Annotated in this window: 207 protein-coding genes, 3 tRNA genes, 1 pseudogene and 2 riboswitches (2 of these 213 cut by a window edge); of the genes and pseudogenes, 111 read left to right on the top strand and 100 right to left on the bottom strand. The window is 71.5% G+C overall.

What is annotated here, in order from left to right:
- Positions 1-930, bottom strand: the 5' portion of a protein-coding gene (locus M4486_RS14305; RefSeq protein WP_249477903.1) for an ABC transporter substrate-binding protein. It extends 417 nt beyond the left edge of the window; 930 of the gene's 1,347 nt are visible here — the first part of the coding sequence; the start codon lies at positions 928-930; its stop codon lies off the left edge, out of view.
- A 225-nt stretch (positions 931-1,155) separates the two neighbouring features.
- Here M4486_RS14305 and arfA point away from each other — a divergent pair, with 225 nt between their 5' ends.
- Together arfA and M4486_RS14295 are read left to right on the top strand one after the other, a co-directional pair.
- Positions 1,156-2,739 carry an arabinosylfuranosidase ArfA gene (gene arfA, locus M4486_RS14300; RefSeq protein ID WP_249477902.1) on the top strand — a complete coding sequence of 528 codons (1,584 nt, stop codon included), beginning with the start codon at positions 1,156-1,158 and terminating at the stop codon, positions 2,737-2,739.
- Positions 2,740-2,771: 32 nt separating this feature from the next.
- Complete coding sequence (locus M4486_RS14295) at positions 2,772-4,010, top strand: sialidase family protein (protein ID WP_249477901.1); 1,239 nt, start codon at positions 2,772-2,774, stop codon at positions 4,008-4,010.
- A gap of 33 nt (positions 4,011-4,043) precedes the next feature.
- Here the strand turns inward: M4486_RS14295 and M4486_RS14290 are convergent, their stop codons facing one another.
- The 4 genes from M4486_RS14290 to M4486_RS14275 form a co-directional block, all read right to left on the bottom strand.
- Positions 4,044-5,201, bottom strand: a complete 1,158-nt coding sequence (locus M4486_RS14290) for a Gfo/Idh/MocA family protein (protein ID WP_249477900.1) — start codon at positions 5,199-5,201, stop codon at positions 4,044-4,046.
- Complete coding sequence (locus M4486_RS14285) at positions 5,198-5,563, bottom strand: tautomerase family protein (protein WP_249477899.1); 366 nt, start codon at positions 5,561-5,563, stop codon at positions 5,198-5,200. The genes M4486_RS14290 and M4486_RS14285 overlap by 4 nt, the downstream gene beginning before the upstream one ends.
- Before the next feature lie 111 nt (positions 5,564-5,674).
- Positions 5,675-6,661: an aldo/keto reductase gene (locus M4486_RS14280; RefSeq protein WP_346731752.1), complete on the bottom strand. Its 987-nt coding sequence runs from the start codon at positions 6,659-6,661 to the stop codon at positions 5,675-5,677.
- Entirely contained in the window at positions 6,658-7,932 is a 1,275-nt protein-coding gene (locus M4486_RS14275; RefSeq protein WP_283257931.1) for an ROK family transcriptional regulator, read from the bottom strand. The genes M4486_RS14280 and M4486_RS14275 overlap by 4 nt, the downstream gene beginning before the upstream one ends.
- 110 nt (positions 7,933-8,042) lie before the next feature.
- On the opposite strand from M4486_RS14275, the gene M4486_RS14270 reads away from it, so the two are divergent.
- From M4486_RS14270 to M4486_RS14240, 7 genes are all read left to right on the top strand, one after another.
- Complete coding sequence (locus M4486_RS14270) at positions 8,043-9,437, top strand: ABC transporter substrate-binding protein (RefSeq protein WP_249477896.1); 1,395 nt, start codon at positions 8,043-8,045, stop codon at positions 9,435-9,437.
- A gap of 44 nt (positions 9,438-9,481) precedes the next feature.
- Positions 9,482-10,402, top strand: a complete 921-nt coding sequence (locus M4486_RS14265) for a carbohydrate ABC transporter permease (protein WP_249477895.1) — start codon at positions 9,482-9,484, stop codon at positions 10,400-10,402.
- Positions 10,402-11,190: a carbohydrate ABC transporter permease gene (locus M4486_RS14260; protein ID WP_249477894.1), complete on the top strand. Its 789-nt coding sequence runs from the start codon at positions 10,402-10,404 to the stop codon at positions 11,188-11,190. The genes M4486_RS14265 and M4486_RS14260 overlap by 1 nt, the downstream gene beginning before the upstream one ends.
- 135 nt (positions 11,191-11,325) lie before the next feature.
- Positions 11,326-12,222, top strand: a complete 897-nt coding sequence (locus tag M4486_RS14255; RefSeq protein ID WP_346731751.1) for a TolB family protein — start codon at positions 11,326-11,328, stop codon at positions 12,220-12,222.
- Entirely contained in the window at positions 12,219-13,292 is a 1,074-nt protein-coding gene (locus tag M4486_RS14250) for a Gfo/Idh/MocA family protein (protein ID WP_249477892.1), read from the top strand. Before M4486_RS14255 ends, M4486_RS14250 begins: the two co-directional genes overlap by 4 nt.
- A complete protein-coding gene (locus M4486_RS14245) occupies positions 13,289-14,128 on the top strand; it encodes a 3-keto-disaccharide hydrolase (protein WP_249477891.1) in 840 nt (279 codons plus the stop codon). The genes M4486_RS14250 and M4486_RS14245 overlap by 4 nt, the downstream gene beginning before the upstream one ends.
- A 145-nt stretch (positions 14,129-14,273) precedes the next feature.
- Positions 14,274-15,302: a LacI family DNA-binding transcriptional regulator gene (locus M4486_RS14240; protein ID WP_249477890.1), complete on the top strand. Its 1,029-nt coding sequence runs from the start codon at positions 14,274-14,276 to the stop codon at positions 15,300-15,302.
- Positions 15,303-15,380: 78 nt separating this feature from the next.
- On the opposite strand, the gene M4486_RS14235 is transcribed toward M4486_RS14240, so the two are convergent.
- Positions 15,381-16,667, bottom strand: coding sequence for an MFS transporter (locus tag M4486_RS14235; RefSeq protein WP_249477889.1), 1,287 nt, complete (start codon positions 16,665-16,667; stop codon positions 15,381-15,383).
- 154 nt (positions 16,668-16,821) lie between these two features.
- Between M4486_RS14235 and M4486_RS14230 the strand changes: the two genes are divergently transcribed.
- Entirely contained in the window at positions 16,822-17,934 is a 1,113-nt protein-coding gene (locus tag M4486_RS14230) for a Gfo/Idh/MocA family protein (protein WP_249477888.1), read from the top strand.
- Positions 17,934-18,431 carry a heme-degrading domain-containing protein gene (locus M4486_RS14225; protein WP_249477887.1) on the top strand — a complete coding sequence of 166 codons (498 nt, stop codon included), beginning with the start codon at positions 17,934-17,936 and terminating at the stop codon, positions 18,429-18,431. Before M4486_RS14230 ends, M4486_RS14225 begins: the two co-directional genes overlap by 1 nt.
- Positions 18,432-18,446: 15 nt before the next feature.
- On the opposite strand, the gene M4486_RS14220 is transcribed toward M4486_RS14225, so the two are convergent.
- Positions 18,447-19,403: a sugar-binding transcriptional regulator gene (locus M4486_RS14220; protein WP_200502030.1), complete on the bottom strand. Its 957-nt coding sequence runs from the start codon at positions 19,401-19,403 to the stop codon at positions 18,447-18,449.
- A gap of 177 nt (positions 19,404-19,580) precedes the next feature.
- On the opposite strand from M4486_RS14220, the gene M4486_RS14215 reads away from it, so the two are divergent.
- From M4486_RS14215 to M4486_RS14195, 5 genes are all read left to right on the top strand, one after another.
- On the top strand, positions 19,581-20,972 hold the full coding sequence (locus tag M4486_RS14215; RefSeq protein WP_249477886.1) for an MFS transporter: 1,392 nt from the start codon (positions 19,581-19,583) through the stop codon (positions 20,970-20,972).
- The gene (locus M4486_RS14210; protein WP_249477885.1) at positions 20,969-22,345 is read left to right on the top strand and encodes a four-carbon acid sugar kinase family protein; all 1,377 of its coding nucleotides are present in this window, start codon (positions 20,969-20,971) and stop codon (positions 22,343-22,345) included. Before M4486_RS14215 ends, M4486_RS14210 begins: the two co-directional genes overlap by 4 nt.
- Positions 22,342-23,391 (top strand): 4-hydroxythreonine-4-phosphate dehydrogenase PdxA, encoded by a 1,050-nt coding sequence (gene pdxA, locus M4486_RS14205; RefSeq protein ID WP_249477884.1) that lies wholly within the window; start codon positions 22,342-22,344, stop codon positions 23,389-23,391. Before M4486_RS14210 ends, pdxA begins: the two co-directional genes overlap by 4 nt.
- A gap of 134 nt (positions 23,392-23,525) precedes the next feature.
- A complete protein-coding gene (locus tag M4486_RS14200; RefSeq protein ID WP_249477883.1) occupies positions 23,526-23,996 on the top strand; it encodes a ribose-5-phosphate isomerase in 471 nt (156 codons plus the stop codon).
- 608 nt (positions 23,997-24,604) lie between these two features.
- On the top strand, positions 24,605-25,609 hold the full coding sequence (locus M4486_RS14195) for a C-terminal binding protein (protein WP_249477882.1): 1,005 nt from the start codon (positions 24,605-24,607) through the stop codon (positions 25,607-25,609).
- A gap of 20 nt (positions 25,610-25,629) precedes the next feature.
- Here the strand turns inward: M4486_RS14195 and M4486_RS14190 are convergent, their stop codons facing one another.
- The 3 genes from M4486_RS14190 to M4486_RS14180 all read right to left on the bottom strand — a co-directional run bounded on the left by M4486_RS14190 (position 25,630) and on the right by M4486_RS14180 (position 28,596).
- Complete coding sequence (locus tag M4486_RS14190) at positions 25,630-26,418, bottom strand: SDR family NAD(P)-dependent oxidoreductase (RefSeq protein ID WP_249477881.1); 789 nt, start codon at positions 26,416-26,418, stop codon at positions 25,630-25,632.
- Between the two features lie 52 nt (positions 26,419-26,470).
- Complete coding sequence (locus M4486_RS14185) at positions 26,471-27,907, bottom strand: MFS transporter (RefSeq protein ID WP_249477880.1); 1,437 nt, start codon at positions 27,905-27,907, stop codon at positions 26,471-26,473.
- Between the two features lie 125 nt (positions 27,908-28,032).
- A complete protein-coding gene (locus M4486_RS14180) occupies positions 28,033-28,596 on the bottom strand; it encodes a TetR/AcrR family transcriptional regulator (RefSeq protein ID WP_249477879.1) in 564 nt (187 codons plus the stop codon).
- A gap of 126 nt (positions 28,597-28,722) precedes the next feature.
- On the opposite strand from M4486_RS14180, the gene M4486_RS14175 reads away from it, so the two are divergent.
- The 7 genes from M4486_RS14175 to M4486_RS14145 all read left to right on the top strand — a co-directional run bounded on the left by M4486_RS14175 (position 28,723) and on the right by M4486_RS14145 (position 34,891).
- Positions 28,723-29,232 (top strand): DoxX family protein, encoded by a 510-nt coding sequence (locus M4486_RS14175; RefSeq protein WP_249477878.1) that lies wholly within the window; start codon positions 28,723-28,725, stop codon positions 29,230-29,232.
- A 96-nt stretch (positions 29,233-29,328) separates the two neighbouring features.
- Positions 29,329-30,588: an MFS transporter gene (locus M4486_RS14170; protein ID WP_249477877.1), complete on the top strand. Its 1,260-nt coding sequence runs from the start codon at positions 29,329-29,331 to the stop codon at positions 30,586-30,588.
- 32 nt (positions 30,589-30,620) lie between these two features.
- Complete coding sequence (locus tag M4486_RS14165; protein WP_249477876.1) at positions 30,621-31,340, top strand: Pr6Pr family membrane protein; 720 nt, start codon at positions 30,621-30,623, stop codon at positions 31,338-31,340.
- Positions 31,341-31,472: 132 nt separating this feature from the next.
- The gene (locus M4486_RS14160) at positions 31,473-32,633 is read left to right on the top strand and encodes a glycerol dehydrogenase (RefSeq protein WP_249477875.1); all 1,161 of its coding nucleotides are present in this window, start codon (positions 31,473-31,475) and stop codon (positions 32,631-32,633) included.
- Between the two features lie 254 nt (positions 32,634-32,887).
- Complete coding sequence (locus M4486_RS14155; RefSeq protein WP_200502019.1) at positions 32,888-33,175, top strand: DUF1540 domain-containing protein; 288 nt, start codon at positions 32,888-32,890, stop codon at positions 33,173-33,175.
- A gap of 166 nt (positions 33,176-33,341) precedes the next feature.
- Positions 33,342-33,971 carry a plasmid pRiA4b ORF-3 family protein gene (locus tag M4486_RS14150; protein ID WP_249477874.1) on the top strand — a complete coding sequence of 210 codons (630 nt, stop codon included), beginning with the start codon at positions 33,342-33,344 and terminating at the stop codon, positions 33,969-33,971.
- Positions 33,972-34,099: 128 nt separating this feature from the next.
- The gene (locus tag M4486_RS14145; RefSeq protein WP_249477873.1) at positions 34,100-34,891 is read left to right on the top strand and encodes an SDR family oxidoreductase; all 792 of its coding nucleotides are present in this window, start codon (positions 34,100-34,102) and stop codon (positions 34,889-34,891) included.
- Between the two features lie 129 nt (positions 34,892-35,020).
- Here the strand turns inward: M4486_RS14145 and M4486_RS14140 are convergent, their stop codons facing one another.
- Positions 35,021-35,944: a VOC family protein gene (locus M4486_RS14140; RefSeq protein ID WP_249477872.1), complete on the bottom strand. Its 924-nt coding sequence runs from the start codon at positions 35,942-35,944 to the stop codon at positions 35,021-35,023.
- A gap of 218 nt (positions 35,945-36,162) precedes the next feature.
- Positions 36,163-36,233, top strand: a riboswitch (Fluoride riboswitch).
- 11 nt (positions 36,234-36,244) lie between these two features.
- Here M4486_RS14140 and M4486_RS14135 point away from each other — a divergent pair.
- The 4 genes from M4486_RS14135 to eno all read left to right on the top strand — a co-directional run bounded on the left by M4486_RS14135 (position 36,245) and on the right by eno (position 41,507).
- Entirely contained in the window at positions 36,245-37,975 is a 1,731-nt protein-coding gene (locus M4486_RS14135; protein ID WP_249477871.1) for a MutS-related protein, read from the top strand.
- Positions 37,972-39,549 carry a MutS-related protein gene (locus M4486_RS14130; RefSeq protein WP_249477870.1) on the top strand — a complete coding sequence of 526 codons (1,578 nt, stop codon included), beginning with the start codon at positions 37,972-37,974 and terminating at the stop codon, positions 39,547-39,549. The genes M4486_RS14135 and M4486_RS14130 overlap by 4 nt, the downstream gene beginning before the upstream one ends.
- On the top strand, positions 39,546-40,109 hold the full coding sequence (locus M4486_RS14125) for a universal stress protein (protein ID WP_249477869.1): 564 nt from the start codon (positions 39,546-39,548) through the stop codon (positions 40,107-40,109). Before M4486_RS14130 ends, M4486_RS14125 begins: the two co-directional genes overlap by 4 nt.
- A 126-nt stretch (positions 40,110-40,235) precedes the next feature.
- Complete coding sequence (gene eno, locus M4486_RS14120; protein ID WP_249477868.1) at positions 40,236-41,507, top strand: phosphopyruvate hydratase; 1,272 nt, start codon at positions 40,236-40,238, stop codon at positions 41,505-41,507.
- A 15-nt stretch (positions 41,508-41,522) separates the two neighbouring features.
- Here the strand turns inward: eno and M4486_RS14115 are convergent, their stop codons facing one another.
- Positions 41,523-42,104: a nucleoside deaminase gene (locus M4486_RS14115; protein ID WP_249477867.1), complete on the bottom strand. Its 582-nt coding sequence runs from the start codon at positions 42,102-42,104 to the stop codon at positions 41,523-41,525.
- Between the two features lie 318 nt (positions 42,105-42,422).
- On the opposite strand from M4486_RS14115, the gene M4486_RS14110 reads away from it, so the two are divergent.
- Positions 42,423-43,103: a GntR family transcriptional regulator gene (locus M4486_RS14110; RefSeq protein WP_249477866.1), complete on the top strand. Its 681-nt coding sequence runs from the start codon at positions 42,423-42,425 to the stop codon at positions 43,101-43,103.
- A 23-nt stretch (positions 43,104-43,126) separates the two neighbouring features.
- On the opposite strand, the gene M4486_RS14105 is transcribed toward M4486_RS14110, so the two are convergent.
- On the bottom strand, positions 43,127-44,521 hold the full coding sequence (locus M4486_RS14105) for an aminotransferase class I/II-fold pyridoxal phosphate-dependent enzyme (RefSeq protein WP_249481152.1): 1,395 nt from the start codon (positions 44,519-44,521) through the stop codon (positions 43,127-43,129).
- A gap of 208 nt (positions 44,522-44,729) precedes the next feature.
- Here M4486_RS14105 and pdxS point away from each other — a divergent pair, with 208 nt between their 5' ends.
- The 4 genes from pdxS to M4486_RS14085 all read left to right on the top strand — a co-directional run bounded on the left by pdxS (position 44,730) and on the right by M4486_RS14085 (position 48,010).
- Positions 44,730-45,665 carry a pyridoxal 5'-phosphate synthase lyase subunit PdxS gene (pdxS, locus tag M4486_RS14100; protein WP_283257930.1) on the top strand — a complete coding sequence of 312 codons (936 nt, stop codon included), beginning with the start codon at positions 44,730-44,732 and terminating at the stop codon, positions 45,663-45,665.
- Positions 45,659-46,369: a pyridoxal 5'-phosphate synthase glutaminase subunit PdxT gene (pdxT, locus tag M4486_RS14095; RefSeq protein WP_249477865.1), complete on the top strand. Its 711-nt coding sequence runs from the start codon at positions 45,659-45,661 to the stop codon at positions 46,367-46,369. Before pdxS ends, pdxT begins: the two co-directional genes overlap by 7 nt.
- A 547-nt stretch (positions 46,370-46,916) precedes the next feature.
- On the top strand, positions 46,917-47,429 hold the full coding sequence (locus M4486_RS14090; RefSeq protein ID WP_249477864.1) for a TolB family protein: 513 nt from the start codon (positions 46,917-46,919) through the stop codon (positions 47,427-47,429).
- Positions 47,426-48,010, top strand: coding sequence for a DUF1990 domain-containing protein (locus M4486_RS14085; RefSeq protein ID WP_249477863.1), 585 nt, complete (start codon positions 47,426-47,428; stop codon positions 48,008-48,010). The genes M4486_RS14090 and M4486_RS14085 overlap by 4 nt, the downstream gene beginning before the upstream one ends.
- Positions 48,011-48,080: 70 nt before the next feature.
- Here M4486_RS14085 and M4486_RS14080 read toward each other — a convergent pair whose 3' ends face one another.
- The 3 genes from M4486_RS14080 to M4486_RS14070 form a co-directional block, all read right to left on the bottom strand.
- Positions 48,081-48,965, bottom strand: coding sequence for an SRPBCC family protein (locus M4486_RS14080; protein WP_249477862.1), 885 nt, complete (start codon positions 48,963-48,965; stop codon positions 48,081-48,083).
- Entirely contained in the window at positions 48,962-49,321 is a 360-nt protein-coding gene (locus M4486_RS14075; protein WP_249477861.1) for an ArsR/SmtB family transcription factor, read from the bottom strand. The genes M4486_RS14080 and M4486_RS14075 overlap by 4 nt, the downstream gene beginning before the upstream one ends.
- Positions 49,322-49,557: 236 nt before the next feature.
- Positions 49,558-50,184: a superoxide dismutase gene (locus M4486_RS14070; RefSeq protein ID WP_228359569.1), complete on the bottom strand. Its 627-nt coding sequence runs from the start codon at positions 50,182-50,184 to the stop codon at positions 49,558-49,560.
- Positions 50,185-50,391: 207 nt separating this feature from the next.
- On the opposite strand from M4486_RS14070, the gene fdxA reads away from it, so the two are divergent.
- A complete protein-coding gene (fdxA, locus tag M4486_RS14065; protein WP_200502004.1) occupies positions 50,392-50,721 on the top strand; it encodes a ferredoxin in 330 nt (109 codons plus the stop codon).
- A 48-nt stretch (positions 50,722-50,769) separates the two neighbouring features.
- On the opposite strand, the gene M4486_RS14060 is transcribed toward fdxA, so the two are convergent.
- The 6 genes from M4486_RS14060 to M4486_RS14035 form a co-directional block, all read right to left on the bottom strand.
- Positions 50,770-51,147 carry a PH domain-containing protein gene (locus tag M4486_RS14060; RefSeq protein WP_249477860.1) on the bottom strand — a complete coding sequence of 126 codons (378 nt, stop codon included), beginning with the start codon at positions 51,145-51,147 and terminating at the stop codon, positions 50,770-50,772.
- 54 nt (positions 51,148-51,201) lie between these two features.
- Positions 51,202-52,164: a DUF817 domain-containing protein gene (locus M4486_RS14055; protein WP_249477859.1), complete on the bottom strand. Its 963-nt coding sequence runs from the start codon at positions 52,162-52,164 to the stop codon at positions 51,202-51,204.
- Positions 52,165-52,318: 154 nt separating this feature from the next.
- The gene (locus M4486_RS14050; RefSeq protein ID WP_249477858.1) at positions 52,319-53,590 is read right to left on the bottom strand and encodes a sulfatase family protein; all 1,272 of its coding nucleotides are present in this window, start codon (positions 53,588-53,590) and stop codon (positions 52,319-52,321) included.
- A 4-nt stretch (positions 53,591-53,594) separates the two neighbouring features.
- Complete coding sequence (locus M4486_RS14045) at positions 53,595-55,247, bottom strand: extracellular solute-binding protein (RefSeq protein ID WP_249477857.1); 1,653 nt, start codon at positions 55,245-55,247, stop codon at positions 53,595-53,597.
- Between the two features lie 93 nt (positions 55,248-55,340).
- Positions 55,341-56,294, bottom strand: coding sequence for a carbohydrate ABC transporter permease (locus M4486_RS14040; RefSeq protein WP_249477856.1), 954 nt, complete (start codon positions 56,292-56,294; stop codon positions 55,341-55,343).
- Positions 56,291-57,331, bottom strand: a complete 1,041-nt coding sequence (locus M4486_RS14035; protein ID WP_249477855.1) for an ABC transporter permease — start codon at positions 57,329-57,331, stop codon at positions 56,291-56,293. The genes M4486_RS14040 and M4486_RS14035 overlap by 4 nt, the downstream gene beginning before the upstream one ends.
- A gap of 438 nt (positions 57,332-57,769) precedes the next feature.
- On the opposite strand from M4486_RS14035, the gene M4486_RS14030 reads away from it, so the two are divergent.
- Entirely contained in the window at positions 57,770-58,774 is a 1,005-nt protein-coding gene (locus tag M4486_RS14030) for a LacI family DNA-binding transcriptional regulator (RefSeq protein WP_249477854.1), read from the top strand.
- A gap of 25 nt (positions 58,775-58,799) precedes the next feature.
- Here M4486_RS14030 and M4486_RS14025 read toward each other — a convergent pair whose 3' ends face one another.
- The gene (locus tag M4486_RS14025) at positions 58,800-59,435 is read right to left on the bottom strand and encodes a TetR/AcrR family transcriptional regulator C-terminal domain-containing protein (protein WP_249477853.1); all 636 of its coding nucleotides are present in this window, start codon (positions 59,433-59,435) and stop codon (positions 58,800-58,802) included.
- A 71-nt stretch (positions 59,436-59,506) separates the two neighbouring features.
- Between M4486_RS14025 and M4486_RS14020 the strand changes: the two genes are divergently transcribed.
- A complete protein-coding gene (locus M4486_RS14020; RefSeq protein WP_249477852.1) occupies positions 59,507-60,451 on the top strand; it encodes a quinone oxidoreductase family protein in 945 nt (314 codons plus the stop codon).
- Positions 60,452-60,545: 94 nt separating this feature from the next.
- Here M4486_RS14020 and M4486_RS14015 read toward each other — a convergent pair whose 3' ends face one another.
- Positions 60,546-61,400, bottom strand: a complete 855-nt coding sequence (locus M4486_RS14015; RefSeq protein WP_249477851.1) for an alpha/beta fold hydrolase — start codon at positions 61,398-61,400, stop codon at positions 60,546-60,548.
- A gap of 57 nt (positions 61,401-61,457) precedes the next feature.
- Here M4486_RS14015 and M4486_RS14010 point away from each other — a divergent pair, with 57 nt between their 5' ends.
- Positions 61,458-61,937, top strand: coding sequence for a MarR family winged helix-turn-helix transcriptional regulator (locus tag M4486_RS14010; protein ID WP_249477850.1), 480 nt, complete (start codon positions 61,458-61,460; stop codon positions 61,935-61,937).
- A gap of 32 nt (positions 61,938-61,969) precedes the next feature.
- On the opposite strand, the gene M4486_RS14005 is transcribed toward M4486_RS14010, so the two are convergent.
- The 3 genes and pseudogenes from M4486_RS14005 to M4486_RS13995 all read right to left on the bottom strand — a co-directional run.
- A complete protein-coding gene (locus M4486_RS14005) occupies positions 61,970-62,371 on the bottom strand; it encodes a VOC family protein (RefSeq protein WP_249477849.1) in 402 nt (133 codons plus the stop codon).
- Positions 62,372-62,381: 10 nt separating this feature from the next.
- Positions 62,382-64,409 (bottom strand): hypothetical protein, encoded by a 2,028-nt coding sequence (locus tag M4486_RS14000; protein WP_249477848.1) that lies wholly within the window; start codon positions 64,407-64,409, stop codon positions 62,382-62,384.
- 223 nt (positions 64,410-64,632) lie between these two features.
- A pseudogene (locus M4486_RS13995) lies at positions 64,633-65,229 on the bottom strand (ABC transporter ATP-binding protein); the annotation flags it as partial.
- Positions 65,230-65,328: 99 nt separating this feature from the next.
- On the opposite strand from M4486_RS13995, the gene M4486_RS13990 reads away from it, so the two are divergent.
- Entirely contained in the window at positions 65,329-65,946 is a 618-nt protein-coding gene (locus M4486_RS13990) for a TetR/AcrR family transcriptional regulator (protein ID WP_249477847.1), read from the top strand.
- 186 nt (positions 65,947-66,132) lie between these two features.
- Here M4486_RS13990 and M4486_RS13985 read toward each other — a convergent pair.
- From M4486_RS13985 to M4486_RS13975, 3 genes are all read right to left on the bottom strand, one after another.
- A tRNA-Ala gene (locus tag M4486_RS13985) sits at positions 66,133-66,208 on the bottom strand.
- A 22-nt stretch (positions 66,209-66,230) separates the two neighbouring features.
- The gene (locus M4486_RS13980; RefSeq protein ID WP_249477846.1) at positions 66,231-66,377 is read right to left on the bottom strand and encodes a DLW-39 family protein; all 147 of its coding nucleotides are present in this window, start codon (positions 66,375-66,377) and stop codon (positions 66,231-66,233) included.
- Between the two features lie 23 nt (positions 66,378-66,400).
- Positions 66,401-66,474, bottom strand: a tRNA-Ile gene (locus tag M4486_RS13975).
- A gap of 313 nt (positions 66,475-66,787) precedes the next feature.
- Between M4486_RS13975 and M4486_RS13970 the strand changes: the two genes are divergently transcribed.
- The gene (locus tag M4486_RS13970) at positions 66,788-68,458 is read left to right on the top strand and encodes a molybdopterin-dependent oxidoreductase (protein ID WP_249477845.1); all 1,671 of its coding nucleotides are present in this window, start codon (positions 66,788-66,790) and stop codon (positions 68,456-68,458) included.
- 401 nt (positions 68,459-68,859) lie between these two features.
- On the opposite strand, the gene M4486_RS13965 is transcribed toward M4486_RS13970, so the two are convergent.
- From M4486_RS13965 to dnaA, 8 genes are all read right to left on the bottom strand, one after another.
- Positions 68,860-69,636: a DUF3566 domain-containing protein gene (locus tag M4486_RS13965; protein ID WP_249477844.1), complete on the bottom strand. Its 777-nt coding sequence runs from the start codon at positions 69,634-69,636 to the stop codon at positions 68,860-68,862.
- Positions 69,637-69,639: 3 nt separating this feature from the next.
- Entirely contained in the window at positions 69,640-72,564 is a 2,925-nt protein-coding gene (gyrA, locus tag M4486_RS13960) for a DNA gyrase subunit A (protein ID WP_283257929.1), read from the bottom strand.
- A gap of 71 nt (positions 72,565-72,635) precedes the next feature.
- Complete coding sequence (gyrB, locus tag M4486_RS13955) at positions 72,636-74,714, bottom strand: DNA topoisomerase (ATP-hydrolyzing) subunit B (protein WP_249481149.1); 2,079 nt, start codon at positions 74,712-74,714, stop codon at positions 72,636-72,638.
- A 474-nt stretch (positions 74,715-75,188) separates the two neighbouring features.
- On the bottom strand, positions 75,189-76,142 hold the full coding sequence (locus M4486_RS13950; RefSeq protein ID WP_249477843.1) for a phosphotransferase: 954 nt from the start codon (positions 76,140-76,142) through the stop codon (positions 75,189-75,191).
- 113 nt (positions 76,143-76,255) lie between these two features.
- Positions 76,256-77,032, bottom strand: a complete 777-nt coding sequence (locus M4486_RS13945) for a DciA family protein (protein WP_249477842.1) — start codon at positions 77,030-77,032, stop codon at positions 76,256-76,258.
- Positions 77,029-78,306 carry a DNA replication/repair protein RecF gene (gene recF / locus M4486_RS13940; protein ID WP_249477841.1) on the bottom strand — a complete coding sequence of 426 codons (1,278 nt, stop codon included), beginning with the start codon at positions 78,304-78,306 and terminating at the stop codon, positions 77,029-77,031. Before recF ends, M4486_RS13945 begins: the two co-directional genes overlap by 4 nt.
- 20 nt (positions 78,307-78,326) lie before the next feature.
- Entirely contained in the window at positions 78,327-79,451 is a 1,125-nt protein-coding gene (gene dnaN / locus M4486_RS13935; RefSeq protein WP_249477840.1) for a DNA polymerase III subunit beta, read from the bottom strand.
- 596 nt (positions 79,452-80,047) lie between these two features.
- Positions 80,048-81,811 (bottom strand): chromosomal replication initiator protein DnaA, encoded by a 1,764-nt coding sequence (gene dnaA / locus M4486_RS13930; RefSeq protein WP_249477839.1) that lies wholly within the window; start codon positions 81,809-81,811, stop codon positions 80,048-80,050.
- Between the two features lie 399 nt (positions 81,812-82,210).
- Here dnaA and rpmH point away from each other — a divergent pair, with 399 nt between their 5' ends.
- From rpmH to M4486_RS13890, 8 genes are all read left to right on the top strand, one after another.
- Positions 82,211-82,348 carry a 50S ribosomal protein L34 gene (gene rpmH, locus M4486_RS13925; protein WP_152353963.1) on the top strand — a complete coding sequence of 46 codons (138 nt, stop codon included), beginning with the start codon at positions 82,211-82,213 and terminating at the stop codon, positions 82,346-82,348.
- 34 nt (positions 82,349-82,382) lie between these two features.
- A complete protein-coding gene (gene rnpA / locus M4486_RS13920; protein ID WP_249477838.1) occupies positions 82,383-82,796 on the top strand; it encodes a ribonuclease P protein component in 414 nt (137 codons plus the stop codon).
- Positions 82,796-83,086 carry a membrane protein insertion efficiency factor YidD gene (yidD, locus tag M4486_RS13915; protein WP_249481148.1) on the top strand — a complete coding sequence of 97 codons (291 nt, stop codon included), beginning with the start codon at positions 82,796-82,798 and terminating at the stop codon, positions 83,084-83,086. Before rnpA ends, yidD begins: the two co-directional genes overlap by 1 nt.
- Before the next feature lie 85 nt (positions 83,087-83,171).
- A complete protein-coding gene (gene yidC, locus M4486_RS13910; RefSeq protein ID WP_249477837.1) occupies positions 83,172-84,272 on the top strand; it encodes a membrane protein insertase YidC in 1,101 nt (366 codons plus the stop codon).
- Between the two features lie 95 nt (positions 84,273-84,367).
- Entirely contained in the window at positions 84,368-85,093 is a 726-nt protein-coding gene (locus tag M4486_RS13905) for a Jag family protein (protein ID WP_249477836.1), read from the top strand.
- Positions 85,093-85,830, top strand: coding sequence for a 16S rRNA (guanine(527)-N(7))-methyltransferase RsmG (gene rsmG, locus M4486_RS13900; protein ID WP_249477835.1), 738 nt, complete (start codon positions 85,093-85,095; stop codon positions 85,828-85,830). The genes M4486_RS13905 and rsmG overlap by 1 nt, the downstream gene beginning before the upstream one ends.
- Before the next feature lie 34 nt (positions 85,831-85,864).
- Positions 85,865-86,746: a ParA family protein gene (locus M4486_RS13895; RefSeq protein ID WP_249477834.1), complete on the top strand. Its 882-nt coding sequence runs from the start codon at positions 85,865-85,867 to the stop codon at positions 86,744-86,746.
- A gap of 99 nt (positions 86,747-86,845) precedes the next feature.
- Entirely contained in the window at positions 86,846-88,801 is a 1,956-nt protein-coding gene (locus tag M4486_RS13890) for a ParB/RepB/Spo0J family partition protein (RefSeq protein WP_249477833.1), read from the top strand.
- 2,573 nt (positions 88,802-91,374) lie between these two features.
- Here M4486_RS13890 and M4486_RS13885 read toward each other — a convergent pair.
- From M4486_RS13885 to M4486_RS13860, 6 genes are all read right to left on the bottom strand, one after another.
- Positions 91,375-92,019: a TlpA family protein disulfide reductase gene (locus tag M4486_RS13885; protein ID WP_249477832.1), complete on the bottom strand. Its 645-nt coding sequence runs from the start codon at positions 92,017-92,019 to the stop codon at positions 91,375-91,377.
- A complete protein-coding gene (gene trxB, locus M4486_RS13880) occupies positions 92,003-93,085 on the bottom strand; it encodes a thioredoxin-disulfide reductase (RefSeq protein ID WP_249477831.1) in 1,083 nt (360 codons plus the stop codon). Before trxB ends, M4486_RS13885 begins: the two co-directional genes overlap by 17 nt.
- Positions 93,086-93,182: 97 nt before the next feature.
- Positions 93,183-93,737, bottom strand: coding sequence for a hypothetical protein (locus tag M4486_RS13875; RefSeq protein ID WP_249477830.1), 555 nt, complete (start codon positions 93,735-93,737; stop codon positions 93,183-93,185).
- Entirely contained in the window at positions 93,734-96,250 is a 2,517-nt protein-coding gene (locus M4486_RS13870; protein WP_249477829.1) for a protein kinase family protein, read from the bottom strand. The genes M4486_RS13875 and M4486_RS13870 overlap by 4 nt, the downstream gene beginning before the upstream one ends.
- Positions 96,251-96,292: 42 nt before the next feature.
- Entirely contained in the window at positions 96,293-98,467 is a 2,175-nt protein-coding gene (gene murJ / locus M4486_RS13865) for a murein biosynthesis integral membrane protein MurJ (protein ID WP_249477828.1), read from the bottom strand.
- Entirely contained in the window at positions 98,464-100,920 is a 2,457-nt protein-coding gene (locus tag M4486_RS13860; RefSeq protein WP_249477827.1) for a DUF6049 family protein, read from the bottom strand. The genes murJ and M4486_RS13860 overlap by 4 nt, the downstream gene beginning before the upstream one ends.
- A 220-nt stretch (positions 100,921-101,140) precedes the next feature.
- On the opposite strand from M4486_RS13860, the gene M4486_RS13855 reads away from it, so the two are divergent.
- The 8 genes from M4486_RS13855 to M4486_RS13820 all read left to right on the top strand — a co-directional run bounded on the left by M4486_RS13855 (position 101,141) and on the right by M4486_RS13820 (position 109,766).
- A complete protein-coding gene (locus M4486_RS13855) occupies positions 101,141-102,550 on the top strand; it encodes a CCA tRNA nucleotidyltransferase (protein WP_249481147.1) in 1,410 nt (469 codons plus the stop codon).
- Positions 102,551-102,825: 275 nt separating this feature from the next.
- Positions 102,826-105,627, top strand: a complete 2,802-nt coding sequence (locus M4486_RS13850) for a transglycosylase domain-containing protein (RefSeq protein WP_249477826.1) — start codon at positions 102,826-102,828, stop codon at positions 105,625-105,627.
- 228 nt (positions 105,628-105,855) lie between these two features.
- The gene (gene rpsF / locus M4486_RS13845) at positions 105,856-106,146 is read left to right on the top strand and encodes a 30S ribosomal protein S6 (RefSeq protein WP_228359647.1); all 291 of its coding nucleotides are present in this window, start codon (positions 105,856-105,858) and stop codon (positions 106,144-106,146) included.
- Between the two features lie 146 nt (positions 106,147-106,292).
- Positions 106,293-106,871, top strand: a complete 579-nt coding sequence (locus tag M4486_RS13840) for a single-stranded DNA-binding protein (protein WP_152353951.1) — start codon at positions 106,293-106,295, stop codon at positions 106,869-106,871.
- Positions 106,872-107,035: 164 nt separating this feature from the next.
- A complete protein-coding gene (gene rpsR / locus M4486_RS13835) occupies positions 107,036-107,272 on the top strand; it encodes a 30S ribosomal protein S18 (RefSeq protein WP_152353950.1) in 237 nt (78 codons plus the stop codon).
- Between the two features lie 17 nt (positions 107,273-107,289).
- Entirely contained in the window at positions 107,290-107,757 is a 468-nt protein-coding gene (gene rplI, locus M4486_RS13830) for a 50S ribosomal protein L9 (protein ID WP_152353949.1), read from the top strand.
- Positions 107,758-108,050: 293 nt separating this feature from the next.
- Positions 108,051-109,547, top strand: coding sequence for an amino acid permease (locus tag M4486_RS13825; RefSeq protein ID WP_249477825.1), 1,497 nt, complete (start codon positions 108,051-108,053; stop codon positions 109,545-109,547).
- A 135-nt stretch (positions 109,548-109,682) separates the two neighbouring features.
- A tRNA-Leu gene (locus tag M4486_RS13820) sits at positions 109,683-109,766 on the top strand.
- Between the two features lie 96 nt (positions 109,767-109,862).
- Here the strand turns inward: M4486_RS13820 and M4486_RS13815 are convergent.
- Positions 109,863-111,620, bottom strand: a complete 1,758-nt coding sequence (locus M4486_RS13815; protein WP_249477824.1) for a TIGR03767 family metallophosphoesterase — start codon at positions 111,618-111,620, stop codon at positions 109,863-109,865.
- 233 nt (positions 111,621-111,853) lie between these two features.
- Here M4486_RS13815 and M4486_RS13810 point away from each other — a divergent pair, with 233 nt between their 5' ends.
- Together M4486_RS13810 and M4486_RS13805 are read left to right on the top strand one after the other, a co-directional pair.
- Positions 111,854-113,320, top strand: a complete 1,467-nt coding sequence (locus M4486_RS13810) for a mechanosensitive ion channel (protein ID WP_249477823.1) — start codon at positions 111,854-111,856, stop codon at positions 113,318-113,320.
- A 98-nt stretch (positions 113,321-113,418) separates the two neighbouring features.
- Positions 113,419-114,156 carry a class I SAM-dependent methyltransferase gene (locus tag M4486_RS13805; RefSeq protein ID WP_249477822.1) on the top strand — a complete coding sequence of 246 codons (738 nt, stop codon included), beginning with the start codon at positions 113,419-113,421 and terminating at the stop codon, positions 114,154-114,156.
- Between the two features lie 133 nt (positions 114,157-114,289).
- On the opposite strand, the gene M4486_RS13800 is transcribed toward M4486_RS13805, so the two are convergent.
- Entirely contained in the window at positions 114,290-114,928 is a 639-nt protein-coding gene (locus M4486_RS13800) for a DUF1345 domain-containing protein (RefSeq protein WP_249477821.1), read from the bottom strand.
- Complete coding sequence (locus M4486_RS13795; protein ID WP_249477820.1) at positions 114,928-115,257, bottom strand: YrhK family protein; 330 nt, start codon at positions 115,255-115,257, stop codon at positions 114,928-114,930. The genes M4486_RS13800 and M4486_RS13795 overlap by 1 nt, the downstream gene beginning before the upstream one ends.
- 205 nt (positions 115,258-115,462) lie before the next feature.
- Here M4486_RS13795 and M4486_RS13790 point away from each other — a divergent pair, with 205 nt between their 5' ends.
- Positions 115,463-118,240, top strand: a complete 2,778-nt coding sequence (locus tag M4486_RS13790; protein WP_249477819.1) for a PEP/pyruvate-binding domain-containing protein — start codon at positions 115,463-115,465, stop codon at positions 118,238-118,240.
- 206 nt (positions 118,241-118,446) lie between these two features.
- Here M4486_RS13790 and M4486_RS13785 read toward each other — a convergent pair whose 3' ends face one another.
- The 5 genes from M4486_RS13785 to M4486_RS13765 all read right to left on the bottom strand — a co-directional run bounded on the left by M4486_RS13785 (position 118,447) and on the right by M4486_RS13765 (position 123,691).
- A complete protein-coding gene (locus tag M4486_RS13785) occupies positions 118,447-118,875 on the bottom strand; it encodes a hypothetical protein (RefSeq protein ID WP_249477818.1) in 429 nt (142 codons plus the stop codon).
- 79 nt (positions 118,876-118,954) lie between these two features.
- Positions 118,955-119,515, bottom strand: a complete 561-nt coding sequence (locus M4486_RS13780) for a hypothetical protein (protein ID WP_249477817.1) — start codon at positions 119,513-119,515, stop codon at positions 118,955-118,957.
- A 58-nt stretch (positions 119,516-119,573) separates the two neighbouring features.
- Complete coding sequence (locus M4486_RS13775; RefSeq protein WP_249477816.1) at positions 119,574-121,637, bottom strand: MDR family MFS transporter; 2,064 nt, start codon at positions 121,635-121,637, stop codon at positions 119,574-119,576.
- Positions 121,634-122,401: a TetR/AcrR family transcriptional regulator gene (locus M4486_RS13770; protein ID WP_249477815.1), complete on the bottom strand. Its 768-nt coding sequence runs from the start codon at positions 122,399-122,401 to the stop codon at positions 121,634-121,636. The genes M4486_RS13775 and M4486_RS13770 overlap by 4 nt, the downstream gene beginning before the upstream one ends.
- Before the next feature lie 378 nt (positions 122,402-122,779).
- Complete coding sequence (locus tag M4486_RS13765; RefSeq protein WP_249477814.1) at positions 122,780-123,691, bottom strand: SDR family oxidoreductase; 912 nt, start codon at positions 123,689-123,691, stop codon at positions 122,780-122,782.
- A gap of 210 nt (positions 123,692-123,901) precedes the next feature.
- Here M4486_RS13765 and M4486_RS13760 point away from each other — a divergent pair, with 210 nt between their 5' ends.
- Both M4486_RS13760 and M4486_RS13755 read left to right on the top strand, forming a co-directional pair.
- Complete coding sequence (locus M4486_RS13760; protein ID WP_200501963.1) at positions 123,902-124,474, top strand: TetR/AcrR family transcriptional regulator; 573 nt, start codon at positions 123,902-123,904, stop codon at positions 124,472-124,474.
- Positions 124,475-124,516: 42 nt separating this feature from the next.
- On the top strand, positions 124,517-125,209 hold the full coding sequence (locus M4486_RS13755; protein ID WP_249477813.1) for an alpha/beta hydrolase: 693 nt from the start codon (positions 124,517-124,519) through the stop codon (positions 125,207-125,209).
- 21 nt (positions 125,210-125,230) lie between these two features.
- Here the strand turns inward: M4486_RS13755 and M4486_RS13750 are convergent, their stop codons facing one another.
- Positions 125,231-125,545 carry a DMT family transporter gene (locus tag M4486_RS13750; protein ID WP_200501961.1) on the bottom strand — a complete coding sequence of 105 codons (315 nt, stop codon included), beginning with the start codon at positions 125,543-125,545 and terminating at the stop codon, positions 125,231-125,233.
- 8 nt (positions 125,546-125,553) lie between these two features.
- Positions 125,554-125,620, bottom strand: a riboswitch (guanidine-III (ykkC-III) riboswitch).
- Positions 125,621-125,679: 59 nt separating this feature from the next.
- A complete protein-coding gene (locus M4486_RS13745; protein ID WP_249477812.1) occupies positions 125,680-126,315 on the bottom strand; it encodes a P-loop NTPase family protein in 636 nt (211 codons plus the stop codon).
- Positions 126,316-126,408: 93 nt separating this feature from the next.
- On the opposite strand from M4486_RS13745, the gene M4486_RS13740 reads away from it, so the two are divergent.
- The 3 genes from M4486_RS13740 (at position 126,409) to M4486_RS13730 (ending at position 128,397) form a co-directional block, all read left to right on the top strand.
- The gene (locus M4486_RS13740) at positions 126,409-127,161 is read left to right on the top strand and encodes an HAD family hydrolase (RefSeq protein WP_249477811.1); all 753 of its coding nucleotides are present in this window, start codon (positions 126,409-126,411) and stop codon (positions 127,159-127,161) included.
- Positions 127,162-127,285: 124 nt separating this feature from the next.
- On the top strand, positions 127,286-127,513 hold the full coding sequence (locus M4486_RS13735; RefSeq protein WP_200501958.1) for a hypothetical protein: 228 nt from the start codon (positions 127,286-127,288) through the stop codon (positions 127,511-127,513).
- Positions 127,514-127,605: 92 nt separating this feature from the next.
- The gene (locus M4486_RS13730; protein WP_249477810.1) at positions 127,606-128,397 is read left to right on the top strand and encodes a hypothetical protein; all 792 of its coding nucleotides are present in this window, start codon (positions 127,606-127,608) and stop codon (positions 128,395-128,397) included.
- Positions 128,398-128,513: 116 nt separating this feature from the next.
- Here M4486_RS13730 and M4486_RS13725 read toward each other — a convergent pair whose 3' ends face one another.
- Both M4486_RS13725 and M4486_RS13720 read right to left on the bottom strand, forming a co-directional pair.
- Complete coding sequence (locus tag M4486_RS13725) at positions 128,514-129,995, bottom strand: MFS transporter (RefSeq protein WP_249477809.1); 1,482 nt, start codon at positions 129,993-129,995, stop codon at positions 128,514-128,516.
- A gap of 64 nt (positions 129,996-130,059) precedes the next feature.
- Positions 130,060-130,494: a VOC family protein gene (locus M4486_RS13720; protein WP_249477808.1), complete on the bottom strand. Its 435-nt coding sequence runs from the start codon at positions 130,492-130,494 to the stop codon at positions 130,060-130,062.
- A 134-nt stretch (positions 130,495-130,628) separates the two neighbouring features.
- Between M4486_RS13720 and M4486_RS13715 the strand changes: the two genes are divergently transcribed.
- Together M4486_RS13715 and M4486_RS13710 are read left to right on the top strand one after the other, a co-directional pair.
- Positions 130,629-131,120, top strand: coding sequence for an SRPBCC domain-containing protein (locus M4486_RS13715; protein WP_249477807.1), 492 nt, complete (start codon positions 130,629-130,631; stop codon positions 131,118-131,120).
- On the top strand, positions 131,113-131,532 hold the full coding sequence (locus M4486_RS13710; protein ID WP_249477806.1) for an ArsR/SmtB family transcription factor: 420 nt from the start codon (positions 131,113-131,115) through the stop codon (positions 131,530-131,532). Before M4486_RS13715 ends, M4486_RS13710 begins: the two co-directional genes overlap by 8 nt.
- A gap of 4 nt (positions 131,533-131,536) precedes the next feature.
- On the opposite strand, the gene larC is transcribed toward M4486_RS13710, so the two are convergent.
- On the bottom strand, positions 131,537-133,318 hold the full coding sequence (gene larC, locus M4486_RS13705; RefSeq protein WP_249477805.1) for a nickel pincer cofactor biosynthesis protein LarC: 1,782 nt from the start codon (positions 133,316-133,318) through the stop codon (positions 131,537-131,539).
- A 96-nt stretch (positions 133,319-133,414) separates the two neighbouring features.
- On the opposite strand from larC, the gene M4486_RS13700 reads away from it, so the two are divergent.
- Positions 133,415-133,828 (top strand): VOC family protein, encoded by a 414-nt coding sequence (locus M4486_RS13700; RefSeq protein ID WP_249477804.1) that lies wholly within the window; start codon positions 133,415-133,417, stop codon positions 133,826-133,828.
- A 61-nt stretch (positions 133,829-133,889) separates the two neighbouring features.
- Positions 133,890-134,717 carry a MerR family transcriptional regulator gene (locus M4486_RS13695; protein WP_249477803.1) on the top strand — a complete coding sequence of 276 codons (828 nt, stop codon included), beginning with the start codon at positions 133,890-133,892 and terminating at the stop codon, positions 134,715-134,717.
- A gap of 2 nt (positions 134,718-134,719) precedes the next feature.
- Here the strand turns inward: M4486_RS13695 and M4486_RS13690 are convergent, their stop codons facing one another.
- Together M4486_RS13690 and M4486_RS13685 are read right to left on the bottom strand one after the other, a co-directional pair.
- Positions 134,720-135,544: a sugar phosphate isomerase/epimerase family protein gene (locus M4486_RS13690; RefSeq protein ID WP_249477802.1), complete on the bottom strand. Its 825-nt coding sequence runs from the start codon at positions 135,542-135,544 to the stop codon at positions 134,720-134,722.
- Positions 135,545-135,614: 70 nt separating this feature from the next.
- A complete protein-coding gene (locus M4486_RS13685; protein ID WP_249477801.1) occupies positions 135,615-136,196 on the bottom strand; it encodes a helix-turn-helix domain-containing protein in 582 nt (193 codons plus the stop codon).
- Positions 136,197-136,242: 46 nt separating this feature from the next.
- Between M4486_RS13685 and M4486_RS13680 the strand changes: the two genes are divergently transcribed.
- The 5 genes from M4486_RS13680 (at position 136,243) to M4486_RS13660 (ending at position 142,185) form a co-directional block, all read left to right on the top strand.
- Entirely contained in the window at positions 136,243-136,836 is a 594-nt protein-coding gene (locus tag M4486_RS13680; protein ID WP_249477800.1) for a GNAT family N-acetyltransferase, read from the top strand.
- Between the two features lie 129 nt (positions 136,837-136,965).
- Positions 136,966-138,354 (top strand): lactate racemase domain-containing protein, encoded by a 1,389-nt coding sequence (locus M4486_RS13675; RefSeq protein WP_249477799.1) that lies wholly within the window; start codon positions 136,966-136,968, stop codon positions 138,352-138,354.
- Entirely contained in the window at positions 138,351-139,328 is a 978-nt protein-coding gene (gene larE, locus M4486_RS13670) for an ATP-dependent sacrificial sulfur transferase LarE (protein ID WP_429798302.1), read from the top strand. Before M4486_RS13675 ends, larE begins: the two co-directional genes overlap by 4 nt.
- Positions 139,325-140,158 carry a nickel pincer cofactor biosynthesis protein LarB gene (gene larB / locus M4486_RS13665; RefSeq protein ID WP_249477798.1) on the top strand — a complete coding sequence of 278 codons (834 nt, stop codon included), beginning with the start codon at positions 139,325-139,327 and terminating at the stop codon, positions 140,156-140,158. Before larE ends, larB begins: the two co-directional genes overlap by 4 nt.
- A 563-nt stretch (positions 140,159-140,721) precedes the next feature.
- Positions 140,722-142,185, top strand: a complete 1,464-nt coding sequence (locus tag M4486_RS13660; protein WP_249477797.1) for a glycoside-pentoside-hexuronide (GPH):cation symporter — start codon at positions 140,722-140,724, stop codon at positions 142,183-142,185.
- Positions 142,186-142,217: 32 nt separating this feature from the next.
- Here M4486_RS13660 and M4486_RS13655 read toward each other — a convergent pair whose 3' ends face one another.
- Positions 142,218-142,919, bottom strand: coding sequence for a helix-turn-helix transcriptional regulator (locus M4486_RS13655; protein WP_249477796.1), 702 nt, complete (start codon positions 142,917-142,919; stop codon positions 142,218-142,220).
- A gap of 118 nt (positions 142,920-143,037) precedes the next feature.
- Here M4486_RS13655 and M4486_RS13650 point away from each other — a divergent pair, with 118 nt between their 5' ends.
- Together M4486_RS13650 and M4486_RS13645 are read left to right on the top strand one after the other, a co-directional pair.
- The gene (locus M4486_RS13650) at positions 143,038-143,394 is read left to right on the top strand and encodes a nuclear transport factor 2 family protein (protein ID WP_249477795.1); all 357 of its coding nucleotides are present in this window, start codon (positions 143,038-143,040) and stop codon (positions 143,392-143,394) included.
- A 139-nt stretch (positions 143,395-143,533) separates the two neighbouring features.
- Positions 143,534-144,577 (top strand): LacI family DNA-binding transcriptional regulator, encoded by a 1,044-nt coding sequence (locus tag M4486_RS13645; RefSeq protein WP_249477794.1) that lies wholly within the window; start codon positions 143,534-143,536, stop codon positions 144,575-144,577.
- 39 nt (positions 144,578-144,616) lie between these two features.
- Here the strand turns inward: M4486_RS13645 and M4486_RS13640 are convergent, their stop codons facing one another.
- The 7 genes from M4486_RS13640 to M4486_RS13610 form a co-directional block, all read right to left on the bottom strand.
- The gene (locus M4486_RS13640; protein ID WP_249477793.1) at positions 144,617-145,618 is read right to left on the bottom strand and encodes a GNAT family N-acetyltransferase; all 1,002 of its coding nucleotides are present in this window, start codon (positions 145,616-145,618) and stop codon (positions 144,617-144,619) included.
- The gene (locus M4486_RS13635) at positions 145,615-146,793 is read right to left on the bottom strand and encodes a GDSL-type esterase/lipase family protein (protein WP_249477792.1); all 1,179 of its coding nucleotides are present in this window, start codon (positions 146,791-146,793) and stop codon (positions 145,615-145,617) included. The genes M4486_RS13640 and M4486_RS13635 overlap by 4 nt, the downstream gene beginning before the upstream one ends.
- 101 nt (positions 146,794-146,894) lie before the next feature.
- Complete coding sequence (locus M4486_RS13630) at positions 146,895-147,884, bottom strand: GNAT family N-acetyltransferase (protein ID WP_249477791.1); 990 nt, start codon at positions 147,882-147,884, stop codon at positions 146,895-146,897.
- A gap of 59 nt (positions 147,885-147,943) precedes the next feature.
- Entirely contained in the window at positions 147,944-149,434 is a 1,491-nt protein-coding gene (locus tag M4486_RS13625; RefSeq protein ID WP_249477790.1) for a gluconokinase, read from the bottom strand.
- A gap of 209 nt (positions 149,435-149,643) precedes the next feature.
- Entirely contained in the window at positions 149,644-150,015 is a 372-nt protein-coding gene (locus M4486_RS13620) for a hypothetical protein (protein WP_249477789.1), read from the bottom strand.
- A 33-nt stretch (positions 150,016-150,048) separates the two neighbouring features.
- On the bottom strand, positions 150,049-150,609 hold the full coding sequence (locus tag M4486_RS13615; RefSeq protein WP_249477788.1) for an SRPBCC family protein: 561 nt from the start codon (positions 150,607-150,609) through the stop codon (positions 150,049-150,051).
- Positions 150,610-150,664: 55 nt separating this feature from the next.
- Positions 150,665-151,642 carry a LysR family transcriptional regulator gene (locus M4486_RS13610; RefSeq protein WP_249477787.1) on the bottom strand — a complete coding sequence of 326 codons (978 nt, stop codon included), beginning with the start codon at positions 151,640-151,642 and terminating at the stop codon, positions 150,665-150,667.
- 89 nt (positions 151,643-151,731) lie between these two features.
- Here M4486_RS13610 and M4486_RS13605 point away from each other — a divergent pair, with 89 nt between their 5' ends.
- A complete protein-coding gene (locus M4486_RS13605; RefSeq protein WP_249477786.1) occupies positions 151,732-152,073 on the top strand; it encodes a hypothetical protein in 342 nt (113 codons plus the stop codon).
- 18 nt (positions 152,074-152,091) lie between these two features.
- Here the strand turns inward: M4486_RS13605 and M4486_RS13600 are convergent, their stop codons facing one another.
- Together M4486_RS13600 and M4486_RS13595 are read right to left on the bottom strand one after the other, a co-directional pair.
- A complete protein-coding gene (locus M4486_RS13600; protein WP_249477785.1) occupies positions 152,092-152,982 on the bottom strand; it encodes a DNA-3-methyladenine glycosylase family protein in 891 nt (296 codons plus the stop codon).
- Positions 152,982-153,362, bottom strand: coding sequence for a VOC family protein (locus tag M4486_RS13595; RefSeq protein WP_249477784.1), 381 nt, complete (start codon positions 153,360-153,362; stop codon positions 152,982-152,984). Before M4486_RS13595 ends, M4486_RS13600 begins: the two co-directional genes overlap by 1 nt.
- Before the next feature lie 72 nt (positions 153,363-153,434).
- Here M4486_RS13595 and M4486_RS13590 point away from each other — a divergent pair, with 72 nt between their 5' ends.
- Positions 153,435-153,974, top strand: coding sequence for a MarR family winged helix-turn-helix transcriptional regulator (locus tag M4486_RS13590; protein ID WP_249477783.1), 540 nt, complete (start codon positions 153,435-153,437; stop codon positions 153,972-153,974).
- A gap of 20 nt (positions 153,975-153,994) precedes the next feature.
- On the opposite strand, the gene M4486_RS13585 is transcribed toward M4486_RS13590, so the two are convergent.
- Positions 153,995-157,624, bottom strand: coding sequence for a S41 family peptidase (locus M4486_RS13585; protein WP_249477782.1), 3,630 nt, complete (start codon positions 157,622-157,624; stop codon positions 153,995-153,997).
- 376 nt (positions 157,625-158,000) lie between these two features.
- Here M4486_RS13585 and M4486_RS13580 point away from each other — a divergent pair, with 376 nt between their 5' ends.
- A complete protein-coding gene (locus tag M4486_RS13580) occupies positions 158,001-158,267 on the top strand; it encodes a hypothetical protein (RefSeq protein ID WP_249477781.1) in 267 nt (88 codons plus the stop codon).
- Between the two features lie 45 nt (positions 158,268-158,312).
- Here the strand turns inward: M4486_RS13580 and M4486_RS13575 are convergent, their stop codons facing one another.
- From M4486_RS13575 to M4486_RS13550, 6 genes are all read right to left on the bottom strand, one after another.
- Positions 158,313-158,954, bottom strand: a complete 642-nt coding sequence (locus M4486_RS13575) for an NADPH-dependent F420 reductase (RefSeq protein WP_249477780.1) — start codon at positions 158,952-158,954, stop codon at positions 158,313-158,315.
- 128 nt (positions 158,955-159,082) lie between these two features.
- Complete coding sequence (locus M4486_RS13570) at positions 159,083-159,430, bottom strand: HIT family protein (RefSeq protein ID WP_249477779.1); 348 nt, start codon at positions 159,428-159,430, stop codon at positions 159,083-159,085.
- A gap of 82 nt (positions 159,431-159,512) precedes the next feature.
- Complete coding sequence (locus M4486_RS13565) at positions 159,513-160,733, bottom strand: MFS transporter (protein ID WP_249477778.1); 1,221 nt, start codon at positions 160,731-160,733, stop codon at positions 159,513-159,515.
- Positions 160,734-160,872: 139 nt separating this feature from the next.
- A complete protein-coding gene (locus M4486_RS13560; RefSeq protein ID WP_249477777.1) occupies positions 160,873-161,901 on the bottom strand; it encodes an exodeoxyribonuclease III in 1,029 nt (342 codons plus the stop codon).
- Positions 161,898-162,446 carry an NUDIX hydrolase gene (locus M4486_RS13555; RefSeq protein ID WP_249477776.1) on the bottom strand — a complete coding sequence of 183 codons (549 nt, stop codon included), beginning with the start codon at positions 162,444-162,446 and terminating at the stop codon, positions 161,898-161,900. The genes M4486_RS13560 and M4486_RS13555 overlap by 4 nt, the downstream gene beginning before the upstream one ends.
- Before the next feature lie 59 nt (positions 162,447-162,505).
- Positions 162,506-162,988: a pyridoxamine 5'-phosphate oxidase family protein gene (locus M4486_RS13550; protein WP_249477775.1), complete on the bottom strand. Its 483-nt coding sequence runs from the start codon at positions 162,986-162,988 to the stop codon at positions 162,506-162,508.
- Between the two features lie 131 nt (positions 162,989-163,119).
- Between M4486_RS13550 and M4486_RS13545 the strand changes: the two genes are divergently transcribed.
- The 6 genes from M4486_RS13545 to M4486_RS13520 all read left to right on the top strand — a co-directional run bounded on the left by M4486_RS13545 (position 163,120) and on the right by M4486_RS13520 (position 169,651).
- Positions 163,120-163,413, top strand: coding sequence for a DUF1905 domain-containing protein (locus M4486_RS13545; RefSeq protein ID WP_249477774.1), 294 nt, complete (start codon positions 163,120-163,122; stop codon positions 163,411-163,413).
- Between the two features lie 98 nt (positions 163,414-163,511).
- A complete protein-coding gene (locus M4486_RS13540) occupies positions 163,512-164,681 on the top strand; it encodes an ROK family transcriptional regulator (RefSeq protein WP_249477773.1) in 1,170 nt (389 codons plus the stop codon).
- Between the two features lie 111 nt (positions 164,682-164,792).
- Positions 164,793-166,097: an extracellular solute-binding protein gene (locus M4486_RS13535; protein ID WP_249477772.1), complete on the top strand. Its 1,305-nt coding sequence runs from the start codon at positions 164,793-164,795 to the stop codon at positions 166,095-166,097.
- 43 nt (positions 166,098-166,140) lie between these two features.
- Positions 166,141-167,073 (top strand): carbohydrate ABC transporter permease, encoded by a 933-nt coding sequence (locus M4486_RS13530; protein WP_249477771.1) that lies wholly within the window; start codon positions 166,141-166,143, stop codon positions 167,071-167,073.
- The gene (locus M4486_RS13525; RefSeq protein ID WP_249477770.1) at positions 167,070-167,993 is read left to right on the top strand and encodes a carbohydrate ABC transporter permease; all 924 of its coding nucleotides are present in this window, start codon (positions 167,070-167,072) and stop codon (positions 167,991-167,993) included. Before M4486_RS13530 ends, M4486_RS13525 begins: the two co-directional genes overlap by 4 nt.
- A gap of 158 nt (positions 167,994-168,151) precedes the next feature.
- Positions 168,152-169,651 carry a sulfatase family protein gene (locus M4486_RS13520; protein ID WP_249477769.1) on the top strand — a complete coding sequence of 500 codons (1,500 nt, stop codon included), beginning with the start codon at positions 168,152-168,154 and terminating at the stop codon, positions 169,649-169,651.
- Positions 169,652-169,746: 95 nt separating this feature from the next.
- Here the strand turns inward: M4486_RS13520 and M4486_RS13515 are convergent, their stop codons facing one another.
- From M4486_RS13515 to M4486_RS13500, 4 genes are all read right to left on the bottom strand, one after another.
- Positions 169,747-171,465 carry a right-handed parallel beta-helix repeat-containing protein gene (locus M4486_RS13515; protein ID WP_249477768.1) on the bottom strand — a complete coding sequence of 573 codons (1,719 nt, stop codon included), beginning with the start codon at positions 171,463-171,465 and terminating at the stop codon, positions 169,747-169,749.
- Between the two features lie 110 nt (positions 171,466-171,575).
- Complete coding sequence (locus tag M4486_RS13510; RefSeq protein WP_249477767.1) at positions 171,576-172,640, bottom strand: LLM class flavin-dependent oxidoreductase; 1,065 nt, start codon at positions 172,638-172,640, stop codon at positions 171,576-171,578.
- 123 nt (positions 172,641-172,763) lie between these two features.
- Positions 172,764-172,985: a hypothetical protein gene (locus M4486_RS13505; protein ID WP_249477766.1), complete on the bottom strand. Its 222-nt coding sequence runs from the start codon at positions 172,983-172,985 to the stop codon at positions 172,764-172,766.
- 31 nt (positions 172,986-173,016) lie between these two features.
- The gene (locus M4486_RS13500) at positions 173,017-173,499 is read right to left on the bottom strand and encodes a VOC family protein (protein WP_249477765.1); all 483 of its coding nucleotides are present in this window, start codon (positions 173,497-173,499) and stop codon (positions 173,017-173,019) included.
- 137 nt (positions 173,500-173,636) lie between these two features.
- On the opposite strand from M4486_RS13500, the gene M4486_RS13495 reads away from it, so the two are divergent.
- Positions 173,637-175,328 carry a hypothetical protein gene (locus tag M4486_RS13495; RefSeq protein ID WP_249477764.1) on the top strand — a complete coding sequence of 564 codons (1,692 nt, stop codon included), beginning with the start codon at positions 173,637-173,639 and terminating at the stop codon, positions 175,326-175,328.
- 145 nt (positions 175,329-175,473) lie between these two features.
- Positions 175,474-176,331 (top strand): glycerophosphodiester phosphodiesterase, encoded by an 858-nt coding sequence (locus M4486_RS13490; protein ID WP_249477763.1) that lies wholly within the window; start codon positions 175,474-175,476, stop codon positions 176,329-176,331.
- 39 nt (positions 176,332-176,370) lie between these two features.
- On the opposite strand, the gene M4486_RS13485 is transcribed toward M4486_RS13490, so the two are convergent.
- Complete coding sequence (locus M4486_RS13485) at positions 176,371-178,872, bottom strand: glycoside hydrolase family 84 protein (RefSeq protein ID WP_249477762.1); 2,502 nt, start codon at positions 178,870-178,872, stop codon at positions 176,371-176,373.
- 367 nt (positions 178,873-179,239) lie between these two features.
- Here M4486_RS13485 and M4486_RS13480 point away from each other — a divergent pair, with 367 nt between their 5' ends.
- Entirely contained in the window at positions 179,240-180,163 is a 924-nt protein-coding gene (locus tag M4486_RS13480; RefSeq protein WP_249477761.1) for an NADP-dependent oxidoreductase, read from the top strand.
- Positions 180,164-180,204: 41 nt separating this feature from the next.
- Entirely contained in the window at positions 180,205-180,744 is a 540-nt protein-coding gene (locus M4486_RS13475) for an O-acetyl-ADP-ribose deacetylase (protein ID WP_249477760.1), read from the top strand.
- A 59-nt stretch (positions 180,745-180,803) separates the two neighbouring features.
- On the opposite strand, the gene M4486_RS13470 is transcribed toward M4486_RS13475, so the two are convergent.
- From M4486_RS13470 to M4486_RS13450, 5 genes are read right to left on the bottom strand one after another with little or no spacing between them, the layout of a single operon-like run.
- The gene (locus M4486_RS13470; RefSeq protein WP_249477759.1) at positions 180,804-182,105 is read right to left on the bottom strand and encodes an acyl-CoA dehydrogenase family protein; all 1,302 of its coding nucleotides are present in this window, start codon (positions 182,103-182,105) and stop codon (positions 180,804-180,806) included.
- The gene (locus tag M4486_RS13465; protein ID WP_249477758.1) at positions 182,102-183,778 is read right to left on the bottom strand and encodes a dipeptide ABC transporter ATP-binding protein; all 1,677 of its coding nucleotides are present in this window, start codon (positions 183,776-183,778) and stop codon (positions 182,102-182,104) included. The genes M4486_RS13470 and M4486_RS13465 overlap by 4 nt, the downstream gene beginning before the upstream one ends.
- Positions 183,775-184,668, bottom strand: a complete 894-nt coding sequence (locus M4486_RS13460; RefSeq protein ID WP_249477757.1) for an ABC transporter permease — start codon at positions 184,666-184,668, stop codon at positions 183,775-183,777. Before M4486_RS13460 ends, M4486_RS13465 begins: the two co-directional genes overlap by 4 nt.
- Positions 184,665-185,672, bottom strand: coding sequence for an ABC transporter permease (locus M4486_RS13455; RefSeq protein ID WP_249477756.1), 1,008 nt, complete (start codon positions 185,670-185,672; stop codon positions 184,665-184,667). The genes M4486_RS13460 and M4486_RS13455 overlap by 4 nt, the downstream gene beginning before the upstream one ends.
- Position 185,673: 1 nt before the next feature.
- On the bottom strand, positions 185,674-187,329 hold the full coding sequence (locus M4486_RS13450; protein WP_249477755.1) for an ABC transporter substrate-binding protein: 1,656 nt from the start codon (positions 187,327-187,329) through the stop codon (positions 185,674-185,676).
- A 284-nt stretch (positions 187,330-187,613) separates the two neighbouring features.
- On the opposite strand from M4486_RS13450, the gene M4486_RS13445 reads away from it, so the two are divergent.
- From M4486_RS13445 to M4486_RS13435, 3 genes are all read left to right on the top strand, one after another.
- On the top strand, positions 187,614-188,972 hold the full coding sequence (locus tag M4486_RS13445; RefSeq protein WP_249477754.1) for an NtaA/DmoA family FMN-dependent monooxygenase: 1,359 nt from the start codon (positions 187,614-187,616) through the stop codon (positions 188,970-188,972).
- A gap of 83 nt (positions 188,973-189,055) precedes the next feature.
- The gene (locus M4486_RS13440) at positions 189,056-189,475 is read left to right on the top strand and encodes a hypothetical protein (RefSeq protein WP_249477753.1); all 420 of its coding nucleotides are present in this window, start codon (positions 189,056-189,058) and stop codon (positions 189,473-189,475) included.
- Positions 189,476-189,482: 7 nt separating this feature from the next.
- Positions 189,483-190,100, top strand: a complete 618-nt coding sequence (locus M4486_RS13435) for a TetR/AcrR family transcriptional regulator (protein ID WP_249477752.1) — start codon at positions 189,483-189,485, stop codon at positions 190,098-190,100.
- A 15-nt stretch (positions 190,101-190,115) separates the two neighbouring features.
- On the opposite strand, the gene M4486_RS13430 is transcribed toward M4486_RS13435, so the two are convergent.
- The gene (locus tag M4486_RS13430) at positions 190,116-191,327 is read right to left on the bottom strand and encodes an MFS transporter (protein WP_249477751.1); all 1,212 of its coding nucleotides are present in this window, start codon (positions 191,325-191,327) and stop codon (positions 190,116-190,118) included.
- A 328-nt stretch (positions 191,328-191,655) separates the two neighbouring features.
- Here M4486_RS13430 and gdhA point away from each other — a divergent pair, with 328 nt between their 5' ends.
- On the top strand, positions 191,656-192,999 hold the full coding sequence (gene gdhA, locus M4486_RS13425; RefSeq protein ID WP_152353880.1) for an NADP-specific glutamate dehydrogenase: 1,344 nt from the start codon (positions 191,656-191,658) through the stop codon (positions 192,997-192,999).
- Positions 193,000-193,142: 143 nt separating this feature from the next.
- Here gdhA and M4486_RS13420 read toward each other — a convergent pair whose 3' ends face one another.
- Both M4486_RS13420 and M4486_RS13415 read right to left on the bottom strand, forming a co-directional pair.
- Positions 193,143-194,393: a phosphotransferase family protein gene (locus tag M4486_RS13420; protein ID WP_249477750.1), complete on the bottom strand. Its 1,251-nt coding sequence runs from the start codon at positions 194,391-194,393 to the stop codon at positions 193,143-193,145.
- Positions 194,394-194,405: 12 nt separating this feature from the next.
- Complete coding sequence (locus tag M4486_RS13415) at positions 194,406-195,113, bottom strand: NADPH-dependent F420 reductase (protein ID WP_249477749.1); 708 nt, start codon at positions 195,111-195,113, stop codon at positions 194,406-194,408.
- A gap of 118 nt (positions 195,114-195,231) precedes the next feature.
- On the opposite strand from M4486_RS13415, the gene M4486_RS13410 reads away from it, so the two are divergent.
- From M4486_RS13410 to hutH, 10 genes are all read left to right on the top strand, one after another.
- Entirely contained in the window at positions 195,232-196,635 is a 1,404-nt protein-coding gene (locus M4486_RS13410; RefSeq protein ID WP_249477748.1) for a hypothetical protein, read from the top strand.
- A 197-nt stretch (positions 196,636-196,832) separates the two neighbouring features.
- Positions 196,833-197,435, top strand: coding sequence for a pyridoxine/pyridoxamine 5'-phosphate oxidase (locus tag M4486_RS13405; protein ID WP_249477747.1), 603 nt, complete (start codon positions 196,833-196,835; stop codon positions 197,433-197,435).
- A 132-nt stretch (positions 197,436-197,567) separates the two neighbouring features.
- On the top strand, positions 197,568-198,395 hold the full coding sequence (locus tag M4486_RS13400; RefSeq protein ID WP_249477746.1) for an SDR family oxidoreductase: 828 nt from the start codon (positions 197,568-197,570) through the stop codon (positions 198,393-198,395).
- Positions 198,396-198,473: 78 nt separating this feature from the next.
- Entirely contained in the window at positions 198,474-199,343 is an 870-nt protein-coding gene (locus M4486_RS13395) for a formate/nitrite transporter family protein (protein ID WP_346731750.1), read from the top strand.
- A 121-nt stretch (positions 199,344-199,464) separates the two neighbouring features.
- Complete coding sequence (gene hutU / locus M4486_RS13390; protein WP_249481144.1) at positions 199,465-201,219, top strand: urocanate hydratase; 1,755 nt, start codon at positions 199,465-199,467, stop codon at positions 201,217-201,219.
- Positions 201,220-201,229: 10 nt separating this feature from the next.
- On the top strand, positions 201,230-202,714 hold the full coding sequence (locus M4486_RS13385) for a purine-cytosine permease family protein (protein WP_249477745.1): 1,485 nt from the start codon (positions 201,230-201,232) through the stop codon (positions 202,712-202,714).
- Entirely contained in the window at positions 202,711-203,919 is a 1,209-nt protein-coding gene (locus tag M4486_RS13380; RefSeq protein ID WP_249477744.1) for an allantoate amidohydrolase, read from the top strand. The genes M4486_RS13385 and M4486_RS13380 overlap by 4 nt, the downstream gene beginning before the upstream one ends.
- Positions 203,916-205,331: a formimidoylglutamate deiminase gene (locus M4486_RS13375; RefSeq protein ID WP_249477743.1), complete on the top strand. Its 1,416-nt coding sequence runs from the start codon at positions 203,916-203,918 to the stop codon at positions 205,329-205,331. The genes M4486_RS13380 and M4486_RS13375 overlap by 4 nt, the downstream gene beginning before the upstream one ends.
- The gene (locus M4486_RS13370) at positions 205,328-206,641 is read left to right on the top strand and encodes an amidohydrolase family protein (protein ID WP_249477742.1); all 1,314 of its coding nucleotides are present in this window, start codon (positions 205,328-205,330) and stop codon (positions 206,639-206,641) included. Before M4486_RS13375 ends, M4486_RS13370 begins: the two co-directional genes overlap by 4 nt.
- A gap of 25 nt (positions 206,642-206,666) precedes the next feature.
- Positions 206,667-208,244 (top strand): histidine ammonia-lyase, encoded by a 1,578-nt coding sequence (gene hutH / locus M4486_RS13365; RefSeq protein ID WP_249477741.1) that lies wholly within the window; start codon positions 206,667-206,669, stop codon positions 208,242-208,244.
- 39 nt (positions 208,245-208,283) lie between these two features.
- Here hutH and M4486_RS13360 read toward each other — a convergent pair whose 3' ends face one another.
- Positions 208,284-208,610, bottom strand: a complete 327-nt coding sequence (locus M4486_RS13360) for a nuclear transport factor 2 family protein (protein WP_249477740.1) — start codon at positions 208,608-208,610, stop codon at positions 208,284-208,286.
- Between the two features lie 27 nt (positions 208,611-208,637).
- Positions 208,638-209,393 (bottom strand): SDR family oxidoreductase, encoded by a 756-nt coding sequence (locus tag M4486_RS13355; RefSeq protein ID WP_249477739.1) that lies wholly within the window; start codon positions 209,391-209,393, stop codon positions 208,638-208,640.
- Positions 209,394-209,457: 64 nt separating this feature from the next.
- On the opposite strand from M4486_RS13355, the gene M4486_RS13350 reads away from it, so the two are divergent.
- Positions 209,458-210,159: a TetR/AcrR family transcriptional regulator gene (locus M4486_RS13350; protein ID WP_249477738.1), complete on the top strand. Its 702-nt coding sequence runs from the start codon at positions 209,458-209,460 to the stop codon at positions 210,157-210,159.
- Positions 210,160-210,279: 120 nt separating this feature from the next.
- Here M4486_RS13350 and M4486_RS13345 read toward each other — a convergent pair whose 3' ends face one another.
- Both M4486_RS13345 and M4486_RS13340 read right to left on the bottom strand, forming a co-directional pair.
- Positions 210,280-210,660, bottom strand: coding sequence for a hypothetical protein (locus M4486_RS13345; RefSeq protein WP_249477737.1), 381 nt, complete (start codon positions 210,658-210,660; stop codon positions 210,280-210,282).
- Between the two features lie 10 nt (positions 210,661-210,670).
- A complete protein-coding gene (locus M4486_RS13340; protein ID WP_249477736.1) occupies positions 210,671-211,213 on the bottom strand; it encodes a hypothetical protein in 543 nt (180 codons plus the stop codon).
- Between the two features lie 150 nt (positions 211,214-211,363).
- Between M4486_RS13340 and M4486_RS13335 the strand changes: the two genes are divergently transcribed.
- The 4 genes from M4486_RS13335 to M4486_RS13320 all read left to right on the top strand — a co-directional run bounded on the left by M4486_RS13335 (position 211,364) and on the right by M4486_RS13320 (position 214,593).
- Positions 211,364-211,960, top strand: coding sequence for a hypothetical protein (locus M4486_RS13335; protein WP_249477735.1), 597 nt, complete (start codon positions 211,364-211,366; stop codon positions 211,958-211,960).
- Positions 211,961-212,043: 83 nt separating this feature from the next.
- Positions 212,044-212,526 carry a CHAP domain-containing protein gene (locus M4486_RS13330; RefSeq protein WP_249477734.1) on the top strand — a complete coding sequence of 161 codons (483 nt, stop codon included), beginning with the start codon at positions 212,044-212,046 and terminating at the stop codon, positions 212,524-212,526.
- 138 nt (positions 212,527-212,664) lie between these two features.
- Positions 212,665-213,711: a helix-turn-helix transcriptional regulator gene (locus M4486_RS13325; RefSeq protein ID WP_249477733.1), complete on the top strand. Its 1,047-nt coding sequence runs from the start codon at positions 212,665-212,667 to the stop codon at positions 213,709-213,711.
- Positions 213,712-213,873: 162 nt separating this feature from the next.
- The gene (locus M4486_RS13320) at positions 213,874-214,593 is read left to right on the top strand and encodes a C39 family peptidase (RefSeq protein ID WP_249477732.1); all 720 of its coding nucleotides are present in this window, start codon (positions 213,874-213,876) and stop codon (positions 214,591-214,593) included.
- Between the two features lie 128 nt (positions 214,594-214,721).
- Here M4486_RS13320 and M4486_RS13315 read toward each other — a convergent pair whose 3' ends face one another.
- Together M4486_RS13315 and M4486_RS13310 are read right to left on the bottom strand one after the other, a co-directional pair.
- Positions 214,722-215,267, bottom strand: coding sequence for a DUF488 domain-containing protein (locus M4486_RS13315; RefSeq protein WP_249477731.1), 546 nt, complete (start codon positions 215,265-215,267; stop codon positions 214,722-214,724).
- 46 nt (positions 215,268-215,313) lie between these two features.
- The gene (locus M4486_RS13310; protein ID WP_249477730.1) at positions 215,314-216,246 is read right to left on the bottom strand and encodes a CPBP family intramembrane glutamic endopeptidase; all 933 of its coding nucleotides are present in this window, start codon (positions 216,244-216,246) and stop codon (positions 215,314-215,316) included.
- A 108-nt stretch (positions 216,247-216,354) separates the two neighbouring features.
- On the opposite strand from M4486_RS13310, the gene M4486_RS13305 reads away from it, so the two are divergent.
- On the top strand, positions 216,355-217,644 hold the full coding sequence (locus M4486_RS13305; protein WP_249477729.1) for a sensor histidine kinase: 1,290 nt from the start codon (positions 216,355-216,357) through the stop codon (positions 217,642-217,644).
- The gene (locus tag M4486_RS13300; protein ID WP_249477728.1) at positions 217,641-218,282 is read left to right on the top strand and encodes a response regulator transcription factor; all 642 of its coding nucleotides are present in this window, start codon (positions 217,641-217,643) and stop codon (positions 218,280-218,282) included. The genes M4486_RS13305 and M4486_RS13300 overlap by 4 nt, the downstream gene beginning before the upstream one ends.
- 8 nt (positions 218,283-218,290) lie before the next feature.
- Here M4486_RS13300 and M4486_RS13295 read toward each other — a convergent pair whose 3' ends face one another.
- Positions 218,291-218,881, bottom strand: a complete 591-nt coding sequence (locus tag M4486_RS13295; RefSeq protein WP_249477727.1) for a flavin reductase family protein — start codon at positions 218,879-218,881, stop codon at positions 218,291-218,293.
- 65 nt (positions 218,882-218,946) lie between these two features.
- Here M4486_RS13295 and M4486_RS13290 point away from each other — a divergent pair, with 65 nt between their 5' ends.
- Entirely contained in the window at positions 218,947-219,636 is a 690-nt protein-coding gene (locus M4486_RS13290; RefSeq protein WP_249477726.1) for an ArsR/SmtB family transcription factor, read from the top strand.
- Between the two features lie 2 nt (positions 219,637-219,638).
- Here the strand turns inward: M4486_RS13290 and M4486_RS13285 are convergent, their stop codons facing one another.
- Both M4486_RS13285 and M4486_RS13280 read right to left on the bottom strand, forming a co-directional pair.
- Entirely contained in the window at positions 219,639-220,088 is a 450-nt protein-coding gene (locus M4486_RS13285) for a pyrimidine dimer DNA glycosylase/endonuclease V (RefSeq protein WP_249477725.1), read from the bottom strand.
- Positions 220,089-220,205: 117 nt separating this feature from the next.
- Positions 220,206-220,817: a hypothetical protein gene (locus M4486_RS13280; RefSeq protein ID WP_249477724.1), complete on the bottom strand. Its 612-nt coding sequence runs from the start codon at positions 220,815-220,817 to the stop codon at positions 220,206-220,208.
- 179 nt (positions 220,818-220,996) lie between these two features.
- On the opposite strand from M4486_RS13280, the gene M4486_RS13275 reads away from it, so the two are divergent.
- Together M4486_RS13275 and M4486_RS13270 are read left to right on the top strand one after the other, a co-directional pair.
- Complete coding sequence (locus tag M4486_RS13275; protein ID WP_249477723.1) at positions 220,997-222,397, top strand: CoA transferase; 1,401 nt, start codon at positions 220,997-220,999, stop codon at positions 222,395-222,397.
- A gap of 47 nt (positions 222,398-222,444) precedes the next feature.
- Positions 222,445-222,915, top strand: coding sequence for an HIT family protein (locus M4486_RS13270; RefSeq protein ID WP_249477722.1), 471 nt, complete (start codon positions 222,445-222,447; stop codon positions 222,913-222,915).
- Here M4486_RS13270 and M4486_RS13265 read toward each other — a convergent pair whose 3' ends face one another.
- Positions 222,916-223,164, bottom strand: a complete 249-nt coding sequence (locus M4486_RS13265; protein ID WP_249477721.1) for a VOC family protein — start codon at positions 223,162-223,164, stop codon at positions 222,916-222,918.
- A gap of 264 nt (positions 223,165-223,428) precedes the next feature.
- Between M4486_RS13265 and M4486_RS19830 the strand changes: the two genes are divergently transcribed.
- The gene (locus M4486_RS19830) at positions 223,429-226,557 is read left to right on the top strand and encodes a laminin G domain-containing metallophosphoesterase family protein (RefSeq protein ID WP_283257928.1); all 3,129 of its coding nucleotides are present in this window, start codon (positions 223,429-223,431) and stop codon (positions 226,555-226,557) included.
- 104 nt (positions 226,558-226,661) lie between these two features.
- On the opposite strand, the gene M4486_RS13250 is transcribed toward M4486_RS19830, so the two are convergent.
- Positions 226,662-226,804: the 3' portion of a hypothetical protein gene (locus tag M4486_RS13250; RefSeq protein ID WP_249477720.1), read on the bottom strand. The gene runs 127 nt beyond the window's last position; 143 of the gene's 270 nt are visible here — the last part of the coding sequence; its start codon lies beyond the right edge, outside the window; it ends in the stop codon at positions 226,662-226,664.

Here is a 226,804-nt window from a genome sequence, read left to right as displayed (position 1 = left end):
CGAGACGCCCGAGCGACCCGTCGGGTAGGGGCACAGGTCGAAGTCGAAGTCGAGGGTGCGGTAGAGCGTGAGGTCCCAGGGGGCCACGGGGAAGAACCCGATCTGGCCGCGCAGCCAGCGCTGGTAGCCGTCGAGCCCCTCGGACTCGTTGATCGAGGGCGTGACCTTGTGCTTCTCGCGCAGGTCGACGACGTACTGGAGGGCCTCGGCGAACTCGGGGGTGTCGACGGTGACGGTGCGGGCGTCCTCGTCGACCCAGTCGGCGCCGTTGGACCACACGTAGGAGTGCAGCTCGGCGGTGATGTTCACCGAGTTGCCCCAGCTGTCGGTCTTCCCGTCGCCGTCGCGGTCGCCGGTCAGGGCCTTGCAGCGGTCCAGGAACTCGTCCCAGCTCAGCGGCTCGTCGGGGTCGGGCGGTTCGACGCCCATCTCCTCGAAGAGGGTCTTGTTGTACCCGAAGGAGAAGGGGCCGACGTCCTTGGGCATCGCGTACAGCGGGCCCTTGCCGATGCTCTCCCCGTCGAAGCGGTAGAGGTCCAGGCCCGCCTGCCAGATGTCGTCGACGGGCAGGTCGGTGGCGTCGACGTACTGCGACAGGTCCGCGAGGACCCCGTTGGTCACGTACGCCATGGTGCGCGTGGGCTCGAGGTAGAAGAGGTCGGGCGTGGAGTTGCCCAGGATCGCGGTCTGCAGCTTCGTCGCGTACTGGTCGACGCTCGTGGAGATGAGGTTGACCTGGATGCCGGTGCGGCGGATGAACACGTCCACGGCGCGGGCGAAGACGTCGCGCTCCTCCGTGGAGCCGCGGAACATGAAGGTCAGGACGTCGGGGTCGGAGGAGTGGAGGTTCCCGCAGCCGCTCGCCGCGCTCGCCGTGGTCGCAGCGGCGGCGGCCCCGAGGGCTCCGGTGAGGAATCGTCGTCGTCTCATGGGATCCGTTCTGCCTCGTCCCGTCCGTGTCGCGTCTGCGTCGTCGCAGCCCGGTCTCCCCGTCGAGACCCCGCGGATTCGTTGTGAGGTGTGGCACAAGGTACATCGTTGAACTAGAGTCGGCAAGCATCGGCCCGCGGACACGTCCGAACGCCCCGGGGAACGGTCCCCGGCGGCCCGCTGTGCATCTGCTGCCCTCGATCCCGTGGGCCGGAGGAGTCGGTCATGACCCTGCACGCCGCCGTCCACCTGCACCCCCGTCTCGCCGTCGGCCCCGTGCGCCGCCGCACCTTCGGCAGCTTCGTCGAGCACATGGCGCGCTGCGTCTACACGGGGATCTTCGAGCCCGATCACCCCAGCGCCGACGCCGACGGCCTGCGCACCGACGTCCTCGAGCTCGTGCGCGAGCTCGGCGTCTCGAGCGTGCGCTACCCGGGCGGGAACTTCGTCTCCGGCTACCGCTGGGAGGACGGGGTGGGTCCGCGCGAGCACCGCCCGGTGCGCCGCGATCTCGCCTGGCACTCCACCGAGACCAACGCCTTCGGCCTCGACGAGTTCATGACCTGGGCGGACGCTGCGGACGTCGAGCCGATGTACGCGGTGAACCTCGGCACCCGCGGGACCCAGGAGGCGCTGGACGTCCTCGAGTACGCGAACGGATCCGTCGGCACCGACCTCGCCGACCATCGCGCGCTGAACGGCCACGCGGAACCCTACGGCATCCGCATGTGGTGCCTGGGCAACGAGATGGACGGGCCCTGGCAGCTCGGCCACGTGCCCGCCCGCGACTACGCGGTGCTCGCGGCCGAGACGGCCCGCGCCATGCGCCGCGCGGATCCCGACCTGGAGCTCGTGGCCTGCGGATCCTCCCATGCGGGGATGCCGACGTTCGGGGCCTGGGAGCAGGCAGTGCTCGAGGCCGGCTACGACGCGATCGACATGCTCTCCGCCCACGTCTACTACCGCGAGGAGGACGGCGACCAGGCCTCCTACCTCGCCTCGGCCGACGACATGGACGCCTACATCGACGCCGTCGTCGCGACCAGCGACCACGTGCGGGCGCTCCGTGGCGCGGACAGGCGCATCATGATCAGCTTCGACGAGTGGAACGTCGCGGCCTCGCGCGGGGACGCGGGCAAGGAGCCGAGCGGCTCGGACTGGCCCGTCGCGCCCCGGTTCGCCGAGTCGACGTACAGCGCACAGGACGCCGTGGTGGTCGGATCGCTGCTGATCAGCCTGCTGCGGCACACCGACCGCGTGGCCTCCGCCTCGCAGGCGCAGCTGGTCAACGTGCTCGCGCCGATCCGCACCGAGGTCGGCGGAGCGGCCTGGCGCCAGAGCATCTTCCACCCCTTCGCGCTGACCTCCCGGCACGCGCGCGGCCAGGTGCTCGTGACCGGCGTCGACTCCCCCGCCGTCGAGAACAGCCGCTTCGGCGAGAGCGCGGCGCTCTACTCGGTCGCCACGTGGGACGAGGAGACCGGGCAGCTCGCCGTCTTCGCGGTGAACCGCTCGGGGGCCGACGCGCTCGAGCTGGACATGGACCTCGCGGCGTTCGGGGACGCAGACGTCGGCGAGCGAGCAGGGGGCGGCGGGCACGCAGGGTTCGAGCTCGCCGACGCCGTGCTGCTGCACGAGGACGACCCGCACCGCACGAACTCGGCCCGTCGCCCCGACCGGGTCGTCCCCCACCCCCTGCAGGACGTGACCCTCGAGAACACGGGCGGCGACGCCCCCGCGAGCTCCCGCCTCACCGCGACCCTGCCCCCGATCAGCTGGACCATGATCCGGCTCCAGAGAACCCGGTAGTCCCGGAAACCCCAGAAGAGGACGTGACGCAGATGCAACGTCGCACCCTGACCACCGCACTCACCGCCGCCCTGACCGGCACCGCTGTCGCCGGTATCACCGGCCCCGCATCGGCCGACGGGACGGGACGAGGACCCGACGGAACGGGAGGACGGTCCGACGGAGCCGGCACAGGCGTCGGCGCCGGCCCGGCCGACCGGTCGCCCCGCCTCCTGCAGGACGGCATCGGCCTGTACCCGCGCGCGATCCGCCTCGCGCACCAGGGCGCGGCGGACGACCGCCTGCTCGCCTCCGTCGTCACCTTCGAAGGGGCCGACGGCGCGGAGGGCTCCGGCGCGATCTTCGAGTCGACCGACGGCGGCGCCACGTTCGCCCAGGTCGGAAAGGTCTTCGACGAGGCGACGCAGGGCGGGGAGGGCATCTGCTGCGCCACGCTCTACGAGCTGCCGCGCGCGATCGGCGACCTGCCCGAGGGCGCGCTGCTGTGGAGCGCCTCGGTGGGCGCCGACCGTGCGGAGCGTCGGATGACGATCCGCGTCTGGGCGAGCACGGACCTCGGACGCAGCTGGGAGCGCGTGGCCATCACCCATGCCGCCGCCAACGAGGGCGGGCTGTGGGAGCCGGAGTTCGCGACCACGGACGACGGCACGCTGGTGCTGCTGTACTGCGATGAGACCGACGGCGAGCACCACTCCCAGAAGATCGTCCTGCAGACCTCCACGGACGGCCTGACCTGGACCGATCCGGTGCCCGTGATCGAGCTCGAGGACCCGACGTCCCGGCCGGGCATGCCCAACGTGCGCCGCCTGCCCGACGGCCGCTGGGCCATGACCTACGAGGTGTGCGGGGAGAGCCCGACGGACGCCTGCCGCCTCTTCGTGCGCACGGCCGACGACCCCCGTGACTGGGGTCCGGTCACCGCGAGGGACGCCGCCATCGTCGCCGATGACGGCACCGAGCCCCGCCACACGCCGACCCTCACCCTGGATGCGGACGGCTCGGTGATCCTGGGCTCCCAGATGCACTACACCGTGGACGGTGCGATCTCCCCGATCAACGGACAGGTGCTGCTGCGCACCCGCAACAGCTCGCTGACCGGGGACATCTCCTGGGCGACCGAGCCCGCGCCCGTGCCCGTGGAGGACCCCGACGACTCGCCGTGCCCGAACTACTCCCCCACGTTCGTGCGCACCTCCACCGGGCAGCTCCTCGAGATCACCACCGCCCCCGGCGCCGACGGATGCCAGGCCTGGTACGGCTCGCGGGTCTGAAGTCGTGCGGTGGCCGGACGTCGGCACCGGCACTCAGTGGCGGCCCGACATCCAGGGTTCGCCGGCCACCCTCGTGGGCTCGTCGGTCGCGTCCGCGAACGCACATGCGATCGCGTGATCGTGGCAGGCATCGGCGAGGGGATAGGGCCCCTCGGCAGCGGCATCGCGCGCAGGCCGATCACGTGCCCACTCCCCGGTCTCCGCCATGATCGTCGCGACAGCGATCTCGTCGTCGTTGAAGCGTCCGCCCTCGAACGGATTGCGATAGAGCACACGGTCGCCGAGGCTGATGGTCGCCGTGTCGGACCCTTCCAGATTCATACCCTCACCGGTGCGACGTCGGCGCAGTTCCGCAGTCACAGGGGTCGTCGCATCGAGCATCCTCACCACGCTGCCGTCGCGGATCTCGCCGCGAGTGCCTCGGACCGTCAGATGGTCCTGTCGGAGAGGGTTCCACCACTGGTTCTCGGTGAAGTCGTAGAGCCCGACTCCGGCGTCGTCGAAGTCGATCGTCGCCAAGGTCGTCGTGCGGGGCCTCGGCTCGATGTCACCGGTCCACCCGTCCGGGTCCAGAGGGTCGGCGAGGGGTGATGTGCGGCGATGGGAGCGCACCGTGGCGGGACCCCGGCCGGCTCCGAGGAGCCCGCGGATCATCGAGACCGCGTGGTAGTCGTGCGTCGAGGACACATGTACCGAGGTGGGGGCGCCGATCAGGCCGGAGTGGGAGACCGTGAGCGCCGCGGCGTTCTCAGGCATCCGCAGATACTGCTCCGCCACCTGCACCGCGTTCGCGTCGCCGACCCTGCTCCAGAGCGCCCGCAGCTCGGAGAGGTCTCCCGCGGGCGGCGTCTCGCACAGAACCACCAGACCACGGTCCACGAGCGCTTCGATCCAGCGGGGCATCACCTCGCGCGGAAGGCAGACCACCACCATGTCGGGCCGGGAGCGACCGAGAGAATCGAGATCCTCGACCATCGGGACGTCGGCTCCCAGGCGTTCGCGCGCCGCCGCGGGCCTACGGGCGAGGACAGCGGTGAGGGTGAAGAGATCCGGACGCGCTCGTGCGATATCGACGAAGATCCGGGACCTCCAGCCCGCACCGATCAGAGCGAAACGCGTGGGTTCGGGGAGAGGGGCGCTGTTCGTCGTCGTCGAGGTATTGACCCATGGTGCACGCGCGTGCTCGATCATGAAGCCAGCGTTCCGGGCGAGTACCAGTCCGTGCGCTCGACCTCCACGACATGCATCAAGAGGTTGTCGCGCTTGATCCCGAGCTTCTCGAGCTCGTCCGCGACGGCGACCATCCCCGCATGCTTCGTCTCCGCGTCGTAGACACGACCGGCCAGGATCTCGATGAAGATGATGTCGTCGCGATCCGCTTCGGGGAACGTCCTGCTGAAGACGAGTTCGCCGGGCTCGTGCAGCCGGAAGATCTGGAAGAGATCGTCCTCCGGCATGTCGAGGCCGCGCACCATGCCGGCGAGGATCGCTGAGCTGATCTCCTCGAGACGGTCGGCGTGGGTGCGATGAAGATCGACGCGTGCGTGGGGCATTGCTTCTCCTGGTGTTCGGTGACTCGGCTGTTCGGGTTGTCGGGCAGTTCGGACGGATCGGCGGGCGACCGGGGCGGCGCGGGTGCTCAGGCAGAGAACAGCGGGGCGGGCTCAGCCCTGCGCGTCGATCCACAGCTCAGGCGATGGACGCAGTTCGTCGAGTTCGTGCCAGAGAGATTCCGGGATCGGCTCGGAGGCCGCGCGCAGGGTCGCCTCCAGCCGTTCCGGTCGGCTCATCCCGACGAGAGTGCAGTCGACGGTCGGTTCTCGGAGAGACGCCTGCAGCGCAGCCGTGGCGAGTGGGATGCCATGACGGATGCACGCTGCGTGCATGGAGGCGATGGCCTCCAGGACCGCGGGCGATGCGGGCCGATATGCGTAGGTCGACCGTCCGGCCTCGGGCGACGCAAGGATGCCGCCGCCGTAGATCCCCGCATTGAAGACGGCCATCCCTCGCGATGCCGCCCGTTCGAAGAGCCTTTCGGCACTCCTGTCCACAAGGGTCAGGCGGTTATGGACGAGCAGTGCATCGAAGACGCCGAGCTCCACGTACCGAGAGATCGTCGGCGCGTGACCGCCCGCGACCCCGATCGCGCCGATGACGCCCTCCTCCTTGAGCTGGAGAAGCGTCCGCACGGCACCACCCGGCCCCGAGAGATCGTCGAAATCGTGGAATTCCGGGTCATGCAGGTGCACGAGCGGAAGGTGGTCCATGCCCAACCGCTCCTGGCTCTCGCGCACGGATGCACGCACGCGGTCACCCGAGTAGTCGCGCCTCTCCGCGTCGACCTTGGTGACGACGAGGGTTCCGGAGGCCGGACCGATATTCGCCAGAGCCCTCCCGATGCGGCGCTCGCTCTCGCCGTCGTTGTACCCGTTCGACGTGTCGATGACTCCGACGGGGCTCGTCAGGACGCGTTCGACAAGATCCACGGCGCGATCCGAGGGCACCTCGTAACCCAGCACGGCGGGCATGCTCGCGAGCGGTGCTCCGCCGAGGCCGACGGCCGTGAGGGGCAGCTCGCTGCTCCCCGCCGATCGCTTCCACGGTCGGTTGTCCTTGAGAGCCGGGACATGGATGTCATCTGTCGTGCTCATTCCTTGGTGCTCCTCTGACGTATCGACTGTTCGTGGTCCGCGGACTCCTGAGGCGCCGCTGTCCGGTGGAAACCGCCGAGCTGCTCATGGATGGCGAGAGAGGCAGCGCCTATGGATGAGGCGAGGCGGCCGTTGCGGGAAAGCTGCACGTGGGTCGGATGGATGCGCCGAACGTAGGCGTGGTCCGACAGCTCCTCGCCCACCACACGCGCAACTTCAGAGCCCACGTGGTCGAGTGCAGGGCCGGTGAGGACGATGCGCTCCAGATCCAGCACGTTGGTGACGGAGACGAGCGCCTTCCCCAAGAGGCGAGCCGCGTCGACGATGAGCGCGGTGGCCCTCCCATCGCCGTCTGCACTCGCACGGGCGATGCGGTCGTAGTCGTCCGGGGCGTCTTCCGGTGCTCCGCTCAGCGCGAGGTCGTGCGCGAATGCCCTGTCGCCCAGCGCACTTCGGACGATCGCCTTCGACGCAGCGAGCATCTCGAGACAGCCTCGGCTGCCACAGGTGCACTCCGGGCCGTTCACGTCGAGTATCACGTGACCGAGCTCCCCCACGTTCGAGGTCGCCCCGCGGTAGACGTCCCCAGCCGTGACCAGGCCGAAGCCGATGCCCGAGGCGAGGTTGACCACCGCGAAATCTGCGGCGGCGGACCCCTGGGTCGTCCAGAACTCCCCGATGGCGGCGCAGGTCGAGTCGTTCTCGACCGAGATCGGTCGGCCTGTGGCCTTCGCGAGATCCTGCTCGACCGCCGCCCAGTCCCATTCCGGGCGCCACTCGGGATCGGGACGCGGACCGGATTCGCCGTACTCCTCGCGGCCGGGGATCGCGACGCCGATGCCGAGCAGTGCTTCGCGTGGCGCCTTGGCCTGTTCCAGCAGGGAATCGATCACGCCGGGAGCGGTCGCCGCGACGTCGCCGCGACGAATGTGCGCGGTGCCGGCGGCCTCGTCGGACGCGACCACGGCCCCCGAGAGGTCGGTGAGTACGTACGTCGTCCGCCGGTCGCTGAGAAGTATCCCCACCGCAAAGCGCGCCGTGCGGTTGAGCTCGAGGAGGGTCGGCCGTTTGCCTCCCGTCGAGCTGCCGCGCCCGGTCTCGATCACTATCCCCGACTGCACGAGCTGCTTGACGATGCGCGAGACCGTCGCCTCCGTCAAGCCGGAGCGCGCGGCGATCTCCACCCTGCTGATGCTCCCCGCCGACCGGATCAGGTCCAGCAGGGCCCCTCGGTTGTCCCGCGCCGAGGTCTGTCCACGTCGTCGTGTCACGAGCTCTCCTCACTTCCTTACTCACTGTATCTAAGTTGGCGATTTCGTGCTAGCTTTCCAGCCACCCGCTCCGCGCGGGCACTCCACTCGATGATGAGGAGGACTCCAGAATGGCTGACGAACTGTGGCCGACCAGCGTCTTCTCGAGGAGACGCGCCGTCGGGCTCGCAGGCATAGGACTGGCGACAGCCGCAGGCCCCGCACTGCTGGCGGGATGCGGCGGCACCGATGTGCGCAGCGGTGGAGCAGCCGGTTCCGCCACCTCGGGCTCGATCAACTGGTGGAGCTGGACACCCGACACCGGCGTCGCGGAGAAGTACATCGCGACGTTCAACAAGACCTACCCGGACATCGAGGTCACCTACAAGAACTTCGAGAACTCGGACTACAAGGCCGCGCTGCGTGCCGGGCTCACGTCCAATTCGGGTCCGGACATCTTCAGCGTCGCCCTCGGCGGCCTCAATTCCGACTTCGGCACCTTCGGGGAGTTCGGCCTGGACCTGCGGCCCGCTCTCGAGGAGGAGCTCGGCACCAACTGGCGCAAAAGCTTCACCTTCTCTCACGATGGCCTGACCCGGGAGGACGGCTCCGTCGCTGCCGTGGGCATGGGCGGCGTCGCAGCGGGCTGCATCTGGGTCAACCAGTCCATGTTCGACGACTACGGCGTCGAGGTCCCCACCACGTACGACGAATGGGTGGACGTCGCCGCCATCTTCCGCGCCCATGGCAAGGACTGCATGGCCATGGGCGCCGTGTCCGACGGCTTCGTCGTCGAGACGTGGCGGACCATCGTCGGGAGTATCGAGCCTGGCGCCTGGATCAGTGCGCTGAAAGGCGAGCGTCCATGGAGCGATCCGGTGTTCGCGGAGGGCCTCGAGATCTTCTCGAGGATGAAGGATGACGGCATCATCCGTGACGACGTCGTCGGACTCACCCAGTATCCGGACGCGAACAACGCCTTCATGTCGCAGAAGGCGGCCATGGTGCAGATGGGCACCTGGTACGCCCAGTACTCGGGTCGGGAGAGCGCGGTCTCCTCGATGCAGGCAGCAGGAGTCCGCGACCCTGAGCCCTTCCTCCAGATGCCGACTCGCTTCCCGATCATGGTCGACGGCGGCTCCGTCTCCCCGATCTTCGGCGAACTCGACTACGGGCTCTCGATCAATGCGCGCTCGCAGTCGACCGCCGCGGCGACCACCTTCGCTCTCTGGCTCACCACCTCGACCACCGGGGCGCAGACGATCGCGAACGCCATCGACCTCATCCCAGCCCGCGTCGGCACCGAACCGGCGTGGAACGACATCGGCCTGGTGGATGCCGATCAGCAGGTCCCCGCTATCCAGGAGCTCTACGAAGTGGCCACCGAGAGCTCCGAGTCACGCGATCAGTACGCGAAGCCCGCAGTCTCGGAGGCGCTCCGATCGGCAGTCATCTCGGTGCTCGAGGGCGGCACGTCCCCCACCGAAGCCATCACCCAACTCGTGAAGACGGTGGAACTCGTATGACCAGCGCACTCGCCCCCGACGCAGTCGCTTCGACCCACTCTTCCATGCCATCGGAACCCGAGGGCCGGAGGGAAGGCGGTGCCCGCCGCCGATCCCATCCGTTCCGGCCGAACGGCTTCCTCTGGATCCTCCCCGCCCTCGTGGTATCGGGCGGAATCGTGTACTTCTGCATCGGCTACAACGCCTGGGCATCGACGCTCGACTGGAACGGCATCAGCCCGCATCCGGAAGGTGTGGGCACGGAGAACTTCCGCCGCGCGCTGCAGGACCCCATCTTCTGGGGGTCGATCCGGCACACCATCGTCTACTTCGTCGTCACCTTCCTGGGTCAGACGATCCTCGGGGTTCTTCTTGCGGCACTCCTGCACTCGCGTGTCCGCTTCGCGGCCCTCTACAAGGTGATCGTGTTCGTTCCCGTGGTCCTCGCCCCGGCGATCATGGCGCCCGTGTTCCGGATCCTGTTCGCCGGGGACGGGCCGGTGAACACGGTCCTCGAGTCCGTGGGCCTGGGGTTCATCTCCCAACCCTGGCTCGCCCAGTCCGGGACGGCGCTGCTGGTCCTGATGATCATGCAGATCTGGCAGACGACCGGGATCTCCTTCATCCTCTACTACTCCGCGATGGGGCAGATCGAGTCCGAGACGCTCGAGGCGGCTCGCATCGACGGCGCCGGAAATCTCCGGATGCTGTGGAACATCATCCTTCCCGGCATGCGGGGGACCGTGGTCGCTCTCGCGATGCTCACCGCGATCGCCTCCCTCAAGCTGTTCGACATCCCCTTCCTGGTCACGCAGGGAGGACCGAACTATGCGACGGAGTTCCTGGGCACGTACATCTACCGGCAGGCCGTGCCGTTCGGCGACGTGGGGTACGCCTCTGCGCTCTCGATCCTCCTGCTGGTGCTGGCCATCGCCATGGCGGCGCTGCTGAACTCCGGCAACCGCGAGAAGAAGAGGACCCGCTGATGCTCGAAGCACGCACGCGCCTCGGCAGGCTCGGCCTGCAGGCTCTGGTCACGGTCCTCGTCATCCCGTTCCTCATCCCGCTGATCGCGATGATCCAGGGATCGCTGCAGGGCATCGGATGGCGCAACTACCTCGTCGTGCTCTCCCTCCCGCAGCTGCCGCTGTTCTTCCGCAACAGCCTGATCATCGCGGGGCTCACGATCCTCCTCGTCTACCTCTGCACGATGCTCGCCTCCTTCGGCTTCGCCAAGCTGCACATCCACGGCAAGGAGTTCTTCTTCTGGCTGCTGCTCGCGGCCCTCACCCTCCCCGAGATCGTGCTGGTGACGCCTCTGTTCGTCACCGCGTCGGTCACGAACATCTACAACACCTACTGGGCCGTCGTGCTGCCGCTCGCGGCACTGCAGATCCCGTTCGCGGTGCTCCTCACCCGCACGTTCATCGCGGGCATCCCGGACGCCCTCGTGGAGGCCGCGCGGATCGACGGCGCCTCGACGTTCCAGGCGTTCAAGCACGTGGTTCTGCCGCTGACCCGTCCCATCGCCGCCGCGATCATCGTGCTCACGCTGGTGGGCACCTGGAACTCCTACCTGCTTCCCCTGCTGTTCCTGCAGGATGCGAGCTCACAGGTCGTCACGCAGGTTCCGAGTTTCTACCAGGGCCAGTACAACGACGACCAGACCAAGATCCTCGCCTCCGCCGTGATCACAGGCATCCCAGGGATCGTCGCCTATCTCTGCCTGCAACGGCAGTTCGAGAGAGGCCTGTCGGCCGGTGCCGTGAAGTGAGAGCCACCTGGAGCGAGCCGCCAGTTCGTCCGCCCTGTCGCGCTGGCCGACCGCCTCATCAAGTCCCCGCTCCGCACCGGGAACGCGCCGTCCTTGTCCTGTACCCCCACAACTCACTCTGAAGGAAAGATGACCATGACCCCTCGCACCCTCGCCGACGGGCAGCATTCACGTATCCACATCGTCGACGTCGACTCGGGCGAGACCACACTCGTCCTCGAGTCGTCCGAGATCTTGTTCGAGGCGCCGAACTGGTCGCTCGACGGAGAGTCGCTCTACGTGAACGGTGACGGCTCCCTGTTCAAGATCCTGCTCGCCGGTTCCTCGGAACCCGAGCGGATAGACCACGGTGAGCTGCCCGCCCTGAACAACGACCACGTCCTCGACCCTGACGGCGAGCATGTCTTCGTGTCCTGCGAGGACGGGCACATCCATCGGGCGCCTCTTGCAGGCGGGTCGGCAGTCCGCATCACGAATGAGGACGGCCGCCTCCACTTCCTGCACGGGGTGAGCCCCGACGGCGCAGAGCTCGCGTACATCGGCCTCACGGCCGACGAGGACGGCACCTGGTCCCCGCCCAATGTGTTCACGATCCCCACCACCGGAGGCGAGGACACCCAGCTCACCGATGACCGCTTCCCCGACGACGGCTCCGAGTACTCCCCCGACGGCACCTGGATCTACTTCAACTCCGAGCGGGCGAGCACAGTCCCCGGTCACGCGCAGATCTTCCGCATGCGCCGGGACGGGTCGGGGATCGAGCAACTGACCTTCGACGAGCGCGTCAACTGGTTCCCCCACGTCTCCCCCGACGGCGCACGTCTCGCCTACGTCAGCTTCCCTCCCGGCACGGAGGGGCATCCGCCGGACCTCGACGTCTTCGTGAGGACCTGCGCCGCCGACGGCTCGGGGGTGCGGGACGTCGCGCACGTGCTGGGCGGACAGGGCACGATGAACGTGCACAGCTGGGCGCCCGACGGCTCTCGGCTCGCCTACGTCGACTACCCGGTGGAGACGGAGGACCGGCCGTGATCCGCATCGGAATCCTCGGCGCGGCTGGCATCGCTCCGCAGGCGCTCGTCCGTCCCGCCCGGCGCCGTTCGGACCTCCAGGTCCTCGCGGTCGCCGCGCGGTCTCTCTCCTCTGCCCGGTCCTTCGCGTCGGAGCACGACATCCCGCGGGCGTACGAGGGGTATCCGGCTCTCCTCGCAGACCCCGACATCGACCTGGTCTACGTGGCACTTCCGCCGGCGCTGCACGCGGGATGGTCGATCGAGGCTCTCCGCGCAGGCAAGCACGTGCTGTGCGAGAAGCCGTTCGCCATGGACGCGGAGCAGGCGCGCGGAGCCGTGGCCATCGCACGCGAGCGCGGGCTCCATCTGATCGAGGCGTTCCACGATCACTACCATCCGGTGATCGCCGAGCTCCTTTCGATCATCGGCTCCGGCGCACTGGGCCGCATCACCCGCCTCGATGCCTCCTTCACCGCCGACAACCCCTACTCCCCCACATCGATCCGACATGTCCCCGAGCTGGGCGGCGGCGCCCTGATGGACCTGGGCTGCTATCCCGCGCACTGGATACGTACGCTCGCGGCGACGGAACCCATCGTCGAGCGCGCGACCCATGAGGCCAATCCGCTCGGCGCGGACCTCACGATCGATGCGGATCTGCGCATCCCCGACGGGCCGATGGCCGGCTCCGCCGCGCATCTCCACGCAAGCATGGCGCCCGGAGTCGCTTTCGCAGCACCCGTAGAGATCACGGGTGAACGCGGCATGCTGCGCATCGACAATCTCGTGCTCCCCCATCGCGGGCACAGCATCACCTCGATGATCGGCGGCGTCAGCCGGACATGGACCGTCGCCGGGCGGGAGACGTACGACCACGAGCTGGACGCCGTGGTCACCGCCCTCTCCACGGGGCGCCCCGCCGATACCGAGCAGGGCGACATCGTCGCGACGATGGAGCTCCTGGATGCGATCTACGCGAAGGCTCGCGTGGCGCGGCCGCCGTCGTCGGAGAAGACCCCGTCGTACGCCGTGACGGGCACGTGCACGAGGAGCGGAGCCTCCGCGGCAGTCGAAGGAGATCGACGGTGACCGCACCTTGGCGCTCGCTCTTCGATGGGGCCTCACTGGATGGATGGTTCCCCGCACCACGCAGTTATGGATCCGTGTACCCCGGAGGTCCGTCCGTCCTCGGCTCAGGACTCGGGTTCCCGGCGGACTACAACGAGAGAGCCGAGGAGCACCCGGCCGTGTGGTCGGTGGAGGACGGTGCGATCGTCGGGCGACAGGACCCGGAAGCCCCGGGATGGGGCGGCTACCTGGTCAGCGAGGAGTCATTCGGGGACTTCGAGCTGGAGCTCGAGATGCGTCCGGACTGGCCCGCCGACACGGGCGTGATGATCCGTCGGGCACGAGACACCTGGGAGGGCCTCCAGATCCTCGTGGACCATCGTCGGTCCGGCTCGATCGGGGGCGTGTACGGCAACGGAATAGGTGGTTTCCACGGCGTCCCCTTCGCCGTCGACGCCCTTCTCGACGACGCGGGGCGACCTGTCGGGCTCCAGGAGCAGGACCCGGCCGAATCGGTCGAGCCCATCACCGAGGCGAAGCGCGCCATGCTGACCCGGGCCGGCGATGCGGGTGAATTCCTCGCCGCCTGGCGATGGCGGGGGTGGAACAGTCTGCGCATCGTGTGCGAGGGGACTCCCCCGCACGTCACCACGTGGGTGAACGGCGTGATGGTCGCGGAGATCGACTGCGCATCGTTCGCCTATCCCGGCTACGACGCGGAGAAGGTCTGGTCGACGCTCGGTCCTCGCGGGCACATCGCCTTCGAGGTGCACGACAACGATCCCGGGATGGGCGAGGAGAGATGGGGGCGGGGTGCGGTCTGTCGCTGGCGCGACATCCGTATCCGCGAACGCTGAGGCGAGGGATCTCCTGATCTCCGTGATCCGGCCGGCCCGTGACCTGCTCCGTCTCAGAGGCGTACCAGCCGAACGGCCTGGCAGAATCACGTGTATGCCCGAACGCCCCTCCCTCCCCGACCGTCGAGCGCGGAGGCTGCCCACGATGAAGGACATCGCCGATCATCTCGGTGTGTCCCGTCAACTGGTGTCGCTCGTGCTGCGCGGCGCCGAAGGGCCGAGCGCGGAGTCCCGGGAACGGATCCTGACGGCCGCCAGGGATCTCGGGTACCGCCCGAACGCCTCGGCCCGGCTGCTCCGGCAGGGCGCTACCCGCACGATCGGAGTGGCCTTCTCCCTGCACAATTCGTTCCAGGCCGACGTGGTGGAGCGGATGTTCGCCCGAGCAGCTGAACACGGGTACACGGTGGTCACCGAACCTCGCGGACCAGGACGGGACACCGAGACGGTGACCCGGGAGCTCATCGAGCAGCGGGTCGAAGCTCTGGCCGTGTTCAATCCCGAGCCCGGAACGGAAGTGCTCGACTCCGCGCGGAGCGCAGTTCCCGTCGTCCTCCTCGGGCAGTGGTCCGAGGACACCACCCTGGACACGGTGCACGTCGACGAGCGGGCCGGCCTGCGTCGGGTCGTCGACCACCTGCTTGCGCTCGGCCATCGGCAGATCACGTATCTGGGAGGCGCAGCCGGAGGCACCGTGGGAGCCGATCGCGCCGAGGCATACGGAGAGGCCATGGCTGCCGTCGGCCTGGAAGCTCGAGCAGATGTCGTCGATGCAGGATTCGACGAGGAAGCGGGAGCTTCGGCGGCGCGCAGTGTGCTGGGCCGAGACGAATGGCCGACCGCGATCGTGTGCGGCAGCGACCATGCCGCCGCAGGCGCTCTCGCTGTACTGGCACGGGCCGGGGTGAGGGTTCCTGAGGAGATGTCGGTCGTCGGTTTCGACGACAACCGCTTGGCCGAGCTGTCCTATCACCAACTCACCACGGTCCACCAGGATGTCGAGGAGACAGTGGACGCGACACTCTCGATCATGCTCGATCGGCTCCACGGCGGGCACCCACCGGAAGAGGCCACTCCCGGTCGTGCCGCTCGAGAGGGGAGGCGCCAGGTGACGTCGGCGAGACTGGTGGTGCGTCAGAGCACAGCTTCACCTCGCCCCCGCCCCACAGCCTGACCGAGGACGCATGGGCTCCTGAATCGCCGCCCACCACCGCAGCGCCGAGTGGCCACACTCGTATCCTGCCGGGGGTGCTCAGCGCACGGTGCGGATCGGCAGCACGACGACAACGCCGATCAACGCGACGGCACCCGCACCCCAGAGCAGAACCGGATAGTTCCCGCCACCGCCCACGCTCAGCAACAGCGCACCGAGCGCGGGCGCGAAGGACTGCGGAAGCGCACTGGCGATGTTGAAGACCCCCAGGTCCTTTCCGGGATGCTCCGGGTCCGGCAGGACGTCCACCACGAGTGCGTAGTCGATCGCCACATAGACTCCGTAGGCGATGCCCATGACGAGCTCGGCGAGGTAGAACGTCGTCACCGTCTGCGCAAAAGCGAGCAGCACGAGGCCCGCACCGAAGACGAGGGTCGACCCCGCGACGAAGACCTTTCGCCGCCGAAGCCGATCGGACGCCCAGCCGGAGACTGCCGTGGCCGCCATCAGCCCGATCGTGTAGATCAGCACTCCGTTGGCTACTGCGCCCACGGCGGCCGCGGGTTCCATACCGAGGTGGTCCTGCATGTACAGGAGGCGGTACGTGGTGAACAGGAAGGTCGCCAGGGTGATCAGGAAGCGCGACCACCACGCGAGGCCGAAGTCGCGGTGGACCAGGGGGTTCGTCCAGAACGTGCCGAGCAGTACCCGCAGGGAGAGCGGCTCGGGTCGCTGCACCGGCAAACGATCGGGGGCGATGATGACGAAGACGATGACGCAGATGAGTCCAACGAGGCCCGGAAGCACGAACAGCAGAGGCAGGTTGGCCACCAGCAGCACGGCGGCGTAGGTGCCGGCGAGGATCGAGACGTTCTGTGCAAGGCCGAGGATGCTCGCGGCCCGACCCCGGCGCACCGCGGGAACATTGTCGGCGAAGCTGGCCATCAGTGAGGAGTAGGCGGCGTTCGAGCCCAGCTGGCACAGAAGCCACGCCAGAGTGAGCACGAGGATCGTCGGTGCCGCGGCGACGGCGACGAGGCCGATGATCAAGGTGAGGATGCCGCCGATCAGCCAGGGGCGACGACGCCCGAACCGTGTGCGCGTGCGATCGCTGAGCATCCCGAAGAGCGGATTGCCGATGATCGCACCGAGCGAACCGAGAGGCAGGGCGATGCCGAGCACCACCGCAGGATTCTCAGGGTTCATCTCCTGGGCCTTCAGCTGCAGGCTCACGTACACGGGAGACAGGATCGCCACGTAGATCCCGAACTGGGCGATGCCGAGCGCGGCGAGGAAGCCCCACCCCACCTCTTTCTCCGAGCCACCTCCTGCGGGCGGTGCTGCGGTGGCAGGCGGGGTGATCTGGGTGCTGGGCCAGGTGGCCATCGACTCCTCCTCGAGTCTCGCGGTGCGTGGTGACGGATCGCCGTCGGCCGATCAGGCACATTTAGCACGTGATAAGCTCTGCGTCGTCACATGTTAGCTCGTGCTAAGCGGCTTCGCCAGGCCCTTCACACGACGACCGACCTCGGAGGCACTGATGCTCACCGCCCTTCCCGATCCCACGATCTATCTGCCCGGCACAGGAGAGCCCTCCTTGCGCTGGGGCATCGTCGGTCCCGGATGGATCGCCGGAGAATTCGCGACGTCCCTGAGCGCTCACAGCGCGCAGCGTCTCGTCGCCGTCGGCTCCCGCTCGCGCGACAACGCACAGGCCTTCGCGGCCCGTTACGGGATCGAGCACGCCGTGGGCTCCGTCGAAGCTCTCGTCACGCATCCCGAGGTCGACGTGGTCTACGTGGCCACGCCCCACAGCGAGCACGCGTCGATCGCACTGGCTGCGATCGCAGCCGGCAAGCACGTGCTCATCGAGAAGCCGATCACCGTCACCGCTCGCGAGGCCCGAGAGATCTTCACGGCCGCGGAGACAGCAGGCGTGCTGGCCATGGAGGCCATGTGGTCCCGCTATCTCCCGCAGACCTCCGTACTGAAAGCCCTCGTCGAGGGCGGCGATCTCGGGGACGTGCGCCACGTCGTCGCAGACCACGGCCAGCAGATCATCCGGCCCGCCAGCCATAGGATGAACGACCCCGAACAGGGCGGGGGCGCTCTCCTCGACCTCGGCGTCTACCCGGCCCAGTTCATCACGATGGTCCTCGGCGCGCCCACATCGATCGAGGTGCGAGGCTCAGTCACGGCCACGGGGGTGGATGCGTCCGCTGCCGTGGTGTCGACGCATGCCGACGGCGCCGTCTCACAGCTCTACACCTCGATGCTCGAGCGCACCCCCACCACCGCGACCATCAGCGGAACCCGTGCGTTCGTAGAGGTCGATGGCCCCTTCTACAACCCCTCGACCTTCACCATCACCGCTGCAGCCCATGGCTCACCGTCCGTGCGCTGGGTGGATCCCACGATGCTGCGCGGGTTCGCCGCGCTCTCCTACGAGGCCACCGCACTCGCCCGCTTCGCGGGCCAAGGCCGGAACGAGTCCCCAGTGCACACGCACGCGGAGACGATCTCGATCATGGAGCTTCTCGAGACTGCACGGGAGCAGGTCCTCACCGCCGCCGTTCCTGCGCCTCCACAGGATCTCAGCGCCGCCACTCCCGCGCTCGGCGAAGCACCCGCACAGGAACAGGGTGCCAACTGATGGCCCCCGGATCCGCTTCTCTCGACATCCAGGCCTTGGAGACCGAGGAGCGGGAGCTCGTGCTGCCCCGCTTCAGCCCGGAGGACGCGTGGGCGCTCGGCGTGCTCACCCAGAGCATCGCAGCGGAAGCCGGCCACGGCGTGGTGCTCGACATCCGGCGGCCCAACCTCCTCCTGTTCCGCGCGGTGCTGCCCGGTGCAACCCCGGACCAGCAGGCGTGGGCCGACCGCAAGGCCGCGGTCACGTTACGTCTGGAATCCTCGAGCGCGCTGGTCGATGCACGGTTGAGTGCTGCCGGCGTAGACCCCGCATCGATCGGCTGGCTGGATGAGCACTACGCAGTCACCGGGGGGTCCTTTCCGATCCGAGTGCGAGACGTCGGCGTGGTGGCTGCGATCACCGCCTCCGGGCTTAGTTCGCAAGAGGATCATGACCTCGTCGTCTCGGGCCTGCGGGCGCATCTCAACACCAATGTGGAGACCCATCCGGGACAGTAGGCGCCGGCCCGCGCCCTACTCCCCCGCCACCAGCTCCCGCGCGGTCGTCGAGTCCACGACCAGGTGCGTGACGAGCCCGGCCGTCAGGGCAGCGCGCAGGGCCTCGGTCTTGCCGGCTTCGGCGGCGACGAAGAGGCGCACGGGGATGCGGCGCACCTCGTCGAAGGGCATGCCTGTGGAGCGGTCGTTGACGGCGATGCCGTCGGTCGAGCCGTCGGCCCGGAAGAAGATCGAGGCGAGGTTCCCGACGGTCCTCTCGCGCGCGAGCTCCTCGACGTCCCCCGCGGTGAGGAAGCCTGATTCGTAGAGGCGGCTGGGGTGGTCGGTGTCGGGGACGCCCACGGAGGTCAGCAGGATCTGGGCGCCCGCGCGCATGGCGAGCGTGCGTCGGATGCTGCCCTCCTGCCACATCAGGCGGCGGGTCTGGGCGGAGTCGAAGATCGCGGGCACGGGGAACAGGTGGACGTCGGCCCCGAAGGCGCCGCCGAAGCGGTCCAGGATCACCGTGCCGTAGTTCTTGCCGAGGCTCGCGACGTTGCCCGAGCCGTGCATCTGGACCACGTGCAGCCCGCGCACGCGGCGGTGGGTGAGCTGCGAGGAGACGGCCTCGATGGTGGAGCCCCAGGTGACGGCCAGGGTGGAGTCGGGCTGGACGAGGCCCAGCAGCAGTCCGGCGGCCTCGCGCCCCACGGCGAGGCGGCGGGCGGCGTCGCTCGCGTCGGCGGGGACGTCGGCGATGACGGCCTGGATGCCGAAGCGGTCCTCGAGCTCCTGGCGGCGGATCGCGGGAGAATCGGGGTCGCGGTGGATGAGGAACTCGACGACGCCCTCGGCGCGGGCCTGCGCGAGCATCCTCGAGACGGTCGACCGCGAGACGCCGAGCTCCCGGCCCACGGCCTCGACCTTCAGATCGCGGCCCCAGTAGAGCTCGGCGGCGTCTGCCAGACGATCGCGCTGGGACGGACTGAGCATGGCTGGCTCCTCGGGACGGCACCGATGACGTGGGCGCTGGGAAAAGTCCCGCGGGTCGCGCCTCTGACCCCAGAGTGACACATTTTCCCGATTCTGTCCCTCTCACTGCTCAGATCCACCCTCTCGATGCGACGATTGCTCACGCTTCACCCGCCCGGACCCACGAAGGAGTGAGCGATGTCCGCACCGCGCAGCCGCCTCGGCAAACCCACCCAGTACCGCTGGCTCGTCCTCGGCGCGATCTTCCTGACGTACGTGGTCGCGATGGCGGACCGCTCGAACGTCGGCACCGTGCTGCCGTACATGCAGCAGGAGTTCCACGTCTCGAACACCGCGCTGGGCGCGATCTCGAGCTTCTTCTTCCTGGGCTACGCGATCTCCCAGATCCCCGCCGGCATCCTCATCGGCCGCATGGGCACCCGCACGATCGTCTCGATCGCGGTGCTGCTGTTCTCGGTGATCACCTTCCTCATGGGCTTCACGACCACCGCGGTCATGCTCATCGTGCTGCGCCTGCTGCTGGGCGTGCTCGAGGGGCCCACGCCGGTGGGCATGACCTCCACGATCAACCGCTGGTTCCCGACCAAGGAGAAGGGCCTGGCGACCGGCGTCTACATCGCCTCCACGCAGGTCGCGCCGCTGGTCGTCCCCGTGATCGCAGTGTTCATCGCGGAGGCCGCCGGCTGGCGTGCCGTCTTCCACTGGTTCGCGATCCCCGGCGCGATCATGGCGATCGTCTTCTTCCTCGTAGTCCGCTCCCGGCCGAGCGACGCGAAGTTCGTGAACCAGGCCGAGGCCGACTACATCAGCGACGTCGCCGGCGCCGTCCCGGTCGTCGCCCGCGAGTTCGGCGACATGGGGATCATCGACCGCATCATCCGCCTCAAGGACTCCGCTCCCCTGGGCGACGCCCGCTCCGTGCTGAAGTCCTGGAACGTCTGGGGCATCACGCTCGCCTACTTCTTCATGAACAACGTCCTCTACGGCATGATCACGTGGGTGCCCACCTACCTGCGCGATGCGCGCGGCTTCGACGCCGTGGGCATGGGCTTCGTCGCCTCGACCCCGTTCATCGGCGGCATCATCGGTGCGGTCGCGGGCGGCGCCGTCTCCGACCGCCTGTTCCGCGGCCGCCGCAAGCCCACCGCCCTCATCACGGCGCTCATGACCGCGATCATGATGGCGCTCGTCATCGTCATCCCGCAGAACACGCCGCTGCTGGTCACGGCCCTGATCCTCACCGGGTTCTTCCTCAACATCGGCTGGTCCTCGTTCACCTCGTACGCGATGAACCTGACCACCGGGCGCACCTACCCGTTCACGATCGCCGTCATCAACTCGGGAGGCAACCTGGGAGGCTTCTTCGCCCCGATCATCGTGGGCGCCCTCCTCGACGCGACCGGCAGCTACTCGATCGCCTTCAGCTACTTCGTGGGCGTGCTCGTGGTCGGCTTCGTGCTGCTGCTGAGCATCACCGAGATCCGCCCCCGCAAGGAGCAGGGCGCGATCACCGCGACCGACGGACCCTCGTCCTTCGCCTCCGACGACCCCCACGAGGTGATCGCGTGAGCCGTCTCGGGATCGTCGCAGACGACCTCACGGGCGGGACCACCGTGGGCGCGCTGATCGCCCGCGAGGGGTCCCGCCCCACGGTGCTGTTCCGCCACCACGGGATCGCCGAGGCCGTGACCGGCGACGAGGACACGATCATCGTCTCCACGGACTCCCGCGCGATGGAGCCCGAGGTCGCCTTCGGCCGGGTCCGGCATGCGGCCGAGCAGCTCCTCGCCCTCGGCGCCGAGCAGCTGTCCAAGCGCATCGACACGACCCTGCGCGGCGGCGTCGGACCCGAGGTCGAGGGCATGATGTCGGCCCTCGAGGACGCGGGCGAGGACCCGACCGCGATCATCGTCCCGGCGATGCCGCAGTCCCGCCGGATCGTCGTCGGCGGCTACTCGCTCATCGATTCCGTGCCGCTGGCCGAGACCGACGTCGCGCGCGACGTCCGCACCCCGGTCACCGAGTCCCATCTGCCCACGCTGCTGTCCCGCCAGTTCTCCCGCGAGGTCGCGCACGTGGGCCTCGCCGACGTCCTCGCCGGGCAGGCCGCCCTGCGCGCCCGGTTCGCGCGCCTGCACGAGAGCGGCGTGCGCGCGATCGTGCTGGATGCGGCCACGATCGAGCACGTCGACGAGATCGCCCGCGCGGTCGTCGCCGTCGGCGGCTGCGTGGTGGCCGTCGACCCCGGGCCCTTCAGCGTGCGCCTGGCCGCCCACCGCGGCCTGCTCGCCGGCGCCGAGAGCGTCGAGCGTCCGCTGCGCACCGCACCGTCGGCCGAGGCGGAGCACGGCACCATCGCGGTGGTCGCCGGCAGCGCATCGGCCCGCACGCACGAGCAGATGACCAGGCTCGCGGCCGAGCCCGGCACGCAGGTGCTCACGGCCGACGTGCTGCGCCTGATCGGCGACGAGGCCTCCTTCGAGGTCGAGGCGGCGCGCGTGCGCGGGAAGCTGCGAGGCCTGCTGGACGGGCCCGAAACCGTGCGCGTCGCCCTGCTCGCCCTGGACACCGTGATCAGCGGCGGCCGCACCGCGAAGGCCGACCTCGAGGCCGCCAGCGGACTCACCGGGCATCGCATCTCCACCCTGCTCACGCACCGCTTCGGGCGGCTGGCCCGCCTGGTGCTCGACGAGATCGGGCGCGAGCACCTCGCCGGCGCCTATCTCACGGGCGGCGACGTCATGGTCGCCACCTGCCAGGCCCTCGAGGCCGACGGCCTCGCCATGGTCGACTACGTGATCCCCCAGGTCGATCAGGCCGGGATCGTGGGCGGCCCGTACGCACATCTTCCGGTGGTCTGCAAGGGCGGACTCACCGGCACCGAGGTCACCGCCCTCCAGTCGGTGAACCGCCTGTTCGACGAAAGGACCCTCTCCTCATGACTGCCCCCGACACCACTGCGCCCCGCAAGCCCACGATGGCGATCACGCTCGGCGACCCCGCCGGCATCGGCCCCGAGATCGTCCTGAAGACCATGCAGTCCCCCGAGATCTACGAGATCTGCGACCCGTTCGTCATCGGCCACCGCGACAGCCTCGAGCTGGCCGCGAAGATCCAGGGCGTCGACGCGCAGTTCCACATGATCTCCGACCCCTCGGAGGCCCGCTTCGAGCTGGGCACGATCGACCTGCTGCAGACCGACGTCGAGAACGACGCCGAGATCGAGTTCGGGAAGGTCCAGAAGACCGCCGCCCTGCGCGCCTACTCCTACCTCGAGAAGTCCATCGAGCTGGGCCTGGCCGGAAGGATCGACGCGGTCTCCACCGCGCCGATCAACAAGGCCGCCCTGCAGGAGGCCGAGGTCCCGCACATCGGCCACACCGAGATCTACCAGGCGCTCACGGACTCGAAGTACGCGCTGACCATGTTCAACTGCCATAAGCTTCGCGTGTTCTTCCTGACCCGCCACGTCTCCCTGCGCCAGGCCTGCGACCAGATCACGCGCGAGCGCGTGCTGCAGTACCTCCAGGACATCGACGGCGAGCTGCGCGCCCTGGGCATGGAGAACCCCTCGATCGGCGTCGCCGCGCTGAACCCCCACGTGGGCGAGGGCGGCATGTTCGGCACCGAGGAGATCGAGCACATCGGCCCCGGCGTCGAGGACGCGAAGGCCCGGGGCATCAACGCCGTGGGCCCGCAGTCCGCCGATGCGATCTTCGCCTTCAACCTCGACGGCCACCACGACGCGATCCTGTCGATGTACCACGACCAGGGCCACATCGCCTGCAAGACCTACGACTTCCAGAACGCCGTGACCATCACCCTGGGCCTGCCGTTCATGCGCAGCTCCGTGGACCACGGCACCGCCTTCGACATCGCCGGCAAGGGCATCGCCCAGGGCGAGTCGATGATCGAGGCGACCCGCGTCGCCGCCGTCTACGCCCAGATGCAGCTCGACCACCGCCAGAAGCAGGGCGCCGCGGCCTGAGCGGGCCGGGGCGGGGCCAGGGTCCAGGGCTCAGCCATCCGCGCCACCAGCAGGCACCACCTGCGCACATCGCGCACCGCGCATCACGCACCAGCACGAGCACCAGCACCAGCACCAGCACGAGGAGCAGCACCATGGCACTGAGGATCGTCGTCGGCGGAGACAACGCCGGATACGGGTACAAGGAGGAGCTCAAGGCTCTTCTCGAGGCCGACGAGCGGGTCGCGTCCGTGACCGACGTCGGCGTCACTGGCCGTGAGGACAGCACCTACTACCCCAACGTCGCGGTCGACGCGGCGGAGAAGGTCGCGGCCGGCGAGGCCGACCGCGCGCTGCTGATCTGCGGGACCGGCCTGGGCGTCGCGATCGCGGCGAACAAGGTCAAGGGCATCCGCGCGGTGACAGCGCACGACCTCTACTCGGTGCAGCGCTCGATCCTGTCGAACAACGCGCAGGTGCTGTGCATGGGCGAGCGCGTGATCGGCCTCGAGTCCGCCAAGGCTCTGGTCGACGTGTGGCTGGACCTCGAGTTCGACCCGAACTCGTCGTCCGCCGCGAAGGTCGACGCGATCTGCGCCTACGACGGGTCCCTCGAGGAGAACTGATCTCGAGGCGCGGCCCACGGTTCCACGCGACGACCCACGGTCCGACGGCCCCTCCGATCCAGCGATCGGAGGGGCCGTCGTCGTCCGTGTCCGTCTCCTCCCGGGAGCCCGGGCCGAGAAGGACCTGGAGCCCGGCTCGGCGTCGAGAGGGATCGGGGTGGCAGGAGGCTACGAGTTGCGGTGGAAAATCGACGCTTCCTACGCCGGCTCCTTACCGACCATTTCCCACCGCAACTCGTAACGCTCCCGCATCTTCCCCTGTGCGCATGCCGCACGCCGCACCCCGCACCCCGCATGCCGCATGCCGCATGCCGCTCGCCACCTGCCCCTCCCCGTGCCACTGCCAGGTCCGCTGCGGCTACGGCTGCGGCTGGAGTTGCCACTGCGACCGCGGTTGCGACTGCGGCTACGGCTGCAGCTGCGGCTGCGGCTGCGGCTGCGGAATCGCTCTGCTGCGGGCCGGCCGCTGCCCGAGACATCCCCTGCCGGGGCGTCCCCCTGCCGGGCCATGCCAGTGCGCGAACGTGCGATGCGCGCGGATCGCGCCCGCCCATAGTCTCGGAGCAGCCCGCCGCGCACCCATGAACGCCCGCTCGAGGAGGAGCATCGTGCCCGCATCCGCATCTTCGACCGCTGCCGCATCCGCACCCCGCATCGCCATCGTCGACTGCGACCACGAGGCCTTCGCCGAGGAGCAGCGGGCGGCCGACGCCGCCGGCATCGAACTCGTGAAGGCGCAGGCCACCACCGAGGACGAGGTCATCGCCGCCGCTCAGGGTGCCGGCGCGATCATCGTGCAGTACGCCCCCATCACCGCTCGGGTGCTCGACGCGCTGCCCGGCCTGAAGGCCGTCGGACGCTACGGCGTGGGTGTGGACACCGTGGACCTCGAGGCGGCGACCGCCCGCGGCGTGCCCGTGTGCAACGTCCCCGACTACTCAATCGAGGACGTCTCCGACCACGCGATCGCGCTGGCCATGACCCTGGTGCGCGGCACCGCGCAGCTCGACCGGCAGGTGCGCACGGGCCGCTACGGGCTCGAGGCGATCAAGCCCCTGCACCGCGTGTGCGAGCAGACCTTCGGCGTCGTGGGCCTGGGCCGCATCGGCCGGGCGACCGCGACCAAGGCGCGGGCCCTCGGCTTCACCGTCGTCGGCTCGGATCCGATGCTCGAGGTCGGAAGCACCTCGGACGACGGCACGCCCGTTCTCGCCTTCGAGGATCTCCTCGGTCGCAGCGACGTCCTCTCCCTCCACGTCCCGCTGACCGACGCGACCCACCACCTGATCGGTGCCGACGCCCTCGCGCGCATGAAGAACGGCGCGATGCTCGTCAACACCTGCCGCGGCGGCGTCGTGGACACCGAGGCGCTGCTCGCGGCGCTGCCCACGGGCCGGCCGCGCTCCGCGGCGCTCGACGTGTTCGAGACCGAGCCGATCCCCGCAGGGTCACCGCTGCTGGAGGAGGAGAACCTGGTGCTCACGCCGCACGCCTCCTGGTACAGCGAGGAGTCGGAGGCGGAGCTCAAGTCCCGCATCGCCGCGGCCATGGTCGCGGCCCTCCGCGGCGAGCGCCCGCCCCACGTGGTGAACCCGGACGCCCTCGCGGGCTGACGACGCGCCTCACGCGCCGCTCACGCGATGTGGGAGCCCCCGTTGATGTCGAGGGTGACGCCGGTGAGGTAGCCGCCGTCGCGTCCCAGCAGGTAGGCGATGCCCCCGGCCACGTCCTCGACGGTGCCCACGCGCCCCACGGGCAGCTCCTGGAGCAGGAAGGTCTTGCGCTCGTCGCTCAGGCGGCCGCCCATGATGTCGGTGTCGATCGAGCCGGGGGCCACGCAGTTCGCGGTGATCCCGTACTCGCCGAGCTCGCGCGCCCAGGTGCGGGCCATGCCCAGCAGCGCCGCCTTCGACCCGGAGTAGGCGGCGCGTCCGTAGACGCCTCCGCCGCGCTCGGCCGAGGCGCTCGAGACGTTCACGATCCGCCCCAGGCTGTGGCGGCGGAACACCTTCACCGCCTCGCGGGTCACGAAGTAGGTGCCGTGCACATTGACGTCGAACACCCGCTTCCACTCCTCGGTGCCGACCTCCGTGAACGGGGTCGGCGAGGAGATGCCGGCGTTGTTGACCACCCCGACGAGCTGCGGGAGCTCCGCGTCGATGCGGGCCACGGCGTCGACCACGGCCTGCTCGTCGGAGATGTCGACCCCGAGACCGAGCGCGGGCATGCCGGTCTCCTCGGAGATCCGGGCGGCGACGGCCTCGCTCGCGGCAGCGTCGAGGTCGAGCACGGCGACGGCCCAGCCGTCGCGCGCGAGCCGGTGCGCCGTCGCACGGCCGATGCCGCGCTCGGAGGCGGCGCCGGTGACGATCGCCGTCGGACGATCGGGGAAATCGGAGGCCGGGTAGGCGGGAACGGGCATGATGTCCTCTCGTCGTGAGCGTGAGCGGCGTGGTGGTCGTGGTCGTCTGCGTCTATGCCTCGGGCTCGCCCTTCAGTGCCGCCTCCTGCAGGTGCGCCGTCTCGGACTCCACGTAGCCGTAGACCTCCGGCAGGATGAACTTGGCGGAGAGGAAGCCGATCAGCGAGAGCACGGAGACGGCGAGGGTCGCGCCGACGGGTCCCCAGGCGGCCGTCATGACCGGGAAGACGAACGCTCCGAAGAACGACGCCGCCTTCACGAACACGTAGCCGAAGCCCGATGCCGTGCCCTTGAAGCGCGGCGGGGCGACCATCGACACGATCGTCATGCCGTTCGAGGCGTCCCAGTAGTGGCCCCACATGAGCACGAGCGCGGCGATCACGATCAGCGGCTTGATGTCGGCCCCGAGCGCGAAGGCGCCCGCGACCAGGCCGATGAACGCCATCCCGTAGCCGGCCATGGCGAGCCCGCGGTGGCCGAGCTTCGGCAGCACGATCGGGGCGGTGAAGCCGGAGACCGTCGCCACGCAGTAGATGAGCGCGGTGATGAGGTTGGTGCCGATGTAGCTCTCGGTGCCGTCGCCGCTCGTGCTCACGCCCACGCCGGCGACCACGAGGATCACCGGCAGGTAGAAGCCGAAGGCGGTGAACTCGGCGCCCTGCATGGCGTTGGAGATCCAGCCGAAGATCGTGCTGCGCTTCTTGATCGGGTCGGCCCACATGACCTTGAGGAAGTCGCTGACCTTCACGCGGGGCAGCTCGACGTCCTCGTCGGGCAGCATCTCCAGGGGGTCACCGAACAGCTTCTCGGAGGACTGCTTGGCCTGCCGGAAGCGCCCGCGCTGCACGAGCGAGAGCGGGGTCTCCGGGAGGTTCACGCGGGAGATGAGCAGGATGATCGCGGGGATCGCCCCGAGGGCGAGGCCCACGCGCCAGAGGATCTCGTGGGGCATGCCGGTCGCGTACATGATCGTGACGATGACGATCGCGGCGACCTCGCCCAGGCCGAACATGAACTGCCAGCGGCTGCCCATCTGCTCGCGCTTGCCCTTGGGCATGGACTCCATGATGTAGGCGTAGCCGTTGGAGATGTCGCTGCCCAGAGGGATGCCGATGAGGAAGCGGATGATGATGAGGTCCCAGATGTTCTGGGAGAAGCCCTGGACGATCGCCAGCACGATGAACAGCGCCATCGTCAGCAGGAAGACCTTCTTGCGGCCCAGGCGGTCCGCCACGTAGCCGCCGATCAGCGCGCCCACCAGGGCGCCGCCCTGGACGGCCGCGGTGGCCAGGCCCAGCTGGATCGCCGTCGGCTCGTACTCGTTCTTGATGAAGATCAGCAGGAACGAGATCGCGTACAGGTCCCACGCCTCGATGAGGATCGTCGAGATCATCATCCAGCCGCCGCGGGTCGAGGACCCCGTGCCCGGCTTGTTCTGCAGCCTGATGGTGGCCATGTCGGAGAGCTCTCGCACGCGCGATGCGTCCATCTCTGCCCCTCTTCCACGTCGTCGTGCCGGGGCGGGTCGTCCCGGAATCCAGGGGCCAACTGAAGCCCCGCGGGGGCGCGCGCGTCAAGCCCGGGCGCGGGATCTGGACGCGGACCGCGGTGCGTTCACTCCCGCAGGGTCTGCGCGAAGAGTCGCACGATCTCCTCGGCCGGGTCATCGTCGCCCTCGCCCGGGACAGCGCGGGTCAACTGCCCCTCGCGCTCGAGGATCGCGGCGCCGTGGGCGAGGGCCCAGAACATGACGGCGTGCTCGCGGGTCTCGCCGTGGGCGGCGATCGGCGCGAAGGCCCTCCGCTGTGCGGCGATGAGGTCGGGATCGCGCGTCTCGAGCAGGGAAATGCGGAACATGAGCGAGAACAGGGTGGGCTCCTGCGCGGCGAAGCGCACGTACGCCTCGCCCAGGGCGGTGAGCGATGCGGGATCCCCCGCCTCCGCGAGCCGCTCGGCGAGCGCACCGAACCCCTTCGTCGCGAGAGCGGTGAGCATGCCGCGCATCCCCCCGAACACGTAGCCGGGGGCGGCGTGGGAGACGCCCGCCCGGCGGGCGACGGCGCGCAGCCGGAGACCTTCGGGGCCGTGCTCGGCGAGCTCGACCTCGGCCGCGGAGAGCAGGCTCGCGCGCAGGTCGGTGTCCCGTGCGGCGCTCGGGCTCTCGTCGGATCGTGGCATGCCCCCACTGTCGCGCCGACGCTTGACACTGTCAAGCCGGCGTTCTAGCCTCGACGCAGGGCTTGACACTGTCAAGCGGGGTCGTCGGCAGATGTCCACCGACATCATCGCGAGGAAGGAACAGCCATGGAGCCATTGATCGTCCTGGTCACGGTCACGGGCGTCGCGGAGGTCATCGCGCGCCGGCGCGGACACCCGGATCCCGAGGGCGTCGCCCTGCGCGCCGGGGTCTGCGCGATGTTCCTGCTCACCGGCACCGTCCATTTCATCGGGAAGCGCGAGGAGCTGATCGCGATGGTCCCGGGGCAGCTCCCGTGGCCGGGGGCCGTCGTTACCGTGACCGGCGTGCTCGAGCTGCTCGGCGCGCTGGGGCTCCTGGACCGCCGGCTGGCGCCCTGGGCCGCGCGCGGGCTGGGCATCCTCCTCGTCGCCATGTTCCCGGCGAACGTGCATCTCGCCCTGACCGGCGACGACCTGCCGTGGTGGGACCACCTGGTGCCGCGCACCCTCATGCAGGGCGCCTTCCTCGCCGCGGTCGCGGGGATCGCCCTGCCCGCCCTGCGTGGTCGTCCGCGTCGTCCGCGTCGTCGCGTCGCGGATCCGGACCCTGGACCCCTCGGCCCGACCATCCAGTGACCCCCTCATGACCTGGGCGTGCGGAGCGGTCTAGGGTGATCTGCGGTCGGTGCTCGCCCCCGTCGGCCCTCCTCGCACCGGCCCCCACCCCAGGAGATGATCCGCACGACCGCCACCGCACCCCGGCGCTTCGCGGCCCTGCGCGACGGGCACTCGCGCCCCTACCTGTTCACCGCCGGGCTCTCGATGATGGGCGACAACATCGAGCACGTCATCACCTACTGGGTGCTGTGGAACCGGTTCCACTCCCCCGGCCTGGTGGGCTTCGAGGTGATCAGCCACTGGCTGCCGTTCCTGCTGCTGTCGGTGTGGTTCGGCGGGCTCGCCGAGCGCTTCGACTGCCGGCGCATCATCCAGATCGCCCAGGGACTGTTCGCCTTCGTGTCCCTGGCCTGGGGCGTCCTCTTCCTCACGGGCACGCTGGAGATGTGGCACGCGTGCGTGCTGCTGGTCCTGCACGGCTGCGCGGGCGCGCTGTGGGCCCCCGCCGAGCAGCTCCTGCTCCACGACTTCGCCGAGCCCGAGGACCTCCCCGGCGCCGTGCGCCTGAACGCGACCTTCCGCAGCCTCGGCGTGCTCGCCGGGCCCGTGGTCGGCTCGGTGCTGATGCTGGTGCTCGGGCCGACATGGGGCATCTTCGCGAACGTCCTGTTCTACCTGCCGATGACACTGCTCATGCTGCGCACCCCCTTCACCGGCCACACGCGCAGCGGCTTCGTGCGCCGCGAGCGCCTGAGCATCCTGGACTCCTTCTCGGTGCTGCGCACGGTGCGCTCCGACACGGTGCTGATCGCGATGATCGTGCTCGCGGGCCTGGTCGCGGTGTGCGTCGGCTCCTCCCTGCAGGTCTCGATGCCCTCCTTCGCCGACGCGCTCGGCGCGGGCTCCGCGGGGCTCGGCTACGGGGTGCTGCTGTTCGCCAACGGCGCCGGCGGGGTGCTCGGGGGCTTCCTGCTCGAGGCCACGGGGATCGTGCGGCCCGACACCCGCGCGGCCGTCGTCGCGACCTTCCTCTTCGGGCTGACGACGGTGGTGGTCGCGACCACCTCGCACTACGCGATCGCGGTGATCGCCCTGGTGTTCGGGGGCGTCGCGAACATGGCGGCGATGTCGATCGGCCAGGCCGTCGTGCAGCTGCGCGCCCCGATCGAGCAGCGCGGACGCGTGGTCGGTGTGTACAACATGATCGGCAGCGGCCTGCGCACCGGCAACGGGCTCACCCTCGCCCTGCTCGGCGCCGCGGTGGGTGTGACCGGCGCGGTGCTGGTGGGAGGGGCCGTGCTCGCGATCGGCTCGGTGCTGATCGCGGTGCTCGTGTGGGTCGGCTTCTCGCGAGCCCGGCGCGTCCGGGGCTGAGGGACGGCCGCGCTCCGGTGGACAATGCGTGCATGCCCAGCGCCGCGTCCGCTCCCCCGCCCACCTCGCTCGACGCCGGAGGTGCGGCCGTCCCTCTCGGCGCGGCCCCGCGGATCCTCTGGGGGATCGTCGCGGTGTGCGCCGTGTTCGGGATGTGCGGCTCGTTCGCGCAGACCGTGGGCACCGCGCTCTCCCCGGCCGACGGGCCCGGCCTGATCGCGGGCATCGTCCGCTACTTCTCCTACTTCACGATTCTCACGAACCTGTTCGTCGCCCTCGTCGCGGTCTCCCTCACGGTCGGCAGACGCCCGGGGCCGTTGCTGCGCGTGCTCACCCTCAACGCGGTCACGGGCATCGTGATCACCGGCGTCGTGAACTGGTTCCTGCTGCGGCCGGGCGCGGTGATCGCTCCCGGCATGCCGACGATCCTGGACACCGTCCAGCACATGGCGGTCCCCGTGCTCGCGCCGGTGGCGTGGCTGGTGATCGGTCCGCGAGGCCACGTGCACGCGCGCACCTTCGCCGCGAGCCTGGTCTTCCCGCTCGCCTACCTGGTCTGGACCCTCGTCCACGGGGCCGTGACCAGCTGGTACCCGTACCCGTTCATCGACATCCCGCGCGTGGGCTACGCCAGCGCGCTCACCGTGGGCGGGCTGATCCTGGTGATCATGTGCCTCCTCGCGGCCCTCTGCTGGGCGTGGGACAGGTGGCGGGGGCGGCGCAGGTGGCGGGCGCGGCGCGCAGCCGCCTGAGCGGCCTCTCCCGGGCGCCTTCTCGGCCGACGAGAACCCCCGTTGCCCGCCCCCTCGGCCCCGGCGAAGACTCGGTGGCATCAGGGGCCCGCAGCGCCGGGCCTGACCGTCGGCCCGAAGGAGCGCCGTGCCATGCCCTCCACCACCTCTCCCTCACTCACCGTCCTCGCCAGCCCCAGCCGCTACGTCCAGGGAAAGGGGGCGCTCGACGAGCTCGGCGCCCACCTCGCCGCCCTCGGCCGCAACCCGCTGATCGTCGCCGACGACACCGTGTGGGGCCTGTTCTCCCAGCAGGTCACCGATGCCCTGGCCGCGACGGATCTTCCCACCACGCGCGTGGGCTTCGAGCGGTTCGCGACGCCGGAGGCCGTGGACTCGCTGGTCGACGTGATCGCCGCGGGCGGGCACGACGTGATCGTGGGGCTCGGCGGCGGGTCGACGATCGACGCCGCGAAGGCCTCGGGCCACCTCGCGCGGATCCGCTGGGCGAGCGTGCCCACGGCGGCCTCCTCCGATGCGCCGACGTCCTCGCTCGCCGTCATCTACACGGCCGACGGCGAGTTCGTCGAGTACCGCTTCTTCCCCCGCAACCCCGACCTGGCGCTCATCGACACCCGGGTCGTCGCGAACGCCCCCGTGCGCTTCCTCGCGGCCGGGATCGGGGATGCCCTGGCCACGTGGCTCGAGGCCCGCGCGACCCGCCGCGGCACGGCCGACGCGATGGCCGGCGGACGCCCCACCCGCGCCGGGACCGCGCTCGCGGAGCTCAGCTGGGACATCCTGTGGGAGAACGCGCTGCCGGCGCTCGACGCGGTCGCCGCGCACGTCGTCACGCCCGCCCTGGAGGCGGTGGTCGAGGCGAACACGCTGCTCTCGGGCCTGGGCTTCGAGTCCGGCGGCCTGGCCGCGGCGCACGCGATCCACAACGGGCTCACGGCCGCCCCGCAGACCCACGGACTCACCCACGGCCAGAAGGTGAACATCGGCTCCCTCGCCCAGCTGATCCTCGAGGGCGCACCCACGGCGGAGATCGAGGACTTCATCGCCTTCACCACGCAGGTCGGACTGCCCAACACGCTCACCGAGATCGGGCTGAGCCCCGAGGACCGCGACGAGATCGAGGCCGTCGCCGAGGCCGCGACCGTCGAGGGCGAGACGATCCATGCGATGCCCTTCCCGGTGACGGCGGGCCAGGTCGTGGACGCGCTCATCGCGACCGAGGGCATCAGCCGACGGGTCCGCTCCGAGCGCGGCCTGCCCGCGCCCGAGCTCTATACGGGCGGGGGCCACTGAGCCCAGGGGGACGCCGCCGAGGCCCGGCAGGGGCCGCGGTGCAGGCCCAGCAGGGGCCGCGGTGCAGGCCCTCGAGGCGTTTCGCCGCCAACGCAATTACGAACCTCGCGGCTTTTAGAAAAGCAGGGGCTTTTCGAAATACGTCCGTCACCTTAAGAGGTAAGGCAGGTATTCCTTTCTAGAATTCTGCGCAGAGTGCGTCTATTCTTCCTGCAGAGCCCGCGATGTGGGCGCTGACCTGCACAGGAGGAGACATGACCGCCATCGAGATGCCGAAGGTGACCGAGTGCTCGGTCACCGGATGCTCCTACAACCATGACGGCTGCACCGCATTCGCGGTGACGGTCGATGCCGATCACGACTGCGCGACGTTCATCCCCTTGGACACCAAGGGCGGCCTCTCGAAGGTCGTCTCGCAGGTGGGCGCGTGCCAGCAGACGGACTGCGTGTTCAACAAGGACCTCGAGTGCTCGGCCGGTTCCGTGCGCATGGGTCCGGGCGCCGGCGCCGCTGCCGAGTGCCTCTCCTTCCAGCAGGCCTGAGCCGCACCCGCTTCCCCGCCCCGTCGGCCCGTCGCTCCCTCGAGCGGCGGGCCGACGGCGTGCCCAGGCAGGTCGCCGTGCCGCGGCGCGACGCGGGGCGACGCTGTGCCGCGGGACGTCGCAAGCTCCCCGGCCGGCGCCCATCGAACGGCCTACCGTGGGCTGCATGACGATCCTCGATCTCCACGTGACCCTCGTCGACTGCGAGCCCGCCGTGTGGCGGGAGGTGCGCGTGCCCTCCGACGTGCTGCTCACCGATCTGCACCAGGTGCTGCAGGTCGCGATGGGCTGGGAGGACAAGCACCCGCACGGCTTCGGCCGCGGCGAGAGCTACTGGACGGCGAGCGCGCGCTGGCTCCTCGAGCCGGCGTCCGAGGAGGCCGAGGAGCGCGGCGTCACCCTCGAGGACGCCCTGGGCGAGGGCACCGTCCTGACGTATCTGTACGACATGGGGGACGATTGGGAGCATCGCGTCGCCGTGGCCGGCACCGCCGAGGGCACCACGGCGCACGCGGAGCTGCTGTGCGGCCAGGGCGCCTGCCCGCCCGAGGACTCCGGCGGGATCTTCGGCTTCGCCGAGCTGGTCGCGGCGCTGCGCCGCGTGCAGGCCGGCGAGGAGCCCGACGGCTGGGACGCGGATCGCCTCCACCATCTCGTGGGCGACGGCGACGCCCACGAGCTGGCGACGAAGCTGCTGGACTTCGACGACGTGGCGGTGAGCACCGAGCTCGAGAGCGCCCCGATCACGGAGCTCGGCTCCCTGCGCGGCCAGGACGAGGACCCGCACTTCCCCTGAGGTCGCCCCCTTCGATGTCGCTGTGTGAGGTCTCGAGCCCCTATATGCGTTGAGACCTCACCCGGCGACATCGACGAGCCCGGCCCCGTCCCAGCCCGCGCTCTCCCCGTCGGCGTAGCCTCGCGAACATGACCGACGAGACCACCGCCCCCGCCCCCACCCGGATCGCCCTCATCACGGGCGCCAACAAGGGCATCGGCTTCGAGACGGCCCGGCAGCTGGGGCGCCTCGGCTTCACCGTGCTGCTCGGCGCCCGCGACGAGGAGCGAGGCCGCACCGCCGAGCAGACCCTGCGCGATGAGGGCATCGACGCCCGCGCCGTCCGCCTCGACGTCACCGACGAGAACTCCGTGCGCGCGGCCGAGCAGTGGGTCTCCGCCCGCTACGACCACCTGGACGCCCTGGTCAACAACGCGGGCGTGCCCAGCGTCGGCGGGCATCGGGCCGCGCCGAGCGACACCTCGATCCAGGACATGCGCTCGGTCTACGAGATCAACGTGTTCGGGGTGGTGCGCGTGACCAACGCGTTCCTGCCGCTGCTGCGCAATGCCCCCGCGGCGCGCATCGTGAACGTCTCCAGCGAGATCGGCTCGATGGACGCGACCGTGAACCCGGGCTCCCCGGTGAGCGGCACGCCCGCCTCGATCCAGTACCCGAGCTCGAAGGCGGCGGTGAACATGATGACCGTGCAGTACGCCAAGGAGCTGCGGGACACCCCGATCAAGGTCAACGCCGCGAACCCGGGCTTCACCGACACCGACTTCACCCAGCACCGCGGGATCCGCCCCGTCGAGCAGGGCGCCGAGCCCAGCGTGCACCTCGCGACCCTCCTCGCGGACGGCCCGAGCGGCGTCCTCTGGGGTCACCTGTGGACCACGGAGGGCGACGGCGACGGCGGCTACGGCATCCTGCCCTGGTGACGCGCGCCTGAGCGGGCCGACGCCGACGGGGCGCCAGCGGGCGACGCTCCGCCACCGTGCGACGGACCGCCGGAGGCCGGCGGGCCCGAGGACGGTGCCCGTCGGCCCTCCGCTCACCAGCGGAGCAGCTCAGCGGCGGAGGAGCTCCTCAGCGCTGGTGCCGGGCACGGCGAGGCTGACCTGCGTGCCCCAGGGGTCGTGGACGACGACGCGATGGGACTCGTCGGCGTACTCGATGCCCGCGCGGCGCAGGCGCGCCACGAGCGCGTCGAGGTCCTCGCGGCCGGGCACGGTGATCGCGACGTCGCCGAGCCCCAGGGTCGCGGCGCGCGGCCCGGCGCCGGCGCTGTTCCACACGTTCATCGCCACGTGGTGGTGGTAGCCGCCGGCGGAGGCGAAGAGGGCGCCGGGGTGGTTGCCCACGGTGGTCTCGAAGCCGAGGGCGTCGATGTAGAAGCGGCGAGCGGTGGGCACGTCCCCGACCTGCAGGTGCACGTGCCCGACCTTGCCCGCCCGCGAGGGGCCGGCGGCGACGACGTCCTGGTCCAGGTGCGCGGTGAGGTAGGCGTTGGGCTCCAGGTAGAGCGAGTCCATCTGCACCTCGCCGTTGCGCCACGTCCACTGGTCGCGCGGACGGTCGATGTAGAGCTCGATCCCGTTGCCCTCGGGATCGGTGAAGTAGAAGGCCTCGGAGACCAGGTGGTCGGCCGAGCCCACGTACCGGCTGCGCGGATCGGAGGCGGCCCGGGCGACGGTCGCCGCGAGGGACGCCTGGTCCTCGAAGAGGAACGCGGTGTGGAACAGGCCCGCGGCGCGCGGGTCGACGGCGGGCAGGCCGGGCGTGCCGATGAGGCGGATCATCGGCACCTGGCCGCGGCCGAGCACCCAGTGCACCTCGGTGCCGCGGGTGCGCTCCTCCATCGGTTCGAGCGCGAGAGCGTTGGAGTAGTAGGAGGCCATGTTCTCGAGATCGCCCACGCGCAGCGTGACGGCGTCCATCCCGGTCTCGGGGTTCAGATGCAGCTCGTCGGTCACGGACGCGGTCGCGGTCATGGGGGCTCTCCTTCGTCGTCGGCTTCGGCCTCGCGGCCACCCTTCCCGAGGGTCGACGTTTGTTGTTGAAGATTCATCTATAGTATGCCCGCCTCCTCCCCCGCTGGCAAGGACGCGTGCGTCACAGCGCAGACCGCCGATCTGAGAGCTCGCGTCCCGCGGATCTCCGCCGGCACACGGGGCTCCCGGGGCTTGTGGAGTCCCTCCGCGAGGTGCATCCTGGCCGTGGCGATGGTGCTCGCCGGGGCAGAGAGCCCGAACCGCTTCGGCCGATGGCGCCTGTGACGAGAGGAGTCACAGGTGCGCCCGGAATCGAAGTCCGTCTTCACCAGCATCCTGTGGCCGCGCGGCGCCGCCCCGGCCCCCGACGCGACCGCCGGGGCCACGTCGGCCCTGCACGACCTCGCCCTCGACCAGATCCTCACGAGGATCGCGGAGAGCGCTCCAGCGGCGCGCGCGGCATGGACCCGTCCGCTCTCCGACCCCGCCGAGATCACCTACCGCCAACGCGTCTTCACCGCTCTCGAGGATCAGGCCCTGCGCCGCGGGGTCCAGGCGTTCCTGCAGGCCGCGGCGCGATCCGCGCGTCTCGAGGCGGCCGCGGCCGACTCCCGCTCGCCGCTTCTGAGCGTGCTGCGGCACTGCCGCGCGCTCGCGGTGTGGACCGGAGCCGTGGACGCGCTCGACGCCCTCCTCGCCGCACGGATCGTGGCCGTCGACGTCGGGGCGGACGGCGGATCGCTCGAGGCCGAGGCGGCCACCCGCGACGGCCACGGCAGCACGGCGCCCGACGGCTGGCATCTGCTCGCCGAGCACGTGCGATCCCTGCGGCGCTCGCCCGCCTTCACGAGCCTCTCGGCCGACGCGCGTGCGGCGCGCGAGCACCTCGCCGCGTTCCGCTACGACGCCCTCCTGCGCCCCGGCCGCGTCGTCGTCGGCCCGCGCCAGGCCACGGACGACCTGATCGAGCACACGCGCGCGGTGCTCTCCGGCTTCGCGGATCCCGCCCCCGTCGCACCTTGTGACGAGGGCGCGGAGCACGCGAGCGGCTCGGACGACGACGCGACGGCGGCGGCAGGATCGACGACGGGGACGACGACGGAGACGACAGAGTCGACGGAGATGCTCGACCACGTCCAGCTCTGGATACTCGAGCACGCGAGCACGCTGGCGCCGGAGCTCTTCGACCCGATCCGCGGGATCGCCGCCCGCACCGCCGACTTCCGGGATCCCGTGCTGGTCCGCTTCGCCGACGAGGTCCGCTTCTACCTGGCCCTGCGGGACATGCTCGCCCCGATGCGCCGGGCCGGACTGCCGGTCTGCATCCCGCAGGTCACGGGCGCCGCGCCCTCTGCGACCGACGATCGCACGCTCGAGGTGGAGTCCGCCTGGGACCTCGCGCTCGGCGCGCGCCTCACGGCCGACGGGACCGAGATCGTCACCAACGACGTGGCGCTGCGCGGCGCCGAGAGGATCCTCGTGGTCTCGGGCCCGAACCAGGGCGGGAAGACCACGCTCGCCCGCACCGTCGGCCAACTCCATCACCTCGCCGCCCTGGGATGCCCGGTCCCCGCGGCGAGCGCCAGGATCCCGCTGACCGACCAGGTCATGTGCCTGTTCGAGCGCGAGGAGGACCTCGATGCGGTCGAGGGAAGGCTCGCCCGCGAGGTGACGCGGCTGCACTCCATGCTCGGGCGCTCCACCCCTCGCACGCTGCTCGTCATCAACGAGGCTTTCGCCTCGACGGCCCTGGCCGACGCCCGCGTCCTCACCCGCGACGTGCTCGAACGGATCATCGATCGCGGCGCGAGCGCGGTGTGCGTGACGTTCATCGACGAGCTCTCCCGGCTCGGCCCCGCCACCGTCAGCATGGTCGCCCAGGTGGATCCCGAGGACCCCGCCCGCCGCACGCTGCGCGTGGTGCGGGCTCCTGCGGCCGGGCGCGCCTTCGCCCGGGCGCTGGCCGAGCGCCACGGCCTGGCCCCGGCCCTCATCGCCGAGCACCTGCACGCGATGGGGGCATCGCGATGAGGACAGGACTGCTCGATCCCGTCGGCACCCGTCACCCCGCCCGCGAGCGCGCCGACTCCGCACTCGCCCGCCCCTCCGAGCCGCTGCCCCCGGAGCTCACCGACGACCTCGCCGACGACCTGCACCTCGAGCGTCTGCTCGCGGCGATGTCCGACGGCGACCGGCTCACCCGCGACGCGGCCCGGCAGGTGCTCCTGCATCCCCGGTCCGACCCCGCCGTCATCGAGCACCGACAGCGCGCGCTCTCGGACTGCCTGCACCATCGCGAGCGGGTCGAGGAGCTGTTCACGCTCTGCCAGGACGCGCTCGCGGTGCGCCGGGACATCCTCTGGCTGCCGCTGCGCGGTCACCCCTCCTCCGAGCTCTCCTCGAACGTGCGCCGGCTCGGTGCTCTCGCCGACCACCTCGAAGGCCTCCACACGCTCTGCGCGGGGATCGAGGACGAGTTCTCCTCCCCCGCGTTCCGCGACCTCGCGGCGCGGCTGGCCCCGCAGACCTGCCCGTCGGCCCTGGATGACCTGCGCGCCCTGCTGCGCGAGCTCGCGCTGCCGGACGGCCTTCTGGTCACGGCCGGCGCGAGGGCCGACGGGACCGTCGACCCGGTGCTGCCGCGGCGCACAGGCCTCACCCACCCCCGTCTGCTCACCCGACTGCCGATGGGCCATCCCCGCGAGACGTTCGTGCTCCCCGAGCGGGACCAGGCGGGCGGCGAAGCCCTCGCCGCGCTGCGCGACCGCGCGCTCGGGGAGCTCGCCCGCCTCACCACGGACGCGGTCGAGGAGATCACCGGCTTCTTCGCGGATCTGCGGCGCGAACTGGCGTTCTACCGCGGCGCCGTGCGCCTCGTCGACACCCTGCGAGGTCTCGGCGCACCGGTGTGCTGGCCCGATCCGGGCACGCCCGACACGACCGCGGCGCTCGGCCTCTACGATCCCTGCCTGGCGCTGCAGCGCCGAGAGGCGCCGGTGGGCAACGACCTGGAGCTGCACGGTGCCGGACTGCTCGTCGTCACCGGCGCGAACGAGGGCGGGAAGTCCACGCTCCTGCGGGCCCTGGGACTCGCCCAGCTCATGATGCAGGCCGGGATGGCGGTCGCCGCCGAGCAGTTCGCCGCCCGACCCGTCGGCCGCGTGCTCACGCACTTCGCGCGAGAGGAGGACGCGCAGCTCGTGCACGGCAAGCTCGACGAGGAGCTCGAGCGGATGCACCGGATCGTGGAGGCGATCGCGCCCGCCGACCTGCTGCTGTGCAACGAGTCCTTCGCCTCCACGGACGAGGCCGAGGGCTCCGAGCTGCTCCTCGAGGTCACCCGTGCGCTGGTCGACGGCGGTGTGCAGATCCGCACCGTCACCCACCTCTTCGACTTCGCCGACTCCCTCGCACAGGACGAGGACGTGGGCGCCGCGTTCCTGCGCGCACCGCGGGACGGCGGCTACCGCCTCGCGGAGGGCCCGCCGCTGCGCACGAGCTTCGGCGTCGACCTCTACGACCGCACCTTCGGCACGACCCTGGCCCACCCGCGCACCCGCCCCCGATCCGACACCCCAGCAGTTCCGAAGGAGGAACGACCATGACCACCGACCCCGCACCGCAGACCTCCCCCACACCCCCGTCCGACGCGCCGAGGATCGTCGTCGGTCTCGCCCCGCACCAGAGCGAGGCCGTGGTGACCACGGCCGCCCGGCTGGCCCGCGAGCTGCACGCGCATCTGGTGTGCGCATGGGCGGATCCCGCGCAGATGACCGTCGCCACGGGCCCCGACGGGGCCGTGGTGACGGTGCCCCTGGATCCCGACGCGGCCGACGACGACCAGGACGACCAGGAGGCCGCCGGGACGGCCGGTGACCCCCTGGCGGAGGAGCTCCACCGCGTGCTCGACGCGCACGACGTGACCTGGGAGATCCGCACCCTCGCGGGAGCGCCCGCCCGGGAGATCGCGCAGCTGGCCGACGAGGTCGAGGCCGCGCTCATCGTCGTCGGCACCCGGCAGAAGGGTCTGCGCGAGTCGGTGCGCGAATTCGTCAGCGGCTCGGTCGCCGTGCAGCTCGCACATCGTCAGCACCGACCGCTCGTGGTGGTGCCCCTGGAACCCGTCGGCCTCGACGACGTCCTGCCCTGGGACACCGAGGACTGAAGGGGCCGCGCCCCGCCGACCTGCCCGCCCCGATCTGACCTCGCCCGACCCGACCCGACCCGACCGACTCGAACCGAACCGAACCGAACCCACCTCATCGAACTGAACCCACCCGAGGAGCACACCATGACCAGCGATCTCGTCCTCACCTCCCTGCGCGCCCGGCCGATCCTCGACTCGCGCGGCTTCCCGACCGTCGAGGTCACGGCCACGACGGCCGACGGCGCGCTGCTGCGCGCGGCCTCGCCTGCGGGCGCCTCCACCGGCGCCCACGAGGCGGTCGAGCTGCGCGACGGCGGCCCGGCCTTCTCCGGCAAGGGGGTCGACGGCGCCGTGCGCAGCGTCGACGTTCACCTCGCGGAGCTGCTCGTGGGCCCCACGTGGTCGTCGCTCGAGGACGCCGACGCCGCGATGGCCGAGCTCGACTCCACCCAGGGATACGCGAGCCTGGGCGCGAATGCCGTCGTCGCGGTCTCGATGGTGCTCGCGAGGGGCTTCGCCCACGCCGCCGGCATGGAGCTGTGGGAGTGGTTCGCCGCGCACACCGGGAGCGCCCCTCTGCTCCCGGTCCCCCACTTCAACGTGCTGAACGGCGGCGCGCATGCCGCGAACGACCTGGATCTCCAGGAGTTCATGATCGCGCCCGTCGGCGCGCGGGACGAGGCCGAGGCGGTCGCGATGGGCGCCGAGGCGCATCACGCCCTCGGTGCCCTGGTGCGCGAGCGGTACGGGACGGCGGGCCTCGGCGACGAGGGCGGCTTCGCTCCGGCGCTCGCTGATCCCCGGGAGGCGCTCGACCTGCTCATGGAGGGGATGGAACGCGCGGGCCTCGTGCCCGGGCGGGAGGAGATGGCGATCGCCCTGGATCCCGCGGCCAACGGGTTCCATCGCGGGGGCGGCCTCTATCGTGTCGCGGGCCGGGACATGGATCGTGAGCAGCTCGCGAACCTCTACACGCGGCTGCTCGGGGACTACCCGATCCGCAGCCTCGAGGACGGCTTCGCGGAGGACGACCTCGAGGGGTGGCGGGTCCAGGCCCGTGAACTGGGAGGACGCGTTCAGCTGGTGGGCGACGACCTCTATGTCACCGACCCCGTGCGGATCCGTGACGGTGCGGCGCGCGGACTCTCCGACGCGGTGCTCATCAAGCCCAACCAGATCGGCACGATCTCCCAGACCCTCGCGGCGATCCGCACCGCTCGTGAGGCCTCGATGGCCTGCATGATCTCCCACCGTTCGGGCGAGACCTGGGACGACTTCATCGCGGATCTCGCCGTCGGCACCGGCGTGGGCCAGATCAAGGCCGGGGCGCCGGCCCGCGGTGAGCGAGTGGCGAAGTACAACCGGCTGATGGGCATCGCTCTCGCTCATTCCGAGCTGCCCTACGGACTGAGCTGAGGCACCCGGAGGAGCTCACTCCCCGCGAGGGTTGTAGACGAGGGAGTCCGAGGCGCCGAAGTCGCGCAGGACCTGAAGCGCCTGCGCATGGCGCACGCCGGCGGTCACGTCGATGCCGCGGGCAGAGAGCTGCTCCATCCAGTCGGCGACCATCGGGCCCTCGTCGAATCCCGTGGCCTCCTCGACCTCGGGACCGTCGGCTCCGATCACCAGTGAGCGCACGCCGCTCCACAGCACGGCGCCGAAGCACTGCACGCAGGTGCGTGCGTTGACGACGAGCTGGCGACGCGTGCCGCCCGCACCGAGGTCCCAGCCGCCCATCCGCTGCTGGGCGAGGGAGAGCGCGGTGACCTCGGCGTGCAGAGCGCTGAGCCCGGTGCGGGGCACGAGGTTCACGCCCACGGACAGCACGGTCCCGTCCTCCTCGACCACGAGTGCGGCGAACGGGCCCCCGTCGCCCGAGCGCCAGGTGAGATCGGCCAGCTCATCGGCCACGTCCATCCGCTCCTCGAGCGTGGGGAGCACGGCCGGCAGCTCCTCGAGACGGTCGACGAGCCATCCCGGGAGCTCCATATGCAGCGTCGTGACCAGGCCCATCGCGTGCTCCTCTCGAGGCGGAGGGGTTCGCCCACCGGACTCCCGCTTGCTGTGACGTGGGCTCATCGTACGAGGCCGGGGCGTGCGTCGAGCGGGTTCGGATCGGGTGCTGCACGAGATCCATCCAGTGCTCGCCCGAGTGCTCATCTTCTATGTATCCTGTAGTTCTCTACCGTGTGCATTCGCACCTCGCTGTATCGTCTGCAAATCTTCAGACGGTGTTTGCACATGCTTGGGATACTCTCCTTGCATCCGTGCGTCACAACTGCATCGCATCCGCACACACCCCCTCCCCAACGACCCACGAGAGGCACCGACATGGCCGCCAGGAACGACCGCGAGAGCGTGTTCACGACGCTGCGCAGTGAGATCCTCGAGGGCGAGCTCGCCCCCGGCGCTCCCCTGCGTGAAACGGCTCTGGCCAGCCGTTTCGAGGTCTCGCGCACGCCCGTGCGCGATGCTCTGTCGCGGCTCGAGCAGGCGGGGTTGGCCGTGCGCGCGGCGCGCGGTCTCGCCGTGCGCGGCGTGGACCCCCAGGTGCTCCTGCAGGCGCACGACGCGCGCATCCCGCTCGAGGAGCAGATCGCCGGCGATGCCGCCGTGCACCGCACCGTGCAGGACGTGCTGCGGCTCGAGGCGCTCCTGGACCGCGACCACGCACTCGAGGACTACGACCCCGCCGAGCTCGCCCGCCGCGACCTCGCCGCCCATCGGGCGCTGTGGACCGCCGCGCAGAACCCGGTGCTCAGCGAGCTGCTGGAGGCCCTGGCGGTCCACCTGGCACCCGGAGCGAGCGCGCTGCTCGAGGTGCAGGGGCGCTGGGAGGACTCCCTGGCCTCCCGCACCGAGATGCTGCGGGCCATCGGCGACCGGGATGCGGCGGCAGCGCGCGCGATCGCCCGCTCACGCCACGAGGCCGATCGCGAGGCCCGTCTGCAGCTGCTGCGCGAGGCCACGATCGCCGAGGCCGCACGGACCGAGGACGAGCCCCGCAACTGACCCGTGGCGAACGTCAGCCCAGGTCAGGCCCGCTCGCGCACCTCGCCCACGGAGGCGCTCAGGTCGTCGGCGAACGCCTGCGCCTCCTCGTCGTCGAGGTCGTGCACGGTGATGCGCAGGTGCTGGTCGGCCGACGCTCCGGCGCGCGGGGCCGTCGGCCCGTCGTCGGCCCCGAGGTCGAACTCGGCGCCGGTGCGCACGAGCCATCCGCGGCGCATCAGGCGCTCGGAGACCGCTCGGGCATCGACCCCGCACCCCACCCAGAGGCTCATCCCGTCCTGCTCCGCGACCTCGAGGTCGCGAGCTCGCAGGAGCTCGCGCATCCGGGCACTGCGATCGGCGTAGTGGGCGGCGGCGCGGTCGATGAGGGCGCGGGAGTCCTCGTCGGAGAGGAGGGCGTGCGCGATGCGCTGCAGGAGGTGGCTGACCCAGGTGGTGCCGGGGCTCAGGCGCAGGGCGAGGCGGGAGGCGGTGCGCTCGTCGGAGGCGACCAGCGCGAGGCACAGATCGGGGCCCAGGAACTTCGAGACCGAGCGGACCAGGGCCCAGCGCGCGTGCCCGGGACCGACGATCGAGCGGAACGGGGCGCGGGCGAGCATCGAGTAGTAGTCGTCCTCGATGACCAGCACGAACGGGTGGTCGGCCAGCACTGTGCGCAGCTGCTCGGCGCGGCGCGCGCTGAGCGAGGCCCCGGTGGGGTTCTGCGCCCGCGGGGTGCAGACGATCGCACGGACACCCGCCTCGAGCGCGGCCGTCAGGCCGTCGACGGTCATGCCCTCGTCGTCGACGGGGATGCCCACGGGCCGGTAGCCGCCCAGGCGCACGGTCTGGATGCTCGCGAGGAAGCAGGGGTCCTCGAGGCCCACGGCGTCGTCGCGCTCGAGGACCTGGGCGAGGAGACGCTCGATCGCATCGACGGCGCCGCCGGTGACGGTGATGTGCCGGGTCGAGGGGACATCCGGTTCCATCCACTGGCGCGCCCATGTCTCGAGACCGGCGTCGACCACGGGTTCGCCGTACAGCACGGGCCGGCCGGTGACCGCGCGCAGCGCCCGGGAGGGATCGGGGATGAAGCGCGGGGCGGGGTTGCCGCTCGCGACGTCGCGCAGCGGGCCCGCCGGTGCGGCGCCCTCCTGGGGGATGCGTGCGCGCCCCGCGATGCGGGTGCCGGCACGGCCCTGGGCGACCACGATGCCCGCACGGGACAGCCGGCGATAGGCGGCGACGGCGGTGTTGCGGTTGACCCCCACCTGCTCGGCCAGGGTGCGGACGGGCGGGAGCGGATCGCCGGCGCCCAGCACGCCGCGCTCAACGAGCCCGCGCACGCTGTCGGCGATCTCGAGGGCGGTGGATCCCGTGATGCCGGCGGTCGACGCGGCGGTCGATGCGGCGAGGGAGACGCTGTCCTGAGCGTTCACCGTCTGCTGCTCGCCGTCGTCCACGCTCGGCAGTCTAGGGGGCGGACCGTCGGCCGAACGACCCTCGAGGTACGGCCCGGGCCGTGCTACTTTTTGGCCTAGGTCATAGTTCCCACAGCCGCGCACCACCACTCGCCGCCGGGAACCGCCACCGCACACCCCCGCTTCACCCATCCACGCTCGCACCCGTGCACCCTGAGGAGACGCCATGAGCGCACCCGCATCCACCACCCCTGCCACCAGCGCCGACGCCGCGCAGGAGCCCGCCGCGGGCACCGTCCGCGTCAAGCGCGGACTCGCCGAGATGCTCAAGGGCGGCGTGATCATGGACGTCGTCGACGCCGAGCAGGCGAGGATCGCGCAGGACGCGGGCGCCGTCGCGGTGATGGCCCTCGAGCGCGTGCCCGCCGACATCCGCGCGCAGGGAGGCGTCGCCCGCATGAGCGACCCGCAGCTCATCGAGCAGATCCAGCAGGCCGTCACGATCCCCGTGATGGCGAAGGCCCGCATCGGCCACTTCGTCGAGGCGCAGATCCTGCAGGAGCTGGGCGTGGACTACGTGGACGAGTCCGAGGTCCTCTCCCCCGCCGACCACGCCCACCACATCGCCAAGCAGGACTTCACCGTGCCGTTCGTGTGCGGGGCGACGAACCTCGGCGAGGCCCTGCGGCGCATCGCCGAGGGCGCCGCGATGATCCGCTCCAAGGGCGAGGCCGGCACCGGCGACGTCTCCGAGGCCACCCGCCACATCCGCACCATCCGCGCCGAGATCCGCCGCCTGTCCTCCCTGCCCGAGGAGGAGCTCTACGTCGCCGCGAAGGAGCTGCAGGCCCCGTACCCGCTGGTCGCGGAGGTCGCGGCGACCGGGACACTGCCCGTCGTCCTCTTCACCGCCGGCGGGATCGCCACGCCGGCCGACGCCGCGATGATGATGCAGCTCGGGGCCGACGGCGTCTTCGTCGGCTCCGGCATCTTCACCTCCGGCGATCCCGCGAAGCGCGCCGCGGCCATCGTGCAGGCGACGACCTTCCACGACGATCCCTCCGTGGTCGCCGACGTCTCGCGCGGGCTCGGCAAGGCGATGGTCGGCATCAGCGTCGCGGACCTCCCGGCGCCGCACCGCCTGGCCGAGCGCGGATGGTGAGCTCCGAGGCGGCGAACGGAGCGCGCGGGGAGAGCCCACTGCCGGAGCTGCGCGTCGGCGTCCTCGCCCTGCAGGGCGACGTGCGCGAGCACGAGGCCATGCTGCGGGGACTCGGCGCCCACGTGGTGCGCGTGCGCCGGCCGACGGATCTCGAGCGCTTGGACGCGCTCGTGCTGCCGGGCGGCGAGTCCAGCGTCATCGACCGCCTCTCCCGCCTCACGGGCCTGCGCGGCCTGTTGCGGGAGCGCGTGCGCGACGGTCTCCCTGTGCTCGGCACCTGCGCGGGGCTCATCCTGCTGGCCGATCGGATCCTCGATGCCGCGCCGGGCCAGGAGACGTTCGGCGGCCTCGACGTGCTGGTGCGCCGCAACGCCTTCGGCACCCAGACCGACTCCTTCGAGACCGCCCTGGTCACGCCCGCGATCGATGGGCCGCCCGTGCGCAGCGCCTTCATCCGCGCACCGCTCGTCGAGGAGGTCGGCGGGGGCACGGCGGGGAGGGACGCCGCTGTCGAGGTGCTCGCGTCCCTGCCCGACGGCCGCGTGGTCGGGGTGCGCCAGGGCGACCGCATCGGCCTGGCCTTCCACCCGGAGGTCACCGGCGAGGACCGCTTCCATCGCCTGCTGGTCGAGGCGGCGCGGAGGTGGGCAGACGACACCGCGATGGAACGGACGGCCCGGGACATGCCGTGCGCGCGCGGATAGCCTGAGCACCACGGTCCTGTTCCCGCCGTCGCCGCTCCCATCGGGTGCCGCGACGTACGAGGAGGCCGTCGTCCGCCGTCGCGAAGGAGCCCGAAGATGAGCACCCCACCCACCTCGTCGACCGTGCCGTCGCCCGCCCCGTCGAACGTCCCGTGGCGCACGCTCGACGCGGGTCAGGCCTCCCGGATCCGCGTGTGGGAGCGTGGCAGCGGCGAGATCCGGACGGTCCACGTCTCGTCCGAGCGCCTCTTCGAGGCCCCGAACTGGCGGGCCGACGGGCAGCTGCTCGTGAACGCCGAGGGCGCGCTGTGGACCCTCCCGTCCGACGGCTCGCAGGCCCCTCAGCGGGTCGACGCGCCGGGACTGCCGCCCGTGAACAACGACCACGTGCTCGCCCCGGACGGCACCGGAGTCTTCGCCTCCGCGAGCGACCACCACATCTGGCACGTCCCCTTCGACGACTCCCCGATCCGCCGGGTGACCAGCGAGGACGGCGTCTGGCACTTCCTGCACGGCGTGAGCCCTGACGGGGCTTCTGCTCGGCTACGTGCGCATCGAGCTCAGCGGCGAGGACGCCTGGTCGCGGGCCCTGATCCACACCGTGCGCACCGACGGCTCGGACGACCGCCGGGTCACCACCGACCCCGGTCCCGCCGACGGCTGCGAATGGACGCCCGACGGCTCCTGGATCCTGCTGAACACCGAGCAGTTCTCGACGACCCCGGGCCATGCGCAGCTCGCCCGGGTGCGGCCCGACGGCACCGGCATCGAGCAGCTGACCTTCGACGAGCGCGTGAATTGGTTCCCGCACATCGCCCCCACCGGCGACGTCGCCGTCTACCTGAGCTTCCCGGCCGGCACGACCGGGCACCCCGCGGACCGTCCCGTCGAGCTGCGCATGGTCGACGTCGACGACTGGACGAGTCCGACGACGCTCGTCGCCCTCGACGGCGGCCAGGGCACGATCAACGTCCCCAGCTGGGCGCCGGACGGTTCGGCCTTCGCGTTCGTCGACTACCCGTTCCCGGACGCGCCGTCCCCGGACGACCCCGCTGCATGAGCCGGCGCGCCCGCACACGCGGAGTGGTCCCGCTGGCGCCCCGCCGGGCGGCGCGGCTGCGGGATGCCGAGGTCACGGCGCCGTGGGATGCCGCATCAACGGGCATCGTGCCACCCGGCTTCCGCGGCATCGGGCGCTCTGCGCCGCTGGTCCGGCGCGACCTGGATGGGGCCGGCGAGGACCTGCTCGGGTGGCGGATGCACACGCGCGCAGGCCTCGAGGTCGCCGTGGGTCCCGAGCACGGTCGGGAGGGCACCGTGCACCCCGGCGAAGTCATCGAGCTGCGCCTCGGCGTCGAACGGCTCGACCTCGGACCGCTCGGCGTCCGTGCACCGTGCCGCGTCCTCGAGGTCTTCGAGGAGCCCGACCGCCGCGGCCTCACCTACGGCACGCTCCCGGGGCATCCGGAGTCGGGGATCGAGCGCTTCGAGGTCCTCCGAGCGGCCGACGGCGCGCTGCGGCTGAGGATCTCCGGATACTCGCGGCCCGGCTCTCCTCTGGTCGGGGCCGGAGCCCCGCTCGCGCGGATCGTCCAGGAGCGCATCACGCGCCGGTACCTGCGGGCTCTGGACGAGGAATGACGAGACGGCCGGCCCCTCGCGGCGCGGCCAAGGACGGTACGTGCACTCTTCGGCGGGCCGCGGCGCGGTCTCAGGCGACGTGCGCGAGCGCGGCGGCGGCGATCGCCTCGACCGCGCCGAGGCCCCACTGCTCGAGAGCCGCGTCCCGCTCGGCCGGATCGGTGCCGCGCACGGTGAGCAGCATCCTGGCGCCATGGCCGGTGCCCTCCAGGAGCTCGAAGCGCACCTTGTCGCCGGGCTCCCCGGCCCCCGTGTCGAAGGCGATCAGCCGCGGGGCCTCGACCTCGGTGACGGTGCCGAGCACGACCTCCGGGGCCTGCGGAGCGCGCAGCTCCTCGCCGACGCGGGGCACCGCATGGGCGACCTCGGGTTCCGCGGCACCGCCGAGGAACAGCTCCCAGGCTACCTCCGGGGGGCACACCAGCTGCCGCTCGAACCGAGCCGACCAGCACTCGGCCGTCTCCTCCATCACGGGCCGACCGAGCGCGAAGCGGTGGGCGAGCTCCTCGTGGCGGGCGTACCGGGGGCCCGGTTCCTGCGGAGCCTCCCCCACGATGACGGAGCCGAGCAGCTCGAGGCAGGACTCCCATCCGGTGGCGACGCTCGCCGCGGCGGGACGATCAGCGAGCCGGTCGGTGAGGACGAGCTCGGTGCCCTCGTCGTCGCCGGAGAGCTCGAGGGTCACCACGTCCGTGTCCCAGGTGAAGCGCAGCAGGCGGGGCGGATCGAGGGCGAGCACCTCCCCGAACTCGGCGGGGTCCCCCGCGAACTCGGCGAAGCGCACGGTCCCGCCGGTGCGCAGCTCGAACTCCGGTGCGCCGGGGAACCACGTGGCCAGGTGCTCGGCCTCGGTCACGGCGCGCCAGACGCGGTCGATCGGGTGGGGGTAGCGACGGCGGACGACGATGTCCGTCCCTCCGTCGACGTCGTGCAGCTCGGGGTCGGAGCGGGTCATGTCGTCTCCTCGTCCTCCATACGGTCCAGCCGGTCGCCCAGTCGGTCGAGCCGGTCCTCCCACAGCCAGCGGTACGGCGAGAGCCAGTCCGCGAGCTGCGCGAAGGGCTCAGGACGCAGGGCGTACCAGCGCTGCCGCCCCTCGGCACGGGCCTCGACGAAGCCGTTCTCGCGCAGCACCCGCAGCTGTTTGGACACCGCGGCCTGCGGTGCTCCGGTGCGCTCGATGAGCGTGCCGACGGGCGCCGGCCCCTCCCGCAACACGTCGAGGATCTCCCGGCGCAGCGGCAGGGCGAGCACGGTGTGCACGGTGGTGGACGGGGCGTCGGGATCGGCGTCGTGGTCGACGGAGGACATGAGGCATGTATACCTTCGGCGACATATGTCAGTCAAGGCATTCATCGGTCGCGCCGGGCACGACGTCGGCCCGCGCCCCCTGTAGAAGGGGCACGGGCCGGGACCCGCCGGACACGGGACGCTCGGAGCATCAAAGCGCGCAGAGCCGACGTGCCGCGAACGCGGCCGGTGGCCAGAGCGGTGCCGGTCCTCAGGGGCCGGCGCGGAGGTCAGCGGGTCTGCTGCGTCGTGGTCTTTCAGGCGCCGGGGTTGACCAGGCCCTTCGTGCTGCGCGCGTTCTCGAACCGCGCCTGGACATCCGCCCAGTTCACGATGTTCCAGATCGCCTTCACGTAATCGGCCTTCACGTTCTGGTAATCCAGGTAGAACGCGTGCTCCCACATGTCCAGCTGGAACAGCGGCACCGTCGCGACCGGGATCCCGTTCTGCTGATCGTAGAACTGCTCGATCACCAGGTTCCCCTCGATCGGCTCGTACGCCAGGATCGCCCAGCCCGACCCCTGGATCCCCAGAGCCGCCGCCGTGAACTGCGCCTGGAACGCATCGAACGACCCGAAGTACTCGTCGATCGCGCTCGCCAGCTCACCGGTGGGCTTGTCCCCGCCCTCGGGCGAGAGGTTCTTCCAGAAGATCGAGTGGTTCGTGTGACCACCCAGGTTGAACGCCAGATCCTTCGACAGCTGGTTGATCGAACCGAAATCGTTCGCCTCGCGCGCCGCCGCCAGCTTCTCCAGCGCCGTGTTCGCACCCTTCACATAGGTCGCATGGTGCTTGTCATGGTGCAGCTCCATGATCCGGCCCGAGATATGGGGCTCCAGCGCCGCGTAGTCATAATCGAGATCGGGAAGCGTGTACTCCGCCATCGTGGATTCCTCTCCTGTGGCTGATTGGACGTCTTCGACCGTAGGACCTCAAGTGCACGTGAGGTCAAGGGCCGGGACGCGGGGCATCGGCCGGGCCGGCCGACGCTCTCACCGAGGATTGACCTCAAGCGCGCATGAGGTTCTACCGTCGAGGGATGCGGGAGCACCCGCGACGAGCGAGGAGCGAGCGAGGAAGGAGCCGCGAGCGTGACCTATGTGATCGCCCTGCCCTGCGTGGACGTGAAGGATCGCGCCTGCGTGGACGAGTGCCCCGTGGACTGCATCTACGAGGGGAACCGGTCGCTGTACATCCAGCCCGACGAGTGCGTGGACTGCGGCGCCTGCGAGCCGGTGTGCCCGGTCGAGGCGATCTTCTACGAGGACGATCTGCCCGACGAGTGGGCGGACTACTACAACGCCAACGTCGAGTTCTTCGACGAGCTCGGCGCCCCCGGCGGCGCCGCGAAGACCGGTGTCATCGACAAGGACCACCCGCTCATCGAGGCGCTGCCCCCGCAGGAGAATCCCCTGGAGTGAACTCTCAGCAGGGCGGGCCCGCAGTGGATGCAGGACTCCGCTGAGGGGTCAGCTTCCCTGCAGAACGGCCCAAGCGATGAGCGAGTCGAGGCGGCGAATATCGGCCCCCTTCTTCAGCAGGACCTTGATGTGCCCGGCCTTCGTCCACAGCTCGAGCTCTGAGTTCAGATCGAGGAAACCGCCCGCGTTCTCCGATGACCACATAAGGATGCTCGAGTAGGGCAGGGAGTAGATCTCGACCTTCTTCCCGGTCACCCCCTGTGCATCCCGGACGATCAGTCGCTTCGTCGTGAAGATCGCGGAGTCACGGAACGTCTTGAAAGCAGTGACAGCCTGCTCCCCCTGGACGAGAAGGCTCGTCACGTCGTCCGGAACGGGAATCTCCTGCTGCAGCGTCCACGAGGTGATGGCGGGGATCGAGTCCATGAACGAATGATGCCATCGATGGGAGCCATCTATCCCCGGTTCCCCACGCCGCTCTCATGGACTCACCGGAAGGGCATCCGGTGAATGCCCCTCGAGTCCAGCCGTTTCCTCCTCAGGCGGAGCCTGCGGCGGGTGCACGACCGTCACCAGCACCACCGAGATCATCATCAGCAGCAGCCAGGCCACCATCTTCGTGAGCGGCACCGGCTCCCATCCCGCCTGCTGGTGCGGGTAGATCCAGGCGCCGGCGGCGGTGCCCACGTTCTCGGCGACCCACAGGAAGAACGCGGTGCCGGCGAAGGCCGCGAGCACCGGCATGCAATGCCAGGCGCCGCCACGGTGGTTGCGGAAGCTCATCATGCATCGGCCGAACAGAAGCGCCACCAGCACGAGGAGCACCCAGCGGGCGTCGGGCAGGAAGTGGTGGGTGAAGAAGTTCGCGTAGATCGCCGCTGCGAGCAGCGCCGTCGCCCATCGCGGCGGGTAGCGCGTGAATCGCAGGTCGAACAGCCGCATCACGCGCACCATGTACGAGCCGACCGCGGCGTACATGAACCCCGTGTACAGCGGGACCGCGCCGACGCGCAGAAGGCCCTCGCTCTCGTACTCCCACGAGCCGACATGGGTCTTGAACACCTCCATCGCGGTGCCCACGACGTGGAACATCACGATCGTGCCCATCTCGCGAAGTGTCTCCAGGCGCAGCGCCAGCATGAGGACCTGCAGCGCGAGCGCGGCGATCACCAGCGCATCCGCCCGTGCGAGCGGCGCACCCTCGAGGTACAGCAGCCGCGCGAGCACGAGCAGCGCGAGCATCGAGGCGCCGAACACGCACGCCCACGCCTGCTTGAGCGTGAAGACCACGAGCTCGAGGGCGCGCAGACGCCACGGGCCGGCGTTCTCGGCGAGCGCGCGCGTGCGCCGGTGCGCCCAGGCGTCGATCCGCTGCTCGAGCGGGGTGAAGGTGCGCGAGCGAGCGTCGGACCGGGCCCGCTGTTCACGGTTGTCGTCCCCCATGCGGCGAGGCTACGAAGATCCTCCGTGCCACGGGCGGGGGAACGACGCAGGTCAGGAGAAGGAATCGCGTCACCCCTGGGGAGATCCTGTGTGCTCGGCAGTGCGCCGGTCACCGGCGGCTTCGTCCACCGGGGTGCAGGACCCTGCTCGGCCGTCACCCGGTGCGGGGCGGACCCCCGTGGACGTTCGCTCCGGCAGGCGGGGGGATCGGCCCGCGCGCGAGCGGGTCGTCGGTCTCGCGCATCCAGCTCTCCAGGCGTGCTCTCATCTCGACCAGGACGTCTCCGTAGGCGGGGTCGTCGACGAGATTGCGGGACTCACCCGGGTCGAGCGGGAGATCGAAGAGCATCTCCGTCTCCGGCGCCCGGTCGCCCCATCCCCTCTCCACGAGGTACTCCTTGCTGGGACCCGCATCGGTGTGCTCGAGGATCCTGTGGTCGAGCTGTCGGAACGCGCGGGCATAGGCGAAGCGCTCGGTGCGCACGGTTCGCTGCGGCTCGTAGTCCACGTGGTAGGTGAGCTCGGCATGGACGGCGTCGTGCAGCGTGACCCCTTCGTCCTCGAGAAGGGGGGCCAGTGACGTGCCGCGCAGCCCCTCGGGGGCGGGCACCTCCGCGAACTCGCAGAGGGTGGGGAACAGATCCAGCTGGCTGACCAGCGCGTCGCTCACGGTGCCGGGGCGGACGCCTGGCCCGCGCATCATCAGCATGACCCCGAGGCCGGCGTCGGTGAGCGTGCATTTCATCCCCGGGAACGCCGGTCCGTGGTCCGTCGTGCAGATGACGAGCGTGCGATCGGCGATTCCGGCGCGATCGACCGCATCCAGCACCGCGCCCACCGCGTCGTCGAGACGCCGCACGCTCGCCGAGTACCCCGCCATGTCCTCGCGGGTCTCCGGCGAGTCCGGCAGGTGCGCCGGCGCCCGCAGATAGCGGGCGTCGTCGTGGCGTCCCGGCTCCGGATAGGGACGGTGGGTCTCGATGACGCCGATCTCGAGGTAGAACGGCTCCTCGTGTGCGCCCGACACGAATTGGGCCGCGACCGGTCCCACGTCGACGGCCGAGTGGCTGTCGACCGGCAGGATCTCGTCGAATCCGAGCAGCGCCGGGTCCTCGGAGACGTGCTGCAGCCCCGCGAGAGCCGTGTGGTAGCCCGATCGGCCCAGGACGTGGCTGAGATGCTGCGTGGGATCGGTGAGGGAGAAGCCCCGATGGCTGAGACCCAGCATCCCGACCTCGTGCGGCCAGCGCCCGGTGAGCAGCGCCGCCCGGCTCGGGGAGCACGTCGGCGATGCGGAGAACGCGTGCCGGAAGACGATTCCCTGCTCGGCGAATCGCTGCATCCGCGGGGTGGGCGCGGCGTACCCGTACGGGCTGATCCAGCGCCCCGTGTCGTGGGAGTTCAGATAGATGATGTTCGGTCTCACGGGATCAGCCTTCGGCGGCCTCGGACAGGGCCTTCTCGTACTCGTCCCGCATGGTGTCCCCGCCGTTCTTCTTCCAGGTCTTCACCGCTCCGGCCCACGCGCTCACGGGTTTGCGCCCCTGGATGATGTCGCTCTCGATGTCACCCAGAGCGCTGCCGATCTGCTTGCCTTTGCGGGACTGCGTCTCGGAGTAGAGACCCGTCGTCGGGTTCTTCACGGCGTTCGGGATCGAGGCGGCCTCCGCCGCGTGCTGGTCCTTGGTCACCTCGGGCGCTCCGGGGGTGAAGTTCACCCACGGCCCCTGGCCCACGTACCGCAGGGCCAGCTGGGTCTCGTTGCGGCCCTTCTCCGTCAGCACGGGGTCCGTGCCCTTGAGCTCGTGGTCCACCCCTTCGATGCCGAACATCTTGAAGGTGTACTCCTCGCTGCCGAACGGGGCCGCGAAGTAGTTGAGCACGTCCAGCAGCGCCTCGGCCCGGTCCTCGGCCTTCTTGCTGATCGCAGTGATGTTCTGCGAGGTCGGACCGTGCCAGATCGGTGCCGTTCCCCCGCCGTCGGCCTTGGGCGGCTGGAGGACGTTCAGTCGGAACCCGTCGGGGAGGGGGTAGTTCTGGAAGTCGGCCCAGGCGGTGAGCGTCCCCTGCAGCAGCGGTGTGGTCCCGTTGATGACCCAGGTCTTCTGCTTCGGGCCGTCCGCCGTGAAGGCATCCGGATGGAGCAGCCCGTCCTTGACCATCGCGCGCACCGCCTCGAGGGCATCCTCCTGCCGCTCGTGCTCGTTCGCACTGGTCAGCTTCCCGTCGGCCTCGGACCAGCCGTTGGGGATCTCGAACATCTCGCGCACGAACTGGGTGGGTGCACCGCCGAGCGCCCATTGCTTGCCGCCGGTGAGCTCGCGGCACGCGTCGGTGAAGTCCTCCAGGGAATCGGAGGTCACCTCCACGCCCTTGTCCGCGAGGAAGTCCTTCCGCGTGTACATGACGATGGACTGCATGCCTCCGCGGGGGATCGGAATGGCGAAGATCTTTCCGCCGTAGACGCAGGCCTGCCAGGTCTCGGTGGAGATGTTCGCCAGGAACGGGTACTTCTTGACGGCGTCCCCGGACAGCAGGTCCGTGAGGTCCGCCGCCTTCGCGGAGAGCATCGCGGGAAGGCTCGGCACGTCGCCCGGGAAGAAGGTGAAGATCTCCGGCAGCTTGTCGCCGGCCAGCGTCGTCTGGAACCGGTCCGCGAAGTCGCCCGTGGGGACCACGGTCACCTTCATCGTGCAGCCCAGGCGCTTGTTGAGCTCCTGCCAGTACTTGTTCTTGTCCATCGCCGGCGGGGCGGGGTTGTTCGTCAGGGCGAACACCCCGAAGTCCTTCCCGTCGCCGGGGGTGCCCTCCGTGACCTTCTTGGGCTTCTCCGGATAGGTCAGCATGGCGTCGCTGACCCCGTCCTCACCGGGCAGGTCGAATTCGATGCCCTTGTAGGGGATGTGGCTCGGGAACACGGCGTCCGAGTTGTCGCCGACGGCCGCGCTGCCGCGGCCCTCGTTGCTGCATCCGGCGACGGTGAGAGCGCCGAGGGCGCCCGCTCCGAGTGCGCCGACGCCGAAGGCGCGACGGGAGAGGCCTCGTGCGGCGGATGCGGTGGGGTTGTTCGGGGTGCTGTCCATGGTCTGACTCCTCATCGAGTGTGCGGACTGGTCGGAACGGGTCGGGACTGGTCGGGAGACCTCAGGTGTGGGCGCGGTCGGCCGCTGCGGGGCTCATCCCTTGACCGCGCCGGTGAGCATGCCCTTCGCGAAGTGGCGCTGGAGGAAGGGGTAGACGATCAGCACCGGCAGCACGGAGACCACGAGGATCGCCATCTGCAGGGAGATCTGCGGTGGGAGCGAGGCGCCGTCGATGCCGATGTCCTGGCTGCCCAGCTGGGTCCCCTGCACCACGTAGGTGCGCAGGACCATCTGCAGCGGCCACTTGCTGTTGTCGTTGAGGTACAGCAGGGCGTTGAAGAACGAGTTCCAGTAGCCGACGGCGTAGAACAGGCCGACCACGGCGAACACGGCCTTGGACAGCGGCAGTCCGATCCGCAGGAACAGCTGCAGCTCACCGGCGCCGTCCACCTTCGCGGAGTCGAGGATCTCCTGGGGCAGCTGCACGAAGAAGGAGCGCACGACGACCACGTTGAAGGCGGAGACGCAGGTGGGGATGATGAGCGCCCAGAGCGTGTCGAGCAGCCCCAACTGCTGCACGACCAGGTACCCGGGGATGATGCCGGGGCCGAACAGGAGGCTGATGAGCACGATCAGCAGCAGGGGGCGGTTGCCGAAGGTGCCCCGGCGGCTGAGCGCCCAGCCCAAGGATGCGGTGAGGGCGAGGCTGATCGCGGTGCCGACCACGGTCACGAAGATCGAGACCCCGAGGGCGCGGGTGACGACGCCGCCGGCGAAGATCAGCCGGTAGGAGTCGAAGTCGAGGCCCTTGGGGAGCAGCACGAAGCCGCCGGCATCGGTGACCTGCTCGGGACTCGCGACAGACGTGGACACGACCCCGATGAAGGGGACGACGACCGCTGCGCAGCAGATCAGGAGGACGATGCCCTTGATGATCGACTCGACCGGTCCGGGTGTCGGAATGCCGTCGATCATGCGGCGGCGTCTGCGCTTCGGGGCCTGGGGTGCAGACGTCGCCGTGGGACGGATGCTCTGTGCGGTGCTCATGCCTTGTACACGCCTTCCTCGCCGAACATGTGCGCGATCTTGTTGGCGCCGAGCACGAGGATCAGTCCGACGATCCCCTTGACCAGGCCGACGGCCGCCGCGACTCCCCAGTACCCGCCGACGACGCCGTTGTTGTAGACGTACGTGTCCAGCACCTGGGCGACGCCTGTGCCCACGGCGTCCTGCTGGAGGATCAGCTGCTCGAAGCCCACGGAGAGCGAGTCGCCGAGCTTGAGGATGAACAGCATGATGATGATCGGTCGCATGCCCGGCAGGGTCACGTGCCAGGTCTGGCGCCAGCGCGAGGCACCGTCGACCGAGGCGGCCTCGTAGAGGGACTTGTCGATGCCCGCGAGCACGGCGAGGAAGAGGATCGTCGCCCAGCCGGTGTCCTTCCAGATGACCTGCGAGGTGAGGAGCGCGTAGAAGACGTCGGCGTTGCCGATGATGTCCACTGCCTTCCAGCCGTGGTCCTGGAGGAAGTTGTTGAGCAGTCCGGCTCCGCCCAGCATCTGCTGGAACAGGGCCACCACGATCACCCACGAGAGGAAGTGCGGGAGGTAGAGGACGGACTGCACGGCCTGGCGGATCCTGTTCGAGACGAGGCTGTGCAGGGTCAGGGCCAGCAGGATCGGGGCCGGGAAGACGAACACGGTCTGCAGCAGGGTGATGATCAGGGTGTTCTTCAGGGCGTTGAGGAACTCCGGGTCCCCGTTGAAGAGGATCGAGAAGTTCTCGAAGCCCACCCACAGGCTCTTCCCGATGCCGAGATACGGCTGATAGTCCTGGAAGGCGATGACGTTCCCGCCGAGCGCGAGGTAGTGGAACGTGACGATGACGGCGATGCCCGGGAGCGCGAGCAGCAGCACGGTGCGGTCGCGCCACATGCGCTTGTACCAGGGGAGCCGACGACGGCGCAGGGGTCGGCCCGTGCCACCAGGCGCAGCGGCCGGCTCGCCCGGACCGGTCGACCCGGCCGTCCCGCCCGCTCGAGGAGGGCTGATCTTCTGTGTGCTTGACGTCTGTTCGAGGGTCACGGGGGCCCTCCCTTCTGCAGGCCGTTCACCATCCGTGGTCGATGAGCGGGAATGCGGTATGACGGGGTGAAAGCGGTTGCCGAACGGCTTGTGCTCCCACCGTGGGGCGAGGGGGATGAGCGGGTCTCAGCGTGGGCGGATCCGGGAGACCGGGAGCGAGGACCAGGGACGACACCGTCCGAGTGATCGATCACTTGATTCCCACGTTAGAGGGTGCGGTACCGCCTGACAAGGGGTCAACGCGCTTGCCGCCGGTTGCCACGTCGTCCACGGGCGGGGCCCGACTCGCGCGCGCCCTCGACACGCGGGAAGATGCAGGTGCGAGGCCTGTGGTCACGGTCGACCACGCGCCGCACGGCCGGAGAGCGAGTGCGACGCGCCCACGAGGAGAGGACCCGAGCGGGGACGGGACACGGAGATCGGGAGAAGAGGAGTGCGATGTCGGGGCTGACGGGCAGGGCGACCATCTGGCAGGTCGCGGCGCGCGCGGGGGTCTCCCACCAGACGGTGTCGCGATTTATCAACGGTGATCCGCGCATGCGCCCCGAGACGCGGGCGCGCGTCGCGGCATCCGTCCGCGAGCTCGGCTACCGCCCCAATCTCGCGGCCCGCTCCATGCGCACGCAGCGCAACCAGCGCGTGGCCGTGGTGCTTCCTGCGATGATCCACCAGGGTCTCGCGATGGCCCTGGGCGGCGCCGTCCTCGCCGCCAACGAGGAGGGTTACGCGGTGCAGGTCGTCAGCGAGAGCGGTGACCTCGAGGAGCGTGCGGATCGCGTGCGGGAGATCGCGGAGTCCGGAGACGTCGACGGCGTGCTCGCGCTGATCCCGCTCCCCCCGGCGTCACCGGGCGCCTCGCCGAGCAGAGCCGCGGTGGTGATCGCCGACGACTACGACGAGGGCTCGCGCTCGATCGGGGAGCTCGCCGACGCGAGCCCGATCGCGGAGATGATCGAGCATCTCGCAGACCTCGGGCATCGCCGATTCCTCCACGTCACGGGCGAGCTGCGCTTCCACTCCGCTCGCGAGCGGAAGCGGGTCTTCGTCGAGACGATCGAGGGGCTCGGGCTGGGACCGGCGCGCGTTCACGAGGGGACCTGGACCGCGCAGGCGGGACGCGAGGCGATCAGCGCTCTCGGCGACGTCGATCGGCCCACCGCGATCATCACCGCGTGCGACCCCACGGCCGCCGGCGTTCTCGAAGCGGCTTCCGAGCGCGGCTGGTCGGTCCCCGGAGACCTCAGCGTCACGGGCTGGGACAACCATGTCCTGGGCGCGAACATGCGACCCTCCCTGACCACGGTCGACACCGACCATCGACAGCTCGGGCGCAACCTCATGCATCGACTCACGGCCTCGCTGCGGAACGAGGACCCGCCGGCCGACGAGGCGCCCCTGAACGAGATCCTCTGGCGCGGCTCCACAGGCCCGGCGCCCCGCTGATCAGGCACTGCCTGCGCGGGCGATCTCAGGGGGCCAGGCTCGTCGCGACCCCCGCGAGCACCATCGCCAGCTGCGTCTCGAACCGCTCCTGCGGGTCGGACCTCAGGTGCCCCGTGCGGCGCACGAGCGGCGCATGCTCGCCGATGAACGCGTCCCTGCGCTCCGGGTCGTAGCGCTCGGGATCCTTCTGCGCGGACTGCGAGCGCTCCTGCTCCTCGATCACGAAGCCGACCACGAAGGCCGTCACCAGCTCCGCGGCGTCGACGGCGGTCTCGAGAGGGGTCCCGCCAGCGGTCCACGCCTCGAGCCACGGCTCCTGGGCTCGCAGCACGTCCGGGTCGGTGAGCCGGGTGCCGCTGAAGGTGCGGGCGCCGTCGCGATGCACCAGGTACTCGCGACGCAGAGCCCGTGCGTACTCGCCGAGCGATTCCAGGGTGCTCGCTCCGGGGCGGGGCGCGGAGGAGGCGATCACCCGCCGCTGGATCTCGGTCCCCATTTCGTCGAGGAGCTCCTGCTTGCCGTTCACGTGCCAGTAGAGCGCGGGCGCCTTGACGTCCAGCCGGGAGGCGACGGCGCGCACGGTGACGGCGTCCGCCCCTGCCTCGTCGAGCACGTCGAGGGCGGCCTCCACGATGCGCTGCCTGGTGATCCCCTTCGCCATGCTTGACACCTTAACAAAGTTAAAGCATGCTGATGCCGCTATTGAACTTAGTTAAGGAAGAGGAGCGTCCCATGCGCGCAGCCGTCGTCACCACACCCGACAGCCTCCCCACAGCCACCGATTTCCCCGACCCCGAGCCCCAGCAGGGCGAGGAGCTGATGACCCTGGTGGGTGCCGGCATCCATCAGGTCGTGCGCTCGATCGCGTCCGGTCGTCACTACGGGAGCACGGACCGCTACCCGCTCGTGCCCGGGGTCGACGCCGTCGCGCGCCGTGCCGACGGCACCCTCGTATACACGGGCTTCGCGCGGGCTCCCTGGGGCACCATGGCCACCTCCATGGCCACGCCCTTCGGGCTCCCGCTCCCCTCCGGCGCCGATCCCCTCGCGATCGCCGCGGGGATGAATCCGGCCATGTCGGGCTACCTCCCGCTGGTGGACCACCGCGAGACGCACGGTGAGCTGGGCACCGTGCTCGTCCTCGGCGCCACCGGCATGGCAGGGCGCGCCGCCGTGCAGTCCGCCCTCGCCCTCGGAGCGTCGAGCGTGATCGCCGCCGGCCGCGACGAGCAGTCCCTGGCCGAGCTCACCTCACTCGGCGCGCGTCCCGCGGCGATCGGGCACTCTCCCGAGCCGCTGGCCGCGGAGATCGCCCGCTCCACCCCGTCCCTCGTGCTCGACTACGTCTGGGGCCCCGTCGCGGAGGCGACCTTCGCCGCTCTCGGACGACGCGGGCTCGGGGACGACGCCGCGCAGATCTCCTACGTCCAGATCGGGAGCCTCGCTGGGACCGACGCGCCCCTGCCCGCGAGCCTCCTGCGCAGCCGGCGCATCACCCTCAGCGGGAGCGGAGCGGGCTCGGTGGACACGCAGCAGCTGATGGCACGACTGCCCGGTCTGATGGACCTGATCGCCGACGGCACGCTGCAGATCCCCTTCACCGCGTACCCCCTCGCGCGTGTGGCCGAGGCCTGGCAGCACGCCGGCCGGGGCCGCGCGGTCGTGGTGCCCGACTGAGACCGGCTCAGCGCCGTGCATCAGGTGCGCCGGGCTCGTCGCGAGACACCACCCCACCCCGCCCCGGGCACCGCCCGGATGCCTGCCCCGGAACTCAGACATCTCTGCTCGCGAGGAACTCCGCTACAGAGGCGTCGAACAGATCCGGCCGCTCGAGGTTCGGATAATGGGCGACGCCGGGGATCTCCTCGTACTTCCCATCGGGGACCGAGGCGGCGAGCCGCTTCCCCATCCGTCGATGGTCCGTGCCGTCGACCGCCCCGCACAGGGCGAGGACAGGAACGTCGATCCGGTCCAGGCGCTCCCAGGTCTGCGTGACCGGCGTGAACGGCATCGGCGCGATCGGGATGCCGCCCGCATCGAGTCGGAGATGCTTGGCCACCGTGTCCCTCGCCATGGTCTCCACGAGCTCGACCACGCGCGGGTCCACACCGCCGCGCTCGCGGCGCGGGCCCGCCGTGAATTCACTGAACACCGAGATCCAGGCCTCGAGATCCCCGGAGGACTCGGCCGCCTGCCACCTCCGCAGGACGTCCAAGCACCACGGATCCGTGAAGGTCGGCTCGCTCGTGCCCGTACCGCTCACCACCAGGGCCGACGCCCTGCCGGGATGCTCGAGCGCGACATCCACCGCGGTCCCTCCGCCCATGGAGACGCCCGCCAGCACGGCCCGCTCGATCCCGAGGGCGTCGAGCAGGGCGATGACGTCGTCCCCGAGCCGGTAGGGGCTCCGCGCATCGGAGGACTCGCCGTGGCCGCGCGCGTCGGGGACGATCACTCGACGATCGGGGAAGGACGCGACCTGGGGTCTCCACATCCGATGATCCACCGCGCCGCCGTGGAGCAGGACCAGAGGGACTCCTTCCCGGGCGGGCGCTGCGGAGGCGGGGATGTCGAGGTAGGCGATCGTCTGTTCGGGGAGGGTGCGCCGCTGCATCGTCGCTATCATGACACCTAGGGTGTCATGATGTCGACATTTTGACAACCGAGGTGTCATGATTCTGTCATGAGCACTCCCCTGGATCCCGAAGAACTGGCCGATCGCCTCGCGGAGGTCTACGTCGCGATCGGGCCCGTGTATCGCACGGTCGCGCGGATCGTGGAGCGCAGCGAACCGATCATGGGCATGTCGACGGGAGTGCGCAACGTCCTGGATCAGCTGCGCCGCGGCGGCGACCTCACGGTGCCTCAGCTGGCGAGCGCCCAGGATCTGAGCCGGCAGTTCGTCCAGCGGATGGTCGATGATGCCTCCGCGGCCGGCTTCGTCGAGAGGCGCCGGAACCCCTCCCATCGGCGCTCGTTCCTCGTGCATCTCACGGCCGACGGGGAGGCCGCCATCGCCGCGGTCGCCGCTCGTGAGCACACGCTGATGGGTCAGGTGGGCGGCGAGCTCACCGGCGCCGAGGTCGACACGACGCTGCGGGTCCTGCACCACATGCAGCGTGCCCTCGTGGCGATCGACGACCGCGCCGCCCCGCCGCGCTGAGACGCATACGGGCCGTCTGGCGCGGGCGATGATCACGAACCCGTCAGCACCACCCGGTTGCCGTCCGGATCGGCCAGCACGAGGATGCGGGCCCCGCCGCCCGGCTGCGGTCCGTCGTGCGCGATGCCGTGCGTGAGGAGGCGCTCGGCGTCGGCGTCGATGTCCGTCACGACCAGGGACACCGTGGAGTGCCCGGCGCTCTCCGGCTCCGTCCACACCTGCAGTCCGAAGCCCGGCCCCAGGTGCCACTCGAGCAGCCCGGCCATGGGGCGGGCGTCCGGCGGCGAGCCGCACAGGATCGTGAACCACTCCTCGGCGCGGCCGACATCGGTCACCGCGCACTGCCCCAGAAGTCCTTCGAACACGGCGTACTCCTCTTCGCGGACGTCGTGGCCCATCCTGCTCCCGATCGCGGTCTGCCGCACCTCATGCACCTCGTGCTCCTCACCCTCCTGACAGCAGCATCCGCAGCTCCGCGGCGCGGGACTCGAGCGGCCACAGGCGGGTCTCGCCCAGGGTGACGAGCTCGCGCCCCGGCGGCGTGATGTGGCGGGCGATGTCCCCGATCAGGCCGCAGATCTCCTCCGGAGCCGGCAGGCGATCCATGAGCTGCACGCGCTCCTGACCGACCTCCAGGACCAGTGCGCGCGGTTCACCCTCTGATCCGGTGATCCGCAGCTGCACGTCTCTCCTGCCGACGGACCGGGCGAGTTTCCGCGCCGCTCCGGGCAGCCCCTCGGCCCTCTGGTCGGCGATCTCCCGCGCCGACCACACGCAGACATGCCCGAACACCGAACGGTGCCCGCGATGGGCCGTGCTCAGCAGACCCGTCCACGAGGAGTGTTCGGCGCAGCGCGCGGCGAACTCCCTGTCGGCCAGATCGACGAGCGAGATCCCGCAGTCCTCGAGCGCGGCGAGGCGTCCGGACGGTGTCATCGAGAGCATCAGGTCGTGGGCTCCCGTGCGATCCGACCAGTCGAACCAGGTGCGCTCCTGCATCCCCGCGGCGAGGTGCCGGCCCACGTCGCCGAAGGCGATGCGGGCCATCTCCTCCATCTCGTCGACCTGCCAGACCGCGACCAGCGCGCCGATCACGGGGGAGCTGCGGGAGCCGGGGTGCAGCGCCACCCAGCGCTGGGCGTCGTCACGCAGCTCGGCGGCGGCGAGCTCCAGGAACAGATCGGCGTCCCAGCAGGGACGCCTGCCACCGAGCAGCTCCACGGGAGCAATGATCACCCGCCCGTCGATCATCGCGGTGACCTCGAGTCTCCTCGGTCCGAGCGTTCTCGTCGTGACCCGCGGGATCGCGAGTCCCGGGCGTCCCACCTCCGCCATCGCCCGGAGGCTGCGAGTGAGGGAGGCGACCAGCCGCGTCGAGCGCTCCTCCTCGGGCACCAGCGCCGGAAGATGCACGATGCCCCGCAGCAGACCTCGGTGGGCGACGACTCCCGGCACCGTGAACAGATCGTGGTACGGGCGATCGTGCATGCGGGGGATCCGCGCCGGTCCCCGCGCGGGCAGCTCCGCTGCGATGTCGGCGGCCCAGGGGAACAGCCCCACCCGGCGCAGGTTCTCGAGCTGATCCGCGAGCGTCATCGGAGGGTGCACGCCCTGCCACGCCGGCACGTCCACGGAGGACACGGCAAGACCCGAGGTCATCCGAGCAGCACCGAGGGAGAAGGGCACCTGCTCGGACGTCGAGTGCTGCTCGACGCGCTCGAGCCATTCCTCCCCGGCGCGCAGCGTGGGAGGCAGCACCTCGAGGATCAGGCGCCGCAGGTCTGCTTCATGCTCGGTCGGCACGACGAGGCAGAGATCCGGCGCCTCCTCGACGAGGTCGCGATACATGACGAGGCTCCACCCCTCGGGCAGGATCGCGTGCAGCCCGTTGCGCAGACGATCCCGCAGCCCCGTGCCCCCAGCGTCAGCGCCCGAGCCGCCGAGCCGAGCACGGCACTTCTCGGCGGCGTCCGACGGCTCGACGGCCTCCCCGGTCTCGGACGTCGGCAGAGGCGAGGATGGGGCGGGCCCGGCGACGTCGTCCACGCCGGGCCGCGTGGCACGGACCGGCCCCACCCCCGGGAGCACGGCGCGCAGGCGACGGGAGATCCGGCGTATGAGATCGAGCTGCTCGGCCCACGGCATGTCGTCCCCGTCGGCGCAGCCGGCCGAGAAGGCGAGGTCCTCGAGCTCGATGCGGACGCGGTGCTCGAGCGCCGGCACGCCCCCGATGTCCTCGCACAGCAGCCACCAGAAGCATGCGCGCCGGTGCGGGGGGATGGAGTGCGCTCCGCTGCCGCGGCCGCCGAGGTCCTCGGGGGTCACACCCCGAGCCACCGCACGCGCGAGCATGCCGGGATCGCAGTCCGGATGCAGGCGCAGTCCGAGCGCTGCGAGCCGGTCGATCTGCTCGTCCAGGGTGGGGCCGGAGGCTTCCAGGGGCACGGCGCTGCCGCGCAGGAAGTCAGCCATCAGCGCGCCCTGGCTCCATCTGAACGCTCCCCGGCGTCGACCGCGGTGATCGCGTGCCCTCTCGCAGCATCTGGGCTGTCCTCCCGGCCCTCGCCCCCCGGTGATGTCGTGCTGGCGCGCAGTCGCCGATGCGGACGGGTGGTTCGCTCCCGTATCGGCCATCTTCCTGCGCACGGTCACGCTATAGCGGGATCAGCGCACGGTCGGAGGATCTCTGCGGTTCTTCACATATCTGACGAACGGCCAGGATGTGGCTGGACAGCAGCACTGTCGTGCCGCGGGCCTTGGCCTCGGCGACGACCTCCTGGAACACGTTCTCCATCAGCGGGTCCAAGCCGCTGGTCGGCTCGTCGAGGATCAGCAGCTCGACGTCCGAGGAGAGTGCGGCGACGATGGCGACCTTCTGACGGTTCCCCTTCGAGTACTGGCGGCCGCGCTTGGTGGGGTCGAGCTCGAACCGCTCGATGAGCTCCGCCCTGCGCCGCTCGTCGAGGCCTCCGCGCAGCGAGCCGAGGAGGTCGATCGCCTCGCCGCCGGTCATGCCCGGCCACAGCGACACGTCACCGGGCACGTAGGCCAGGCGACGGTGCAGCTCCACGACGTCCTTCCACGGGTCGCGCCCGAGCAGCGCCACGCTGCCGCCGTCGGCCCTCAGCAGGCCCAGCAGCACACGGATCGTGGTCGACTTCCCGGCTCCGTTCGGGCCGAGGAAGCCGTGCACCTGTCCCTTCTCCACGGCCAGGTCGAGGCCGCTCAGAGCTCGGAACCTCCCGAAGGACTTCGTCAGCCCTCGCACATCGATCACGGTGTCCGTGCTCATCGGTCCGCCCCTCTCATCGGTGGTCGTGGAGTGCACGCGCCAGTGCAGGCGGAAACTCCACGGGTGAGGAATTCTTCGCATGCAGAGTATCGTGAGGGCATGACGGACACCAGCCCCCAGCCCCGTCGCAAGCGCCCGACGGGTCGGCGAACCGGCGACAGCGGAACGCGCGACGCGATCCTCGACTCCGCTCGCGACCTGTTCGCCGAGCACGGCTACGAGGGAGCCTCGCTCCGTGCCATCGCCGCCCGCGCGGGGGTGGACTCCGGGCTGATCCGCCACTTCTTCGGCGACAAGGAGTCGCTGTTCGCCACGACGATGGCCGATCGCACCGTGATCCCCGAGCGCCTGGCCGCCGCCGTCGCCGGCCCCATCGAGACCCTGGGTGCGCGCGCCACCGACGCCTACCTGCGTCTGTGGGACGACGAGGAGACGAAGCCGATCCTGCTCGCGCTCGTGCGCTCGGCGATGACGTCCCAGCACGGCGCCGAACTGCTCGTCGACGTCATCGGCGGACGCGTGCGGGAAGCCTCACCGCTGCCCTCGCTCGACGATCCGAGAGCACCGCGTTTCGCCCTCGCGGTCTCCCACCTGTTCGGCGTCGCCGTGGCGCGCAACGTTCTGAAGATGCCGGTGCTCGCCGAGATGCCCCATGACGAGCTCGTCGCGCAGCTCGCGCCGACCATCCAGAACTACCTGACGGGAACCCCGGACTGAGCCGGGGCGACTCCGCTCGGCACCCCCGGGAGCTCGCGATCAGCGGCGGGACCAGGCACCACGTCGGGCCGCATCGCCACCGGGACGCTCGGCGATCCCTCTGACCTGCGGCGCTGGGAGGGCCCGAACGCCTCCGGACATGCCAGAGGCCGCCTCCCGCGAGCGGGAGACGGCCTCTGTACTGCCTGGTGGAGACTAGGGGGATCGAACCCCTGACCTGAAGCTTGCAAAGCTACCGCTCTACCAACTGAGCTAAGTCCCCGTGTCCGAGCTCTCGGATGAGCTCAGGGCTTCGACTGCTGCTCGCTGATCTTCTCGGCCTCGGCCCAGAGATCGTTCTCGAGCTTGTCCGCCTCGACCTTGCGCCACACCAGGACGCCTGCGACAGCGCTGGAGACGAGGACCGCGGAGTACGTGAGCAGCTTCTTCATCGGAACCTCCGAAAGCGTGGGAGTGGGCCTAACTGGACTTGAACCAGTGACCTCTGTCTTATCAGGACAGCGCTCTAACCGACTGAGCTATAGGCCCGTGTGCTGCGGATCCGGATCACCGGGCCGCACCGACGCTCAACTGTAGCGAAGCGTGCGCTTCCGCGTCCAACCCGACGGGGGCCCTGTACCGGACATCACAGGCCCCTGACCGGGCCGTCCCTGATCGGAGCGTCTCCGGCCGGGCCGGGAGCCGCGGCCCCGAGCACGGCCCCGCCCGCTGCGCCTCACCCGCGTCCCATCCCTTACGGCTTCGTCACAGGTATCGACGCCCTTCGCGCACAGGAGCAGACTCGTATCGACCGCGCCCCGTCGATCGCCGATGCCGCCCGGTCGGGAAGGAGCGTCGCACCGTGGTCGATCTGCACTCGCGACCGAGCACGGGGAGCGACCCGCGACGGCCAACGGCTCCCCGCCCTCTGCGCGGCATCCCGTGGTGGTCGGCCCTGGCCGGGATCGCCTCGGGCCTCGTCCTGCTCGCGGTCTCAGGGGTGTGCTCGCTGGCCTTCAGCTCGTCGTCCGCGCCGCTGATCGCGGTGGGCGGTGCCTTCGTCGACGTGGTGCCACCAGGGTTGAAGGACCTGGTCATCGGACTGTTCGGCACGCGCGACAAACTCGTGCTCGGCATCTCGATGCTGCTGGTGTACGCCGTGGTGACGGGGCTGCTCGGAATACTCGCCGCGAGGCGACCGCGAACGGCGGCCGTGCTGCTCGCCCTGCTCGGCGCCGCCGCCGGCGTCTTCGTCCTCACCCGCGCCCAGAACTCCGCGGCCGACGTGGTGCCGACCCTGGCCGGGACGGTGATCGCGGTCGTGAGCCTGCTCGCGCTGGTCAGCAGATCCGGTGCCTCCCCGTCGGCCGACGGGCAGGACGGGCGGAAAGCACCCGCCCGTCCCGGCGCGTTCCCATCTGCCACCGCGTCCTCATCCACCACCGTGCCTTCCTCCGCGGCCGCCCCGCCCCGCCGGACCCTCATCGCGGGCACGGGCGTGCTCGCCGCCATCGTCGCCGCCGGCGCGCAGGGTCTCGCGACCAGCCGTGATCTGAGCCGGAAGGTCGCGCAGTTCGTGCTGCCCACCCCGCAGAAGCGCGCGGCGCCGATCCCCGCCGGGGCACAGGTCGACGTCGCGGGGATGCCGCCGTTCGTCACCCCGAACGGCGACTTCTATCGGATCGACACCGCTCTCGCGGTGCCCCGCGTGGACCCCACGAGCTGGAGCCTGCGGATCCACGGACTCGTGGACCGCGAGATCGCGCTCGACTTCTCCCAGCTGCTCGCCGAGCCCATGGTCGAATCCCATGTGACGCTGACCTGCGTCTCCAACGTCGTGGGCGGAGATCTGGCGGGCAACGCCACGTGGATCGGCGTGCCCGTCGCCCGGCTCCTGGAGCGTGCCGGTGTGCAGGACGGCGCCGACATGGTCCTCTCCCGCTCGACCGACGGCTTCACCGCCTCCACCCCGCTCGAGGCGCTCACCGACGGACGCGACTCGCTGCTCGCCGTGGGCATGAACGGCTCCCCGCTGCCGCCCGAGCACGGCTACCCGGTGCGGATGGTCGTCCCCGGGCTCTACGGCTACGTCTCGGCGACCAAGTGGCTCACGGAGCTCACGGTCACCCGCTTCGCCGACCAGACGGCGTACTGGACCTCCCGCGGCTGGTCGGAGCGCGGCCCCATCAAGACCGCCTCGCGCATCGACGTGCCCCGCGAGGGCAAGGACGTCGAGGCCGACGGGGAGGGCGCCGTGATGCTCGGCGGCACCGCCTGGGCGCAGCACCGCGGTGTGCGCTCCGTGCAGGTCCAGATCGACGACGGGAGCTGGCTCGACGCCGAACTGGGCACGGCGGTCACCTCCGACACCTGGACCCAGTGGGCCCTGCGCTGGGCCGACGCGCGCCCCGGTGAGCACACCGCCCGGGTGCGGGCGACGGACGGCACGGGCGAGCTGCAGACCTCGCAGCACGCCGATCCTGCGCCGAACGGCTCGAGCGGCTGGCACACGATCCGCTTCACCGTCGCCTGAGACGGGAGGGGCGGCCGCCGCAGCCACCCACGCGCGCCCCGGTCCGGCCCGTCGCCCATGGGCGCCCGAGTCCGGCCCGTCGACCATGGGGGACCCGGTCCGGCTCGTCGACCAGGGGCGACCCGGTCCGGCTCGTCGACCATGGGCGCCCCGGTCCGGCCTGTCGTCCACCGGCGCATAGCGGACCCCTCTGCCGTATATGGCAGTGATGTCGCCCTGGCGCCGATGGCCGACACGGCACGCGCAGCAGAGCCCGCGGGAGCCCACGCGGCCCGCCGCCGCACCCCTCCGTTCACGCAGAAGCGCCCGGTGCCGCCGTGGCGGCACCGGGCGCTTCGCAGAGGTGCGCGGAGGAGGTCGGCGCGCGACGGATGGCCACCGCGCTCGCTCTCAGCCGGCTGTCACTCGTCGGTGAAGGTCATCTTCAGCCCGCCCAGCAGGGCGGCGACGATGTTGTAGAGGAACGCGAGGAGCGTGCCGAGCGCCGTGATGATGACGATGTCGACGACCGCGGCGATGGTCGCGTAGCTGATCATCTTGGAGAACTTGAAGTACTCCATGAAGGGCAGCGGCTTGTCGTTGTTGAGGTCGCGGCCGATCTCGTCGATCTTGTCCCAGATGCCGATGACCTCGACGAGGTTCCACAGCACGGCCACGGCGACGACGGTCGCGATGCCCACGGCGATCGCGATCAGGAACGACATCTTCATGACGGAGAAGGGGTCGATCCGCGAGAGCGTGAGGCGGATGCGGCGGGGCCCGCCGGAGCGGGTCGGCGCCTTGGCCGTCGCCTTCGCCGGGGAGCGGCTCGCCCCCTTGTTCGCGCTGCTCGCGCCGACGGTCCCGCGGGAGTTCGCGCTCGACGCGGAGGTCGCGGAGCCGGTGCGCTGGGCACCGGTCCGCTGGGCGGAGGAGGTGCCGGCGTTCTTGGTGCCGCCCGTCCTCGCGCCAGTGGTCTTCGCACTGCCCGTCCTCGAGCCGCCGGCGCCGTTCGCGGAGCCCGCGGAGTTCGCGGTCGTCGCAGAGCCGTTCGACGCGCCCTTCGAGGAGGTCCTCGAGGAGCTCTTCGCGGGCCCCTCAGCGTCGTCGGTCGGTGTGAACGTGACCGTGGGCGCGCCCTCCGTGCCGCCGGCGCCGCCCGGGCGGCTGGGCGTCGAACCGTTCTTGCTGCTTGCCACGGGTCACTCCTCCGATGAGACGTCGCCGGTGGACGCGTCGTCGCTCGACGCGTCGTCGGACGCATCCGAGCCTAGAGCATCTGCGTCCGCATCCTCGGCAGACGCGTCGGGCGTCTGCTCCGCGGGATCGGCCGACGCATCGCCCGACGGATCATCCGTGAGCACGGCCGCGGCATCGCTCGCGGCGGTGGTCGACGGATCGTCCGCTCCGTCCTCCGGATCGGCCTCGTCGAGGTCGACGTCGGACTCGGCGCTCACGGCGACCAGCACGATGTGGTCGTTCTTGCCGGGCTTGGCGAAGACGACGCCCATGGTGGTGCGGCCCTTGACGGGGATCTCGGCGACGCGCGAGCGCACCACCTTGCCCTTCTCCATCACGACCAGCAGCTCGTCGCCCTCCTCGACGACGGCTGCGCCCACCAGGTGGCCGCGGTCGTCGGGCAGCTTGGCGACGCGGATGCCGAGGCCGCCGCGGCCCTGGACCCGGTACTCCTCGATGTCCGAGCGCTTGGCGAAGCCTCCGTCGGTCACGGTCACCACGTAGGTGCCGGGACGCACCACGTCCATCGCGAGCAGCTCGTCGTCGTGGCGGAACTTCATGCCGGTGACGCCGCTGGTGGCGCGACCCATCGGGCGCAGCACGTCGTCCGAGGCGGGCATGCGCACGCTCTGGCCGTTGCGCGAGACCAGCAGCAGCTGGTCGTCGCCGTCGACCACGCGGGCGGCCACGAGCTCGTCGGGCTGGGGCCCGTCGGCCGTCTCCATCTCGCGCAGGTTCACGGCGATGATGCCGCCCGTGCGGGACGAGTCGAACTGGGTGAGCGCGGTCTTCTTCACGAGGCCGTGGCGGGTGGCGAGCACCAGGTACTCGGCGTCCTCGTAGCTGGAGATCGCGAGGACGGAGGCGATGTGCTCATCCGGCTGGAAGGCCAGCAGGTTCGCCACGTGCTGGCCCTTGGCGTCGCGCGGCGCCTCGGGGATCTCGTAGCCCTTGGCGCGGTAGACGCGGCCGGCGTCCGTGAAGAACAGCAGCCACTGGTGGGTGGTCGTGGTGAAGAAGTGCTGGACCACGTCGTCGTCACGCAGGCTGGCGCCGCGCACGCCCTTGCCGCCGCGCTTCTGGGCGCGGTACTGGTCGGTGCGGGTGCGCTTGACGTAGCCGCCCTTGGTGATGGTGACGACCACGTCCTCCTCGGGGATGAGGTCCTCCATCGACATGTCGCCGTCGAAGGGCAGGATCTCGGTCCGACGGTCGTCGCCGTACTTCTCGACGACGCCCGCGAGCTCCTCGGAGACGATGTCGCGCTGGCGCTGCGGGGAGGCGAGGATCGCCTTGTACTCCTCGATGAGGGCCTGCAGGCGGTCGTGCTCCTCGATGATCTTCTGGCGCTCCAGGGCGGCCAGGCGACGCAGCTGCATCGAGAGGATCGCGTTGGCCTGGACCTCGTCGATCTCGAGCAGCTCCATGAGGCCGGTGCGGGCCTCGTCGGCATCCGGGGAGCGGCGGATCAGCGCGATGACCTCGTCGAGCGCGTCGAGCGCCTTGAGGTAGCCGCGGTAGATGTGGATCTGCTCCTCGGCGCGGTCCAGACGGTACTGGGTGCGGCGCACGATGACGTCGAGCTGGTGCTTCGTCCACTCGCGCACGAAGGAGTCGACGGACAGGGTGCGCGGCACCCCGTTCACGAGCGCGAGCATGTTCGCGCTGAAGTTCTCCTGCAGCTGGGTGTGCTTGTACAGGTTGTTCAGCACGACCTTCGCGACGGCGTCGCGCTTGAGCGTGAGCACGAGGCGCTGGCCGGTGCGGCCCGAGGTCTCGTCGTTGATGTCGGCGATGCCCTGGAGCCTGCCGAGCTTGACGAGCTCCGCGATCTTGCGGGCGAGCGAATCGGGGTTGACCTGGTACGGGAGCTCCGTGACGACGAGCGCCATCCGCCCGCGGATCTCCTCGGTGGAGACCACGGCGCGCTGGGTGATGGAGCCGCGGCCGGTGCGGTAGGCGTCCTGGATGCCGCGGGTGCCCACGATGGTCGCGCCCGAGGGGAAGTCGGGGCCCTTGATGCGCGCGAGGCACGCGTCCAGCAGCTCCTCCTTCGTGGCCTCGGGGTTGCGCAGCAGCCACTGGACGGCCTCGGACACCTCGCGCAGGTTGTGCGGCGGGATGTTCGTGGCCATGCCCACGGCGATGCCGGCGGAGCCGTTGCACAGCAGGTTCGGGAAGCGCGCCGGCAGGATCGTCGGCTCCTCGAGGGTGCCGTCGTAGTTGTCCTGCATGTCGACGGTGTTCTCGTTGATGTCGCGCACCAGCTCGAGGGCCAGCGGCGCCATCTTGCACTCCGTGTACCGCGAGGCGGCCGCGCCGTCGTCGCCGGCCGAGCCGAAGTTGCCCTGGCCCAGGATCAGCGGGTAGCGCATGTTCCAGGGCTGCACGAGGCGCACCATGGCGTCGTAGATCGCGGAGTCGCCGTGGGGGTGGTAGCCGCCCATGACCTCGCCGACGACCTTCGCGCACTTCGAGAAGGAGCGGTCGGGCCGGTAGCCGCCGTCGTACATCGCGTAGACGATGCGGCGATGCACGGGCTTGAGGCCGTCGCGCACGTCCGGGAGGGCGCGGTCCACGATCACGCTCATCGCGTAGTCGAGGAAGGAGCGCTGCATCTCCTGGTTCAGGTCGACCTGCGTGATGAGGTCGCCCTCGCCCTCGTCGAGCGGGTCCACCAGGGTGATCACGCGCTCGGAGGCCTCGCCGACCTCGATCTGGGTGCCGCCGGCGTCGGGCCCGTCGGGGCCGACGGGCGCTCCCGAGCCGGTCGCGTCGTCGGAGGGGTCGGGGACGTCGCCCGCGCCCTCGGCGCCGGTCGGGGTGTGCGGGTCCTCGGGGCCGCCCGGGGTGCCGGGGTTCTCGGGGGTGTCGGAATCGTCGTTCATCAGCTGGCGCCTTTCGTTCAGGGCCTGTCAGTACGGGTCGTCTCGGAGGGGCGGGGCAGGCTCGCTCTCGATCAGATGTCGAGGAAGCGCACGTCCTTCGCGTTCTCCTGGATGAAGCGGCGGCGGGACTCGACGTCGTCGCCCATGAGCACGGAGAACACCGCGTCGGCGTCGGCCGCCTCGTCGACGGTGACCTGCTTGAGGGTGCGCGAGGCGCGGTCCATCGTCGTGGTCTGCAGCTCCTGCCAGTCCATCTCGCCCAGGCCCTTGTAGCGCTGGATGCCGTTGTCCTTGGGGATCCGCTTGCCGGAGGCGCGGCCCTCGGCGAGGCGCGCATCGCGCTCGTCGTCGCTGAACACGTAGTCGTGCGGCGCGTTGGACCACTTCAGCCGGTACAGCGGCGGCATCGCGATGAACACGTGGCCGAGCTCGATGAGCGGGCGCATGTAGCGGAACAGCAGCGTCAGCAGCAAGGTGCAGATGTGCTGGCCGTCGACGTCGGCGTCGGCCATCAGGATGATCTTGTGGTACCGCAGCTTGGTGGCGTCGAAGTCCTCGCCGATACCGGTGCCGAAGGCGGTGATCAGCGAGCGCACCTCCTGGTTGTCCAGGGCGCGGTCCAGACGCGCCTTCTCGACGTTCAGGATCTTGCCGCGGATGGGGAGGATCGCCTGCGTGCGCGGGTCGCGGCCCTGCACGGCGGAGCCGCCGGCGGAGTCGCCCTCGACGATGAACACCTCGCACTCGGCGGGGTTGCGGGACTGGCAGTCCTTGAGCTTTCCGGGCATGCCGCCGCTCTCGAGCGGGGACTTGCGGCGGGTCGCGTCGCGCGCCTTGCGGGCGGCCTCGCGAGCCAGCGCGGCGCTCTGGGCCTTGCGCACGATGTCGCGGGCCTCGCCCGGGTGGGACTCGAACCAGTCGCCGACCTTCTCGGTCATCACCTTGGAGACGAAGGTGCGGGCGATGGTGTTGCCGAGCTTCGTCTTGGTCTGGCCCTCGAACTGGGGCTCGCCGAGCTTCACGGAGACGACCGCGGTGAGGCCCTCGCGGATGTCCTCGCCGGTGAGGTTCGGGTCCTTGTCCTTGATGAGTCCCTGCGCCTTGGCGTAGCGGTTGACGACGCCGGTGAGCGCAGAGCGGAAGCCCTCCTCGTGGGTGCCGCCCTCGTGCGTGTTGATGGTGTTGGCGTAGGTGTGGACCGACTCGGAGTAGGCGGTCGTCCACTGCATCGCGATCTCCACGGAGATCATGACCTCGGTGTCCTCGGCCTCGATGTCGATGATCTCGGGGTGCACGATGTCGGCCCGCTTGACCGAGTTGATGTAGGCGACGAAGTCGCGCAGGCCGTTCTCGTAGCGGTAGGTGACGGTGCGGGGCTTCTTCGGGTCGGTGCCCTCGGCGGCGTCCTCGGCCTCGCGCGCGACGTCGACGGCCTGGTCGTCGTCCTCCTCGACGTCCTCCGGGCGCTCGTCGGTCAGCGAGATCCGCAGGCCCTTGTTGAGGAAGGCCATCTGCTGGAAGCGCTTGCGCAGCGTCTCGAAGTCGTAGTCGACGGTGTCGAAGATGTCGGCATCGGCCCAGAAGGTGATCGTGGTGCCGGTGTCCTCGGTCTCCTCGCCCTCGACGAGATCGGTCGACGGGACCCCGCGCAGGTAGGTCTGGCGGTGCACGTGGCCCTCGCGGCGCACCTCGACGTCGAGCCGGGTGGACAGGGCGTTCACGACGGAGGATCCCACGCCGTGGAGACCGCCGGAGACGGCGTACCCGCCGCCGCCGAACTTGCCGCCCGCGTGCAGCTGGGTGAGCACGAGCTCGACGGTGGGCTTGCCCTCGGTGGGGTGCATGCCGATGGGGATGCCGCGGGCGTGGTCAACCACGCGCACTCCGCCATCGGCCAGCAGCGTGACCTCGATGGTCTCGCCGTACCCGGCCATCGCCTCGTCGACGGAGTTGTCGACGATCTCCTGGACCATGTGGTGCAGGCCGCGCTCACCGGTGGAGCCGATGTACATGCCGGGGCGCTTGCGGACCGCGTCCAGGCCCTTGAGGACGGTGATGTCGGAGGCGCCGTAGTTCCCTCCGGCGACCTCGGCCGAGAGCTGATGCTCGGTCTCCTCCGACGTCTGCTCCTCGGGATTCTCGGCTGCCATCGCGCTGTCGCTCACGTCGGGGTTCGCTCCTCGGGTCTCGGTGCACACCGGGAGCGGGGACTTTCCGCCGACGGGTGCCGTGCTCGCCGGCCGACGGCATCGCCGACCGCGAACGGCGCACCGATCTCCCCACGGCGCGAGTCCGTGCGATGACCTGGGGCGACCCGGAGCCAGCGGCCGCAGCCGACCTCTCCTGATCCGCGGCCGTGAATGCTTCCGGCCGAACCTCTTCATTCTAGCGGATTCAAGGCCACGATTCACGCCATGCGGCACGAAAATGGGGACAGATCGCCCCGGGAAGTGCCTCCAGGAGGCTCTGCGACGCCTCTCGGAGTGATCCGGGGTGGTGGAGACGAGGGCCGGTACGTCCAGCGGGCCACTGACGCGTCTGGAGGGCGCCTGGTGCTTCGGCCGGGCGACGCGCGACGCCTTCCGGGCCGTCGACGTCCGAGGCATACCCCTCGGCGGCAGCACTCAGGGGCGGCCCTCGCGCTCCCAGCGTCGACGGACCATCGGCAGGAGCTGGTCACGGCTACTCCGACGGTGCTCGCCCAGGGTCGGCAGCGAAGGATCGATATCCCATCGGGAGGCGTCGACGAAGAAGCCGAGGATCCCTGCGAGAACATCGGTCGCGTCAGATCTCGACGCCCCATGTCGGTCCATGAGCGCGTCGATCCGGGCGTCGACGTCGAGCGCCCCATCGGCGTCGTCCACCGAGGCGAGCAGCTGCAGGGCGTCTGCGACGCGGCTGCCACGGCCGGCCCACGCCCAGTCCACGATCACCACGGATCCGTCGGCCCGCACCAGCAGGTTGTCCGCCCGGAGGTCGGTGTGGCACAGCGTGTCCCCGTCCAGCGAGGCGATCCCGTCGGTCCCGGCTGTGGCGAGATCTCCGATGCGAGCACGGATCCAGGGATCGAGATCGGCAGGGGGATCGGCGTGGACCCGCTCGAATCCTCGCAGGTCCTCCCCGATCAGATCGGGAACGGACGGAGCGCTCGGAAGAGGTGAGGGAGTGGCCTCCCGCTGCAGAACGTCCAGGGTCTCGAGGACGGCGTCGAGCACCGACGGTCTCCACGGCAGAGTCGGGAGCGAGCCCTCGACGGCCTCGATCATGAGCACGAACCAGGGCCCCTCGCTGAACGAGGCGATCAGCCGTGCCGCGGGGACCTCGGGAGTGATGCGCTCAAGGTTCCCTGCCTCCTGGAGGTTCAGGCGCATCGAGCCAGCGTTGATCCGTGCCGTCACCGCCTTCACGAAGGCCGTGCGCCCATTGCGAGCGGTGACGAGCTCGGCGGTGCTCGGGGAGAAGCCTCCGTGGGCGCTGCGATGCGCGCGGACCGGCGCGCCGAGCACATCCCCTACGCGGGCACGCACGCTCTCGGGCAGGTCGTTCCAGGTCAGACGGTGAGTCGTGGGCTCGGTCATGTTTCTCCTCCCGGTGGCCGACGATCCGATGATCCCGAGGTCCCGACGGGGTCTCCACCGGTTTTCCGGTGCGCGCCTCCCCGACCACCGGCAATCGATGGCCGGTCTGCGCCTCAGCCGTAGGTGTCGCGGGGGCCGCGCCAGGTGACGGTGCGCCGGCCTCTCTTCCAGGAGCGCTCGGCCGCGGCGGGCCCGGTGACGCGCAGCTCGGAGACGACGTGCGCGCCCACGTGCTCCTCGATCGTGGAGATCAAGCGGGGCGTGAGCATGCGCATCTGCGTGGCCCAGGCCGAGGAGCTCGCCGAGACCACGAGGACCCCCTCGTCGAGAGAGACGGGAGTGCAGTGCCCGGCGACGCTCGCCCCCACGATCTCGTCCCATTCCTCGAGGACGCGCCCGGAGTTCATGCCCTCGGTCCAGCCCAGGTCGCCCAGCACCCGTCGCATCACGGCCTCGAGCCCCTGCGGGTCACGGGCGTCGGGGCGCGAGCCCGAGTACCCGGGTGTGCTGCGCTTCCGTCGCTCGTGCAGACCCTGGGTCTTCGCGGAGATCGGGAACAGACCACGATCCCGCGCGGCGGCACGGGAGCGGTTGACGGTGCGCCGGGCGAGCTCGAAGGAGTCGTCGCTGCGGGGCAGCTCCGGAGGGTCGACGGGCTCCTCGTCGACGCGATCCACCTCGCCGGGCGTCCGGCCGGCGGAGCTGAACGCCGGCTCGTCCGCCGGTTGCTCCGCCTCCCCCTTCGTCGGCGAGGTCGCGCCGCCCCGACGTGCAGGAGCACGCCGACCGCCGCTGCCGGCGAGGGCCTGGCGCCTCTCCTCCTGCGCAGCGCGCTCCCGCCAGGTGCCCAGGTCGTAGGGGTTCGGCACGCCGTCCGACGCGGGAGTCACCAGCTGCTCCCGCCGCCGTGGTGGAGAGTGCCCTCGCGCGCCCTCGCCTCGCCCAGCTGGACGTCGACCACATGGATCTCGCCCTCGAGGGAGTCGGGGATGTCGGAGTCGTTGGCCGTGGTGATGAGCACCTGGGAGGCGCCGGTGACGATGCGTCCGAGGCGCTCACGGCGACTCGTGTCGAGCTCGCTGAAGACGTCGTCGAGCACGAGGATCGGCTCGCCGTCGCCCAGATCGCCCTCCTCGAGTCGCAGCAGGTCGTAGGAGCCCAGGCGCAGCGCGAGGGCGAGGGACCAGGACTCGCCGTGGCTCGCGTACCCCTTGGCGGGGAAGCCGTGCAGACGGATCTCGAGGTCGTCGCGATGGGGGCCGACGAGGGTCACGCCCCGGTCGACCTCGTCGTCGCGCTTGGCGACCGCCTCGGCGAGCAGGGCGTCCTCGAGCTCCTTGGTGCTGGGCAGCGCGCCGTCGGGCACGGCGAGGGTGTCGAGCACGCTCGAGCGGTAGGAGATGTCGGCCGGGGAGTCGATGCTGCCGCGCTGGTCGGGCGGCAGATCGAGGGAGGACTCGGCGCCGGCGTCGCTCGCCACGCGCAGGTAGGAGTAGCCCACGTGCGGGCGCAGACGGTTCACGAGATGCACGCGCGCGCGCAGCAGCTCGGCGCCGAAGCGGGCGAGCTGCTGATCCCAGACCTCGAGGGTGGAGACCGCAGCCTCCTCGGGGTCGAGACCGCCCACGGAGCGGCCGGCGCCGCCGCGGCGCATGGTGCGCATCTGCTTGAGCAGGCCCGTGCGCTGCTTGACCACCCGGTCGTAGTCGGCCTTCACGCCCGCGAAGCGCGGGGCGATGAGGAAGAGCAGCTCGTCGAGGAATCGCCGTCGGCCTTCGGGATCGGCCTTGACCAGGCCCAGGTCCTCGGGGGCGAAGAGCACGGCGCGCACCTCGCCGAGCAGGTCCCGCAGCCGGTTCAGGGCGGCGCCCTGCACGCGCGCCCGGTTCGATTTGCCCGGGGTGATCTGCAGATCGACCTGCAGGTCGCGGCCGGCGCGCACGAAGGCGGCGCGGATGATCGCGGTCGATTCCCCGCGCCGCACCAGGGCGGCGTCGTGCGGGACGCGGTGGCTGGAGAGGGTAGCGAGATACCAGAGCGATTCGACGATGTTCGTCTTGCCCTGCCCGTTGGGGCCGACGAAGACGGTCACGCCGGGGGCGAAGGGCAGCTCGAGGTGCTCGTAGGAGCGGAAGTCGAGGAGATCCAGGGAGGTCAGATGCACGGGGACATCACCCCGCCCCCTCAGATCCGCATCGGCATGATCAGGTACTTGTACTCGCCGGAGGCATCGCCCTCGAGGGACTCCTGGCCGCTCATGACCGAGGGCTTGATGGAATCGGTGAAGGTGAGCTTCGCGAAGTCCTCGCCGAGGGCGCCGAGGCCGTCGAGCAGGAAGCCGGAGTTGAAGCCCACCACGAGCTCTTCACCGTCGAGCTGGGCCTCGAGGGACTCGGAGGCCTGGGCGTCGTCGCCGGCACCGGCCTCGAGTGTCACGTTGCCCTCGGTGAAGGAGAAGCGCACGGGCGTGTTCCGCTCGGCGACCAGGGAGACGCGCTTGACCGCGTCGATGAGGGGAGCGGTCGCGACCACGGCCGTGATCGGGGTCGAGCTCGGGAACAGGCGGCGCACCGGCGGGTAGTCGCCGTCCACGAGGGTCGAGGTGGTGCGGCGGCCGCCGGACTCGAAGCCGATGAGGTTCGCGGAGGAGTCGTCGGAGATCGCGATGTCGACGCTGCCGCCGGTCGCGAGGGAGCGGGCGACCTCCTGCAGGGTTCGGGCGCGCACCAGGGCGGTGATCTCGAGATCGGGCCGCGAGGGACGCCAGGTGATCTCGCTCATCGCGAGGCGGTAGCGGTCGGTCGCCATCAGCGTCATCTTCTCGCCGACGATCTCGACGCGCACGCCGGTCAGCAGCGGGAGGGTGTCGTCCTTGGAGGCGGCGACGGTGACCTGGGAGATCGCCTCGGCGAACACGTCGGCCTGGACGGAGCCCGCGACCGGGGGCATCTCGGGGAGCTGCGGGTACTCGTCGACGGGGAGGGTCGCCAGGGAGAACGCGGCGCTGCCGCAGCGGACCTCGACCTTGGTGCCGACCAGCTCGATCGAGACGTCCTTGTTGGGCAGCGAGCGGACGATATCCGAGAGCATGCGGCCCTGGACCAGGACCTCGCCCGGATCCTCGACCTCGGCGGGAAGCGTGATCTGCGCGCTGACCTCGTAGTCGAAGGTCGACAGCAGCAGCTCGCCGGTGCTCTGGGCGACGATGCGCACGCCCTGCAGGATCGGCATCGCGGGCCGGACGGGGAGCGTACGGGTCGCCCAGGTGACGGCGTCGCCGAGGACGCCGCGGTCGAGGTGGAACTTCACCGTTGCCACTCCTTCGCAGGGGGTCGAGGTCGGTGCCGGTCTGCCGGCGGATCAGGTGCGAGGTGTCGAGCGGCCGGGGACGCCGGCTCTCGGCGGGAATCGCCCCGGGGACGGATCCCGCGGGGCGCGGTCGCCAGCGTAGCCGCTCGGGGGCACTTCTCGCGACACACCGAATCACACGCTTGACATTCACTGCCTCGAAGCTCCGGGGTCTCCAGGCCGACGGACGCAGCCCTCGCACCCCGACTTCTCCACATCATCAGCGGAACAAGAACAGGATTCCTCTTCTTCACGGCTGTTGATGTCGTGGAGAACTCACGTCATCGCAGGTCACACCGCATGATGCGGTCGTGCATGCAGCGTTGACGACGACGTCCTCGATGTGGGCGCTCTGTGCACATCTGTCCGATCCGGCCCTCGGAACCACAAGAATCCATGCACATCGACCCCTGCGGGAACGCTCGATGCTCCACATTGTCCACAGAGTTGTTCACACTGGGGACGAAGACCTCTCGACCTCCCCTGTGATCCATGGTCTGTCGCACGGTGTGTCAGGGCCTCGGACGCTGAGGGCATCCCCGCTTCGGGTGCGGGCCTCAGGCGTTCTGGGAACTCGAGTTCTTGATGCGCGCCGTCAGCTCGGTCACCTGGTTGAAGATCGCCCGCCGCTCCTTCATGAGCTCGGAGATCTTCTTGTTCGCGTGCATGACGGTCGTGTGGTCGCGGCCGCCGAACTCCTCCCCGATGCGGATCAGCGGCATGTCCGTGAGCTCGCGGCACAGGTACATGGCGATCTGACGGGCGGTGACGAGCACGCGCGTGCGCGCGCCGCCGGTGATCTGGTCGACCGTGAGGCCGAAGTAGGAGGCGGTCTGCGCGATGATCGTCGCGGCCGTGACCTCGGCGCCGTCGTCATGCGCGAGGAGGTCCTTCAGGACGCTCTCGGCGAGGGAGACGTCCATCGGCTGCCGGGACAGGGAATGCAGCGCCTGGACGCGGATCAGGGCGCCCTCGAGCTCGCGGATGTTCGTGGAGATCCTCGAGGCGATGTACTCCAGGACGTCGCGGGGGACCTCCTGGGTGCCCTCCATCTCGACCTTCTTGCGCAGGATCGCGATGCGGGTCTCGAGGTCCGGCGGCTGCACGTCCGTCATCAGACCCATTTCGAAGCGCGAGCGCATGCGGTCCTCGAAGCCGCCCAGCTGCTTCGGGGGCAGGTCGGAGGTGATGACGATCTGCTTGTCGGCGTTGTGCAGCGTGTTGAACGTATGGAAGAAGGCCTCCATCGTCTCCGGCGCGCGCTGCAGGAACTGGATGTCGTCGATGAGCAGGATGTCGATGTCGCGGTAGCGGCGATGGAACTCCTGCGCCTTGCCGAACTGGCCGGACTGCACGGAGTTGATGAAGTCGTTGGTGAACTCCTCGGAGTTCACGTAGCGCACCTCGATGCCCGGGTACAGCGACTGCGCGTAGTGGCCCACCGCGTGCAGCAGGTGAGTCTTGCCCAGTCCCGAGCCGCCGTAGATGAAGAGCGGGTTGTAGGCGCGAGCGGGGGCCTCGGCGACCGCGGAGGCGGCGGCCTGCGCGAAGCGGTTGGACGAGCCGATGACGAAGGTGTCGAAGGTGTACTTCGCGTTCAGGCGCGAGTCCGAGCCCAGCGTCGACTCCTCGTCGGCGGGCGGGGCGGCATCCGTGGGCCGACGGGTCTCGTCGACCCGCTGCGTCCTCTCCGAGCGGCGGGCATCGTCCTCGTGGGCGAACCACTCGGCATCCTCGCGTCGGCTCCGGGCATCGGACGACGGGCCCGCCGTCCCCGTTCCCGATCCGGTCTCCGTCGGCGCCTCCGCGGGGAAGCGATCGGCGCCGAACGGTCGGCGGGAACCGGCGCCGCCCGCCGGAGCGGGGTCCGGGGAGGGGACGGGCGACGGGGAGGACGGCAGCGGGGACGGGGCGGAGGCGGTGCTCCGAGCACCTGCGGAGCCGCCCTGGGCGTCCGCTCCGTCCACGTTGTCCACATCGGTGTCCACAGCACCGGTGGATGCGGTGCGGTCGGCGGTGGCCGTGCTCCGCGGGGATTCGTCGTCGTCCTCGAAGAGGGACTCGTCGACGGTCACGGCGAAGCGGGTCTCCCTGCCTGTGGCCTCGGACAGCGCCTCCTTCAGAGCCCCGGCGATGCGCTGCTCGAAGAGGTCCTTCGCCCAGGTGGAAGGCGCTGCGACCAGGGCGGTGTCCGCGACGATGGCCATCAGCCGGGAGAGGGTCAGGAAGGCCATGGCGCGCTCGGTGACGGTCTCGTACCGACGCAGGATCCGAAGGGTCTCGTCCCAGGTCGCGTCGTAGTCGACGGCTGTCTCGTCCATGCTGCTCTCCGTACGGGCTCAGGGTTGTCCACCCAGTTTTCCACAGTCTCGGAGCCCCTGGGGACGCTCCGGGCGTGAGCATGCACATCGCCGGGAGCGACCGGTCGTCGTCCCGTCACCGGACCGTCATGGGAGCGTCGCCGGGACGCCCCGGGATCCCTCGCATCCGGTGAGAATCGCACCACAATCGGGCTGACCAGCGCCGCGTCCGTTGACCCCCCGTGTGCCCGAGCCTAGGATCGTGCAGTCGTCGCTGTGCCGCCCCCTGGGTCGGCGGAGTCGCACGGAACCGGGCCCCACGTCGGCCCCGGACACCGGAAGCGCCCGCCCCCGTGATCGCGCAGCGGCCCCAGAGCCACCGCGAGAGGCACGCCCCTGTGCCGCGATCGAGGAGAACCGATGACCAAGCGTACGTTCCAGCCGAACAACCGCCGCCGCGCCCGCAAGCACGGCTTCCGCGCCCGCATGCGCACCCGCGCCGGCCGCGCCATCATCAACGCGCGCCGTTCGAAGGGCCGCTCCGAGCTCTCGGCCTGAGCCTCGGCTCGACCGTGATCTCGGAGGCAGGGCCATGAGCTGGTCCCGCCACCGGCTGCACACGGCGCAGCAGTTCCGCACGGCCACCCGCCGAGGAGCCCGCGCCGCACGATCCCACGTGGTCGCCCACCTGGTCCTCCGCACGGAGGAGCCCCAGGAGGCCCGCGTGGGATTCGTCGTCTCCACGAAGGTGGGCAACTCGGTGGTGCGCCATCGGGTGGCCCGTCGTCTGCGGGAGATCGTGCGCAGCCACCTGACCGAGATCCCCGAGCGCTCCGACCTGGTGCTGCGGACCCTCCCCGGGGTGCAGGACGTGCCCTTCGCCGACCTCGAGGAGCAGGTGACGGGCGCGATCGCGAGCGCCCGCCGCAAGCTCGAGAAGCGCTCGGCGCCGAGAGCCTCGGAGAGCACCGCGTCCGGGACGCCGACCACGGCGGTCGCGCCGTGATGACCCTGGCGGCGCTCCCGCGCCGGGTGCTCATGCTCCCGATCCGCGCCTACCAGGTGGGGATCTCGCCCTACACGCCGCCGGCGTGCCGCTTCGACCCCGTGTGCTCGCAGTACGGCATGGACGCCCTGCGCAGGCACGGAGCCGTCAAGGGACTGCTGCTGACCGCCTGGCGGATCGTGCGCTGCAACCCCTTCACCCGGGGCGGGATCGATCCCGTGCCGGCACCCGGGATGTGGACGAACCCACGTCCCGGCCATCGCTCGCGAGGGCGGCGCCCAGCCCGATAGGGCCTACCCTTGTCCGAGACCCCGACCCGCAGCCGTCACACCGCATGAACGACATGCGCCTACGGACGGCAGGAAGATCAGGCCGATGCCCAACATCCTCTATCCCATCGAGTGGGCCGTCGCATGGATCATGGTGCTTTTCCACCGGTTCCTCGACCTCTTCATGGACGGCAGCTCCGGCTGGACCTGGCTGCTGTCCATCGTGGGACTCACGATCGTCGTCCGCACCCTGATCACGCCGCTGTTCATCCGGCAGATCCGCTCCTCGCGCGCCATGCAGGCGGTCTCGCCGCAGCTCAAGGCCGTGCAGAAGAAGTACAAGGGCAAGACCGACCAGGCATCCCGGCAGGCCATGAGCGAGGAGACCATGGCCATCTACCGGGAGGCCGGGGCGAACCCGCTCTCCTCGTGCCTGCCGCTGCTGCTGCAGATGCCGATCTTCTTCGCACTGTTCCGGGTGCTGTTCTACAAGCTCAAGGATGCGGCGAACGGGGAGGCCTTCGGCCCCCTGACGCATGACCTGGCCTCCAACGCCTACCACGCGACCCTCTTCGGCCACGTCACCATCGCGGACAGCTTCCTGAACTCCGGCGCCGGCGGCATCGGCACCAAGATCGTCGCGGGCGTCATCATCGCGCTGATGTGTCTGGGCAACTTCATCACCCAGAAGGAGCTGACGATGCGGAACATGCCGCCGTCGGCCCTCGAGGGCCCGATGGCGAGCACCCAGAAGATGATGATCTACATGCTCCCGTTCATCTACGTGATCACGGGACCGGGCCTGCCGATCGGCGTGCTCACCTACATGCTGACCACCACCTTCTGGACCATGGCGCAGCAGGCGATCGTGGTCTACACGTACCCGACGCCCGGCTCGCCCGCCGAGGCCTCACACCAGAAGCGCATCAACGCCAAGCGCGAGAAGAACGGCCTCGAGCCCCTCGACTTCACGCCCAAGAAGCCCGTGGTCGTCGACGACGACGCCCCCATCCGGGTCCAGCCCAAGGCCAACAAGGGCGGGAAGAAGATGACCGACGCCGAGCGCCTCGAGGCGGCTCGCGAGGCGCGCCGCAAGGCCCAGGAGGAGCGGCGGGCGCGCGGCCAGGCCGGTGGCGAGCAGGCCCCCGATCTGTCCGGCAAGAAGCCTTCCAACGCCCTGAACAAGGGCAAGAAGCGCAAGCGCTGAGTCGTTCCCCGCACGATCCCGCAGGGGCGGATCGCCCCGCCCCTGCGGATCCGATGCACGGCCCACGGCCTTATCCATCCCCCGAGGAGAGCACCATGACCGAACCCAGCACCTCCGACGACGCCGTCGAGACGCCCGAGGTCCCCACGAGCACCCCGGTCGTCGAGACCGGCGACGCGCCCGAGGCCCACGCCCCCGAGGCCGAGGAGCCGTCGTCCGACGCGTCCGCAGCCGATGAGGGCACGGCCGACGAGGACGGCGCCGGCGCGGACACCGCAGACGAGGCCCCGGCGCAGGAGCGCGCCTCGTCCGAGGACTCCGACGAGGAGCCCGCTGCGCCCCGTGATCCGGCCGAGCGCGTCCGCGAGCTCGAGGAGGAGGGCGACATCGCCGCCGACTACCTCGAGGAGCTGCTCGACATCGCCGATCTCGACGGCGACATCGACATCGATGTGGACGGGGACCGCGCGTCGGTCGAGATCCGCGGCGCCGACCGCCTCGCGCAGCTCAACGGCTCGCGCGGCGAGCTGCTCGACGCCCTGCAGGAACTCGCCCGCCTCGCCGTGCAGTCCCGCACCGGCAACCGCTCGCGCCTCATGCTCGACATCGACGGCTTCCGCGCGCAGCGCAAGGACGACCTCGAGCACCTCGCCGAGGATGCCGTCTCGACCGCCCGCGAGAACGGCCGTCCGGTGCCGCTGCGGCCGATGAACCCCTTCGAGCGCAAGGTCGTCCACGACGTCGCGAAGCAGGCGGGCCTGCGCTCCGAGTCCGACGGGGACGGCAAGGACCGCCACGTCGTCATCTACCCGGCGTCCTGATGGGCGTCGGTCCCGCGGGCCCCGAGGGCGCCGTCGGCAGCGATGGCACGGCTCCGGCGCTGCCCGAGCACCTGCGGCCCGTCGCCGAGCGGCTGCTCGGTGACCGGCTGGGTCTGGCCGAGCGCTTCGTCGGCATGCTCGCCACCGACGGTCTCGAGCGCGGCCTCATCGGCCCGCGCGAGGTGGACCGGCTCTGGGAGCGCCACCTGGTCAACTGCGCGCTCCTCGCCGACGCGATCGACGAGGGGACGCGCACGCTGGCCGACGTGGGCTCCGGTGCGGGGCTGCCCGGCGTGGTCCTCGCCATCGCCCGGCCGGATCTGCGGATCACCCTCATCGAGACGATGCAGCGCCGGGCGAGCTGGCTCGAGGAGGTCGCCGAGGAGCTGGGGATCGAGGTCGAGGTGGTCCGTGCCCGCGCAGAGGATCTGCATGGGGAGCGGACCTTCGACGCGGTGACGGCGCGAGCCGTGGCGGCCCTCGAGAAGCTCGCGAAGTGGACCCTGCCGCTCGTCGCCCCCGAGGGGGAGCTGCTGGCGCTCAAGGGGAGCTCCGCGGCCGAGGAGATCGAGCGCGCGCAGAAGGTGCTTCGTCGCCTGGGCGGAGTCGATCCCCAGGTGCTGGAGCTCGGAGTGGGAGAGGTCGAGGTTCCCACTACAGTGGTCAGGGTGCGCCGCGCCCCGCAGGGCGGGAGCGCGAGCACTGCACGGACGAGGAAGGGAGAGGCACGTGGCTGACGGCCGCAGCCGTTCCACCGGTCCCACCGGGAGCATGGACGACACCCCTCTCATGCGCCAGCTCGCCCGGGACCATGCTCGTCGACGGGAATTGGAGGGACTCGTGTTCGACGCTCCCGAGAGCACGCGCGTGATCACGGTGGCCAACCAGAAGGGCGGCGTGGGCAAGACGTCCACGACCGTGAACCTCGCGGCCGCCCTGGCCATGGGCGGGCTGAAGGTCCTGGTCATCGACATGGACCCGCAGGGCAATGCGTCGACGGCGCTGGGCGTGGACCATCAGTCCGAGGTCGCGAGCATGTACGACGTCCTCGTGGAGTCGACCCCTCTGGACGACGTCGTGCAGGAGGTCGACGAGGTCGACGGCATGCTGTGCGCCCCGGCCACGATCGACCTCTCGGGCGCAGAGATCGAGCTGGTCTCGATGGTCGCCCGCGAGAACCGTCTGCGCGGCTCGATCCGCGACTACCTCGCCGCTCGCGAGTCCTCGGGCCGCGAGCGCCTGGACTACGTGCTCATCGACTGCCCGCCGAGCCTGGGCCTGCTGACCGTGAACTCGCTGGTCGCCGCCCGCGAGGTGCTCATCCCGATCCAGGCCGAGTACTACGCGCTCGAGGGCCTCACGCTGCTGCTGAAGAACATCGATCTGCTGCGTCAGCATTTGAACCCGGAGCTCGTGGTCTCCTCGATCCTGCTGACGATGTACGACGCCCGCACCCGGCTCGCGGCGCAGGTCGCGGAGGACGTCCGCACGCACTTCCCGGATCAGACCTTCGGGACCACGATCCCGCGCTCCGTGAGGATCTCGGAGGCGCCGAGCTACGGCCAGACCGTGCTGTCGTACGATCCGACGAGCAGCGGCGCGCTCGCCTATCGGTCGGCCGCGCACGAGCTCACCACACGAAGCGTCCCCTGACCTGCAGCGGGACGCCGCACAAGACCCTGAACCCATGAACGGCTCGAGAGGCGAGGACGCCCCGGAGGCCCGCACGATCACTGAGCAGTGAGGACGGACATGACGCAGAAGCGAGGACTCGGACGCGGTCTGGGTGCGCTGATCCCCGGGGGGTCGACGCCTCCCGCCGAGCAGCCTCTGCGCACGCGCAGCCATCCGCGCACGTCCGCCGAGCCCGGGGAGAGCGGAGCATCCACTCGCCCCGTCGACATGTTCTTCTCCGGCGATCCGACGGACGGACAGTCCTCCGAGCGCACCCGCGCCGCGCGCGGGGACATCGCCGGCGACATGGCGCGCGATGCGCGTGAGCGCCGCGCGGCCTCCCGCACCCCCCGCTCCTCCCGCGCCCGCGGCGGTGTGGCAGCTCGCAGTGTCGCCTCCCCCTCGGAGGCGCCGGTGCAGGAGGCTCCGGTGCAGGACGCTCCCGCAGGGACGGACGGCGCCGACGAGTCGGCCGAGGCGGTGACGTCCACGGCCCCGGGATCGAGCGCGAAGTCGTCGACCGAGAAGTCGTCCACCACGAAGTCCACGTCCAAGGCCCCCGCGACCAAGAAGCCCACGGCCAAGAAGCCTTCGGCGTCGAAGGCCGCACCGTCGAAGTCCTCTTCCTCGAAGACCTCCTCCTCGAAGAGCAGCTCGGCCAAGAGCCCCTCCGCGAAGGATGCCGCATCCGCCTCCGGATCCACCACCGGAGCGGCGAAGCCGGCGTCGGACGCGTCCGCGAAGGGTTCTGCGGAGAGTGCTTCCGCGCAGCCGAAGAGCTCACGATCCACGCGGTCCACGGCGTCGGCGAAGCGGTCCGGCGCTTCCACGAAGTCCCCCGCGGCTCCTACGTCCACGGACCATGCCGACGAGGAGAAGCCGCAGCAGAGCGCTGAGGACGGCGCGCAGCCGACCTCGAAGGTCAGCGCCCCTGCGCGCGAGGAGAGCGCCCCGCTGGACGGCACCGCTGCGGGGGCCGTCGAGCCGCCGCGCGAGGACAGTCCGGTCGTGGACGTCGAGCCCGGCCACCGATTCCCCGCTCACGAGGAGAGCGTGCAGACGTCGCCTCAGCCCGAAGACCCCACGGACGCCCCCGCCGGCCCGGCAGCGGGCACCGATGACGGTCTCGAGCCCGACAATGAGGAGGACGACTCCCTCGACGGCGGCGACGCGGACGACCAGAGGGGACTCATGCCGGTCCCCGGTGCCGAGTTCGCCGAGATCCCGATCCACGAGGTCCGGGAGAACCCGCGCAATCCCCGTACGGACTTCGACGATGACCAGCTCGACGAGCTCGCGTTCTCTCTGCGCGAGGTCGGCGTGCTGCAGCCGGTCGTGGTGCGCCCCATCCCCGTCACCGACGATGGCGAGTCCTTCGAGCTCGTCATGGGTGAGCGGCGTTGGCGTGCCGCCCGTCGCGCCGGGCTCGCGACGATCCCCGCGATCATCCGTGCCACCAGCGACGATGACCTGCTGCGGGACGCTCTGCTGGAGAACCTCCACCGGTCGCAGCTGAATCCTCTGGAAGAGGCTGCGGCCTATCAGCAGCTCCTCGAGGACTTCGGCTGCACTCAGGACGAGCTCGCCGATCGCATCGGGCGCTCTCGTCCCCAGATCTCGAACACGCTGCGTCTGATGCGCCTTCCGGCCCTCGTGCAGCGGCGCCTGGCCAGCGGTGCGCTCTCCGCGGGCCATGCGCGTGCTCTCCTCGCGGTCGAGGATCCGCGCCTGCAGGAGGAGCTCGCGCAGCGCGTCGTCGCGGATGGGCTCTCCGTGCGGGAGACCGAGCGTCTCGCCTCGCGCGGGACCGAGCCGGCGGCGAACCGCCCCGCTCCCCGACGCACGAGCTACAATCCGCGCGTGGTCGACCTGACCAGCCGACTGTCGAACCGCCTGGAAGCCCCCGTGAAGATCGACGTGGGCAAGCGCAAGGGTCGCATCACGATGGAGTTCTCGAACCTCGACGACCTCGAGCGCCTCGCGGCGAAGATCGGCCTGGACCTCGGCGAGGCCTTCGGCTCGCAGGAGAGCTGAGGACCTCCGAGCCTTCTCCACGACGAAGCCCTCCCCGTTCCGAGCGGGGAGGGCTTCGTCGTTCCCGCCGTGAAACGTGCAGAGACGTGCGGTGCACCCGAGCGTGGGGCCGGGTGGGGCTCTCAGGGCCGACCGATGGGAGGCGTGGTGCGGACATGTCACGACGTGACCGCACCTGGGGTCACAAGAGTCGCTCAAGTCTTGTGAAGTGAGCTGCGGGCTGCCCAGGACCTGTGGTCTTGCGGGCCGTGATCGCCACAGTATGTACCACGGTGGGGTAATACAAAGGGTCGATTCCTGGAGCGCGAGTGCGTCCGCAGTGCCCAGACTGTATTCCCGTGGGCTTCCACATGTGTGGACGTGGCTGTGGAAAGAGGGCCCAGCATGGAGTCTCGTGGAGTGGTTGTGTGGCGGACATCGTGTTCCACGTGGAACGGGATCGGCACTCCGTTGCCGTGCACTGGGCTGGTGCCGCGGATGCTTCGCGGTACCGCGCTGCCGTGTGCCTGGAGGAAGACCCAACGTCAGTCGCCCGCTACCCCTGATGCGGGATGAACGGGAGCGGGAGCGTGGGTTTCTCGTGAAACTCTCCCCCTGGATTCGGCGTTCGCTCGGCTTCTCCGAGCACGTGAACCGCATCGCGCGCTGGGGCGCCCCGTGCGCTGCTTCACGTGAAACCTTCGGGTGGCTCCCACTGCTGAGTGCTGCGGATGCGAGATGCGGCGGCGCGACGTTCCATGTGAAACCCGGCGTAGTGAAAGCATGTTGAAGGGACCCGCGCGTATGGTGCCCTACTCTTCGAGGCTTCACGCCACTGCTTCGCGTTGTGGCGACCGTACGCGACTACCGTAGCTGCCCTGAACCTGGAGGGCCGCCGCCTGAGAGCGAGCGGTTGCACGTGAAACCTACGCAAGTGGCGGAGCTGAACCACGTGTTCGATTGCTGAAGGCTGACGTTTGCTCGAGGTGAATGGGTGCGTTGCACGTGAAACCAACGCAAGTATGAAGAGCTGAGCTCGGCGTCAGTTTGCTGAGAACGGGTTCCGCTTGGTGCGAGTAGACGCGTTGCACGTGGAACCTACGGCCTCGCAGACCGGAGCAACCCGTCGCGGAAGGCGCAGCGGCGCGACAGACCTAGGACTGGGACGCGCGTTTCACGTGCAACACTCGTGGCGCGCGACGCACTCGCTATTGGGTTCAGTGCCGGCGGGAACGTCCTGTCCATGCAGCGCGCATCATTGCGACTCGAGGGAGACTCTCCTGATTGCGTGACGCGAGCGACGGCGCGAAGAGAAGCGTGTGGCCGAGTACCCCCTTGCTCGCACGGCTGACGTGCTGCGCGCGACGGGCATGTTTCCCGTGAAACGCTCCCACCAAGGGCCGATGTGACAGGAGGAGGCGTCGTCGCTTTCGCGCATCGCCGCGACAGTTCGTCGCGAACGCCCTCCGGTGTTCCACGTGGAACGGGGATCACCGCTGCGGGAGACTGTGTCCGCCCTCCCTTTCAACACCGCTCCCAGGAGCATGCACAGACGGCACGTCGGAGTCGTTCCACGTGGAACGAGGCCCGGGAAAGTCTCGTGACCTGCACGTTTGTCTCCCCGTCACCGACTTGATGGGTGCGAGAAAGATGCGGTCTGAGAGACGACGTCGGCTGGGGCGACACCAAGCACCTCCACTTCTGTGCGATCTCCCCGCCGAGCTTGGAGGGGTGGAACGACGTGGACGAGCACACACATCGCTTCACGTGAAACAAGAAGACTTGGCCAAGGATCCGGGTTCGTCGGCTGTTGCCAGAGGCTGCATGCGTCCTCGGGGAGGGCGACGCTACCTGCAGAAATCTCCTGGGAGAGACAGCCCGCATTGGGCGGGTGCCGCGAAGGGTCGGCAGTGGAAGTCAAAGTCGTTGACTCGAACTCCGGGCGCTCAGAAGGACGAGGCCAGGCAGAGTCACCCCGATGATTCATGTTTCGCGTGGAACCCCAGCCGACGAACCGGTACACGCAGGCCTGAGAGCAGCAAGCCCACGACAGCACTGGACTGGGGTGAAGCTGGTGGTGCGGTCGGACGGTTTCGCGTGGAAATGCACACTGTGCACGAGCATGTGGACAAAGCGCCTACAGCCGCGCAGATCGGTGGACGTGCGGGTGGACAAACGCTCGAGCCACAATGGGATCTGCGTCACACTTGTTGACACGCCGCAATAAACCAACAGGTCAGAAACCTAAAGCGCCTTCACTGCAGGCCGTAGCGGGAGACGCTGTGGCTGCGCCACACCGACGGCTGCTGTGGATAACTGTGTGGAGAAGTAGGCCCGGGGCTGTGGACAACGATGTGGAGATGTGTGGATCGGGGCATCGGTCTCGGTATCAGTGCTCGTGAGCTCGGCGTGGCGATGCACGAGTCCCGGAACTGCTCGGTGTCGTGCATCGGGCGCCCCGATGGGGCACCTTCGTGAAACACGTGCTCTCTGACGAGTCGACGCCCACGAGATCGGCGGAAGCTCACCGGATCAGCTGTCGTGAGATCGCCTGTGAGGCATATCGGAAGTGCCCGGCGGGCTCACGTCTGCAGTCAGGCCCGGTCCTCGGCGCTCGGACGACTTCGATGACCATTACTCTCCGCAGCGCCGGCTTCGGATCCGAGAGCGTACGGAGGCCCCGCCGTGCGCTCAGGTGCGTCGGGATGATCCACGAGGGCGAGGATCTCGAGTTTCGGCACTGCTCCGACGCGACGTGCGACCTCGCGCCAGTCCCCGCCCAGCACCAGTCCCGGGCCGTCCAGACTCTCCCCCGCGAGCGCGCCGGCAGCGACGGGGCCGTCGTCTGGATCATTCGGCATGACCTGGACGTGCGGCGGCGGCTCGCCCTTTCGCGCCTCGGGGTGCAGAAGGATCCAGGTGGGCAGCTGCTCCACCGCGAGGCGTGCCAGCAGAGGAATGCCCGCATCGCCCCCCGACGTACCGACCACTGCATCGTCGACGGGGTCGTCTCCTGCATCGCGGGCGCTCTCGGAGGTGCCGTCGGATCTGTTGATGCCGGTGCGGTGAGCCGGCGCCGCATCGGCGTCGAGGACCAGGGGAAGGACCCGCTCTCCCCACCTGCGCTGCAACTCCTGCAGCAGGGTGCGCGCGGGACGGCACGGGAGACACCACGAGGCCGTCACCAGGACGATGACGGCCTCGGGGTGAAGCGTGCGGGTCTCAGGCCTCGCGGGCACCGGCGGTCGCGAGCTGCTCGGGCTCGTCATCCTGCAGGGCGAGCCAGCGCTCGGCGTCGAGGGCCGCCTGGCATCCGCTGCCGGCGGCCGTGATGGCCTGGCGGTAGGTGTGGTCCACGACGTCGCCCGCCGCGAACACGCCCTCGACCGAGGTATGCGTCGTACGACCCTGGACCACGATGTAGCCCTGCTCGTCGAGCTCGACCTTGTCGCGGAAGAGCGCGGAGCGCGGCTCGTGGCCGATCGCCTCGAACACGGCGGAGGTCGGCAGCGTGCGCTCCTCCCCGGTCGCGGTGTCCTTGACCGTCACGGACTCGACCTGCTCCTGGCCGTTGATCCCGACGACCTGAGCGTTCCACGCGAAGTCGAGCTTGGGATCGTTCTCGGCCCGTCGGGCCATGATCTTCGAGGCGCGCAGGGCGTCGCGGCGGTGCACGAGCGTCACCTTCGTGGCGTAGCGGGTGAGGAACGTGGCCTCCTCGACCGCGCTGTCGCCGCCGCCGACGACCACGATCTCCTTGTCCTTGAAGAAGAAGCCGTCGCAGGTCGCGCACCAGCTGACGCCCTTGCCGGAGAGGCGCTTCTCGTCCTCGATGCCGAGCTCGCGGTACGCCGAGCCCGTCGCGATGATCAGCGAGCGGCCCCGGTAGACCGTGCCGTCCTCCAGGGTGACCGTCTTGACCGGGCCCTCGAGCTGCACGTCGACCGCGTCCTCGAAGATGATCTCCGCGCCGAAGCGCTCGGCCTGCTCCTGCATGGTCCCCATCAGCTCGGGGCCCATGATGCCGGTGGCGAAGCCCGGGTAGTTCTCGACATCGGTCGTCGTCATGAGGGCGCCGCCCGCATCGAGCGCACCCGCGATGACGACGGGGTGCATCTCGGCGCGCGCCGCGTAGATCGCCGCGGTGTAGCCGGCGGGGCCGGAGCCGACGACGAGGACCTCGTGGACGGTGTCATCTCCCGAGGAGCCGCCGGCCGGAGAGGCGGCCGGTGCCGTGGTCTTCGCGGCGGGCGCGGCGGATCCGGCGCCGCCGAGGATGTTGAGCGCCTGGATGGGCTGGGTCATGGATGGGTCCTTCCGATGTGGAGCAGGCGTCGAGGTCGGGCAGCGACGCGGGGGTCAGACGGGAGCGGGGCGGTCCGCTGGGCGGTGGATGGGGCGGTCAGACGCTGCCGATGTTCGTCGACCCGTTCCACACCAGCGTCCCCGCGGCGTCGGCGTTCTCGGTGCCGCAGGTGGGACGGACCACGGTGATCTGCACGATCCCGCCGTTCGCCCGCAGGGAATCGCGCTGGTAGGGGCCGTGCACGATCATCCAGTACTGACCGGAGTCCGCTCCCCATTCGATCTCCTCCATCACGATCGGCGCGTCCGTGACGCCCTGCTGCTCGAGGCACCGGTTGAGGTCGAAGGTCGCCGGCGCCTGGAACGTGCCGCCCGAGGCGACCAGTCGCTGCGCCTCGCTCCCCAAGGTGCTCTCTGTGAGAACGGGCAGACCCGAGGAATTCTTCCCGGGTGCGTTGCCCGTCTCAGGGGACGACGCCGCGCTGCCGCGCGCCACCTCGGTGGTCGACTGCTGGAGGGCCTCGGAGAGCATGAGCCCGATGAGGGATGCGAGCACGAGCGCGAGAACCACCACCCAGGTCTTCACGCCCTGGCCGGACGTCGGCCCGGGCCCGGCACCCGGGCGCCGATGGCGGATCCCGGGCGCGGTCATTCCGCCTTGATCTCCTGGATGCGGGCACGGAAGCCGTCGCCGGTGGTGCTGCTGGGCAGCTCCGCGATCCACAGCTCCACACCGTCGGCCTGGACGGGCTCATCCAGGGTGAACTCGACGTCCCCGCCGTCGGTGAACTCGCCGTCGCCGAGCTTGTCGCCGCGGCTGCCGTCCTCCTTCAGGGCGTACAGCTCCATCGAGCCGCCCTCGGTATCGGCCGTGCTCACGGTGATCTTCTTCAGCGTTGAGGTCTTCTCGAAGGGCAGCTTGATGCCGATGCCGTCCTTCAGACCGGAGTAGTCCGCGCTCTGGTAGATCTTCGAGGACCAGTATGAGTCCTTCGACCCGTCCGTCAGGCGACTCGAATCCTCGGAGTGGTCCGCATTGCCGTTGCCGCCCTCGGCGAAGATCTCGGGCTCGCCGAAGGTGGGAGGCGGGCCCTCGGTCGCCGACTCCGTGGTCTCGGTGGGCTGGACCTGCGCGTTCGTCTTCGATTCGGTGGGCGCGGGCTGCGTCGTCGCCTTCTCGTTCGGACCCGTGGCCGCCTCGCGCAGACCCGAGGTGACACTCGTGATCGCGAAGACCAGGGCGATGATCACGACGAGAGCGGCGCCGATGAGGATCCACTGCGTCTGCCGGGAGCGCTGCTCGTCGGGCTCCGCCGTGGTGGTGTACACGTTCGAGCTGTCCTCGGCGCTCATCGCGACACCCACGACGTCGCGCACGAGCGCGCTGCCCCGGTGAGGCGTCGCCGCCCAGGCGTCCTGGTCCTCGTCGCCGTAGGTGACAGGGCGCCCGCGCACGATGATCGGCCCGGGTGAGGCGTCCTCCTCCTCCACGGGAGTCTGTGCGACGGAGTCCGTCCACGAGGCCTCGTCCGCATCGCGGGAGGTGCCGGGCAGCACGGCTCCGCGGCCCGCCGCCGCCGGCGGGATAGTGGCCGCGGCCAGCGGGTTCTCCTTCTCCTGGACATCCAGGTGCCCGGGGAAGGCGGCCTTGTTGCGAGTCTCGGAGAGGTGCAGGTCGCGCACGAACTCCGCGGCCTCGGTGCCCGTGGTGTCCTCGGGCGGGGCCTCGGCGGCGGCCGCGTCCTGCGAGCCGGGCGCTGCCGACGGAGAGGCGCTGGGATCCGCCGACGACGCACCGGTCGTGCTCGGCTCGGAGCCGTTCTTCGTGGTCGCAGTCGTGTCGGCGGGCGTCGCACCCTTCGTGCCGGCGCCTGCGCTCGCGTCGCCGGTGGTCGTACCCGCGCCGCCGGAGGTCGAGTCCGATCCGCCGGCCGCCGCTCCCGCGGCGCCTGCTGCGGCACCGGTGGCCGCTCCCGCGGCGGCCGCGCGGCGGGCGGTGCGGCTCGTGTGCACCTTCTCGATGTCGGCGCGCGGCTCCTGGTCGAGGTCGAGGCGTCCTGCGGAGCCCTCGTGCGCGGATCGGGCACTCGCATCGCCGGAGGCGCCCGAAGAGGGTGTGCTCGAATCCTCCGCCGGATCCTGCTCAGCGGACGCCGAGGAGGAAGCGTTCTCGGCTCCGGTCGACGGGCTCGCCGCGTCGGCACCGTTCGGGGCCGCGACGGGGGCCGCCTGTGCGGCTGCCGCGGCGTCGCGTGCGCCGGCGGTGGTCGACTGCGCGTCCCGGGACGCGCGCGTGGGGTCCTGGGGGTCGTAGGCCTCGAGCGTGACGGGGATGGACTGCCAGGGCTCGAGCTCGGCGATGAGGTCGCGCGTGGTCTCCGGCACGGGCTGATCGCCCTCGGTGAGCACGAGCTCGCACAGCATGTCGAGATCCTGCGGGATGTTCCGCGTGCTGATCCGCGACGGGCGGGGCAGGGGCCCGTCGGCGGCCGACGGGGAGGCGCCCGTGAGCGCCCGGTACAGCAGCGCGACCAGCGCGGTCACGTCCAGGAACGAGGCGAGGCGGCCGTCGTGCTCGGCGTCGTGATGGGCGGCGGCCTCGACGCCGACGCCCAGCACCGCCACCTCCCCGCTCGCGGTGTCCACGAAGACCCGGTTGGAGTCGAGGTGCTGATGGCGCAGCCCGCGGCGGCGGGCGGCCTCGAGCCCCGATGCGGCCTCGCCGATGATCGACCGTGCAGTCTCCGGGCGCAGCGCACCCTGGGCGAACAGCGCGGCGAGGGGCGGTGCCGGCGGGGCCGGGTACTCGACGACGGTCAGCGGAGCGCCCGTGCTCGCGGCCCCGAAGCCCTCACCGGAATCCCCCTGGGACGCAGCGCCGGAGGCGCCGTCGGCCGATCCCTCGCCGGTCCCGCGCGGATCCCCGAACACGGTCACGTCCAGCACCGGGAGCAGGCGCGGGTTCTCCACGAGGTAGGCGCGGCGCGCGGCGTCGGCGACCTCGAGGGCGAGGTCCCCGTGGACCATGAACAGGGTGACGAGCTCACCGGAGCGCACGGAGCGGGCGCGATGCCAGGACGCGCCCTCGGCGACTCCCGACAGCGGGATCTTCGCCTCGACGCTCCAGCGCTCGCGCACCGCGTGCTCGTGGTGTCGTTCGTTCACCTGTGTCCGTCCCTCTCCGACATCCTGATGCCCTGCGGCCTGTCACATGCTACGGGTGCCCGCTGACCGGCGGCCGCCACCGGGCATCCGCGCGCGCACCATCGCCATCAGCGATCGCAGCTCCTCGACGCGCAGCGCCCACGCGACCGCCACGAACACGGCGCTCGCCACCGCCCCGACGACCAGACCGAGGACGACGGTGAGCACGCGGTTCGTCCACATCGCCCCGCCCATCAGCGCGACCAGACCGTCGCCCACCAGGAAGGCCACGACGGCCGCCACGAGCAGCCGGCCCAGCAGCAGCATCGCCTTCGCGCCGCCGTCCAGCGAGGCCCCGAGCTCACGGGCTCGCCGCCGCAGCATCCACTGCCCGTACGCCCAGCCGACGACGTTGCCGAGCGACACCACGAGCGCCGCCGTCGCCGCCTGCCAGTGCGGATCCACGAACAGCAGCACCGGCGCCACGCCCAGCAGGGGAAGCGCCGAGGTCGGGATCTGCATCCAGAAGGGGGCGCGAGCATCCTCGTACGCGTAGAAAGCGCGCTTGGTCAGGTAGTTCGCGGAGAACGGCACCAGTCCCAGCATGTACGCGGCGAGGACCCACGCGCTCGCCTGCGCCCCGGCGACGCTCGAACCGCCGTCGATGACCCACATGATCGGGCCGGCCAGGGCGATGAACACGGCAGCGCACAGCATCATCGGCACCGCGAGGATCCGGTTGGTCTGCTGATACCGGTGCAGGGCGCGCTCGTGGTCCCCCTCCGAGGCGCTGCGCGAGATCGAGGGGAACGCGGCGGTGACCAGGGTGACCGCGAGGATCCCCTGCGGGATCATGAAGACCGTGTAGGCCCAGTCCATCGTGCCCAGGCCCGGGTAGAGTCTCGAGGCGTCGGTGCCCTGGCTGGCCTCGGCCGCCTCCACGGCGCCGCCCACGCTCCAGCGCCCGGCGTACAGCGCGAGCTGGCCGACGATCAGCATCCCGAGGCTCCACATGCCGATGCGGCTGAGCTTGCCCAGGCCCAGACCGCGGAACCCCCACTTCGGGCGCAGCTTCAGCCCGAGCTTGCGCACGAAGTACCAGAGGAAGACGACCTGGATCGCGGAGCCGCCCACGTTCATCGCGGCCAGGGCGACGACCATCGGCACGGTCCAGGCCGTCGGATCGCCCTGCCTGCCCCAGATCGCGAGGAAGATCAGCGCGCCGACGATCGCGACCAGGTTGTTGAGCACAGGAGCCCACTGGTAGGGCCCGAAGGAGTCGTGCGCGTTCAGCAGCTGGCCGAGCATCAGGTAGAGCGCCGAGAACAGGATCTGCGGCATCATCCAGTACACGAGCTGCACGGCCAGGGCGTAGGTGTCCGGCGGCAGCGAGCCGTTGGTGAGCACCATGAGCAGCGGCGCGAGCGCCATCGCGAGCAGGGTCACCCCGCCCGCGGCGACCGTGACCAGGGTGAACAGTCGCGAGGTGAAGTCGCTGCCGCGGTCGGGACGCTTCGCGGCCCGCACGATCGCGGGCACCAGGATCGCGTTGAGCGTGCCGCCGCCGATCATGATCCAGATCGTGTTGGGCACGACGTTCGCGGAGCTGAACGCGCTGCCCACGGAGCTGCTGATGCCCAGGAACATGGCGCCGAACAGGAAGTTGCGCACGAACCCGAGCGCGCGGGAGACCGTCGAGCCCAGGGCCATCACGGCGGTCGCGCGCATGAGCCGCGCGCGGGTGCTGGTGAGCTTCGGGGCCGGTGCGTCGGCCGTGTCGTCCGCACCGTCGGTCGTGCTGCGCGCACCGTCAGGGGGGCCGCCGGCACCGTCGGTCGGGCCGTCACCGCTGCCGCCGTCGGGGCTCCTGCCGCTCTCCGCCTCGGGGCCGGCGGACGTGCCGGCGCGCCTCCTCGCCCCGGCTGCGGAGCCGGTGGCGATCTGCTCGGTGATCGGGTCGAGCGACCCCGTCGTCTCGTCGAGGGTCGCGACCGCTCGTTCGAGGTCGGCCGCGTGCGCAGCGGCCGCATCGTCGGAGACCGGCGCGGTGCGGCGCGCGGGAGGCGGAGTGCGCGAGGAGAAGACCTCAGCCGAGTCGGAGCTCGGGGCGGCGGGCGTCGGTGCGGGAGCCGGCGTGGCCTGCGCGGCGGGTCGTGCCGGGGCCGGGCGGGGCCGGGCGCGGGGAGGGCCCGGCCGCAGATGCCGCGGCCGGTGCTGGATGCGTCGTGGTGCGCTCATGGTTTCTCCTCGTCGGCCGCATCCCCTGCGGCCTCCCCCTCGCCGTCGTCCGTCAGCTCTGCCGCGGCGGCACGGCGGCGCGAGCCCGTGCGCCGGGCCCGCAGCACGCCCACCACCACGAGCACGCCCATGGCGCCCACCAGCACCATGGTCGTCCAGTTCTCCCATGCCGGGTTCACGCTCAGCGGGACCGACACGGGTGCGGCGAGCTCCTCCCCGTCCTCCGAGCGGACGGTGGAGGTGAGGGTCACGGTCCCGTTCGCGATCGCGTCGATCGGGACCGTCACCTCCTTCTTCTGCCGCGCGGGCACCTCGACCGTGGTGGGCTCGCCCACCCGCACGATCGGCCGGTCCGTGCTCACCTCGACCTTCACCGTGATCGGGCTGTCCAGGTCGTTGGTCACCGTGATCGGCACGCCCGCCGAGTCGGAGACCAGGTTGTAGCCGGAGGCGGGCACCACGTGGATGGCCTCGCGCATGGCCGCGACGTCCTTCTGCGCGGTCTTCGCGCGCCGGGACGCCTCGTCATGGTCCTTCGCGAGCGTCGTCGAGGTCGTGGTGAGGATCAGCGTGCGCGTCGCGGAGAACGGGGCGTCGTCCTCGGCGACCGCGGCGACGGTGCTCATCGAGCGCAGCGAGCGCTGCAGGGACTGCAGGGTGCCCGTGTCGACCTCGTCGCGGGAGCGGGCGCGCGGCAGGTGCGCCCAGGTGCCGTCCTCGCCGGGGCCCGACGGGCGCACGTCGTCCGCGTCGAGCTCGCCGAGCGCGTAGAGGCCGTCGCCCTCGGTGCCCGTGTCGGTCACCATGTCGCCGCCCTCCGCCGCGTCCAGCAGGTCGGAGACGGGCGCCTGCGTCATCCAGGGCGCGTCGTCGAGGGCGTCGAGGGTCGAGGAGACGGCGCCCGCGTCCATGTCCTCCCCGAGCTGCGGGGCGATGAGGACCTGGCGCTGCGTGCTCGACTGCTCCGAGGCGATCACGGCGGTCTCCGCGAGGATCCGCTGGCGCACCTGCTGCACGTCCTCGCCCGTGCGCAGCTCGGAGACCTCGTCCGACAGCGTCGGGTCCGGCGCCAGCACGGGCACGGTCCGGTCGCCCGCGGTGAAGGTGCCGACCGAGGACGGCGTCACCGTCCCCACCGGGTCGGCGCGCAGAGACGAGGAAGGCACCACGAGGAGATCGGCGCCGCTGGTCACGGCCTGCGAGAGGGTCTTCCCGCTCGCCTCCTCGCCCGGGATCGACACGGCCTCGCCGAGCGGGTCGATGTGCGCGTCCTCCCACACCTTCTCGCTGCGCGCCGCGAGCGCGTCGGAGAGGTCCGTGGTGCCGGCCTGCTCGAGCCCGATCGTGTCCGACTGGGCGTACGGGAGCCCGATCACGTCGCGGTCCTTCGCCCCCGAGGTGAGGGTGTCGGCCAGGTGCTTCGTGGCGTCCGGCGTCGTGAAGCGCGCGGGCGGGGTCTGCGCGGAGTCGCCGTCGTCCCCGGCGTCGTCCCCGTCCTCCGCGTCCGCCGAGGAGTCGGAGCCCGACGACCCCGAGCCCGAGGAGTCGCCGGCATCGGCGTCCGAGAGCGCCGGCGGATCCAGCAGCGCGGGATCCAGCATCCAGTCCACGTCGTCGCGCGCGGCGAGGCCCTCGAGATCCTTGAGCCGGCCGCTCTCGGCCGACGCCTCGTAGGCGTCGGGATCGCTGACGGCGGCGCCGGGGTCGCTCGCGGACAGCGGCAGCAGCACGCTCCCGGCGATCTTCGCGTCGGCGTCGTCGGGCCGCCACACGGTGAAGGAGCGCAGGGAGGCCAGGGGGCCGTCGGCATCGGTGGCAGTCACCGACAGGCGCCGTGCGCCCCACAGGTAGGAGGCGGTGGAGAGGCCCAGGTCATCGGCGTCGACCGAGAGGGTGAACTCGGCGGAGTCGCCCGCGTCGAGGCTCGCCGGGCCCTCCTCGGTGGTGGCCGGGACGCCGTAGGTGTCCGGGCCGTCCTGCTGCTGCCACTGCGCGAGCGTGCGCCGGTCCGTGACGCGATCGGTGCGCACCCGCAGCTCCAGGGCGGGATCCTCGATCGCCGTCGTGCCGCGGTTGGTCAGCCGCACGGTGAGCGTGAGCTTCCCCCCGGGCTTGAGGGCGACGTCCCCGCCGTCGACCAGGTCGAGGCTCACTCCGCCGGTCGCCTCGGGCTCCGCCGGCTGAGGGGCCGAGGGCCGGGCGCTCGAGGAGGAGGCAGAGGCCGACGAGGCGGTGGCCCGCGTGCTCGAGGTCTGCCCGGTCGACGCGGACTGCGAGCTGGCCGATGCGGACTTCGAGCCTGTGACCTGGGCGATCGCGGGCCCCGTGGGCATCAGGAGCGCCGGGGCGAGGGCGATCAGCGCCACCAGCAGGAGCCGCGGGGCGGCCGTTGCGAGGGCCCTGGGTCCGGGGAGCGGCGCGCGCGGGCGCACGGACGGGCTCGGCTCGGACATGGGGACACTGTATGCGGCCGATACGGTAGAGCCCGGCAGGTGACCGGGCCTGCCGCGAGATCTCCACAGGGCATCCCTCACGGCCGTCGGCCCCTCGGAGCCCTCGCCCCGGGATCTCGGCTCCCTGCGCCCCTGACATGACAGGACTTCCGTGACCGACCCGCAGCACCCCGACGAGCGCGCCGCTCGTCTCACGGCCGCGCGCACCCGCGCGGCCTCGATGTTCCAGGCTCTGCCTGCACCCATCCACGAGCTCGGACGCCTCTTCGAGGAGGCCGGGCAGGAGCTTGCGCTCGTCGGCGGTCCCGTGAGGGACGCGGTGCTGGGCCGCTCGAGCGCCGACCTGGACTTCACGACCTCCGCGCGGCCCGACGAGACGGAGGCCGTGCTGCGGCGCTGGACGCACGGCGGTGCGATCTGGGACATGGGCCGTGAGTTCGGGACGCTCGGCGCGACCCGCGACGGCGTCAAGGTCGAGATCACGACCTATCGCACCGAGTCCTACGACCCCACCAGCCGCAAGCCCGAGGTGGCCTTCGGCGACACCCTCGCGGGCGACCTCTCGCGCCGCGACTTCACGGTCAACGCGATGGCCGTGCGCCTGCCCTCCCTCGAGTTCGTGGACCCCTTCGACGGCCTGCACGACCTCGCCGGCGAACTGCTGCGCACGCCCGTCGAGCCCGCCCAGTCCTTCGACGACGACCCGCTGCGGATGATGCGCGCCGTGCGCTTCGTCTCGCAGCTCGGCTTCACCATCGAGGACCGGACCGCCGCGGCGATCCGGGGGCTCGCCGGGCGCATCGAGATCGTCTCCGCCGAGAGGACCCGCGACGAGCTCGTGAAGCTCCTGGTGGGGGCGCACCCGCGCCGCGGCCTCGAGCTCATGGTCGACCTGGGCCTCGCCGAGCACGTGCTGCCCGAGCTGCCCGCCCTGCGCCTCGAGCGGGACGAGCACCACCATCACAAGGACGTCTACGAGCACACGCTCACCGTGCTCGACCAGGCCATCGACCTCGAGAGCCCCGAGGGGTCGGGCGGCCCCTGCGAGAGCCCGGACCTGGTGCTGCGGCTCTCGGCGATCATGCACGACGTGGGCAAGCCCGCGACCCGCCGCTTCGAGCCCGGCGGGCTGGTGACCTTCCGCTTCCACGAGACCGTGGGCGCCCGCATGACCGCCAAGCGCATGAAGAAGCTCGCCTTCGACAAGGACACGACGAAGGCCGTCGCCCGACTGGTCGAGCTCCACCTGCGCTTCCACGGCTACGCGGACTCCGGCTGGACCGATTCGGCCGTGCGCCGCTACGTCACCGACGCCGGTCCGCTGCTGCAGCACCTGCACCGCCTCACCCGCGCCGACGTCACCACCCGCAACCGTCGCAAGGCCCGCGCGCTCGCCCGCGCCTATGACGACCTCGAGGAGCGCATCGACGACCTCGCCGCCCGCGAGGAGATCGAGAAGATCCGCCCCGACCTCGACGGCAACCGGATCATGCAGGTCCTGGGGATCCCGCCGGGGCGCGAGGTCGGCGAGGCCTACGCCTTCCTCCTCGAGGAGCGCATGGAGCACGGCCCCCTCGGTGAGGACGAGGCCGAACGCCGGCTGCGCGCCTGGTGGGAGGATCGCGGGTGAACGCTGCGAGCGAGCGCTGAGCGGGGCCGCACCGACGGTGACGCGACGCCGGCCGGGACCCCGCTCCGAGCGGCTGTGGCATGGGCCACCCGCACCTCTCCTCACCTGGACGGGCGGGGTGAAGGGCGTGTGATGGTCACCGCCGGGGCGTTCCCATCCGCGCGTGCTCGTGCGGATACTGGAGGACTGCGACGCCGTGCCCATCGGCGCCTCGCCCCCGGACGCCTGCCCCAGGCGCTCCGGGATGCCCTGGAGTCGAGCCGTCAGGAGCAGCTGTGAGCGATTCTCGTGGACCCTCGCGTCCGTCGTCCGGATCCGGACGCGACGGCGGTTCCGGCACAGGCCGGTCCCGCGGCGCCGGCGACGGCGCCTCCTCGGCGCGCAAGCAGTTCCCGGGCGCTCAGGGCCGCAGCCGTACGAACGGCGCGGGCGCGGGCAAGGGCGCGGGGAAGTCCTCGGGCAGGAGCGCCGGCGCGGGATCAGCCGCCGGCCGATCCGCGAACGAGGGCTCGCCCAAGGGCACCAGCCGCACCGCACGCCGCGCCGGCACCGCCGGGGCCGGCGCCGCGGGCGCGAGCGGCGCAGCGAAGAACGGCGCAGCGAAGAACGGGACCGCGAAGAGCGGGACCGCGAAGCGCAGCACCTCGGCCGCGGCCGGCTCGGGCCGCGGCGGACGCGGGGGTCGTGGGACGGCCAAGCGCACAGGTCTGGCCGCCGCGCTGAACTACCCGCGCGCCGGCAAGAAGGGCCCGCTGCGCTGGCTCCCCTCGCTGCGCATGTTCGGCGGCGCCATCGCGCTGATCGTGCTGCTGGGTCTGGGCGGAGCCGTCTGGCTCTACAACTCGACCGACGTCCCCCAGGCCGACGACGTCGCCGTCGCCCAGACCACGCGCGTCTACTTCTCCGACGGCAAGACCGAGATGGGGCAGTTCTCCGAGGTCAACCGCACGATCCTGCCCAATGACGAGATCCCGCAGACGGTGAAGGACGCGGTCGTCGCGAGCGAGGACACCACCTTCTACGAGAACCGCGGCGTGTCCCCGAAGGGCATCGTGCGCGCACTCTGGAACAACCTGAAGGGCGGCTCCCGCCAGGGCGGATCGACCATCACCCAGCAGTACGTGGAGCGGTACTACACGGGCACCACCACCTCCTACACCGGCAAGGTGAAGGAGATGATCATGGCGCTCAAGGCCGACCAGGAGCTCAGCAAGGACGAGATCCTCTCCCGCTACCTCAACACCATCTACTTCGGGCGCGGCGCCTACGGCATCCAGGCCGCCTCCGAGGCCTACTTCGGCAAGGACGCGAAGGACCTCGACGAGTCCGAGGCGGCGCTGCTGGTGGCCGTGATCCCGGCACCCTCGGCCTACGACCCCGCGAACGACAAGGAGGCGTCGGCCAAGAAGTGGGACCGCGTGATCACCCGCGAGGTGAACATGACCGGCTCCCTCACCGAGGAGCAGGCCGACAAGCTCGAGTTCCCCGAGACCTCGAAGAACAAGCAGCAGAACTACCTCGAGGGCACCAACGGCTACCTGCTGATGATGGTGCGCAGCGAGCTCGAGCGCGAGGGCTTCACCGAGGAGGAGATCAACACCGGCGGGTACAAGATCGTCTCCACGGTCTCCAAGAAGGACCAGGACATCACCGTCGACACCATCGACGGGCTGAAGGACGAGGGCCGGCCCGACGCCAACCGCGTGGGCACGATGTCGATCGACCCCGATTCCGGCGCGATCACCGCGATGTACGGCGGCCCCGACTTCGTGAAGCAGTCGATCAACGACGCCACCCAGTCGCGCATGCAGGCCGGCTCGATCTTCAAGACGTTCGCCCTGGTCGCGGGCCTCGAGAACGGCTACGGCCTGAACTCGACCTGGGACGGCAACTCGCCGCGCACCTTCGGCGGCTGGACGGTGAACAACTTCGGCCACACCTCCTACGGCCCGATCAGTCTCCGGCAGGCGACCACGAACTCGGTGAACACCGCGTACGCCGGGCTGAACGTCGCCATGGGGCCCGAGAAGACCCGCAAGATGGCGGTCCAGCTGGGAATCCCCGAGAAGACCCCGGGTCTGGACGACAACGCGAACAACGTGCTGGGCAGCGCCTCGCCGACGGTCCGCGAGATGGCCGAGGCGTACGCGACGATCGCCGCCAAGGGCGTCCACCACCAGTCCTACATCGTGGACTCCGTGTCCAACCCCGACGGCTCCGACGAGTACGAGCACAAGGACAGCTCGAAGCGCGTGCTCGACGAGAAGGTCGCGATCAACGCGACCGTGGCCCTGCAGGGCCCGCCGTCCACCGGCTCGGCCCGCAGCGTCGCCGGCGTGATGGGCGGTCGCCCCGTCGCCGGCAAGACCGGCACCTCCGAGAGCTTCAAGTCGGCCTGGTTCGTGGGCTTCACCCCGCAGATGGTGACCGCGGTCGGTATGTTCCAGCCCTCCGAGGACGGCAAGAGCGAGGAGCAGCTCACCCCGTTCGGCGGCGTCTCCAGCATGACCGGCGGCTCGTGGCCGGCGACGATCTGGGGCCGCATCATGTCCCAGACCCTCGAGGGCGAGCCCATCGAGCAGTTCGACGGCGAGGTCGTCCTGGACAACCAGAAGTCCTCCGCGGGCAACGCCACCAAGGCGCCCGTCACGCAGGCCCCGCAGACGAAGGCCCCGACCACCACGCAGGCACCCACCACGGAGGAGCCCAGCAAGGAGCCGACCGAGGAGCCCAGCGACGAGGAGTCCTCGAAGACCGAGAAGCCGACCGAGGAGGAGTCCTCGAAGACCGAGAAGCCCACTGAGGAGGAGTCCTCGAAGACCGAGAAGCCCACGGACAAGGAGTCCGACAAGGACGACTCGGACAAGGGCAAGGACGACTCGAAGGACTCCGACAAGGACAAGGGCGGGGACTCCGACAAGAGCACGGGCGACTCGGGCGACTCGAAGGACTCCGGCGACAAGAGCGGGGACTCCGGGGACGACAAGGGTTCGGGCGACAAGAGCACGGGCGACTCGGGCAAGGGCTCGGGCGACAAGAGCACGGGCAAGGACTCCGACTCGGACGACTCCAAGTAGGCCACAGAGGACGACGGCGAGTGAGCCGGGGCGCCTGAGGGCCCGGGGCCCGTCGGCGGCCCGTCCCTGTGATCCCCCGCGCACGCCGCGCACCGGCCTGGCGGGCCTGCGCACGCCCGGGTAGTCTTGGCTGGTCTGTGCCGCGATCCGAGCGGCCCGGACAGCATGGAACCCTCCTGCCACGGAAGTCCCGTGGCCGCTGAGACCACAGGAGGTGGGTACTCGAACATGCGCAAGTACGAGATGGTCGTCATCCTCGACCCTTCGATCGACGAGCGGACCGTCGGCACCACTTTTGAGAAGCTCGTGCAGGTCATCCCTGCCGAAGGCGGAACCATCGACGAGGTGGACGTCTGGGGCAAGCGGAAGTTCGCCTACGAGATCCAGAAGAAGTCCGAGGGCGTGTACGTCGTCCTGTCCTTCACCGCGAAGTCGGAGACCGCCAAGGAGCTCGACCGCCAGCTCGGACTCAACGAGTCCGTCCTGCGCACGAAGCTCATGCGTCTCGACGCGAAGTGATCCGCGAGAGCTGACAGGCCCGTCGGCCGCAGAATCCCCGGACCCCGCAGACAGGGGACCCCGGACCCGCAGCCGCATGACGGAGCCGACGTCGGCTCGCCGCACCCCACCCCCGCACGAGAGCACCCGGAGATCAGGAGCAGAGCATGGCCAATGACACGATCATCACGGTGGTCGGGAACCTGACGGCCGATCCCGAGCTGCGCTTCACGCAGTCCGGCGTCGCCGTGGCCTCCTTCACCATCGCCTCCACCCCCCGCACGTTCAACCGCCAGTCGAACCAGTGGGAGGACGGCGAGGCCCTGTTCCTGCGCTGCTCGCTGTGGCGCGACGCCGCCGAGAACGCGGCGGAGTCCCTCGAGAAGGGCACCCGCGTGGTCGCGCAGGGCCGCCTCAAGCAGCGCTCCTTCACCGACCGCGAGGGCAACAACCGCACCTCGATCGAGCTGGACGTCGACGAGATCGGCCCGTCCCTGCGCTACGCCACCGCGAAGGCCAACAAGGTCCAGCGCGGCGGCGGCGGAGGATTCAACGGCGGCGGTCAGCGCGGCGGCCAGGGCGGCCAGGGCAACCAGGGCGGCGGCTTCGGCGGCCCCCAGGGCGGCCAGGGCGGCGGCTTCTCCGGAGGCGGCCAGGGCGGCTACGGCGGGAACCAGGGCGGCGGCGCCGACCAGGACCCGTGGGCCGGCGGCAACCAGGGCGGGTACGACGACCCGCCGTTCTGATCCCGAGGGATCCGCGCTGATCACCCGAGGGTGACCGGAGGCGGGACCGAGGGGTCGACGGACGGACGCGTCCCCGACCACTGCAGGGCAGGCGCCCTGCGCACACACCATTCACCCATCCCGGGGAGACCCGGGCTCCGCATCAAGGAACAAGGAGCACCACGATGGCCAAGCCTGTTCTTCGCAAGCCGAAGAAGAAGCAGAACCCGCTGAAGGCAGCGGGCGTCGAGTCGATCGACTACAAGGACGCAGCCCTGCTGCGCAAGTTCATCTCCGACCGCGGCAAGATCCGCGCGCGTCGGGTCACCGGCGTGTCCGTGCAGGAGCAGCGCAAGATCGCGAAGGCCGTGAAGAACGCCCGCGAGATCGCCCTGCTGCCCTACTCGACCTCCGGTCGCTGAGCGAGGAAGGCACACACATGACCACCAAGCTCATCCTCACCAACGAGGTCACCGGCCTCGGCACCGCGGGCGACGTCGTCGACGTCAAGGACGGCTACGCGCGCAACTTCCTGCTGCCGCGCAAGCTCGCCACCCCGTGGACCGACGGCGGCCAGCGCCAGCTCGACCAGATCCGCTCCGCGCGCAGCAAGCGCGCCGTGGCGAGCCTGGAGGAGGCGCAGTCGCTCAAGGCCGTGCTCGAGTCGAAGCCCGTCGTCGTCTCCGAGCGCGCCGGCACCAACGGCCGTCTCTTCGGCGCCGTGACCTCCAAGGAGGTCGCCGACGCCGTGAAGACCGCGTTCGACCGCGACATCGACCGCCGCTCCGTCGAGTTCACGACTCCCATCAAGTCGCTCGGCGAGTACAAGGCGACCGTGCGTCTGCACGAGGACGTCTTCGCGAACCTGGTCGTCCAGGCCGTCGCCGCCAAGGGCGCCGCGAAGTGACCCCCTCCGTCGCGGCCTGAGCCGCGACGTGCGAAGCGCCCCGCCTCCGAGCAATCGGAGGCGGGGCGCTTCACGTGTGCGGGCGGGGTGCGGGGTGCGGGGCGCTGGCAGGTGCGGGCGGGGCCGCGGCGTCGCCGACCGGCATATAGCGAGCATGTCTGCCGCATGAGGCAGAGATGTCGCGCATACGCCGTCGCATGACGCGATGCGCGCCCGGGAAGCGCCAGGGGCCCCGAGGACGACCGCGCCACCCCGTGTGGAGGAGCGGGCGTGCAGACATCTACCCTGAGCGGATGAATTCCTCCTCCTCCACGCCCCCTCCCAGGGCGTCCGACTCCGCGGGATCGGGCACGGAACCGGCCCCGACGGCCCCCGCTCCGCAGCTTGCCCGCTCGCTCGGTCACGGCCAGATCGCCATGATCGCCATGGGTTCCGCGCTGGGCACCGGCCTGTTCCTCGGCTCCGGCGAGGCCATCGGCTACGCGGGCCCCGCCGTGATCATCGCGTTCGCCATCGGCTCCCTCATCGCGGCGACGATCGCACTGGCGATGGGCGAGATGGCCTCCCGCCACCCGGTGCGCGGTGGCTTCGGCACGCTGGCCGCCCACTACCTCTCCCCGTACTGGGGCTACCTCAGCCGCTGGCTGTACTGGATCGTGACGGTTGCGGTGACCGCGACCGAGCTCGTGGCCTGCGCGCTCTACCTCGCCTACTGGTTCCCGGCGATCCCCGTGCCCGTCGGCATCGTGCTGTTCGCGGCGGTCATCCTGGCCATCAACCTCACCACCGTCGGCTCCTTCGGCGCGGTCGAGTTCGTGCTCTCGAGCATCAAGGTGATCGCGGTGGTCGTGTTCATGCTCGTCGGCCTGTTCCTGGTGTTCCTGGGCACGGGCGCGCACCCCGCGCCGGGTCTCTCCGGGCTCACGGCCGACGGGGGCTTCGCCCCGAACGGCTGGGCGGCGGTCTGGATCGCCCTCAGCGTGGTGATGTTCAGCTTCGGCGGCATCGAGCTGCTGTCGATCACCGCGGCCGAGGCCAAGGAGCCCGCGCGCTCGATCCGCACCGCGGCCCGCACCACCATCGTGCGCCTGGCCCTGTTCTACGTGGTGAGCATCGGGATCGTCGTGGCGCTGGTGCCGTGGAGGCAGGCGTCGGCGACCGGCGAGGCCGTGGAGACCTCCCCGTTCGTGACCGTCTTCGACTCCATCGGCGTGCCCGCCGCCGCGAGCATCACGAACCTGCTGGTGCTCATCGCCGCCCTCAGCGCCGCCAACGCGAACCTCTATGCGGGAAGCCGCATCATGCACTCCCTCGCGGAGGACCGCCTGGCACCGCAGGTCTTCTCCCGCGTCACGCGGCGCAGGGTGCCCGCGCCTGCGATCGCCGTGAGCTGCGTGGGGATCCTCGCGGCCGCCGTGCTGCAGATGAGCGGCGTCGCCGCCTTCGGCTACCTGATGAGCGTCGTGGTGTTCGCCGTGCTGCTGGTGTGGATGCTGATCCTCGTGACCTACCTGCGCTTCCGCGCCCGCCGCGTCGAGGGCGCGACGTTCCGGATGCCCGGGGGACGGGTCTCCGCGACGGTCGGGATCATCGGCCTGCTCGCCGTGTTCGCGACCGTGGTGGTGCGCGCCGAGATGACGCTCGCCGCGATCGTCGGCATCATCGCCGTCGCGATCGCGACCGTGCTGTACGTGACGGTGGTGCGCCGACGCATCGACCCCGCCCACATCGACGACGCCTTCACCGAGGCGGAGCTCGTGCGCGAGCGGCAGGCCGGATCCTCCCGCTGACGTGCGCGCCGGCGGCCCGGTGCCGGAGTGGTGTTGCGCACCCCACGGTCGGCGGGGTTTGGGCGAGCGCCTGCGTACGAGTAGTCTGAGGGCACTTCGGTCTCGGTGAGCTGCGACTCCTGGTGCCGGAGACACGCGCGAGTGGCGGAATTGGTAGACGCGCACGGTTCAGGTCCGTGTGCTCGAGAGGGCGTGGGGGTTCGAGTCCCCCCTCGCGCACGTGAGACGAAGGCCCCCGGGAGAGATCCCGGGGGCCTTCTCGCATGGTCGGCCGGATCGGGTCGCGGGTCGGGCGGCGGGCGACCCGAGCGCGGCTCAGGCGCCGGGCGCCACCAGCAGCAGCTCGACGTTGCGGTCCTGCGGCGTGCCCTCCTGCGAGAGGTCCGCGTGGATGTCGTTGAACGACAGCTCGCGGTAGAGGGAGGCCAGTGCATCCCCCTGATAGGGCGCGTCTGCCTCGATCAGGGTGCTCAGCAGTGACAGGGTCCCGTCGCGGTTGTCCACGATCTCGACCACGCGCGCCTGCTGCGGGAAGTCCACGTGCGAGGCGGTGTTGATGATCCAGTAGCGGCGCTCGGGCTTCGCGTGCCCGTGCAGGCTGATCTCGTTGGTGTGGGTGTGGCCGTTGACCCAGGCCAGCACGTTGGGGAAGCGCCCCAGCAGGTTCGCGACATCCCAGCCGGCGTGCCGCAGCTCGCCGTTGCCCGGCTCGAGCAGCAGGTTGTTCATCGAATCGGGCGTGTGGTGGCTGAAGACCACGAAGCGGGTGTCCTCGGCCCGGCTGCGCACGAGCCGTCCCAGTCCGTCGTAGTGCCGGCTGGAGCCGCGCTCGAGCACGTCCTCGAGCCACCGGTACTGGGCGTGGCCGATCGAGCCGCCCGTGAAGCCGGCGCGGTTCGTCGAGTCCAGCGCGATGCCGACGACGCCCTCGGCGATCTCGAAGGTGTAGTACCCGGTGTCCTCCTGGACGTTCTGCTCGGTGAAGCCGTTGCCGGCCGGCCCCACCGGCTGCGGGCGCTCGAGGTGCGCGCGGATGTACTCCTCGGTGGTGAAGGGCGCGCGGCGCTCGTCGGCCGTGACCGAGAAGTCCCGCTTCGAGCGGGCGCTCCCGCTGCTGCGGCTCACCGAGCCGGAGAGCGCACGGGTGCTCTCGGCGCGGCTCACCTGCTCGCGCAGCTGCTTCTGGGCCGACGGGTCCTCGAAGCCGGTGAACTTCCAGCTCCCGGTGTAGAGGTCCGCGAGGCCCTTCCAGTCGGAGGGCAGGGTGCCGCTGATGGAGTCGTCGTGGTTGCCGAACACGCTGAACCAGGGCACCTGCAGACCGGGGCTGTGATGCGAGGAGGTCGCGCGCTCGAGCAGATCCGGGAGCTCCGGGAAGCCGACCTCCTTGTAGCGGTCGCGCACGGGGTCGGCGGGGTTCCAGTAGCTCGCGTCGCCGCTGCTCTGCACGCCCTCCCACCGGTCCGGATCGCCGGTCGAGGCCGCGATCTCGCCGCCGTTCATGACGGCGAGGAACCAGTCCAGCTCGATGTGCTCGTGGTTGTCCGTGTTGTCCCCGGTGCTGACCAGGCAGTCGAAGGGTCGCCCGGTGTGCGGGCCGCGGCGCAGGGAGTTCACTCGCTCGACCAGGGCGACGGCGCCCTGCGTGGTCAGGGACTCCTGCGGACGGAACGCGGAGCCCGTGAGGTCGTGCAGGAACTCGAAGCGCATGGGCGACTGGGCGTCCAGCACGTGGAGGTCCGTGAACTGCACGAACGACGCGAGAGACCGGCGGGTGTCGGCCCGGGAGGCCTTCGGAGCGTTCTCGAGGCCGTCCTCGCGCACCACGTGCTCGTAGCCCGGGCCGGCGACGAGCCGACGGTAGCCGTCCTCGGCGCCCTGCTCGGGCGTCGCGACGGCATCCAGCGTGGTGCCGTCGGCCCGCAGTCCGGAGTCCTCGGCGAAGGCACGACGGGCAGGTGCGACCGCCGCTGCGGTCCCTGCGATCGCGGTGGCGGAGACCGTCAGGAGTCCTCTCCGTGTGAGCGGACGACGGGCGTCGACGGGCGAGCAGCGGGGATCGGGATGAGCCATGGGATCCAGCCCAGCACCGCCACATGGCGCGGACATGGCGTCCGAGGAAGGAGGACATGACGAGCATCCCTCGGGCTCCGTCGTGCGGGGATCCGCCCTCTGGCCTGGCCTCGTCGCGAACCCTGGGTGTTAGCGTGGTCACACATCCGCAATTCCCCGGCAGAGGAGCCTCCTCACCGTCCCCGGCCCACAACCCGTCGGACGGTCGGCTCCCGTGACCCACGGAGGTAGCCGTGAACTCACTGTCCAATGTCGACTGGGCGGGACTGGGATTGAAGGTCCTGGCCGCCATCGTCGTCCTCATCATCACCGCGATCCTCGCGGCCGTCCTCAAGAGCGCAGCCTCGAAGCTCGCGCAGAAGGTGCCGGCGCTGCGGCGCATCGGCCAGGACGGAGCGTCCCTCGGCAATGCAGTGGGCACGATCCTCTCGATGGTGATCTGGCTGCTGGGCCTGGTGATCGTGCTGGGGATCTTCCAGCTGAACCAGGTGCTCACGCCCGTCACCTCGATGCTCGAGCAGGGCCTCGGGTTCCTGCCCAACATCATCGGTGCCGTGTTCGTGTTCGTGATCGGCCTGGTCATCGCCAAGATCGTGCGAGCACTCATCACCACCGCCCTGCACGCCGTCGATTTCGGCAAGCTCCTGGGCACCGCCCAGTCGGGCATCCAGAGGGCCACCGGCGGTGCCATGGGGGATCAGCGCGGCCCGCAGGGCGCCGCCTCCGCGCAGGGCACCGCCTCGGCGCAGGGCCAGGCTCCCGGACACACCCAGCCGCTTCCGCAGCAGGGCCAGGCGCCGCAGCAGGGTCAGCCCCAGCAGGGCCAGCACCCGCAGGCACAGACTCAGCAGGGACATCCCGGCCAGGGCGGTGGCAAGCCCGGCTCGAACATCCCCGAGATCATCGCCTCGGTCGTGTTCGCCCTGATCATGATCGTGGTGTCGATCGCCTCGCTGCAGATCCTCGGGATCGCCTCGATCTCCGATCCGGCCGCCTCGATGCTCACCACCGTGTTCACGGCGATCCCGAACATCATCGCAGCGGTCGCCCTGGTGGGGATCGGCGTGCTCATCGCGCGCTTCGTGACCGGGCTGTTCCGGCCGATCCTCGAGTCCACCGGGATCGACGACTGGCTGCAGAAGAACGACGTGATCTCCGAGGGCTCCTCGGCGACGCCCACCGTGCTGCGGATCATCGAGATCGCCGTGGTCCTGTTCTTCGCCGTGATGGCGGCGCAGGTGCTGGGCTTCCCGCAGATCACCGAGATCCTCAGCCAGATCCTGAACCTCGGCGGCAGCGTCCTGTTCGGCGCGGTCATCATCGCCGCCGGCTTCTTCATCGCCTCCGTGGTCTCCAAGCTCGTCTCGGGCACGGCCTCCACGGTCATCAAGTGGGCGATCATCATCCTGTTCGCCGCCATGGGACTGCAGTCCATGGGCGTGGCCGACAGGATCATCGAGATCGCCTTCGGCGCGCTCGTGATCGGCCTCGCGGCCGCCGCCGTGCTCGCCTTCGGACTGGGCGGCCGGGATGCCGCCGCCCGCCAGCTCGAGAAGATCGAGGAGAACAAGGGCAGGGCGGCGGCCTCCGGGAAGGCATCCGCGGCTGCGGGCGCGACCGGTTCCTCCGGTCCGGCCTCCTCCGGTCCTGCCACCGGGGGACCTGCCTCTGCTCCCACCACGGAGGGCCCGCAGGCCTGACGCCTGCTCCTTCCGAGCTCTGACCGACGGGGCGCTCCGCTGCGGCGGGGCGCCCCGTCGGCGCACCATCGGCCCGCTCGGCTTGGCACACTGGAGGCATGCCCTCCCTTCCCCTGCAGCCCACGCCGCCGTCGGACTCCGGTGCCGGGGCGCCCTCGTCCGGCCCTGCGGATCCGACGGCCGCTTCGGATCGGACGCCCTCCATCGGCCCCGACGAGAACCTCTGGCACGCGGCCGTGCGCCGCGATCCCGGGCACGCCCGCCGCTACGCCGAGCGCTGGCGGCGCATCGCCGCCGAGGGCACCGACATCCTGGGCGAGGCGCGACTGATCGATGCGATGGCCCCCCGTCGCGCGCGCATCCTCGATGCCGGCTGCGGCACGGGCCGGCTCGCCGCCCACCTGCTGCCCGCCGGGCACGCGCTCGTGGGCGTCGACCTCGATCCCGAGCTGATCGCGGTGGCTCGGGAGGACCATCCGCAGGCGCGCTGGGAGGTCCAGAACCTCGCCGAACTCGACCTGCGCGAGGCGGGCGGGGACCGCGCGACGCCTTCCGACGCCGGCGAGCGCCTCGTGTTCGACCTCGAGGTGAGCGCGGGGAACGTGCTCGCCTTCCTCTCGGCCGCCGAGCGTCGGCCCGCCCTCGAGCGCCTGGCCGCGCACCTCGCCCCCGAGGGTCGCCTCGTCGCCGGCTTCGGCGCGGGGCGCGGCTACGCCTTCGAGGACTTCGCGGCCGACGCCGAGGCCGCGGGCCTCGTCCTCCAGCAGCGCTTCTCGAGCTGGGACCTGCGGCCCGCCTCCGACGACTTCCTCGTCGCGATCCTGGCGCGGGCCTGACCCGGGACCAGCGACGTGCGGCCGACGACCGGCGACAACCGGCCGACGACACCCGGCCGGAGCGGTGGTCGTGCTGTCGTGCTCGTCGTCCCTGACGGCGGCCGAATGATCGAGCCCGATCCGGCGGGCCCTCTCAGCCGAGCCCGAAGACCCCGGCCACGAGGTTCACGGCCGCACCGAGGATGACCAGGCCGAACACGAACGAGACCAGACCGTGGCGCAGCACGATCTTGCGCATGCCGCGGTCCACCGCGCCGGTGTCGGTGACGCCGTAGGTCATGCCCACCGCGTAGGCCACGTAGAGGAAGTCCGAGTAGGCGGGCGGATCGTCGTCCCCGAAGTCGAGCCCGCCGCCGGTCGCGTAGTAGCGGTGGGCGTAGTGCACGGCGTAGGTCTGGTGGACGCACGCCCAGGCGCCGAACACCCCCACCAGGGTGATGACCGCGCCCAGAGTGGACGCCCCGCTGGGGCCCGCCGCGCCCAGGTGCAGGGCGACGACGGTGATCACCGCGAGGGCGGAGGCGCCCGCGGTGAGGGCCTCGTCGGCCGAGGGGCGCAGGTCCTCCCGGCCCACGCTGCGCCGCGTCTGCTCGGCGTCCATCGGCCACAGCGAGAGCCACGAGGTGACCAGGAAGACGGTCTCGCCCACGGTGATCGCGATCATCGTGGCGTGGACGCGATCGGTCGCGAGCCAGAGCAGGACCCCCAGGACACCGCCCACCACGATCGAGAGCAGCAGGCGCAGGCGCGTCGAGTCCTTCAGCCGGGTCATCAGAAGTCCATCGCGTGCGGCACCGGTCGGCCGCTGACGCGCTGCAGGTGGAAGCGTCGGGCCAGGCGGATCGCGGGGCGGATCGTCATCTGGATCGAGCCGATGAGGAACAGGACGGTGCCCGCCGTCATCATCGAGGCGAAGAAGAAGAAGATCGAGCCCACGATGAACCAGATGCCGATCAGGACGTCGTTCGCGATGCTCGCGGCCTCGTAGCGCTGGCTAAGGACGAGCTCGTGATGGCCGATGCGCACGTCCAGGGAGTGGTCCTCGTGGTGGGCACGAGTCTGCGCGATGCGCGGGGTGTTGTGAGGGGCGTCGTTCTGCATGGTGGGGCCAGCCCTCCTCGGATCGATGGCCGACGGTACGGCGTGCCGCGACGCTAGCAGAGGCGGACGGCGACGCCGGGCGGCGCGGCCACCGCTGCGCAGCGGGTGGCCGCCGGCGGTGCAGCGGGTGGCCGCCCGGTCGGCGCGGGGTTACGCTCTCTGGCGCCACGCGTCCCACTCCGGGCGCACCGTCGAAGAAGGCGCCATGGTCGACCGCACCGTCCGCGGGTTCCAGGACATCTCACGGGAGGACGTCGCGGAGGTGGGCGGCAAGGCCGCGAACCTCGGCGAGCTCACGCAGGCGGGGATCCCCGTGCCGCCGGGCTTCGTGCTCACCACCGACGCCTACCGACGGTTCGTCGAGACCGCAGGCATCCAGGAGCGGCTGCTCGACGCCGTCCGCGATCTCGACCCCGACGACACCGAGGCCGCCGACCGGGCGAGCGCCGAGGTCGGAGCGCTGTTCGCGGGCACCGAGATCCCCGCGGAGCTGCGAGACGCGCTCCTGTCGGCGCGCGAGACGCTGGGCGAGGCACCGGTCGCGGTGCGCTCCTCGGCCACCGCGGAGGACCTCGAGGACGCGAGCTTCGCCGGACAGCAGGAGACGTACCTGCACGTCACCGGCGATGACGGCCTGCTGCGGGCCGTCCGCGACTGCTGGGCCTCCCTGTGGTCCGCCCGGGCGCTGGCCTATCGCGCGCGCCGCGGCATCGACCCGGCCGACGTCGCGCTCGCCGTGCTGGTCCAGGAGATGGTCGCGGCCGATTCCGCGGGCGTCATGTTCACCGCGAACCCGCAGAACGGCAGGCGCTCCGAGACGCTCATCAGCGCCGCCTGGGGCCTCGGCGAGGCCGTCGTCTCCGGGCAGGTCGACACCGACGACCTGGTGATCGACACCCTGCGCCGACGCGTCGCCTCCCGCTCGACGGCCGACAAGAAGGTGATGGTGGTGCCGGCCGCCCCGGCCGCCCCGGCCGCCCCGGCCGCCCCGGACGACGCGGACGACGCGAGGGGGGCCGACGGAGGCACCCTAACGGTCCCCGTCGGCCCCGCCGAGCGGCGCGCCCCCGTGCTCGACGACGACGCCGCACTCGACCTCGCCGCCTGGGGCGCACGGATCACCGACCACTACGGCGCCCCGCAGGACGTGGAGTGGGCGCGCGCCGGCACCGGCTTCGTCATCACCCAGGCGCGGCCCATCGTCGGCCTCCCCGCGCCGGCCGGACCCGCCCCGACGTCGTGGTCCGTGCCCCGTCGCCACGCCGGCTACTTCCGCGCGAGCATCGTCGAGCAGATGCCCGACCCGCTCACGCCGCTGTTCGCGGACCTCGCCGCCGCACACGTCATCGAGCAGATGATCGCGACGGTGACGGACGCGAGCGGCAGCCGCGTCTTCCGCGACAAGGGTGTCGAGTTCACGACCATCAACGGCTACGCCTACTACGGGTACACGAACGCCGCGATGGCCGGGATGACGGCCCGGTCGGGGCTGCTCGTGCCCCGTCTGCTGCGCGGCGGCGTGGGCGGGCCGCGCTACTGGCGCACCACGGCGCTGCCGCGGTACCGGCGCGTGGTCGAGGAGGAGTCCGCGACGGACGCCCGCTCGACCGGGGCCGTGGCGCTGCTCGAGAGCGCGGAGCGCCTGGTCGCGGCCGGTTTCGCCTACTACACGGCGGTGCAGACCGTGATCCCGCCCGTGGTGATCGCCGAGTCCGCTCTCACGGCCTTCTGCCGCCGCGTCGCCCGGCCCGGTGACTCGCGCCCGGAGACCCTCCTGTTCGGCTTCGAGAGCGAGCCGATCCGCGCCGAGCAGTCCCTCTACGACCTCGCCGCATGGGCGCGCGAGCACGAGAGCCTCGCCTCGGCCCTCGAGGCCTCCGACGCGGTCCCCGAGCACTGCCCGGAGGGCGTCGACGAGGTGGTGTGGACGCAGTGGCGCGAACGCTTCGCCGCCCACCTGGACGCGCACGGCCACGCCACCTACACCCTGGACCTCGCCCAGCCGGTCGCCGCCGACACCCCCGAGCTGCTGTGGGACGTGCTGCGCATGTACCTGCGCGGGGAGGGGACGGATCCGCGCGAGCGCCGCGAGAAGGCGGCGCGGGACCGCGAGGAGGGCGCCGCACGGATCTCCGCCCATCTCTCCTCACCGCTGCGCAGGCTGTTCGAGCGCCTGCTGCGCCGCGCCCAGGAGCTCGCGCCCGCCCGCGAGGACGCGCTCGCATGCATCGGCCTGGGCTGGCCCGCGGCCCGGCGCGCCCTGCGGGAGATCGGCCGCGGCCTCGTCGCAGCGGGCGTGATCGCGCAGGCGGACGACGTGTTCTGGCTGCGCAGGGACGAGCTGCTCGACCTCGCCCGCGCGCTCGACGGTGGCGCGGAGTCCCTGCCCACACGGGCGGGGATCATCGAGGACCGCCGGGTGACCTGGCGCGGCCAGAAGCTCGCGACGCCCCCGCAGCTGCTGCCCGAGCGCTCCATCTGGCACGGCTTCGACCGCTGGATGCCGTCGGTCGGCGAGGGCGGGGGCGGGGCGGGCGGCGGCGGTGGCGAGGGCGGTGCGGAAGGCCCCGTGCTCACCGGGATCGGCGGCAGCGGCGGCACGGTCACCGCACCCGTCCACGTCCTCTCCGGACCCGACGAGTTCCGCGACTTCCGTCCCGGCGAGATCCTGGTCGCCGCGATCACCACCCCGGCGTGGACGCCGCTGTTCGCCATGGCCGCGGGCGTGATCACCGACGTGGGCGGGCCGCTCAGCCACAGCTCCATCGTCGCCCGCGAGTACGGCATCCCCGCCGTGCTCGGCACCGGCACGGCCACCCGCCGCCTGCGCACCGGTCAGCGGGTGAGGATCGACGGCGGCGCCGGGACGGTGCGGGTGGTCGAGGAGGGGGACGGGCAGGGACGGGGCGGAGGAGAGCGGAGAGGTGACGGACGAGGCGGGGCACGGGAGAAGCAGCAGGGCGCACCGGCTGCGGCCCCGTGACGCGCCTCCCGAGGGCCCATGCATACGAACAGTGCTGCGCAATGGTCGTTATGAGGGCTCATAACGACCATTGCGCAGCACTGAAAGTGCGTCGGGCGCCGGATCGGGCCCGGCGGATGCCCGGAGCGGGCCGTCGGCCGGGGCGACGGGCGCTCCGGCCGACGGGCCGGTCCGGCCGACGGACGACCCCGGCCGACGGGAGGGGCTCAGGCCTCCGTGCGGGCGGCGCGGGCGCGGGCGCGCCGGGCGACGGCGGAGAGCCCGCCGGCGAGGACTGCGACCAGGGCCGCGAGCGCGACCACGGCGAGCACGAGGCCGACGAAGAAGTCGTTCGTGGTGCCGACCGACCAGTCGCCCCCGCGCTTCTGGGTGTCGGTGAGGAACGGCGCGAGCATCATCCACAGGCCGCTCAGGGTGAGCAGCCCCAGGACGCCCATGCCGACCTTGTCGAGCACGCTGATCGGTTCGGCCTTCACGGCGGAGACGGACTCGGCGCGGTCGACCGAGCCGGTCGAGCCGACGGTGCCGACCGAGCCGGTCGAGCTGGCGGAACCGGCCGCGTCGGCGGTCTGGGGTGCGGCGGTCTGGGCGTGCGAGCCCGTGCCGGCGGGGGCGGTGTGCGAGATCTGGGTCATCAGGATTCTCCTTGAGGCGAGAATGCGCTGGCTGCGTGCGCGGGATGCGCGCGCCGGAGCGCTGGATACGGGGGAGCGCTCAGCGCTCGGCGGGGACGGCGGCCTGGGCACCGGTGTCGGTGCCGACGGCGGCGCGGCCGTACTCGCGGTGATGGGGCGTCTCCGCGGCGGCGGAGGCGGTGTGCTCCTCGCGCTCGATGTCGCGGGCCAGGGCCGCGATCAGCGGCTCGAGCATCGCATCCATCTCACGGGAGCGCTCCGAGGCGGGGGCCGCCGGGGCGCCCTGCTGCGCGTAGCCCTGCTGCGGGAAGGACTGCTGGCCGTACTGCTGCTGTCCGTACTGCTGCTGTCCGTACTGCTGGGCGGGATCCTGCTGCCCGTACTGCGCCTGCTGGGGTGCGGGGCGCGGGGTGACGAACCCGGCCTGGACCATGTGCTTGCTGAGCGCGGCGGCGAACACGATCACGCCGATCAGGCCGACGAGGGCTAGCGGGAGGCCGGTCCAGACGTCGGTGAGGGTCGCGTCGGTCCAGTCGGCGTCCTTCTTCTGGAAGCCCAGGGCGAAGGGGGAGAGCACGAGCCAGAGCCCGGCCATCATGGCGAGGAGCGAGGCGATCGCTCCGATCAGTCGACGAGTCATCAGAACTGTCCTTTCGGGGGCCGTCCCGGACGGGACGGCGAGGTGTGTCGAGTGCCGCTCAGGACTGGGCGGCGAGGTGCGGGGACATGAGGGGCGCGCTGCCGTCGGCCCGGTAGGGGTCGTGGCTCTCGTGCTCGTGCCCGTGCTCGGCCGCATCGGTGCCGTCGAGGTCGGCGGCGTGCGGTGCGCGGTGGCGGCCCCGGGAGGGGTCGGCGGCGTCGACGTCGGCCCCGGCCCCGCGCAGCAGGGCGATGGCCGCCGGCGTGACCAGCGAGCGCACGGCGAAGTCGGCGCGCTCGGCGGTGCTGCCGGGTCGTTCCCCGGCGAGGTGGGCGAGGGCCCGCGTGAGCTCGGAGTCCTCGTCGGCCCGATGGGCGCGCTGGATGACGAGGGAGAGCACGAGGCCCAGCCGCAGATCGTCCTCGCGCTCGGTGCGGGCCGCGAGCGCGGCGCCGCCGGCCGGGAGGCCGTTCGTCGGCGCACCGGTCGCGGGGAACCCGGTCCCGGGAGCGCTCGCCGCGCCGGCCTCGCCCTCGGTCATCCCGGAGGCGCCCACGGTCGTGGCCAGCGGGACCTCCTTGATGAAGAAGACGATCACGAAGGCGACACCGAGCAGCGGCACCAGCCACAGGAAGATCGGGGTGAGGGCGTCGGTGTAGGCGCCCACGACGATGTCCTGGATCTGCTGGGGCAGCTTGTCCACGACGGCCGGCGTCAGGGAGTTGGTGTCCCCGCTGCCGCCCATCTGCTGGGCCGCCTGCGCGGGCATGCGCTCGCTGAGCAGGTCCGTCAGCCGGCTCGTGAACACCGAGCCCACGATGGCCGAGCCCAGGGACGCGCCGATCTGCCGGAAGAAGTTGTTCGAGGCGGTCGCGGTGCCGACCTCGGCGGCGGGGAACGTGTTCTGCACGATCAGCACGAGGTTCTGCATGCCGATGCCCAGGCCCGCGCCGAGCACGAACATGTGGGACATGATCACCCAGGTCGCGGTGTCGGTCGTCATGGTGGACAGCAGGAACACGCCGAGCGCGGCGACCAGCATCGAGAGGATCGGCGCCCACTTGTAGCGGCCGGTCCGCGAGACGATCTGGCCCGAGGCGATCGAGGTGATCAGCAGCCCGCCGACCATCGGCAGCAGCATCAGACCGGACTCCGTGGCGGAGACGCCGGTGGACATCTGCAGGTAGGTGGGCATGTAGCCGATCGCGCCGAACATCGCGATCGCGATCACCAGGGCGGCGATCGTGGTGAGCACGAAGTTGCGCTTGCGGAACAGGTGCAGCGGGATGATCGGCTCGGCGGCGTAGCGCTCGGCGAGCACGAACAGGGCGCCGAACACGACGGTCGCGACGAACAGCAGGATGATCTGCCAGGAGACCCACTCGTAGGTGTTGCCGCCCCACGAGGTCGCGAGGATCAGCGAGGTCACGGCGATCGCCATGGTGAGGATGCCGAACACGTCCAGGCGGGCGCGCTGCGACTTCTTGGGCAGCTTCAGGAAGAACACGGCGGCCAGGATCGCGATCGCGCCCAGCGGGATGTTCAGCCAGAAGCCCCAGCGCCAGCTGAGCGACTCGGTGAACCAGCCGCCCAGCAGCGGGCCCACCACGGAGGACAGCCCGAACACGGCGCCCATGACGCCCATGTACTTGCCGCGCTCACGGGCGGGGACGACGTCGGCGATGATCGCCTGGGCGAGCAGCATGAGCCCGCCGCCGCCGATGCCCTGGATGGCGCGGCCGGTGATGAGCACGCCCATGTTGCCGGCGACGGCGCCCACGAGGGAGCCGACGACGAACACGGACAGCGCGAAGATCAGCAGGGGCTTGCGGCCGATGAGGTCGCCGAGCTTGCCGTAGATCGGCATCATGATCGTCGAGGCCAGCAGGTACGCCGTGGTCACCCACAGCATCTGGTCGACGCCGTCCAGGTCGCCCACGATCGTGGGCAGGGCGGTGGAGAAGATGGTCTGGTCGAGCGCCGCGATGAACATCGCGATGAGAAGGCCCGCGAACAGCGGGACGAGTTTGGTGGACGGAGCCGTGCCGGAGGACGCGGACGGAGCGGCGGGCTGTCCGTGCGCTCCGCGCGCCGCGGGGGCTGCGGTCTGGGTGGCGGTCATAGCTCTGCTTCCTGGATGAGGGTCAACGTGTCGAGGAGCGACTCCATGAGCTCGCGGTCCTCGATGTCGGGGTTCTCGACGGTGATCTGGATGGCGTAGCGGGCGATGCCCCACCACATGGCGACGATGAAGCCCGTCTGCCGGGTGATGAGCGCTTCGACCGCCGGATCGGCTGCGGGAGTGCCTGCGCCGTCGGGGTCGGACCCGGCATCGGAGGCGGCGCCGCCCGGTCCGGGTGGTGTGCCCGAGGCGCCGTAGCGCTTGCGGATCCTGCGGGTGACCAGGTCCTCGAGATCGCGGTTCTTCGCGGCGACCTTGTCGGCCATCGCCTTGGCGAGGGTCATGTCGCTGCGGATCAGCTCGAGGCGGGCTCGCCAGATCTTCGGGTCCACGTCGTGCGGCTTGGTGGTCATCATCGCCAGGAGCATGCGGACGAGATCCGCGAGGATGCTGCCGCGCGGGCCGTCGATGAAGGCTTCCTGGAGGTGTTCGGGGAGCGGGCCCGGATCGCGGCCGATGACGACCGCTTCCTTCGACCCGAAGTAGTTGAAGAACGTCCGCCGCGAGACGTCCGCGCTCTCGCAGATCATCTCCACGGTGACGTCGGCGAAGCCGTGCTCGATCATCAGCTCGAGGGCGGCGCGCTCGATGCGTCGGCGCAGCTCCTCGCGCTTGCGCTCGCGCAGCCCGGGCTTCTTCGTGGCGGCCGATCCGTCCGGGGTCGCCTCCGCGTCGCGCGGGGTCTGGGTGTCTGTCGGGGACATCGCACCTCTCCTGATGGTTCCGTGGGTCGGCCGACGGGGATCGGGGTCCGCGGATCCTGCGCTGAGCGGGTTCCGGCGGCTCGGGAGTCCGTCGTCCGACGACGTGCACCAGAATATGCACCGAGTGCACGTTTGCATAGAGTGCACGGTGTCTGCTGAGTCACGGGAGGGCGCAGGACCGAGCGGTGCGTGCGGTGCGTGCGGGGTCGCGGACACAGCGATCCCCGCGCCCCATGGGGGTGCCGCGGGGATCGCGTGGTGCCGTCGGAGGCCTTCGGAGGTCCGGAGACCCGCCGAGGAGGACGCCTGCCCGGGAGCGGGGCCTCTGAGGAGTAGTCCCGCAGGAGTTCTGGCGCGGGGCCTCTGGCGTGGGGCCGCTCAGGAGGGATAGCGGCCGGCCCGCAGGTCCTCGAGCAGGCTGGGGTGAGTGGGCTCCCAGCCCAGGGCCGAGCGGGTCCCTCGGCTGCTCGCCGGCTGGTCCAGGGCGAAGATCTGGCCCAGGAACCCGAAGGTCTCCGCGTCGACGGACTGCACGGGGAGATCGAGGGCCTCGCCGATCGCGGCGGCGATGTCCCGCATCGCGTCCCCTTCGTCGGCGACGGCCTGCGCCTGGAATCCGGCGTCGGCGCGCTCGAGGGCGAGGCGGAAGAGCCGGGCGGCGTCCTTCACGTGCACCGCGGGCCAGCGCTGGCCGCCGTCGCCGACGAACCCGGAGACGCCGCTGCGCTGGGCCGCCTGGATAAGCATGGAGGCGAAGCCGTAGCGGACGTGCGCCTGGTGCACCGAGCGCGGCAGTCGGACCGCGACGGGCCGCACGCCGTGCGCGGCGAGGTCCATCACGTACTGGGCCGTGCGCGCGCGGGCCGCCATCGGGCCCTCGGCGAGGTAGGGGTCGTCCTCGGTGGATGCGCGGCCGGGGATCGCGGGCGTGCCGGAGGCGATCACGAAGGCCGGGCCCTCGTGCGGAGCGGGGGCGGGAGCGAGGGCGCGCTCGGCCAGCGCCTCGCCCATGGCGTGCACGGCGCGCGACTCCTCCTCGACCCCGGCCTCGACCGCGGTGAAGTCGTTGCTGAAGGCGAGGTGCACGACGGAATCGGTCGCCGCGACCCCGCGGCGCAGCGCGTCGAGGTCCGTGAGATCGCCGGGGAGGGAGGAGGCTCCGAGCTCCTGGAGCCGAGCGGCCGAGCGCTCGGAGCGCGCGAGGCCGACCACCTCGTGCCCTGCGCTGATCAGCTCGGGGACGACGGCGGATCCGATGAACCCGGTGGCGCCGGTGACGAAGACCTTCATGGTGAGTCCTCTCGAGGATGCCGCCTGGTGCGACATGTGTGCCGTCAACGTACACCCGATGGGACTGGTGTCGCATCGGTTGATGGAACAGGTGATGTTCAGCGGTGCACATCGCCCCTGCCAGCAGGAATGGCAGTCACGGGATGGTCGTCCCATGGCTCGGGCCGCCGACGGGCGCGATTAACCGGCCGGGCGGTAGAGTCCCCTTCCATGCCCCGCTGGAAGCCCGATGCACGAGAGCGCCTGGTCGCCGCCGCGATCCGCCTGTTCTCGGAGCAGGGATACGACGCGACCACCGTGGCGCAGATCGCCGAGGCCGCGGACCTCACCCGCAGCACGTTCTTCCGCCACTTCGGCGACAAGCGCGACGTGCTCGCGGCCGGGCAGGAGTCCCTCTCGCAGCTGCTGCGCGAGGGGGTCGCGGCGGCGCCCGACGACGCCTCGCCGCTGACCGCGGTCGAGTCCGGACTGCTCCGCGCGAGCGAGGCGATGACACCGGAGCGCCGGGAGATGGGTCCGAGGATGCGCGCGGTGATCGCGGCGAGCGCCGAGCTGCGCGAGCGCGACCAGCTCAAGCACGTGGGACTCGCGGCCGAGACCGCGCGTGCGCTCGAGGAGCGCGGCATCGCTCCCCGGACGGCGGCGCTCGCCGCGGAGATCGGGCTGCTCGCCTTCAAGAACGCGTACGCGACCTGGACCGACGGCGACGGCAGTACGTCCTTCGCCGATGAGCTGTGCGACGAGCTCGACGCCCTGCGCGCGACGCTCCCCGACGTCGGCTGAATCGGCACGGCTGAACCGGAACGGATGAATCAGGAGCAGTCCATGAGCAGGCCCAACCCCTTCGGCTTCCCGCCCGTCGAGCGCATCGGCGAGGGACCCGCGCGGATCGACGAGAGCGCGGTGCGCTTCTTCCCGCACGCGCCGGGTCCGCAGGACCGCGTGGTGCTGCTCCTGCACGGGCTGGGCAGCAACGAGCAGGATCTGCTGTCCCTCGCGCCGATGCTGCCGGGCGGGGTGGTCTATGCGTCGCTGCGGGGAGTCCTCGCCTGCGGGCCCGGCTTCGGCTGGCTGGCGCCGCCGCCGCTCGGCGCGGACGACCTCGGCCTGCTCGAGGAGTCCGCCGCGGCGCTCGAGGACTGGGCCTCGCGCGCGGTGCCCGGGCGGATCGTCGGCGCGATCGGCTTCTCGCAGGGCGCCGGGCTGTCCCTGCAGCTGCTGCGCCGCCATGCCGAGACCCTCGACTGGGTGGTCGTGCTCTCGGGAGCACCGTTCCCAGCGGACCTCCCGGGCGACGCCGCGCTCGCCAATCGGGACGTGCCCGCGCTCTGGGGCCACGGCGGACAGGATCCGCTGTTCGACCCGACGATGGAGGCACAGGTCAGGGACTGGCTGAGCCGTCGTACGCGGCTCACCGAGGAAATCTCGCCGAGCCTCGGTCACGGCATCGACGAGCAGATCCTCGACGCGGTGGCGGCGTTCGTCCGTGCCCGCCTCACGGAGGGCACGAGCAGCTGAGCGGCGACGATCTGCAGGGCTTCAGCCGCTGATCTTCAGGCCGATCACGCCGCCGATGATCATCGCCAGGAACAGCACCTTCATCACCGAGACCGCCTCGGCGCCCGTGACCATCGCGAAGAGGACGGTGACGGTCGCGCCGATCCCCACCCACACCGCGTAGGCGGTGCCCGTGGGCAGGTCGCGCATCGCGAAGGCGAGGCCGGCCATGCTCAGCACCAGTCCCACGGCGAAGACGATGGACGGGGTGAGCCTGCTGAAGCCCTCCGAGCGGCCCAGGGCGGTGGCCCACACGGCTTCCATCAGGCCCGAGAGCACGAGAACGATCCAGGACATGTCAGCCTCCTGCGGCCGTCTTGTCGCTGTCCGGGTACGGCACCCTCGTCCGGGGACCCTGTCGTCGGATCCGTTCTCACGGTCGCACGCGCGAGGGGCCGCGGCAAGGGCAGATGGGTCACCAGGTCACCAGGTCACCGGGTCACCGGGTTTCCAGGTCTCGGGCCCGGGGACGGGGACTGGGACTGGGACTGGGGGAGAGGCTGCGCCGGTTCTCTGCTGGGCCGGGTGCGGCGGTCAGCTGGCTCCCAGGCCAGCACCTCGTCCCGCAGCTCCGTCACGGTGCGGGCGGCGTCCAGGCGCAGGATCGGCTGGCTCCGGGCGGCGAGCCAGGCCTCGTGCTGGTGGCGGCTCCGTCCCGTGAACGACGGGTCGTCGTAGGAGCGGGCCCAGTCGCGGAAGTCCCGCCAGGCGTCGTCGTCCATCGCCCCGCCCTCGCGGCGCCGGGACTCGCGCTCGCGCAGGCGCGACATGCGCACGTCGGGGTCGAGGGTGAGGAACACGATCGCGCTGCACGTCTCCACGATCTGCTCTCCCCACCCGGTCATCGCCCCGGAGAGCACCCAGGCGTCGCGGGGCGCGAACATCTGGTCCATGAGGGCCAGGCGCTCGGCCGGCGTGCGCTTGGTGGTGAACGGCGGGTCGGTGGGCACCCAGAAGTAGTCGTCGGCGTCGGCGTGGGGGACGGACCAGGAGTCGGCCACGGCGCGGCCCAGTGTCGTGGTCCCCGAGCCGCTCGCGCCGAGGACGTGGAGGCGGCAGCGATGCATGGGGCCAGTCTCCCGTACCGCGGCGCCACCGTCTGCGAGACTCCGACGTCGCCGTCTGCGAGGATCGTCGGACGACGACATGAGGCGGTGGCCGTGGTGGACCGGATCCGGACGCGAGCGGTGATCCTCGACCTCGACGACACGCTGTTCGACCATCGGACCTCGGCCCGGGCTGGCCTGGCGCACCTGGTCGAGGAACTGGGCGAAACCCCGAGCGACGAGATCGCGGACGCCTGGGAGGCCACCGCCGTCCACCTCATGGCACGACGGCGGGCAGGGGAGATCGACCGCGCGGAGTACCGACGCGAGCGCGTCCGGCACCTCGTGGACGATCTGCGGCTCGACGATCCCCGTCGACCCGGCGGGCCTCGCCCCGCGGGCGACCCGCACCGGCTCGCCGATGCGGAGTGCGACGCGTTCTACGACCGCTTCCTCACCCTGTACGAGCAGGAGTGGAGAGCGTTCGACGACGTCCTGCCGACGCTTCGCGCACTCGATGACCTGCGGCTCCCGGTCGCCGTGCTCACCAACGGGCCGGAGCTGCGACAGCAGAAGAAGATGAGGGCTCTCGGGCTGCGGGACCTCGTCGTGGGCGTCTGGACGAGCGAGGGGATCGGGGCGGCGAAGCCCGATCCGGCCAGCTATCTCACGGTCTGCGCGGCGGTCGATCTGGAGCCGACCGACGTGCTCCACGTCGGCGACAATCCGGAGCACGACCTCCGCGGCGCGCAGGACGCGGGACTGCGAGCGCTGCACCTGGATCGCCGAGGTGAAGCCGGCGTCGGCGGGGCCGATGCCGGCGGGACTCGGATCCGCGTGCTGGGCCAGCTGCTCGACCACCTGTGATCCGACCCTGACGCGTGAACCCAGGGGCTCCGGTGCACCGCGCGCTCCGGTCCGTGGGATCCTCGGGGACGGACGATCCGCCCCATCGCCCCGCGGGCGGACGACGAACGACAGGAGTGCACCCGTGACCGACACCCCCGCCCACGACCACACGCGACCGCAGGTCATCGACAAGATCGACGAGGCCCTGCACGAGGCGCCCGAGCGGTTCCCCTTCGTGGTCGTCGTCGGCGACGAGGACATGCACGTGCTCGCCGCTCCCGATGCGAGCAGCGACGAGCTCGGCACGGCGCGGGCGGCGCTCACCCACCTGCTCGAGCACTGGGAGCAGGTCGTCCAGCCCGCCGAGTGAGCGTCGGCATCCCAGCACCCTCGGATCCTGGCGCTACGCTCGCTCGGAGGAACGACCGCAGGTGCGGTGGGCACCGCAGGAAAGAGGGACGCATGACGGAGCGGCAGGACGCCGGGAGCGGGACCACGCAGGGGGCGACGGAGGACCGGAGCCAGACCTCGAAGGCGTCCATCGCCGACGGGCCGGAGTGGATGCACGACAAGGAGTTCCTCCTCCGTGCCGGTCAGGAACTGCTGGTCTCCCTCGGGGTCGACAGCTCGTGGGTGGACCGGTTGCCCGGTCTCGAAGGCCCGATCGAGCAGCTCCAGGAGCTCCAGGGCGAGGTCGACGCCGAGCACGGCCGGCCCGGATCCGATGCGGAGCCCGAGGACGGACGGAACGAGGGCGAGACGCCCTCGATCGACGAGTACTCGCCCCAGCAGCGGCAGCGCCTGAACGCTCTCATCGACGAGATCCTGCCGATCGTGCTTCCCGTCGCCCGCCAGACGATGGACCGTCTGGACGAGCGCGGCATCCGCCCGGAGATCGCCGGCGGCAGCGCGCCCGCACTGCGCGCCGCCCTGCAGGACGTCGAGAGCTTGTACGAGTCGGGCTCGTGGCGCACGGCGAACGGCGAGACCCTCGACGGATACCTCCGCTGGTTCACCGACGAGCACAGTGCGCTCGGGGTCGAGGCGGTGCCGCCCACGCGAGCCGAGATCCGCACCATCGTCACGGTCGTGCGGGGCATGCCACGGGCCACCGTGCGCAGGATCGCGAAGTTCCGCGGCCGCCTGTACCTGGGGATCGTGGTGCGGATCCTGCTCCGCCTCCTCCGTCACGAGTCCGCGGAGGGCACGGCGGACGCGGCGAGCGGTACCTCGCAGCACCCGTCGCAGGAGTAGATCCCGGGGGCGAGCGGTCGGGTCGGTAGCGAGCTGACCGGACGCGAGCGGCGGCGGTCGACGGTCCGGTCAGAGCCCTTCGGGAAGGCCCGGTGGAGTGCGATCCCGCCGCCGCCTCAGTGTCCCGGTCCCACCCGGTACCGCGTGAACTGCGGGACGAGCACGCCGCAGGCGGCCACCCCGAGCACCACGAGCGCTCCGCCGAGGACGACGGTCAGCGGCGCGCCGAGCACGTCGGCCGCCGCGCCGTGGGCGACGTCGGCGAAGCGCGGGCCGCCCGCAACGACCACCAGGAACACGCCCTGGAGGCGACCTCGCACCGCGTCGGAGGCGGCTCCCTGCAGCATGGTCTGGCGGAAGACCATCGAGATCATGTCGGCGATGCCGCCCGCGGCCATGAAGGCGACGGCCGCGGCGAGCCAGGGCATCGCCCGGCCCCCGGCCAGCCACGTCGCGCCCCCGAAGCCCATCACCACCAGGCCCCAGACGCCGACGGCGATCAGCACGGCGAGGCCCACCCGATGCACACGGCCCAGCCAGCCGGAGAAGATCCCGCCCAGCAGCGCGCCGAGGGCCATCGCGACCGAGAGCGCCGCGAACTCCATGCCGCCCTGCGCGGGACCGCCGAAGCTCTGGTCGGCCAGCTGCGGGTAGAGCGCGCGCGGCATGCCGAAGACCATCGCGATGAGGTCCACCGCGAAGCTGACCAGCAGGATCTTGTGCTTCCAGGTGTAGACGAAGCCGTCGAGGATGCTGCGCAGTCCGGGCCGAGCGATGGCGCCCTCGGGCTTCGGCGCCGGCAGTCGCAGCACCGCCCAGAGCGTCGCCAGCAGGCAGACCGTGTCGATGAGGTAGAGCAGCGAGAAGCCCAGGAAGGGCAGCAGTGCTCCGCCGACGAGAGGCCCTGCGATCGCACCGAACTGGCCGACGGTCATGTTCAGGGCGTTCGCCGCGGGCAGCTGCTCGCGCGGCACGAGCGAGGGGATGAGCGCGGTGCGCGCTGGCTGGTTGACCGCGAAGAACGCCTGCTGGGCGGCGAAGATCCCCAGGATCACCCACACGTTGCGGACCTGCAGCAGCGCCTGCGCGGCGAACAGCCCGCTGGTGAGGATGAGGCCGAGAGTGGTGACCAGCAGGATCTTGCGGCGGTCGAAGGCGTCGGCGATCGCCCCGCCCCACAGTCCGAGCACCACGAGCGGCACCAGGCCGAACAGGCCCGTGAGCCCCACGTACAGCGAGCTGCCGGTGAGCGCCCAGAGCTGGGCGGGCACGGTGATGATCGTGATCTGCGCGCCGATGACGGTGATGATGTTCGCCTGCCACAGCCGCTTGAAGTGCAGGTTCTGCAGGGGACGGGTGTCGGCGAAGAGCCCGCGGGCGCGCGAGCGGAGAGTGCGCGGAGCGGTCGGCGAGGAGGCCGACTCCGGTGCGGGTGCGTCGGGAGCCGGGTCGAGCGCGGGCGTCTTGGAGGTCGGATCCGGCGGGTCGTGGGGGTCGACGGTGGGCGTGGCGGGTCCTTCGGAAGCGGATGGGCGGGAAACTATGGGCGGGAGGCGGCGGGGCGGTGCATGCGAGAGCCCCCGCGATCCGGGGATCACGGGGGCCGATGCTGCGGTCCTCGCACGATGCTAGTCGCGCCCTGCGACGGCGGGCGCCGCAGGGTCAGCCCTGCGACTCCTCCGGGGCGCTGATGTTCACCTGCCACACGATCCCGAAGCGATCGGTGAAGGAGCCGTAGAGGTCGCCCCACATCTGCTTCTCGAGGGGCATGGTCACCGTTCCGCCCACGGAGAGCTTCTCGTAGGCGCTGCGCAGGACCGGCTCGTCGTCGCCCATGAGCGAGAGGGTCACGTTGGTGCCCTGCTGGAAGGGAGGGCCCATGCCCTCGATCGTGTCCGAGACGTAGAGGCGGATCAGCTCGGTGACCTCGAGGGATCCGTGCATGATCTTGTCGGCGTTCGGGTCGCCCTCGGGCACGGCGTGGAACTCGCCGAAGGTCGCGAACTGCGGGGTCGCACCGAGCGCCTCGCCGTAGAACTCGAAGGCTTCACGGGCGTTCCCCGCGAAGTTCAGGTAGGGGTGGAGTGCTGCGGGCATGGCGTCCTCCTCGACGTCGGCGCCGGCAGGATGCCGGTCACGCGAGCCAGCCTAGCGGCGCGCCCCGACGAAGGAACCGCCGCGCCGGGAGGAGGGGTTGACGTCAGCGCTCCCGGCGGCAACCATATGGTTGCATGGCACAGATGAGAGACGAGATCACCCGGAGCATCGACATCGACGCGCCCCTGGAGGCGGTCTGGGCGCTGGTCTCCGAGCCCGGCTGGTGGATCAACGACGGAACTCTCGGCGGGCACCGCATCGAGCGCGACGGCTCCACCTGCCGGGTCCACGACCCGACCCTGGGCACCTTCCCTGTCGGGATCGAGGTGCTCGACCCTCCGCACCGGGCCGTGTTCACCTGGCTCGCCGGGGAGCGGGGCGACGGCGAGCGCGATGCCGGGATGCCCAGTACGCGCATCGCGTTCGTCCTGGCTGAGGAGCAGCCCGGGACCGTCACGCTCACCGTCACCGAGTCCGGGTTCTCCGCGATGACGACGGAGCAGCACGAGCGGAACTACGGGGACAACGTCTCGGGCTGGGAGCTCGAGATCTCCCTCGCCCGCGACGCGCTCGAGGCACAGGGCTCGCACGAGGGGCCGAGCCCGCAGGAGGGTGCGGGTGCCTGAGCGGACAGAGCAGCACGAGACGCACGCCGCCTCCGCGGAGGTGCTCAAGGCGCTCGCCGACCCCGTGCGCCTGCAGATCATGGACAGCCTCGCGGAACATCCCCGTGGCGTCACCGATCTCGCGCGCACTCTGCCGATCACGCGCCAGGGCACCGCCAAGCACCTCGGAGTGCTGCGTCGGGCGGGCCTTGTGGAGACACGGCCGGGGCCGACGGGCGAGAGCTATCGCGTGATCCCGGCCCCCGTCGACGAGGCGTCGCGCATGCTCGCCCGTGCCGCTGATCGCTGGACCACGCAGCTCGAGCTCCTGAAGCAGGCCGCTGAGAGCGCTGCGGGCGGCAGCGGCGCCCCGGAGGCCGCCGAGGAGGCCGACGGCGGTGTGCGCCCTGCCTCGCCCGACTCCACGTCTTGAGCGCTCAGCTCTCCCGCAGCGCGGCGACCCGTGCCTTCTCCAGGGCCTCGCGCTCCGAGATGCCGAGCTGCCGGGAGGCGGCCTGGACGTCGCGGAACTCGGGCTCTCGCCGCACCACGCGGCCGGAGGAGTCTCGTGCGACCTTCACGCGCACGGGCTGTCCGTCCACCTCGACCTGCTCGAAGGAACGGGTGCGGATCGAGCGGTCGACGCCGAACCGGCGCACGCCGAGGCTGCCCGTCAGGTCCATGATCAGGGACGACGCGGACTCCTCATCGCCCTCGCGCACGAGCGCGTGGACCGTGATCCCGGGCCGCCCCTGCTTCATCACGATCGGCGTCAGCCACGCGTCCAGCGCGCCCGATCCGAGCAGACTCGTGATCACGCCGGGCCACAGACGCGGATCGAGATCGTCGACGTTCGCCTCGAGCTGGATCGCCGCGCGGGGGGTCGCGTGCGCGTCGGCCGCGTCGGCGGTCGCACCGTCGTTGGACTCATCGCCCGCGCCGGCGCGAGAGCCGGCGGCGCCCACGCCGCCGGTCGTCGTTCCGTGTGCGCGCCCCGGTGCGGCGTCGCGACCCACCATCACCCGCACCACGTTCGGGCGTCCCGGGGTGTCCTTGGTGCCGGCGCCGATGCCCACGGTCTCGACGGTCAGCGCGGGCTGGGGGCCCGCGGTCTGCGCGAGCGCCCGCACGAGGGCGACGCCGGTGGGCGTCGCGAGCTCGCCGATGCCGGGCGCGACGCCGGGGGGCACCGGTCGCGACGGGTGGGCGTGGGGCCCGCCGACGACGTGCGGCGCGAGCTGCTCGTCCGCGTCCGAGCCGGTGCCGGTGCCGGCAGTCGGGTCGGTCGGCGCCTGGGCGTGGGGGTCCGGATGGCCTGCGACGACGGCTTCCTGGATGGAGTGGGAATGGCCGACGCCGTCGCCGCTGACCACGTGCGGCAGGTGACGGAGTCCGTAAGGATTCTCGTGGTCGTCCGAGCGACCGTGGTCGTGGTCGTGGTCGTGGTCGTGGTCGTGGTCGTGCCCGCTGTGTCCGTGGGGATGCTCGTGCCCGTGCGAGTGGTCGTGGTCGTGTTCGTGGTCGTGCGCATGCGCGTGATCGCCGCCGTGGTCGTGGTCGTGACCCGGGCCGTGGCTGTGCCCGTGCGAGTGGCCGCGGGAGGGGAGCAGCTCGCCGGCGACCGTCGGCCAGCCCTGTGCGAGACGCACCACCGCCGGCACCGGCACCGGGATGTCGCCGTGGGCCGCGCGGATGCGCCCGGATCCGACGGCGATGACGCTGCCCACCGCTCCCGCGATCCCGAGCTGCCGCCACGCCTCGCAGGCGCCGATCACATCGGCCAGGGAGTCCAGAGCCCCCACCTCGTGGAAATGGATCTGCTCGGGCGGGAGGCCGTGGGCGAGGCCCTCGGCGTCGGCCAGGCGCGAGAACGCGTCCAGGGCGAGCTCGAGGGTGCGCACGGGCGCCGTGCCCTCCGCGCGCGCTGCCTCGAGCATCGTCCGGATCGATGACCAGGTGCGATGGGGCGGATCCTCGACCAGCAGCTCCACGTCGACCTTCGTAGCCTGCTGCCCGCAGCGGTCGACCGTGCGCCGACTGAAGCGGACGGAGCCGGGGATCAGCGCGTCGAGCACGGCCTGGACCGCGTCGAGGTCCGCCCCGGCGTCCACGAGCGCGCCCAGGAGCATGTCACCGGCGATGCCGGCGGTCGCGTCGATGTAAGCGGTCCTGCCGTCGACGGCGGGGCTGGTGGGGGGAAGGTCCGGCTGCGCGCTCATATCGACCGATGCTAGTGGGCACGGCCGGGAAGAGCCCCCTCTGGTTCCTCGGGTCGCCTCGCCGTAGGGTGATGAGCCCGGAGCGAGGAGGCCCCGATGTCGTATCCCGTGCTCAGCTGCACCGCCCTCGATGCGCGCGACTGCCGCGCGCTCGCCGAGTTCTACCGCGAGCTGCTCGGCCTGCACTACCGCGAGGGCGACGACCCTCCGGCCGACGGCGCGGCTCCCGACGACTCGGACTGGCTCGTCCTGCTGGACGACCAGGACCGTCGCGTCCTCGCCGTGCAGGAGAAGACGGACCTGCGGCCCTCGACATGGCCCAGCGAGGAGATCCCCATGCAGCTGCACATGGACTTCCGCGTGAGCGACGCCGACGAGCTCGAGACCCAGCGCGCCCGCGCGGAGTCCCTCGGCGCGCGGCTGCTCATGGACCGCTCCGACGATGCCGACGAGCCGCTGTACGTCATGGGCGACCCCGAGGGGCACCCGTTCTGCCTGCTCGTGGGGTGAGACCCGGAACCGAAGAGGTGCACCTTGACCCTGCCACCGTGTCAGCCGCGAGGGTGAGCCCATGGCCGAGATCTCGCATCTGATGAGCATCGGGCAGTTCAGCTCCCTGAGCAGGCTGTCCGTGCGCATGCTGCGCCACTACGACGCCCACGGCGTCCTGGTGCCCGCAGAGACCGACGCCTGGACCGGGTACCGCCGCTACGCGCCGGCGCAGCTGGCCGACGCGGCGGACATCCGGATGCTCCGGGACGTCGGCTTCGGCGTCTCCGCCATCGGAGCCCTCCTCGCCGTCCGCGGCACCCCGGCCTGGTCCGACGCCCTGCGGCTGCAGCGCGAGACCCTCGTCGAGGAGCTGCGCGCGTCCCAGGGAAAGCTCTCCCTGATCACCCGCCTGCTCGACGAAGGAGAGCCCACCATGTCCATCACCCTGACCCGCACCACCGTCCTCGCCATGACGGCCGTCGCCCTGCGCGGCACCGTCCCGACCTACTCCGACGAGGGTCGGCTCTGGCAGCGGATGATGCCGGCGCTGTCCGCCCAGAGCATCGTGCCCGTCGGCCCCGGCGGCGTCATCGAGCACGACGACCAGTACATGGACCAGGATCCGGACCTGTCGATCTTCCTGCCCGTGCCCGCGGGCACGGAGGCCGCGGACGAGCTCGAGATCCTCGAACTGCCTGCGCGCGACTGCCTGGTCGCGCGCGTCACCGGCGCCTACGACCAGATCAGCGAGGCCCACGACCTCATCAACGAGCGTCTGGCCTCCGAAGGCCTCGCGGCGCGCGCGGACGGCACGCTCGCGGGTCACGCCTTCAACATCTACCTGAACTCGCCCGATCAGGTGAGCGAGGAGGAGCAGCTGACGGATGTCTGCCAGCCGCTGGCCTGAGCTCAGGCCGCTCCGGCCTCCGCGCGGATGAGGGCGTGCGCCTCGTCCAGGCGCTCCCAGACGTCGGGCCGCTGCGGGTCGACGACGATCGAGAGCGGCCCGGCGTAGCCGGCGTCGGCCATCAGGCGCAGGCAGGCCCGGTAGTCCTCCGCGTCGAGCGACCCGTCCTCGCCGAAGCCCGCCTTGGCCTGGCAGGCCTCGGCGAGCGGCGCGACGCGCGCCAGGTCGGCGTACTTGTGCTGGCCGGTCCAGTTCCCGAAGTCCGCGAGGAAGCCGATCGCACCCTCGCACCGGTCGAGCAGCTCGAGCGTCGAGTCCGCGTCCAGGAGCAGGCCCTGCCAGTTCTCCACGAGCACGCGGATCCCGTCGTGGTCCGCCGCGAGCGCGCGCAACGCTGCGGCGCTGCGGGCGATGGTCTCGGGGGAGGACGGCTGGTCCCCGGCGCTCACGCGCACCTTCGGGGCGCCGAGCTGCTCGGCCACGCCGATCCAGTCGTCGATCCAGGAGCGCCAGCGCTCGCCCTCGGCCGGATCGGCGAGGTCGCCGTGATCCACGAGGAAGCACTCGAGCGCGACCCCCGCGTCGGTGAAGGAACTGCGCAGGTCATCCAGGTATCCGCGGTCCGTCGAAGGCAGGGAGAAGTGGCAGATCTGTGCGCTCGCGAAGCCGTGCGAGGCGAGCAGCGCGGGCAGGTCCAGCAGGGCGACCGGGTCTGCCACCCCGTCGGTGCGGCCCTCGAGCGCAGGCATCGTCCCCGGTGCCGCGAAGCTCCCGAGGGTCCGGAACAGCGACCACGTGTGGATGGCCTTGGTGGAATCGATGGTCATGTCCGCTCCTGGCTCGACTGCGCGTCCTCGTGCGCGGTCCAACCTATCCCTCGCTCGCGCCGTGTCCTGGTCAGGATCGGGGGCCGGGCTCGTGCGGAGAGCGCTTCGCGAGCGCGACCACGTAGCGGCAGCCGCCTTCGCCCTCGCTGCGGAACGAGGTGGGGGAGGGAGGGCCCAGAGTCAGGCAGTCCCCGGGGCCGAGCGTGTGCTCCGAGGTCCCCTCGATGACGCGGAGCGTGCCCTCAAGCACCCATACCTGCTGGTCGAGGGCGCGGTAGGCGCCGGCCGGATAGTCGACGCGCGCCCCCTGCGGGAGCAGGACGTCGACCAGCTCCAGGCGGGAACCGCTCGGGGAGACGGCCCGACGCGCGTAGCCGGTCTCGGGGTCCGTCCAGGTCGGCTGCGCCTCGGCGCGGCGCACGCGGGATCCGTCGGTCTCGGCGCGCGCGATGAGCTCGGAGAGGGTGAGGCCGAGCCCGGCGGAGAGCCGGGCGAGGAGGGCGGCGGTGGGCTGCGCCTCGGCCTGCTCGATGCGGGCGATCATCGCCCGGGACACCCCGGAATCCTCCGCCAGGCGCGCACGGGTGAGCCCCTGCTCCTCCCGGGCGGCACGGACGATGCGTGCGAGGGCGACAGCGAGATCCTCGGCCATGGGACTCCTTGACACGATAGTGGTTTCATAAGACTACTATGTGAGCATGACGTCGAAGAGCGGACCCTCCCGCAGCGCGCGGACGACCACGGCGCCGAAGGGTGCACAGCCGTGGGGGATCCGCCCCGCGGGCGTCGAGGACGCCGCCGCCTGCGCGGAGATCTACGCCCACTACGTGCGCACGACGGCCGTCACCTTCGAGACCGAGCCGCCGGACGCGGCGCAGATGGCGCGGCGCATCGAGAGCGCGCGCGAGCGCTACGTCTGGCTCGTCCTCGAGGAGGAGGGCCGCGTGGCGGGCTACGCCTACGCGGGAGCGTTCAACCCGCGCGAGGCCTATCGCTTCACGTGCGAGGTGAGCGTCTATCTCGCGCCCGACCAGCGCGGATCCGGGCGCGGTCGCGCGCTCTACGAGGCGCTGCTGCCGGCGCTGCGCGAGCGCGGGCTCCGCCGGGCGATCGCCCTGGTCGCGCAGCCGAATCCCGCGAGCGACCGCCTCCACGCGTCGTTCGGCTTCACGCCCGTGGGCACCTTCACCAAGGTCGGCTGGAAGCTCGGCGCCTGGCACGACGTCGCCTGGTCCGAATTGGACATGGCCCCGGAGGACGACGACATCAGGGAACCGCCCCCGCTGCGCTGAACTGCGCTGAGCCCCGGCGGGCGTCGGCCGATGGCAACACACCGTCCCCACATGGCAACGCACTGTCCCCGCATGGCAACACCCGGACCTCTGCTTGTCCCCGCCGAGGCCACGGCGCATAGTGGAGCGATGAGCCAGAGCAGCACGGCGTCCCGGACCGACGCCAGTCCCCGGGCCAGTGCGTCCGGGCAGGACGGGGCGGCGCAGCCCACCATCCATCCGATCCCCGAGGGCCTGGCCGAGCGCGCCGCGCAGATCGGCGGCGCCGGCGGGATCCTCACCCAGGAGCAGATCGACGCCTTCGTCGCCGACCAGCTCGCCGCGAGCGACCTCGACGGCAGGAGCGTCTGCCTGATCATCCCCGACGGCACCCGCTCCGTGCCCCTGCCCCGCGTGCTGCCCGCGATCCACCGCGCGCTCGCCGGACGCGCCCGCTCCGTCACCGTGCTCATCGCGCTCGGCACCCACGCCGCGATGAGCGACGAGGCCATCGGGCGGCTGCTCGGCTCCGAGCCCGGACACCCCGAGCGCACCTACCCCGGCTGGGAGGTCGTCAACCACGCCTGGCACGACGAGTCGCAGATCGCCGACCTGGGCGAGATCCCCGCCGAGCGGATCTCCGAGCTCACCGGCGGTCTCCTCGAGGACACTCCGATGCGCGTGCAGATCAACCGCCTCGTCGTCGAGAGCGACGTCGACCTGATCGTCGGCCCGGTCTTCCCCCACGAGGTCGTCGGCTTCTCGGGCGGGAACAAGTACTTCTTCCCCGGCTGCTCGGTGCACGACGTCATCGACATCTCCCACTGGGTGGGCGCGCTGATCACCGCGAGCCGCATCATCGGCACCCTCGGCATCACCCCGGTGCGCCAGCTCGTCGACGCCGCGAGCGACCTCATCGAGACCGAGAAGCTGTGTTTCGCGATGGACGTCGCCGAGGGCGGCGCCGACCTGGGCGCCATGTCCTTCGGCGATCCGCAGGCCGCCTGGGCCGCGATGGCGAAGATCTCCGCGCGCACCCACATCACCTACGTCGAGAAGCCCTACCAGCGGATCGTCGCGATCGTCCCCGAGATGTACGAGGACATCTGGACCGGCGCGAAGGGCTTCTACAAGTCCGAGCCCGTGTGCGCCGACGGCGGCGAGGTCATCATCTATGCCCCGCACATCACCGAGGTCGCGGGCATGCACCCCGGTCTGCGCGACATCGGGTACCACAACATCGAGTACTTCACGAAGCAGTGGGACCGCTTCAAGGATCACCCCTGGGGCGAGCTCGCGCACTCCACGCACGTGACCGGCCTGGGCACCTACGATTCGGAGACCGGCGAGGAGCGCAACCGCGTGCGCCGCGCCTTCGCGACGTCGATCCCCCCGGAGGTCTGCGCCGAGTACGCCGTCGAGTACGTCGACCCGGAGTCGCTGGACTTCGAGGCGCTGCGCGCGGACCCGGACACCCTGGTCATCGACCATGCCGGCGAGGTCCTGTTCCGCCTGGCGAGCGAGAGGGACGGCCAGTGAGCGCCCTGCCCGCCTCCTCCGCGTCCCCCGCTCTTCCTGCGTCTCCCGCGCCGTCGGCGTCCCCCGTCGCGCCGGGCGGATCGCCGTCGGCCGACGGGGCCGGCGCCTGGTCGGGGGCCATGACCCCGGAGGCGCTGAGCGGGGAGACCCTGCGCCTGGCCGACGCGGTCGCCGCAGACCTCGAGGGAGTCGAGCGACTCGGCGTCGCCTACTCGGGCGGCGTCGACTCCGCGACGCTGCTCGCGCTCGCCGTCCGCGCCCTCGGGCCGGAGCGGGTGGTGGCGCTGCTGGGCGTCTCCCCGTCCCTCGCCGCGCGCGAGCGCACGATCGCCCATCGCGTCGCGGACCTCATCGGTGCGGAGGTCGTCGAGATCCGGACCCACGAGGGCGAGCGCGAGGAGTACCGGCGCAACGACGTCGACCGCTGCTTCTACTGCAAGGACGAGCTGTTCACCCGGATCGACGACGAGGTCGCCCGCGAGCTCGGGCTGGACGCCGTCGCCTACGGCGAGAACGCCGACGACGCCCAGCGCCCCGACCGGCCCGGCGCCGAGGCAGCGACCCAGCACCGCGTGCTGCGACCCCTCGCCCGCATCGGCATGGTGAAGCCGCAGGTCAGGGACGTGGCGCGGGTGCTCTCGCTGCCCGTGGCGGACAAGCCCGCCGCCCCCTGCCTCGCCTCCCGCATCCCGCACGGGCAGGAGGTCACCCCGGAGAAGCTCGCCCAGATCGAGCAGCTCGAGGCCGCCCTCATCGACGCCGGGTTCAGCGACTGCCGCGTGCGCCATCACGGCGACATCGCCCGCCTCGAGCTCCCGGCCGACGAGCTGCCCCGGGCCGTCGCCCCCGGGATCCGCGAGCAGCTGCAGCGCGCCGGCAAGGACGCGGGCTTCCGCCACGTCGCCCTGGACCTCGGCGGCATGCAGTCCGGCGCCTTCACCCTGCAGATCCTCAACGCGCGGGGGAGCCTGTGAGCGGGTCCGCCGACGGCGTCATCGACGGCCTGGTCACGCTGGACCTCGACCGCGCCCGGCGCCGAGGAGCACCCGAGGCCGTGCTGTGCGACGGCAAGACCGTCGCCCAGGTCGGCGCCATCGCCCGCGAGTACGCGCGGCTCATCGCCGCGCACGACGCCCGGCCTGTGCCGGATGTCGGAACTGCGCCTGACGAGCGAGCGGCGCCCCCCGGGGCAACCGCGCCCGCGGGGGAGACCACGCGCGACGAGGGACCTGCGCCGCTGGGCCCGATCCTCTTCACGCGGGCCGACGAGGAGCGCGCTCACGCCGTCCTCGAGGCTCTCCCCGACGCCCATCACGATCCCGAGGCGCGCCTGCTCGCGTGGCCTCCCCAGCCGCCCGCCCCGAGCGGCGGCCTGGTGATCGTCGCCTGCGCCGGCACGAGCGACCTGCCAGTCGCCCGCGAAGCACTGCTCACCGCACAGCACCTGGGGCGCCCCGCCCGACTCATCGCCGACATCGGCATCGCCGGCCTCCACCGCCTGCAGGCCCGTCTCCCCGAGCTGCGGGAGGCGGCGTGCGTCATCGTCGCCGCGGGCATGGACGGCGCCCTGCCCACCGTCGTCGCAGGTCAGGTCGCTGCTCCCGTGGTCGCACTGCCCACCTCCGTGGGCTACGGCGTGGCGGCGGGCGGCGTCACGGCGGCCCTCACGATGCTCTCCGGCTGCGCCCCGGGCATCGGCGTGGTCAACATCGACAACGGCTACGGCGCCGGGCATCTCGCCGCCCAGATCGCACGCTGGGCTCCCGGGCCGGGCACCGATCCGGGCACCGATCCCCGCGGCTGAGCACCGCTGCCCCCGCGCAGGCAGGGGAGGTGGTGATGCGCCGGTGGACTGCTCGGCTGAGTTGTCGTCCACCGGCGTATAGCGGACCTCTCTGCCAAATACGGCAGAGATGTCCGCTATATGCCCTCGCACGACACAGGCCCCTGCAACGCCGACCGCCGCACGGTCGCACCGGCCCGCCGTCGCACCGGCCCGCCGTCGCACCGTGGACGTCGGTCGCACCGTGGCCGTCGTCCGCGTCGTCCGCGTCGGCCCCCTCAGTGCCTGCACGGAACAGGTTGCCGAAGGCCGCTCCCTTGTGAGCCGAGTCTCGTTACCCGCAGGTCGGGTGGTTCCTCTGCCGCCCCTCTGACCAGCGCCGCGGCCCGGCAACGTGGCAACTCATGGCACGGCATGGGGCACCTGGGTGCAGTGGAGCACACACTCGGGCGTGGTCCTGCGCCGCCGGGCGAGCCCCCGGAAGGTGAGCCATCGACGTGCTCCCGTGGAGCAGGATCCCGCGGCGTCCGACGCCGCCACCCCGCGCACCGCAGCACGAGCGGAATCGCATCGAAGGAGATGACATGACACAGCCACAGCCCGCCGGCCCCGGCGACCCGTCGCCCGAGGCGCTGCGCGCCGCCCGGCCCGATCCGCGCGCCGCCATGGAGCGGCTGCCGTTCCGCAAGGTCTTCGCCTACGGCGCGGGCGACGCCGGCTGCAACACGGCCTTCGCCTTCGCCGGGAACTTCCTGCCCCTGTACTTCATCACCGTGCTGGGCCTGCCCGCCGGCGTCGTCGCGACGATCTCCCTGGTCGTGCTGATCTGGGACGCCTTCGCCGACGTCATCGCCGGGCGCATCGTCGACTCCACGATGACCCGCTGGGGCAAGTTCCGCCCGTTCATCCTGTTCGGCAGCCTGCCGCTGATGATCATGACGGTGCTGCTGTTCACCATCCCCCACATGGGCAGCCAGGGTCTGACCGCCGTGGTCGCCGCCGTGATCTACGCGGTGTGGGGCTTCGTCTACTCGATGGTGAACATCCCCTATGGCTCGCTCGCCCCCGCGATCACCCAGGTCGCCGAGGACCGCGGCAAGCTCGGCGCCGCCCGCACCTACGGCGGCCAGATCATCACCCTGCTGCTCGTGCTCGTGATCTCCCCGCAGATCAACCAGCACCAGGGCGACGCTGACGCCCTTCAGCACTCCATCACCATCAGCGCGCTCGGCTTCCTGGTCCTGGGCATGGTGCTGTTCATGATCACCTTCTTCGGGGTGCGCGAGCGCGTGTTCCGCGAGACCCCCAAGCTCAGCGTGCGCCAGTCCCTGCGGGTGATCCGCACCAACCGTCCGCTCGCGTTCCTGTGCGCCTCGAGCGTGATCTTTCTGGGCGGGATGTACGGGATGCAGGCGGTCGCCGCCTTCTTCACCACCTTCGTGCTGGGCGACGCGACCCTGTTCATCTGGCTGACCCTCGCGGGCGTCGTCGCGAACCTCGTGATCGCGCCCTTCGCCCCGAAGATCATCGGCAGCATCGGCAAGCGCCGCGGCTACCTGCTGGGCTGCACGGCGTTCGTGGTCGGCGGCATCATCATGCTGCTGCTGGGCCACGTGTTCGCCTTCGCGCTGCTGGGCTACTTCCTCATCAACCTGGGCGTGGGCCTGAACAACACCCTGATGTGGGCCCTCGAGGGCGACACCGTCGAGTACGGCGAGTGGAAGAACGACGATCGCGCCGAGGGCGCCACCTACTCGCTGTTCTCCTTCGCCCGCAAGATGAGCCAGGCCGTGGGCCGCTACCTCGCCCTCAGCTTCATCGCCCTGTTCGGCTTCATGTCCGGGTCCGACGCCGTCGCGACCGCCACGAACGCCTCGGACCACGTGCGCCTGGGCCTGTCCCTGGTCATGGGCGGTCTGCCGATCCTCATGGGCATCCTCGCCGCGATCGTCATGAAGTTCTACCCGATCGACGAGAAGACCTTCAGCACCATGGTCGAGGAGCTCCACGAGCGCCGCGAGGCCGAGGGAGCGGGAACCGGGGCCTGACCGAGGTCGGTCCCGCACCCGCACGCACGTGCCTACGGCGCGGCGGCCAGGAAGTCCCAGCGCGAGAGATCGCTCGCGAAGGGGTCGGGGTCGCGCACGGGCGGACGCTCGGACGTCTGCCGGATCGCGGTGATCGCGTCGGTGCGGAACCCGCGCACGCCATCCCGCAGTCGGCACCAGCCGACGAGGATCCAGTTGCCGCGCACCAGGATCATCCCCAGCGGCTCGACCGAGCGCTCGGTGCGCTCGCCCGTGCGGGGGTCTCTGTAGGCGAGCTCGACCACCCTCGGCTCGACGAGCACCTCGCGGACGACGCGGGCCACCTCGTCCTCCGTCGGGACGTCGGGGGCCATGAGCGCCACGCGCGCGGCGAACGTGCGCCCCTGCGCCCGCTGCTGCGGACTCATCGCGGCGAGCACCTTGTCCCGCACTCGGCCGGCATCCCGGGCGAGCGGGGAGCCGTGCATGACGCCGAGGCCGGCGAGCACGGCGAGAGCCTCGGACGGCGTGATCGCCAGGGGCGGCAGGGAGTAGTCCCGGCCGATCGCGAAGCCTCCCGTGCGCCCCGGGACCCCGAAGATCGGGACACCCGCCTCCTGCAGCGCACGGATGTCCCGTTCGATCGTGCGCGTGGAGACCTCGAAGCGCTCGGCGAGGCGCGGCACGGGGATCGGCTGCTCGGCCCGCGCGCGCAGGAGGTCCACGAGGGCACGGTGACGGTCGCTGCGCTTCACGGGACCACGGTAGGCGGACAACGGGGGAAACCGGTCCGGAAACACCGACACACAGCTGTCGTCGATGCCCCGTTCCCTGGAGTCTCCACGCAGGTGACAACGCCCTCCAGGAGGAGCCATGACCGACACGCACACGCCTCGCGGACTCGCCGAGACCTATTTCCTCTGCTGGCGCCGTCGCGACTTCACGGACCTCGCCCCGCACCTCGCCGACGAGGTCGCCTTCGACGGCCCGCTCGCCTCCGTCCGCGGGAGGGAGGACTGCCTCGAGGGGCTCGTGGGGCTCGCCAGGGCCACCACTCATCTCGAGGTGGAACGGCGATTGGTCGACGAGAACGATGTCATGACCTGGTTCTCGCTCGGCGTGGGCGGCTCCGAGCCGACGCCGGTGGTCAACTGGTGCCACGTCGAGGACGGCCGCATCCGCGCCATCCGGGTCGCCTTCGACCCCCGGGGGATCCTCGCGGCGGGGTGACAGCGCGCGCCATGCCTCGAGGTCGGGCCCGTGCCTGCCTCGGGGTCGGGCCCGCGCCCCGTCGTCCGTCGTGCTCGTCTCCCGGGCTACCCTGGGACCCTGCCGCTGGTCGGCCGACGGAGTCCCAGGGAGGCACAGGATGACGGAGAAGGAGCACGTCACCATCTATGACGTGGCCCGCGAGGTGGGGTGCGCCCCGAGCACGGTCTCGCGCGCCTTCTCCCGTCCCGGTCGCGTCAGCGCCGCCACCCACGCGAAGGTCATGGATGCCGCGCGGCGCCTCGGCTACCGCACGGACGCCCCCGACCAGCAGGAGCGGCAGGGCAGGCAGGGACGGCTGGGCGTCGCCGCACCCGATCTGTCGAACCCCTACTTCGCCGAGGTGCTCTCCGGCATGCAGGAGGCCGCCCACGTCGCCGAGTACCTGCCGATCCTCCTGGACTCGGGTGAGGACGAGGAGCGCGAGCGCATCTCCCTCGAGCGCTCCCTCGAGGTGGTCGACGGCATCGTGCTCACCGGCACGCGACTCTCGGACGCAACGCTCCTGCAGCTGGCCAAGCGCGTGCCGATCGTGGTGCTGAACCGTCGGGTGGCCGGCCTGGACTCCGTCACGCCGGACTACGAGCACGGCATCAGCCAGGCGGTGGCGCACCTGGCCACGCATCACGTGCGCACCGTGACCTACGTGGCCGGTCCCGCGAACTCGTGGTCCGACGGCGAGCGCTGGCGCTCCACACGCACCATCGGCACCTCCCACGGCATGCGCGTGCACCGCATCGGCCCGTTCCCCCCGACCTCCCGCGGCGGGGAGGACGCCTTCACCGAGCTCATCGAGTCCACGCGCGGCGCCGGCGACCCGCTGCCCGACGCGGTGATCTGCTACAACGACCTGCAGGCTCTGGGCCTTCTGGTCGCGGCCCTGCGCAGCGGCATCCGGGTTCCCCAGGAGCTGCAGGTCATCGGCCACGACGACATCCCGCTCTCGCGACTGGTCGGGGCCGGCCTCACCACCGTCGCCGCGCCCAAGCGGGAGCAGGGACGCGTCGCCGTGGACCGCATCGTGCGCCGCATCCGCCAGCCCTCCAGCGTGAAGGGCCCCGTCGAGGGCGCCCTGCCGGTGCGCCTCGTGGTGCGCGGCAGCACGGGCGGGCGCGACGGTGCCGCCTCTCACGACAAGCGCTGATCCCCTCGTCCGGCGGCCGTCGGGACCCTCGAGCGGCGCTCAGGGCAGCAGCGCGTGCACCCAGGGTGTCTCCGCGGGCACCAGCTCGCGCGGCACGGGTCGGGGTACGGGTCCGCCGGGCACGGGGATCGCGGTGATCGCCATCCACCCCATGCCGTCCGACGGGACCAGCCCCGGCACCTCGCGCATCATCGCCCACTCCTCGCGCATCGTGAGGTGGGAGTCGATGAGCAGCTCGTCGCCGTCGGCGCTCGCGTCGATGAGCGCGGCCAGGCACGCCTCCTTGTCGGCGCGCGAGCTCGGGCCGACGTAGGGGCGCGAGCGCAGCGAAACCTCTCGCGCACCGCCCTCGTCGTCCTCGGCCGGCCACACCAGGACGGCGGCGACGAGCCGGCCGTCCCGTCGCAGTGCTCGACTGCGGCCGCGGTCCCAGGTGGACGGTGACTGGGGATCGTGGTCCTCGCCGAGCTCGACGAGAAGCGACTCGCGCGGCGCGGTCGGAGACCAGGACGCGTGCTGGTCGATGTAGTGGTCGACCTCGAGCGCGAGCAGGTCGCCCGGCTCCTCGGCGAGCGCGGGACCGATCTCGGCGGAGCCGACCGGACCGTGCCGCGCCGCCCACGCGCGCATCTCGGGACCGACGACGTAGCGCCACGGTGGCGTGACCTGCACGGCGATACCGCCGAAGCGCTCCGCGAGCTGCTGATCGGCGACCTGGTGCTCAAAGATCTTCATCCGGGGAGGCGCCGTCGAGGCGTCGACCTGCGCCCGCAGCAGCGCATCGTCCACGCCCTGGCCTTGGAAGTCAGGCGCCACCTCGAGAAGCATGACGCGCGAGCCCGGGTGCACCGTGTTGTCGACGGCGCGGCAGTGGCCGACGATGCGTTCGCCCGAGCCGCTGGGCGCGACCGCGACGAAGGAGCGCCGGTTGCCGCCCGGTCGCCAGCGGTCCTCGATCAGATCGGGGAAGGCGCCCGTGAAGGCGGCGACGTCCTCGGTCGTCGCCGGGCGCACGCTGACCTCCGTCGGACCGCCGTTCATGCCGGTGCCCCGTGCTGGGCGAACGCCCCGCCGTCGGCGAAGACGCGCTCGACGAACCGCTCGGCGATGCGGGCGTGCGCCTCGGGGCCCGGGTGGAGGGCATCGGGCAGCGGCAGCTCCGCCTCGTCCTGCGCACCGTAGAGATCGAGGCCGTCGATGTGGTGCAGCTGCGGATCCTCGCGGGCGGCGCAGACCTCCGCGAGCACCTCGCGGACGGCGGGCAGGTCCAGCCGACCGCCGGCAAGGTCGGCCGGATCGCCGGTGGACATGAAGCGGATCTCCCCGCGTGCGAGCGCGTGCGGATCCAGGGCGCTGGGCCCGGGAGTCCCTTCGAACAGGCTGCAGTGGAGCGGTGAGACGAGCACGAGGGGCGTGTCCGGGTGGCCCTGGCGGATCGTGTCGAGGAAGCCGTGCATGGCGGGGACGAGCGCCCGCCGGCGCATGATGTCGCCTCCCACCAGGTTGATGCCCAGCTTGAGGCTGATGACGTCGGCCGGAGCGTCCCGGATGACCTGTGCGACGGGCGCGTCGACGAGGGCGCTGCCGCCGAAGCCGAGATTGCGCAGGTCCGCGCCTACGGCACGGGCGGCGCGCACCGGCCAGGTCCCCAGCGGGGTCGCGGCGTTCGAGCCGTGGCTGATGGAGCTCCCGTGGTGCACCCAGCGCGGCCCCGAGGGGGCGACGGGGCGCACGAGCGGCCGACCGGTACCCGTGTCGGCCTCCGCGCGGAGGGAATCCAGCAGGATGCCCTCGCTGTACGGCAGCCACAGCTCCACGCGGTGCGTGCCGGGTCGGAGCTCGATGCGGGAGGTGTGCGCGGGGCCGGGGCTGAACGACGACTCCCCCGTGGAAGGGTCATTGATGACCAGCGTGCCGCCGGTGAGGACGTCGTGGGAGACCGCCTCGCCGTCGATGACGACGTCGAGCACGCCGCGCGGGCGCTCGGCCGTGGGGAACGCCGCGCGGGCGCTGCGCAGGGTGAGGTCGAGGGCCCGGGCGTCGGTGTCCAGCACGAGCCGCACGCCTGCGGGCTGCTGCTCCATGGCCATCAGCCTGGGCTCGGGCCAGAGCCGCCGCAGCCAGGCGGGCAGGCGATGGACGCGCACTCCGTGGGCGGTCCGCTCGAGTTCCGCGTGGCCGTGGAGGAGGGGGTCGGTGATGTCGATGGTGTGCACCCGGTCAGACTGTCACGGCCCGCCGGCGTGCGCAGGGCACTTCGGAGCGCAGGGGACTTCGGCGTGCGCCCGGCACTCACCGGGGCTGGTGGGCGGGCCCCTCAGAACCTCCGCTGTATGTCGGCCACCTCGTCGTCCGCCCGGAATCCCGCGGAGAGGTAGGTGGGCACCGCGCCGGAGAGGGAGCTCGGCGTGCACACGAGCGCGCTCGAGGCGCCCATCGCCCGCAGCGCATGGAGCGCGGAGAGCGTGATCCCCCGGCCGAACCCGCGTCCGCGGTGCTCGGGGTGCACGGCGACGGGCTCGAGCAGCCCGGGCCGGCCGGCGCCCGCCGACCAGACCGTCGCGATCGCGACCGCCGCATAGTCGTCGTCGCGGCCGAGCAGCGTGAGCGACGAGCTCGCGAGCGGGGTCGCGGCCATCACGGTCCAGTCCCGGGCGCGCCCTCGCAGCTCGGCGGGCGAGGGGTCGCGCCGTCGGAACGCGGAGAAGTGGACGCGCGCCCACTCCTCGACGGGGGAGAGCCGCGCGGGCAGGCCCTGGTCGGTGGGCCGGCCGCCGTCCGGGTCCGCTGCATCGGGGGTCGGTTCGTCCTCCGTGAAGTCCGGGGCGGACTGCGGGTCGACGACATCGGCGGAGGCCAGCGCGTCGCTCATGTCCGGCATCGGACCCAGATCCAGGCGGAGCGGCGTCCAGAGCTCGCCCTCCTCCCAGGCATCCGCCGCGAGGGTGCGCCTGAGCGCGGCCGCGCCGCGCGCCTCGACCGCACCGGGGCCCGCGTCGAGGATGCAGTGCGAGGGATCGGCCAGATCGCTCGAGATCCGTCGGGCCAGGGCCGCGTCGTCCTCCGCGCCGGGGGCGAAGGCCAGACGCAGCAGGTCCGGGCCGTCGAGCAGCCCGATCGCGACCGGCACGTCGTCCAGCTCCCAGACCCGGGTCGCCGCGGCGGTCGCCGCCAGCCCCTTCATGCTGTGCCAGCCCAGGTCGCCGGGGTGCAGCTGCAGCGGTGCGTCGTCCCGCTGCCAGGTGGCGAGTGCGTCGGCGGCGAGGAGCAGCTCGGGGACGCTGGGGGCGCGCAGTGTCGGGTCCATGGCACAAGCACACCGCGTCCGGGCTCGCGAGGCAATCCGAGAGCCGGACGAGTGGGCCATCAGGCGACGTCGGCGAGGATCTCGAAGCGCGCGAGGCGTTCGCGGTAGTAGTCGGCGTGCGCGGCGACCGGCTCGATCGTGCTGCGCACCGGGATCGGCGCCCGCTCGGCGTCGGGCACGGTCTGCTCGAGGGCGAGCAGGGCGGCGCCGCGCATGGTGGAGCGGGAGATCGCGACGTGGTCGATGGGGGTCTGCAGGGCGTCGGCCAGCAGGTGCAGCCAGGCCGGAGCGTTCTCCGTCATGCCGCCGGAGAGCACGATCCGCTGCGGGGCGCCGCCGACCTCGCGCAGTTGGTCGGCGATGCGCAGGTAGGACAGGGCAAGGCCCTCGAAGCAGCCGCGCAGCAGGTCCTCGGCGGTGGTGGACGCGGAGACGTTCGCGAGGACCGCGCGGGCGCTGTCGCGCCACTTGGTGCCGCGCTCGCCGGAGAGGAATGGCACCACCAGCGGGTTCCCGGCCTGCGGGGCCGCACCGAGCAGGGTCTCGGTGTCGATCTGGGAGACGTCCTCGGGGATCGCGAAGCGGGTGCGGGCGAAGTCGAGGACGCGGCCGGCGTCGCTCATCGCGGAGCCGACGAGGGTGCGGCGCGCATCGACGCGGTAGGCCCAGAGACCCCCGGGCAGGGTGCCGGTCTCGGTGTCGAGCAGCTGGCGGATCGCGCCGGAGGTGGCGGTGGAGATGCCCCAGGTGCCGGGGCCGACGGCGCCGATCCCGAGGTTCGCGGTCAGGCCGTCGCCGACGACGGGGATCCAGGTGGCATCGGCCAGCGCGGGGATCCGCTGCGCGAGCGGGGTGCCCGCGACCGGCTGCCCCTGGGAGGGGTCGCGCGGGGCCCCGAGCAGATCCGCGGAGACCCCGGCGGCCTCCAGGAGCTCGGGAACGTACTCGCCGGTGCGGCGGTCGATCATCCCGCCCCAGGCGGCCGACGCGGTGCCCAGCACGCCCTCGCCCAGCAGCTTCAGGGCGACGTACTCGCCGAGCGCCATGAACGAGCTCGCGCGGGAGAAGACGTCGGGGTGCTCCTCGCGCAGCCAGCGCAGGCGCGGCGCGTTGTACGAGGAGTGCAGGCGGGAGCCGGTGCGGTCGTGCAGGGCGACGGCGTCGAGCTGCTCGCGCAGGGCGGTGACCTGCTCGCGGCAGCGGGTGTCCGCGTAGGTGATGCACGGGGTGAGGGCGGCGCCGGAGGCGTCGACCGCGATCAGCGAGGAGGCGAACGTGTCGACGCCGATGCCGACGACGGGCCCGGGCAGGGCGCCGTCGAGGACGGCCTCCATGGCCACGCACAGCTCCTCGACGACCTGGTCGGCGTCGATCGTGGAGGTGCCGTCGGCGGCGGTGGTGAACGCATGCTCGACCTTGTGATGGCGCGTGCCGACCTCGCGTCCGGACGCGTCGTAGACGGCGGCGCGGCTGCCGCCGGAGCCGACGTCGAGTCCGACGACGAAGGGGCCGACGGCGTCGTCGGTCGGGATCGAGAAGCGCGGGGTCACAGGTCCTCCAGCAGGTGGGCGTCGCGATGCCCGGCTGCTCCGGGCGCGCTGCCGTGCGGCGTCACGGCACGGCGATGCGCTCCAGGATAGGGAAAGGGCGGCCGGACGCGCGCTCGCGGCCGCCTGTTGCCGCGGGGCGGGTGAGCCATGGGTCGGTGGTCACCCGGCGCTCTCACGGGACGGCGGCCCCGCATCTGTCGCCGGGCGCATCAGGACATGCACGTTCCGGTGTATCGATCGAACAGGGCCTCCTGGGCCGCATCCACCTCGTCCGTACCGGCGTTGATCACCGCGGTCGCGTCGTCGATGTTGTCCAGTGCCTTCTGCAGGTAGTTGCGCCACGTCGTGAGGTCGTCCTCGAGATCGCTCGGCGGGTCCTCGATCTGATCGACGAGGTCCAGCCGCTGCTGGACCGTCGTCGCGTCGACCATCTCGGGGATGACCGGGGTGAAGACCGTCGCGGCGAGGTCGGTGTTGTCATTCAGCACCTCGCAGAAGTCGCCCTGTCCTGCGCCGCAGCCGGCAAGGGTGAGGGCGAGGACGGGTGCGAGGAGCAGGGGGCGGGTGGGACGGGATCGCATGGTCACGATCCTATGAGGACGCATGGCGGGTCCTCACGCCTCCGGCGCTGCCCCGTCCGGATGGCCGAACTCCTGGGCGAAGCGCGCCCGCAGCTCCTCCCAGCCGTGGTCCATGGCCTCCATGCCCACGATGCGCTCCTGGTCGAGGCCGCTGAGCTGGGCGTCGAGCACCGCCAGGCACACCTGCCAGCCGGCCGCGAAGTACTGGGCCTGCTGGACGTCGGGCAGGCCCACCTGGATGTCCAGTCGGCCCTCCTCGATCATCCAGCCCATCGTGGCGTCGCCCCAGCGGTGGGTGAGCGCGTGCTGGCCGGCGGTCGCGAGGACGTCGGCCGTGACCGGGTCGTCCTCGGGGTTCTCGCGGCTGAGCGCGGGGCCGACCTCGGTGAGCGGACGGTCGGGGACGACGGGGGACCAGCGGGCGAGCTGCTCGGGGTCGGTGATCGCGCGCCACAGCTGCTCCTCGGTGCCCGCGATGTCGACCTCGAGGATCAGGGTGTCGTCGGCGATCTCGGCGCGGACGGGCAGGTCGCGGATGCGGGTGTCGATGTCGACGGGGTGCGTTCCCTCGGCGCCGGTGCTGTCGCTGCTCATGGGGCCTCCTCACGACGGATCCGCGCCGGCGTCGGCGCGGGCTCCCGTGATCATCTCACCCGGCGGTCGCGCCGGATGGGGCGCGGGGCGGGGCGGCCGCGTACTGGGGCGGCTCTCCCAGCAGGGTGATCCCGGGGATGCGCTCCGCGTGCTCGGCCGCGATCGCCCACAGGCGCTGCACCATGAACTGCACGGCGGGGTTCTTCGCGGAGGACCGTCGCACCCACACCTGCAGGCTGCGCCGTGGTGCCGGGGAGCGCAGCGGGAGGACGACGACGCCGGGCGGCGGGTTCTGCTCCAGGAGCGAGGGCTGCACGCTGACGAAGCCCCCGGAGGCGATGAAGCCCAGCACGGCGGAGTAGTCGGGCGGATTGACCTCGACCCTGGGTGTGAACCCGGCGGCGTGGCAGGCCGAGAGGATCCGAGCGAACCAGGTGGAGTCCAGGGGGTCGTCCGTCGCCCACGGGATCTCGGCGAGATCCGCGAGGGCCACGCTCTCGCGCGAGGCGAGCGGGTGGCTCGAGGGCACGAGGGCCACGTACGACTCCTCGAGGAGGTCGCAGAGCTGCCAGTCGGTGCCGGGCTCTGCGTCGATGTCGTCGGCGATCAGCACGTCGCCGCGCAGATCGAGCTCGCTCACCGAGCAGTCGCGGTGCAGGAGGGTGAGGGAGAGGTCGGGGAACGCCTCGCGCACGTCCTGCGCGAGGCGCGGGACCCAGGTGGCGGCGACCGAGGTCATGTAGGCGAAGGTGAGGGTCCCGGAGCGTCCGTCCCGCAGGTTCGCGGCCAGGCGCTGCACGTCGTCGAGGGCGTCCAGTGCGGTGCCCGCGGCCCGCGCGATCTCCGCGCCCGCAGGGGTGATCTCGATGCCGCGACCGGAGCGCTCCACCAGGTCGACGCCGGTCTCCCGGCGCAGCGCGGAGAGCTGCTGGCTCACGGCCGACGGCGTGTATCCGAGCGCCTCGGCGCTCGCGCGGATGCTGCCGGTCGCGGCGACGGAGCGCAGCACGCGCAGTTTCACGGGATCGAGCATGCGGCCACCCTACGACCGATCAGCAGCGCTGAACAATGGGGTAGGAATGTTCGCTTGTCCTTCCGGATGGGTGGTCGCAGGATCGACGCATGAGCACCTTCGTCATGGGCATCGCCCTCATCCTCCTCATCGCCGCCGTCTCCGTCGCGCTGGGGGCCGCGATCCGCGTGGTCCTCGGACTCCTCCTCCCCGCTCCTCCGCCCGACGACGACCCCCGCTGGGTGCGGCGCGCCGATCCGACGCCGCGCACGCCGACCGAGGCCTTCGAGCGCGAGAACGCTGCGATCGCCCGCACCCTCGCCCCCGACGCGACCGTCCCGATCGCCCGTCTCGCCCGGGATGACGAGCCGGCGTCACCTCCCGAGCCGGACGTCTCGCGCGACCAGGATCCCGTCGGCCGCGCGATCGACCGCATCGCCGTGCGCTTCTGACGGCCGCGGCGGCCAGGCTCATTTCCTGCCGGAACGCCCGCCCTCGATCTCGCCCGTGCGCTGCTCGCGTCCGATGCGCAGCAGCACGGCGGCCCAGGACCGCAAGGGCCGCCATGCGGAGCTCACCGTGGCGAGGTCGGCGCCCTCGCCGTAGCGCTCGGTGATCTCCTGCGCGAGGCGCCGCTGGTTGCGGGGGAGGGCGTCGGGGGCGTTCGCGCCGCGGATCACCACGAGCTCGGCGGCGAACGGGCCCAGGCCCAGGATGCCCTGCACCTCGGCGAAGGCGTCGTCCGGGTCGAGTCCTCGAAGGTGCTCGCCGTCGACGGTTCCCTCGAGCGCGGCGCGGGCGACGGCCCGCAGGTACTCGGCCTTGCGGCCGGGCAGGTCGAGATCCGCCTCGAGCAGCGCGCCCGGGGCGGGGAAGGCGCCGTCCTCGCCGAGGTCCGCTGTGAGGCGTTCGCGCAGGGAGGCCGCCTGGGTGATGCGGATGCGCTGGGAGAGCACGGCCCATGCGGCCGCCTCGTAGGGGGAGTGGAAGCCGCACGGGCGCAGGCCCGGCAGCTCGCGCTGCAGCTCTCCGATCACGGGATCGTGCTCACCGGCCGCCGGCCACGAGGCGGCGTCGACGTCGAGCGAGAGGAAGCGCGCGACCTGCGCGATCGCCGCCTCGGGGTCCTTCGGAGCGGTGCCGTCCGTGCGGCCGACGGTGATCCGGGCGGTCGACCCGTCCTGCGTGACCTGCGCCCGCAGCGGCTCCCACGTGCGCTCGGCGCGGAACACGGTGGTCAGCGGCCCTTCCTGGGAGGGAAGCCGCTGCGGGGCGAACCCCTCCCAGAAGCGGCGGCTCGTGGTGAGCGACCAGGGTCCGCGGACCTCGAGGTCATGCGTGACGGGTTTGCCGGCCGCCATCACGCGGGGTCCTCCGCGGTGTGGGCGGTGAGTGCGTACCCCTCGGGGCCGACGAAGGTCAGGGTCCGGCCGAAGGGCGAGTCGGCGACGGGGCCGAGCACCTCGACGCCCGCGCCGACGAGGTGCTCGTGCAGGGCATCGGCGTCCTCGACCGCGAGCCACAGGGCGACCCCGGTGCCGGGCCTCGGGCTCGCCGCGGCGAGGTCGACGCCGGGCAGCGGCTCGCGCACCGCGAAGGGGATCGGGGGGGTCACGAAGACGACGGCGCCCGGAGGGGACGCCGGCGCGCGGCGCAGACCGAGGTGCTCCTCGAAGAAGGTCGCGGCGGCGTCGAGGTCGCGCACCTGCAGGGCGATGAAGTCGGGACCGAGGGCGGTCATGGCGGTTCCTTCCGATCAATATCAGGACACTGACATCAAACGCGCACCGAGTGTGTATGTCAAGATATTGATATGAGTGGATCCGAAACGCGCGGCACCGTCACCGATGCCGGTTCGAGCGATGGTGGAGCGGAGGCCGCCGGAGCAGGCCGCGTCGGGGCGCCGGAGGCGCCGATCACGGCTCCCGGCGACCTCGGGCATCGCATCGGTTACCTGCTCAAGCGCGCGCAGGGCGCCCTGCACTCCCGGATGGATGCACGACTGCGGCCGCTCGGTCTCACGGTGCCCCAGTACGTGTGCCTCGAGAACCTCCGACAGCGCCCCGGGCAGACCAACGCAGAACTCGCCCGCGCCGGCTTCGTCTCCGCGCAGTCGATGAACGCCGTGGTCAAAGGCCTGCAGTCCCGCGGACTCATCACTCGTCCGGACACCGCGCCGAGCGGTCGACGCCTGCCCATCGAGATCACCTGCGAGGGGATCGCCCTGCTCGACGCGGCCGATGCGCACGTGCGCGGCATCGAGGCGCAGATGCTCGACGCGCTCGACGGCGAGGGCGCCGAGGCCATGCTCGACGGTCTCGGCGCCCTCATCCGGACTCTCGACGAGGACTGATCCGGCAGTCCTCTGCCCGCTCAGCCCTCGCCGCCCCCGAACCGTGCCGGCGGCAGCGGCGGAGCCACGGCCGCGGGCGTCTGCTCGAGCGTGGCCAGGGCCTCCTCGATGCCGCGGCTGAGCTGCGGGTCCTTGCCCGCGAGCCACTCGTTGGGCGGGAACGGCACCTCGATGTCGGGGTCCACGCCGTAGTTCTCGATGGTCCAGTCCACGCCCGCGAACCAGCTCGCGTACTTCGGCTCGGTGACGCCCGTGCCGTCGACCAGGTCGAAGCGACCGTCGATGCCGATCACGCCGCCCCAGGTGCGGGTGCCGATGAGCGGGCCGATCTTCATGGACTTCGCGACCGCGCCCACGATGTCGCCGTCGGACCCGGCCTCCTGGTTCGTCACGAACACGACCGGTCCTCGCGGCGCGAACGCCGGGTAGGTCGAGGGCTGCTCGCCGCGCGGATAGTCCCAGGAGACGACCCTGCGGGCCAGACGGTCGGTGACCAGCTGCGAGGTGTGGCCGCCGCTGTTGTAGCGCACGTCCACGACCAGGCCCTCCTTCGCGGAGGCGTCCCGCAGGTCGCGGTGCATCTGCGCCCAGCCGCTCGAGACCATGTCGGGGATGTGCAGGTAGCCCAGGCGGCCGTCGGAGTGCTCGGCGACGAAGGCCCGTCGCGAGGCCACCCAGTCCTGGTAGCGCAGCTGCGACTCGTCGGCGAGCGGCGTGACGACCACGCGGCGGCGCTCGCCGTCGCGCTCGAGGACGATCTCGGTGGGCTTCTCCGCGCACCCCGCGAGCAGCGGCCCGACGCCCGCGCCCGCGTCCACCGCGCGCCCGCCGATCTGCACGACCGCATCGCCCTCCCGGGCCGCGACGCCCGGTGCGAGCAGCGGGGAGCGCGCGTCGGGGTCCGAGGACTCCCCGCGCAGGATCCGCGCGATGACGAGGCGCGCGACGGAGCCGTCGGCCGACCCGCCCTCGATCCGGAAGTCCGCGCCGAGCAGGCCCGGTGCGCCCTCGGTCTCGCGATCGCCGGGCGCCGGCATCACATAGGCGTGGCTCGTGCCGAGCTCGGCGACGACCTCCCACATCATGTCCGCGAAGTCGTCGGCCGTGACCAGGCGATCCACGACCTCGTCGTACCACGAGACCATCGCGTGCCAGTCCTGCCCGTCCATGTCCGCGCGCCAGTACTGCTGCGCCATGATCCGGTAGTTGTCCCAGAGCATGCCGCGGCGCTCGAGCACCGGGTCGACGCGCAGCGTCAGACGCCCCAGGTCGATCGTGATGCGGGCGGGATCCTCGTCCTCGACCTTGCGGTCCGCGGGGATCTGCACGAACGCCTCGCCCTGCCGCGTGACCAGCTGCTTCCCGTCGCCCGAGACCCACACCTGGTCCACACCCTCGGCGAGCACGGTGACCTTGTGGTCGGTGAAGGCCCACAGCTCGAGCGTGGGCTTCGGCGCCTCGTCCTCGAGGCCCGCACGGGTCGTGCCCAGCACGCCCTCGGCCGGGTGGCGCAGCCAGATCACGCCGCCCGCGACGGCCTGCAGGTCCGTGAAGTGCCCGGAGGGGACGGGGAACGGGACGACCCGCTCCTCCGCCGCGTCGAGGTCGATGGTGGTCTGCGGCGGGCGCTCGGCGTCCTGCGCGCCCGCGGCGCTCGACGCGGTCGCCGGCGCGGACAGATCCGCCGGCGAGGGGGCGCCGCGATGGGTGTTGGTGCGTGCGCTCCCGGAGGCGGGATCGGCCGACGGCGAGGCCGGGCTCGACCCGGTCCCGGTGCCGCCGTGCCCCTCGCCGCCCGACTCGCCGGGCTTCTCCTCGCCGCCGGGGAGCCAGCCGTCGGCGTCGGGCCCGAAGGGGTCGCGGGTGGTCCGCTCGAGCGGCAGCAGGAACGGGCGCTGGGAGTCGACGAAACCGAGGTCGAAGACGATGTCGTCGTACTGGGTCTCGAACGTGCGGGCGGAGACGAACGCGAGGTGCTTGCCGTCGGCCGTGAAGGTCGGCGAGGACTCGAGGAAGCGTCCGCTGGTCAGCGCGCGTCCCGTCGGCTCCGGGTCCGCGACCTCGGAGACCATGAGCTGGGAGGCGAACTCGCTGCGCGGCTGCGCCCAGGTGAGGAACCGCGAGTCCGGCGACCAGGCGAGGTCGCTGATCTCGCCGTGATGCGACGTTCCCACCTCGCGCACCGAGTCCAGACGCGGGACGTCAGGGTGGTCCTCGGCGGTGCTCGCATCCTTCCCGCTGGTGCCGGCCGGGTCGAGGATGCCGCGCAGGGTCACCACCCGCACCACGTAGTCGTGGGTGGCGATCGCGATGCGGGTGCCGTCCGGCGAGGGGACGGCGTGGAGGATGCGGCCGACGGAGCCGAGGTCGAGCGTGATCTGCTCGCCCTCGGCGTCGAGGCGGCGCAGGGCGAGGGCGTCGGAGCCCGTGCGGCCCGTGAAGGCGTCGGGGTCGGTGCGGTCGCCCTGGGCGAGCTCATCGGTGACGATCACGGCGAACGGGGAGCGCCCCAGGGGCGTCGCCTCCCGGAAGCGCAGTCCGCACGAGCCCGCGAGCAGGCGCGAGGGCCCGCCGCGATGGGTGAGGACGTGCGCGGAGCCGCGCCACTCGACCACGCTCGCGCGGGCGTCGAAGGTGGGGCGCATGGCCAGCAGGTTCTTGTGCGGGTCGGCCGCGCGCATGCGGCGGGCGGAGCCCACGCCCGCGACGATCACAGGAATCTCGCGCGGCGCGGCGTCGGGCCCGTCCATCGCGAACAGACGGCCGCGGGAGGAGAAGACGATCGAGGCGCCGTCGGACGCCGGATCGCGCAGATACCCGTCCTCGCTGGTCAGGTGCGTGTGTGCACGCAGATCGGAGCCGTCCAGGGCGACCGACCACAGGTTGCCGGTGGCCCGGTCGGTGATCGCGGCGCCCTCGCCCGGGGTGTCCGAGGCGAACAGCAGCCGGTCGCCGACGAACGCCAGGCGCGTCTTGTTCGCCAGCAGGTCGTCGCGCAGCGGCTCCCACGAGCGCGCGGCATGGGCCTCGTGCGGGGCGTCGATGGGGAGGTCCTCGCGGGTGATCCACAGCCGAGCCGCGGTGCCGCCCTGGTAGTGCTTCCAGGTGACCGGCTCCTTGCGCCACATGGTCGCGACGACGGTGGTCCCGGTGCCCTCGTGCACCGCGACCTCGCTCGCGCGCCCGAAGGGCAGCAGCTCTACACGGCCCTCGGCGTCCAGCGCCCACAGCTGCGCATCGCGCGAGGAGAGCGTGGCGCCGTGGCCGCTGGTGACGATGATGCGGCCGTCCGGCAGCCAGCCCGCGACGCGGGTGTGCCGGTTCGCCCACCAGGTGAGGCGGCGCGCGGCGCCCGTGCCGTCGATCGGGACCAGGTGGACCTCCGGGCTGCCGGTCGCGCGCGAGGTGAAGGCGACCTGCGTGCCGTCCGGCGAGATCCGCGGGTAGGCGACGGGCGCGGAGTCCTCGCTCAGTCGCCAGGCGTGGCCGCCGGAGAGCGGGGCCGCCCAGACGGCGTCGGCCGCGGTGAAGACGATGCGATCGCCGCGGACATCGGGGTAGCGCAGGTACGCGCTGCCGGGTGCGGTGGGGCTCGTCGAGGAGGGCGTCGAGGGCGAATCGGTGGGCACGTCAGTGGGCGTCGATGGCATGCGATCCACACTAGGCCGCGATGCGCGGGGTGGGGAGGGGGTTTTCGGGCCGGGTGGGTGGCGGCGGATCGCGTGGGGGCCGGGGCGCGTGTCCTGGCAGTTGGCGGGAGCTGGTGGCGGCGTCGGTGCTGGCGCTGGTGCCAGCGCTGGCGCGGGCAATTGTCGCCGACCGGTGTATAGCGGACCTCTCTGCCCATATAGGCAGAGAGGTCCGCTATATGCCGGTGCGTGACCCACGCAGGGGCATCAGGGTGTGGTGGTGCTTCCGCGCGCGCAGCGAGAGATCGGGGAACCGACGACGGGGCCGAGGGTTCGGCACACATCTGCGTCCAGGGATCCGGCTCCCCGCCGCCGCGTTCTCGCTACGGTGGAGAACATGCGTGGAGATATGCGACGGGCGTCCGGAGGCATCACCGCGGTGATCATCATCGTGACGTTGGTCCTCGCCTACAACGCGCACTGGGCGGCGAACGTGAAGGTGACGGTCACGGCGGTCGGCCTGCTGATCGCCCTGGTGGTGCGCGATCGGCTCGTGGTGCGCGAGTACCGCGTGGACCACGGGCTGGATACCCGTACGGGCGAGCCGGAGGTCCTCGGCTACGACAACGAGGAGCGGGCCGACGACGGTCGCGGCGCGGCCTGAGCCGCGCCGCCCCTCACTCGTCGGCCCGTCGTCGACCGAGCCTTCTCAGCCCTCGCGCTGCGCCTTCGCGAGGTTCGCGCGCAGCTGCTCGGCGTTCTGGCGCACCACGTACGCGGGACGGTCGCGCTCGACCCGCCACGACTCGCTGAGCGGACTCACGTCGACCGCGTCGAATCCGAACTCGTCGTACAGCTTCGTCGCGAACTCGAGCGCCTCGGGATCATCGCTCGAGACCGCGAGCGCCCGACGGTCCGGCGTGCCCGCCGGGGCGACGTCGGTCGTGATGTCGGCCGCCGGGATGTGGTTGAACGCCTTGACGACCTTCGAGGTCGGCAGGTGTTCCTGGAGCAGCTGCGAGGTGGTGGTCTCGCCCGCGTCCAGCGCCGGGATCTGCCCGTCGCGACCGGGGTAGTAGTTGTTCGTGTCCAGGACGATCTTCCCGGCGAGGGGCTCGACGGGGATCCGGTCGATCGCCTTCAGGGGGACGGTCACGACGACCACGTCGCCCGCCTCGCCCGCCTCCGTCGCGGTCGCGGCGCGCGCGTCGTCACCGAGCTCGGAGACGAGGTCCGCGAGCGTCTCGGGTCCCCGCGAGTTCGCGATGACCACGTCGTATCCCGCCGTCAGGGCCGCACGTGCGACCTGGCTGCCGATGTTGCCTGCGCCGATGATTCCGATGGTTGTCATGCGTGGTGCAACGCGTGATGGGCCGAGGTGTTCCCGCCGCGTGCGGATGTGACGGCGTGTGTCGACGGAGCCGGACGGGAGGGACGTGGCACGGAACGGGAGCGGTGGGATCGTCGTGCTCTGAACGGTCAGTCGACCGTCCGTCGGCCCCCGGAGTGGATGTGCACGTGCAGATGCTTCGAGTCCTGGTACGCCCCGAGATTCGTGGTGACGGTGGCCGCGCCGTGTTCCTGCTCGACCCCGCGCGCCACCTCCTTCACGGCCGCCAACAGGGCCGCCAGGTCCTCGCCATCGTCCGGAGAAGTGTCCGTGAGCGAGGGGGTGTGCGACTTCGGGACCACCACGATGTGTACCTCCCAGAACGGGCAGGTGTGGTGGAACGCGAGCGCGCGCTGGTTCTCGAGCACGACGTCGAGGAGGTCAGGGTGAGGAATGGCGACGTCGCAGTAGAAGTCGCTCCCGGAATACGAAGCCATACGGTCATCATGGCCGACGGTCCGCGCGGGAGGATCTGCGGAGTGCATTCCGCTCGTCTTCGCGGGGCGTGCACCGGCTTTGTCATCTGAGTGTTCGCATGCGGGACGCGGTCCAGGCGGCAGCGAGGCCGAGCGAGGCGACGGGTACGACCAGCAGGCCTAGCGGGCTCAGGGCGTCGGAGAGCTGGCCGGCCAGAGCGCTCCCGGCAGCGGCAGAGATCAGGCTGACGGCGACGAGCTGCGAGTAGCCGCGTGCCACCGCGTCCGCCGTGGAGACCACATCGAGCAGCGCGGACTTCGCGAGCGTGGCGGGTGCAGTCGACGCGCCCAGGATCATCATCGCCAGAACCAGGAGTCCAGGAGACGCTGCGCTGAGCAGGACGAGCAGCGCGGAGAACGCAGATCCGGCCAGGGCCAGGGGCAGGATCATTCGGCGATGAGTCGGAATGGGCCTTGCGCCGATGATCAGTGCGGTGAGCACCTCGCCGCACGCGAGCGCCGCGAAGCCCACGCCGACGAGAACTGGCCTGCCCGCGGAGTCCATTGCCGCGGGGACGGCGACGCCCGTGGCGCCGACGGCGATGCCGCCCAGCGCTTCTGCGCACAGGATCGTCAGCATGCCGGGTGACAACCGTGATCGTCGGGCCGCGCGACGCTCCGGGTCGACTCGTCGCGCCCGTGGGGGCTCCACATCCGCAGCCGAGGTGTCCGGACCGCGCCTCTCGTCGCGCGGGAGAGCGAAGACGAGGACCGCAGCGAGGATCGCGGTCGCCGAGAGGGCGAGGGCCAGCACGGGCCCGTGCAGCAGGAGTGCGAGCGACAGCAGCAGCGGTCCGACGGCGACCGCCGTCTGGAACAGTGCGGCGAGCAGTGCGTAGGAGGCGCTGCGCTCCGTGGGCTCGGCGAACGCGAGCGGAAGCCATGCGCGCGCGGCCGCGGTGATCGCCGGGACGCACGTCCCGCCGGTCAACGCCAGGACCCCGAGGGCCCAGAGCGGCCCTTCGAGAACGCCCACCGTGGTGAACATAGCCAGGGCTACGGCGCACGAGGTCCCTGTGACGAGGAGCAGCCCGCGTTCGCCTCGGCGCTCCATGAGTGCACCTTGGACGGTCAGGCCGATCGCGTTGCCGAGCCCGAACAGGGCGCTGACCGTGCCCGCTGCGCGCAGCGATCCTGTCCATTCCTGCACGCTGAGGATGATCGTCAGCGACAGCATCCCCAGAGGAAGCGCGCTGAGCAGGAGGGCAAGCAACCGGCGTGCGGCCCCTGGCGTGCGCAGGATCGTGGAATACGGGTTCGGCATGGCATGCCTCCGGAGAGGATGCCCACCCACCCGGGAGCCGAACTCCCTTGACGAACGGCGCGCCGGTCGGCTGCCGCGATACGGGGATCGTACGGCTGATCGCTCCACGCTGCACCCGGTGCGGCGTGTCCATGCGCCCTCAGGCCCGGTACTCCACCACCACCGGCGCATGGTCCGACAGCCGCGTCCCCGCCACCTCCCGGTCCACGGCCGCCCAGCGTGCGCTGCGAGCGAGCCGCGGGGTGGCCAGGTGGTAGTCGATGCGCCACCCCGCGTCCTTCGCGAACGACTGTCCGAGCCAGGACCACCACGAGTACGGGCCGTCCTCCTCGGGATGCAGCGAGCGCACGACGTCGACGAGCGTCCGCGGACCGAGCTGCTGCCCGAACCACTCCCGCTCCTCGGGCAGGAAGCCATCGTTCTGCTGATTGCGGCGCCACGCCGCGAGGTCTCTGCGGGTGTGGGCGATGTTCATGTCGCCCATCAGCAGGTACTCGCGGCCGGCCGCCGCGGCGGCGCGACGGGTCCGCGTGAGGTAGGTCGAGAAGGCGGCCATGAACGCCATCTTGCGCGCGTACCGGGCGCCGCCGTCGGGCGCCTCGCGCATCCTCTCGGGCCGCTGCAGCTCGGCCGGCAGACCGCCCTTGGGAAGGTAGAGGCTCGCGATCGTCACCGGAGCATCGGCGAGGTCGACCTCGATGTATCGTCCCTGCTCGGCGAAGGGTCGCAGACCCCGCGGGAGGACGACGCGGTCTGCTGCGGGGACCTCGGTGAGAAGGGGCGTCTCGCCCTGTGCGCTCGGCTCCTCATCCGATGCCGAGGGCCCCTCACCGGATGCCGGGGGCTCTGCACCGGATGCCGACGGTCCCGCCAGGAGCGCGGCGCCGCTCCACGTGCGCACGGCCGCGGGCGGCTGCCGCGTCAGCACCGCGACGCCGTTGCGCCCGGGGACGCTCCCGGTGTCGAGGGCCGCGTGACACTCGCCGAAGGCACCGGCGGGCAGCTTGTCGGCCTGGGCCCGCACCTCCTGCAGCGCGATCACGTCGCATCCGCGCTCGTGCAGCCAGTCCCCGAAGCCGCGGCGCAGGGTCGCGCGGATGCCGTTGATGTTCACGGTCGCGATGCGAAGCGACGTGCCCGCACCGCCGAAGGTGACCGGGCCGGTCATCGCAGCACCTGTCGCGCGGCCTCGATCCTCCGCGCGCACCCCGGAGCCAGCCCGCCCGGCAGGGAGTCGATGGGGAACCAGCGCACGTCGCGGCTCTCCTCGCTCACCACGATCCGGGCCGACGGCTCCGCGACCGCGGTGAAGCCGATGTCCCAGTGGGCGCGGCACTTGAAGGCGCCGGCCAGCTCGTGGCGGTCCAGATCGGTGATCGAGGGCGTGGCGAGGGCGAGGTCCTCGAGTCCGGACTCCTCGCGCGCCTCGCGCAGGGCCGCGTCGGCGAGGGTCGCGTCCTCCCGTTCGAGGTGCCCGCCGACCTGCACCCAGAAGCCGCCCTTGCGGTGGAAGCACAGCAGCACCTGCGCGCCGTCGGGCGAGAACACGAAGGTCGAGGCCGTCAGGTGCTCGGGCGCGAGCCCCTTCCACAGCGCCGCCTCGCCGTGGCCGCGGACGAAGGCGAGATAGGCGTCGCGGTTGCCGAGGGCGGGAGCGGCCTCGAGGGCCCGCAGGACGTCGGCGAGCATCGGGTCATCGGAGTCGGAGTGCACCCCATGATTGTCCCCGTTCGGCCGGCTCTCCCGGACGCCAGCTCCGTGCGCCTGCGCGCTCAGAGCTCCGTCTTGCCGGAGACGCCGGGGCCCTCGTCCCCGCTGAGCTTCGCGACCAGCATCTTCGCGGCGGCGACCGGGCGCGGTCCGGGGATTCCCCAGTACTGCGCGGACTCGCCGCGGACCTTCACGAGCCCCAGGTCGGGATCGTCGGCGCCCTGCGGGAAGTAGGCCTCCAGCTGGTCGTCCCACAGCTCCTCGACCTTGGCCCGGTCATCGACGAACTCGGCGGCGCCGGCCACGGACAGCCAGCTGCCCGTCTCCGCGAACGCGAGGTTGACCTGCGGGTTCCCCTGCAGGGCGGTGCCCTGCTCGCCGCTGCGGCCGACGAAGAACCACACGCTCGCGTCGTCCTCGACGCGCATGGGCGTCATGGGATGGGAGACGATCTTGCCGTCGAGCACCGTGGAGAGCATGACGAAGCGCTGCTCCCGCATGATCTCGACGGTCCTGTCCTGGGTGAGCTCCTCGGGATGCGGCATGTCTTCTCCTTCGATCGCTCGGTGCGCTCGGTGAGCGCGGGCGGACGATGCGTCCACCGGGCTCGCGACACTACGCGCCCGATCCGACGGAGGACAGGACGGCCGACGGGGAGAGGGCGCATGCTTGCCCCGTGGACCTCTCCTTCGACACCACGACGATCTCCTGGCGCGGCCCCGCGCCGTTCGTCTTCGCGCGCGTGCCCGAGGACGAGTCCGACGCGATCGCCGAGGTCGCCTCGCTGGTCACCTACGGGTGGGGCGCGATCCCGGTGACCGCGCGCATCGAGGGCATCGAGTTCACGACCTCGCTGTTCCCGCGCGAGGGGGCCTACCTCGTGCCCGTGAAGGTCGCCGTGCAGCGGGCGACGGGCGTGGGCGTCGGGGACGACGTGCACGTCGAGCTGCACCTGGAGGTGCGGGACTGAGCGGCTCCGGGTGCCCGAGGAGCCTCGAGCGCCCGTCCCGCCATCGCCCCGCTGCGGCTACGATGCCAGCGTCCCGGACCCTTCCGAGAGGTGCATCGATGCTGAACACGACTCCGGCGCGCATGCTGAGCGAGATCGTGCAGAACGGGCCGGACCACCGTGCCGCGCTGGCGAGGACCCTGGGCGTCTCGCGCACCGCCATCTCGAACGCCGTGCAGGGACTCGAGTCCGCCGGGCTGGTCGAGGTGCCCGTGAGGGCGGAGGACAGGCTCACCCTCAAGGACGCCGTCCGCCTGACCCGGGACTTCGGCGTCGCCGGGTCGGTGGTCATGGCGTCGGGCTCCGTCTCCGTCGGCGTGGGGACCTTCGACGGCAGCCTGCTCGCCCAGCGCACCACCGCCATCGACGCGGAGACGGGGGGAGCGGAGCGGCTCGCGCTCGCCGTCGAGGGGATCGCGGAGACGATGAGGAGCGCCGCCCCCGATGCGCAGCTGCGTGCGGTCCACCTCGCCGTCAACACGCAGAGCGACCGCCGCACCGGCGAGGTCCTCGGCGGGCTCGCCTCGCGGCAGTGGTCCGGAGTGAATCCCAAGGTCGAGCTCGAGCGTGCGCTCGGGACCTCCGTGAGCGTCGAGAACACGGCGAGGCTGCTCGCGCTCACGGAGAGGATCCATCGCTCGGAGCGAGCCGCCGAGGACCTCGTCTACGTCCATCTCTCGCGGGGCATCTCCCTGGGGCACGTCGTGGACGGGGTGATCATCCCCGGGGTGCGCGGCGGCGCCGGCGAGTTCGGCCACCTGAGCATCGACAGGGACGGGCTGCCCTGCGAGTGCGGGTCACGGGGATGCCTGATGCAGTACGCCGGATCACGCGTCCTCGCCGCGTCGGCGCAGCGGATCCTCGGGCCCGAGGCCGGAGCCCAGGATCTGTACGAGGCCGCGGCGCGCGGCGGGGGAGAAGCGCGGGACGCGGTGGTCGCCGCAGCCCGCGCGGTGGGAACGGCCCTCGCCGGCATCTGCAATCTGCTGGGCCCCGGCATGGTCGTGATCGGCGGCGATCTCCTGCCCGCCGAGGACCTCGTGCTCGAGACCATCGCGGAGGAGGTGCGCGAGCGCGCACTGCCGATGGCGGGCGACAGCCTGGAGATCGTGGGGGCCCGGGCCTCGCGCGGCGCCGCCGCCGTGCTCGAGGCCGGATTGGGGAGCCTGCGCTGGGACCCCGAGGTGCGGGAACGGACCGTCGAGGAGGCGCTGGGCACGGCCGCCTGACCCCCATCATCACGAGAGTGTCACGATAGTTGACAGTATGCGAGAGGTGATCGCATACTCCTGGCATGCCCGCTCCCGCGTGGCAGTCCCTCGTGATCCAGGAGCACGACAATGGAGTCCAGCCTCAGCCGCCGTCACGTCCTCGCCGCCTCCGCAGCCGGCGCGACCCTGTTCGGTCTCGCCGCATGCGGCAACTCGGATTCGAGCTCCGGCTCGTCCGACCGCGACCCCTCGGAGATCACCGATCAGACCGTCCGGGTCTGGTTCATGGAGGGCTCGATCTCCGACGAGTCGACGAAGGCCCTCGTCGACGCCTTCGCGAAGAAGTTCCCCGGCAACACGCTGTCCGTGGAGGTGCAGCCGTGGGACGGCATCGTCTCCAAGCTGCAGACCTCTCTGGCCTCGAAGTCCGAGAGCCCCGACCTCGTGGAGACCGGCAACACCCAGTCCAACACCTTCACCACGGTGGGCGCCTTCGCCGACATCTCCGATCTGCTCCCCGATCTGGGCGGCGACAAGCTGATCCAGAGCTTCGTGGACGCGGGCGCGGTCGACGGCAAGAACTACGCGGTGCCGCTGTACGCCGGCGCGCGCGGCCTGTTCTACCGCAAGGACCTCATGAAGAAGGCCGGCATCGACGTGCCCACCACGATCGATGAGCTGAAGAAGGCCGCGATCGACCTCGGCGACGCCAATCCGGCCGACACGAAGGGCTTCTCCGGCATCTACCTCGCCGCCGTCGACATCCACGGCGTCGAGTCCCTGCTCTTCGCCGCGGGCGGCGAGTACGCGAGCGGGTCCGGCGAGTCCTGGACCTCCGAGATCGCCGGGGACGCCTCCGTCTCCGCGCTCGAGACGATCTCCGAGATCTTCTCCGACGGCACCGCGTACGCCCTCGACTCCGCGGCCGCGCAGAAGTCGTTCGAGAAGTACTTCAACGACGAGAAGGTCGGGATGCTGATCGCGACCGGGAACATCGGCACGAAGATCGACAAGAAGCTGTGGGATGCGGACAAGGTCGGGGTCATGGCCCTGCCCGGTCTCCACGAAGGCGAGATCGGCGCGACCTTCGCCGGCGGATCCAACATCTCGATCGCCCAGAACGCCCAGAACCCCGAGCTCGCCCGCGAGGCGCTCAAGCTCATCTTCGCCGAGGACTTCCAGAACCATCTGGCCCAGGACGGCTGGGTGCCCGGGAACATCGACTACGGGGACAAGATCCCCGGAGCGTTCGGGAAGATCTCTCCGGAGATCGTCGAGGCCTCCAAGCTGACGCCCAACACCCCCCAGTGGGGCGTCGCGATGGGGGACAACATCGTGCGGGACTTCTACACGAAGATCGCCCAGGGCAAGGACGTGAAGAGCACCGCGGACGAGTTCAGCGGCCAGCTCGACGACGTCCTCAACGACAAGTGAGCCGCCCCGGCACCGTCCGTCCCCCACAGGAGGTCCTCGTCCGATGACGACCATCGTCCGGCCGCGGCGGCCCCGCGGCGTCCTCGCCCACCGCCTCGCCCCCCTGCTCCTGCTGCTCCCCGCGGTGCTGCTGGTGGTCATCGCCCTGGGCTATCCGCTGGTGCGGCAGGTCATCATGTCGTTCCAGGAGTTCGGACTCGCCCAGCAGTTCGGCCAGCCGCCCGCATGGGTGGGCCTCGCGAACTACGCGAAGATCCTCAGTGATCCGTACTTCTGGACGGTCCTCGGGCGCTCCGTGCTCTTCTGCGTCTGGACCGCCGGCTGGACGATGGGCATCGGACTGGCCTTCGCCCTGATGATGCGCGCCGCCTCGAGCGTGGGGCGCACCTTCATGAGCGTGTCCCTGGTGATCGTGTGGGCGATGCCGCTGCTGGCGGCCCTCACGGTCTGGCAGTGGCTCGTCGACCCGAACTTCGGTCTCGTCAACCACGTGCTCACGGGCATCGGCCTCGACGGGTTCGAGGGGTTCTCCTGGCTGGCCGACAGCCCATGGACCTTCTTCCTCATCGCCTCGCTCGTGATCATCTGGGTCTCGACACCGCTGGTGACGATCACGATCTTCGCCTCCCTCACGCAGGTCGACGAATCCCTCCTCGAGGCCTCGCAGCTGGACGGCGCGACCTACCTGTCGCGACTGCGCTACGTGATCCTGCCGATCATCCTGCCCGTGGTCATGCTCATGGGCGTCCTCCAGGTCATCTGGGACCTCCGCGTGTTCACCCACATCCACGTGCTCCAGGCCTCCGGCGGCGTGACCACGCAGACGAACCTCCTGGGCACCTACGTGTTCCAGGTGGGCATCTCCCAGGGCGACTACGGGGTCGCCTCGGCCCTGGCGATGGTGATCCTGCTGCTCACGCTGATCATGACCGCGGCGTACATCCGCATGCTCTTCACGCAGGAGGACCCGGCATGACCACCACATCCCTGAACGCGCGCGCGGATGCCGGGAGCCCCGCAGGGGCGGCCGCGCCCGTCGTCCGCGACGGCGCCCGCCGCCGCACGAGCCGGCGCTCGCGCCGCCGCATCGTGGTCGACGCGATCCTCGTCGTCTCGGCGCTCGTGTGGCTGATCCCCGTCTACTGGATGGTGAACTCCTCGCTGCAGAGCGAGAGCGACCTGCTCTCGAGCCCGCCGCACGTGCTCCCGCTCCACCCGCGGTTCGAGGCGTATGCGAGCGTGCTGCACGACAGCGCCTTCTGGTCGGCCATGGGCATGTCCCTCGCGACGGCGCTCGTGACCGTGGTCGTGACGACCACGGCCTCGTTCCTCGCGGCGCTCGCGATCTCCCGCTTCCGCTTCCTGGGCCGCAAGGCGCTGATCATCGCGATCCTCGTCGTGCAGATGATCCCCGCGGAGGCGCTGTTCATCTCGCAGTACCGGATGCTCGACGCCTGGAGCCTGCTGAACTCCGTGGCGGGCCTGTCCCTCCTCTACATCGGCGGGGTCCTGCCCTTCGTGATCTGGATGATGCGCGGATTCGTCGACGGCATCCCCGCCGATCTCGAGCAGGCCGCGATGATCGACGGCTGCTCCCGCGTGGGCGCCTTCATCCGGGTGACCCTCCCGCTGCTGGCCCCGGGCCTGGTGTCGACGAGCGTCTTCTCCTTCCTGCATTCGTGGAACGAGTACACGCTCGCGCTGATCATCCTCTCGAAGAACTCGGCGGTGACCCTCCCGATCTGGCTGCAGTCCTTCCAGCAGGGGCTGCGCGACACCGACTGGGCGGGCGTGATGGCGGGCTCGACCCTCATCGCCGTCCCCGTGATCATCCTGTTCGCCCTGGTGCAGACCCGCATGGCGGACAGCATGGTCAGCGGCGCCGTGAAGGGCTGATCCCGGGCCGACCCGACCCGACCCGACCCGATCCGTCCCGGCCCGTGCGACCGCTGTGAGGCCGCAGGGCGCAGCCGCGCACATCATCCCGGGGCCGCGCACGCGCCGCGCGGCCCCGTTGCTCCCGCAGGCGCAGACGAAGGAGGTGCGCGGTGCCCATGGCACAGCGACCCGCTGACCGGACCGACCGACGCCCGAACATCGTGTTCATCATGTCCGACGACCACGCCGCGCACGCGATCTCCGCGTACGGCGCCGGGCTGAACAGCACCCCCTGCCTGGACCGGATCGCCCAGGAGGGGGTGCGCATGGACGACGTGTTCTGCACGAACTCCATCTGCACGCCGTCGCGCGCCTCGATCCTCACGGGCACCTACAGCCACATCAACGGCGTCGCCACGATCTACACGGAGATCGACCATCGCCTCCCGACCTTCCCGGAGGTCCTCCGCGACAGCGGCTACGCGACCGGTCTGTTCGGGAAGTGGCACCTCGGGCTCAGCGAGCAGTCGAGGCCGCGCGGCTTCGACGACTGGCGCATCTTCCCCAACCAGGGCGAGTACCGCGATCCCGTCATGATCGGGCCGGACGGGGAGGAGACGGTCGAGGGCTACGCGACGGATCTCGTGACCGACATGAGCCTGGACTGGCTGCGAGGCGTCCGGGAGGAGCGGCCGGAGGACCCGTTCTGCCTGCTCGTCCACCACAAGGCGCCGCACCGCCCGTGGGTCCCTCACGAGCGCCACGGCGACCTGTATCCCGTCGGGTCGATCCCCGAGCCCGAGACGCTCTTCGACGACCAGGAGGGCCGCTCCGAGGTGATCCGGGACCTCCACATGACGATCGCCGACCATCTCACCGAGGCGGACATCAAGGAGGAGGTCCCCGAGGAGCTGCGCGGCGAGGACGCGCGCGTCGAGCGCACCCGGTGGAAGTACCAGCGGTACATGCGGGACTATCTGCAGACCGTGCAGGCGATCGACGACGGGGTGGGGCGGGTCCTCGACGAGCTCGACGAGCTGGGCGTCGCGGACGACACTCTGGTCATCTACACCTCTGACCAGGGGTTCTTCCTCGGCGACCACGGCTGGTACGACAAGCGGCTGATGTTCCGCGAGTCCCTGCGGATGCCCGTGCTCGTGCGCTGGCCGCAGCGGATCCCCGCCGGCTCCGTCTGCGAGGACATCGGCACCAACGTCGACTTCGCGGCGACCATCCTCGACGCCGCCGGGATCGATGCGCGGACCGCGATGCCCAGGCAGCAGGGGAGGAGCCTGCTGCCGGTGATGGGCGGCGAGACGCCCCCGGACTGGCCGCAGTCGATGTACTACCGCTACTGGGAGCACCTGGACGTGGACCACAACGCCCCGGCGCACTATGGGGTGCGCACCCACGACTTCCTGTTCATCGACTACTACGGCGACGGCATGGGCGCCCCGGGATCCTCGGAGGACCGCCTCGCCGAGGAGTTCGAGCTGTACGACCTGCGCTCCGACCCCGCGGAGCTGCACAACGTCGCCCACGATCCGGGCTACGCCGAGGAGCTCGCACGGATGCAGGCAGAGCTCGCGCGGCTCCAGGAGCGGTACGAGGACCATCCCTACACGGGGCCGTCCACGCCGCGCCCGGACTGGGGCCCCGCCCTGCCGCGGCACTGATCGGCGCGGCGCCGCAGAACGGGGCCGACCGGGATGTCTCCCGATCGGCCCCGTTCCTGCGTGCCCGCCCTCGCGGCGCGCAGCTCAGGCGGTGCTCAGCAGCGGCGCGGTGACTCGAGCGCGCCCGCCGTGGGCGCACGATGGTCCACACGCTCGCCGCTGTAGTCGCGCAGGCCCCGCTCGACCGACGGCGCGAGCCCGCGGGCGGGCGAGCGCCGGTCGACCCGGTACGCGCGGGCGACGTCGGAGGCGTCCTCGGCCGTCCCCGGGGCGCACAGCCGCGGGTCCTCGGTGCTGCCCGTCGGATCCTCCGGGGCGCCGACGACCGCGTGCAGGACGTTGCCCGTGAAGGTATAGCCGGTGGTGGGAGCCAGATTCATGTCGATGCTCCCTCCCTCGCGCGCGGAGACGATGTTCCCCTCGAAGCGCACGTTCCGCAGCGAGTCGGTGTTCTCGTTGACCAGGGTCTGGGTGACGCCCTCGCCCACGGAGATGGTGTTGTGGCGGATCAGGGCCGACTCGATCTCACCGGCGCAGTTCTCGATCCCCCGGTACTGGTCGTCCTGGGAGACGTTGTACTGGACGAGGGAGCCGCGCTGCCTGTCCGTGTGGGTGCACAGCAGGAAGAAGCCGCCCTCGTTGTCGTGGCTGTAGTTGTACTGGAACGTGTTGTCGACCGTCGCGCCGTCGATGTCGTAGGCCATGCCGTCCAGGTGGCCCTTCCCGCCCGAGGCCTCGTTGTACTGGGCGAGCGCGTCATCGGAGTTGAAGGTCCAGAGCCCGGCGTTGTACTGCTTCGAGCGCACGTTGAACCCGCGCACCACGTTGTCCTGCAGCAGGGCGCCCGTCGTGGTGTTCGCGATGATGCCGTCGCCGCCCGCGTCCTCGATGAGGTTCCGCTCGATCTTCACGCGGGTCGACGGGGTCCAGTCCTCGGCCTCCGTGCAGTCGACCTCGGGGCGGCAGCTGAAGTCCGAGAGCACGACGACCATCGCCTGCCGGTCGACGTGACGGATCGAGTTGTCGTGGATGCGGACGTCGTCGAAGGCGGACGGCGTGCTCCCGGTGACGCGGAACGCGAGGCCCTGCGAGCCGTCGGGGCCCTTCGCGTCGTCGCCGAGGACGTCGTGGATGTCGAGGTTGCGGATCTCGAACCCGCTCCGTGTCCCCGTGTCGGCGAGGGAGACGAGCACGCCGCGGCGCGCGGTGCCCGGGTCGGCGGCGTTCGTGACCTCGAGGTCCTGCAGGACGACGTGCTCCATGTTCTGCAGGTGGACGGCCGATGCGGCCCCTGCGCCCTCGACGTGCGCGCGGGCCGTGCCGTGGCCGTAGGCGCCGACGACGATCGGGGCCCTCGTCGTCCCGCGCCCGGTGAGGGTCAGGGTCCCCTCGCAGGTCGTCCCGCGGCGCAGGAGCAGGTGGTCCCCGGCGGAGAGCTTCCTGGCGCCGGCGGCCTCGAGCGAGTTCAGTGGGGCGCGGGCGCTGCCGTCGCCGTTCGAGGCGGCCGAGCAGTCGACGTGGATGGTGCGGGAGGCGCGGCCGGTGGAGCGGTGGTCGCGGCGGGAGTGCTCCCAGGCCGTGGTGCCGGGTACCCCGCGGTCGCCCGCGCGGGGGCCCACGGACCCGTGCGCCGGTGCGGCCGACGAGAGCTGAGCCGCCGTGAGCTGTGCTGACGGGAGCTGTGCAGACGACTGCTGCGCGGCGGGGGCGGGGCGGGTGTCGTGGGATGCGGCCTGGGCGGGGGCCGCGAGCGCGGCGGCGGCGACCAGGGTCAGGGCGCCGACCATCCATCTGCTGCGTCGGGACTGGGGCATGGCTCCTCCTCGAGCGGGTCCAGGGACGACCGCGGGAACGCGGTGTGTGTCACCTCACCATGCGCGAGGAGGAGTGTCAACAATCTTGACGCTTTCGGGGCGGTCTCTGGTCAGACGGGATCGCCCTCCACGGGCCCTTCCGTGTTCGGCTTCCAGCCGAGCGCCGGCGCGACGTGCTGCGCGAAGGACTCGAGGATGTGCAGGTTCAGGTCGACGCCGGCCTGCGAGGGGATCGTGAGCATGAGGGTGTCGGCGCTCTGCACGGCGGCGTCGGCCCTGAGCTGCTCGATCAGCTGATCGGGCTCGCCGGTGAAGGTGCGGCCGAAGGTCGAGCGCATGCCGTCGATGATGCCGATCTGGTCGGCGCCCTCGCCCGGGCGCATGCCGAACAGCATCCGATCCTGCTCGTCCACGATCGGGAACACGCTGCGCGAGACGGAGACGCGCGGGCGCCCGGTGTGGCCGGCCTCCCGGTAGGCGGCGCGGAAGCGGTCGATCTGCTCGGCCTGGAGGTCGCCGAAGGACTCGCCGGTCGCCTCGGTGAGCAGGGTCGAGCTCATGAGGTTCAGTCCCGTGCGGCCCACGTTCTCGGCGCTCTCGCGGCTTCCCGCGCCCCACCAGATGTGGTCGGCGAGGTCGGGGGAGTGCGGTTCGATGCGCAGTCCCGCCCCGGGCGCGGCGCTCGACATATATCCGTTCTCGGCGGCGCGGGCCATGGGCTCCCCGCGCACGGCGCGCAGGAACAGCTCGAACTTCTCCCGGGCGAGGTCGGCGCCGCGCGGGTCGGTCGAGCCGTGGTATCCGAACGCCTCCCAGCCGCGGTCGGCCGGCTCGGGGCTCCCGCGGGAGACGCCGAGGGCCACGCGGCCGTCGGCCAGCAGATCGAGCGCCGCGGCCTCCTCGGCCAGGTAGAGGGGGTTCTCGTAGCGCATGTCGATCACGCCCGTGCCGAGCTCGATGCGCTCGGTGCGCGCCGCGGCGGCCGCGAGCAGCGGCATCGGCGAGGCCGACTGCCGGGCGAAGTGGTGGACGCGGAAGTAGGCGCCGTTCACGCCCAGCTCGTCCGCGCCCACGGAGATGTCGACGGCGTCGTGCAGCATCTGACGCGCGTCGACGCCGGGAGCGCCCACGGCGCTGCCGTAGTGGCCGAAGCTCAGGAATCCGAAGGCTCGCATAGTGGGACCAACCCTATCGGGTCATTGAATATTCCACGACAGCAGCAGCGGTTGCGTCACGGGGTGCGCGACCCGTCCTCCGACGGCGCCCCTTGACGGCGCCTGCTGCCGCGATGGCCGCTGCTATCGGCCCGCGTTGCGCGGATGCCGCTTCGCCGCCCGCTCGTTGCCGCGCCGGTAGTTCCCGGTCAGTCGCGCCATGAGCTCCTGCGCATCCCCGGCTCCGGCGTCCTCGAGGAAGTCGGCGGCGCGCCGGCCGCGCAGGGTGGCGGCCGGCCTGCCGCGGTGGAGGATCACCACGTCCTCGCCGCGCTCGACGTACTCGAACCCCTCGGGTCTGCCCATGGCGGCACGGTACGTCCGCCCCGCGGTCAGGTCACGCGGATTCCGCGCCCGATTCCGTGCCCGCGCCGTCGGCCCCGGACGCTCCGGGGCCGTGCTCACCGGGCACGACGAACGCCCAGAGCACGCCGAAGCGATCCGTGACCTGCCCGTAGTGGTCGCCCCACGGGGCGAGGGCGAAGGGCATCGCGACGCGCCCGCCGCCGCTGACCAGGGCGTCGATGAGCGTGTTCGCCTCCGCCGTGGTCTCCAGTCCGATGAGGAAGGAGTACACGTCCGAGGCGACCTCGGGCTGGTCGGGGCCCACGGCGTCGCCGCCCGTGAGCGTGATGCGACCCCCGTGCAGCTCCGCGTGCGCGACCGCGTCCTGCGGAGGCTGGAAGGGGAAGCCCTCGGTCGGGAAGGCGCCGTAGTGGGAGATCTGCAGCTCGCCGCCGAACACGTCGGCGTAGAAGCGGAAGGCCTCGTCGGCCGTGCCGGGGAAGCTGATGTACGGGGCGAACGCGGGAGAGGCCATGACGGGTGTCCTTCGGGATGGAGTGCGGAGCCGGTGCCGGACAGTATCACCCGGATGTGACCCCCGTTACTCTGGGCGGGGAGAGGGCAGGGCCCGTTGCATGTGTGCGCGGGCCGGGCGACGCGGGAGGAGGGGACATGCACGCTCGACGATGTGCAGCGGCCGCGGCGACCGCCCTGCTGCTGGTCCTCACCGGATGCTCCGTCCCCGAGCCCTCCGAATGGACCTTCAGCCATGCGGCGCTGCTGCGCCCTGCCGATGACCTGCGCACCATCGGGGACGCGTGGCGCGAGAGCCTCACCGAGGGGGCGGTGCGCGCGAACATCCCCGCCGACGCCGCCTGCTACTTCCATCTCGAGGGCGGCGCGGTCCAGGACGACGTCGTCTGCGGGCCCACCCGCCGCGCCGGCCACAGCGCGACGATCTGGCAGCAGGCGCCGATCACGTCCTTCTACCAGCGCAGCGGCAAGGTCGCGCTGACTCTCGGCGGCGACGGCAGCTTCCGCGACGTCGACCCGCGCAGCGTCGGCGAGCTGCGCGCGGCCGACGGCTCGGAGCCCGATCTCACGGTCTCGATCGGCCCGCCGCGCGGCACCGAGCTCGCCGCGGGCGAATCCGTCGAGGTCCCAGCGCGCCCCCAGACGGCCGACGACCGCTCGACCTACGGCGGCTGCATGCTCACCGACAGCGCCCTGTGCACCCTCGACACAGCGGGCGACAGCGGCCGCCGCGTCCTCGGCCTCGCCGGCCGCGAGGTCCTCGTCGTCTTCCAGGATGTCCGCGACGCCGGCTACGCCGCGGAGCCCTACGACCCCGCGCCCGGCACGCGGCTCATGGCGGTCACCATCATCAACACCCGGTCGAAGGGCGTGACCGGCGGGGGCGGGTCGGGCGAGGGGGAGTCCGACGATGCAACCCTCGCCACGCTCATGCCCGTAGGCACCGAGGGCGCGCTGGGCGGCGCGGAGGACGGCACGCTCACGGCCTCCCTCGCCGTCGGCGACGAGAAGGCCCAGGGCCTCGGCGACCTCCCCGAGACCACGGTGACCGCGGACGAGGTGTTCGACCGGCTCAGCAGCGACGCCCCGCCGACGACCGACGAGGACAGCCCTGCGGGCACGACCGTTCGCCTCGTGGCCGTCCCCGAGGACGAGCCCGTCGTCGTCACGGTCTCCGACGGGGACCACGACGCCGCCTTCCGCAGCGACGAGGCGCTGTCCTCGACGACGGTCCCCGCGGACCAGCAGGACTTCTTCCCGATCATCGACCCGTACGGCGACACCCTGCCCGCCGGGATGGTCCTCGGGGTCGACGGCACGCTCGACCTCGGCGGACGCACGAGGCACGACACCATGCCCGTCGAGTTCCGAGCCGCTGTCTCCTCCCTCGCCAACAGCGACGACCAGGTGCTGGACACCGACGACGGGCGCCCGCGGGTCATCGCCTTCCGTCCCGAGGGCGCACACCGCGCGAAGTACGTGACCCGCGTCGAGATCCGGGACGCGGAGCTCACGACCGGCGAGAAGACCGTCCCGCTGAAGGTCGCGGCGGACGAAGAGGACAGCACGGAGGCGCGCGCGACGGCCACGGCCGACCTCGCCGGGATCGGCGCCCCGGAACCTGCGGCCTCCGGCTCTGCGGACGATGCGGACACCGAGCTCTGGGACGACCGGCTGCAGGCCCGCGTGGTGCTGCATCTCGATCTCGCCGATCACCAGGACGGCACGCTGCCGTCCGACCAGCCGAAGCACCTGAAGTGGTCGCAGGACGTCGACGAGACTCCCGGCATCTTCGGCGCCCCCGGCTACGCGACCGTCGACGGCTGGTGACCGGGCCGTCGTCCGCGGCGTGCCGCGCGGCCCCGGCGAACATGCGCTGACGGCCGGACTCCGTGCGGGGAACATCGGGCGAACACTTCGGCATCACGGCTCGCGCGCCGTCGTCGCACGGGGCGATCGCGCACAGGATGAAGACATGGATTCCGTCATGGAGCGCATGTCCCTCGCCCGTTCCGCCTCCGCACGAACCGCCTCCTCCTCGTCCGCCTCCCTGTCCACCCCGGTCGCCTCGCCCCGCCCGGCCGTCATCGGCCACCGCGGAGCCCCCGTCGGCGCCCCCGAGAACACCCTCGCCTCCTTCGGCCGCGCCGTCCGCGACGGGGCCGACGCCCTCGAATGCGACGTCCACCTCAGCGCCGACGGCCACCTCGTCGTCATGCACGACTCCAGCATCGACCGCACCGCCTCCCCGCACGGGCCCCTGTGCGGCGGCGACATCGCCGACCTCACCCGCGCCCAGCTGGACACCGTCGAGCTCGGCGGCGGCGAGCGCATCCCCTCGCTCGACGACTTCCTCGACGCGTGCGGGGGCGGCGCGGGCCGACCCGTCGGCGCGGTCGTCGAGGTCAAGGCCCCGGCTGCCGCCCGCGCGACCGCCCTCGCCCTGCGCGAGCGCTTCGGGGCGCAGCCGATGCCTCTGCCCGACGGCACCCCGCCCGCGGTGATCATCTCCTTCCACCCCGAGGCGCTGCGCACCGTGCGCGAGACCGCACCGGAGATCCCGATCGGCCTGCTCGCCGCCGGGGTCGACGACGAGGTGATGCAGGTGCTCGCCGAGCTGCGCGCCGAGCGCGTGAGCGTGTGGATCCAGACCCTCGAGGACGGCGACGCCGACCGCGCCTGGGCCGCGAGCGGCGCGAGCCTGCACGTGTGGACCGTGAACACGCCCGAGCACCTCGACGCCGCGCTCGCCGCGGGCGTCGCCTCGATCACGACCGACGACCCCGGCTGGGTCGTCCGCGAGCGCGACGGCCGGGCCCAGCCGGTCGGCTGACCGGCCGGGCCCGGTCGCCGCCCGGCTGACCGGCCGTGCTCAGCCGCCGCTCGGCACCTCGTCGGAGACGGCGAACTCGCGCACCTGCACCCACTTTCCGCCCGGGTTCTTCCCGGTCACGGTCACGCGCACCCATCCGGCGCGTACGGGCTGGGCGAGCTCCTTCGTGAACACGGGGTCGCCCGCGAGCGTGCCGATCTTCGTCCAGGTCTCCTGGTCGGCGGAGGCCTCGACGACCCCCGCGTAGACCTGGTCGCCCGCGGTCTCGTCGGACTTCGCCATCTTCAGCTGCACGAAGCGCAGGTCGGACGGGTTCGTGAGCTCGAGGGTGATCGTGTCGCCCTTCTTCGGGGCGCGCGAGGACCAGAACATCGTGGACTCGTCGCCGTCGACCATGAGCGCCGGGGCGTGGTCCTGGTACTGGTCCAGGGTCGTGCTCGCCGTGGCGGGGAGCCCGACGAACGGCAGGGACGGGTCGTCGGGCAGCACGTCGCGCAGCTGCGCCCACGCCCAGGCGATGAACACCTCGAACACGCCGTCGCCCACGCTCGGGGTGATCTGGTCCTCCTCGTACACCCCGTCGTCGCCCTGGTCGGGGACGGTCGCAGCGGTCGCCGCGCGGAAGTTGGCCTTCGCGCTCGCCGCGGCCCTCGACGCCTTCTTCAGCCCACCCTCCTCGAGGGCGGTGAGCATGCGGTCCTGCTCCTTGATGCCCTGTGCCCACTGGGACGCGGCGGTCATCCACGACTTCGTGTCGTCGACGAAGCCCTGCGAGGCCATCGCCTCGAGGGCCCGCGGCAGCTCCGTGATCCGGTTCAGCCGCGTGCGCAGATCCGCGCGCCCGCCCTGGGTGCCGGCCTCGTAGGCCTTCCGGTAGGCCTCGACGTCGGCCGCGAGCGCGGGGGCCTTCGGCGAGCCGTCCCGGTAGGGCCAGTTGACGTTGAGGTCGACGAAGACGTCGAGCGCCCGGCGCACCTGCCGGTCGTCGCCGGCGAGCTCGTCGAGGGCGTCGGCGAAGGAGTCCTCTGCCTCGTACGCGGGCGGGTTCCAGCAGTAGTCGGCGTAGTTCGCGAGCGCCGGCAGCGAGGCGTAGGGCTCGATCATCGGGTTCGACGTGAAGCCGTCGAAGTGCTCGTGCAGGGTGTCCGCGCGACCCTCGAGCGGGTTCAGGAAGATGCGGTCCCGGCGCCCGTCGTTGACGGGGAAGTTGTCCCACACGTACAGGTGCTCGGAGTGGTAGGACTCCTCGGCCTTGCTCGCCGAATCCACGGTGACCTGCGGGGAGAACACTCCCTCGCCCGTCCACTGCACGCGGATGTCTGGGTCGATCCCGGTGCCGAACGCCGTCTTGTAGTCCGAGGGGCCCGAGCCCCAGTACTCCGTGGGGACGGTCTGCAGCGGCTCGAGGTCGTTGGCCTTCACGTACTCGTCCTGCAGACGGTTCAGGTAGTGCGCCTGCGCGGCGGCGAGCGAGTCGAACTGCGCGGCGTCCTCCTCGCCCAATTCGGTGGGGATGTCGTCCAGGGCGATGTAGAAGCTGGTCACGCCCAGATCCCGCACCTGGTCGAACTTCTTCACGGTGGCCGCGAAGTCCGCGTCGCTGCCGTAGGTGATGTCGTTGCCGGGGGAGAGGGCATAGGTGAAGTGCACGTGGTTCTTCGTGGCGGTCTCGACGAGCTCCGCCATGTCCTCCAGCGCCTCGCCCTCGTACAGGTCGCGCCACTTCGAGCGCAGCAGCAGGTCGTCCTTGGGCGTGTAGATGTAGGTGTTGAGCTTGCGGCGCCCGTAGAACGGGAAGTGGTCCAGGCGCGCCTGGTGCGACCACGGGATCCCGTAGAAGCCCTCGATGGATCCGCGGATCTGCATCAGCGGCCAGTCCCGCACCTCGACCTGGCGCAGACGGCTCGTGCCCGCGAGCAGCAGGCGCAGGGTCTGCACGGCGTAGAAGGAGCCGGCGGCATCGCGGCCGGCGAGCACCACGAGCGCACTCTTCGAGCGGCCCGCGGCGAGCACGTACCCCTCGGCCTCGAGATCATCGGCCCCCTTCGCGCCGAGCGCCTCCAGGTTCGGAGCGAGGGTCGGGTTGTCCTCGGAGGTGCCCAGGTGGATGCGGGTTCCCTGCGCCGTGGTCTTCTCACTGGTGGCGGTGATGAGGGAGATGGACGCACCGGCGTCCTCGAGCACCTCGCGCAGGGCCGCGAGCGCGGAGTCGTCGGTGTCCTTGCCGACGATCACGCTGACCTTCCCGGCGAGCGATACGTTCCCGTCGAACACGGTCACCTTCTGGGGGACGGGGTGCACGGGAGGCAGCTCCTTCGCGGGGGTGGCGGGGCCGGGGGTGCCGCCGCCTGCTGCGGTCCCCGCGGCGAGGGCCGGTGCGGCAGCCGACGCGGCGACGACCCCGCCGCCGGCCGCCGCCGCGAGACCGAGCGCCCGGCGACGGGTGAGGTCGGAACGGGGCCCCGTGGCGCGCGGAGTGCTGGCCGGGCCGGTCGAGTCGGTGGGACGGGGCGAGCTGGTGGGGCGCTGATCAGGGGTCAAAGGATTCACAGCAGGGCCTTCCGGAGTGGGGGCAGGAATGGCGGTCGGGGTGGAGTCCGGTCGGGGGTGTCGGACGGAGAGCGGCGGGCAGGAGCGGGAGGGGCGGTCGGCCAGGATCTGCGCCGGAATGCGGTCGATCGGGCACGGAACCTGACCGAAGCGACCCTCCCGTGGGTCCGCGCGAGGGGGCGAGGGACTGGTCGGCCCGCTCGGATCCTCGAAGCACGCGGTCGCGCCCGGGGCCACGGTGACCCACGGCACATTCGCCCTGGCACCCTAACAAGATCCCGAGCCGAGCTCGACGACGTCCCGCCGCGCCGCCCGCCCCTCGGAATACGCACCCCCGCCGCGCGCGTTCGCAATGGACATGAAGGCCATCACTTACAGCGCGTACGGAGACCCTGACGTCCTCGAGGTCAGCGAGGTCGAGACCCCCAAGGTCGGCCCCGGCGAGGTGCGCCTCGCCGTCCGCGCCGCCGGTGTGAACCCGGTGGACTGGAAAATCGTGGCCGGCGGCCTCGACCCGCTCATGAACATCGAGTTCCCCGCGATCCCCGGCTGGGACGTCGTGGGCGTCGTCGAGGCCGTGGGGCTGGACGTCACCGAGGTCGTCGAGGGCGACGAGGTCATGGCCTACGGCCGCAAGGACTGGGTCGAGCAGGGCTCCTTCGCCGAGCAGATGACGGTGCCCGTGCGCACCCTCGCCCGCAAGCCCGCGGCGCTCGACTGGGAGCAGGCGGCCGCCCTGCCCCTCGCCGGCCTCACCGCCTACCAGTCCCTCACCCGCATGGGCGTCGCCGAGGGCACGACCGTGCTGGTCCACGGCGCGAACGGCGGCGTCGGCAGCTTCGCCGTCCAGATCGCCGTGGCCCTCGGCGCGCGCGTCATCGGCACCGCCTCCGAGCCGAACCACGACCGACTGCGCTCCCTGGGCGCCGAGCCCGTGACCTACGGCGAGGGCCTCGCCGACCGCGTGCGCGAGCTCGCGCCCGACGGCGTGGACGTCGTGGTCGACTACGTGGGCGGGGTCCTGGAGGCGACCCTCGACGTGCTCGCGGACGGCGGTCGGCACGCCTCGATCGCCGACGGCTCGGTCGCGGAGTCCGGAGGCACCTACATGTGGGTGCGGCCCGACGCCGAGGACCTCGCCGTCCTCGCCGACATGGTCGACACCGGCAAGCTGCGCGTCGACGTCGCCCGCGCGTTCCCGCTCGAGCAGGCGGCCGACGCCTTCCGCGCCAACATGGACGGCCACACCAGCGGCAAGATCGTGGTCCGCGTCAGCGAGTGAGCGGGCCCCGCTGAGCCCGAGGTGAGAAGGGAAGTGCGCAGATGAGCGAGCCGACGGTCCCGATCACACTGCACCGCGGCGACATCACGACGGACGGCGAGGTCGACGCGATCGTCAACGCCGCCAACTCGACGCTGCTGGGCGGCGGCGGGGTCGACGGCGCGATCCACCGCGCGGCCGGGCCCGGGCTGCTCGCCGAGTGCCGCACGCTCGACGGCTGCGAGACCGGCGACGCGAAGATCACCGGCGGGCACGACCTGCCCGCGGCCCACGTGATCCACACCGTCGGCCCCGTCTGGTCGGCGCGGGCCGACGAGGCCGGCCGACAGGAGAAGGACTCCCAGCTCGCCTCGTGCTATCGGCGCAGTCTCGAGGTCGCACGCGAGAACGGCCTGGCCAGCGTGGCCTTCCCGTCGATCTCGACCGGCGTCTATCGCTTCCCGGTCGAGCGCGCGGCAGCAGTCGCGATCCGCACCGTGCGGGAGACCGCGGCCGCGGTCGGCGGGTTCGAGGAGATCCGCTTCTGGCTGTTCGACGATGCGTCCCTCGCGGCGTACCGGGAGGCGCTCGAGACGGTCTGAGCGGTCGCCTCGGCGCCGCTCAACTCTCCTTCTCGTGCCGCAGTCTCTCTCCTCGCCCCTCAGCTCTTCTTCTTCTCGCCCGTCGACCAGAAGTAGAGCAGCTCGGAGTCGTTGAGCAGCCGGTCGCCGATCGCACGCTCCTGGTAGATCGCGGGGTTGTGCGAGGACAGGGTGCGGGCGTTGCGCCAGTGCCGATCCAGGGCGCGTCCGCGCGAGGTCGCCGAGGCGCCGCCCACCTCGAACAGCTGGGTCGTCACCGCGAGCACGTTGTCGACGGCGGTGAGCTGCGCCTGCACGGTGCGCAGCTCGGCCGCGTCGATGAGCGCGAGCGAGCGCTCCGAGCCCGCCACCCCGTCGCGATGGTCGCGGATCACCGAGTCCTGCGCGCGGCCGAGGACGCGCGCAGCGGCGAGCACGGAGTCCTTCGCGGCGGCGAGCTTCGCCGAGAGCCGGCCGACGACCGCCTGGACCAGCGGGTCCTCCGCCGCGGTGGCCCCGCTGCCCTGCGAGTAGACGCGGGTGCGCGAGCGCACGAACTCGACGCCGTCGCGCAGCGCCGCCCGCCCCACGCCCACCAGCGAGGACAGCAGCACCAGCTGCAGGAACGCGGTCTGCGGCGTCGGCAGGCCGTCCGCGCTCCCGCCCCGGATCCGCACCCGCGAGGCGGGCACCCGCACGTCGCGCAGCACCGTGGTGCCGCTGCCGGTGAGCTGCTGACCGAAGCCGTCCCAGTCGTCTCTCACCTCGACGCCGGCATCGTCGCGCCGCACGGTCACGCGGGCGCGGCGGCCGCCGGGCGTCTGCGCGGTGACGTTGATCCAGTCCGCGAAGATCGACCCGGTGGAGTACGCCTTCTCGCCGCTGATCAGGAAGTCCTCACCGTCGGGGACGACGGTCGTGGCGAGGTCCCCGACCCGGGCGGTGCTGCGCTCATGGCTCGCGTTGCCGAAGACGGCGCCGCCCGCGAGCAGGCGCTGCCAGGTGCTCGGGTCCTCCTCCTCATCGCCCAGCAGGAGGCCGTTGGCGAAGGCGAAGTGGGCGCGCAGCAGCTGCGGGAGGTTCGAATCGGCCTCACCGAGGTCGATGAGCAGGCCGAACAGGGCCTCCACGTCGGCCCCGGATCCGCCCTGCTCGCGCGGGACGGTGATCGCCGTGAAGCCCGCGTCCGCGAGCGCGCGGACCTCGGCGAAGGGCAGGCGGCGCTCGTGCTCGCGCTCGACCGCGCCCTCCGCGATCTCGGCCAGCACGGGCGTGAAGCGCGCACGCAGGTCCTCGAGCGACGCGGGGGCGTCGGTCCGGGCGGTCGGGGTCGCCTTGGTCGTCGAGTCGGTCGGGCCGACGGGTGCGGCGGTGGTGCTCATGCGGTCTCCTGGAGGGTCGGGTGGGGGAGCGCGGCGACGAGCTCCCGGGTGTAGTCGTGGCGGGGGCGGAAGAAGACCTCGTCGGCGGTGCCCTGCTCCACCACGCGGCCCGCCTGCATGACCAGCACGCGATCGGACACGTGGTGGACGACGCCAAGGTCGTGGGAGATGAACAGGTGCGCGGTGCCGAGGGCCTTCTGGAGGTCGCCGAGCAGGTCGAGGACCTGCGCCTGGATGGACACGTCGAGCGCGGAGACCGGCTCGTCGAGCACCAGGATCTCCGGCGAGGTGGCCAGGGCGCGCGCGATCGCGACGCGCTGGCGCTGCCCGCCGGAGAGGGTCAGGGGATGGCGGCGGGCGTGCGCCGCGGTGAGCCCCACGGCCTCGAGCAGCTCGGACACCCGGTGAGACCGGGCCTCGCTGCGGGAGGAGCCGCCGACCTCCGCGGGGATCGCGTCGGCGATGGTGCGGCCGACGTCCCAGCGCGGGTCGAAGGAGCCCAGCGGGTCCTGCGGCACCACGGAGATGCGGCGCCGACGGTAGCGGCGGCGGCGCTCGCGCAGCCCCGACCAGGCCTCCCCGTCGAGAAGCACGCGCCCCGCGCTCGGCTCGGCGAGGGCCAGGGCGATGCGCGCCGTGGTCGACTTCCCGGATCCGGACTCGCCGACGATCCCGAGGGTCTCGCCCGGTGCGAGGGCGAAGGACACGTCGTCCACGACGGTGCGCTCGCGCCCGTCGGGCCCGCGGAAGCGCTTCGAGACGTGCTCGACCTTCAGCACCGGGGCCTTGGCAGCGGGTGCGCCGTCGGCCGCGGGCTCTGCTCCCGCGCGACGCGCGCCGAGCAGCTCCCGGTCCCGCGCCGAGAGCTCGAGCGGCGGCGCGTCGGAGAGGCGGGACCCTCGCGAGCGGGCGGAGGGGACCGCCGCGAGCAGGCGGCGCGTGTACGGGTCGGCGGGGCGGGAGAGGACCTGGGACGTGGGCCCCTGCTCGACGACGCGGCCGTCCTTCATCACCAGCACCTCGTCGGCCAGGCGCTCGACGACGGCGAGGTCGTGGCTGATGAGGATGATCGCGCGGCCCGCGGCCAGGTTCGCCTCGAGCAGCGAGAGGATCTGCGCCTGCACGGTGACGTCGAGGGCGGTGGTCGGCTCGTCGGCGATCAGGACGTCGGGATCCAGGGCGAGCGCCGCGGCGATCAGCGCGCGCTGGCGCAGCCCGCCGGAGAGCTCGCTGGGCAGCTGACGGGCCCGCAGCTCGGGCTCGGGGACGCCGGCGGCCGCGAGCAGCTCGTGCACCCGGCCCTCCCGGGCCCGCCGGGGCACGCCGTGGACGCGCAGGGGCTCGGCGATCTCCGCGCCCACGCGGCGCAGCGGATCGAGGGAGACCAGGGCGTCCTGCAGCACGTAGCCGATGCGGCGGCCGCGCAGGGCGCGCAGCTGGGCGTCGGTCGCCCGCAGCAGGTCGGTGCCGGTCGCCTCGAGACGATCGGCGCGCACCTCCGCGCGCTCGCCGTTCAGCCCCAGCAGGCTGCGGGCGGTCACCGACTTCCCGGAGCCGGACTCGCCCACGATCCCCAGGCAGCTGCCCGGGCGGAGCGCGAGCGAGACGTCGTGCAAGACCTCGTCCCCGTCGAAGGCGACCGAGAGGCTATCTGCGGTGATCAGGGCGTTCATCGGGAGGCTCCGGAATCGGCGGCGCGCTGCAGGTGACGGCCCAGCACGGTGAGGGACAGGGTGAAGACGACGATCGTGATGCCGGGGAAGAAGTCCATCCACCAGGCCTGCTGGATGTAGGTGCGGCCGGCGTTGAGCATGGCGCCCCACTCGGCGGTGGGCGGCTGCACGCCCATGCCCAGGAAGCCCAGCGCCGCGGCCCACACGATCGCCTGCCCCACCCCGAGGGTCACCAGCACGGTGAGCGGGCGGAAGGCGTTCGGGAGGATCGTGCGCGTGAGGATCCGCGCGGGGGAGTGGCCGAGCGCGCGGGCGGACTCCACGTACAGGGAGCCCTTCACGGCGAGCACCTGGCCGCGCACCATGCGGGCGTAGCCGGGCATGGTCGCGACGCCCACGGCGACCATCTGCGTGAGCGCGCTGCTGCCGTAGACGGCGATGAGGATGAGTGCGAGGAGGATCCCGGGGAAGGCGTAGAGCACCTCGATCACGCGGGTCACCGAGGCGTCGGCCAGGCGTCCGCCGAGGCCGCCGAGAAGCCCCAGGGCGATCGCCCCGACGAGGCCGATCGCGGTCGCGCCGAGGCCGATCGCGAGCGACTGCCCGGCGCCGTGCACCACGCGCGAGAACACGTCGCGGCCCGACTGGTCGGTGCCGAAGACGTGCGCGGCGCTGGGGGCGTCGAAGCTCTCGCCGAGGCTGATCTCGAGCGGGTCCTGCGGGGCGAGCAGCCCCGGCGCGATCGCCGCGAGCAGCACCAGGGCGACGACCACGGCCGCGAGCCAGAAGCTCACGCTGCGCAGGGCGGTCGCGGGGCGCGTCCGTCGGGTGCGGGGTCGGGAGCCGGCCGCCGGGGCGGCGGTCTCCGGTGCGGTGGCGAGCGCGGTCATGAGGCGCCTCCGATCGAGGTGCGCAGCCGCGGGTCCACGGCCACGGCGGCGAGGTCGGTGAGGATGTTCGCGATCACGTAGACCAGCGCGACCACGAAGGTCACCCCGATCACGAGCGGGAGATCCTGCGAGGTCACGGCCGTCACCAGCACCTGGCCGATGCCCTGGCGGGAGAAGATCACCTCGACCACGACCGCGCCGGAGATCAGCGAGCCCAGCCCCCACCCCGAGAGCGCGATCCCCGGCAGGGCGGCATGGCGCAGGACGTGGCGCCACCGCACGTCACGGGGGCGCGTGCCGCGCGAGAGAGCAGAGAGCACGAAGGGCTGGCGGGAGGCGGCGTCGAACTCGTCCCGCGTGACCTGGGCGAGGAAGCCGCCGAGCGGCACGCCCAGGGTGAGCGCGGGCAGCACGAGTCCCGCCGGGCCGTCGTCGACCACGGGCAGCCAGTGCAGGGTCACCGCGAACACGACGAGCAGCACCACGCCGAGCCAGAAGTGGGGGAGGGCGGCGAGTACCACCTCGAGGCCCGAGCCGATGCGCGCGGCGAGGCCGGGACGGGCGGCCGTGAGCAGGGTGCTGCCGATCGCGATCGCCCAGGCGATCGCGAGGGACGCGCCGGTCAGCTGCAGGGTGGGGACGATCTGCTCGGCGATGATCCGGGCCACCGGCTCCTTCATCGTGTACGAGCTGCCGAGGTCCCCGCGCACCAGACCGCCCAGGAAGTCCGCGTACTGCGCGAGCAGGGGCTGGTCGAAGCCGTACTGCGCGCGCACCGCGGCGACGGTCTCCGGCGGCGGGTTCGCCGAGGCGCCGCCCAGGATCGCGAGCGCCGGATCACCCGGCACCAGGTGCTGCAGGAAGAACACGATGGTCGCGACGGCCCACAGCAGGACGAGGGCGGAGAGGATCCGCAGGGCGATCCGCCCGCCGAGGGAGGCGCGCAGGCGGGCGAGGAGCGCGGGGCGCGGGCCGGAGGGGGCGATTGCTGTCTCTGCGGTCATCTCAGGCTCCGTCCCGGATCAGGTAGGCGTCGTGCAGCACGGGCTCGCCCTCGCTGGGCTCGATCCAGATGTCCCGGACCTGGTCGGACCTCGTCGCCAGGCGCGTCTGGACGGGATAGAGCGGCAGGTGCCAGGCCTGGGACGTGAGGATCCCCTGGGCCTTGGAGTACAGCTGCTGCTGCTTCTCGGGGTCGGTGGTGCCGGCTGCCTGCACGAGGGTCCGATCGAGCTCGTCGTCGAAGTCGCGCGCCACGTTCTGCCCGTTGTCGATGTCGAGGGTCTCCTGGGAGAACTTGATGTACATGACGCCGGGCGTGGGGCTGTTCCAGTAGCCGCCCTTGACGTCGTAGCCGGTGGGGTCCTGCTTGATCGCGGTCATCGAGGCCGCGTCCTTCGGCTGCAGCTCCACCTTGATCCCGGCCCGCTTCTCCATGGCCTGGAAGTTCTGGAAGATCGTGAGGTCCGCCGGTGGCGTCTCCCCGGGATCCGAGTTGTACGGCAGGCGCAGCGTGAGGGTCTTCCCGTCCTTCGTGCGGTAGCCGTCCGCGTCGCGGCCCGTCCACCCGGCCTCGTCCAGCAGCGCTGCGGCCTTGTCCGGGTCGTAGGGGAAGGGCTCGTGGTAGTTCTCGTCGTAGTCCGGGGTGCCGCTGGACAGTGCGTTGCCCTCGTAGGGGAACACGCCCCCGTAGGCGCTCTCGACGATCCCGGGGGCGTCGGCCGCATGCACGATCGCCCGGCGCACGCGCACATCGGACAGCTGCGGGCTGTCGGTGTTGAAGTCCAGCGCGAAGGGCACGCCGGAGTGCACGAAGTCGTCGGTGTCGATGCGGGAGTCGGCGCTCGCCGCGGGCACGGATTCGGGCGGGAGGTTGAAGATGGCCTGCGCCTTCCCGGACTGCAGGGCGCCGAAGCGCGCGGTGTTGTCCTTGAGGAACCGCCAGGTGACCTTCTCGAGATAGGCGGGGCCCTGGTGCTTCGCGTCGGCCGGGGCGGAGTCGTAGTCGTCGTTGCGCACCAGCACGACCTCCTGGTTCCGCTTCCACTCGGCGACCTTGAAGGGGCCGGTGCCGACGGGCGCCGCGCAGTTCGCCTCGAGCCCGCGGGCCATCGCCTTCGGTGACTCGATGCCGAAGAACGCCTGCGAGAGCACCGTGAGCAGCGGCGAATAGGAGCGCTTGAGGGTTACGCGCACCGTGTGCTCGGAGACCGCGGTGGCCTTCTCGAAGTACGGAGAGAGGTACAGCAGGTCGGTCGAGGACTGCGTGTCCGGGTCCATGATCTGCTCGAAGTTCGCGACCACCGCGTCCGCGTCCAGCGGCTCCCCGTCGGTGAACTCCACGCCCTTCTTCAGGTCGAAGTCGTAGGTCCGACCGTCCTTGGACACGTGCCAGGACTGGGCGAGCCAGGGCACGACCGTGCCGTCGGCCTTCATCGAGACCAGCGAGTCGAGGTACTGGCGGGCGATGTAGGTCTGCGGCATGTCGCCGCTGTTGTGGGGGTCCAGGCAGGTGGGCTCGCGGTCGGTGGCGTACACGAGGTCGCCGCCCTCCTTCGTGCCCGCGGGCAGGGAGGCGGAGGGGTCGGCGGTCCCGCAGCCGGCGAGCACCGCGAGGACGGCGGCCGCGACGACGGCGGCGAGGGCGGGGCGGGGTCGCATGGGCGGCTCCTGGTGTGCGGGGCGGGATGTGCTGGGACGAGGCGGTGGCGGGGCACGGGATCGGCGTCGGATCCGGTCGGACCCGCCCGACCCTAAGCAGGAGTGATGAGCCACCAAAGGTTTGTGACGGCCTGCGGCGCCGGACGTCGCCCGCGTGCCCGGCGCGGGCGGGCGGCGGCATCCGCCGTCATGCGCCGTCACACGGGATGCGCCTGCGCGGCCCGGCGGCGGAGAGTGCAGGGCGTCGAGCCCCACCCGCACCCGCCGATCACCCAGGACGGTCCATGTCGCCCAAACCGCTCATCCTCAACCTGTTCGAGATGAACTGCGTCGGCCACATCACGCACGGACTCTGGCGCCTGCCCGGGAACAACCGCCACCGCTACACCGAGCTGGACTACTGGACGGAGCTCGCGCGGATCGCCGAGGACGGCGGGTTCACCGCGATCTTCCTGGCCGACGTCCAGGGTGCCTACGACGTCTACGGAGGCTCCGCCGAGACCGCGCTGCGCGAGGGGCTGCAGATCCCCAGCAACGATCCGATGCTGGTGGTCCCGGCGATGGCCGCCGTCACCGAGCGCCTGGGCTTCGGCATCACCTTCTCCACGAGCTACGAGCCGCCCTTCGCCTTCGCGCGCCGCATGTCGACGCTCGACCACCTCACCGGCGGCCGCGTGGGCTGGAACATCGTCACCTCCTACCTGCCCAACGCCGCCCGCAACTTCGGCCTCTCCGAGGAGATCGAGCACGATCACCGCTACGAGATCGCCGACGAGTACCTCGAGGTCCTCTACAAGCTGTGGGAGGGCTCCTGGGACGACGGCGCCGTGGTGCGCGACGCCGAGGGCGCGGTCTACACCGACCCCGCGAAGGTGCACCGGATCGACCACGAGGGCGCGAACTTCCGCGTCGCCGGCCCGCACCTGGCCGAACCGTCCCCGCAGCGCACGCCCACGCTGATCCTCGCGACCGCCTCTCCCGCGGGCGCGAAGCGGGCCGGCGAGCACGCCGAGATCGTCTTCACCCACGGCCCGCTGCTCGAGCGCACCGTGCCCGCCGTGCGCGAGGCCGCCGTGGCGGCTGGGCGCGAGGCAACGGACCCGAAGTTCGTGGTCCAGGCGGCCGTGATCACCGCCCCCACCCAGGAGGAGGTCGACGAGAAGCTCGCCCGCTACAAGGCGCACCGCTCGACCGAGGGCATGCTCGTCCACCAGTCCGTGCCGATCCGCGCGCTCGACCACCCGCGCGAGCGCACCATCGCCGAGGCACTCGAGATCGAGGGCCTCCCCGCCGACACCCCCGTCGGCCGCAAGGGGGCGCACGAGACCGTCGGCGACCTGCTCGACGCGGTCGACGAGGCCTGGCAGGACCGCTTTTTCGTCGCCGGGACCCCCGAGGTCGTGGCCGACGCGATCGAGCACTGGCTCGACGTCGAGGGCATCGACGGCATCAACCTGCGCCAGTACCACTCCTTCGACACCGTGCGGGACTTCGCCGAGCTGGTCTCGCCGATCCTGCGCGAGCGCGGGCGCCTGCCGCAGCGGGACGGCACCCTGCGCGGGCGGCTCTCGGGCACCGACCGGCTGCCGGACTCGCATCCCGCGGCCAGGTTCCGCGGCGCCTTCGAGGGCGTCGGGGTCTGAGGCCTCGGGGCGAGGGGGCCAGGCGCCGGGCGGCGGCGCGGTCGGCGAACGGCGGCGCGGTCGGCGGGCCTAGACTCGACCGGGTGACGCAGACCTCCGACACCCTCGCCTCCCTCGTCGCCGCGCTCGGCGCGAGCGATGAGGAGGGCAAGGCGCCGCCGGCAGTCGCCTGGAGGCGCTTCGCCCAGAAGTTCCTGCGGGACGACGAGACGGTGCTGCTCGCGCTCGAGGGCGAGGGATGGACCTGGTGGGACTCGATCCTGGTCATCACGGACCAGCGCGTGATGCGCATGCGCCAGCTGCCCTTCCAGCCCTGGCGCCTCAAGCAGCAGGCGGCCCCGGCGGAGGTGCTGGGCGCGGAGTTCCGCCCGTGGCTCGTCAGCGGCATCGTCCGCATCCGCGTGCGGGGGAAGCGACCTCTCCGCGTGATGTCCGCGAGCGAGCGGACGTCCCGGGCGTTCGTCGATCGTCTCCACGCGCTCGTGCACGGCGGGCGGGGCTGAGGGTGCGATGAGCCCCTCCTCGATCGAGCAGGACGACGACCCGGCGTCGCGTCCGCGCGCTGCCCGCCTCCCCCGTCCGCGCCGGCACGACCCGGATCGCCGCGACCGCATCATCGACGCGTGCCTCGACGTGATCGCCGAGCACGGGCTGGCGGGCACCTCGCACCGCCGCGTCGCCGCCGCGGCCGACGTCCCCCTCGGCTCGATGACCTACCACTTCAACGGCATGGACGACCTGCTCCGCGAGGCCTTCACCCGATTCGCCGACTCCGTCGCCCAGCAGGCCGAGCGGCGCATGGCCGCGGCCGAGGACCTCGACGACGCGCTCGCCGAGTTCAGCCGGAACATCGATGAGGACGTCCTGGCCACGCAGCGGGATCTGGTCCTCACCCTCGAGCTCTACACGCTCGCCGCACGCAGGCCCGAGTTCCGCGACATCACCACCACCTGGATGACGCGCACCCGCGCGACCCTCGACCCCTTCGTCGACCCGCGCACCGGGCAGATCCTCGACGCCATGAACGAGGGGCTCACGATCCACCGCGCCCTGCACGCGGATCCCGCGAGCGAGGGCCTCGCGGCCGACGCCCTCGCGCGGATCGCGCGTGGGGCCGACGAGGGCTGAGTTCCGCCCCCTCGATCACGTGCGCCGGCCGCGCAGCGCGCCCGCCGCGACGATGACGGCGAGACCCGCGACTGGCACCACCAGCAGGCCGACACGCAGGGATGCGGCATCGGCGATCAGCCCGACCACCGGGGGCGAGGCGAGGAAGCCGAGGCGCATCAGCCAGGAGACCACGGTCAGCCCGGTGCCGTGGCGCAGTCCGGGCAGCTCGTCGGCATGCCCCATGGCGGCGGGGACGAGCGTCGCGCAGCCCAGGCCCGCCGCGGCGAAGCCGAGGATGACGGCGGGGACCGTGGCGACCGCGAGGGCCGCGGCCATGCCGACGGCGATGAGGAGCCCGCCCGCCCGGGCAACTGCCCGCTGGCCGAAGCGGTCGACCATGCGGTCCCCGATGAGGCGGCCGACGAACTGCGCCCCGACCAGCGCGATGTACCCGTAGGCGGCGACGGCCGCGCTCGCGCCCAGGTCGCGCCCGAGGAACAGTGCGGCCCACGAGTTGCCGGAGTCCTCGACGACGGTGCCGCCGATCGCGAGCACCACCAGCGCCGCGAGCAGCAGCAGGGTGCGGGTGGGGACGCGGGGGCCGGCGGCCGACGAGCCCGCGCCGGGCTCCGCGCGCTCTGTCTCCGCGTGCTCGGGTTCCGGCTCCGGGACGGAGGCCGGCGCAGAGTCCGACGCCGGTGCGTCCTGCGCTCCCTCGTCCTTCCCTGGCAGGCAGAAGCGCAGTGCGACCAGCGAGATCACGGCGAAGAGCACCGCCGAGACCGTCAGGTGGATCCCGAGCGGCAGGCGGAGGGCGATCGCGGCGGCCGCCATCGAGCCGCCCAGCACCGCTCCGATCGACCACACCGCGTGGAACGAGTTGAGGATCGAGCGGCGGTAGGCGCGCTGCACGCGCAGCCCGTGGGCGTTCTGGGCGACGTCCGTGATCGCGTCGCACGCGCCCGCGAGGCCCAGGGCGAGCGCGAACATCGCGGCCGACGGCGCGGCCGAGACCATCAGCAGCGCGAGCGCCGTCAGCACCGTGCCGATGGTCGCCGCACGGGCCGATCCGAGGCGCCGGATCGCGGGCGCCGCCGCGAGCCCGGCGAGGATCGCGCCGGTGGGGAATGCGGCGATGGCCAGCCCGTACGTGGAGTTCGCGAGCCCCAGGCCCTGTTTGATCTCGGGGTAGCGGGGGAGCACGTTGGCGAGGAGGGCGCCGTTGGTGAGGAACAGCGCCGCCACCGCCCAGCGGGCGCGGCGGAGTCGGGCCGGGGCGCCGCGGCCCGGGCCGGTCGAAGAGCGGTCATGTGTACGACTGTACGCTCCGCGGGAACGCGCGCGCGAGGGTCCCGCGAGGGGTCGCGAGAACGCGCGCGAGGAGAAGACGTGGAGAGGGCGACGCCGCGACAGTCTGCCGGCCATGCGGCCCCGTCGGCCCCTCGTCCCGTCCCGCAGGACGATCGTCCCGTGACGTGAGACGCCATGGCTCGTATTGTGTCCTCAGCGCCCCACCTGTTGAAGGCCCGGGCACACCTGTGTGCCCTCACCTGCCCCGAGCGAAAGGACCGCGATGCTCGATTCGACCCTGCAGGAGACCTACGACGCTGTACTGCGTCGCAACCCGGGAGAGCCGGAGTTCCACCAGGCCGTGCGCGAGGTGTTCTCGTCGCTGGAGGTCATCCAGGACCGCCACCCCGAGTACACGGACCAGGGCATCATCACCCGCCTGTGCGAGCCGGAGCGCCAGATCATCTTCCGTGTCCCGTGGGTCGATGACCAGGGCACCGTCCAGGTCAACCGCGGCTTCCGCGTCGAGTACAACTCGGCGCTGGGCCCGTACAAGGGCGGCCTGCGCTTCCACCCCTCGGTGAACGTGGGCATCGTGAAGTTCCTCGGCTTCGAGCAGATCTTCAAGAACTCCCTGACCGGTCTGCCCATCGGCGGCGGCAAGGGCGGGTCCGACTTCGACCCGCACGGCCGCTCCGACGGCGAGGTCATGCGCTTCTGCCAGTCCTTCATGACGGAGCTGCACCGCCACATCGGCGAGTACACCGACGTCCCCGCGGGCGACATCGGCGTGGGCGCCCGCGAGATCGGCTACCTGTTCGGCCAGTACAAGCGCCTGACCAACAAGTACGAGGCCGGCACCCTCACCGGCAAGGGCCTGGACTGGGGCGGCTCGCTCGTGCGCAAGGAGGCCACCGGCTACGGCGCGGCCATCTTCGCCGACGAGATGCTCAAGGCCCGCGGCGAGTCCTTCGACGGCCGCAAGGTCGCGATCTCCGGCTCCGGCAACGTCGCGATCTACGCGGCGGAGAAGACCGCCCAGCTGGGCGGCATCGCCGTGACCGCCTCGGACTCCTCCGGCTACGTCGTGGACGAGGACGGCCTGGACCTCGAGCTGCTCAAGCAGATCAAGGAGGTCGAGCGCGGCCGCATCGCCGAGTACGCCGATCGCCGCGGCGGCCGCTCCCGCTTCGTCGAGGGCGGCAGCGTGTGGGACGTCCCCGTGGACATCGCCCTGCCTAGCGCCACCCAGAACGAGCTCGACGCCGACGCCGCCCGCACCCTCGTCAAGAACGGGGTCAAGGCGGTCTCCGAGGGCGCGAACATGCCCTGCACTCCCGACGCCGTCGAGGTGTTCCGCGAGGCGGGCATCGCCTACGGCCCCGGCAAGGCCGCGAACGCCGGCGGCGTCGCGACCAGCGCCCTGGAGATGCAGCAGAACGCCTCGCGCGACGCCTGGTCCTTCGACTACACCGAGGGCCGTCTCACCGACATCATGGTCGGCATCCACCGCACCTGCCTCGAGACGGCCGAGGAGTACGGCCGCCCCGGCGACTACGTGGTGGGCGCGAACGTCGCCGGCTTCCGCAAGGTCGCCGACGCGATGATCGCCTTCGGCGTCATCTGATCCGCAGCGCGGCCGGCGCAGGGCGACCTGCGCCGGCCGCCGCGTCCGTCGAGAGGTACGAAACGGTTGCCAAGATCGATCTTGGCAACCGTTTCGTACCTCTCGAGCTGTCTCCGGCTGGCTCGGGCTGTCCAGGGCGTCGGTCAGTCGGCGCCGAGGCGGGCGCGGAGGGTGTCGCGCAGGATGGGAAGCGCCGTGGCGTAGGGGTCGTGGGCGGCGGTGGACGCGGGCGCATCGGCAGTCCCGTCGGCCCCGTCGTGTGCGGCCCCGACCCGATCCGCCCCGCCCCGACCTGCGTCGCCGCGATCGGTGACCCGCCTCGCGACGTGCAGCAGCATCGCGGTCTTCTCGTAGATCTCCCACGCATCCCGACGGGCGCGCAGGCCAGCAGGATCGAGCGTCGGTGCGGGGAGCGGCGGCGCCTGGCCCTCGAGGCGCGGCAGCTCGGACGCATCGTCGAGCCGTGTGCGCGCGTGCAGGTAGCTGCCCACGAAGGCCTCGATGTCCTCCTCGGTGAGCGGCACGTACCAGGGGCCGCCGTGCACTGCGCCTCCGATGATCGCGAGGTCCCGCGCCGGATCGTCGCCCATCGCCCACTCGAAGTCGATGAAGCGGGGCACCTGCGCGTCCCACACGATGTTCGTCGCGCACAGGTCGCCGTGGCTGAGCACGAATCCCTCGAGGTCGGCGAACGCGGAGTCGGCCTCCCCCAGTCGTCGCGCGGCGGAGCGCAGCACGCCCGTGCCGCCGATCCTCGCGAGGGCCGCCTCGTCCACCGACTCGGTGTCGGCCTCGAAGAGCTCGAGGAGCGAGAGGCGAACCGGCTCCATGCGGTCCCACGGATCGGCTCCGAGTGACACCGGGCCGCGTCCCGGCGTGGCCACCCGATGCAGGTGGGCGAGACGATCGGCGTGTGCCGTGAGGTGGCCGCGGGTCCACCGCGGCGGCGCCAGGATCCGACCGGGCACGGGCGTCGTCACCAGATACGGGGCCCCGAGGGGGCTCGACTCCGCGTCGTCGTGCAGGGCGAGGGGCTCGGGGCCGACGTCGGGCGGCAGCTGGGTGAGAGCGGCGAGCTCATCGGCCAGGGGGTGGGCAGGAGTGTGCCAGGGGATCCGCACCAGCAGAGCGGTGCCGTCCTCCGCGCTCAGGCGCCAGGCGGCGAAGGTCTCGCCCGTGCCCAGCAGCTCGACCTGCGCGGGCCCTCCCAGACCGGCGAGCCGTGAACGCTTGGACTGGCCCGGAAGGCGCCGTGCATGATCTGCGTCCCGCAGGGGGAGCAGCAGGGTCTCCTCATGCCACGCGCGCCGGATCCGCTCGCCCATCTCCGACGAGGCGGCCGCTGGGGGAGTGGGCGCCGCAGAGGCCGCGGCAGCGGAGGACGTGCTGGCCATCGTGCCCTCCGCTCACGCCTCCGCAAGCGCGCGGCGCAGCACGTCGGTGCTCGCCGGGCGCGCGCCCTTGGGGCGTGCCCCGGGCGTGCTCGCGCGGAGCGCCTCGGGATCGGCTGCGTAGGGGAGCGTGTAGGCCTCGCGTCCGCGTTCGAAGCGCCATCCCTCGCTCAGGGGCCCGGCGTCGAGGGCGTCGTAGCCGAGAGCGTCGAGAAGGTGGGTGACCTCGGCCTTGGCGTCGGCGTCATCGCCCGCGATCGGCAGGGCCGATCGGTCCGGTGCGCCGCTCGGACGCGCGAGAGCCAGCAGGTGCGAGTACACGATGTTGTTCAGACCCTTGACGACGCGCGCGTCGGGGAAGTGTGCCGCGGTGAGGCCCGAAGTGGTCGCGCCGGAATCGAGTGCGGGGATCTTCCCGTCGCGCTCGGGGTAGTGGTTCATGGTGTCCACGACGATGCGTCCCGCGAGCAGCTCGGGATCGAGCGAGGTCAGCGTCAGGAGCGGCACGGTGAGCACCACGATGTCGCTCGCTGCGGCCTCGGCCGTGGTGCCGGCTCGAACGTGCGAACCGATGTCCTGGGCCAGGTCCTCGAGAGTCGAAGGCCCACGGCTGTTGCTGAGCACCACGTCGATCCCGGAGGCCTGCGCCAGGCGCGCGACTGTCGATCCGATGTGCCCGGCTCCGATGGTGCCGATGGTGGGTAGGGACTGTGGGTCTGCCATGGTCCGACCCTAGCCCGCGGGCTCGTGCGCCCGGACGACACCCTTACCCCTGTTGATGCGCGGGCCAACCCCGACACCAAGATGCGAACCGTTCTCAGAACATGCTACGGTCCTGCGCATGACCCACTCAGGAACCATTCTCACCAAGCGGCGACGATGGGGGCTTCTCGTCGCCTCCGTCTCCGCCTCGATGCTCGCCCTCTCCGGATGCGGAGCCGGGGGCGGGGAGTCCGCCGCCTCCGACGGCGAGGACTCGAAGAAGTCTGCGGCGCAGGCCGCCTCCGACCGCACCGAGGTCGGCGCGCTCACCCCGCGCATCGTCCTCGCCCACGAGGGCGGCGTGACCACGCTCGACTCCTCGGACGGCGAGGTCATCGACGAGACTCCCGTCGAGGGGTACGTGCGTCTGAATCCCTCGGGCGACGGCCGCAGCGTCATGGTCAGCGCCGGATCCTCGATCACCGCCTACGACACCGGCCTCATCGCCCAGGCGCACGGCGACCACTTCCACTACTACACGCAGGACCCGGCCCTGCTCTCCGACGTCACGATCCCCGCCGAGGAGCCCGGCCACGTCGTCCCCCACGGCGAGAGGACCGCGACCTTCGCCGACGGCACCGGCGCGATCACCGTCTTCGACTCCACTGCCCTCGCGGACGGACAGCTGAAGACCGTCGCCGAGACGCGGACCGACGCCCCGCACCACGGCGTCGCCGTGCCGCTGTCCGACGGGTCGCTGCTGCACACCGTCGGCACGGAGGACGAGCGCCACACCGTCGTTGTCGAGGACGAGAACGGCAAGGTCACGGCGAAGACCGGGGACTGCCCGGGCGTCCACGGCGAGGCCGCCGCGAAGGCGACGGAGGGCGGCGACGTCGTCACCCTGGGCTGCGAGAACGGCCCCGTCATGTACAAGGACGGGACGTTCCACAAGATCGACGTCGACGAGGACTTCCAGCGCTCGGGCAACCAGCAGGGGCATGAGGACTCGCCGATCGTCCTCACCGACTACAAGGTCGAGGAGGACCCCGAGGGCGGCATCGAGCGCCCCACGAAGGTGGGCCTGCTGGACACCCGCGACGGCTCCTTCGACACCGTCGACCTGGGCTCGGAGTACTGGTTCCGCTCCCTGGACCGCGGGCCCGACGGCGAGGCGCTCGTCCTCACGGCCGACGGCGAGCTGAACATCCTCGACCCCGAGAGCGGCAAGGTCCTGCACGAGACGAAGGTCGCCGAGGAGTGGACCGAGCCCGACCAGTGGCAGGAGGCCGGGCCGATGCTCTCGGTCGCCGACGGCACCGCCTTCGTCGCCGACTCGAAGAACAAGAAGCTCACGCTCGTCGACATCGACACGGGCAAGGCGTACCAGGAGATCGACCTGCCGGAGGTCCCCCACGAGATGCAGGTGACCACGGGCGCCGCCTCGGGCGAGTACGAGGTCTCCCCGGGTGCCGACGACGGCGGCGAGCACTCCGAGGAGGGCCACGACCACGAGGATCACGCGGAGGACGAGGCCGCCTGAGCGCACCGGATCCCCCGCTTCGATGTCTCTGGGTGAGACCTCACGCCCATATACGCGTTGAGGCCTCGCCCGGAGACATCGAAGCCTTTCCGCCCGCCGACCCACCCGCCTCCGACCCACCCGCCTCCAGGCCGCCCGCCGCCGTACAGTGGACCGCGCCCGTTCCGGCATCGTCCAGCAGAGAGGCGACCTCCCCGATGACTGAGCTGCGCGACCGTCTGCGGAAGCTCCCCGCATTCCCGGCCGATCTTCCCGTCCTCGACCCCGACTCCGTCCCCGAGGACCCCGAGACGCTCTTCCGCGACTGGCTCGAGGAGGCGATCGCGAGCGGAGCGCGCCAGCCCCACGCGATGACGTTCACGACCGTGGACGAGGCGGGATTCCCCGTCGGCCGCACGCTCATCCTCAAGGACATCGAGGACGGCGGCTACCAGGTCTCGACCCACCGCACCTCCCGCAAGGGAGCGCAGCTCGAGCAGGACGCGAAGGCGTCGATGATCTTCTTCTGGCGCGAGTCCGGGCGGCAGGTGCGCATCACCGGCACGGTCATCGCGCTCGACGACGAGGCGTCCCAGGCCGACTGGGCCTCGCGCCCCAGCTTCACCGGTGATCCCAATCCCGACTGGCAGGTGTACGCCCTGGTCCCGAGCGCCTTCGAGTTCATGCAGGCGCGGGAGGACCGCCAGCACACGCGGATCGAGTACACGGCCCAGGGCCAGGCCGATCCCGACGCGACCGCCCCGTCGAGCGCCGCCGCGCGCACCTGGACCCACGGCCCCGTCCCGACGCCCGCCGGCTGACCGCGCCCTCCTCCCCCTCCACCGCTTCCTCCCGGCTCCGCCGTCCGCATGTCCGCGAACTCCGCCCGAGCCCGACATGAACGAACGCGAAGCCTGGGTCCGCAGATCGGCCGTCGGCCCTACAGTGGCCCCATGGACATCGCTGTTCTCGGGGCCACTGGAACCATCGGATCTCTCGTCGCCGACCGCCTGGAGGCGGCCGGGAACGACGTGAGGCGACTCAGCCGCGCGAGCGGCGTGAACACGGAGACCGGGGAGGGGCTCGAGGCCGCTCTCGAGGGCGCGGACGTGGTCGTCGACGCGACGAACATCGCCACGATCCGCGCGACGCCGGCCGTGCGCTTCTTCGCCCGCAGCGCGAAGAACATCGCCGCGGCGGCGAAGAAGGGCGGCGCGGGACGCGTCGTGTGCATCTCGATCGCCGGGGTCACCAAGCCGGGCGCCGCCCTCGGCTTCGGCTACTACCGGGGCAAGTGCGCGCAGGAGCGCGGCTACCGGGCGGCGCCGATCCCCACCACGATCATCCGCTCCGCGCAGTGGTTCGAGCTCGGCGAGCAGATGGTCGCCCAGGCGAGCCTCGGTCCCGTCGCCGTGTTGCCGCAGATGCGCATGGCGCCGCTGGCGACCGAGCGCGCCGCCGACCACATCGCCGAGGAGATCATCGCGACCGGCCGCGGCGTCGTCCCGGAGATCGTCCCCGGCCAGAACGCGCGCCTCGCGCCCGAGGACGGCGAGGACCCGCGCAATCGGATCGTCCGCCTGCGCGGACCGGAGGAGATGACGTCCGCACAGCTCGTGCGCAGGATCCTGGGCTCCCGCGGCAGCGTCGCCGGGCGCTCGCCGAGCCTGGTCGCGGAGTACCCGTACCTGGGCAGGCAGCTCGCCGGGGGCGTGCTCGTGCCGTCGTCCGAGGGCACCATCGTCGACGACCTCACCCTCGACCAGTGGCTCGTGGCATGAGCAGGGCGGCGGGGGTCCTCTGAGCGGCCGTCGCCGCTGGTAGCGTGCGCCGACCAGGTTCCCTTCCGAGGATCGGAGATGCAGATGGTCGGACGCGATCGCGATCGCGGTCAGGCACAGGAACGGCGGCGGCTCGGCGCAAGCGACGAACCCGTCGAGGATGCGCTGGTCGAGGAGTTCGAGAAGACGGTCGCCGAGGGGGCCAATCGGCTGAACCGGACGTGGCGTGCACTGATCATCACCGGGCTCTTCGGGGGCATCGACGTCGGCATCGGTCTGCTCGCGATGCTCGCGGTCCTGGACGCGACCGGTTCGAAGCTCCTGGGAGGCATCGCCTTCGGCATCGGCCTGTACGCCCTGCGGTTGGCCCACTCCGAGTTGTTCACGGAGGACTTCCTGCTTCCCATCAACGCCGTGGTCTCGCGGCACGGCACCTGGCGGCAGCTGCTGCGCCTGTGGTCGGCCACGCTGGCGACGAACCTCCTGGGCGGCTGGGCATTCTCCTGGCTCGTCGTCGCCGCCTTCCCCCGGTTCGACGAGATCCTGGTGGAGACCGCGAAGGGCTACATGGCCGGAGGTCCCACGCTCGAGTCGGGGTCTCTCGCGGTGCTCGCCGGATTCACGATCACACTGATCACCCGCATGAACCAAGGGTCGAGCGAAGGCATCGCCACCCTTGCCAACTCCCTGATCTCCGGCCTGCTCGTGGTCGGTCTCGGCATGCTGCACGGCGCGCTGAGCTCGTCGGTCATCTTCGGGGCGATGCATGCGGGGGCCGACATCCCCTACACCGACTGGCTGGTGTGGTGCGCCTGGGTGATCCCACTGAACATGGCGGGTGGTCTGGTGATCCTCACCCTGCCGCGACTGGTGCGCACCTGGGAGCTCGTCGTGCGGGAGCGTGCGGCCCAGGACCCGGAGGACGAGACGCCCTCAGTGGTCGTATGATCGCTGGTGAAACAGCCTCCGTCGCATATACCGGACGCTAGGAGGGGTCTGGGGTCGACCCGGGGGGCGCGCGGTGGTGTGCTGTCACGCAGCTTCCGCCCCCGATGCTTTGGAGTCGATGATGACCCTCCCCGGATCCCGCCCCGTCCACGCCCCGCGCGGCACGGAGATCACTGCGAAGAGCTGGCAGACCGAGGCGCCTCTGCGCATGCTGCAGAACAACCTCGACCCCGAGGTCGCCGAGCGGCCCGACGACCTCGTCGTCTACGGCGGCACAGGCCGGGCCGCCCGCTCCTGGGAGGCGTTCGACGCGATCCTCGCCTCCCTCGCCGACCTCGAGGACGACGAGACGCTGCTGGTCCAGTCCGGCAAGCCCGTGGGCATCCTGCGCACCCACGAGTGGGCGCCGCGCGTGCTCATCGCGAACTCGAACCTCGTGGGCGACTGGGCGACCTGGCCCGAGTTCCGCCGCCTCGAGGCCGAGGGCCTGATGATGTACGGCCAGATGACCGCCGGCTCCTGGATCTACATCGCCACCCAGGGCATCCTCCAGGGCACCTTCGAGACCTTCGCCGCGGTCGCGGCCAAGCGCTTCGGCGGATCCCTCGCCGGGACCATCACGCTGACCGGCGGCTGCGGCGGCATGGGCGGCGCCCAGCCCCTCGCCGTCACGCTGAACGGCGGCGTCTGCCTCATCGCCGACGTCGACCGGACCCGCCTCGAGCGCCGCGTCGCCAAGCGCTACCTCACCGAGATCGCCGACGACCTCGAGGACGCCATCGCCCGCGCGAACGCCGCCCGCGAGGAGCGTCGCGCCGTCTCCATCGGCATCGTCGGCAACGCGGCCGAGGTCTTCCCCGCCCTGCTCGCGCGCCACCGCGCCGGCGACGTCACGATCGACGTCGTCACCGACCAGACCAGCGCCCACGACCCCCTGTCCTACCTGCCGATCGAGCACGACATGGACTCCTGGCACGCCGAGGCCGAGGCCGATCCGGAGGGCTTCACGAAGAAGTCGCGCGAGTCGATGGGCCGCCAGGTGCAGGCCATGGTCGAGTTCGCCGACGAGGGCGCCGAGGTCTTCGACTACGGCAACTCGATCCGCGACGAGGCCCGACGCGCAGGCTGCGAGCGCGCCTTCGCCTTCCCCGGCTTCGTCCCCGCCTACATCCGCCCCCTGTTCTGCGAGGGCCTCGGCCCGTTCCGCTGGGTGGCGCTCTCGGGCGACCCCGAGGACATCGCCGTCACCGACGCGGCGCTCAAGGAGCTGTTCCCCGAGAACGAGCACCTGCACCGCTGGCTCGACGCCGCGGGCGAGTTCGTCGAGTTCGAGGGCCTGCCCGCCCGCATCTGCTGGCTCGGCTACGGCGATCGCGCGAAGGCCGGGAAGCTCTTCAACGACCTGGTGCGCGACGGCAAGGTGAAGGCGCCGATCGTCATCGGCCGCGACCACCTCGACTCCGGCTCCGTCGCGAGCCCCTACCGGGAGACCGAGGGCATGCTCGACGGCTCCGACGCGATCGCCGACTGGCCGCTGCTGAACGCGCTCACCTCCACCTCCTCGGGCGCGACCTGGGTGTCGATCCACCACGGCGGCGGCGTCGGCATCGGCCGCTCGATCCACGCCGGGCAGGTCGGCGTGGCCGACGGCACCGAGCTCGCCGCGCGCAAGCTCGATCGCCTGCTCACCAATGACCCGGCCATGGGCGTGCTCCGACACGTGGACGCGGGCTACTCCCGTGCCGCCGAGGTCGCCGACGAGCGCGGCGTGCGGGTGCCGATGACGCCGCACGTGCGCGACGCCGACGATCCCGACGCCGCCCAGCGCGCGGCGTCCGCGAAGGCCGGCGCGACCGCCGCGCCGGCGAAGATCTGAGGAGGCGGACATGGCTGCGACCAGCTCCACCGTCGAACGCCGGAGCATCGAGTTCGTCCCCTCCTCGGAGCGCCACGGCGGCGTCACCCAGCAGTTCACCCTCTGGTTCGGTGCGACCCTCCAGATCACGGCCGTGGTCGACGGCGCCCTCGCCGTCGTCTTCGGCGCCCACGCGCTGTGGGCGATCATCGGCCTGCTCCTGGGCAACCTGTTCGGCGGGGCCGTGATGGCCCTGCACTCCGCGCAGGGCCCCAAGCTCGGGCTGCCGCAGATGATCTCCAGCCGCGCGCAGTTCGGGGTGATCGGCGCCGCGCTGCCGCTCGTGCTCGTGGTGCTCATGTACCTCGGGTTCGCCTCGACGGGCACCGTGCTGTCGGGGCAGGCGATCAACCGGATCCTCCACGTGGACGCCCCCTGGGTGGGGATCGTGATCTTCGGCCTGATCACCTTCGTGGTCGCGGCCGTCGGCTACCGCTGGATCCATGGTCTGGGCCGGATCGCGACCGTGCTGGGCATGCTCGGCTTCGCGTGGATCACGATCCGGATCTTCACGGCCTACGACGGGGCGCACCTGCTGGCCGACGCGACCTTCGGCGCGGTCCCGTTCCTGCTGGCGATCGCGCTCGGCGCCGGCTGGCAGCTCACCTTCGGCCCCTACGTCGCCGACTACTCCCGCTACCTCCCGGCCGACACCCCGGCGCGCCGCACGTTCACCGCGACCTTCGCGGGCTCCGTGCTGGGGTCGATGTGGGCGATGACGATCGGCGCCCTGCTCGCGTCGATCCCGCACTCGAGCTTCCTGGACAACCAGGTCGGGTTCGTCGGCGAGCTCGCAGGGGGCGGACTCATCGCCCTCGTGATCTACCTGGTCATCGTCTCGGGCAAGCTCACGATCAACACGCTCAACGCCTACGGCGGGGCGATGACGATGCTCACCACCGTCACCGGCTTCTCGAAGCGCAGCGTGGTGCGGCCGGCCCTGCGCCTGGTCTTCGTGTTCACCTTCCTCGCGCTGTCGGTCGTGATCGCGCTGGCCGCCTCCGCGGACTTCCTCGACAACTTCAAGAACTTCGTGCTGCTGCTGCTCATGGTCTTCACGCCGTGGAGCGCCATCAACCTCGTCGACTTCTACCTGGTCTCGAGGGAGCGCGTGGACATCCCCGCGCTCTACGACCCCGAGGGCAGGTACGGCGCCTTCGACGTCCCGGCGCTGATCACGTACGTGATCGGCATCCTCGTGCAGATCCCGTTCCTCGCCCAGTCGATGTACACGGGTCCTCTGACCAAGATGCTCGGCGGGGCCGACGTGAGCTGGATCGTCGGGCTCGTCGTCCCCGGGGCGATCTTCCTGGTCTGGGGGCGCGCCACGCGCCGCCCGCCGGAGCGCACGATCCTGCCCGAGGGCGCGGACGACGGCGCGGCCACCACCGGAGCCGGGGTCGACCCCGACGCCGACGGGGACGCCGCCCACGACGCCGAGGAGGTGCGGCGATGAGCCTCGCCCAGGACTTCGACGCCCGCTGGGCGCAGCTGCTGCCCGTCGGACGCAGCTCCGAGACCGGCGGCTACCGCCGGTACGCGTGGACCCGCGAGGACCACACCCTGCGGGAATGGTTCGCGGGGGAGTGCGCGGCCCTAGGCCTCGACCTCACCGAGGACCGCATGGGGAACCAGTGGGCGTGGTGGGGCGATCCCGACCGCACCCCGGGCGTCGTCATCGGCTCCCACCTGGACTCCGTGCCCGACGGCGGAGCCTTCGACGGGCCCCTCGGCGTGGTCTCCGCGCTCGCCGTCGTCCGCGAGCTGCAGGCGAGCGGCTTCACGCCCCGCGTGCCGATCGGCATCGTGAACTTCGGCGACGAGGAGGGCGCCCGCTTCGGCGTGGCCTGCGCGGGATCGCGCGTCCTCACCGGCGCGATGACGCCCGAGCGGGCGCTCGGGCTCACCGACGCCGAGGGCATCAGCATGGCCGAGGCGCTGCGCAGCGCAGGCCGCACCGCGGACATCGGCCCGGATCCCGCGGCGCTCGCCCGGATCGGCTCCTTCGTCGAGCTGCACGTGGAGCAGGGCCGGGCCCTCGCGCTGCTCGATCCGGAGACCTCAGCGGTGGCCGTCGGGACCGACATCTGGCCCCATGGTCGCTGGCGCGCGGACTTCACCGGCCGCGCCGACCACGCCGGCACCACCGCGCTCGCGGACCGCGAGGACGCGATGCTCGAGGCCGCCCGCTTCGCGCTCGCCGCCCGCGAGGCCGCCGAGCGTCGCGACGGCGAGCACCGCTGCGTCGCGACCGTCGGCAAGGTCAGCGTGCAGCCCGGCGGCGTCAACGCGATCCCCTCCCACGTGACGGCCTGGCTCGACGCCCGCTCCCCGCACGAATCCCTGGTGCGCGGCGTCATCGAGGACCTCACGGCGATGTTCCCGGGCGCGCTCCGGGAGGAGTCCTGGACCGCGACCACGCGCTTCCACGACGAGCTCACGCTGCGGGTGCGCGACGCCCTGGGGCCGGAGACGCCGATGCTCGGCACCGGCGCCGGCCACGACGCGGGCATCCTCGCCCAGGCGGACGTGCCCACGACCATGCTCTTCGTCCGCAACCCCAGCGGCGCCTCCCACACCCCCGAGGAGTTCGCCGAGCCGGCCGACTGCCACGCGGGCGTCGAAGCGCTCCTGACCGTCGTCCGGGACCTCGCCTCATGAGCGTCGACCAGAGCGGGGTCCAGGGCGGAGCGGCCCCGGACCAGGGCGGAAGCACCCCCGGGAACGGAGGACGCTCCTTCTGGTGCGAGCACGCCCTCCTGCCGGACGGTCCGGCGGCCGGCGTCCGGGTGGTCCTCGGTGAGGACGGGCGGATCAGCGCGGTCGAGCGGGCCGAGGCGCGGACGGGCGACGAGATCCTGCACGGGGTCACCCTGCCGGGGTTCGCGAACACCCACAGCCATGCCTTCCACCGCGCCCTGCGCGGCCGCACCCACGACGCGGGCGGCACCTTCTGGACCTGGCGCGAGCGGATGTACCACGTGGCCGCGCGCCTGGACCCCGAGAACTACCTGGCCCTCGCACGCGCCGCCTATGCGGAGATGGCGCTCGCCGGCGTCACCGCGGTGGGCGAGTTCCACTACGTCCACCACCAGGTCGGGGGCGTCCCCTACGAGGACCCGAACGAGATGGGCCGCGCGCTGCAGCAGGCCGCCGCGGAGGCGGGCGTCGCCCTGACCCTGCTGGACACCGCCTACCTGCACGGCGGGCTCGACGAGACCGGCCACACCGCGCTCTCCCCGGAGCAGGCGCGCTTCGGCGACGCCGACATCGACGCCTGGGCGCAGCGCGCGGGCGGCCTGCGCGCGGAGGGCACGTTCCGCGTGGGCGCCGCCCTGCACTCGGTGCGCGCGGTGCCCCTCGCCCAGCTCCGGGAGGCCGCCGCCCTCGTCCCCGCGGTGTGCGACACGGGCTCCACGATCGCCCCGCTGCACGTCCACGTGAGCGAGCAGCCCGCCGAGAACCGTGCGGCCCTCGCCCGCTACGGCCTCACCCCGGTGGGACTGCTCGCCGAGGCGGGCCTCGTCGGCCCCGATCTCACCGCCGTGCACGCGACGCACCTGACCGAGGAGGACGTGCGTCTGCTCGGGGCCGCGCGTTCCTGGGTGAGCCTGTGCCCCACGACCGAGCGGGACCTGGCCGACGGCATCGGCCCCGCCCGCGCGCTCCACGACGCCGGGGTGCGGCTGTCGCTGGGCAGCGACCAGCACGCCGTCGTCGATCTCGTCGAGGAGGCGCGCGCTGTGGAGATGCACGAGCGGCTCACCACCCACGAGCGCGGCCGCTTCACCCCGCAGGACCTGCTGGCCCTGGCCACCGGTCACGAGAGCCTCGGCCGGGAGGGCGCCGGCCGGATCGCGCCCGGCGCCCGCGGCGACCTGGTGACGATCCGCCTGGACTCCGTGCGCACGGCCGGTGCCGATCCTGCCCAGGTGCTCCTCGCCGCGAGCGCCGCGGACGTCACCACGGTGATCCGCGACGGGGAGACGATCGTTTCCGACGGCCGGCACCGGCTCGGGGACGTCGGCGCCCTGCTGCGCGACGCCATCGCACCCTTCTGGGAGGACGCATGACCACCACTCTGCTCACCGGCATCAGCGAGCTCTGGACCCTGGACCCCGCGTTCGAGGACGCGCCGCTCGGCGCCTCGAAGGAGCGCGGCGCGGCCGACGGGCAGATCCAGCGCGAGGCCGCCCTCGTCATCGAGGACGACCGCATCGCATGGACGGGCCCTGCGACGGCGGCGCCCGCTGCCGACGAGCGCATCGACCTCGAGGGGCGCGCCGTGCTGCCGGGCTGGGTCGACTCGCACACGCACCTGGTCTTCGACGGCGACCGCTCGGCCGAGTTCGAGGCCCGCATGGCCGGACAGTCCTACGCCGCCGGCGGCATCCAGGTCACCACCGACGCGACCCGCTCCGCGGACGATCACCGCCTGGAGACGCTGGTCAGGGGCCGGATCGGCGAGGCCGCCGCCGGCGGCACCACGACCCTGGAGACGAAGACCGGCTACGGCCTCACGGTCGCGGACGAGGCCCGCGCCGCCGCGCTCGCCGCCCGCCTCGTCGCGGAGGGCACGCTCGACGAGGCGACGTTCCTGGGGGCCCACCTGGTGCCCTCCGAGTACGACGGCGCCGACGGCCGCCCGGGCCCCGCCGAGTACCTGGACCTGGTGGTCGGGCCGATGCTCGAGCAGGTCCGCGGGAGCGTGCGCTGGATCGACGTGTTCTGCGAGGACGGCGCCTTCGACACCGCCGCCTCCCGGCGGGTCCTGGAGGCGGGGCGCGCCGCGGGGCTCGGCCTGCGCGTGCATGGCAACCAGCTCTCCGGCGCGCAGCGCGGCGTGCAGCTCGCCGTCGAGGAGCACGCGGCGAGCGTCGACCACCTGAACCACCTGGAGCCGGCCGATGTCGAGGCCCTCGCCGCGACCGTCGGCCGGTCCGTCGCGCCCGGCGGCGACCCCGTCGGACCCGGCGCGAGCGACGGACTGCTCGCGGTCGATGCGGGGCCGACGGTCGCGACCGTGCTGCCGGCCTGCGATCTCTCCACGCGCGCCCCGCTCGCGCCCGCACGCGACCTGCTCGATGCGGGAGCGCACCTCGCGATCGCGAGCAACTGCAACCCCGGCACCTCGTACACGAGCGCCATGAGCTTCTGCGTCGCGACCGCCGTGCTGCAGATGCACCTGAGCCTCGCCGAGGCGATCCGCGCCGCGACCCGCGGAGGGGCCCTCGCCCTGCGGCGCTCCGACGTCGGCCACCTGGGCGTCGGCGCGCGCGCCGACCTGCACGTGCTCGACGCGCCCGCCGCGATCAACCTCGCCTACCGCCCCGGCATGCCGCTGACCCACCAGGTGTGGCGCCGCGGGCGCCGCGTCGCCTGACCCCGCCCGAAAGGACCCCACCCCGATGAGCACCGCCCCCGCCCCCGCGTCGACCGACGCCCGCGAGACGATCACCCTCGCGAGCTCCGACCTCACCCCGGCCGACGTCCTCGCCGTCGCCCGTCGCGGAGCCCGCGTCGAGCTCGATCCGTCCGCCCGGGAGGAGGTCGCCCGGGTGCGCGCCCACATCGACGCCCTCGCCGCCCCCGGCCACGCGCCGGTCTACGGGGTCTCCACCGGTTTCGGGGCGCTCGCGGACACCTCGATCGAGCCGTCCATGCGCCACGCCCTGCAGCGCTCGCTGATCCGCTCCCACGCCGCCGGCACCGGTGACGAGGTCGAGCCGGAGGTGGTGCGCGCTCTCATGCTGCTGCGCGCGAAGACCCTGGCCACAGGGCATACGGGCGTGCGCCCGATGGTGCTCGAGACGATGCTCGCGATGCTGAACGCGGGCATCACGCCGATCGTCCACGAGTTCGGCTCGCTGGGCTGCTCGGGCGATCTGGCGCCGCTCGCCCACTGCGCGATCGTGCTGATGGGGGAGGGGCGCGCCCGCGGGGCCGACGGGGTCGAGCGCCCCGTGCCCGAGCTGTTGGCCGAGGCGGGCATCGAGCCGGTGCTGCTCGAGGAGAAGGAGGGCCTGGCGCTCATCAACGGCACCGACGGCATGCTCGGCATGCTGCTCATGGCCCTCGCCGACCTCGAGGAGCTCGTGAAGATCGCCGACCTCACCACCGCGCTCACGGTGCAGGGCCTGCGCGGGCGCGACAGCGTGTTCCGCCCCGAGCTGCACATGCCGCTGCGTCCCCATCCGGGCCAGGCCGCGTCGGCCGCGAACATCCTCGCTCTGCTCGAGGGGTCGCCGATCATCGCCGACGTCGCCGCCGAGGGCTCCCGCGTCCAGGACGCCTACTCGCTGCGCTGCGCCCCGCAGGTCGCGGGCGGCGCACGCGACACGATCGCCCACGCGCGCACCGTCGCCGAGAGGGAGATCGCCGCCGCGATCGACAACCCGGTGGTGCTCGACGACGGCGAGGTCACCTCCAACGGCAACTTCCACGGCGCGCCCGTCGCCTACGTGCTGGACTTCCTGGCCGTGGTCGCCGCCGACCTCGCCTCGATCTCCGAGCGCCGCAGCGACCGCATGCTCGACAAGTCCCGCTCGCACGGGCTGCCGCCGTTCCTGGCCGACGACCCCGGCGTGGACTCCGGGTTCATGATCGCCCAGTACACGCAGGCCGCCCTGGTCTCAGAGATGAAGCGCCTCGCCGTGCCCGCGAGCGTCGACTCGATCCCGTCCTCCGCCATGCAGGAGGACCACGTGTCGATGGGCTGGCACGCCGCCCGGAAGCTTCGTCGCTCCGTGGACTGCCTGCGCCGCGTGCTCGCGATCGAGCTGCTCACGGCCTCCCGCGCGATCGACCTGCGCGCCCCGCTCGCGCCCTCCGAGGCGTCGGCCGCCGCGATCGCGGTGCTGCGCGAGAGGGTCGAGGGTCCCGGCCCCGACCGGTTCCTCGCGCCCGACATCGCCGCCGCCGAGGAGCTGCTGGCCGACGGGTCGGTGCTCGCCGCGGTCGAGGGGGTCGTGGGGAAGCTGGGGTGACGCGGGTCGGCGTCGGCAGGGTTCGGGGTAGACGCCGGGTCAGCCTTCGCGGATCGTCATCGTGGCGATCTTGTCGCCCTCGAGGTCGAAGCGGAAGCTCGACGGGCCGTTGGCGTGTCGAGAGCGCCAGTCGCCGACGACCGTGACCGAGTCGCCGGCGGTGGTGACGGAGGTGATGGCGAGGGTGGGAGCGGAGCCGATGAACTCCTTGTCGCTCCATGCATGGATCTCATCGAACCCGGTGAGCACCTTGCCCCAGTCGTCGACGGTGGGGTTCGCGGTGAACGCCTGCGTGAATGCGGTCGTGTCGCGTGCCATCACGGCTTCGAGGAACGAGGCCACGGGCTCAGGAATGGTGTCGGTCATCGGTGTCTCCTGTCGTGAGGGGCGCTGTCAGCGGGTGGTGTAGCCGCCGTTGGCGAAGATGGTCTGGCCGGTGATCCACCAGCCCTCGGTGGCGAGGAATCGGACGATCGGAGCGATGTCCTCGATCTGCGTGAGCTGGTTGCCCATCGCCTGCGACTTGTGGAACTCGACGCGGTCCGGGGTCTCCTGACCGTAGAAGAACGGCGTATCCATCGGGCCGGGGGCCACGGCCGTCACGGAGATGCCGCGCTCGGCGAACTCCTTGGCCGCGGCGCGGGTGAAGTGCTCCACCGGCGCCTTTCCGCCAGCGTACGTGGAGTAGCCGTCCGTGAAGGCTGCCAGCAGGGCGGTGACGATCGTGATGATCTTGCCGTTGTCCGCGACGTGCTTGCCGGCCTCCTGGATGAAGAAGTAGGCGGCCTTCGCGTTGATGTCGAACATCGAGTCGTACTCGGCTTCGGTGGTCTCGACGATCGGCTTGCGCAGCACCTTGCCGGCCGTGTTCACAGCGACGTCGATCGTGCCGATCTCCTTCTCCGCGTCGGTGAAGAGCCGGGCGATGTTGGCGGGGACCGTCAGGTCTCCCTGGAAGATCTCGGCCCGCCCTCCGGCCTCGCGCACCGCGGCGCGAGTCTCCTCCGCATCGGCCCGACTGGCATCGGAGTTGTAGTGGATGGCGACGTTCGCGCCGGCCTGCGCGGCCTGCCGGGCGATCAGGCCGCCCAGGTTCTTCGCGCCGCCGGCGATGAGGACGTTCTTGCCTGCAAGGGTCGGATCCGTCATCTCGCAACCTCCATGTCGTAGATATGTAACGCCATAGCGGCGATACAGTAGGTAATGTAGCAGCATGACAGAGCATGAGGGAAGCGGTACACGGGAGCGCCTGATCTCCGCTGCGGCGGAGCTCATCGCCGCCAGTCCCGGTGAGGACTTCTCGCTGCGCGCGGTGTGCGACGCCGTCGGCGTGAAGATGCCGACGCTGTACCACTTCTTCGGCTCCAAGCAGGGGCTGATCGACGCCGTCGTCGAGCACGGCTTCGACGTGTACCTGGGCCAGAAGGAATCGATGGGATCCTCCGGCGATCCCATCCAGGACATCCGGTCGGGATGGGATGCGCATGTGGCGTTCGGCCTGGAGAACCCCGGCTTCTACACGCTCATGTACGGCAAGGTCCGGCCCGGCCATTCCCCGGAGGCGCAGTCCCGCCCGAGCGAGATCCTCCGAGGGCTGACGGCGCGTGCGGCCGAGCAGGGTCGCCTCGCGGTGCCGTCCGACCAGGCCGCGGCCCATGTCCTGGTCGCCAACATCGGGGTGACGCTGCGACATATCGTCCTGGCGCAGCCTGATCCGGAGCTGTCCGCCGCCGTCCGCGAGGGAGTCATCGCCGCCATCACCGGCACTGCCCGCGACTCCACGGATCCTGTGGCCGCGACGATCGAGATCGTCGCGGCTGCGCCGGACGTCCTCGGGGAGGCGGAGTCCGCGCTGCTGCTCTCGTGGCTGACCCGTCTGCGTGGAGAGCGACGCGACGATTCGGGCTCGCGGTAGTCCTGTCGCTGCGGGGTGCGAGCCATGGTGGGAGCTTCGCGGTGGGGCCGTCCCGGCGGCAGGCGTGCGGGCGATCCGCGCCGAATGAGCCGTCGGGCGTCGAGGAGAAGGGCTAGCTGCTCACGATGCGCGGGTGCGCAGCCTGCCGAGGGCCAGAGCCTGACTGCCTGCGAAGGCGGCGACATCGACCGCGATCGCGAGGATCACCAGAACGGTGAAGACTGCGGCCGCCGTGAAGGACACGGCGGCCACGGCGAGCGTTGCGGCCACGTTGGCGGTCATCACGATGCGCAGCGCGGTGCGGAGGTGCAGCCTCGAGCGCATCCACTCGACCGCTCCCGCCCACACCACCACCGCGACGCCGGCAGCGGCGACGAGCCAGGTGGGCAGCGACGTCGCCGTGGAGATGAGTGGCGAGGCCGCGGCGACGATGACGCCGAGGACGAGGCAGTAGAGCGCGTCGAGCCGGAGGCTGAGCATCCCGAGTCGCTGTCCCTTCATGAGCACGAGCCTACTGCGTCCGCGCCGCCTGCCACCGCTGATAGTGGGACCAGTCGAACATGATCGGGCCCGCCTGGATGCGCTTGCCCGAGCGCCCTCGGACCTCGACCACCGGGGCGCCCCAGGAGTGCTTGTCGGTGATCGACACGATGTCCTCGTAGGAGATCGTGCGCGTGCGCCCGAGGATGCCTCGCATGGTGAAGGCCGTGGGCGTCGCCTCCACGTAGACCACGAGGTAGAGCACCAGCAGCACGAGGCCCAGCAGCATCATGCTCGGGCCCGCGATCATCATCTGCCGCCCGTTCTCGGGGTCGGCGTCCTCCGTCGTCCCGACCAGGCCGATGAGCGCGCCGAGCAGGAGGATCAGCAGCCCGGCGATCGGCCCCAGCAGCGGCATCCGCCGGCGCACGGGGTCCTGCGGGCGGCGGTGCGCGTCGGGCCGACTGCGCCAGCGCACGATGATCGAGCTCGTGACTCCGACGCCGAGCATCACGCCCAGCACGAGCAGGTACTTCAGGGCCGCCGGGAGCAGTGCCTCCCACTCCAGGTGCATGCGCACAGCGTAGGCCTGCGTGGGGCGCCATCCGGTGCGGCGGGTCCTAGGACCCGCCGTGCAGAAGTCGGCCTCGGTCCGATGGTGCGGGCGAGAGCGCCGGAGAAGACTTCCGGATGTCAGAGATGACCGCTCGACGGAAGGACCGTGATGACTCACCCGATGACGCGCAGGGGCCTGCTGATCGGAGGAGCGATCGGCGCGATCACCCTCGCGGGCGCCGCCCCCGCTCTCGCAGCGGACCCGACGTTCGATGAAGCCTTCTTCACCCGCGACGAGGGTGCGCAGTACACAGGGGACATCAAGATCGACGCCATGCTCGACGCGCAGGTCGACAACGCCAAGCTGATCATGGCCGTGGGCAAGGGCCACGACATCCCCCGGTTCGGCATCGAGGTCGCGCTCGCCACGGCGATCCGCGAATCCATGCTGCTGAACATCCACGCGGCCCTGGACGCCGACTCCGGGGGCCTCTTCCAGCAGCGCCCCGCCGCGGGCTGGGGAACCCACAGCCAGGTCTGCCACAAGCTCCTGGCCACCAAGGCGTTCTACGGGGTCCCCGGCTCTGAGCACACGAACAACAACGGCCTGCTCCAGACGGCGGGCTGGGAGGACATGTCGCTGTGGGAGGCCGCCTCCGCGGTGCAGAGCCCACGAGAAGACCTCAAGCCCCGTTACCAGGACTGGGCCGCCGCAGCCACCGACATCTACAACACCTGGGGCTCGATCGCCCCGTTCACGGGATGACCGAGGACGAGAGGAAGGACAGCAGCATGACGGAGATCGCGACGAACGCACCAGACATGGACTGCGCGACTCAGACTTCCACTGTGGACGCACGGTGCACTGCGAAGCCGACACGACGCCACCTGCTCATGGGCCTCGGCGTCACGGCTCTGGCCGGCGTCGGCGTGACCGCGCTGCCGGCGACCCGCGCGTCGGCGGAGCCCGTGCACGGCACGAGCAACCCGGGACTCTCCGGCCAGTGCACCGAGGGCGCGGCACAGAAGTTCCGTGAGCAGTACGGCTACTTCCCCGCGCTGACCGGCAACGCCGCGCAGTGGGACGATGCCGCCGGGGCAGCAGGACTGAGCGTCTCCGCCGACGCGAAGGTCCATGCGATCGTCGTCTTCGAAGCCGGGGTGCAGGGTGCGGACCCGAACTACGGTCACGTCGCGTGGGTCGACGCGGTGGACGACGCCGGGGTGCACATCACCGAGATGAACGGGCCGCCCGAGCTCGGCGGCGGAGTCGGCGTGTTCGACTCCCGCGTCGTGCAGGACCTGCCGGGGATGAGCTACATCCATCCCTGACAGCCGCACGCTCCGGCGTTCCCACGACGAGCCCCGGACCCCCATCGCAGCCCCCAGCGATCCGGTGGCCCCGCGCGCGCCGGCCCCTGACTGCCGTCCTCTCGACGGGGGCCAGGGGTCGGCGCTTACTCTCGATCCGTGAGCACGTCTTCCACCGCGCCCCCGCCGGGCACCGCCGATTCCGAGAGGCAGCGCGACGAGACCACGGCGACGATCCTGCGACGCACCGCGCGTCGCCTGCGCGCGATCGACCAGGACCGGCCGCGGGACCGCTACGAGGCGGTGCACCATGCCGCCACGACGCTGCTGCCCGTCGATGCGCTCGTCGTCGGACTGTTCCGGGACGATCTGATGGTCGTCCCGTATGCCGAACAGCAAGGTGTGCTCGAGGCGCCCGACGTGTTGCATCTTCGCGCCGGCACCGCCGCTCGCTGGGTCCGCGACACGGGGACCACGTACCGCTTCGGCGACGACGACGGCCGGATGCTCTGCGACTCCGTGTCCTTCGGCGACGGTTCCGAACCCAGCCGTGACGCCGTGCTCGCTCCGATCCGTGACCGCGATGACGCGGTGCGCGGATTCCTCGGCGTCCACTCGCTCGTCGAGAACGCCTTCGACACCGGGCACGTCCGCATCGTCGAGGCCCTCGCGCACCTCCTGGGCACGGTCGCCGATGATCCCGGCACCGGTATCGAGGACGAGACCCTCCACGCCCAGTTCCCCGAGCTCGTGCCCTCGACGGGGGACGGCATCGATCAGCTCCACGAAGCGGCGAGCCTCATGGACTCCGTGCGCCGAGGTCTCCTCGCGCTCCCGTCGGCCGTCCCGGAGGACGCCCGGGACGAGGTGACCGCACGCGCTGAGGTCCTCTCGCGACTGTGCGAGGAGGCATCCACGCATCTGGCGCAGATGGCGGCCACGGCCCCCCTCCCGGCGTCGGACGCCGCGACATCGCCCGACCCCGGCCTCACGCCGCGCGAGGAGGAGATCGCGCTCCTCATCGTCACCGAGAACCTGACGAACGTCGAGATCGCCGAGCGGCTGTTCATCTCGGTCAAGACGGTGAAGACCCATGTGGGGGCGATCCTGCGCAAGTGCGGCCAGACCCAGCGCTCCGGCCTCGCGCTCGTCCTCCACGGCGGAGCGGACGGCTCGCTCGCGAGCTCCCGCTCGACGACGGGCTGATCCCGTCCCCGCGAGCGGTGCGGCGGAAGGGGTCCTAGGACCTCCAGGGCGAAGATCGGACCGGGACCGATGGTGCGGGCACGGGGCGGCGGTCGAAGGTGGTTCCCGAACACCGAACGACAGCGCACCCTCCCGAGGATGCGCACAGCGAGAGGATTCGACATGCGCAACCGCACCACCCGCTTCGCGACCTTCGCCGCGACCGGCACTGCCGGCGCCGCCCTCCTCGTGGGCCTCGCCGCACCCGGCGCCGTCGCGACGACGCCCACGCAGGCTCCCGCCGCCCCGCAGTCCGTCGTCGCGCCGGCGAAGCTCGCCGCGAAGGACGGCAAGATCGTCCCGATGCGCCAGGGGGACACGACCGTGGACCCGTGGCACGAGTGCGGACCCACGAGCGTGAGCATGGCGCTCCTCGCCCTGGGCAAGACCCCGAAGGGGTGGACCGGTGAGGCTTCCAGCACCGACGCCACCGTCCAGAACATGAAGGCCTCGATGAACGAGACCGATGGCGGCGGCACGATGATCGGCCAGGGCGTGGAGGGCTTCAAGGCCTATGGCGTCGACGCGCACGAGGAGTACGACCTGGGCGCCGCCAAGAAGGCCGTCCGGGACGGGAAGGTCGCCATCGTCATGGGCGATGCCCAGGCGGCCGCCCCCTGGTGGAACGTCAACATCAGCCCCGATGCTCTCTCAGCGAAGACCCCGATCCTGCACTGGATCGTCGTCGTCGACTACGACGCCGACACCGACGAGTACACGGTGCTGGATCCGCTGTCCGCCGCTGATGCGAACACCCCGCACCAGGTGAAGTCGAGCTGGCTCGACACGTACTACGCCAACTTCGCCGACACGCCGGGAGTGGGAAGCGTCGTCGCCGGCTGACGGCGTTGCGCTGCGCGAGCACGGGTTCGCCAGAACGCCGGGGCCTCCCGTCCGACCAGGACGGGAGGCCCCGATCGTGCGCTCGGGACGAGACGGCGCACACCGGTGACCTCGCCATCGCCGGCGAGTCAGCCCTCGGCCCCGTCCCACACCACGTGGCTCTGCGCATCCAGTCGGGCGCCCTCGCTGGGCTCGTGTGGACGCAGCGCCCCGTCGTGCATCAGGTCCAGGACCTCGACGCGATGCTCGAGCTCCATCACGTCGGCGATGATCCGGCGGTGGCATCGCCACCACACCGCTTCGGAGCACATGATCGCCGTGCGGGCCGCGCGGCAGTCCTCGAGCAGCTCATCTGCGCCGGCGCGGAACTCCGGGGTGCGGGTCCAGGCGGCGTAGGCGCGGAAGGCGGCGACCCTCCACCAGGTGTCCGGCGAGTCCGCGTCCTGGTCCTTCGTGAGACGGCGCCTGCCGCCCAGGCGCTCCTCCCAGCGGTACCCGATCCCCGACTCCGCGCAGATCTCCGGGACCGAGCCCTTCGCGGCGGCCTCGTTCGCGCGGCTCCCGGGGAACCGGCGCACGTCCACGAGCCGTTCGATGCCCGCGCCCGTGAGCAGGTCGGCGAGCTCCTCGCGCGAGAGGGTGCCGTGGCCGAGGGTCAGGAGATCAGGATCCATCTGACCAGGATGGCACCGCGCTCGGACCAGCGGCGGGGGCGTCGCGTCAGGGCGCCGATGGACGGGCGTACGGGCCGCTCGCGCGCACTTCGTCCCAGCGCCGCCGCGGGATCGCGGCCGCGATCACCAGCGCCGTGAGCAGATGCGCGGCGCCCAGCAGCGCCCAGACAACCGGCCCGTCGGCCGCGAAGCCGATCAGCGGCACGAGGGCGGTGGCGACATGGAAGCCGCCGTGGACGCCGATGGCCGCCCACACGGAGCGCAGCGCGATCGCGAGCATCCCCGCGCTCATCGCGAATCCGAAGGGCATCGCGAGATAGACCAGCCGCTGCCCGATGCCCTCCTGGCCCCCGGTCGAGGCGAGATGGGGGAGGGTGAACGCCGCAGCGGTCACGAGCACGGCCAGGCGCGGGCGCCGCGAGAGGGTCTGCAGAACGTAGCCGCGGAACAGCACCTCCTCGCCGATCCCCTGCAGGACGAACGCGCGCAGGAGCACGAGCACCAGGACCGGGACGATCGCCGCCCCCGTCGGGATGTATCGGCGGATCTCCGCCGCGGGCACCGGTGCCACGAGCCCGGCGGCCTCGGCGACGAAGGAGGCGATGACGAGCAGCGCGATCGCGATCACCATCCCGGTGACGAGCGCGGCTCCGGCACGGACGTTCAGCCGCAGACCCAGCGCGGCGAAGGGTCGCCGATCGACCCCGTGCACGAACAGAGCGGCCAGCAGCAGATACGCCAGCAGCGGGGCCGCGCAGACCAGCGCATAGGCGCCCGCACCCCACCAGTCCTCCCTCTCGCTCGTGGCGGCGACCCCGGGGATCAGACCCGGCAGGGCGGACGTCATGGCGGCGGGCAGGAAGACGATCATCGGGAGGAGCACTCGCAGCCAGCGCGGCAGGCGCGGTCCGGGAGGGCTGGTGCGGGGGCCGGCATCGATGGGGATGGCGAGTGGGCGGGAGCGGGGTGCGGAGGTCATGTCCCCGACGCTAGGAAGACGCCGCGCCGGGAACGTCCCCCTCGGGTCACCGGAGGTCATGACCGCGGTCATGGGTCGGTGCGGGGGCGATCCCCCTACGGTGGCACCATGAGCGAGCTGCCGGCGACCACGGCCCCTGCCCCGAGCCTGCCCCGCCGCATGCTGCCCGTGCTCCAGTCCCTCGCGCTCGTGTGCCTCGTGATCGCCGCAGTTCTGGGCCTGCCCCTGGAGCAGGGCCCGGGAGCGGGGCGCGTCTGGGTGCTGTCGGTCGTGTGGGGCGCGCTGGCGGTCCTGATCGCCCTCGCCTGGATGCTGCGGCCCCGGCTGCGCACGCCCCGCTCGCGCGCGATCCTCTCCGCCGTGGTGGTCCTGCTCGTCACGCCCGTGGCCGTGTTCGGGCGGATCGGCTTCACGGTCCCCGTGCTCCTGCTGGCGGTGGCCCTCGTGGTGCTCGACGCCTCGGTGCGCGCCGGGGTCGTCGCGACGGCCTGGATCGGTGTGCTGGGCGTGGCCCTGCACGTGGCCAGTTGGGGCGATCTGGGGACGGGATTCGCCATCGGGCTGGTGAACTCTGTCCCGGTGATGGTCCTGCTGGGCTTCGGGATCGTGCTGGGCTGGACGCTGCGCGCCTACGAGCGGCAGCTGCGGCGCGACGCGGCCCTCATCGACCGCCTGCGGCGGGCCGCGGAGACCGAGAAGGAGCTGCTGCTGGCGGACGAGCGGGCCCGCAGCGCCCGAGAGCTGCACGACGGGCTCGGCCACCGCCTCACCCTGGTCTCCATGAGCCTCGACTTCGCCGAGCGGATGCGCGAGCGGGACGCACGGGCCGCCTGGGACGAGGTCGCCCAGGCGCGCACCACCTCGCAGGACGCCCTCGAGGAGATGCGCACCTGGGTGCGCGCGCTCAGCCCGGTGCGCGATCCCGCCGCCCGGGGCGCCGCGGCGCTCGACGCCATCGCCGAGTCCTTCCGCGGCACCGGCCTCGCGGTCGAGGTCACGGTCGACGACCGCTCGAACACCGTGCTCACCACGGATGATGCCCTCTCGCTGCTCGTCTACCGCGCCGTGCAGGAGGGGCTGACGAACGCCCTGCGGCACGGGCGCGCGCGCGAGGTGCGTCTCGGGCTCCACGCCGCTGACGGGCAGCTGCGCCTGCGGATGAGCAATGACCTGGGGCCCGGCGCCCAGGTGCCCGACGGTGAGGCCGAACCGGGCTTCGGCCTGCGCGGACTGGCCGAGCGCGCGCTCGCTCGCGGCGGTGGCCTGCGCGCCGCACGTGAGGGCGACCGCTTCCTCGTCGCGCTGCAGCTCCCGGTGCCCGACCTCTCGCGCGCGAGCGGCTCACCCCGAGGTGTGGTCGGCGGCGTCGGCCGCACGGCGACCGGGGTCGCCCGATGAGGGCGGAGACGGCTGCGCTGCGCGTGCTGCTCGTCGATGACCAGCAGCTGCTGCGGCGCGGCCTGACGATGCTGCTGTCCACCGTCACGGACCTCGAGATCGCCGGGGAGGCGGCCGATGGCGCCGAGGCCCTCGCTGTGCTCGACCGTCGGCCTGTCGACGTGGTCCTCACCGACGCCCGCATGCCCGGGATGGACGGCGTCGAGCTCGTGGCCCGCTGCGCCGAGCGGCATCCCCGCCTCCCGGTGCTGCTGCTGACCACGTTCGACGACGACGCGCTGGTGCAGGGCGCGCTCGCTGCCGGCGCGAGCGGCTTCCTGCTCAAGGACACCTCGACCGACGCCCTGGCCGATGCCGTGCGTGCTGTCGCGAGCGGCGGGATGGTGATCGACCCGCGCGTGGCCCGGGCAGCGATGCGTCGGCCCGACGCGCAGGCCGACACCCTCGCCATCCTCACCCGCACCGAGCGCCTGGTCGCCGAGCAGGTGGCCCGGGGCCGCACGAACACCGAGATCGCCGCGGAGCTGGTGCTCGCCGAGGGCACCGTGAAGAACCACGTGAGCGCGCTGCTGCGCAAACTCAGCGCCCGCGACCGCACGGCCCTCGCCCTCGACCTGTACAAGACGCTGGGCGGGTAGCGGCGGGGTCAGTACTCCGCCCGGAAGCTCCGCGCCACCTCCTCGCCCTGCGCGAAGTAGTGGCGGAACGTGTACAGGCACGGCCTCCAGACGCCGAGGTCGATATGGCTGGTGCCGGGAAGGACATGGTCGCTGCGAGCGAGCACCCGGCTCACCGGGGCGTGCACGGCGCTCGCACCGTCCTCGCACGGCATCACCCTCGCCGCATGCGCCTCCAGCTGCACCGGGCACTCGGCGATCCGCGCCGGCGCGCCGTGGTCCGCGGGCACGGGAGTGAAGCCGCCGGCCGACCACTTGTCGCGCACGCTGCGGAACTGCGCTCTCTTGCGGGCCGGCACGGGATCGGCGCCCGTGGTGTCCGCGATGGCCTCGATGCGATCGGCGAGCGAGGCATCGGGAAGGTTGATCACCAGACGCGCCCGGCGGCGCAGGTTCGACATCGCGTGGGAGTCATCGGCGAAGCCCAGCACGTACGTGCGGCCCAGGGCCCAGGCCGAGGAGATCGGGGTGATGTTGCTGGTGCCGTCCTCGTTCAGGGTGGTGACCAGGGCGATCGTCGTGCCGAAGTAGTAGACGCTGGGGTCGATCGAGATGTGCATGGGCGCCAGCCTCGTCCCGGGGCGGTTCGGCGTACGCCGAAGCATGCGGGTGCGAGGATCGCACCATGTCCACCACCGGTCCCTCTGCCCCCGGTCTCGCCGACCTCGCGCGCGCCATGGCCGACGACTCCCGGGCGACCATGCTGCTTGCGCTGCTCGATGGCCGCGCCTGGACCACGGGCGAGCTCGGGACGGCAGCCGGGATCGCCAGGCCCACGGCCACGGAGCACGTCAACCGGCTGCTCGCCGCCGGGCTCGTCGAGGAGCGGCGCCAGGGCCGCCACCGGTACGTGAGGATCGCCGACCCGGACGTCGCCCACGCCGTCGAGTCGCTCAGCGCCCTGGCGGCCCAGCGAGGACTGGTGCGCCCGGCGGCGAGCGCCCTGCGCGCCCAGCGGGCCGATGCCGCGCTGCGCGAGGCCCGCACCTGCTACCGGCACCTCGCCGGACGGCTCGGGGTCGCGCTCGCCGACGCACTGCACGCCCAGCGTCTCGTCGGCCCCGCATGGGAGGTCACAAGAACCGGCGAGGAATGGCTCGAGGCGCACGGGATCGACCCCGGCCGCCCGCGCCGCGGGGTGCTCGTGCAGCCGTGCCTGGACTGGACCGAGCGCCGCGACCATGCCCGGGGCCCGCTCGCGGAGGCACTGCTGACGCATCTGCTCGCCGTGGGCGCTCTCGCGAAGACCACCACGCCCCGGCAGCTGCGGGTCGACCTGACCGTGCCGGTGTGGGACGAGCTCGGCATCGCCTGAGCTCAGCGGACTTCCCAGGCCTCCACGTCCCCGGCCTTCGCGGCCAGCAGCGGGTGGGGAGCGGGGATCTGCCCGTCGGCCGGGAGCTGCTCGAGCCAGTCGGGGGAGCGCTCCTCGCACTTGCGACGCAGATGGGCGAGCTCGTACTGGAGCTGGCCGGTGGTGACGGGGATCGGCGCGGACGAGCGCAGGGCCGACGGATCGCCGGGCTGCAGGATCCGCGTGGCGTCGAAGCGGTAGCCGCGCGCCGTCGCCTCCTCGCGCAGCCCCACCAGGTAGGCACCGATCGCGGCGAGGGGCTCGGGGTGCGCACGGAAGCGCGTGAGCTGAGGATGGCGGGTGTATCCCGTGGTGCCTCCCGCCAGCACCTTCTGCGCGAGCAGCGCCTCGCGCCAGCCGGCGACGAGCGCTGCGCGGTCCAGGATTGAGGGGTGCAGGCTCCACAGTCGCATTCCCCGATCCAAGCACGGCCGGACGGGCCGGGGTGACACGGAGAGCGCGGCCTCCGGGGGAGCTCCTCGCGAGTGCGCGCCCGCGCCGCGGTCGTCCTCCGGCCGTCCGGCGCCGCCTCAGCCGTCCCGGCCGTCGGTCCCACGTCGGATGAGCGCCTCGAGTCCCGTGCCATCGGGGCGGTAGGAGGGGTCGAGCTCTCGCCTCCAGCGCCCGTACTGCATGTACGCCGCGAGCGCCGTCCGCGGGGACAGCGTTCCGTCGACGACCGCGAGCGTTTCCCGGGCGCGAGCATCCTGGGCGGTGGCGAAACGGTGGTGGTCCGTGCCCTCGCGGCGATCCGCCAGGAGCATGCCCTGGACGAGCGTCTCGCGCACTATGCCCAGCGTGAGGTGCAGACCGATGAGCTCGCTGCCGCGTCCGAACCGGGCCGCGGCCAGCGCCGCGTCGAAGCGGATCGCGGCATCGGGCGCCGGCTCCGGCAGCACGACCGGGCCGCCGTCGACCGAAAGGTCCACGGCCCGGCCGTCGACCAGAACCGTCCGCACCACCGCCCGACTTTCCGTGAGGGAGTGCTGGAAGGCCCAGATCGGAGCCCCGAGCACGGCTTCCACATCGACCGGGGCGTCGAGAACGATGCGCACGTCCAGGTCGCTCCACGGGTCCAGGGCGGCGGGATCTGTCGCGGACCCGTGGACCGTGACCTCGGCTCCCGGCAGGGCCGCCCTCATGTGAGCCAGGGTCCGGGCCTGCCAGGCATCCGAGTGCTGCAGCGGGAGAGTCTGGTCCTCGGAGGTCCCGAGAGGCGGCCGGATGCTCGCATCTTCCATGCCGTGAGCCTTCCAGGCGCGCTCGTCATCGGCGAGCGATATCTGAGACCGCGCGAGGCGGGATGTGCGAGGCTCCCGGCATGAGCACCCCGGCGATCCCGGCATGGACCGGCCCGCTCGACGTCTCCGCCCTCGCGATGGACGCCGTCGGGCAGGTGGTCTGCGCCGCGGGCAGGGTCGCCCGGGCCCGAGGTCTCGACGTGCACATCGACACCACGTCCTCCCTGGTCGAGGGCTCGTTCGCGGCGATCGACCACCTGCGTGTGGAGGGCAGGCCGGTTGAGGCCTGGGGCGAGCTCTCGGGCTTCTTCGCGGCCGACGACGGCTGGATCCGCCTGCACGGCAACTATCCGCACCACCAGGCCGCGATCCGTCGTGCGCTCGCCGTCGAGGACCGTGCCGGCGCGGCGGAGGCGATCGGACGTCTTCCCGCTGACGTCGCGGTCCGGCGGATTCTCGAAGAGGGTGGCATCGCCACGACGGTCCGCACCGCGGGCCAGTGGAAGGCGCACCCGCAGGCCCGAGCGATGGCGGAGGTGCCGTGGCGGAGCATCGAGGCGGGGGAGCAGCGCACCGACCCGCCCGTCGGACGCGTGGCCGGACCCGCCCCGTCGGCCCCGCTGCCGCTGGACGGGCTGCGCGTCCTGGATCTCACGCGCGTCGTCGCCGGCCCCATGGCCACCCAGCTCCTGGCCTGCCTGGGCGCCGACGTGCTGCGCATCGACCCGCCCCGTCGGCCCGAGCTGCGCGACGCCTTCCTCGCCAGCGGCATGGGCAAGCACTCGACGTCGCTCGACCTCGCGACCTCGCGACCCGTCCTCGAGACGCTGCTCCGGCGCGCCGACGTCGTGGTGCTCGGCTACCGACCCGGTGCCCTCGCCCGCTTCGGCCTCGCACCCGAGGACCTGCGCGAGCGCTTCGGCCACCTCGTGATCGGGTCCCTCTCCGCGTGGGGCGAGGTGGGCCCGTGGGGAGAGCGTGCGGGCTTCGATTCGATCGTGCAGGCCGCGACCGGCATCGCCGAGGCGTATGCGAGCGGGGGAGCGCAGGAGGCCCCTGTCGGCCGGCACGGACAGAGCGACTCCCGCGCCGGCCGCCCCCGCACGCGCTCCGCGCGGACACCCGGCGCGCTGCCCGTCCAGGCCCTCGACCACGCAACCGGGAACGTGCTCGCCGCCGGCATCCTCGATCTCCTGGCCGACGGGCGGGGCGGCCTGGTCCGCGTGCACCTGCTCGGCGCCGCGCGCGAGCTCATGGGGCGGGGAACGGGGGCGACGACGCCCGGGGTGATGGAGGCGGCTGCGCAGGCGGGCCCGCCGTCCACCACCACCGAGCCGAATGCGCCCTCCCCTGTCACGACGGTCGAGCAGAGCACCGCACACGGAAGGGTCCGCACCGCGCCCGCCCCTCTGCGCCTCGACGGCGCCCCTCTGACCGCCCCCATCGCCGAGTACGGGACCGCGGAGCCGCGCTGGCGATGAGCAGGAAACCGGGTGACAGCACCCGGTCCCGATGACAGTCTCCCGACATGGACCCGGCCAGCTGCCTCTTCTGCTCCCTCCTCGCCGACCCTGACGCCGCCTGGGTGACCCGGGAGGACGGGGCAGACGCCGCCGCGCTGCTGCCCCTGCCCGAGAGTTCGCTGGCACCCGGGCACACGCTCGTGATCCCGGCGGAGCACTGTGTGGGCGTCCATGACGCCTCCCCCCGAGCCCTGCACTCCGTCTCCGACCTCGTCCAGCGCATCGCCCTTGCGATGTTCTCAGGCCTCGGGGCCCACGGGGTCAACGTCCTGAACGCGAGCGGCCCCGCCTCGGGTCAGTCGGTGCCGCACCTGCACATGCACGTCGTGCCGCGGTGGGAGGGCGACGGCCTCGACACCTGGCCCCCGGGCCTCTCGCTCCACGAGATCGCTGGCGACATCCGCATGCGGTTGAGCGAGGCGGTCTCGGACCTCACCTGCGGCGACGACGAGCAGGGAGCCGCGCGCCGACGGTGATCACGCCGCCGCTCGCACCCAGACGGCCAGCTCGTTCCCGCTGGGCTCGCGGACATGGAAGCGCGTGCCGCCCGGGAAGTCGAAGGGCTCGACCGTCACCGTGCCGCCGGCCGCTTCGACCGCTGCGCGTGTCGAGGCGAGATCGTCGACCTCGATGACCACGAGGGGCGCCCCGGGCGCCTCCTCGCCGTCGGCCTGGAAGCCGAGGCTCTGACCCTCGCCGGCCCTCTCCGACCTCTTCGCGGCCACCCGTGTCCGCTTGCCGTCGGATCGTCACCCGCGCTTCCTCAACCCGACATCCGTGTTCACCGGCGCTCGGGTTGGGAGCGCTCCCACAGGTCACGCGAGGTCACGTCGTCGCAGGTCCGTTCATGATTCCTCGGGTTCGCCCGCGCGCCACCGGTGAGCCCCCGCGCGGCCCCGATCATGTCGCCGGCAGGTCATGCCCCCGTCGCCGGGGCTCCCTAGCGTCCGTCGCGGTCCCTCTCCCCATCACCTCCTCAAGGAGTCCCCATGACCTCGACGCCATGGCGCGCCACGACCTTCACCCTCGCCGCGACGCTCTCCCTGGGGCTCTGCCCCGCGATGGCCTCCTCGACGCCGCTGCCGACCGGGCCGCTCGGCACGGGCCCGTCGGTCGAGGCACCCGCTCAGCCCGTCCCCGCCGACGGCGACAGCGCGAAGCAGGCCGCCCGTGCACCGCTGCCGAAGGCGCAGGCCGAGACGCCCGCGCCCGACGTCCTGGACGTCGACCCCTCCCGCGGGAACACCGAGGACGCCACCGGCCGGAAGGCCACCGCCTTCGGCGACGCGCCGAAGGTCTCCACCGACCACGCGCTGGGCCGCGACGTCGCCGCCTTCGACGGCACCAACGCGATCGGCTACGACTTCGCCGACGGCTACGACAAGACCTCGACGGCGCTCACCATGGAGTGCACCATCCGCTTCGACGCCCCGCTGCCCGAGGGCAGCGACGAGGGCTCCGGCAACCTCTGCGGCGCCAAGGAGGGCGGCGGCTACTCGCTGACCGCCTACGGCAAGACCCTCAAGATGATGGTCAACGTCGACGGGAAGTACTACGGGGCCGGCGTCGACATCGAGCAGGGCGTCTGGTACCACGCGGTCGGCGTGTGGGACGGCGACACCGTCTCCCTCTACCTCAACGGCAAGAAGGTCGCCGAGTCGCCCGCCGAGGGCAAGGCCATCACGGCGCCCAAGGACTCCGCCCGACAGTTCTTCGTTGGCGCAGACACGAACTCGACCGGCAAGCCGCAGTTCAACGCCACCGGCTCGGTCGCGAACGCCGCCGTCTACTCGAGGGCCCTGAGCGACGACCAGGTCACCGCGCGCTATGCGGACACCTTCACCCACCGCACCGAGGACCAGGCCGGCTTCACCCTCTCCAGCCCCGCTCCCGGCAAGCAGCTCACCCGTCCCACCACCCTCCAGGGCACCGTCGAGAACGAGGACCTCCTCGCCGGCGACCTCACCCTGAAGCTCGACGGGAAGCCGATCGCCCTCGGCGATGAGATCGGCCCCGGCCTCAAGGCCGGCACCCACACCATCAGCTACTCGGGGAAGGACGCCCTGGGGACGGCCGTGAAGGGCTCGACGGCCTTCACCAGCACCACCATCCCCACGGCGGGCGGCACCACCCAGTCCAGCGGCAGCGGCCAGGCGACGCTCACCGCCCGCGCCACCAGCCCCAGCGGCGCCTCCCTGCGCACCACCTTCCTGCAGGGCGACGTCGCGCAGGCGAAGAACTCCCGCACGGGCACGATCCCCGCCTCCGCCTTCGACGAGAAGGAGGGCGTGGACGGCGACGTGAAGCTCTCCGACGCGAAGGCGACGAAGGACGAGCTGGCCCCGTCGGACGGCACCACCCTGCAGACCGAGAAGACCGATCAGATCCCCGCGCTCTCCACCGAGATCCCCTTCTCCGAGGAGGGCCAGAGCCTCGTCTGGCGCGGTGAGGTCGACCCCGAGCGGGCCGTGCAGCTGCTCGCCCTGAACACCGAGACCGGGCGCTACGAGGTGCTCGACTCGGCGCGCGGCTCCTCCGACGGCCAGGTCGAGCTCGACGGCAGCGCCGCGAAGGCCAACGACGACCACGGCACCATCAAGACGCTGGTCCTGGGCACGGATCCCTTCGCCGACGATCTCGACAAGCCGGTCGACGACTCCTTCGAGGACCCCGACGACTACGACTTCTCGCTGATGCACATCACCGACACCCAGTACCTCTCCCAGGGCGCGACCGCCCGGCCCACCGCGGCCGAGCGCACCGAGTGGGCCGACGCCTACGAGGACTCCTACCGCTGGCTCGCCGAGCACGGCAAGGAGCGCAAGGTCGCCTTCGTCGCCCACACCGGGGACGTCGTGGAGTCCTGGAACTCCGGCGCGACCGACCGCTCCGTGCCGGAGAAGGAGATGCAGTTCGCCGACGGCGCCCAGAAGATCCTCGAGGACACCGGCATCCCCAACGCCGCCATCCCCGGGAACCACGACAACCTGGGCGGGGAGGACGACACCCTGTTCAACGAGACCTTCGGTCCCGAGCGCTACGAGGCGCAGGCGCAGAAGGAGTCCTGGAAGGCAGAGGGCGCGGAGTACCACCCGTGGAAGGAGGGCGACAACTCCAACTCCTACAACCTGTTCAGCGCGGGCGGCGAGGACTTCGTGACCGTCAACCTCGGCTACTCCGTGACGAAGGAGGAGGCCGACTGGGCCGCCGGGATCCTCGCGAAGTACCCGACCCGCAACGGCATCGTCCTCACCCACGCCTACCTCAAGCCCTCGTCCTCGCCCGACGGTCGCGGGGGCCCGTTCTCGGCCGACGGCCAGCTCATCTACGACCGGGTCCTCTCCAAGAGCCCGAACGCGGACCTGGTGCTCTCGGGCCACGAGCACGGTGTGAACATCAGCGTGCGCAAGGACGTGGGCCAGAAGGGCAACGACGTCACCGAGCTGCTGGCCGACTACCAGTTCTACGAGGTCGGTTCCGACGAGCTGGGCCTCACCGAGGAGGGCGGCTACGGCAAGGACACGGGCCTGCGCTTCGGCGCCAGCTTCTTCCGCCTCCTCCAGTTCGACCTCGACAAGGGCGAGGTCAGCGTCGACACCTACTCCCCGTACCTCGACAACTTCGGGGCCCACGAGTACGACACCAAGGGGCGGTACGACGGCCGTGAGGACGACTTCCGCGTCCCCGTCCAGTTCGACGGCCGCACCACCGCGTTCACGACCGACGCGATGATGGGCCTGACCCCGACGACGAAGACCATCGACGAGGTCACGCACGAGTCGGGCGAGGACGCGAAGGTCACCTGGAAGGGCCTGAAGGACGGGAAGGCCTACGGCTGGTTCGCCGTGACCCGCGACGTGTCGCGGGCGGCCGATCCCGAGGCCGACCGTCGCACCGTGCTCAAGCACGGCGGCGGCTCGGGCTCCGGCTCGGGCGACCTCACCGAGGGCATCGTCCAGCACGGCGTGTTCACCGGCACCGGCGAGTCGCAGCACGACGACGGCAACCGCCCCGGGAAGGGCCACGACAAGGGCCACGACAAGGGCCACGGGAAGGGCAAGGGCCACGGCAAGGGCAAGGGCGGTTCCGGCCACGGCAAGGGCCACGGCCGCAGCTGATCACCGACCCACTCCCTGTCGGCCTCCGCCGACCACGGCGCCCCGAGGACCAGGTCCTCGGGGCGCCGTCGTGGTCAGGTCTGCTGAGCTCAGGTGCGGCGCGCTCAGCTCTTCCGGCGCATGCTCGAGGGCGCCCGGGTCAGCTCGATGCGGTCCTCGCGGAACTCGAGCATGCAGCCGCAGTCCACGCACTCCAGCGCGATCGCGCCGTCGTCGAGGAACTCGGCACCGAAGTGCAAGGAGGCAC

Source organism: Brachybacterium kimchii (genome assembly GCF_023373525.1).
Taxonomy (GTDB): domain Bacteria; phylum Actinomycetota; class Actinomycetes; order Actinomycetales; family Dermabacteraceae; genus Brachybacterium; species Brachybacterium kimchii.
The sequence above is the reverse complement of the archived record's forward strand: the minus strand, read 5'-3'. Positions and strand labels throughout refer to the sequence as shown.

Bases quoted from the DNA above. Each gene is read 5' to 3' on its own strand.
- eno (WP_249477868.1), top strand. From the start codon at position 40,236: ATGACCAGCGATCTCGTCCTCACCTCCCTGCGCGCCCGGCCGATCCTC.
- M4486_RS13540 (WP_249477773.1), top strand. From the start codon at position 163,512: ATGCTGAACACGACTCCGGCGCGCATGCTGAGCGAGATCGTGCAGAAC.
- M4486_RS13600 (WP_249477785.1), bottom strand. From the start codon at position 152,982: ATGGCGGCCGGCAAACCCGTCACGCATGACCTCGAGGTCCGCGGACCC.
- M4486_RS14260 (WP_249477894.1), top strand. From the start codon at position 10,402: ATGCTCGAAGCACGCACGCGCCTCGGCAGGCTCGGCCTGCAGGCTCTG.
- M4486_RS13340 (WP_249477736.1), bottom strand. From the start codon at position 211,213: ATGCACCTGGAGTGGGAGGCACTGCTCCCGGCGGCCCTGAAGTACCTG.
- M4486_RS13795 (WP_249477820.1), bottom strand. From the start codon at position 115,257: ATGCAGAACGACGCCCCTCACAACACCCCGCGCATCGCGCAGACTCGT.
- M4486_RS14000 (WP_249477848.1), bottom strand. From the start codon at position 64,409: ATGGCTGACTTCCTGCGCGGCAGCGCCGTGCCCCTGGAAGCCTCCGGC.
- M4486_RS14060 (WP_249477860.1), bottom strand. From the start codon at position 51,147: ATGGACTCGATCCCCGCCATCACCTCGTGGACGCTGCAGCAGGAGATT.
- M4486_RS14085 (WP_249477863.1), top strand. From the start codon at position 47,426: ATGAGCCGGCGCGCCCGCACACGCGGAGTGGTCCCGCTGGCGCCCCGC.
- M4486_RS14235 (WP_249477889.1), bottom strand. From the start codon at position 16,667: ATGGCCACCTGGCCCAGCACCCAGATCACCCCGCCTGCCACCGCAGCA.
- M4486_RS13445 (WP_249477754.1), top strand. From the start codon at position 187,614: ATGTCGCCCAAACCGCTCATCCTCAACCTGTTCGAGATGAACTGCGTC.
- M4486_RS13895 (WP_249477834.1), top strand. From the start codon at position 85,865: ATGGACGACACCCCTCTCATGCGCCAGCTCGCCCGGGACCATGCTCGT.
- M4486_RS13500 (WP_249477765.1), bottom strand. From the start codon at position 173,499: ATGGCCTCTCCCGCGTTCGCCCCGTACATCAGCTTCCCCGGCACGGCC.
- M4486_RS13980 (WP_249477846.1), bottom strand. From the start codon at position 66,377: ATGAAGAAGCTGCTCACGTACTCCGCGGTCCTCGTCTCCAGCGCTGTC.
- M4486_RS13310 (WP_249477730.1), bottom strand. From the start codon at position 216,246: ATGACCTCCGCACCCCGCTCCCGCCCACTCGCCATCCCCATCGATGCC.
- M4486_RS13715 (WP_249477807.1), top strand. From the start codon at position 130,629: ATGGCACAGATGAGAGACGAGATCACCCGGAGCATCGACATCGACGCG.
- M4486_RS14185 (WP_249477880.1), bottom strand. From the start codon at position 27,907: ATGGACGCATCGCGCGTGCGAGAGCTCTCCGACATGGCCACCATCAGG.
- M4486_RS13660 (WP_249477797.1), top strand. From the start codon at position 140,722: ATGACACAGCCACAGCCCGCCGGCCCCGGCGACCCGTCGCCCGAGGCG.
- M4486_RS13695 (WP_249477803.1), top strand. From the start codon at position 133,890: ATGGCCGAGATCTCGCATCTGATGAGCATCGGGCAGTTCAGCTCCCTG.
- M4486_RS13675 (WP_249477799.1), top strand. From the start codon at position 136,966: ATGAGCCAGAGCAGCACGGCGTCCCGGACCGACGCCAGTCCCCGGGCC.
- M4486_RS13990 (WP_249477847.1), top strand. From the start codon at position 65,329: ATGACGGACACCAGCCCCCAGCCCCGTCGCAAGCGCCCGACGGGTCGG.
- gyrB (WP_249481149.1), bottom strand. From the start codon at position 74,714: ATGGCAGCCGAGAATCCCGAGGAGCAGACGTCGGAGGAGACCGAGCAT.
- M4486_RS13875 (WP_249477830.1), bottom strand. From the start codon at position 93,737: ATGACCGCGCCCGGGATCCGCCATCGGCGCCCGGGTGCCGGGCCCGGG.
- M4486_RS13435 (WP_249477752.1), top strand. From the start codon at position 189,483: ATGAGCCCCTCCTCGATCGAGCAGGACGACGACCCGGCGTCGCGTCCG.
- M4486_RS14070 (WP_228359569.1), bottom strand. From the start codon at position 50,184: ATGGCGGAGTACACGCTTCCCGATCTCGATTATGACTACGCGGCGCTG.
- M4486_RS13610 (WP_249477787.1), bottom strand. From the start codon at position 151,642: ATGCTCGATCCCGTGAAACTGCGCGTGCTGCGCTCCGTCGCCGCGACC.
- M4486_RS13685 (WP_249477801.1), bottom strand. From the start codon at position 136,196: ATGGCCGAGGATCTCGCTGTCGCCCTCGCACGCATCGTCCGTGCCGCC.
- M4486_RS13490 (WP_249477763.1), top strand. From the start codon at position 175,474: ATGGATTCCGTCATGGAGCGCATGTCCCTCGCCCGTTCCGCCTCCGCA.
- M4486_RS13405 (WP_249477747.1), top strand. From the start codon at position 196,833: ATGACTGAGCTGCGCGACCGTCTGCGGAAGCTCCCCGCATTCCCGGCC.
- M4486_RS13535 (WP_249477772.1), top strand. From the start codon at position 164,793: ATGGAGTCCAGCCTCAGCCGCCGTCACGTCCTCGCCGCCTCCGCAGCC.
- M4486_RS13275 (WP_249477723.1), top strand. From the start codon at position 220,997: ATGAGCACCCCGGCGATCCCGGCATGGACCGGCCCGCTCGACGTCTCC.
- M4486_RS14225 (WP_249477887.1), top strand. From the start codon at position 17,934: ATGGCCCCCGGATCCGCTTCTCTCGACATCCAGGCCTTGGAGACCGAG.
- M4486_RS13465 (WP_249477758.1), bottom strand. From the start codon at position 183,778: ATGAACGCCCTGATCACCGCAGATAGCCTCTCGGTCGCCTTCGACGGG.
- M4486_RS13420 (WP_249477750.1), bottom strand. From the start codon at position 194,393: ATGGCCAGCACGTCCTCCGCTGCCGCGGCCTCTGCGGCGCCCACTCCC.
- M4486_RS14010 (WP_249477850.1), top strand. From the start codon at position 61,458: ATGAGCACTCCCCTGGATCCCGAAGAACTGGCCGATCGCCTCGCGGAG.
- hutU (WP_249481144.1), top strand. From the start codon at position 199,465: ATGACCCTCCCCGGATCCCGCCCCGTCCACGCCCCGCGCGGCACGGAG.
- M4486_RS14025 (WP_249477853.1), bottom strand. From the start codon at position 59,435: ATGGCGAAGGGGATCACCAGGCAGCGCATCGTGGAGGCCGCCCTCGAC.
- M4486_RS14055 (WP_249477859.1), bottom strand. From the start codon at position 52,164: ATGGGGGACGACAACCGTGAACAGCGGGCCCGGTCCGACGCTCGCTCG.
- M4486_RS13645 (WP_249477794.1), top strand. From the start codon at position 143,534: ATGACGGAGAAGGAGCACGTCACCATCTATGACGTGGCCCGCGAGGTG.
- M4486_RS14165 (WP_249477876.1), top strand. From the start codon at position 30,621: ATGCCCAGCGCCGCGTCCGCTCCCCCGCCCACCTCGCTCGACGCCGGA.
- M4486_RS13890 (WP_249477833.1), top strand. From the start codon at position 86,846: ATGACGCAGAAGCGAGGACTCGGACGCGGTCTGGGTGCGCTGATCCCC.
- M4486_RS14145 (WP_249477873.1), top strand. From the start codon at position 34,100: ATGACCGACGAGACCACCGCCCCCGCCCCCACCCGGATCGCCCTCATC.
- M4486_RS13520 (WP_249477769.1), top strand. From the start codon at position 168,152: ATGGCACAGCGACCCGCTGACCGGACCGACCGACGCCCGAACATCGTG.
- M4486_RS14290 (WP_249477900.1), bottom strand. From the start codon at position 5,201: ATGATCGAGCACGCGCGTGCACCATGGGTCAATACCTCGACGACGACG.
- M4486_RS13580 (WP_249477781.1), top strand. From the start codon at position 158,001: ATGCGTGGAGATATGCGACGGGCGTCCGGAGGCATCACCGCGGTGATC.
- M4486_RS13450 (WP_249477755.1), bottom strand. From the start codon at position 187,329: ATGCGACCCCGCCCCGCCCTCGCCGCCGTCGTCGCGGCCGCCGTCCTC.
- M4486_RS14075 (WP_249477861.1), bottom strand. From the start codon at position 49,321: ATGTCCTCCGTCGACCACGACGCCGATCCCGACGCCCCGTCCACCACC.
- M4486_RS13370 (WP_249477742.1), top strand. From the start codon at position 205,328: ATGACCACCACTCTGCTCACCGGCATCAGCGAGCTCTGGACCCTGGAC.
- M4486_RS14040 (WP_249477856.1), bottom strand. From the start codon at position 56,294: ATGAGCACCGCACAGAGCATCCGTCCCACGGCGACGTCTGCACCCCAG.
- M4486_RS14115 (WP_249477867.1), bottom strand. From the start codon at position 42,104: ATGGGCCTGGTCACGACGCTGCATATGGAGCTCCCGGGATGGCTCGTC.
- M4486_RS14180 (WP_249477879.1), bottom strand. From the start codon at position 28,596: ATGCCACGATCCGACGAGAGCCCGAGCGCCGCACGGGACACCGACCTG.
- M4486_RS14045 (WP_249477857.1), bottom strand. From the start codon at position 55,247: ATGGACAGCACCCCGAACAACCCCACCGCATCCGCCGCACGAGGCCTC.
- M4486_RS13470 (WP_249477759.1), bottom strand. From the start codon at position 182,105: ATGAGCACCACCGCCGCACCCGTCGGCCCGACCGACTCGACGACCAAG.
- M4486_RS13750 (WP_200501961.1), bottom strand. From the start codon at position 125,545: ATGTCCTGGATCGTTCTCGTGCTCTCGGGCCTGATGGAAGCCGTGTGG.
- M4486_RS13775 (WP_249477816.1), bottom strand. From the start codon at position 121,637: ATGACCGCCACCCAGACCGCAGCCCCCGCGGCGCGCGGAGCGCACGGA.
- M4486_RS14130 (WP_249477870.1), top strand. From the start codon at position 37,972: ATGAGGACAGGACTGCTCGATCCCGTCGGCACCCGTCACCCCGCCCGC.
- M4486_RS14140 (WP_249477872.1), bottom strand. From the start codon at position 35,944: ATGACCGCGACCGCGTCCGTGACCGACGAGCTGCATCTGAACCCCGAG.
- M4486_RS13400 (WP_249477746.1), top strand. From the start codon at position 197,568: ATGGACATCGCTGTTCTCGGGGCCACTGGAACCATCGGATCTCTCGTC.
- M4486_RS14220 (WP_200502030.1), bottom strand. From the start codon at position 19,403: ATGCTCAGTCCGTCCCAGCGCGATCGTCTGGCAGACGCCGCCGAGCTC.
- trxB (WP_249477831.1), bottom strand. From the start codon at position 93,085: ATGACCCAGCCCATCCAGGCGCTCAACATCCTCGGCGGCGCCGGATCC.
- M4486_RS13785 (WP_249477818.1), bottom strand. From the start codon at position 118,875: ATGACCCAGATCTCGCACACCGCCCCCGCCGGCACGGGCTCGCACGCC.
- pdxA (WP_249477884.1), top strand. From the start codon at position 22,342: ATGACTGCCCCCGACACCACTGCGCCCCGCAAGCCCACGATGGCGATC.
- M4486_RS14125 (WP_249477869.1), top strand. From the start codon at position 39,546: ATGACCACCGACCCCGCACCGCAGACCTCCCCCACACCCCCGTCCGAC.
- M4486_RS14255 (WP_346731751.1), top strand. From the start codon at position 11,326: ATGACCCCTCGCACCCTCGCCGACGGGCAGCATTCACGTATCCACATC.
- M4486_RS13620 (WP_249477789.1), bottom strand. From the start codon at position 150,015: ATGCGATCCCGTCCCACCCGCCCCCTGCTCCTCGCACCCGTCCTCGCC.
- M4486_RS13905 (WP_249477836.1), top strand. From the start codon at position 84,368: ATGACCGAACCCAGCACCTCCGACGACGCCGTCGAGACGCCCGAGGTC.
- pdxT (WP_249477865.1), top strand. From the start codon at position 45,659: ATGGTGAGCTCCGAGGCGGCGAACGGAGCGCGCGGGGAGAGCCCACTG.
- M4486_RS13270 (WP_249477722.1), top strand. From the start codon at position 222,445: ATGGACCCGGCCAGCTGCCTCTTCTGCTCCCTCCTCGCCGACCCTGAC.
- M4486_RS13855 (WP_249481147.1), top strand. From the start codon at position 101,141: ATGTTCCAGGCTCTGCCTGCACCCATCCACGAGCTCGGACGCCTCTTC.
- M4486_RS13860 (WP_249477827.1), bottom strand. From the start codon at position 100,920: ATGTCCGAGCCGAGCCCGTCCGTGCGCCCGCGCGCGCCGCTCCCCGGA.
- M4486_RS13755 (WP_249477813.1), top strand. From the start codon at position 124,517: ATGAGCAGGCCCAACCCCTTCGGCTTCCCGCCCGTCGAGCGCATCGGC.
- M4486_RS13315 (WP_249477731.1), bottom strand. From the start codon at position 215,267: ATGGATCCTGATCTCCTGACCCTCGGCCACGGCACCCTCTCGCGCGAG.
- M4486_RS13770 (WP_249477815.1), bottom strand. From the start codon at position 122,401: ATGTCCCCGACAGACACCCAGACCCCGCGCGACGCGGAGGCGACCCCG.
- M4486_RS13495 (WP_249477764.1), top strand. From the start codon at position 173,637: ATGCACGCTCGACGATGTGCAGCGGCCGCGGCGACCGCCCTGCTGCTG.
- M4486_RS13460 (WP_249477757.1), bottom strand. From the start codon at position 184,668: ATGACCGCGCTCGCCACCGCACCGGAGACCGCCGCCCCGGCGGCCGGC.
- M4486_RS19830 (WP_283257928.1), top strand. From the start codon at position 223,429: ATGACCTCGACGCCATGGCGCGCCACGACCTTCACCCTCGCCGCGACG.
- murJ (WP_249477828.1), bottom strand. From the start codon at position 98,467: ATGAGCGCACCACGACGCATCCAGCACCGGCCGCGGCATCTGCGGCCG.
- M4486_RS14015 (WP_249477851.1), bottom strand. From the start codon at position 61,400: ATGATAGCGACGATGCAGCGGCGCACCCTCCCCGAACAGACGATCGCC.
- M4486_RS13515 (WP_249477768.1), bottom strand. From the start codon at position 171,465: ATGCCCCAGTCCCGACGCAGCAGATGGATGGTCGGCGCCCTGACCCTG.
- rnpA (WP_249477838.1), top strand. From the start codon at position 82,383: ATGAGCTGGTCCCGCCACCGGCTGCACACGGCGCAGCAGTTCCGCACG.
- M4486_RS13640 (WP_249477793.1), bottom strand. From the start codon at position 145,618: ATGAACGGCGGTCCGACGGAGGTCAGCGTGCGCCCGGCGACGACCGAG.
- M4486_RS13585 (WP_249477782.1), bottom strand. From the start codon at position 157,624: ATGCCATCGACGCCCACTGACGTGCCCACCGATTCGCCCTCGACGCCC.
- M4486_RS14295 (WP_249477901.1), top strand. From the start codon at position 2,772: ATGCAACGTCGCACCCTGACCACCGCACTCACCGCCGCCCTGACCGGC.
- M4486_RS13510 (WP_249477767.1), bottom strand. From the start codon at position 172,640: ATGCGAGCCTTCGGATTCCTGAGCTTCGGCCACTACGGCAGCGCCGTG.
- M4486_RS14155 (WP_200502019.1), top strand. From the start codon at position 32,888: ATGACCGCCATCGAGATGCCGAAGGTGACCGAGTGCTCGGTCACCGGA.
- M4486_RS13745 (WP_249477812.1), bottom strand. From the start codon at position 126,315: ATGCATCGCTGCCGCCTCCACGTCCTCGGCGCGAGCGGCTCGGGGACC.
- M4486_RS14080 (WP_249477862.1), bottom strand. From the start codon at position 48,965: ATGACCCGCTCCGACCCCGAGCTGCACGACGTCGACGGAGGGACGGAC.
- M4486_RS13790 (WP_249477819.1), top strand. From the start codon at position 115,463: ATGGTCGACCGCACCGTCCGCGGGTTCCAGGACATCTCACGGGAGGAC.
- M4486_RS13350 (WP_249477738.1), top strand. From the start codon at position 209,458: ATGACAGAGCATGAGGGAAGCGGTACACGGGAGCGCCTGATCTCCGCT.
- M4486_RS13285 (WP_249477725.1), bottom strand. From the start codon at position 220,088: ATGCGACTGTGGAGCCTGCACCCCTCAATCCTGGACCGCGCAGCGCTC.
- M4486_RS13720 (WP_249477808.1), bottom strand. From the start codon at position 130,494: ATGCCCGCAGCACTCCACCCCTACCTGAACTTCGCGGGGAACGCCCGT.
- rplI (WP_152353949.1), top strand. From the start codon at position 107,290: ATGACCACCAAGCTCATCCTCACCAACGAGGTCACCGGCCTCGGCACC.
- M4486_RS13565 (WP_249477778.1), bottom strand. From the start codon at position 160,733: ATGCCGAACCCGTATTCCACGATCCTGCGCACGCCAGGGGCCGCACGC.
- M4486_RS14270 (WP_249477896.1), top strand. From the start codon at position 8,043: ATGGCTGACGAACTGTGGCCGACCAGCGTCTTCTCGAGGAGACGCGCC.
- yidC (WP_249477837.1), top strand. From the start codon at position 83,172: ATGCCCAACATCCTCTATCCCATCGAGTGGGCCGTCGCATGGATCATG.
- M4486_RS13570 (WP_249477779.1), bottom strand. From the start codon at position 159,430: ATGGCTTCGTATTCCGGGAGCGACTTCTACTGCGACGTCGCCATTCCT.
- M4486_RS13455 (WP_249477756.1), bottom strand. From the start codon at position 185,672: ATGACCGCAGAGACAGCAATCGCCCCCTCCGGCCCGCGCCCCGCGCTC.
- M4486_RS13335 (WP_249477735.1), top strand. From the start codon at position 211,364: ATGACTCACCCGATGACGCGCAGGGGCCTGCTGATCGGAGGAGCGATC.
- M4486_RS13760 (WP_200501963.1), top strand. From the start codon at position 123,902: ATGCCCCGCTGGAAGCCCGATGCACGAGAGCGCCTGGTCGCCGCCGCG.
- pdxS (WP_283257930.1), top strand. From the start codon at position 44,730: ATGAGCGCACCCGCATCCACCACCCCTGCCACCAGCGCCGACGCCGCG.
- M4486_RS14030 (WP_249477854.1), top strand. From the start codon at position 57,770: ATGTCGGGGCTGACGGGCAGGGCGACCATCTGGCAGGTCGCGGCGCGC.
- M4486_RS13475 (WP_249477760.1), top strand. From the start codon at position 180,205: ATGAGCGAGCCGACGGTCCCGATCACACTGCACCGCGGCGACATCACG.
- M4486_RS13680 (WP_249477800.1), top strand. From the start codon at position 136,243: ATGACGTCGAAGAGCGGACCCTCCCGCAGCGCGCGGACGACCACGGCG.
- arfA (WP_249477902.1), top strand. From the start codon at position 1,156: ATGACCCTGCACGCCGCCGTCCACCTGCACCCCCGTCTCGCCGTCGGC.
- hutH (WP_249477741.1), top strand. From the start codon at position 206,667: ATGAGCACCGCCCCCGCCCCCGCGTCGACCGACGCCCGCGAGACGATC.
- M4486_RS13360 (WP_249477740.1), bottom strand. From the start codon at position 208,610: ATGACCGACACCATTCCTGAGCCCGTGGCCTCGTTCCTCGAAGCCGTG.
- M4486_RS13630 (WP_249477791.1), bottom strand. From the start codon at position 147,884: ATGGACCCGACACTGCGCGCCCCCAGCGTCCCCGAGCTGCTCCTCGCC.
- M4486_RS13595 (WP_249477784.1), bottom strand. From the start codon at position 153,362: ATGACCGCCCTCGGTCCCGACTTCATCGCCCTGCAGGTGCGCGACCTC.
- M4486_RS13525 (WP_249477770.1), top strand. From the start codon at position 167,070: ATGACCACCACATCCCTGAACGCGCGCGCGGATGCCGGGAGCCCCGCA.
- M4486_RS13560 (WP_249477777.1), bottom strand. From the start codon at position 161,901: ATGACCGGCCCGGTCACCTTCGGCGGTGCGGGCACGTCGCTTCGCATC.
- M4486_RS13480 (WP_249477761.1), top strand. From the start codon at position 179,240: ATGAAGGCCATCACTTACAGCGCGTACGGAGACCCTGACGTCCTCGAG.
- M4486_RS14215 (WP_249477886.1), top strand. From the start codon at position 19,581: ATGTCCGCACCGCGCAGCCGCCTCGGCAAACCCACCCAGTACCGCTGG.
- M4486_RS13780 (WP_249477817.1), bottom strand. From the start codon at position 119,515: ATGACTCGTCGACTGATCGGAGCGATCGCCTCGCTCCTCGCCATGATG.
- yidD (WP_249481148.1), top strand. From the start codon at position 82,796: ATGACCCTGGCGGCGCTCCCGCGCCGGGTGCTCATGCTCCCGATCCGC.
- M4486_RS14285 (WP_249477899.1), bottom strand. From the start codon at position 5,563: ATGCCCCACGCACGCGTCGATCTTCATCGCACCCACGCCGACCGTCTC.
- M4486_RS13380 (WP_249477744.1), top strand. From the start codon at position 202,711: ATGAGCCTCGCCCAGGACTTCGACGCCCGCTGGGCGCAGCTGCTGCCC.
- M4486_RS13280 (WP_249477724.1), bottom strand. From the start codon at position 220,817: ATGAGGGCGGCCCTGCCGGGAGCCGAGGTCACGGTCCACGGGTCCGCG.
- M4486_RS14110 (WP_249477866.1), top strand. From the start codon at position 42,423: ATGGCCGCCAGGAACGACCGCGAGAGCGTGTTCACGACGCTGCGCAGT.
- M4486_RS13290 (WP_249477726.1), top strand. From the start codon at position 218,947: ATGTCCACCACCGGTCCCTCTGCCCCCGGTCTCGCCGACCTCGCGCGC.
- M4486_RS13615 (WP_249477788.1), bottom strand. From the start codon at position 150,609: ATGAGCAGCGACAGCACCGGCGCCGAGGGAACGCACCCCGTCGACATC.
- M4486_RS14230 (WP_249477888.1), top strand. From the start codon at position 16,822: ATGCTCACCGCCCTTCCCGATCCCACGATCTATCTGCCCGGCACAGGA.
- M4486_RS14280 (WP_346731752.1), bottom strand. From the start codon at position 6,661: ATGAGCACGACAGATGACATCCATGTCCCGGCTCTCAAGGACAACCGA.
- M4486_RS14170 (WP_249477877.1), top strand. From the start codon at position 29,329: ATGATCCGCACGACCGCCACCGCACCCCGGCGCTTCGCGGCCCTGCGC.
- dnaA (WP_249477839.1), bottom strand. From the start codon at position 81,811: ATGGACGAGACAGCCGTCGACTACGACGCGACCTGGGACGAGACCCTT.
- M4486_RS13690 (WP_249477802.1), bottom strand. From the start codon at position 135,544: ATGACCATCGATTCCACCAAGGCCATCCACACGTGGTCGCTGTTCCGG.
- M4486_RS13575 (WP_249477780.1), bottom strand. From the start codon at position 158,954: ATGACAACCATCGGAATCATCGGCGCAGGCAACATCGGCAGCCAGGTC.
- M4486_RS13800 (WP_249477821.1), bottom strand. From the start codon at position 114,928: ATGACCCGGCTGAAGGACTCGACGCGCCTGCGCCTGCTGCTCTCGATC.
- M4486_RS14160 (WP_249477875.1), top strand. From the start codon at position 31,473: ATGCCCTCCACCACCTCTCCCTCACTCACCGTCCTCGCCAGCCCCAGC.
- M4486_RS13605 (WP_249477786.1), top strand. From the start codon at position 151,732: ATGAGCACCTTCGTCATGGGCATCGCCCTCATCCTCCTCATCGCCGCC.
- M4486_RS13305 (WP_249477729.1), top strand. From the start codon at position 216,355: ATGAGCGAGCTGCCGGCGACCACGGCCCCTGCCCCGAGCCTGCCCCGC.
- M4486_RS13355 (WP_249477739.1), bottom strand. From the start codon at position 209,393: ATGACGGATCCGACCCTTGCAGGCAAGAACGTCCTCATCGCCGGCGGC.
- M4486_RS14190 (WP_249477881.1), bottom strand. From the start codon at position 26,418: ATGCCCGTTCCCGCCTACCCGGCCTCCGATTTCCCCGATCGTCCGACG.
- M4486_RS13550 (WP_249477775.1), bottom strand. From the start codon at position 162,988: ATGCCGCATCCCGAGGAGCTCACCCAGGACAGGACCGTCGAGATCATG.
- M4486_RS13385 (WP_249477745.1), top strand. From the start codon at position 201,230: ATGGCTGCGACCAGCTCCACCGTCGAACGCCGGAGCATCGAGTTCGTC.
- M4486_RS13505 (WP_249477766.1), bottom strand. From the start codon at position 172,985: ATGGGCAGACCCGAGGGGTTCGAGTACGTCGAGCGCGGCGAGGACGTG.
- M4486_RS14265 (WP_249477895.1), top strand. From the start codon at position 9,482: ATGCCATCGGAACCCGAGGGCCGGAGGGAAGGCGGTGCCCGCCGCCGA.
- M4486_RS14020 (WP_249477852.1), top strand. From the start codon at position 59,507: ATGCGCGCAGCCGTCGTCACCACACCCGACAGCCTCCCCACAGCCACC.
- rsmG (WP_249477835.1), top strand. From the start codon at position 85,093: ATGGGCGTCGGTCCCGCGGGCCCCGAGGGCGCCGTCGGCAGCGATGGC.
- M4486_RS13700 (WP_249477804.1), top strand. From the start codon at position 133,415: ATGTCGTATCCCGTGCTCAGCTGCACCGCCCTCGATGCGCGCGACTGC.
- M4486_RS14175 (WP_249477878.1), top strand. From the start codon at position 28,723: ATGGAGCCATTGATCGTCCTGGTCACGGTCACGGGCGTCGCGGAGGTC.
- M4486_RS13345 (WP_249477737.1), bottom strand. From the start codon at position 210,660: ATGAAGGGACAGCGACTCGGGATGCTCAGCCTCCGGCTCGACGCGCTC.
- M4486_RS14240 (WP_249477890.1), top strand. From the start codon at position 14,274: ATGAAGGACATCGCCGATCATCTCGGTGTGTCCCGTCAACTGGTGTCG.
- M4486_RS13375 (WP_249477743.1), top strand. From the start codon at position 203,916: ATGAGCGTCGACCAGAGCGGGGTCCAGGGCGGAGCGGCCCCGGACCAG.
- M4486_RS13840 (WP_152353951.1), top strand. From the start codon at position 106,293: ATGGCCAATGACACGATCATCACGGTGGTCGGGAACCTGACGGCCGAT.
- M4486_RS14150 (WP_249477874.1), top strand. From the start codon at position 33,342: ATGACGATCCTCGATCTCCACGTGACCCTCGTCGACTGCGAGCCCGCC.
- M4486_RS14200 (WP_249477883.1), top strand. From the start codon at position 23,526: ATGGCACTGAGGATCGTCGTCGGCGGAGACAACGCCGGATACGGGTAC.
- M4486_RS13320 (WP_249477732.1), top strand. From the start codon at position 213,874: ATGCGCAACCGCACCACCCGCTTCGCGACCTTCGCCGCGACCGGCACT.
- M4486_RS13530 (WP_249477771.1), top strand. From the start codon at position 166,141: ATGACGACCATCGTCCGGCCGCGGCGGCCCCGCGGCGTCCTCGCCCAC.
- M4486_RS13415 (WP_249477749.1), bottom strand. From the start codon at position 195,113: ATGGCAGACCCACAGTCCCTACCCACCATCGGCACCATCGGAGCCGGG.
- gyrA (WP_283257929.1), bottom strand. From the start codon at position 72,564: ATGAACGACGATTCCGACACCCCCGAGAACCCCGGCACCCCGGGCGGC.
- gdhA (WP_152353880.1), top strand. From the start codon at position 191,656: ATGCTCGATTCGACCCTGCAGGAGACCTACGACGCTGTACTGCGTCGC.
- M4486_RS13410 (WP_249477748.1), top strand. From the start codon at position 195,232: ATGACCCACTCAGGAACCATTCTCACCAAGCGGCGACGATGGGGGCTT.
- rpmH (WP_152353963.1), top strand. From the start codon at position 82,211: ATGACCAAGCGTACGTTCCAGCCGAACAACCGCCGCCGCGCCCGCAAG.
- M4486_RS13950 (WP_249477843.1), bottom strand. From the start codon at position 76,142: ATGACCGAGCCCACGACTCACCGTCTGACCTGGAACGACCTGCCCGAG.
- larC (WP_249477805.1), bottom strand. From the start codon at position 133,318: ATGAGCGCGCAGCCGGACCTTCCCCCCACCAGCCCCGCCGTCGACGGC.
- rpsF (WP_228359647.1), top strand. From the start codon at position 105,856: ATGCGCAAGTACGAGATGGTCGTCATCCTCGACCCTTCGATCGACGAG.
- M4486_RS13765 (WP_249477814.1), bottom strand. From the start codon at position 123,691: ATGAAGGTCTTCGTCACCGGCGCCACCGGGTTCATCGGATCCGCCGTC.
- M4486_RS13650 (WP_249477795.1), top strand. From the start codon at position 143,038: ATGACCGACACGCACACGCCTCGCGGACTCGCCGAGACCTATTTCCTC.
- M4486_RS13825 (WP_249477825.1), top strand. From the start codon at position 108,051: ATGAATTCCTCCTCCTCCACGCCCCCTCCCAGGGCGTCCGACTCCGCG.
- M4486_RS13805 (WP_249477822.1), top strand. From the start codon at position 113,419: ATGCCCTCCCTTCCCCTGCAGCCCACGCCGCCGTCGGACTCCGGTGCC.
- M4486_RS13815 (WP_249477824.1), bottom strand. From the start codon at position 111,620: ATGGCTCATCCCGATCCCCGCTGCTCGCCCGTCGACGCCCGTCGTCCG.
- rpsR (WP_152353950.1), top strand. From the start codon at position 107,036: ATGGCCAAGCCTGTTCTTCGCAAGCCGAAGAAGAAGCAGAACCCGCTG.
- M4486_RS13730 (WP_249477810.1), top strand. From the start codon at position 127,606: ATGACGGAGCGGCAGGACGCCGGGAGCGGGACCACGCAGGGGGCGACG.
- M4486_RS13395 (WP_346731750.1), top strand. From the start codon at position 198,474: ATGCAGATGGTCGGACGCGATCGCGATCGCGGTCAGGCACAGGAACGG.
- M4486_RS13300 (WP_249477728.1), top strand. From the start codon at position 217,641: ATGAGGGCGGAGACGGCTGCGCTGCGCGTGCTGCTCGTCGATGACCAG.
- M4486_RS13295 (WP_249477727.1), bottom strand. From the start codon at position 218,881: ATGCACATCTCGATCGACCCCAGCGTCTACTACTTCGGCACGACGATC.
- M4486_RS13590 (WP_249477783.1), top strand. From the start codon at position 153,435: ATGAGTGGATCCGAAACGCGCGGCACCGTCACCGATGCCGGTTCGAGC.